The sequence below is a fragment of the Bordetella genomosp. 13 genome, assembly GCF_002119665.1.
In the GTDB taxonomy this organism is placed as follows: domain Bacteria; phylum Pseudomonadota; class Gammaproteobacteria; order Burkholderiales; family Burkholderiaceae_B; genus Bordetella.
This window is the reverse complement of the sequence record NZ_CP021111.1, coordinates 4080495-4302964: the sequence shown is the minus strand read 5'-3', so window position 1 is coordinate 4302964 and position 222470 is coordinate 4080495. Positions and strand designations below refer to the sequence as shown.

The following is a 222470-nucleotide window of genomic DNA, read 5'->3' as shown; positions in this document are numbered from 1 at the left end:
TGGTGCCCAGAAACAGCGTCTCCAGCCGTCTGGTGGTGGACGACGGCGCAGTCCTGCGCACGCGCGGCACTATCGGGTTCGTGGCCTCGGACCAGCTCTCGCTCGGGCAGGCACAGTTGAACGCGCGCTACCTGGCGCTGAGCCTGCCGGCCGTGAACGTGGGAACGGAAAGCTCGCTGGCCGCCGCCCAGGCGGCGGGCGTGCTGGGCACGGGCTGGAACCTCACCCAGACGACGCTGGATCGCCTGCTCAGCCCCGCCACGACGAATCTGGCGGCCCTGGAGCGCCTGTCGTTCTCGGCGCGCGACGGGATCCGCTTCTATGGCGATGTGTCGCTGGACGCACGCAACCGCGCGGGCGGTTCGTACGAAACCATGGTCGTGCTCAACACGCCGGCCATCTACGGCTGGGGCGGAGCGGACACCTCCGCGGTGCTGGCGGCCGACACGCTCGTCTGGAACGGCATTGCCACGGGCAGCGGCACGGTGGCCGATCCCTACGCGAGCCTGCAGCCGCCCGCCGTGCAGCCCGGCGGCGCCGGCACGGGCTCGGGCCATCTCGCGTTCCAGGCGCGCGAGATCCACTTTGGCTACGATCCGCTGGCGTTCAGCCAGAACAGCGCGGAGGTCGAGCGGCTGGCGCTCGGTTTCTCGGGTGTGGATCTCGTGGCCAGCGAGAAGCTGACCGCCAACAACCGCGGCCGCGTTTCCTTCTATCGAAGCGGCACGGACGCGGCGTCCTACGCGGGCGGCGATCTCACCATCACCACGCCGCTGCTGACGGCCGACAGCGGAGCGATGATCGACATCCGCGCGGGCGGCGCGATCGCGGTGAACGCGGCCGGCACGACCGCGGCTGCGTCGTCGCAAGCCGACCTGGGCGGCGAGATCCGCCTGCAGGGCAGCTCGATCCTGCTCGATACCACGGCCGCCTTGCCGAGCGGACGCCTGGTGATGACGGCGCAAGGCGATATCGCGTTCGGCGATCGCGCGGTCGTCGACCTGGCCGGCCGCGCCATTCCGTTCTTCGAGGTGACGAAACACAGCTGGGGCGGCACGCTCGAGATGGAAAGCCACGCGGGCCGCATCACGCAGTCCGCCGGTTCGGTGATCGACGTATCGGCCCGCGACAACGACGCCGGCGCGATCGACGCCGCGGCGGCGCAAGGCGTCGCGCTGTTCTCCGGCACCCTGCGCGGCGGCGCCGACGGCGGCAACGCGGGCGGCTTCTCGCTGTCCGCGGACACCATCGCCGATTTCGGCGGCCTGAACACGGTCCTGAACGACGGCGGATTCTTCGGCGAACGCCGCTTCACCACCCGACGCGGCGACCTGGCCGTCGGCAGCGAGGTGAAGGCGCGGTTCGTCACGATCTCGGTCGATGGCGGCAGCCTGGTCGTCAACGGCCGTATCGATGCCAGCGGCGGGAAAGCCGGCAGCATCCGGTTGTCGGCGCGCGACGGCCTCACGCTGGCCGCCGGCGCGGTGCTCGACGTGCGCGGCACGGTGCTGCAGGCCGACAGCCGCGGCGCGGCGATCGACGCCTCCAATCGCGGCGTGATCGAACTGACCGCGAGCCGGGGCGCCGTGATGCTGGCCCAGGGCGCCGCGATCGACATGCGCTCGGCCGACGGCATTGCGCGCGGCCGGCTGGAGATCAACGCGCCGCGCGTGGGCGGCGACGACATCGGCATCGACGCGGCGGCCCGCGTCGACGTCTCGGGCGCGGCCAGCATCGCGGTCAATGGGTTCCGCGGCTATATGCCTGCGGGCGGCATCATCGACCAGGGCTACCTGGACGGCATCCATGGCGACAGCGCCGCCTTCATCGCCGCGGCCGGCGCGAATGGCGCGCTGCAGGCGCGGCTCGCCGGACTGCGGACCTACGGTCCGGCCTTCCACCTGCGGCCCGGCGTCGAGATCTCGAGCACCGGCGGCTTGGCGACGCAGGGCGATCTCGATCTCTCCGGCCATCGCTACGGTCCCGGCGCAGATCCCGGCGTGCGAGGCTCGGGCGAGCCCGGCGTGCTCGTCGTGCGCGCGGGCGGCGACATCAAGATCAACGGCAGCATCAACGACGGCTTCGCGCCGCCGCCGCCCTCCCCGGACGACTACAACTGGGAAGACGGCCGCGCCGGACAGGTGTGGGCGCTTGCGCCGATGCTCGCGCCGGGCTCGCAGTCCTGGTCCATGCGTTTCGTCTCCGGGGCCGATCTCGCGGCCAGCGATACCCGCGCGGTCCGCCCCGTCCAGGCGCTGGACGCGGGCGGCGACCTGGTTCTCGAGGACCGCCATCGCGCCGGCGGCTGGATACTCGAGGCGATCAGCGTGGTGCGCACCGGCACCGGCTATCTCGACATGATCGCCGGCCGCGACTACCGCCATGCCTCGCGCTTCGGCGTCTACACCGCCGGCGCCGCCTTGCCGGAAACGCAGGCCTACAGCGGCATATGGCTGACCGACGGCGGCGGCGACGTGCGCGTCGAGGCGGGCCGCGACATGACCGGCTATGCCTACATCAGCGACCTCGACACGAACCAGCGGCGCGTCAACGAATGGCTGCGCTGGCAGGACGGCGCCTGGGGCATCAATTTCGGCGCCTATATCACGGACACCTGGGGGCTGGACGAACTGGCCGGATTCGACGGCATCGGCGCGCTGGGCGGCGGCAATGTCACGCTGGTGGCGGGCGGCGATGCCGGCGTCACGACGCCGCAGACCATGGAAGTCAACCCGGACATGGGCTTGTACGAGACCCGGTCCGGCGGCCTGGTCGTCGCGGTCGGCGGCGGAGGCCATGTCGACGCCGGCGGCACGCTGCGGCAGACGGGCGGCGGAGATATCGTGATGCAGATCGGCGGCCGCCTGAACGCCGCACCGCTCGTGCACCCGAACAACCCGGGAGCCGGCATGCTCGTGAGCGTCCGCGGCGACGTGTCGGTGACCGCCTCGGCCATCGGCCTGGTGACCGATCTGAACTACGGCTTTCCGGTGGGCTATCCCGACCCGCGGCCGATCGACCCCACGCATCCCTACGACCGACGGCCCGACAGCGGCCTGATGCTGGCGCTCGGCGACAGCCGCGCCCGGCTCAACACGCGCGGCGACCTCGTCCTGCTGCATGCCACCGATTCCGGCGCGACCGACCTGGCCAGCGCCGGGGGCTCGTACATTCCGTCCATCAGCGCGCCGGGTTTCTCGCTGTGGACGGACCGCACCGCCATCGACCTGTTCTCCGCGGGCGGCTCGGTCGCGCCCATCTCCTCTTATTCGGCGACCAGCGGGGCCTTCAACGACTACTACACCGACGCCTACTCGGATCGTCCCTATCCCCCGGCGCTCGGCGTCGTGGCCGCCGGCGGCGACGTGCTGGTGGCCGGCCGGGCCGAGCTGATGCCCTCGCCCAGCGCCCGGCTCGATCTGCTGGCGCGCGATTCGATCTACTACGGCTACAACCCCAGCGGAGAAGGCAATTACCTCACGATCTGGGGCCCGGAAGAGGGCGGCGCCACGGCCTACGGACCCATGCGCTTCTACGCCGTGCACGGGGACATCACCAACCTGCGCACGGGGTACGTCCGGAATCCGACGACGGGGCAGCCCGCCTATGTCGGCGGCGGCCCGGTGTGGATGCGGGCCGGCCGCGACATCATCGGCGCCGGCGGGGTGGACGACCGCGCTTCCGACTGGCTGGACGAGGCCGGCATCGGCGGCCTGATCGTCCACAGCGGCGACAACGACATATCGATCGTCCAGGCGGGCCGCGACATCATCTATGCCAATCTCAGGATCGCCGGCCCCGGCACGCTGGAGGTGACGGCGGGCGGCGACATCTATCAGGCCGACCAGGGCTCGCTCGTCTCCATCGGTCCGGTCGCGGAGGGCGACATCCGCCCGGGCGCGTCGATCGCCGTGCAGGCCGGCGCGGGCGCCGCCGGCCCCGACTGGACCGCGCTGGCGGCGCTGTATCTCGATCCGGCCAACCAGGCCGACATGAGCCCGGGCCATCCGCTGGCCGATCAGCCGGGCAAGGTGGCGCGGGTCTACGGCGGCGAACTGACGCTGGCCGGCTGGCTGCGCCACGAGTTCGGCTATCAGGGCGACGACGCCGGCGCGCCGGACTGGCTGGCGGCCAGGCAGGACGAGCTGAATGGGTCGCGCGCGGCGCAGGGCAAGTCGCTGCGCGACCTGAACCGCGAGTACGCGGACGTCAGCCAGGCGTACCTGGTGAACTGGCTGCGCGGGCGCTACGCGCAGCAGTACGACGGCACGACCGATGCGCGCGCCTTCTTCGCGGCGCTGCCGCAGGAGCAGCAACGGGTCTATCTGCGCAACGTCTACTACGCCGAACTGAAGGCCGGCGGGCGCGAATACAACGACCCGACCAGCCCGCGCCATGGCAGCTATCTGCGCGGCCGGCAGGCGATCGCCGCGCTGTTCCCGATCTACGAGACGGGCGGGGACCTGGCCGCGCAGATCCAGTCCGGTCTGGACCCGCAAGGCAGCGACGCGGCGGGCCAGCCCTATGCGCAGAAGTACGCGGCGATCGCGCGCGGCGGCGATTTCACCATGTTCAGCTCCGCCACCGGCACGCCGGATGCCCCGTCCTATAAGACGATCGACAGTTCCCTGCGCACCCAGTTCGGCGGCAATGTCAGCGTGCTCGTGCCGGCCGGGCAGATCGTGGTGGGCGTGCAGGGCGTGGTGCCGGGCGGCATGTCGGGCATCGTCACGCAGGGCGAGGGTGACATTTCACTGTACTCGCGCGGCTCGATCCTGCTGGGCCTCTCTCGCATCATGACCACTTTCGGCGGCAGCATCCTCGGGTGGTCGGCGGAGGGCGACATCAACGCGGGGCGGGGCGCCAAGACCACGGTGATCTACACGCCGCCGCGGCGCGTCTACGACCGGTGGGGCAACGCGGCGCTGTCGCCGCAGGCGCCGTCTTCCGGCGCGGGCATCGCCACGCTGGCGCCCATTCCGGAGGTGCCGCCGGGCGACGTGGACCTGATCGCGCCGCTGGGCACGATCGACGCGGGAGAAGCAGGCATCCGGGTGTCGGGCGACATCAACGTGGCGGCGCTGCACGTGCTCAACGCGGCCAACGTCCAGGTGCAGGGGGAATCCAAGGGCGTGCCGGTGGCGGCGGTGGTGAACACCGGGGCCCTGACCAGCGCCAGCGCGGCCGCCACCAACGCGGCCACGACCGCCCAGGACGCCGTATCGCGCACGCGCACGGCGGCGCGGCAGAACTTGCCGTCGATCATCAGCGTGCAGATCCTCGGCTTCGGCAATGAGCCGCCCGCATCGCCGCCCGGCGACCGGGCCAGCGACGCGGGCGGCGCCGCATACAACCCGCGCAATGCCGTGCGCGTGCTGGGCCTTGGGGAATTGCCGGAAGGCGCGCGCCGCCAGTTGACCTCGCAAGAGCGCGCCAACCTGGGCCTGTAAACCATGCCGCCACCCACAGCGGGGCCGGCCGCGGCCGACACCGTGCGGCTGCGGGCGTGCCTGGTCGAGGACTACGCGCGCCTGCACCGCCGCCTGAGCATGCGCCTGGGCTGCGCCGACCTGGCGCGCGAGAGCCTGCACGATGCCTGGGTATGCCTGGGCGAGCGGCGCGCCGCGCCCATGGCCGGTTGCCCGCAAGCCTATGTGTACAAAGTGGCCTGCAACGCGGCCATCGACCGGCTGCGCGCCGAAGGTCTATGGCGCGCGGCGCACGAGGCCGGCGTGCCGGCGTTGCTCGAAGCGGTGCCCGATGCCGGCGCGGGTCCGGCCGCATTGGCCGAACTGCGTTCCGAACTGCGGGCCGTCGCTCGCGCGGTGGCGCGCCTGTCGCGCCGCGACCAGGCCGTGCTCGCGGCCATCAGCCTGGACGAGCAGAGCCGGCAGCAGGTCGCGGGCCGGTACGGGCTGTCGCTGCGCAAGGTCGATACCGCGCTGCGCCGCGCGCGGGATTGTTGCGCCGCGCCGGGCTGAACGGCCAGCGCGATGAGGGACGCCGCCGATATGCCGACGCGCAGCGTCGGCTGCTACGACACGTCGCCCACCCGCGCCAGGGGCGGATTGGCCGTGAAATAGCGATCGATGCCGGTGAGCATGGCCTGCGCGAGTTTCTCGCGATGCGATTCCGACTTCAGCAGCGCCTCTTCGCGCGGATTGCTGATGAATGCCGTCTCGACCAGGATGGAGGGGATGTCGGGCGCCTTGAGCACGGCGAAGCCGGCCTGCTCGACTTCGTTCTTGTGCAGGCGGTTGATCTTGCGCAGTTCGTCGAGAAAGGCCGTGCCGACCCGCAGCGAATCATTGATCTGCGCGGTGGTCGACAGATCGAGCAGCACTTTCTGGACTTGGCGGTCATGCGAGCCCAGGTTGACGCCGCCGATCAGGTCGGCCGCGTTCTCCTTGTCGGCCAGCCAGCGCGCCTGGGCGCTGGTGGCGCCGCGATTGGACAGCGCGAACACCGACGTGCCGTTGGCGGTGGGCTTGATGAAGGCATCGGCGTGGATGGACACGAACAGGTCGGCGCGCACGCGCCGCGCCTTCTGCACGCGCACGTGCAGCGGCACGAAGTAGTCGTCGTCGCGCGTCAGGTAGGCGCGCATGTAGGGCTGCGCGTCGATCAGCGTCTTCAGCCGCCGCGCGATGCTCAGCACCACGTCTTTTTCGCGCAGGCCCGAGCGGCCGATGGCGCCGGGATCCTCGCCGCCATGGCCCGGATCCAGCGCGATGGTCAGCATGCGCTTGCGGCCGCTGGCCTGACGCGGGGTGGAGGGCGTGGGCGTGGGCACCGCCACGGCCGGCGGGCGCGGCGTGGGCGTGGGCAGCGCGGGCGCCGCCTGCTGGCCCGGCTTCATGGGCAGGTTCTCGTTGCCGCCCTGGCTCTGGGCCGTGCCGTTGCGCGCGATCTCGTCCAGCACGCGCGCCAGCGGATCGTCCACGTCGGGACCGGCCTGCTTGTTCAGGATGGCGATCAGCGGGTCTTGCGCGATCTTGGGGTACAGGTCGAGGACGAGGCGGTACTGGTAGTCGGCAACGGGCTTCAGCGTGAACACCTGCGGCGCCACGGCCTGCTTCAGGTCGAACACGATGCGCACGACATTGGGCCGGTTCTGCGCCACGCGCAGGCCGCTGATGTAGGGGTCGCCGGGACGCACTTTCGAGACCAGATCGTTCAGCGCCGCGCTGACCGACAGGCCCTCGATATCCACCACCAGGCGGTGGGGGCCTTCGAGCGTGAAATGCTCGGCCTTCAGTTCGTGGTCGAGCTCGAGGGTGACGCGGGTGTATTCATCGGCCGGCCAGGTACGCACCGCCAGGATGGTCGCTGCCTGCGCCATGCGCGGCAGCACGGGCAGCACCATCAACGTGGCGGCGACGCTGATCAGGCGCCGGCGGGTGGCGGAGCCTGCATCGAGGGCGGGGGGATGATCGCGTTCAACCATGTTTGTCCTCGAGCGGTGTACGCGGTCAGGGCTGCGTCACGCCCCTGGCCGGCGTAATCCAGGGCGATCAGCAGGTCCGGGGGCGGTAACAGCTCCCCTGCACGCTCGGGCCATTCGACGAGAACGACTGCATCGTCGCGCAGCAAATCTCTGAACCCGGCGTCTAGCCATTCGCGCGGATCGCTAAATCTATAAAAATCAAAGTGATAGAAGTATAAGCTAGAAATTTTATAAGACTCAAGCAGCGCATAGCTGGGACTTTTGATCCGACCCCGGATGCCGCATTCGCGCAACAGCGCGCGCGTGAAGGCCGTTTTGCCCGCGCCGAGGTCGCCGCTAAGGTGGATCCGTCCCCCAGGCGGCACGCCGGCGCGACCGTCCACCAGGGGGGCCAGCTGGCGGGCCAGCGCCTCGGTGGCCGCTTCGTCGGGCAGGTGCAGGACCTTCCTGGAATGGGGCGTTTCGGGTGGCTGAGTCATGGCGATATCCGGGCAGAGTGTTAAAACCGGCAGGAGTGCCCGCGATTATAGGAAGCGAGCTTTCTGCTACGCTTTCGTTGATATCGATTCTCGTTCAAATTCCTGGCCCGGCCAGGATCGTCCGCAACGGAGCCGCACCGCCATGAAAACCCGTACCGAGAAAGACACCTTCGGCCCCATCGAAGTCCCCCAGGACCACCTGTGGGGCGCGCAGACGCAGCGCTCGCTGCACTTCTTCGCCATCTCCACCGAGAAGATGCCGGTGGCGCTGGTGACGGCCATGGCGCGCCTGAAACGCGCCGCCGCCCAGGTCAATGCCAGCCTGGGCGAGCTGGACGGCAAGATCGCCGACGCCATCGCGCAGGCGGCGGGCGAAGTCATCGACGGCAAGTGGCCGAACGAGTTTCCGCTGTCGGTGTGGCAAACCGGTTCGGGCACGCAGAGCAACATGAACATGAACGAGGTGCTGGCCAACCGCGCTTCGGAACTGTTGGGCGGCGAGCGCGGCGAAGGCCGCAAGGTGCACCCCAACGACCACGTCAATCGCGGCCAGTCCTCCAACGACACGTTCCCCACCGCCATGCACGTGGCCGCCGCGGTCGAGGTCGAGCATCGGCTGCTGCCGGCCCTGAAGGCGCTGCGCGCCACGCTGGCCGCCAAGAGCGCCGAGTACTACGACATCGTCAAGATCGGCCGCACCCACCTGCAGGACGCCACGCCGCTGACGCTGGGACAGGAACTGTCCGGCCACGTGGCGCAGCTGGACCTGGCCGAACAGCAGATCCGCGCCACGCTGCCGGGCCTGCACCAGCTGGCCATCGGCGGCACTGCCGTCGGCACCGGCCTGAACGCGCATCCCGAATTCAGCGCGCGCGTGTCGGCGGAGCTGGCGCGCGACACCGGCACCGCGTTCGTGTCCGCGCCCAACAAGTTCCAGGCGCTGGCCTCGCACGAGGCGCTGCTGTTCTCGCATGGCGCGCTGAAGTCGCTGGCCGCGGGGCTGATGAAGCTGGCCAATGACGTGCGCTGGTTGTCCAGCGGCCCGCGCTCCGGCCTGGGCGAGATCAGCATTCCCGAGAACGAGCCGGGCAGCTCCATCATGCCGGGCAAAGTCAATCCCACGCAGTGCGAAGCCATCACCATGCTGGCCGCGCAGGTGCTGGGCAATGACGTGGCCATCAACATCGGCGGCGCCAGCGGCAATTTCGAGCTCAACGTGTACAAGCCGCTGCTGATCCACAACTTCCTGCAATCGGTGCGCCTGCTGGCAGACGGCATGGCAAGCTTCGACCAGCACTGCGCGGCCGGCATCGAGCCCAACCGCGAACGCATCGCCGAGCTGGTCGATCGTTCGCTGATGCTGGTGACCGCGCTGAACCCGCACATCGGCTACGACAAGGCCGCGCAGATCGCGAAGAAGGCGCACAGGGAAAACCTGTCGCTGAAAGAGTCGGCGCTGGCCCTGGGCTACGTGACCGAAGACGAGTTCGCGCGCTGGGTGGTGCCCGCGGACATGACCAACGCCAGGCGTTGATGCGTCGATCGGGTGGGGCGCTGCCGCGCCTTGCCCGAACGCGGCGCCTGGCTGCCGCTTCGCCCGGCCATGCGGCCGATGATGACTAGTGCGTGCCGGCCAGCATCAGCCACAGCGGAATCGTGGCCGCCGACAACAGTGTGCCCAGCGAGATCAGCACCGCCACCATGCGGCCGTCGCCGCCCATGCGCATGGCCAGCACATACGCCGCCGAGGCCGTGGGCAGTGCCGCGAACAGCAGCAGCATGCGCGATTCTAGCGGCGGCAGCCCGAGCAATGCGGCAACGCCGATCGCGACGGGCGGCAGCACCAGCAGCTTGACGACGACCATCCACGCGATCAGCCTGGCGTGGCCACGGCCGCCTTCCCATGACAGGCTCGCGCCCACGCAAAGAATGCCCAGCGCCAGCGCGGCCGCGCCCAGCCGGCCCATGACGGTGTCCACCGGGACGGGCAGCGTCAGTCCCGCCAGGTTGCATGCCAATCCCGCCAGCGTCGAGATCAGCAGCGGATTGCGCGCCAGTTCCTTGAATACGTTGCCGCCGCTGTGGCGCGCCAGCGCATACACGGCGGCCACGTTGCACATGGGCACCGCGAAGCCGACGATCAGGGCCATGACGGTCTGCCCCTGTGCGCCGCCCAGGCTGGCCGACAGCGCCAGGCCGATGTAGGTATTGAACCGGTATCCGCACTGCGCCGCGGATGCGTGCGCCAGCGGGGCGCTGCGCAGCACGGGCAGCGCCAGCCACGACAGCGCCACGCCCGTGGCCACCACCATGGCCGTGGCCTGCAGCAGCATCACCGCGTTGCCGGCCGTGATGGGCGTGCGCAGAATGGACTGGAACAGCAGCGCGGGGAACAGCACGAAATACACCATGCGTTCCGTGCCGGCGAAGAACTCGCGCGAGTATCCCAGCTTGTGGCGCAGGGCCCATCCAAGCGCGACCAGCAGGAAATCGGGCAATACCAGCAGTGCAACCGACATGTATAAGCAATGAAAATTGGGGAAAGGCGCCAATGGGCGATGCGTGGATTTGCTGCTATTCTCCGGGATCACCAAGGGGACGCCCACGGCTCAAGCCCAGATAAAAAACAGGGCATGTTACGCAGGGCATGTATCCAAGCACAAGGCGGCCTTCAATCCACGGGCCCGCATTCTAGGAGGAATTAGAACCATGGTTAAAGTCCACACCCTGGCCAAGGCCATCGCGCTGTCATGCGGTATCGTCGCGGCGGCCGGCGCGTCGGTCGCGCAAGCCGCCGGCTTCCCCGATCGTCCCATCCGTGTGATCGTGCCGTTCGCGCCGGGCGGCTCCACCGACATCATCGCGCGCCTGGTCACCACGCGCATGAGCCAGGAGCTGGGCCAGCCGATGGTCGTCGAGAACAAGGGCGGTGCGGGCGGCGCGATCGGCGCGGCCGAGGCCGCCAAGGCCGCGCCCGACGGCTACACGCTGTCCATCGCCACCGTGTCCACCATGGCAGTCAATCCCGCTTGTCGTCCCAACGACCTGCCGTACGACCCCATCAAGGACTTCCAGCCCGTCACGAACTTCGCCAACACGGCCAACGTCGTGGCCGTCAATCCCAAGTTCCCGGCCAAGGACTTCAAAGAATTCCTCGAAGTCCTGAAGAAGAATCCCAACAAGTACTCGTACGGCAGCTCGGGCACCTGCGGCGTGCTGCACCTGATGGGCGAGTCGTTCCGCATGGCCACGGGCACCGACATCGTGCACGTGCCTTACAAGGGCTCGGGCCCGGCCATCGCCGACGCCGTCGGCGGCCAGATCGAACTGATCTTCGACAACCTGCCTTCGTCGATGCCCCAGATCCAGGCCGGCAAGCTGCGCGCCATGGCCATCGCCTGGCCCGAGCGCATCGGCTCCATCAAGGACGTGCCCACGTTCGCCGACGTCGGCCTGCCGGTGCTGAACCAGCCCGTGTGGTACGGCCTGTTGGCGCCCAAGGGCACGCCGATGGACGTCGTGAACAAGCTGCGCGACGCCGCCGTGGTGGCCCTGAAAGACCCGAAGGTCGTCAAGATGCTGGACGAGCAGGGCTCGGCGCCGTCGGGCAACACGCCCGAAGAGTTCGCCAAGGAAATCCAGAGCCAGTACGACTGGGCCCGTGACGTGGTGAAGAAGCAGAACATCAAGCTCGAGTAATCGCGCCATCCGCGACTGACATCGCGACGCCCCTTCCGGTGATGCCGGAAGGGGCGTTTTTCATGGGTTCGTGCGAACGAAGCGCGACGTCCGGCCATGCGGGATCGAACGTGCGCTGCCTTGTCGGTCGCCGATTCAGTCCGCGGACTTTCCGCAGGCGTGCCGCAGCCGCTCTATCAGTTCATGGTGCAGCGTCGACACCGGGTCGTGGCTGCGCATCATCACGCTGATCGGCACGCGCAGCGCGGGCGTGATGGGGCGCAGGTTCATGCCGGGACGCTGCATGGCGCGCGCCGTGATGCCGTCGACGATGGCCTCGCCGCAGCCGGCCTCGGCCAGCGCGCAGGCCACGTAATGGGTCTGCACCTGTATCGCCACGGACGGCGACAGCCCTTGCGCATCCAGCGCCATCTGCAGCGATGCGCCCGACGCATCGCGCGCGTCCAGCACGATCAGCGTGTCGCCGCCCAGTTCGTGCAGGCCGATCGGGCCGCTGCCCGGCTTGCGGCTCACGTGCACCAGCTCGGTATGGCCGATGGGCGTGCGCGCCAGGCCGGGATACTCGTTGGTGTCGAAGGTGATGGTCAGGTCCAGTTCGCGCGTCAGCAGGCCCTGCACCAGCTCCGCGCTGTGGTGGGTCTGGATGTCGAAGGTCAGCCCCGGCCGCGCGTCGCGGCTGGCGCGCACCACGGATGGCAGCAGTCCCAGGCCCAGCGCGGGGGCGCAGCCCAGGCGCATGTGGCCGTGCGGGCGTTCGCGCAGGCTCGCCGCCAGCCTGCGCACGCTGCCCAGGTCCTGGCTCAGCCGCGCCACTTCGGGGGCAAGCAGCTCGGCCTCGCGCGTGGCCACCAGCCGGCCCTTGACGCGCTCGAACAGCTTGAAGCCCAGTTGCGATTCGGCGTGCGCCAGCAGCTTGCTGGCGGCCGGCTGCGTGATGTGCAGCGCGGCGGCGGCCTCGGTCAGCGATCCGGTGCGGCGGATCGCCTCGAAAATCTCGATGTGGCGCAGGCGCATGGGGACGGCAGGTGGACGCGACCCTCCGATTCTATGCGAGCCGAAGGACATGACCGCTGCGGCATCGGCGGCTATGCCGCCGGCCGGCGCCGAGCCAGATGCGTCGCGGCGTTCAGCTGATCTATCGCCGTCACGCCCAGCATGGCCATGTCGCGCGAGATCTCCTGGGTCAGCAGCCGGATGCCGTGCTGCACGGCCGGCAGCCCGCCCACCGCGGCCGCGTAGCCGAAAGGCCGGCCCACGAAGGCCATGCGGGCGCCCAGTGCCAGCGCCTTCAGCACGTCGGTTCCGCGCCGGATGCCGCCGTCGATCATCACGGGAATCTCGGGGCAGGCCCGCACGACCTCGGGCAGCGCGTGCAGCGGGGCGATGGCGCCGTCCAGCTGACGGCCGCCGTGATTCGACACGATGATGCCATCGGCGCCGCAGTCGCGCGCCACGCGCGCGTCGTCGGCTCGCAGGATGCCCTTGACGATCAGCCGGCCGCGCCACTGGCGGCGTATGCCGCGCAGGTCGTCCCAGTTCAGATGGCCGCGTTCGGAAAAGTCGCGCAGCACCGATGGAGAGAGGATGGGCGCGCCGCGGGTGGCGTAGTTGTTCTCGAAATGCGGCATGCCGTGACGCAGCAGGGTGCGCAGGAAGGTGCCGATCAGCCAGCGCGGATGCGTCAGGCCCTGCCACGCCAGGCTTGCGCTGGGGCGCAGCGGCGCCGAGAAACCCATGCGCGCGGTGTTCTCGCTGTTGGGCGGCACCGGCGTGTCCACCGTCACCACCAGCGTCTTGAAGGCCGAGCGCGAGACGCGTTCGATCAGCGCTTCCAGCGCGCCGCGGTCGCCGGGCAGGTAGGCCTGGAACCACGCCCCGGGATGCTGCTCGGCCACGGCCTCGAGCGGGATCAGCGACGATCCGCTCATGATCATGGGCACCGCGGCCGCGCGCGCGGCCTGCGCCAGGACCACGTCGCCGCGATAACTGGACAGCGCCGTGAGCCCCAGCGGCGAGAACCCGAAGGGCGCCGCATAAGTCTCGCCGTACAGCGTGGTGGCGGTGGAACGCTGCGACACGTCCACCATCACGCTGGGGCGGAACCCGTAGTCGGCATAGGCCGAGCGGTTGTCCTGGAAAGACGCGCCCGTCTCGGCAACGGCGCTGATGTAGCCGTACACCGGGCGCGGCAGATGGCGGCGCGCCAGAGTCTCGAAGTCGTCCAGCGACAGCACGCCGCGCAGACGCCGCGGCGCGCGGGCGGTGTTCGCGGCGATGGGCCTGTGGGCGGCGGAGGCGCCCGGAAGATTCGGCATGGCCGTGCTGGAAGTCATTCGAGTATTTCCTGTGTGATTGCTACTCCGGCTTGATGCCGGACTTCTTGATGAGATCGCCCCACTTGACGCTCTCGGCTTGCATGTACTGGCGGAATGCGGCGCTGTCGCGGCCTTCCAGCGTGGCGCCCTGTTCGGCCATCCTGGCGCGCAGTTCGGCATCGGTCAGCGCCTGCTTCACGCCCTGTTCCAGGCGCGACACCACGTTTTGGGGCGTGCCCGCCGGCGCGTACAGGCCGAACCAGGTCAGCGCCTCGAACCCTTTCAGCCCCGACTCGGCCACCGTGGGAATCTCGGGCGCGCTGGGCGCGCGCTGCAGGCTGGACACCGCGATGGCGCGCAGCTTGCCGCTGCGGATGTGCGGCAGCAGCGTCGGCAGGTTGCTGAACATCAGCGGCACCTGGTTGCCCAGCAGGTCGGTGATGGCATTGGCCTCGCCCTTGTAGGGAATGTGCACCATCTTCACGCCGGCCATGGCGTTGAACAGCTCCATCGACACGTGCTGAGGACCGCCCAGGCCCGAGGAGGCATAGGTCAGTTCGCCCTTCTTGCTCTTGGCGTACTCGATGACGTCCTGCACGGTGTGCAGCGGCAGCGAGGGATGCACCACCAGCACCAGCGGCACCGACGCCACCAGCGACACCGGCACGAAGTCCTTGATGGGATCGAAGCGCAGGTTGGGATACATGCTGGGCGCCACCACCATGGTGGACTGCGTGCCCAGCAGCAGCGTGTAGCCGTCCGGCTTGGCGCGGGCCACGGCCTCGGCGGCGATGGTGCCCGTGGCGCCGGCGCGGTTCTCGATCACGTACGGCTGCTCGAACTGCTTGCCCAGGGCCTGGCCCAGCTGGCGCGCCACCAGGTCGACCGCGCCGCCCGCGGAGAAGCCCACCATGACGGTGGTGGAGCGGTTGGGATAGGCGTCCTGCGCCAGGGCAACGCCGTGCAGCGCGCAGGCCATCGTCATCGTGGCGGCCATCAGGGTGCGCAGCGTGCGGCGCCGGGTGGGGTGATCGGGGTGCATGTCTGTCTCCGTGTTGTGTTGGGCCGTGGCGCCGCGGGCGTGGATACGCCTTGGGCAGCGCAACGTGCTGGTTCAATTGTGGATTCCGGATGACTGAAGCACAATTTCGTTTTTGACCATTCAGACTGAAGGTTTTGTGGCTTCATGGACACGCGCTTCCTGGATACCTTCGTGATGGTGGCCGAGTGCGGCTCGATGGCCGAGGCCGCGCGGCGCAGCAACGTCACGCCCACCGCGCTGGCGCAGCGCCTGCGCGCGCTCGAGCGCGAGTTCGGCGTGCCGCTGTTCGCGCGTTCGGGCCGTTTCGTGCGGCTGACCGAAGGCGGCGCCCGGCTGCTCGACCGCGCGCGGCGCTTCCAGCGCGACCTGCGCGAACTGAAGGCCGCCGTCGCCACAGAGGGATTCGCGGGCGGCCTGCGCATCGGCACCATCCGCACGGCGCTGACCAACGTCATGCCCGACCTGCTGAAGTACGTCGCCGAAACGTACCCGCGCCTGGACGCCATGCTCGAGATCGGGGTCTCGCACGAGCTGTACCACGAGGTCGCGGCGGGCAAGGTCGATGCGGCGCTGGTGGTCGAGCCGCCGTTCCGGCTGCCCAAGTCTTTTGCCTGGCAGACCTTGCGCGTCGAGCCGCTGGTGCTGCTGGCGCCGGCCCGGCTGGCGCGAGGCCGCAAGGCGGACGTCGACCAGCTGCTCGCCAGCGAGCCCTTCATCCGCTACGACCGCCGCACCTGGGGCGGTTCATTGGCCGATCAGTATCTGCAGCAGCATGGCGTGCGGCCGCACGAGCGCTTCGAGATGGACGCGCCCGACGGCATCCTGATGCTGGTGGGGCAGGGGCTAGGCGTGTCGCTGGTGCCGAACTGTTTCCGGCCCGAGGCGGTGCCGCGCAGCGTGGCCGTGCTGCCGCTGCCGCGCAACCGGCTCGAGCGCCGGTTGGGCATGCTGTGGCCGGCGCAGTCGCCGTATGCGCGCCTGTTCCGCGAGATGATCGAGGCCGCAACGGCGGCGCAATGAAGCCTGCGCTATCAGGCGGCCGCGCCCCGGCGCGCGCCTTTATCGCGCTTCGCGCGTTTGCGCAATCCGGCCAGCATGGCGTCCAGCCGGTCCGCCAGCATGCCGTGCAAGTCCCGTACCGCGGGCGAGAACTGCCTGCGATGCGGGCACACCAGGCTGAGCGGCGCGGGCTCGCCGGGCTGGTCGGGCAGCAGCAATTCCAGCCGGCCCGTCGTCACGTCGTTGCAGACGTCCAGCCACGACTTGTACGCGATGCCGCGTCCGTCCAGCGCCCAGCGCCGCGCGATGTCGCCGTCGTCGCACAGCAGGTTGCCCTTCACGCTGATCTGCCTGCGGCCCGCGGCGGTGGGGAATATCCACTTGTCGTAGACCTTGCCGCCCAGGAAGAAGGCCAGGCAATGGTGGCCGGCCAGCTCGTCCAGCGTCTTGGGCCTGCCGTGTTCGGACAGGTAGGCCGGCGAGGCCACCAGCACGCGGCGATTGTCGTGGGCAAGGGGCAGCGCCACGTAGCTGGCGTTGTCCGGCAGTCCGTAGCGGATCGCGATGTCGACCGGGTCGCGGAAGATGTCGGTGACGTGGTCGGACAGGAACAGCTTCAACGTGAGCTTGGGATGGGCCTCGCGGAACTCGGTGATCCACGGCAGCAGGACGTTGCGGCCCAGGTCGGACGGCGCCGCGACGCGCAGCGTGCCCTGCAGCGCCTGCCGTCCGCCATGCAGCTGCTCCTGCCCTTCGCGCAACACCGACAGCACCTCTTCGGCATAGGGCAGATAGCGCGCGCCCTCGTCGGTCAGTTTCAGGCTGCGGGTGGATCGCGCGAACAGGCGGATGTCCAGTTCGGCCTCGAGGCGCTGGATGGCCGCGCTGACCTGGCCCGGCGCTATCGAGGCCTCGCGCGCCGCGCTGGAGAAGCTGCCCAGCGCGGCCGTGCGAACGAAAAGCTGAAGATCGTCGACCTTGACCATTTTTACGAAAACCGTGACAAACCGGACGGATTTTGCCGATCTTTCGGAAAATGCGCTTGGGTTTCTCATGCTGGGCATGGAGCCGCCGGTGCTGGCCGCGCGACACATGATCACGGTGCAGGGCAAGGGGAGCTAGGAGGGGCGCGCACCGAGCCGCGTCGAGATGGCGGCTACGCGGCCGCCAACTGCACGCCGCGCACGATGGCGCCGGCGATGGCGGCCGTGACTTCCTCGCGGGCATCCGGTCCATCCGACCGCAGCGCATACGACGGATGCCAGGTGGCCACCACCCAGGTATTGCCCAGCCGTACTGGTTCGTTCATGTAGTCCCGCAGGCTGGCGCCGCGGCCAACGATGGCGCCCAGCGCGGTGGCGCCCAGCGTGACGATGACGGCCGGCCGCATGCGGGCCAGTTCCTCTTGCAGCCAGTGCGCGCATGCGTCGACTTCGCGCTGCGCCGGCGTCTTGTGCATGCGGCGCGTGCCGCGCGGAATCCACTTGAAGTGCTTCACCGCATTGGTGAGATACAGGCTGTCGCGCGGCACGTCCGCGCGGCGCAAGGCCTCGTCCAGCACCTGGCCGGCCGGGCCCACGAAGGCGCGACCGGCCAGGTCTTCGTGGTCGCCGGGCTGTTCGCCCACCACCATGACGCGCGCCGTCCGCGGGCCGCGGCCCGGCACGGCCTGCGTGGCATGACGCCACAGTTCGCAGCGACGGCATTGGTCCAGCGACGACGGCGCCTCGCGCACCGGCATCGCGCGGGCCGCGTCCACCGCGACCTGCTTGCCGCCCATGATGCCCACCGAACCGGCCTGCGCCATGCGGCGCGCGCCATTGCGGGCATCGGCGATCATGCCCGGTATCAACGGGCCCTCGGGGAGGCCCTTCCAGAAGCGCGCGGGCATGCGCTGGTACAGCGCGGTTTCATTCAGGCGGGCAGGGTTGAAGATGCTCTGGTAATAGGCCAGCCAAAGGGGTTCGACCTTATCGTCGAGCGCGTCCTGCCGGATGGCCTCGGCGTCGGCGGGGACGTCGGACAGGTGCAGGGCCTTGCCGTCCCACAGTGCCGCGCCCTGCGGCGTGCCGATGCACCACGACGAGCTGCCCATGCGGCGCGCGAAGTGCTCGGCAGCGTATGCCAGCACATCGTGCTCGGGTTCGTACCAGGCCAGGTATTCGGGCCGCCGGCCGCCCTCGCGCTTGCGAAAGCGCACGTAGGCGATCATGTCGTGCCTGGCTCGGCGTACCGACTTCGCCATGGCGTTCAGTTGCGCGCCGTCCTCGTCGGCGGCGGACGCGGCCGCGCGGTCTCCCTGCTGCCAGCGCCACAGCACGCGATACAGGAATGCCCACCGGTACGGCGCGCGGTATAGCGCGGCGTCTTGCAGCAGCGAGGCCAGGTCCTTCGAGATGCGGATGACCGGGGCATCGTCCGCCTCGATACCTGACGGCGTCGACGTGTCCGGGACGGGCTCGGCGGCTGCGTCGTACAGGGTCAATTGCTCGGCGACGGCACAGGCCGCGGACGCCGATTCCTGCCATACGATGTCCTCGGGCGCCCAGCCCTCGGCAAGCGCGCGCAAGGCCTGCTTGCGCCAGCCGGCGTAGCCGCCCTGGACCAGCAGAGCAGGGGACGGGACCGACGAGTTCATAGCAAGGCCAATTGCTGGGGACCCGGCGCCAGCGCGCGTCGCAGCTGTTCCGTGCCCGGCTCCGCCAGCCCGGGCCTGTAGTCCTGCACCACCACGAAGGGCTTGACCTTGTCCATGGCGCAGCGCAGCCGCACCAGGTCTTGATAGCGGATGCGGCGCAGACGGCGCAATTCCTCGAGCCGCTTCGCGCTGCGCATGCCGATGCCCGGCACGCGCGCGATCAGCCGCAGCGGCGCACGGTTCAGGTCCACGGGAAAGAATTCGCGATGCGCCAGCGCCCAGGCCAGCTTGGGATCGATGTCCAAAGGCAGGTCTCCCGCCTTCTGGAACAGCTCTTCGGCGCGAAAGCCGTAGCCGCGCAGCAGGAAGTCCGCCTGGTACAGGCGGTGCTCGCGCAGCAGCGGCGGCGCCTGCGCGGGCAGGGCCGAAGGACTGTCGGGAATGGGGCTGAACGCGGAGTAGTACACGCGCTTGAGCTTGTATGCGCCGTACAGCGTCTGCGCGGTCTGCAGAATGGTGCGGTCGTCGGCCTCGTCGGCGCCCACGATCATCTGGGTGCTTTGCCCGGCCGGGGCGCTTTGTGCCGGACGCTTTTCTGCCTGCGCCTCTTCCTGGGCCAGCCGTATCGATCCCATGGCCCGCTTGATGGTGTGGACGTTCTTCTCGGGCGCCAGCCGCTGCAGCGCGCCATCGGTGGGCAGTTCGATGTTGACGCTGAGGCGGTCGGCATACTGGCCGGCCTGCGCGATGAGCCGCGGATCGGCGTCCGGGATGGTCTTGAGATGGATGTACCCGCGGAACTGGTGCTCTTCGCGCAGCAGGCGAGCCACCTGCACCAGTTGTTCCATGGTGTAGTCGGCGTTGCGGATGATGCCTGAGCTGAGGAACAGGCCGTCGATGTAGTTGCGTCGATAGAAGTCCATCGTCAGGTCGACGACTTCGCGCGGCGCGAAGCGCGCCCGCGGCACGTTGCTGGATCGGCGGTTGACGCAATACTGGCAGTCGTATTGGCAGAAGTTGGTAAGCAGGATCTTCAGCAGCGATACGCATCGGCCATCGGGCGTGAAGCTGTGGCAGATGCCGGCGCCCGTGCTGGCCCCCAGGCCCTCGCGGCCGCGCGAGTCTCGCTTGGCCGCGCCGCTGCTGGCGCACGAGGCGTCGTACTTCGCCGCGTCAGCGAGGATTTCGAGCTTGGTCTGCAGTTCCATCGTGCAATGAAAATACTGGATATATATCCAGTATTGTACGCCGGTCCGTGCCGGCGGCGCGCACTCATGCGCTGTCGCGTTCCACCACCTCGAAGCCGATGTCCACTCGAGCGTCCCGGGGGCCGGCGCCCGCCAGGCGTGCCAGCAGCATCTGTCCCGCGCGCACGCCCATCTCGGCGCGCCGGATGCGCACGGTGGTCAGGCGCGGCGAGGCCGCCATCGCTATCGGCAGGTCACCGAATCCCATCACCGCCAGGCGCCCGGGAACCGGCCAACCCCGCTGCTGACAGGCGAACAGCACCCCGGCCGCCAGCAGGTCGTTGTTGCAGAACAGCGCCGTGACGTCAGGCCGGCGCTCCAGCAGCCGCAGCATCCGGTCGCCCGCCTCATCGACCTGCGCCGGAGGCGGGATCAGTTCCACGTCCACCGGCGCCGCGCCGTGCGCTTCGGCCTCGGCGCGCAGCCCTTCCAGCCGCATCCGGGATCGGGCCTCGTCCGCGCCGATGAACGCCAACGCACGGTGGCCGCGGGCCAACAGATGGCGCGCCGCCGCGCGGCCCGCGTCGAGGTTCGAGAATCCCGCGAGCATGTCGATGGGCTGCGGCTGTTGAGGCGAGGGCAGGTCCCAGGTTTGCACCACGGGTACGCCCGCGCGGCGCAGCTTCGCGCGCAGCGCTTCGGGCTGCGCGACGCCGGTCAGCACCAAACCGTCGACCCTGCGGCCCAGGAAGGTATCGACCAGGGCAGCTTCTTCAGCTGGCCGGTAGCCGCTCTGGCCCAGCAACAGCTGATAGCCCTCGTGGGCAAGCGTCTGCGTCAGGGCCTCGATGGTTTCCGAGAACACCAGGTTCGAGATGGTCGGAACGATGGCCGCGACGATGCGCGACCGGTTCGATGCCAGACTTCCCGCCATCAGGTTGGGCACGTAGCCCAGGCGCTCGATGGCCTGGCGCACTGCGGCAAGGGTAGGGGGCGCCACCTTCTCCGGCGTGTTGATGACCCGCGAGACCGTGACCAGCGACACGCCGGCTTCGCGCGCGACGTCGCTCATGCGGGCGCTGCCGGGTGTGGTCGCGGCGGAAGGGCGTATATGGCGGGGCATAGGACGAGGATCGAGCGGGCAAGGATCGAGCCAAATGGCAGGCCGGCGCGGGAACAGTTCCAGATGTTGGGACGCCGGGCCAGGCGCACTGCGGACGCCGCATTGCCAAATCGCGCGCAGCGTTCACAATGAAAGCGCTTTCATCATTCTATACGGCTGTGCGGTCAGAACAAGCCGTCGAACCCGAGGAGACACCTCATGCACCGCAGATCTTTGTTTGTCGCGCTGGCCTCGCTGGCCGCCGCTTCTGTCCTGCCCGCTGCCGCTCGCGCGCAGGACGACTATCCCTCCCGCCCCGTGCGCATCGTCGTGCCGTTCCCGGCGGGCGGCACCAGCGACCTGATGGGCCGCCTGATCGCGGAAGTGCTGGGCCGCGAGCTCAAGCAGCCTTTCGTGGTCGAGAACAAGGGCGGAGCCGGCGGCGCGATCGGCGCCGAGCAGGTGGCGCGCGCGGCGCCTGACGGCTATACGCTGCTGCTGTCCGGTATCGGCAGCAACGCCATCATTCATGGCTTCAATCCTTCGCCGTCCTATGACTCGGTACGCGATTTCGTCCATATCTCGCAACTGGCGGCCGGCCCCAACGTACTTGTGGTGAATACGGAGTTCCCGGTCCGCACGTTCACGGAGTTCGTCGCCTGGGTGAAGGCCAACCCGGGAAAGTTCAATTTCGGCCAGGTCAACGCCTCATCGGGCCACCTGACCTCGGAGTACCTGAAGCAGGTCGCCGGGCTGGACATGGTGGGCATCCCGTACAAGGGCGGCGCGCCGGCCACCAACGACATCCTGGCGGGCCAGATCCAGGGCATGTTCACCAACCAGGACTCCGTGCTGCCGTACGTCAAGGCCGGCAAGCTGCGCGCGCTGGCGGTGACCAGCATCCAGCGCAATCCGCTGTACCCCGACGTGCCCACCGTCGCCGAGTCCGGCTATCCCGACTTCAGCGCCGTGTCGTGGACGGGCCTGTCGGCGCCCAAGGGCACGCCGCCCGCGATCGTCGCCAGGCTGGAGGCCGCGATGATCCGCGGCTTCACGGATCCGGCCGCGCGCGCCAGGCTGGAGTCCACGGGCTTCGTCGTGGTGACCTCGCGCTCTGCGGACTACACGCGCTTCGTGCAAAGCGAAGTGGCGCGCTGGGAGCAGGTCGTGCGCAAGGCCGGCATCCAGCTTCAGTAAGCCCGCTGCGCGTTTTCTTGTCTTTTTCTTGTGGAAGTGACCCGAATGAAAGCTGTCGAATCCAACATCGTTTCCTATGCGAAGGCCGATGCCAACGCCCGCACCGCCGCCGAGAGCGGCGACCGTATCGAGTGGATCAAGGTCTCGCTGGTGTATCTGCCGCTGCAGACCCCGGTCAGCGACGCCAAGGTGCTGACGGGCCGGCAGAAACCGCTGACCGAAATCGCGTTCATCTTTGCCGAGATCCGCACGCGCGATGGCCATGAAGGCATCGGCTTCGGATATTCCAAGCGTGCCGGCGGGCCGGGCATGTACGCGCATGCCAGGGAGATCGCGCCCAACCTGTTGGGGGAAGATCCCAGCGACATCTCGCGCCTGTTCACCAAGTTGCTGTGGGCCGGCGCCTCGATGGGGCGCAGCGGTCTCACCACGCAGGCCATCGCGCCCTTCGACATCGCGCTGTGGGACCTGAAGGCCAAGCGCGCCGGGCTGCCGCTGGCCAAGCTGCTGGGCGCGCACCGGGACTCGGTGCAGTGCTACAACACCTCGGGCGGCTATCTGCACACCCCGCTGGACCAAGTGCTGAAGAACGTGCAGATTTCGCGCGAGAGCGGCATCGGCGGCATCAAGCTGAAGGTCGGGCAGCCCGACCTGGCCATCGACATCCAGCGCGTGGGCGAGGTGCGCAAGCTGCTGGGCGACAGCTTCCCGCTGATGGTCGACGCCAACCAGCAATGGGACCGTCAGAAGGCCACGCGAGCCTGCCGCGCTTTCGAACAGTACGACCTGACCTGGATCGAAGAGCCGCTGGACGCCTACGACTTCGAAGGCCACGCCCGGTTGTCCGAACGCTTCGACACCGCCATCGCCACCGGCGAGATGCTGACCAGCGCCGGCGAGCATGCTCAGCTGATCATGTCAGAGGGCAGCGACTACATCCAGCCCGATGCGCCGCGCGTCGGCGGCATCACGCCGTTCCTCGAGATCATGGCGCTGGGCGCGTTCAAGGGCCGCAAGCTGGCGCCGCACTTCGCGATGGAGATCCACCTGCACCTGGCCGCGGCCTATCCCATCGAGCCGTGGCTGGAGCACTTCGAATGGCTGGGCCCCATGTTCAACGAGCAGATGCAGCTGAAGGACGGGCGCATGTACGTATCGGACCGCCCGGGTCTGGGCTTTACGCTGAGCGAACAGGCGGTTGCCTGGCGCGCCGATTTCGAGGAATTCGGCAAGCGGCCCTGAGCCTCGAGCCCCCGAGCCCGTCTGTCCGGGCTCGAAGAGAAAGGCCCTCCGTGCACGGCATCGGAGGGCCTGGTCATTACGGCATTGCGGGCAAGGGCAAGGGCGCTACACCGTGTAGTCGACCGCCGCCCATTCGAAGTAGGGCTTCAGGTCCGCGACCAGGGCCTGGTGCAGCGGATGGAACAGGTAGGCATCCAACGCGGTGGCATCGTCCACTTCCGATTCCAGCACATAGTGCCAGCTGATGGGCCTCTGGAGTTCATTGGAGGCCACGCGCCAGGCCCGTATGGCGGGAATGTTCGCGCCCAGCGCCTGCATGCGCGCGACCAGTTCGGCCTCGCGTTCCGGGTCCCGCGCCACCTCCGGGCGCCTGCGGAACAGCACGACGTGGCGCATCATGATGCGCTCCCCGCGATGCTGCGCAGGTGATAGCCCCGGCCCGCGTAGTCGAAGTCGACCAGCTCGTTGATGCGTGTCGACTTGTCGGCGGGCGACGCATAGTACGCGCGGATCTCGGCGATCTTGCCGGTGGCCGGGTCGAAGTCGTACCACTCCGCGCCGCGCAGGGCGGTGCCGCTCTTGTTCTTCCAGTGCGTCCACTCGATCATGGCTTCCGGCGTGTCGTGGCTGACGATGATGCGCTCGATAGTCCATTGCGAACCGAGCGTCTCCACGCACCAGATCCATTTGCGCGCGATGGTGTCGGCGCCGCGCCATGGCACCTCTGGCAGGCCTGCGGGGAAGTAGTGCACGGCGTCGGGCATGAAGCAACCGACCAGCGCGTCGTAGTCGGCCGCGTTGCAGGCGTCGAAGTAGCGGCGGATCAGCGCGGCATGATCCTCGGGGGTGAAGGCGGGTGTGCTCATCGGAGCCTCCTGTCGATGTGGCGTATCAGCGTGAGCCGGCAGGGCGCGCGGCGGCAATGGCGGGGCGGCCGGCGGCCACCCACTGCCTGAACTGTTCGCGCGTGGCATCGCTGGGCGGATACAGGCCCCACAGCGGCTCGCCCGCCTGTACCCGCATGGCCAGGTAGGCCTCGATCTCGTCGCGCTTCTCGCACAGGTCGGCCATCTCTTCGGCCAGGTGCGCGGGTATCACGGTGATGTTGTCGCCGTCGCCATGGATGACGTCGCCCGGGTACACCGCCACGCCCGCGCAGCCGATCGGCACCTGCAGGTCGGCCACGTGGTGATAGCTGAGCCGCGTCGTGGCCGTGATGCCCGTGCTCCATACCGGGAAGTCCAGCCGGCTCAGCTCGGTGCCGTCGCGGAACGTGCCGTCGGTCACGACGCCGCGCGCACCGCGCATCATCATGCGCGTGACCAGCATGTTGCCCATCGATGCGGCGCGGCCGTCCTTGTTGCTGTCGATCACCAGCACGTGGCCGGGCTCGAGCTGCTCCACGCCCACCCATTGAAGATTGTCCGCATTGGGCGCGGTCGTCAGGTTGCCGTAGCAGTCCACGTCTTCGCGTGCGGGAACGAAGCGCATGGTGTAGGCGCGGCCCGCGAACGGCTTGATCGTCCTGTTCAGCGGCGTCAGGCCGTGCAGGACGGGCTGGCGTATGCCCTTGATGTAGAGCTGGGTGGTCAACGAGCCGCTGCTCACCTTGGCCAGCCGGTCGAGCACGGCATCGGGTACGAAAGGCGTCGGGGCGCGTTGAGGGATGGCCGTCAAGGGGGCGGGAGTTTGCGTCATGGCGTTTGTCTCATACTGTGGGAATGTGTGCCGCGGCGTCCAATGGACAGGGCCCACATCCATCCTAGAGACCTTGCCCCTGGAATAGAATCGTCTCGAACCATTGCGCACACGCCCGTGGCGCGCCACGTACCACTATCTGAGACAAACTCATGGCTGCTTCTCCAGGCGAAGGAACCGGCGCCCTCGAGAAGGCGCTCGACGTGCTGGACGCCATCGGCGCCGCGCCCGACGGCCTGGGCCAGAGCGAACTGGCCGACCGGCTGGCCTTGCCGCGCACCACCGTCTATCGGCTGCTGGCGACCCTGGTCGCGCGCGGCATGCTGCGCCGCGACCCATTGCGCAAGGTGTATTGCCTGGGATTTCGCTGTTTCGAGATGGCGCGCCAGGCCTATGCCATGCCGGACCTGGTGGCTTCGGGCGCCCTCGAGCTTCGCCAGTTGCGCGATCTGACCGGCGAGACGACCTATCTGGCGGCGCTGGATGGCCGCGAGGTCATTTCGCTGGAACGCTGCGACGGCGCGCACAGCCAGCGTTCGGCCGCCGCGCTGGGCGAGCGCAAGCCCGTGCACTGCACCAGCCAGGGCAAGGCGATCCTGTCGGCCATGGCCGATGAAGCGCGCGAGGCATTCGTGCGCGACGCCGTGCTCAAGCCGCTGACGCCGCTGACCATCACGGATCGGCGGCGGCTGCACATGGAGCTGCGCATCACCCGGGCGCGCGGATATGCCATCGACGATGAAGAGATCGTGCTGGGCGTGCGCTGCGTGGGGGCGCCCGTGGTCGATCGCGCGGGCCAGGTGCGCGGCGCCATCAGCGTGGCCGGGCCGGCCTACCGGCTGACGCGCGAACGCCTGGAACTGCTTGGTCCTGAAGTCGCGGAAGCCGCGCGGCGCGTCGGCGCGCAGTTGCCCACCGTGGCGACCGATGTCGGGGCCGACGCGGAGGCGGCCGTCACGGCGGCGCCCGGCCCATGGGCCTTTCGCGGGGCCTGCCCCTTGTGGTCCGCGGACGGCGGCCGGCTGTGGTGGTCCGATACGCTGGCGCCGTCCGTGCGCCTCTACGAGAACGGGCAGGACCGGGAAGTCGTCACGGTCGAATCGCCCATCGTGGGCCTGTTGCTCGACGGCGGCGGCGTGATCGCTGTGCACGAACGCGGCGTGCTGCGCGTCGGGGCGGACGGAGCCGCCAACACGCTCGACGGCTGGATCGCCGGCCGGGTGTTGGCGTTGTGCAATGGCGAGGGCGACGGTATCTGGGCGGCCGTGGGGCTGCCCGAGTCCGGCGCCGCCATCGGCCTGCGGCGCGCGGACGGCACGCTGGATGTGCGATGGCGCATCGGCGAGCCGGTGCAATGCCTGGGCTGGAATGCGCGGCAGCGCCTGCTGTATGCGACCTTGCCCGAATCCGGGTCCATCCTGATGCTGCACCCCGATCAGCCCGCCGTGCGCCGTCTGGCCACGCTGCCGCGCGGCTCGGGCCGTATCAGCGGCCTGGCGTTCGACGCGCAGGGCGCGGTATGGACCGCGCTGCGCGACGGCTGGTCGGTCGTCCGCCTGGCTCAGGACGGCCAGGTGGACCGCGTGATCGGCCTGCCGGTGCCGTGTGCCACCGATCTGGCGTTTGCGCGGCCTGGCGCGGAGGGACCCGAGCGCTTGGCGATATCGACCGAGCGGCATAGCGTGCCCATGGACACGCTCAACAGCGCGCCGCTGTCGGGGCGGTTGCTGCTGCTGGACCTGTAGCTGCGCCGCGCGTGTTGCGCATTCCGCAATGGCAGGCCACGCGGGCGGACCACAGGACCGCGCACAGTGGTAGGCTCCGACATCGCCTCCAGGAGACCCCCATGCTCTACGCCGTGCTGAAACTCGTCCATCTGTTGTCCATCATTGCCTGGGTGGGCGGCATGATCTTCGCGCATTTCGCGCTGCGTCCCGCCGTGGCGGCGCTGCCGCCGCCGGAACGGCTGACGCTCATGCATGCCGCCCTGGGGCGGTTCTTCGGCATCGTGCTGGCCGCGGCCGTGCTCAGCCTGGTGACGGGCCTGTGGATGATAGGAAACGTCGCGCGGCAGGCGGTGCAGTCGGGCGGGCAGTTCCACATGCCGCTGGGCTGGACGGTGATGGCCGCGCTGGGCATCGTCATGGTGCTGGTGTTCGGCCACATACGCTACGCGTTGTACCGGCGCCTTGCGCGCGCGGTAGCGGCGCAGCAGTGGCCCGCCGCGGGCGACGCGCTGGCGTCCGTCCGCAAGCTGGTGCTGCTGAATCTCTGTCTTGGCGTGCTGGCGGTGGCGGCCGTGGTGTTGCTGGCCTGAACCCGTCTCGTGGCGGCCCAGCTTTATTCTCGTCCTTGCCACGTCCAAGCCATGCAAACGGATAGACCCATGCGCCAACTCGCCCGCCTGGCAGTGCTGGCCGGCTCGCTGCTGTGCCTCATGCCCATGCAGCCCATCCTTGCCCAGCCGGCCGTGGCCGCGCCCGACGTCAACCCCGAGGCCGGCACCGGCTACGCCGCCAAGCCGCTGGCCCATGCGCGCCGCTTCATGGTGGCCTCGGCCAATCCGCTGGCCACGCAGGCGGGCTATGCCATGCTGAAGCAGGGCGGCAGCGCCACCGACGCGGTCATCGCCACGCAACTCGTGCTAGCCGTGGTCGAGCCTCAGTCGTCGGGCCTGGGCGGCGGGGCGTTCATGGTCCACTATCAGGCCGCGGGCGGCGCGCTGCAGGTCTACGACAGCCGCGAGACCGCGCCCGCCGCCGCGCGGCCGGATCGCTTCCTGCGCGACGGCAAACCGATACCGTTCAGAGAGGCGGTGAACAACGGGCGCGCCGTGGCCACGCCGGGCCTGTTGCGCGGGCTGGAACTGGCGCATCGCCAACATGGCCGGCTGCCATGGAAAGCCTTGTTCGAGCCGGCCATAGACATCGCGCACCACGGCTTCGCCGTATCCCCGCGGCTGCATGCCCTGGTGGCCGGCACGCCGGAGCTGGCCGCGCAGCCCGAGGCGGCGCGTTACTTTCTCGCGCCGGACGGCAGCGCGTGGCCGGTGGGGCACATGCTGAAGAACCCGCAGCTGGCGCAGGTGCTGCGCCGCGTGGCGGACGAAGGGCCGGACGCGTTCTATCGCGGCGACATCGCCCGCGATATCGTGGCGGCGGTTCGCGGCCATGTCCAGCCGGGCGACCTTACCGAGGCGGACCTGGCCGGTTATCGCGCGCAGGTGCGCGAACCGGTGTGCGGACGTTATCGCGCGTACCTGCTGTGCGGGCCGCCGCCTCCCAGCAGCGGGCCGCTGGCCGTGCTGCAGATGCTGGGCATGCTGCAGCAGCATCCCATGGGCAGCTTCAGGCCAGGCAGCGCGCAGGCGGTGCACTATTTCTCGGAGGCGGGCCGGCTGGCCTATGCCGACCGCGATTTCTACGTGGGCGATCCGGCCTTCGTCGACGTGCCTGTGACTGCGCTGCTGGACCCGCGCTATCTGCAGCGGCGTGGCGCGTCGATAAGATCCGACCGCAGCATGGGCACGGCCCTGCCCGGCGATCCGGCCGGCCTGCTGCAGGCGCGCGCGCGCGACGACGCGCTCGAGCTGCCCTCCACCACGCACATCTCTGCGGTGGACCACGAGGGCAACGTGGTGTCGATGACCTCAACCATCGAGGCGGCCTTCGGCAGCAAGATCCTGGTGCGCGGTTTCCTGCTGAACAACGAGATGACCGACTTCTCGTCGTCCTTCAGCGACCCTGAGGGCAGGCTGGTGGCCAACCGCATCGAGCCCGGCAAGCGGCCGCGCAGCTCCATGTCGCCGATGATCGTGTTTCGCGCGGGCAAACCGTACATGGCCGTGGGCTCGCCGGGCGGCAGCGCCATCATCAACTACGTGGCCAAGACGCTGGTGGGCGTGCTGGACTGGCAACTGGACATCCAGCAGGCCATCGCATTGCCCAACATGGGGAGCCGCAACCGTTCCACGGAACTCGAGCGCGGCACCTCGCTGGTTAAGCTGGCGCCGGCGCTGCGGAAATGGGGGCACGAGGTCAGCGAAGTCGAGTTCCCGAGCGGGTTGCAGGGTATCGTGATCGGCCCGTCGGGGCTTACCGGCGGCGCGGATCCGCGCAGGGAAGGGCTGGCACTGGGCGACTGAGCCGGCGCCGGCGTGCCAGGTTCGTGCGGGTCTGCCTGGGCCGCCATCCTGTGGCCGCGCGGGGAAGCGCCGCTGGCGCCGTCGCTGGCCAGCGTGTCCAGCCTGGGCACGGCGTCGGAGGCGGCATGTGCGGCGATGGCCGCCATCAACGGCACGGTCGCCAGCGCCCACAGCATGACCAGCGTGGCGATCCGGACGGGCGCGGCGGCCCGCAGCGCCGCGGCCGCGATGGAGGCGGTATTGCGCAAGGATTTCATCTTTCGATCCTCCTGGGTTGCAATGGCGCACAGTTTGCGTGGCAATGATGAGGATCGGATGAAGACGGTGAGGCCTTTGTGAAGTGCGGCCATGACGTGCGGCCGTTCACGGCCGCCTGTGCCGCCGGAAGAACTGCCAGGCCAGCACCGAGGCGTCCGGGCCGGTGTCGGCGTGATATTCGATCGCCGGGTCGCCGCCGCTCCAGGCATGTTCCACCCGGGGGATCTCGCACAGCCGCACCACGGGCTTGCGTCTGCATAGTACGTCGGTGCGGCGGTACTCGCGGCGGGTGCCTTTGCCCAGCACCCGCACCGAGGTCTCGGCGTGCCCGGCTCCGTTGATGTGGCGGAACTGCTCCACCAGTTGATGCGCATTGCGCGGCGACACCGCGGTGTCGCGCAGGCCGTGCACCACCAGGGCCGGCATGCCCAGATGAAAGACCGCCGGGGCGGCCACCGCATCCACCAGCGCGGCCGGATTGCGCAAGGTGCCGCGCCGCATCACATTCAGGCCCTCCACGGCGGTGCGCGCGCCGCCGGTGACCACGCCGGAGTGCAGCGCGATGGCGCTGACCAGGTCGGGGTGGCGCAGCGCGATCAGCGCCGCGATCCCGGCCCCGGCCGACATCCCGGCCAGGTAGACGCGCCGGCCGTCCAGCCCCTCGCGCGCGATCTCCGCACGGATCAGCGCGGCGATCGCGTCCGCGTCGTCCTGTCCGCCCGTATGAAGCTGGAACCATCGCCAGCAACGATGCGAATGGCGCGCCAGCGCCTGTTGCGGATACAGGACCACGAAGCCCGCCCGGTCGGCCTGCAGGTTCATGCGGGTGCCCAGCGCCAGCTCCGCCGCGTTCTGCCGGCAGCCGTGCAGCATCACCACCAGCGGCATGCCCTGTATGCGGCCCTTTGGACGGTAGCGGGCGTAGGCCAGCCGACGTCCGCCCGGCGCGGAGAACTGCTGCAACGGCTGCCAGATGCCGGCGCCCGGAATGGCGGTGATCGGCGTCGCATGCGCTCCGCCGCGGGCGGCGGAGCCGGTCCTGGCGCTGCGGGGCTTGGCGCCGGATCCGGCCAGCGACCTGGCCGCGGCGGCGGTTGCTGATTTGGCCCGCTTCGCCGCGGGCTTGACCTGCGCGACCAGCCGACGCGTGTTGGCGCGCACGAGCTTGTCCTGCAGGCGCGCGAAGTTGCGGGCGGTCTTCAGGAACAGGCCGGCCAGGCCTCCCCGCTTCATCGGCATGCGGGCCGCGCCACCGGCTGCGGTTCCTGTTGCGTGTGCGTGCTGCGACGGGACATCGGGTGGTACTCCGGCTGGGCGACGACGAGCCAGTGTACGCACATGCCGTCCGCGCGGGCGTATCGCGGCGATACGCGGGATTACGCGGCAGTACCGGCCCACGCCGCAGCGGCGGGTGTCGCGCGCCGTACAGGCGGTTCGTCAGGCCTCGCATGGCGCGGCAAGGAAAACTATCGAATCACACGGCAATGAACCGAATCGAAACTTCGCTGTCAGGCATGGTCTGATGAACAGCACCTTACGCAGCACTACCGACGTACGATGGAGCAGCGCACGCGCGGCATGTCCGCGCCCGCGCGCGCAAGAGGAGGCACCATGCCCCAGACAGCAGAATTGCAGGGCCGCGTGGCCCTGGTCACCGGCGCGACGTCCGGCATCGGCCGGGCGGTGGCGGTCGCGCTTGCCGAGGCCGGCGCGCGGGTGGCGATCAATCATCGCGACACCGAGGACGGCGCGAAACGCGCCGCCGACGTGGTGGCCCAGATCGAGCAGGCCGGCGGCACGGCATGTCCCGTGAAGGGGGACGTCAGCCGCGAAGACGACGTCGAACGGATGTTCGCCGATGCGCGCGACCGCCTGGGAGAACTGGACATCCTGGTCAACAACGCCGGCATCGAGAAGCCCGCGCCCATACAGGACATGACGCTGGCGCAATGGCGCGACGTCATCGACGTCAACCTGACCGGCTACTTCCTGTGCGCCCGCGCGGCCGCCCGCGCCTTCCTGGCGCGCTGGCCCGAGCCGCCGCCCAAAGGCGCCTCCGCGGGCAAGATCATCTTCATGAGTTCGGTGCACGAGGTCATCCCGTGGGCCTTCCAGGCCAACTACGCGGCCTCCAAGGGCGGCGTGGCGCTGTTGATGCGCTCCCTGGCGCAAGAGCTGGCGCCGCGCAAGATCCGCGTGAACAGCATCGCCCCGGGGGCCATCCGCACGCCCATCAACAAAGAGGCGTGGGGCACGGACGAAGCCATGTCCGAGCTGTTGAAGCTGATTCCGTATGGCCGCATCGGGGAGCCCGACGACATCGGCCGCGCGGCCGTGTGGCTGAGTTCCGACGCATCCGACTACGTGACGGGCGCCACGCTGTTCGTGGACGGCGGCATGACGCTGTACCCCGAGTTCCGCGGAGCGGGCTGACCGACGGCCGCCGGCGCGTCCGCGACCCGCGGCGAGGCGCTGTCCGGCACCGGCCAGCGCTGGCTGCGCCGCGGGTCCGGCCGGAGGAGGGCCGAGGGATATGTCCAAACCCCTGGAAGACTATGGCGTGATCGGCAACATGCTGTCGGCCGCGCTGGTCGGGCGCGACGGCTCGATCGACTGGCTGTGCCTGCCGCACTTCGATTCGCCGGCGTGCTTCGCCGCGCTGCTGGGCGACGAGCGGCATGGCCACTGGCTGCTGGCGCCCGCCAATCCCCGCGAGGCCCGCACGCGCCGCCGCTACGTCCACGACACGGCGGTGCTCGAGACCTACCATGAAACGACCACGGGCACGGTGAAGGTCTGCGACTTCATGCCCATCAGCAACGAAGAGTCGCGCGTGGACGTGGTGCGCATCGTCTGCGGCCTGCAGGGCACCGTGGACATGGACATGGAACTGGTGCTGCGCTTCAACTACGGGCAGGCCGTGCCCTGGGTGCGCCGCCGCGACTATGGCTTGAGCGCGATCTCGGGCCCGGACGCGGTGGAGCTGCATACCGCGGTGCCACTCAAGGGCGAGGACATGCGCAGCGTGTCCCATTTCACGGTGCGCGAGGGCCAGACGGTGCCCTTCACGCTCTCGTACCATCCCTCGCACCAGACGCCCCACTTCGTGCCGGACCGGCTGGAAAGCATGGACCGCACGATCTCGTGGTGGCAGCAGTGGGCGCGCCATTGCCATTGGGATGGTCCCGCCGACGAGCGGCGCGACGCGGTGGTGCGCTCGCTGATCACGCTAAAGCTGCTGACCTTCGAACCCACCGGCGGCATCATCGCCGCGCCCACCATGGGACTGCCCGAGGAACTGGGCGGCGCCCGCAACTGGGACTACCGCTATTGCTGGCTGCGTGATTCGTCGCTGACGCTGTATGCGCTGCTCAATGCAGGCTACCGCGAAGAGGCGGAAGCCTGGCGCCAATGGCTGCTGCGCGCGGTGGCCGGCCATCCTAGCCAGATGCAGATCATGTACGGCATCTCGGGCGAACGCTGGCTGCCCGAGCACGAGGTGCCGTGGCTGCCCGGCTATGAAGGCAGCAAGCCGGTGCGAGTGGGCAACGAGGCGGCGGGCCAACTGCAACTGGACGTGTACGGCGAGCTGGTCGAAACGCTGCACGCCGCGCGCGCCGCGGACCTGGCGCCGCTGGCCGAAGCGTGGCGCCTGCAGAACGCGCTGATCAATCCACTGGAAACGTTGTGGAAGAGCCTGGACCACGGCATCTGGGAAGTGCGCGGCCCGAGGCGCGCCTTCACGCACTCGCGCCTGATGTGCTGGGTGGCCTTCGACCGTGCCATCAAGTCATGCGAGCAGTTCGGCCTGAAGGGCCCGGTGGACCGCTGGATGCGCCTGCGCGACGAGATCCACCACGACATCTGCGCCAAGGGCTACGATCCGCACCGCAACACGTTCGTGCAGTTCTATGGCGGCAAGGCGCTGGACGCCAGCCTGCTGCTGATTCCGCAGGTCGGCTTCCTGCCTTGCGACGATCCGCGCGTGCAGGGCACGATACGCGCGGTGGAAGAAGACCTGCTGCGCAATGGCCTGCTGCTGCGCTATCTGCCGGACCAGACGGACGACGGGCTGCCCGGCGACGAGGGCGTCTTCCTGGCCTGCAGTTTCTGGCTGGCGGACGCGTACGTGCTGCAAGGGCGGCTGGACGACGCGAACCGGATGTTCGACAGGCTGCTGAGCATGCGCAACGACCTGGGGCTGCTCTCCGAGGAATACGATGTGGGGCGGCGCCGCATGCTGGGCAATTTCCCGCAAGGGTTCTCGCACATCGGGCTGGTGAACACGGCCTACAACCTGAGCCGCGCGAATGGCCCGGCGCGGCAGCGGTCCACTCGCCGGGCGCCGCGGGAGTGAGCGGCTGTTGCAGCTTGCTGGGTGTGCTTGAGGGTTGTCGTTGACGATTCGTGACTTGGAAGCGGCGTCTCATCGTTGACGATAACGCTCGGAAGCCGTCCTCGTGCGGGCTCGAATGGGCCGCTCCCGGCCAAGTCGTCGGGCTCGGGCGCGCCATCAGGCGCCCTCGGCCGCTACGCGGCTTCCCCTCCTCCAATTGGCCGTCGCGACCCATTCGAGCCCGCACGAGGACTTTTTCAGCGTCATGCGGCGGCCGATAAGCAACTGCATGCCGTGAGCAGCGTGCTCACTACCATTGAGCGTCAGGTGCATTGCTTGCCAAGAGCCGTGGCCCTCGGCATGCCGGAGCGTCTCTTCGCCAGGAGCACAGTCGGTCGACATGCCAAGCCCGTCTTCCCTTTCTGCATGCGAAAGCTGTGGTCCGCGCATGGCACGATGTGCCGCAACTCGAACGTATGCCCCTGGATGCATGCAACCCGACACAGCCGCTTCATTGCAACGGCCCGCCCCTGTACCACCGCGCGACGGCTTGAGTTTTAACTGGCCTCTGTATGGCCTGCCCGCCCGTGCCGGCCAATTGGAGGAGGGGGAGCCCCCGCAGGGGGCCGAGGGCGCCTGATGGCGCGCCCGAGCCCGACGACTTGGCCGGCGCGGGTGGGCAGGCCATACAGAGGCCACTTAAGAACCCAAACAAAGCCCGCCAGACGGAACAACAGAACGACCCACCGTGAGCCCGACAAAGGACGCTATCGAAACACGACAGTCCGATTGCGATTCAACAGGATCCGATGTTCGACGTGGCTGCGCACGGCCCGTGCGAGCACGAGCGATTCCACGTCGCTGCCCACCTGGGTGAGCTGCTGCGCCGTCATCGTATGGTCCACTCGTTCGATGTCCTGCTCGATGATCGGACCTTCGTCCAGGTCCGACGTCACGTAATGCGCCGTCGCCCCGATGATCTTCACGCCGCGGGCGTGGGCCTGGTGGTAGGGGCGGGCGCCCTTGAAGCTGGGCAGGAAGCTGTGGTGGATGTTGATTGCGCGGCCTTCCAGGGCCCGGCACATCTCGGCCGACAGGATCTGCATGTAGCGGGCCAGCACCACCAGGTCGATGCGTTCGCGCTCCACCAGTTCCAGCACCTGGCGTTCCTGCTGGTCCTTCGTTTCGGGAGTGACCGGTAGATGGTGGAACGGGATCCCGTACGAGGCGGCCAGCGAGGCGTAGTCGTTGTGGTTCGACACGATGGCCGCCACCTCGGCACGCAGGTGGCCGCTACGCACGCGGAACAGCAGGTCGTTCAGGCAGTGGCCCTGCTTGCTGACCATGATCAGCAGACGCGGCTTCTGGCGGGCGTCGTGGATCTGCCATTCCATGGCATAGCCGTCCGCCAGTGCCGCGAAGCGCTCGCGCAGCGTTTCTTCGGCCGCCGCCGGCGGCAGGTCGAAGTGCACGCGCAGGAAGAACCGGCCCGTTTCATCGTCGCCGAACTGCTGCGAATCCAGGATGTTGCAGCCCAGGTCGAACAGCAGGCCGCTGACGCGGTACACGATGCCGGTGCGGTCGGGGCAGGACAGGGTCAGGATGTAGTCGTTGTGCTGCATGGCGGAGTAGGGCGGATCAGGGGTTGAGGCGCTGCAGGGTTTCTTCGGCGATGGCCAGGCTGGCGGTCAGGCCCGGGGATTCGATTCCGTACAGGTTCACCAGGCCGGCCACGCCATGCACGGCGGGGCCGTCGATGGCGAAGTCGGCGGCCGGGTCGTTCGGGCCCGAGATCTTGGGTCGGATGCCCGTGTACCCCGGCGCCAGCGCGCCGTCGGGCAGGGCGGGCCAGTAGCGGCGCACCGCATCGTAGAACACTTCGGCGCGGCGCGCGTCCAGCGTGTAGTCCTCGGTCTCGATCCATTCTGTATCGGGGCCGAACTTGGCCTGGCCGCCCATGTCCAGCGTCAGGTGCACGCCCAGGCCGGCGTGGTTGGGCGCGGGTGCGGGATAGATCAGGCGCGAGAACGGCGCGCGGCCCGACAGGGTGAAGTAGCTGCCCTTGCACAGGTATTCGCGCGGCACGGTGCCGGCGGGCAGGCCCTCGATGCGGCGCGCCAGGCTGGGCGCGTGCAGGCCGGCCGCATTGATCAGCACGTTGCAGGACAGCGTCATGGCCTCCGCGCCGCCGAATTCCACCTCGAAGCCGCCGCCGGGCCGCACGCGCGCGGACCGCATGGGCGTGTGGAACACGCACTGCGCGCCGGCGTTCTCGGCGTCGCCCTGGTAGGCCAGCATCAGCGCATGGCTGTCGACGATGCCCGTGGATGGGGACACCAGCGCGGCGGTGCAGCGCAGTGCCGGTTCCAGCCGCCGCGCGGCCGCGGCGTCGATGTGCTGCATGTCGTCCACGCCGTTGGCCAGCGCGCGTGCGGCGATGCCTTCGAGCTGCGCGGCCTCGTCGTCGGACGTTGCCACGATCAGCTTGCCCAGCCGCTTGTACGGCACGCCGCGCTGGGCGCAGTACTCGTACAGCAGATGCTTGCCGCGCACGCACAGGCGCGCCTTCAGGCTGCCGGCCGCATAGTAGATGCCGGCGTGGATGACTTCGGAATTGCGCGAGCTGGTGCCGGTGCCGATGCCTTCCGCGGCGTCGGCCACCAGCACCTCGCGGCCCTGCAGCGCCAGCACGCGGGCCACGGCCAGGCCCACGACGCCGGCACCGATGACGATGCAGTCGATGTCAGTGCTCATTGCAATAATCAGCCCGAGCGGGCTTCGGTGGAAAAGCCTGCGGCCGGCCCGGAAACGTTCATGTTCATTCCTGGCGTTGCGAGGCGGGGGTCAAGTCGAAGCCGCCGGCATGGAACACCAGCGGCGCGGCGTCGCTGTGGCCGCAGTGCAGCACCTCTCCGACCATGATCAGGTGGTCGCCCTCGGCATACTGGCTGCGGTTGCCGCATTCGAACCAGGCGGCGCAATCGGCCAGCATGGGCGTGCCGCGAGGCGCATGGCAGGCCGGCAGTCCGGCGAACCGTTCGTGGCTCTTGCCGGTGGCGAAGCGTCGCGCCAGCGCGATCTGCTCGGCCGACAGCACGTTGACCACATAGCGCTCGCATTGCCGGAACAGGGCCAGCGAGGACGAGGCCAGCGACAGGCTCCACAGCACCAGGGGCGGGTTCAGCGAGACGGAGTTGAACGAACTGACCGTCAGGCCGACGGGCGTGCCATCGGGCGCGGCGGCGCTGACCACCGTGACGCCGGTGGCGAAGCGCCCCAGTGCATTGCGGAAATAGCGGGCGTCGAAGCCGGGAACAGAGGCAGATGACATCGGTGCGGCGGGAATTTCAGGGCGCGAGGCGGTCGATCCGCCAGCCCGCGCCGTCGGGCAGATAGCGCAGCCGGTCGTGCAGGCGCGACGGACGGCCCTGCCAGAACTCGAAGGACGTGGGCACCAGACGGTAGCCGCCCCAGTGCGACGGCCGCGGCGGCTGGTCGCCATAGCGCTCGCGGAACTCGCGTTCGCGGGCCTCGAGCGCCTCGCGCGTGACGGGCCGGCTCTGTTCGGACGCCCACGCGCCGATGCGCGAGCCGATCGGCCGGCTGTGGTAGTAAAGATCGGATTCGTGCGGCTCGGCGAACTGCACCCGGCCCTCGATGCGCACCTGGCGCTCGAGCGGCTGCCAGAAGAACAGCAGCGCCGCGCGCGGATTGACGGCCAGGTCGTTGCCCTTGCGCGACTCGTAGTTGGTGAAGAACATGAATCCGCTGGGGTCGTAGCCCTTGATGAGCACGATGCGAGCCGACGGCTGGCCCTGGGCGTCTACCGTGGCCAGGGTCATCGCGTTGGGTTCGGGCACGCCCGCGGCCAGCGCCTCGTCGAACCAGCGCGCGAATTGGTCGAAGGGGGAAGCGGCGGCCGCGCTTTCCAGCAGCACGCCTTTGTCGTAGCTCTGGCGCAGGTCGGATACGGACATGGGGAAGAATGCGGTGACGGCGGGAAGGTTCGAGTGTACCGCCTCGGCCCGCCGCGCCGCGGCCGGCGCTCAGCCCTGCTCTTCGGGCAGGGCCGCCGAGCTGGCGTCGAGCAGGGCGGCGATGGATTCGAGGCGGCTGTCGCGGATGCCCGCGCCGCGCAACGCGCGCGCCGTCTCGACCACATAGTCGATGCAGGCGCCGTACCGCCCCGTCGCGCGCCGCACGATGGCGACCAGCTCTTCTTCGGGCAAAGCGCTGATGTAGGCCGGATTGGCCCGGTTCATGACGAATACCAGCGCTTTCACGTCGCCCTGGTCGGTGCTGCACTTGAGCCAGCGCGGCAGGTAGGCGCCGGTCGACATCTCGCGGTCCCACAGCGCCGGAAAGAACTGGGGCACCTGCGCGCCGGCCAGCCGGTACACCACTCCGCGGCACGAGCCGCCGCGGTCCAGTCCGAACACCAGGCCGGGACACTCGGGCGTGCCTCGGTTGACCCGCGACCACAGGCACAACGCGCGATGATGGCCGCGCAGGTTCGCCAGTCGGCGCTCTTCGTAGTCGAACTCGGGACGCCAGATCAGCGAGCCGTAGCCATAGATCCACACGTCCTGGCCGGGCTGCCAGTCCTTCAGCGCCTGCTCCATCGACGCGCGCCGCTCGTCCGCCGTCCATAGGCGAAAAGGCAGCGCGGCGGGATTGCTGATGTCCGAGGCGGGTGGCGAGGAAGACGACTTCACGGAGGGGATTCTGAGGTTTCTTGCGGGGGATGGCGATTGAACCAGCCTCCCACCGCCAGCGCGGCGGCGTAGGCCCAGAACAGGGGCGCCACCCCGATTAGTGCACCGAGCGCGCCGAACGTCAACGGCAGAGAGACCTGCGACCCGTTGATCAGCGCCATCCGCAGGCCCACCGCCTCGGCGGCGCGCCCCGGGGGACTGTGCTGGTGCAGCAGCGCCAGCATGCTGGGCTGGCACATGCCCAATGCCAGCCCCAGCACGAAAGACAGGCCGATCAGCACGCCTACGTCCTGGAACAGCGGATAAACCACGAAATCCACCGCGGCCGTGACCATCGCCGTGCGGACCATGGTCCACGACCGGACCCGGCTCTGGATAAAGGGCAGAAGAAGGCGGATGACGAACGTAGCGGCCGCGAAGGCCGCGAGTATGATGCCGATCGTCGTCGCGGACAGCCCGATGCGCGTGCCGTAGATGGGTACGACGAAGAGGTGGGTGTCCCAGGCGCCCGACAGGATGGTGTTGACCAGCATGATGCGGCGCAGCGCCGGCACGGCCAGGATCTCGGAAAGGCGCGGCCGCGTTTCCGGCGGGCGATGGGCGGCGGTGAGTCCGGCGCTGAACTCGCACAGGGGCCGTCGCAGCAGGTACAGCCCTACCACTGAAATCAGGGGCCCCAGGGCCAGCGCGCCAAACGCCAGGCGACTGCCCAGATGGTCGATGGCCAACCCGGCAATCAACGGACCGCTGAAGCCCGAGGCGGCCAGCGCCAGCGACAGCCACGAGAAATTGCGCAGCCGGCGGTCCGACGCCGCGTGCCCCAGCATGTCCTGGGTGGCGACCTGGTGCAGCATGAAGCCGATGCCTATGCAGCACGATGCGATCAACAGGCTGGTCTGCGTCTGCCAGGCGAAAGGCAGCAGGGTGCCGACCGAGCAGAGGCCGGTGCCGATGACCAGCGGCCGCACGACGCCGATCTTGTCTACCCAGCGTCCGGCATGCACGGAAGCCAGCATGGGCAGCACCGCGAATACCGCGACCAGCGTGCCGACCTCCAGCGTGGACAGGCCCAGCCCTAGCGCGGTTAGCGAGACGGTGATCCGGCCGCCCGTAAGCGCCACGTGATTCAGCATGGCCAACACGCACAAATACGCGGCCCCGGAGAATTCGGGGCCGTGGGCAGTGCGCGACGGGCGTGGGGGAAGGGAGGTAGGCACGGCTTGTAATTTTCTTCATTCTGTTCCCTTCGTCCGGCATTGTCGATGCGCCTGCGCTGTTGCATGCGGCCTGTCCTGTTACAACGGCGCGTCGGATAGCGTGCAGATCGCGTGATACTGTCGGCAGGTTCGCAACCGATTCCCGGCAGATCGCAGCCGTATCGTCTCGTTGCATCCCAGGATGACCGTTTTTGCTTTTGTGTCCTCCGTGCAACGCCGCATACCGGGAATGCCATGATCGGCCCAGTAGAATCCGGCCGTATTGCTCACAACTCAGCTATCGATGAAACCCAAGTCCGGCAAGACCAGGCGCTATGTGCTGATCGCCGTAGCGCTGCTACTCGTGGCCATGACCGTCAGATGGGCGTTCTTCTCGCCGCCGCCCGCTCCTTCCTTCTCCACCGCGGAGGTGCGGCGCGCCGATATGGAGGACAGCGTGTTGGCCAGCGGCACGCTCGAGGCGTTCCGGCAGGTCAGCGTCGGCGCGCAGGCCACCGGGCAGTTGAAATCGCTGAAGGTGCAGTTGGGCGATCGGGTGACGCGCGGCCAGCTGGTGGCCGAGATCGATGACCTGACCCAGCAGAACGACCTGCGCACCGCGCAAGCCACCCTGAATACCCGCCGCGCCGACCTCACCGCCAAGCAGGCGACGCTGCGCCAGGCGGAACTGGCCTTTCGCCGCCAGCGCGAGATGCTGGCGGCCGACGCCAGCTCGCGCGAGGACTACGAGGCCGCCGAGGCGACGCTGGCTGTGACCCGCGCCGAGATCGCGTCGTTGCAGGCGCAGATCGTGCAGGCCGAGATCGAGGTGGACACGGCCAAGGTCAACCTGGGCTACACGCGCATCAGCTCGCCCATCGACGGCACCGTGGTGGCCGTGGTCACCAAGGAGGGCCAGACCGTGAACTCGTTCCAGACCGCGCCGACCATCATCAAGGTGGCGCAGGTCGAGACCATGACGGTGAAGGCGCAGATCTCCGAGGCCGACGTGACCCGCGTCCAGCCGGGGCAGAAGGCCTACTTCACCATCCTGGGCGAACCGGACAAGCGCTACTACGGCAGCCTGCGCGCGGTCGAACCCGCGCCCGACTCGATCCAGAAAGACGACTCGAATTCGCTGATGAGCAGCGCCTCGACCACCAGTTCGTCGTCGCAGGCCGTGTACTACAACGGCCTGTTCGAGGTGCCCAATCCCGACGGCAGGCTGCGCATCTCGATGACGGCGCAGGTGTTCGTGGTGCTGGGCGAGGCGCCCGGCGCGCTGGTGGTGCCGTCTGCGGCGCTGGGCGCGCGCAACGAGGACGGCACCCGCACCGTGCGCGTGGTCGGCGCGGACGGCCAGCCGGTCGAGCGCCGCATCAAGGTGGGGCTGAACAACAACGTCGACGCCCAGGTGCTGGAAGGCCTGCAGGAGGGCGACAAGGTGGTGACGGGCGAGGGGGCCAAGGCGCCGGCCGCGCCGGGAGCCTGAGGTGGCGCAAGCGCTGATCCGGCTGGAGGACGTGCGGCGCGAGTTCGTGTCCGGCGAGCAGACCATCGCGGTGCTCAAGGACGTGAACCTGGAGATCGCCGCGGGCGAGATGGTGGCTATCGTGGGCGCGTCCGGCTCGGGCAAGTCCACGCTGATGAACATCCTGGGCTGCCTGGACCGTCCCACGCGCGGCACTTACAGCATAGGCGGACGCGTCACCGGCAAGCTGTCGCCCGACGAATTGGCCGAGCTGCGGCGCGAGCACTTCGGCTTCATCTTCCAGCGCTATCACCTGATGGCCGACCTGACCGCGCGCGGCAACGTCGAGATGCCGGCCGTCTACAGCGGCCGCGCGCGCGGCCCGCGGCGCGAGCGCGCCGAGGCGCTGCTGCAGCGCCTGGGCCTGGGCGAGCGCATGGAGCACCGGCCCAGCCAGCTGTCGGGCGGGCAGCAGCAGCGCGTCAGCATCGCGCGCGCCCTGATGAACGGCGGGCAGGTGATCCTGGCCGACGAGCCCACCGGCGCGCTGGACACGCACACCGGGCAGGAAGTGCTGCGCATCCTGGAAGAGCTGAACGCCGCCGGCCACACCATCGTCATCGTCACGCACGACATGGAAGTGGCGCGGCATGCGCGCCGCATCATCGAGATCCGCGACGGCGAGATCGTGGCCGACCGTCTCAACGACGACGGCGCCAAGGCGGCGGCGCCGCCGGCTGCCGAGCCGCCCGAGGTCGCGCGGGGGGCGGCGTGGCGGGCCGCCCTCGACCGCACCGGCGAGGCCCTGCGCATGGCGCTGGTCGCCATGAACGCGCACCGGCTGCGCACGGCGCTGACCATGCTGGGCATCGTGATCGGCATCGCCGCGGTGGTGTCGGTGGTGGCGCTGGGCGAGGGCTCGCGGCAGAAGATCCTGAGCGACATCAGCCAGATGGGCACCAACACGGTGGACGTGTTCCCGGGCGAGAACTTCGGCGACGAGAAGGCGGCGCGCATCCGCACGCTGGTGCCTTCCGATGCCGACGCGCTGGCGCGCCAGCATTTCGCCGACAGCGTCACGCCGCAGGTGTCCACCAGCGTCTCGCTGCGCTATCGCAACGTTTCCGTGAACGGCACCGTGCAGGGCGTGGGCGAGCAGTTCTTCCGCGTGCGCGGCTTGCGGCTGGCGCAGGGCCAGTTCTTCGACGCCACCGCGGTGGCGCGCCGCAGCCAGGACGTGGTCATCGACGAGAACACGCGCAACCGGCTGTTCGGCACGGCGACCGACGCGGTGGGCCAGGTCATTCTGCTGGGCAACGTGCCCAGCCGCGTGGTGGGCGTGACGCTGAAGCAGGAAGCGCTGTTCGGCGCGGCCGAGACCCTGAATGTCTACATTCCGTACACCACCGCGCTCAGCCGCGTGCTGGGCCAGCAGCACCTGCGCAGCATCACCGTGCGGGTGGCGGACGACACGCCTATCAAGACCGCGGAACAGTCCATCGTGAAGTTGCTGACGCAGCGCCACGGCACCAAAGACTTCTTCGTGTTCAACACCGATTCGGTGCGCCAGACCATCGAACGCACCACCGCCACCATGACACTGCTGGTGTCCATGATCGCGCTGATCTCGCTGGTGGTGGGCGGCATCGGCGTGATGAACATCATGCTGGTGTCGGTCACCGAACGCACCCGCGAGATCGGCGTGCGCATGGCCGTGGGCGCGCGGCGCGGCGACATCATGCAGCAATTCCTCATCGAGGCGGTGCTGGTCTGCCTGATCGGCGGCGTGGCGGGGATCGCCCTGTCGCTGGGACTGGGCGAACTGGTCTCGCGCGCCACCGGCGGCAGTTTCCAGATGATTTTCTCGGCCGCCTCGATGGTGGCCGCCTTCGTGTGCTCCACCCTGATCGGGGTCGCCTTCGGCTTCCTGCCGGCGCGCAACGCGGCGCGCCTGGATCCCATCGAATCCCTGGCTCGAGAATGAAGATTTCCGTTCCGTTCCTCAGTGCGTTGTCGTCACCGAGGCGCTGCAAGAGCAGTAGGCGTCCGTTGTACGCCGCGTTGGCGGCCGCCCTGCTGCTGGGCGGTTGCGGCTTGCTGGACAGCCGCTACGAGCGGCCCGCCGTGCAGGTGCCGATGCAATGGACTCAGGGTCAGCCGGGCGATGCGGCGTCGCTGGCCGGCCCATGGTGGCTGGCCTTCGGCGACGCCGAACTGGACCGGCTGATGACCCAGGCGCTGGCGCGCAACAACGACCTGGCGGCCGCCGCGGTGCGGGTGCGGCGCGCGCAATTGACCGCCGGCCTGGCCCGCAGCGATCTGTTCCCCATATTTGGCGGCAGCGTGGACGTGACCCGGTCCCGCAACCTGTACGGCGACAGGCTGATCACGCGCAACAACACGGCGCAACTGACCGTGAGCTATGAGCTGGACCTGTGGGGCCGGCTGTCGCGGGCGCGAGACGCGGCCGAATGGGAAGCCGAGGCCACCGAGCAGGACCGCCAGAGCACCGCGCTGAGCCTGACCGGCACCACCGCGCAGCTGTACTGGCAGATCGGTTTCTTGAACCAGCGCCTGGCCACCAGCAGCGAGAGCATCGCCTATGCGCAGCGCACGCTGGACATGGTGCGCGCGCAGTATGCGGCCGGGGGCGCCTCCGCGCTGGAAGTGGCCGAGGCCGAACAGAATCTGGCCAACCAGCAGGCTGCGCATACCGACCTGATGCAGCAGCGCGTGGAAAACCTGAACGCCCTGGCGATATTGTTCGACAGCCCGCCAGGACCCATCGTCGCCGATCCGCCGCGCCTGCCCCAGACAGAACTGCCGCCGGTGCGCGCAGGGCTGCCCGCCGACCTGCTGGGCCGGCGTCCGGACCTGCGCTCCGCCGAACTGCGCCTGCGCGGCGCGTTGGCCAACGTCGATGCCACGCGCTACAGCTACTACCCGCCCATCACGCTGACGGGCGCCCTGGGCACGGCCAGCACCGCCCTGGGCGACCTGCTGCGCAATCCGGTGGGAACGCTGGGCGCGGGGCTGACCCTGCCGTTCCTGCAGTGGAACCAGATGGAGCTGAACATCGACATCTCGCGCACCGATTTCGAAGAGCGCGTGGTGGTCTTCCGCCAGGCGCTCTACCAGGCCATGTCCGACGTCGAGAACGCCCTGTCGGCCCGTACCCAGCTCACCGAGCGGGCGCGCCTGCTGGCTCTGTCGCTGGAGTCCGCGCGGCGCGCCGAACGGCTGTACGAGGTGCGCTACCGCGCCGGCGCCGTGTCGCTGCGCTTCTGGCTCGACGCGCAGGAGCAGCGCCGCAACGCCGAAGTGGCGGTGGCCGAGAACGCGCTGAACCGGCTGCTGAACCAGGTGTCGCTGTACCAGGCGCTGGGCGGCGACACGGGCACCGGCCCCGTGGCGGCGGCGCAATAACCGACGCACGCTGGCCGCGCGCGGCGGGAACCGGGCCGATGCGCGCGATTGCCGATGCGGGCGCGTCATGCCTGCCGCCCAGGTCGCATGGCCGGCATGCGGAAAATGGGAAAATACCGCCACCATGACCATCGCCCCTCCCGCTCTCTCCACCTGCGACATCGATGCCGAACGCCGTTTCGGCGGCCTGGCCCGCCTGTACGGCCCGGGCGCTCCGGCGCGGCTGAACGGCTCGCACGTGGCCGTGGCGGGACTGGGCGGCGTGGGCTCGTGGACGGCCGAGGCGCTGGCGCGCTGCGGGGTGGGCGCGCTGACCTTGATCGACCTGGACCACATCGCCGAGTCCAACGTCAACCGGCAGATCCACGCGCTGACGCCCACGTTGGGACAGGCCAAGGTCGAGGCCATGGCGGCCCGCATCCGCGACATCAATCCCGAATGCGTGGTGACCCGCATCGACGAGTTCGTGGCGCCCGACAACGTAGCCCAGGTGCTCGCGGGCCGCTACGCCGCCATCATTGATTGCACCGACCAGGCGGCTGCCAAGATCGCCATGATCCTGCACGCGCGCGAGCGCGGCGTGCCACTGCTGCTGTGCGGCGGCGCGGGCGGCAAGACCGATCCCCTGTCCTTGCGCGCCGGTGACCTGTCCGAGGCGAGCAACGACGCGCTGCTGTCGAAGCTGCGCAACAAGCTGCGCCGCGAACACGGCTACCCGCGCGCCTCAGACCGCCAGGGCCGCGCACTGAAACGCGTGCCGCGCATGGGCGTGCGCGCGCTCTGGTTCGACCAGCCCGCCATCCTGCCCCAGGCCTGGGCGCGCGCGGCCGAACTCGACGACGACATGGGGGCGGAGGGTACGCCGCCCGCGGCGCCGCAAGGCCTGTCCTGCGCAGGCTACGGGTCGGTGGTGACCGTCACGGCGGTCATGGGGATGGCGGCTGCCAACGAGGCGATACGCCTGGCGCTGGGGTGAATCTCTGCGGGTGCGGGGGCTTCTTCTTTTGTGGGGCTTTGTTTGGGTTCTTAAGTGGCCTCTGTATGGCCTGCCCACCCGCGCCGGCCAAGTCGTCGGGCTCGGGCGCGCCATCAGGGCGCCCTCGGCCGCTACGCGGCTTCCCCTTCTCCAATTGGCCGGCACGGGCGGGCAGGCCATACAGAGGCTATTTAAGACTCAAGCCGTCGCATTTTTAGTGCAGCGGCTCGCGGTGGAATGGAGTGGCTGCGTCGGTCGCGCGGAATGAAGTCGGTCGCGCTTTGTATACCGCTCTTGGCCGGCGCCGCGTTCTCAAGTCTCGACCGTGTGCCCGCTCGCGCGTCGAGGTCGTCAGCGTTGGCGCGCTGGGCCCTCACAGCTCTACGATCCTGTCCCCAGGCCGAGATATTTCGTGAAGGAGATCATCAAGGTATGCCGCGATGTCGCCAACCGCCATATCCGCCGGGATGATGATGTCATCCGCACGCACATGCTTGCCGTCGGTAAGGCGATACACCTCCCACCCGCGGGTCGTATGAAGCACTTCCAGCGCAAATCTACCGTAAACGTCGAACTTCATGGCATCTCCACGTGTCATGGATCAAGACAGCGGTCAGACGCGGACCATGGCTACGGCCGCTGCAGAACCCTAAGCGGCCAAGCTCACGTTTATGTACGGTGAGGCGAATGCCGACTTTCGAGGCGTTGCAGTCGGTCACCGGGTTTTGCAGTATCGGTCCAGATACTCTTGCAATACGACCGCCCGATCCCTGGCAAAGACACCCGCCAGGTACCCGTCCGGCCTGACCAGCGCGGCGGCGCCCTCCGCGAGACCGTAGAACCTGGCGAACTGGTCCTGGTGGTCTTCGATCTCCATGCCGGGCCCAATGCTGTGGATGTGCAAGCCGGCGCTTGGCAGAAAGGTTGAGGGGCCATTCACCAGTAAGGTCCAGTGCGTGCCCTTTAGCAGGGTGAACAGGCGCGTGGGGCTGCCGCCTGCGCCACGCACTATGGCATCGGGCGCACGACTGCCCGGGACAAGTCTGCTGTCGGCTTGCGACGGAAGCGATAGCGGCGAGGCGGGATAACCGATGTCCAGTTGCAGGACTTCACGGGTCCGCCTGTTGTCCCCCGTCTTGAAACCAGCAAGCAACCGTGTGGACAGGCCGAGCACTTCCGCGGCCACGGGCCGGCGTTCGGCTTCGTAGGTTTCCAGTAGCCCCTCCGGCGCGCCAGCGAGCACGGCCGCTAGCTTCCAGCCCAGGTTGTAGGCGTCCTGCACGCTGGTGTTGAGGCCTTGTCCGCCGGTGGGGGGATGGACATGTGCCGCATCACCGACCAGGAAGACGGGGCCATCCCGGTAACGGTCGGCTAGCCTGGCGTTCATGTTGTAGATCGAAGACCAAGCAACTGAATGGACGGTAATGTCCGAGCGCGCAGTGTGCAGGGCAACACGTTCAGTCAACGCAGCAGCGGAAAGGTTGATGTCGCCCTCCAGAGGAACGGGCGCCTGGATCTGGAACAGGTCGGTGCCCGCGAGCGGGCAGATGGCCAGGGGACCCGCGCCGTTACCGTCGAACTGGTGCCACATATCGCGCGGCAGCCCTTCCAGCACGACATCGGCCACGATTGCCCGCACGCCTAAAGTCCTGCCCTGAAAGCCTATGCCCAGAGTGCGGCGCACCAGGCTGCGCCCGCCGTCGGCGCCCACCAGATAGCGTGTGTGGAGCCACTGCTCGCCCTTCGGGGTGGCCAGCACCGCTTTTATCCCGCCGGCGCCGACCTCCATCCCGATCAGCTCCACACCACAATCAGGCGCATGGCCCAGTTCCAACAGGCGCTCGCGCATTATCGCTTCGGTCTTGAACTGCGGAACCATCAACGGAAGCGGGTAGGGCTCGGCAGGCGTAGGTGCGGCAACCGTCGTCACTTCCTGGTCCACATGACAGCCGTCGGCCGAGTATTTCCGAACCTTGGGATAGATGCCACCCGCAGCCATGGCTCGGTCCAGGATTCCCAGGTCTTCAAAGACCTCTTGGGTGCGCGGTTGAATTCCTTTCCCGCGTGAGCCCGGAAAGGGGGATGGGAGCTTTTCGATAAGGGCAAAGCGCACGCCGCGACGCGCCAGTTCTATTGCCAGGGTCAGGCCGGCAGTCCCGGCACCGCAGATCAGGACGTCAACGGGCTCACGCATATCAGTTCTCCAAGGTATGTGTAATATGCACACATTGAGAGGACAGTCTATGGTCACAAAAAAGAAAGTGCAAGATACACATATCTCGGCGCAGTTGAAGGACCTTCATCGATCCTTGATCACGATCGTAAGCGTGATGAACCGCCCAAGGAACGACGAACGGCTGATCGCGGAAGCCGGCGTGCAGTTGGACCAGGCGCTCTTTCGCCTATTGGTGGTGATTGAAAGGGTGGGCCCGATCGGGGTGGTGGATCTGGCGGATCGCCTCGGCAGGGATTACACGACCATCAGCCGCCAGGTCGCCAAGCTGGAACGGATGGGGATGGTGATGCGGCACGCGAATCCGGAAGATCGCCGGATGCGCGAAACGGTGGTGTCTTCCAAGGGCAAAGCAGTGACTGACAAGCTTGACCAAGCCCGCGAGCGTCTGGCACGGGGAATCTTTCAGGACTGGGCCGCCGAAGACGTCGCGGATTTAGTGCGTCTGATGCGGAAGTTCGCGGAGGCGCTGGAACTGGGTACACGGGCTTGAGGTGGGTCGCGCTGAGGCATGAAGCGCGTCGAGCGCTTGGACTTGCCACGTTGCTGCTGCGCTGCGCCCCGTAACGTAAGAAATCGACCGACCCTGGTATGGGGCAACTAGTCGACGACCGCTTCTGGCCGACAGCGGTCTCACTTTCATGACATGCGGATAAGCAAACTGCTAATGGCATGCAGATGCTCATCGGCCGCCGCATGACGCTGAAAGAGTCCTCGTGCGGGCTCGAATGGGCCGCGACGGCCAATTGGAGGAGGGGGAGCCGCGTAGCGGCCGAGGGCGCCTGATGGCGCGCCCGAGCCCGACGACTTGGCCGGGAGCGGCCCATTCGAGCCCGCACGAGGACGGCTTCCAAGCCTCATCGTCATCGATGAGACGCCGCTTCCAAGCCACAAATCGTCAACGACAAGTCGCCACGTGCAAGCCCTGACCGTCACCGATGACGCGCATCGACAGCGCTTAAGCCGCAATCGCGTTCACTCCCGAAGCGTCACGTCGAACCACCCTCGTAACGCGTTGGACAGTCTGATTGCCTGCGCTTCGCGCGCCAGTGCCACCGGCAACACGCGTTCTTGTACTTTGCCTGCGTCGATAAGCGCCGCGCGCTGGACGCCGGGCAAGCAGCCGCTTTCCAGGGGCGGCGTGTACCAGCGGCCGTCCAGTTTCAGATGAATGTTGCTGCGGCTGCCTTCGCACAGTTCGCCGCGCGTGTTTACGTAGACCAGGTCGAAGACGTGCGGGTGCTCTGCCAGCCACGAAACCGTTTGTGCGTACCAGGGGCGATACGTTGTCTTGTGGCGCAGCAGCGGTTCGGCCGGGTCCAGCGGTTCGGGCGACAGCATGATCGACTGGTCCGAGGGCAGCGGGGGCAGCGGAGAGGCCTGCAGCGTACGGTCGCCGGCAGAGTTGAGCAGCATGCGCAGGCGGTGCGGACCGGGGGCCAGCGTCATGCTGGCGGCGGCGCGGATGTCCGCTTCGATCGCGTCGGCGTCGCATCGGTAGCCCAGGGCCTGGGCCGAATTCTGCAGGCGGGCAAGATGGCGCGCCAGCAGCGGGATGCCACGGTCCGCCGTGATCAGGATCGTTTCGATGAGTTCGGGCCGCATGCAGGCTCCGCGTAGCGGTTGCTGGGAATGGGAACGCAGCGGTCGCGGCACTTGATTCATCCTGGTCAGCCCAGGATGCGCGCCTTCCAATGGCACTCCTGCCATTCCCGTTCGGGATCGGAGTCGTGCACGATGCCGCCGCCTACATGGTACACGCCGCTACGGACCGCAGGACCGGGCGTCGTCGGGCCGCTTGACGCCGCACGCGCTTGCTCGGATCGAGGCAGGTCGACAATGTGCGACGAGCCTGCGCCGCCTTGGTTCGACTCGCATGACGGCAGCACCAGCGTGCGGATCGCCACGTTCAGCGAGAAGTCGCCGTCCGGCGCCAGCCAGCCTACGCTGCCGCAATACAGGCTGCGCGGCGCGATCTCCATGCGGCGGATGCGGCGCATGGCGGCGATCTTGGGGGCGCCCGTGATGGAGCCGCAAGGGAACAGGGCGGCCAGCACCTGCGCCAGCGTGGCCTGCGGCGCCTCGGCCGAGATGGTCGAGGTCAGCGTCCACACGCTGGGATAGCGCTCCAGCGCGAACAGGTCGTCGACGCGCACCGATCCCGGCACGGCCAGCCGGCCCAGGTCGTTGCGCAGCAGGTCCACGATCATCAGGTTCTCGGCGCGGTCCTTCGGACTGGCGCGCAGGGCCTCGCCCAGCCGCTGGTCTTCGACGGGATCGGCATGGCGCGGCGCGGTGCCCTTCATGGGGCGCGTGACCAGGCGCGAGCCTTGACGCGCGACGAACAGCTCGGGCGAGAACGACAGCACGGTCCGCTGGCCGTCCTCGACATAGGCGGCGTGCGCCACCGGATGGCGCGCCGCGATGTGGCGATAGAGCGAACGCGGATCGCCTTCCAGCGACACGTCCAGCGGCAGGGTGTAGTTCACCTGGTACAACTCGCCCTGCGCGATCAGCGTGCGGATCCGCTCGATGCGCTCAAGGTAAAGCTCGCGCGCCATGCGCGGCCGTACCGCGGCGATGCGCGCCGGCGGGTCGCCTGCGGCGGGCGCGTCCCACGGCGCCTCGTGGCGCGCCTGGTCGAATACCAGCGCGGTCAGCCGCGCGCTGCCGTCGTCGGCGCGCAGCGGCTCGGCATCCGTCTCGCCGGGCGGAGGCCGCGCCGCCTCGGGCAGCAGCCATTCGCCTAGTTCGTAATCGAGCAGCAGGGCGATCCAATGGCCGGCCGCACGCGCGCGCTCGATGGCATCCAGCGCCGCGGGCACCTCGCCGCGCCGGCAGGCGCTGATGCGTTCGCGCGGTCCGAGCAGCTGCAGCGCCCGGCCGGCCAGGCGGTCTTCGAATCGGGCTTGCATGTCGTCAACCCGCCCTGGCGGCTTCCGGGCGCCGACTGACCCGCCACAAGGACGGCGGCCGCGGCGCGCACGTGACTCTGTTCATCTCAGGCCTGCTGCGTCTGGTCCATGAACTCGCGCAGTATCCGCCCGGTATGCGAATTGCCTTGCGCGGCCATCACGTTTTCGGGCGAGCCTTCGGCCACCAGCTGGCCGCCGCCCGTTCCGCCTTCGGGGCCCAGGTCCAGCAGCCAGTCGGCCTCGGCGATCACGTCGAGATTGTGTTCGATGACGACCACCGTGTTGCCGGCCTCGACCAGCCGGTGCAGCACGTGCACCAGCTTCTCGACGTCGGCCATCGACAGTCCCACCGTAGGCTCGTCCAGCACGTACAGCGTGTGCGGCGCGCGCGAGGCGCGTCCCGTCTTGAACACCCCTTCGGTGAGCCTGGCCTTGGACAGTTCGGTCACCAGCTTGATGCGCTGCGCCTCGCCGCCGGACAGGGTGGGCGAGGGCTGGCCCAGGGTCAGATAGCCAAGCCCCACGTCCTGCATCAGCTGCAGGGGCCGCTGGATCTTCGGATGCGCCGCGAAGTAGCCGATGGCGTCGTCCACTTCCATGGACAGCACCTGGCCGGCATTCTTGTCGCGCATCTGCACGCTGAGCGTATCGCTGTTGAAGCGCGCGCCGTTGCAGGCATCGCACGGCACCTTCACGTCGGGCAGGAAGCTCATCTCGATGGTTCGCATGCCCTGGCCTTCGCAGACCGGGCAGCGGCCGTCGCCGGTGTTGAACGAGAAGCGCGCGGCGGTCCAGCCGCGCACGCGCGCCTCGCGCATGTCGGCGAACAGCTTGCGCACGTCGTCCCAGAAGCCCACGTAGGTGGCCGGGCACGAGCGCGGCGTCTTGCCGATAGGCGTCTGGTCGACCTCGAGCACGCGATCCAGCACTTCCCAGCCGGTGATGCGCGTGCAGCCGGCCCAGGTGGGCGCCTTGCGCTGCGAGACCGCCTGGGTCAGGTTGTCCAGCAGCACTTCGCGCGCCAGCGTGGACTTGCCCGAGCCCGATACGCCGGTGACCACGGTGAGGCGACCGACCGGAATGCGCGCGTCCACGCTGCGCAGGTTGTGCAGCCGCGCGCCCTGGATCTGCAGCATGGGCGTATCGGCATCGATGGGCCGGCGGCCGTTCAGCGGATGGGCCAGCGGCTTGGCCAGATAGCGGCCCGTGACCGACTCGGGGGATTCCACCAGGTCTTGCGCCGTGCCCTGCGCCACGACGCGGCCGCCGCGTACGCCCGCGCCGGGGCCGATGTCGATGATGTGCGAGGCGCGGCGGATGGTGTCGTCGTCATGCTCCACCACCACCAGTGTGTTGCCGTTGCCTTCCAGCTTGGCCAGCGCGTCGAGCAGGATGCGGTTGTCGCGCGGGTGCAGGCCGATGGTGGGTTCGTCCAGCACGTAGCACACGCCCTGCAGGTTCGAGCCCAGCTGGGCGGCCAGCCGGATGCGCTGCGCCTCGCCGCCAGACAGCGTGGGCGCGGCGCGGTCCAGCGCCAGGTAGCCCAGCCCGACCTCCTGCATGAAGGTCAGCCGGCCGCGGATCTCGGCCAGGATGTCGCGCGCGATCTCGCCCTCGCGGCCGCGTGCGACCAGGCCGGTGAAGAAGGTATGCGCGTCGCTGACCGGCAGCGAGGCCAGTTCGGCGATGGAACGGTCGCGCCAGCGCACCGCCAGGGCCACGCGGTTGAGCCGCTGCCCGTGGCACACGCTGCATGGCTTGGCCTCGCCCTCGTACCAGGCGTTCCAGGCGGTCTCCTCGCCGGTCTGCTCTTCATCGAAGCCCTGCAATTGCAGGCCCGTGCCGTAGCAGCCGGTGCACCAGCCGTGCTTGGAGTTGTACGAGAACAGCCGCGGATCGGGTTCGGGGAAGCTGGTGCCGCAAGAAGGGCAGGCGCGCTTCACCGAGAAGTGCTGCTGGTGCAGGTCGGTGTCCAGCGCCTCGTGCAGCCTGTTCACCGGCCACACCACGCTGAGCACGCCCTGGCCATGTTCCAGCGCGCTTTTCACGGCTTCGCGCAGTTCGCCCTCGCGCGCGGGATCGACCACGAGGTCGGCCACCGGCAGCTCGATGGTGTGTTCTTTGTAGCGGTCCAGGCGCGGCCACGGCGACACCGGAATGAAGGCGCCGTCCACGCGCAGGTGCGTGTGGCCCTTGCCCGCGGCCCACTTGGCCAGGTCGGTGTAGTAGCCCTTGCGCGCCGTCACCAGCGGCGCCAGGATGCCGATGTGTTCGCCTTTCTGCTCGCGCAGCAGCCGCGCCACGATCTGGTCGGTGTTCTGCGGCTCGACCGGCACCTTGCAGTCGGGGCAGTACTGCGTGCCCAGCTTCATGTACAGCAGCCGCAGGAAGTGATGGATCTCGGTCATCGTGGCCACGGTGGACTTGCGCCCGCCGCGGCTGGTGCGCTGCTCGATCGCCACGGTGGGCGGGATGCCGAAGATAGCGTCCACGTCGGGCTTGCCCGCCGGCTGCACGATGGCGCGCGCATAGGCGTTCAGCGATTCCAGGTAGCGGCGCTGCCCTTCGTTGAACAGGATGTCGAAGGCCAGCGTCGACTTGCCCGAGCCCGACACGCCGGTGATCACCGTGAACTTGTCGCGCGGGATCTCCACGCTGACGTTCTTCAGGTTGTGCTCGCGCGCGTTCAGGATCTCGATGGCCTGGCTTGCCTTGCGCCGGCGGCGCATCAGCGATTGCAACGGGGTGCCACTGGCCGCTTCGGCGCCATACGGCGTGTGAGGCTCGGCCAGCACGGCCGTCAGGCCCGCCTGCTCGGCTTCTTGCGCGTCCATGTCGCTGGCCACCACCACGTCGGCCGGCACGGGCGAGGCCGGCAGCACCGAGCCCTGGTACTCGCGCAGGGCCTGTCCGGTGTACGAGCGCGGGTTGTCCATCAGGTCTTGCGGCGTGCCCACGCCCACCAGTTCGCCGCCGGCGTCGCCGCCGTCGGGACCAAGGTCGATCAGCCAGTCGGCCGCGCGGATCACGTCGAGGTTGTGCTCGATCACCAGCAGCGTATGGCCCGCCGCCAGCAGCTTGCGGAAGGCGCGCATCAGGCGCGCCACGTCGTCGAAGTGCAGGCCCGTGGTGGGCTCGTCGAACAGGAACAGGCTGCCTTTCTTGGCCACCTTGGCGGTGGAGATGCCGCTGCGCGCCGCCTCGGCCAGGTGACCGGCCAGCTTCAGGCGCTGCGCCTCGCCGCCCGACAGCGTGGGCACGGGCTGGCCCAGCCGTACGTACTCGAGCCCCACGTCGGCCAGCGGCGCCAGGCCGGTCTGCACGTCGCGCAGGCCCTTGAAGAACTCGAGCGCCTCGCTGACCGTCATGTCCAGCACCTGGTCGATGGACGCGCTGTTGCCCAGGTGCTCGATGCGGACCTCGAGCACTTCCGGCCGGAAGCGCTTGCCGTCGCAGTCGGGGCAGCGCAGGTACACGTCGGACAGGAACTGCATCTCGACGTGTTCGAAGCCCGTGCCGCCGCAGGTGGGGCAGCGGCCGTCGCCGCTGTTGAAGCTGAAGATGCCGGCCGTATAGCCGCGCTCGCGCGACAGCGGCGCCTGCGCATACAGCTTGCGGATGGCGTCGAAGGCGCCCACGTAGCTGGCGGGGTTGGAACGCGCGGTCTTGCCGATGGGCGTCTGGTCGACCATGACGACCTCGGCGATCTGTTCGGCGCCCAGCAGCCGATCGAATTCGCCGGGGGCCTCGGTGGGCTTGCCCTGCTGCTTCAGCAGCGCGGGATACAGCACGTCCTGCACCAGGGTCGACTTGCCCGAGCCAGATACGCCCGTGACGCACACCAGCCGGCCCAGCGGCAGCTCGACGGATACGTTGCGCAGATTGTGGGCGCGCGCGCCTTCGAGAACGAGGCGCGGCGTGTTGCGCGCCACCGGCATGGGCCGCGGCGCCTCGACGCGCTGGCGGCCGCCCAGGTAATCGCCCGTCAGCGTGGTGGCCGTGCGCAGTTGGTCCGGCGTGCCGTCGAAGACGATGCGTCCGCCGCGCTCGCCCGGGCCGGGGCCGATGTCGATGATGCGGTCGGCCGCCACCATCACCTGCGGATCGTGTTCCACCACCACCAGCGTGTTGCCCGCGTCGCGCAGCCGGTGCATGACCTCGACCACGCGATGCATGTCACGCGGGTGCAGGCCGATGGAGGGCTCGTCCAGCACGAACAGCGTGTTCACCAGCGAGGTGCCCAGCGCGGTGGTCAGGTTGATGCGCTGCACCTCGCCGCCGGACAGCGTGCGGCTTTGCCGGTCGAGCGTCAGGTAGCCCAGGCCCACGTCGCACAGGAAGCGCAGGCGCGCGCGCACCTCGGTAAGCAGCAGGTCGGACGCGGCATCCATTACGCCCTCGAGCCGCAGCGCGTCGAAGAACCGGCGCACGCGTTCGATGGGCAGCAGCATCATGTCGTGCACGGACAGACCGTCCAGCGCATCGAGCTGCTCGCGCGTCCAGTCCACGCCGGCGGGCATGAAGCGGTGGTATTGCCTGCCGCCCTGCCGCGCGGCCTGCGCGGCGTCCGCGGCCTGGCCGTCCGACACCGTGTCGGCCACATGGCCAGGCGCCAGCGCCGCATCCGCTTCCGCGCGCGTACCCAGGCGCCACAGCAGCGAGCCCGGCTTCAGCCGCGCGCCGCGGCAAGTGGGGCAGGGCGTGTAGCTGCGGTACTTCGACAGCAGCACCCGCACGTGCATCTTGTAGGCCTTGCTTTCCAGCCATTCGAAGAAACGGTGCACGCCGTACCACTGCGTCTTCCAGGCCTGGTTGCCGCCCTTCCAGTCGGCCGCGCCGTTCAGCACCCAGTCGCGCTGGTCCGCGCTCAGCGATTTCCAGGGCACGGACAGCGGCACGCCGGCGCGCGGCGCGTACTTGACCAGGTCGTCCTGGCATTCCTTGAACGATGGCGTCTGCCAGGGCTTGATGGCGCCTTCGAGCAGGGTCTTGTTCTCGTCCGGTATCACCAGGCCCAGGTCGATGCCGATGACGCGGCCGAAGCCGCGGCAGCTTTCGCAGGCCCCCAGCGGCGAATTGAACGAGAAGCTGCTGGGCAGCGCGTCGCTGTACTCGATGTCGCAGTCGGCGCAGTGCAGGTGGTCGCTGTATTTCCAGACGGCACTGTCCTGGCCGTCGTCGCCCGCGACGTGCACCGCCACGTGTCCGGCGCCCATGCGCAGCGCGGTATCGAGCGCTTCCATCACGCGTTCGCGCTCGGCCCCGGCGAAGCGGAAGCGGTCCTGCACCACGTGCAGGATGCGGCGCGCCTCCATGGGCTCGGCCGCCTTGCCCTTGCCTTTGGTCTTGCCGCGCGACACTACCTTCGGCACGGTGCTTTCCCGCGGCGCCTCTTCGGCATGCACGCGCGTGTAGCCCTGCTGGTCGAGGAAGCCGCGCACCTCGTCTTCGGTGAAGTTGGCCGGCACGGCCAGCGGGAACGTGATCACCAGGCGCGGGTCGCCCGCGGCCTCGGCCCGCTCGGCCACCGAGCGATGGATCGAGTCGGGCGAGTCGCGCCGCACCACCTTGCCGCAGCAGCGGCAGTGCAGCGCGGCGCCGCGGGCGTACAGCAGCTTCAGGTGGTCGTTCAGCTCGGTCATGGTGCCGACCGTGCTGCGCGAACTGCGCACCGGATTCGTCTGGTCGATGGCGATGGCGGGCAGGATGCCTTCTATGCGATCGACCTGCGGCTTGTCCATGCGATCCAGGAACTGGCGCGCATAGGGCGAGAAGGTTTCCACGTAGCGGCGCTGGCCTTCGGCATACAGGGTGTCGAAGGCCAGCGAACTTTTGCCCGAACCCGAAACGCCGGTGACGACGACCAGTTCGCCGGTGGCGATGGTCAGGTCGAGGTTCTTGAGATTGTTCTGGCGCGCGCCAACGATGCGGATTTCGGAGCTCATGGGGTGATCGTAGCCTGGGTCCGGCAAGACGCCGGAAAAGAGGGGCGGATGAGGGCCGGCGGTTGGGATATCTGTATAAATGAACAGTATCTCAGATTCACGTCGTCTTATGCCATAGGTAGGGGCGGATATGGATAATGGAAGCCGGCACGACGCCGGCTCCGTCCGATCGGCAGCCCGGCGGTGCAAGCAAAGGTGTATTCCATTCCGTCAACGAAGTTGCGAGAGGTGTTATGACCCGGTCCGATCCCGCCGCGCGGCGCGCGCGCCTGCTCCAAGCACGCGTCGTGCCCGTGCTGCGCTATCCCGATGCCGCCCAGGCTGCCTACGCCGTCGAAGTGGCGGTGGCGGCCGGCTGCGACACGCTGGAACTGACCTGCACCATTCCCGGCGTGGCCGACCTGGTGCGCGCCCTGCGGGACAAGCACGGCGACGCCCTGCTGCTGGGCGTGGGAACGGTGCTGGACGAAGACCAGGCGCGCGAGGCCCTGGTGGCAGGAGCGGATTTCCTGGTGTCGCCCGGCCATACGCCAGGTCTGGTCGAGATGGCCCACGCGGCCGGCGCGCTGTGCCTGCTGGGCGCCTTCACGCCGACCGAAGTGCTCGCGGCTCGCGCCGCCGACGCCGACGTCGTCAAGATATTTCCCGCCGATACGGGCGGCCCCGGCCATCTGGCTGCCCTGCGGTCGGTCTTTCCCGACACGGTGTTCTGTCCGACCGGCGGAGTCACGCGCGAGAACATGGGCCAGTATTTCTCGGCCGGCGCGGCGCTGGTGGGCATCGGCAGCAACCTGTACGACAAGCAGGCGTTCGCCGCGCGGGACACCGCCGCGCTGGTGCGCCAGATCATGCAGATCCGCGCGGAGGCTGGTCATCATGGCTGAGTACGATGTGGTCGGCCTGGGCGAGGCCATGATCGAGTTCAACCAGACCCGGCCCGGCGAGCCGGATTATCGCCAGGGCTACGGCGGCGATACCTCCAACGCCGTCATTGCGGCGGCCCGGCAGGGCGCGCGCTGCGCCTATCTCACGCGCGTGGGCGACGACGCCTTCGGCCGGCAATTGCAGCAGCTGTGGCGCACCGAAGGCGTGGACACCTCAGGCGTGAAGGTCGACCGCGACGCGCACACCGGCGTCTACTTCGTGCAGCATGGCCCGGACGGCCACGAATTCAGCTATCTGCGGCGCGACTCCGCCGCCGCGCGCATGCGTCCCGACGACATCGGCGCCGGAGTGGTCGAGCGCGCGCGCTTCCTGCACGTGTCCGGCATCAGCCTGGCCATCAGCACCAGCGCGTGCGACACCGTGTTCGCGGCGATGGCCCGTGCGCGCGGCGCGGGCGGGCAGGTCAGCCTGGATTCCAACTTGCGCCTGCGGCTGTGGCCGCTGGACCGCGCCCGCGCCATCCTGTGCGAAGCCATGCGGCATGCCGACCTGTTCCTGCCGAGCATGGACGACATGCGCCATTTCACGGGTCACGAAGACCCGCAGCGCACGCTGGACTGGATACGGCAGGCGGGCGCGCCGGGCGCGGTCGTGCTGAAGCTGGGCAAGGACGGCGCAATGATCGATGCGGATGGGCAGCGCGTCGCGGTGGCGGGCAAGCGCGTGCAGGCGGTCGATGCCACGGGCGCGGGCGACTGCTTTGCCGGCAACCTGCTGGCCCGGCGCTGCCAGGGCGACGACTGGCTGGCGGCCGTGCGTTATGCCAACACGGCGGCAGCCTTGTCCACGCAGGGCTATGGCGCCGTCGAACCCTTGCCGCGTCCCGACCAGGTACAGGCGGCGCTGAATCAGGCATGACGCGCGCGGCTTTGTCCCTGATTGACGCGCCACAGCCGGTTTGCCAGGCGCCCGCGTTCACGGCTAGAATGCCGAGTTATCCCGATTTCGCCGTCCGCCTTTTCGGCCAGACGAGAAACCACCTGTACGGGAACTCGAGCCCCAACTCGAACCCGAACCCGAATCCACTGGAGCTATAGTCATGGCCGAACGTAAACGCGTACGTCGCAACACTCTGGAACGCCGCTGCCTGGGCAAGGCGTTCAAGCGCCTCTTCGTCAAGTCGCCCAAGGGCGTCTTCAAGATGCTGGAAAAGGTCAAGCGCGTCTAAGCCGCGCGTGCCGGGCGCGCTGAAAAGCAGCCCGCGCCCGTTCCAGGCATGCGTCGTCCGTTCTTGCGGACGGCAAAAGAAACCCCTCGCAAGAGGGGTTTTTCGTTATGCGCGGGCCGCGTTCAATCCGCCGGCTTCAGCATCGGCATGATGAATTCCATGAACGCGCGCGTCTTGGCCGGCAGCAGGTTGGAGGGAAACACCGCATACACCGAGATGGGGTCCACCCGCCATTCCGGCAGCACGCGCTGCAGCGAGTTGCGCTTGATCACCGGGTCCAGCGCCAGGCAGTAGGGCAGCCGCGTGATGCCCATGCCCAGGCCGGCCAACGTGCCCATCACACTGATGTTGTTGCCGGCCACCTGGCCATCGACGTGCACCCGTACGCGTTCGCTGCCGTTGTACAGGTTCCATTCCGAATAGGCGTCGTCGATGGCGGTGCGCAGGCATTGGTGCTGCGCCAGGTCGGCGGGAGAACGCGGCTCGCCGTGACGCTCCAGATACTCCGTCGACGCGTACAGGTAGCTGTCCAGCGTCTGCACCTCGTGCACCACCGAGCTCGCGTCCGCCCCCGTGTCTTCCTGGCCGTGGCCGAAGCGCAGGATCACGTCGTACGGCGTGCCGTGCGAATCCGAACTCGAGCGCATGCTCAGGTCGAACTCGCAGTCCAGCTCGGGATAGCGGTCGGTGAAGTCTCGCAGGGCTTCGGGCAACAGCCAGATCGCCAGGCTGTAGGGCATGGAGATGCCCAGCCGTCCCTTCGGACGGTCGGACAGCGCAAGCAATTGTTCGTGCGCCAGCCTAGCCTCGTCGATCAGGCCCTGGCAGCGCTGCAGGTAGACCGTGCCCGCGTCCGTCAGTTCGAGCCGCCGCGTGTTGCGGTTGATCAGCCGTATGCCGATGGCCTGCTCGAGCTGGTTGATGCGGCGCGACAGCGTGGAGGTCGGCATGTCCAGCGCGCGCGCGGCCAGGCTGAAGCTCTTGCGCCGCGCCACTTCGACGAACAGCGCGATGTCGTTCAGTTGCACATTGCGCGATTCGGTCTCGGGCGTGCTGGCGAGAGATGTCATATTCGATTGCAAAATCCGGAATTCCTGATACCTGCTGCACGGCACGCATCCCATACACTGGGCGCCTCGTCACCATCCTGCTCGACCGCCCAGCGCGGGCAATGCGCGCATGACCGATCCACAATGTCTATTTTCGGTCGTCACACCGACCTACAACCGGGGTGACACGCTGCCGCGGGTCTATGCATCGCTGGCCAGGCAGACGTGCCGCGACTTCGAATGGGTGGTGGTGGACGACGGTTCCACCGACGCCACGCACCAGATCGTGCTGGCCTGGCAGGCTCGCGCGAATTTTCGCATACGCTACGTGTGGCAGCGCAACCGGCACAAGAAGGCGGCGATCAACCGCGGCGTGCGCGAGGCCGCCGGCAAGTTCCTGATCGCGCTGGACAGCGACGACGAGCTGGCGCCCGATGCGCTGGACATCTTCCGCGAAGAGTGGAACGCGATACCCCACGCGCTGCGCGATTCCTACGTCTCCGTCACGGGCCTGTGCGCGCGCCCCGACGGCAGCATCGTCGGCGACCGCTATCCCGATGACCTGCGCGACGGCACGGCCATCGACATGTATTTCCATCATCGCGTGCGCGGCGAGAAGTTCAGCTGTATGCGCACCGAGGTGCTGCGGCGCTTTCCGTATCCCGAGGACGTCGAAGGCTTCGTGCCGGAAAGCCTGGTCTGGTGGAAGATCGCGCGCGCGGGCTATCGGCAGCGCTTCGTCAACCGCGTGGTGCGCATCTATCACGATACGTCGGGCAGCCTGACCCGCGGCGGGGTCTCGGCAGGCAACGTGCAGGGCCTGTACCTGCTGGCCTGGGACATGCTGCAGCATCACATGCCGCTGTTTCGACGCCGGCCGCGCGTGTTCCTCATGGCCGCGGCCCGCTATACGCGCTTCCGCCTGCATCTCGAGCGCTCGGGCCTGCCCAGCGCCATCGGCAAGTACCGGCTCACGCAGCCGGGCGCGCTGGCGCTGGTGTGGCTGCTGTGGCCGCTGGGCTACGCGTTGTACCGGCGCGATCGGCACCGGCAGGTGTGGTAGGTAGCGCATTGATGCGCGGACTCAGCGCGGCAGCCGCGTATGGATCGTCAGCAGGGGATAGGGGTTGATCGCTCCGCCTGCCTGGTAGATGCCATAGTGCAGATGCGGCGGCGTGCCGCGCGCGTTGCCCGTATTGCCCACATAGCCCACGGTGTCGCCCTGCTGCAGCAGGTCGCCGCGCTCGATGTCGGCGTAGCCGTCGAGGTGCGCGTAGTAGTGCATCTGGCGGCCCGGGCCCAGCACCCACACCACCTTGCCGCCCAGGTTGTTCGTGCCCACGCTGGACACTACGCCTTCGGTGCTGGAGACCACAGGCGTGCCGCGCTTGGCGAAGATGTCGATCCCTTCGTGCGTGCGGCCCTGGCTGCGCGATGCGCCCCAGGTGTCGGTCAGCTGCCGCGGCGCCACGCCGGTTACCGGAACGGGCAGCGATGCGGGAATGGGCTGCATGGAAAGGCGCAGCACGTGCCAGGGAGCGCGCCATACGGAAGGCAGGCGCGGCCAGCTCCACCAGGCCGCGCCGGCAAGCAGCGCCAGCACCAGCAGCCACGTCAGCGCGCGCCGCAGCCGGTTACCGGCGGAACGCGGGGATTCAATGGTCGTGGAAACGTCGGTCATCGGCGGCCCTATCCATACACTCAGGAATGGGACAGGGCGCCGGCGGCGCGGTTCCCTCGTCGAACTGCTATGGGCGTTCAGCGATAGCGGACGCCATCCGGGCTGTCCGCCGCGTCGTCCTCGTCATCGTCCTCATCGTCCTCATCGTCGTCTTCGTCGTCGTCCGAGGCCGACAGTTCCTCGTCCTGCAGCGAGAACGGCAGCACGTCGACCAATTCGTCCGACCACGCCGACTCTTCGCCGTCCTGGTCGATCTTGATGAAGCGCTCGCCTTCGTTGGTCGAAATCTGCACGGCCCACAGGAACAGGCAGTCATAGGCCTCCGTGCTTTCCGGCAGGCCGCCGCGCTGGCCCAGCAGACGCGCGCCCGTGCCGCCCAGCTGCACGTGCACAGGGTCGGCGTCGCTTTCCTTGGCGGCCTCGTCCAGGGGCACGCCGAAGCTGACCCATTCCAGGCCGGTGTCGTCGGTGCCTATCTCGGCCAGCACGGGCTGGCCCAGATAGGCGCTCATGGCGTCGGCCGTCTTGGCCAGCATCTCGAGTTCGGGCTGGCTGAATCGGGCGACCGAAGCGGGCGGGGTGGCGGAGGCGGACATGGCGGCCTGGACGAAGAAGGAAAACAGTATTGTCGCGCGATCCCGGCGCGCCCGCACGACGCCGGACGCCCTAATCTTCGGGTACGCATCGGAGCGTGCGGCGACGTACCGGCGAAGGGCCTACAATCGCCTATTCGAGCAACCCGCATTCCCCATTTCCGGCATCCATGGCCCAATACGTCTACACCATGAATCGCGTCGGCAAGATCGTGCCGCCCAAGCGGCAGATCCTGCGCGACATCTCGCTTTCCTTCTTCCCCGGCGCCAAGATCGGCGTGCTGGGCCTGAATGGCTCGGGCAAGTCCACGCTGCTCAAGATCATGGCCGGCGTCGACAAGGAGATCGAGGGCGAGGCCATCCCCATGCCCGGCCTCAACATCGGCTATCTGCCGCAAGAGCCGCAGCTGAATCCCGAGCACACCGTGCGCCAGGCGGTCGAGGAAGGCCTGGGCGCCGCCATGGCGGCCAAGAAGCGGCTCGACGAAGTGTATGCGGCCTATGCCGAACCCGATGCCGACTTCGATGCGTTGGCCGCCGAACAGGCCGAGCTCGAGGCCGTCATCGCCGCGGCCGCATCCAGCGGCGCGGACGACATCGAGCACCAGATGGAGATCGCCGCCGACGCGCTGCGCCTGCCGCCCTGGGACGCCATCGTGGGCAACCTGTCGGGCGGCGAAAAGCGCCGCGTGGCGCTGTGCCGCCTGCTGCTTTCCAAGCCCGACATGCTGCTGCTGGACGAGCCCACCAACCACCTGGACGCCGAAAGCGTCGAGTGGCTGGAACAGTTCCTGCACAAGTTCCCCGGCACCGTGGTGGGCGTCACCCACGATCGCTACTTCCTGGACAACGCGGCCGAATGGATCCTCGAACTTGACCGCGGCCACGGCATTCCCTGGAAGGGCAACTACAGCACGTGGCTCGAACAGAAAGAGGCGCGCCTGAAGCAGGAAGAGGCCTCTGAATCGGCTCGCCAGAAGACCATCAAGAAAGAACTCGAGTGGGTGCGCCAGAATCCGAAGGGCCGCCAGGCCAAGGCCAAGGCCCGCCTGGCCCGCTTCGAAGAGCTGTCGTCCTACGAATACCAGAAGCGCAACGAGACCCAGGAAATCTTCATTCCGGTCGGCGAGCGCCTGGGCAGCGAAGTCATCGAGTTCGAGAACGTCAGCAAGGCCTATGGCGACCGCCTGCTGATCGACAATCTCAGCTTCAAGATTCCGCCGGGCGCCATCGTCGGCATCATCGGCCCCAACGGCGCCGGCAAGTCGACGCTGTTCCGCATGATCGCCGGCCGCGAGCAGCCCGATTCGGGCCAGGTCAAGATCGGCCAGACCGTCAAGCTGGCCTACGTCGACCAGTCGCGCGATGCGCTGGAAGACAAGAAGACGGTGTTCGACGCCGTGTCCGACGGCGCCGACCTGCTGACGGTGGGCAAGTTCGAGATGTCGTCGCGCGCCTACCTGGGCCGCTTCAACTTCAAGGGCGGCGACCAGAACAAGGTGGTGGGCCAGCTGTCCGGCGGCGAACGCGGCCGCCTGCACATGGCCAAGACGCTGATCGCGGGCGGCAACGTGCTGCTGCTGGACGAACCGTCCAACGACCTCGACGTCGAGACCCTGCGCGCGCTCGAAGACGCGCTGCTCGAGTTCCCCGGCAGCGTCATGGTCATCAGCCACGATCGCTGGTTCCTGGACCGCATCGCCACGCACATCCTGGCCTTCGAGGGCGACTCGCAGGTGGTGTTCTTCGACGGCAACTACCAAGAGTACGAGGCCGACAAGAAGAAGCGCCTGGGCGAAGAGGGCGCCAAGCCCAAGCGCCTGCGCTACAAGGCGCTGAAGTAAAAGGCGTCCCAGCAGCCATGCCCGCCATTTCGCTGAACGCCGCCGATTGCACGCTGCTGGTCATCGACATGCAGGCCCGGCTGCTGCCCGCCATCCATGACGGCGACGCCGTGGTCGCCGCCACGCTGAAGCTGGCGCGCGCGGCACGATTGCTGGACGTGCCGGTCGTGGGCACCGAGCACCAGGCCGAGAAGCTGGGCGCCACGGTGCCCGAGCTGGCCGTCGAGCTGGACGCGGTATTCCCCAAGCGGCACTTCTCCGCGGCGCGCGAGGATGGCTTCGAGGCCTGGCTGCCGCCAGCGCGCCGCACCGTGCTGGTGGCCGGCGCCGAGGCTCACGTATGCGTGCTGCAGACGCTGCTGGATCTGCGCAATCGGGGCTGGCAGGTGGCGATGGTGTCCGATGCCTGCGGTTCGCGCCGGCCCGCCGACCACCACGCCGCATCGCGGCGCGCGCGGGCGGGCGGCGCCGATATCGTCAGTTCCGAGATGGCAATATTCGAGTGGCTCGAAACTTGCGACCATCCCAGGTTCCGCGACGTGTTACGTCTGGTCAAGTAAGATGCAACGCCAATCGGCTCCCCCGGCGTAGCGCGCCCGCGGGTCCAACCCATTGACACAAATCCTGGGCAAACCTCACAGCACGATGTGCTGCAAGTCTGCGATCCTGTAGGCTCGATAAAGGGGAGTGCGACTTTTGGATTGCACCCATCGCGGCCGATGCGACGCGAGCACTTCCCGACAGATTAGGAGTCTCGCCATGACGATCCAGACCTTCTCCAAAGCCTGCCTGGCCGCTCTGCTGGCCGTATCCATGGCGGGGTGTTCCTCGTGGGACAGCATGAGCCGCCGTCAGAAAAGCACCGTGGGCGGCGCCGCCCTGGGCGGCGTTGCCGGTGCGGTCATCACCAACGGCGGCGTGCTGGGCACGGTCGGCGGTGCGGCCCTGGGCGGCATCATCGGCGACCAAGTCGGCAAGTAAGCCGCGGTCCGCAGCCTTCGGGCCGCAGTCCTCGCGGCGAGCGACCGCTTCCCACGGTCCGTATTCCCCACAATGAAAAACGCCCGGCGCTGGCCGGGCGTTTTTTTGCGCATGCGAGCCGCGTCAGGACGCGTCGGGCTGCGGGATCTCGATCTTCACTTCAAGCACTTCCAGCGTGTCCTGGCGCTCGAGGTTGACCTTGATGTCTTCGGGATTGATGTGCACGTACTTCGAGATGACGGCGACCAGCTCTTGCTGCAGCTGGGGCAGGTAGTCGGGCGAATCGCCGCGGCCCGAGCGCTCGTGCGCCAGGATGATCTGCAGGCGTTCTTTGGCCACGCTGGCCGAGGTCTTCTTCTGTCCCAGCAGGAACGACAGGAACGACATCGTCTACTTTCCTCCGAAAAGACGCTTGAGGAACCCCGGCTTGCTGTAGTCGGTGAAGCGCAGAGACCGTTCTTCGCCCAGATAGCGCGCCACCACGTCCTTGTAGGCCTCGGACACATCGGTGTCCTTCAGGTGGATGGCAGGCAGGCCCTGGTTGGACGCCTGCAGCACAGCTTCCGATTCGGGCACGACGCCGATCAGCTTGATGCGCAGGATGTCCTCGATGTCGGTCAGCGACAGCATTTCGCCGTCGTTGACGCGCTTGGGGTTGTAGCGGGTGAGCAGCAGATATTCCTTGACCGGATCCTCGCCCTCGATGGCGCGGCGAGACTTGGCGGCCAGGATGCCGAGGATGCGGTCGGAGTCGCGCACCGACGAGACCTCGGGGTTGGTGACGACCAGCGCGTCGTCGGCGTAGTAGGCGGCCAGCAGCGCGCCCGTCTCGATGCCGGCAGGGGAATCGCAGATGATGTATTCGAAGCCCATTTCCTTGAGCTCGTCTATCACCTTGCCCACGCCTTCCTGCGTCAGCGCATCCTTGTCGCGCGTTTGCGACGCGGGCAGCACGAACAGGTTCTCGAGCTGCTTGTCCTTGATGAGAGCCTGCTTCAGGGAAGCTTCGCCCTGGATCACGTTGACGAAGTCGTACACGACGCGGCGCTCGCAACCCATGATGAGGTCGAGGTTGCGCAAGCCCACGTCGAAGTCGATGACTGCCGTCTTGTGCCCCCGCATCGCCAATCCGGAAGAGAAGCTTGCGCTGGTGGTCGTCTTGCCTACCCCGCCCTTGCCGGAAGTCACCACAACGATACGTGTCATGACCGTGAAACCCTTATGTTCGAATAAATCGCGTTATCGTAAAGCAAAAAGCCCGTTTAAGGCTTCTTACAAGATGGAGCGGCGGACCGTGTCCGCCGGTGCTGCCTAGCCCTTCAGCGGCTCGACGCGCAAGGCCTCGCCATCCAGCCACACCAGCGCGGGCTGGTTGTGCAGGCTGGGGTCGAGCTTGGCCTCCACGACCCGGTACACGCCGGCCACGGCCAGCAGTTCGGCATCGAGCTGCGTGGTGAAGATGCGTGCCGAGGTGTCGCCGCGCGCGCCGGCCATGGCCTTGCCGCGCAGCGGTCCGTACACGTGCACGTTGCCGTCGGCGATGACCTCCGCGCCCTGGCTGACCATGCCGATGACCACCAGGTCGGTCTGGCGCGCATACACGCGCTGGCCCGAACGCAGTGGACGGTTGATCACCATGGCCGACGGGGCCGGCGCCGGAGCCGGCGCGGCCACTGGCGCCTCGGCCTCGACGTCGGCCTGCGGCTGCGGTTCCGGGGAGACCGCAGGGGCGTCCGTGGGGGCGGCCGCGGGCGCCGCGGGCGGCGGGGCGGAGACGGCCTGCGGCACGGGCACCGCCGCTGCTTCGGCGGCGCGCACCGCGGCCGCGGCATCGGGCGCCTGCGGTCGCGGCGCCGCCGTGGACAGGTCGACCGGCGTCAGGCCGGCCGCGCGCGCGGCCTCGAGATTCGCGCCTTCGGCCACCACGCCGATGGGCGGCAGGTTGTGCTCGCGCAGCGCGTCCAGCAGTTGCGGCCAGTCGATGGCATCGTCGATGCGGCTGGCATCGATGACCACGGGTTCGTGCTCGAAGAAGCTGCCCGCGTCGGCCATGCGCTGCGCCAGCGCGTCGGCCAGGCGGCCGGTGTCGGCGCTGTGCAGCACCACGCGCACCGCATACAGGGTGGCGCTCTTGAAATCCAGGGCAAGCGATTCGGTATTCATGGCGGTGGTCAGGCGGCCCAGGAGTCGCGCAGCGTGACGATGCGGTTCAGCACGGGCGCGTCGGCCGTGGATTCGACCCGGTCGGCGGTGAAGTAGCCCAGGCGCTCGAACTGCCAGGTGGCGCCCGGCTCGGCCACGGTACCCGGCTCGAGCCAGGCCTGCACGGTCTGCTTCGAATTCGGGTTGAGGCAGGTCAGGAAATCCTTGTCGCCGGCGTCGGGGTGCGGGTCGGCGAACAGACGGTCGTACAGGTGCACCTGGGCCGGCACGGCGTGCGCCGCGCTGATCCAGGTGATGTTGCCCTTGACCTTGACGCTGTCCGCGCCCGGCGTGCCGCTGCGCGTGTCGGGCAGGTATTCGGCATGCACCTCGACGACGTTGCCGCTGTCGTCCTTGACCATCCCGGTGCAGCGCACGACGTAGCCGTACTTCAGGCGCACCTGGTTGCCGGGGAAGAGACGGAAGTACTTCTTGGGCGGATCCTCGCGGAAGTCGTCGCGCTCGATCCACAGCTCGCGCGAGAACGGAAACTCGCGGTGGCCGGCCTCGGGGTCATGCGGGTTGCGCGGGGCGGTACACATCTCGCTTTGCCCCTCGGGATAGTTGGTGATGACCAGCTTCAGCGGGTCGAGCACGGCCACGGCGCGCGGCGCGATGGGATCGAGGTCGTCGCGCACGGCCTGCTCGAGCAGGCCGTAGTCGATGCGCGAGTCGGACTTGGACACGGCGGTACGGTCGCAGAACAGGCGGATCGATGCGGGCGTATAGCCGCGGCGGCGCAGGCCGAACAGCGTGGGCATGCGCGGATCGTCCCAGCCGCTGACGTGGCCTTCCCGCACCAGCTGCAGCAGTTTGCGTTTGCTGGTGACGATGTAGGTGAGGTTCAGGCGCGCGAATTCGTACTGGTGCGGCAGCGGCGCGGCCAGCTTGCCCAGTTCGGCCAGGCGGGCCAGGATCCAGTCGTAGAAGGGCCGCTGGTCTTCGAACTCGAGTGTGCAGATGCTGTGCGTGATGCCTTCCAGCGCGTCTTCCACCGGATGCGCCCAGCTGTACATGGGATAGATGCACCACTGGTTGCCGGTGCGATGGTGGGTGGCGTGCCGCACGCGGTACATGACCGGATCGCGCAGGTTGATGTTGGGCGAGCGCATGTCGATGCGCGCGCGCAGCACCAGGCTGCCGTCGGGATGCTTGCCGTCGCGCATCTCGCGCAGCAGTACCAGCGACTCCGTCGCGGGCCGATCGCGCCATGGCGAATCGATGCCCGGTTCGGTCAGCGTGCCGCGGTTGAGCCGGATCTGGTCGGCGGTCTGTTCGTCGACGTAGGCGTGGCCGGCTTCGATCAGCGCCTCGGCGAACTCGTACATGTACCCGAAGTAGTCGCTGGCGAAGTACAGGTTGTCGTTGCCGTCGGCGCGCCAGTCGAAGCCCAGCCATTGCACCGCCTCGGCGATGGCGTCGACGTATTCCTGCTCTTCTTTCTCGGGATTGGTGTCGTCGAAGCGCAGGTGGCATACGCCGCCGTACTCGCGAGCCATGCCGAAGTTCACGCAGATGCTCTTGGCGTGGCCGATGTGCAGGTAGCCGTTGGGCTCGGGCGGAAACCGCGTGCGGATGCGGGCCGGGTCGAGCCCGCCTTGCTGCTGCAGGGCTGCCGGACCGGGCCGGCCGGCCCAGCGCTTGCCTTGGAAGCGGCCGTTTTCCAGGTCGTCTTCGATGATGTTGCGCAGGAAGTTGCTGGCCGCGGGCGGCGTCGGAGCAGTGGTCATTCTGAAAGAATCGGAAATAGCAGCGACAAAGCGACAATTTTGCCACGTTCGGGGCTGAAGCCGCCGAAGGCCGGAACCGATATGTGGCCAAGCAACACCTTCTAGGCAAGAAACCGGTGCAAGTCGATCGGGGACGCGCGGATCCGGGCTCTGCCGGTCCGCTGCGTCGCCCCCTCGAGGGGGCGACGCAGCGCTCGGGGGTGGGCCCATTTGGTTCTACACTACCGGCCATCATGGATATCCCCCCGCTATTGCTGGCGCGCGCGCACTTCCTGGCCAGCTTCAGTTTCCTGGCGCTGTTCATGGCCGTGGCGTTGGCGCTGGCCTGGATGCTGCTGTTGTTCAAAATACGGGCCCGGCTTACCGGCCAGCCCGGCTGGACCGCTGCCTATCGCTTCTGGGTGCGCATCTTCGCGCTGTGTTTCGTCCTGGCGCTGGCCTCGGCGCTGCCCGTGCTGGTGCAGCTGGGCAGCCTGTGGGGCGGCCTGATGGACAAGATCGGCAACGTCGCGGGGCCGCTGATCGGGTACGGCGTGCTGTCGGTCTTCGTGCTGAAGTCGTGCTTCCTGGGCGTCATGCTGTTCGGCCAGCGGCGCGTTTCCGATGCCGCGCATACGCTGGCGGTGCTGATGGTCGCGGTGGGACAGCTGCTGACCGTGGGCTGGCTGGTGGCGCTGCATTCGTGGATGCAGACGCCCGACGGGGCGGCCTTGGTCGACGGCCGCTATCAGGTCTACGACTGGCAGGCGGTGGTCTTCAACCCCTCGTTCGGATGGAGCATGGCGCTGACCGTGCTGGGCGCGGCGCTGGCGGCGGCGTTCCTGATCATGGGCGTGACCGCGCTGCAGACGCTGCGCCGTCCGCCCGGCGAGGGCGAGCGCAACGCCTTCAAGGCGGCAGCCGTGGTGGGGGCGATCGCCGCGCTGCTGCAGGCGCCTGCGGCCATTGGCATGGCCGACGTGGTGGCGCTGCATCAGCCGGCCAAGGCCGCGGCGCTGGCCGGATACTGGCACAGCGGCGATGTGCCTCAATTCACGGTGTTCGGCTGGCCCGACGTCTCCAGCCAGAGCAACCTGTACTCCTGGAGCCTGCGTACCGGCGGCCGCCTGCTGGGGCGTGACGCGCAGGGCCATTTCCTGGGCCTGGACAAGTTCGCCGGCATGCGGCCGCCGGTCGCCCTGGTGTTCTGGTCGGCGCGGGCCGCTGTGCTGCTGGGGCTGGCGATGCTGGCGGCCGCGTGCCTGACGCTGATGCTGGGCTGGCGCCGCAATCTCGACCCGTCCGCGCTGCCCGCCTGGTGGCTGCGCGCACTGACGGGCATGACGTTCTTCGGCGGCGTGGCCGCTATCGCCGGCTGGTGGGTCTCGCTGCTGGGCCTGCTGCCGTACGCCGTCAACCGCAGCGTGACGCAGTCCGAGATCCTGGGGCCGGCCGCGCAGTCCACGCTGACCTACGGGCTTGCCGGTTATCTGCTGCTGTACCTGCTGCTGGGCCTGGCCTTCGTCGGCATGCTGCTGCATGCCGCCCGCTATGGCGTGGTGCCGGTCCGCAAGGCCGTGGGGGGCGGCACATGATCGACATGCTCGCCGCCTCGCTGGGCCTGACGCCCGGCGATCCCGCCTTCTGGATGCCGCTGGCCTTCATGGCGCTGCTGCTGTTGCTCATCGTGGCCGGCATCGTGCTCGACGGTTTCGACGTCGGCGTGGGCGTGCTGCTGCAGCTGGCGCCTTCCGAGACGCGCGGCCGCATGATGGGCCTGCTGAGCCCGTGGCGCGATGCCAACGAGTTCTGGCCGCTGCTGGGCATCGGCCTGTTCTGTGCTGCCTTTCCGTTCGCCTGGGGCACGGTGTTCGGCAAACTGTACGGGCCGCTGGCCTGCATGGGCGTGGGCATGATGCTGCGCAGCGTGGCCTTCGAATTCCGCATCCGCGCCCGCACCGAGCACAAGCCGCGCTGGATTCTGGCGTTCTGGCTGGGCTCGGTGTTGACCGCCGTGGGGCAGGGCGCCGTGCTGGGCCGCGTGGCCACCGGTTATCAAAGCGACGCGGGCTATGGCTGGTTCTCGCTGTTCACCGGCGCGTGCGGCATCGCGGCCTATGCGCTGCTGGGCGCGTGCTGGCTGGTGATGCGGGTCGACGGCGACCTGCAGCGCCGCGCGGTGGCCTGGGCCCGCCATGCCACGCGCTGGACCTCCGTCGGCATGGTGGCCGTGGCCGTGGCGCTGGGCCTTGCCAACTCGGGCGTGTTCTACCGCTGGAGCGATGACGCGCATCTGGGCCTGGCGGTGGCCGTGTGGGTCGCGATGCTGTTGTGCTTCGTCGGCATCGAGATGCTGCTGGCGCGCCTGCCCGGCAAGGCCGACCGCTTCAGCTGGCTGCCCTTCGCGCTGTGCGTGCTGTTGTACGTGCTGATGCTGGCGGGGCTGACCTACAGCTTCTTCCCCTACCTGATCCTGGACGACATGACGATCTGGGACGGCTCGGGCGCGGTGGCCTCGATGCGCCTGGTGATGGCGGGCGCCGTGATCGGCGTGCCGGTGGTGCTGGTCTTCAACGTGCTGGCCTACCGTTCGGTGTTCGGCCGCGAGCGCCGGGCTGCGAATCTCGCGCTGCCGCCGCCCTGAGGGCGGCGGGCGCTCACGCCGCCAGCGGCAGTTCGATGTGCACCAGCAGGCCGCCCGACTGCGCCTGGCGCAGTTCCAGCGTGCCGCCGTGCGCGCGCGCGATGGCCTCGGCCACCGCCAGGCCCAGGCCCACGTTGCCCGTGCGCGTGCGCGCGTCATCCAGGCGGGCGAAGGGGCGCAGCGCTTCCTGGCGCCGATCCGCCGCGATGCCCGGGCCGTGGTCGGCCACTTCCACAATGACGGTCTGGCCCTCGCGCCGCAGCGCCACGTCGATGGGCGGTTCCCCATGGTGCAATGCGTTGCCGATCAGGTTGTCCAGCAGCCGGCCCAGCGCGACGGCATCGCCGTTGATGACGATGCCGTTGTCGTCGGCCTGGTGCAGCCTGACGTCGGTGCCCGCGCCCTGCCAGCCCGCCACGCGCTCGGCCAGCCATTCGGGCAGCGCCAGCGGCGAGTAGTGATAGGCCGCGGGATCGGTGCCGCGGACGAAGCCGATGAACTGGTCGACCATGTGCTGCATGTCCTGCAGGTCTTTGCGCAGGCCCTCCTTCAGCGCCGGGTCGTCCGTCAGCTCGATGCGCAGCCACATGCGCGACAGTGGGCCCTTCAGGTCGTGCGGCAGGCCGGACAGCATCGTGCGCCGCACCGAGTCCGATTCGGCCAGCGCGTCGAGCATGGCGTTGAATCGTTCACCCAGTACGCGCGTCTCGTGCGGGCCGGAGGGTTCGACCCGCTGAGGCTGGCCGGCCGCCAGCCGGTCGGCGGCATCGGCCAGGCGCGTGATGGGACGCGTGATGTGCCACGAGAAGCCCGCGGCCAGCAGCAGCACCACGCCCAGGCCGGCCAGCCATATCGCCACCAGCGGCGTGGCCACCGGCGGGTCCAGGCGATCCAGCGGAATCACCAGCCATTCGCGCAGCAGCGGGGCGTCCTCGGTGGCGGGATTGGGCGCCAGCGATATGTACAGCTCGGGATCGGGACCGCGCGACAGCGCCACACGCGTGCCGTCGTTCAGGCGCTCGTTCAGTTCGCGCACCAGCCCGCGCAGGTCGCGGCGTACGTCGTCGGTCTCGGGAGGGCGGTCGCGTCGCGGCGGCAGGTGCTCGCGGCGCTGCAGCCGCGCCTCGGCCGGCAGCACGCGCGACCACAGCCGCCACTGGTTCTGCGAGGCCACGCGCACGAAGTCCGGCCGGTCCTCGGCCGGCACCTGCGACAGCGCCGCGCGCAATGTGCGGATGGTGGTGGTGAGATAGTCGATGCCGACCGTCTCGATGAACCTGTCGCGGAAGTACGAGGCCGTGGTCAGCGTGGCCGCCTGGGCCAGCAGCACGGCGCCCAGCACCAGCAGGATCAGGCGCGTGCGCAGCGAGCGCGGCAGCAGCATGCGCGGATGAAGCCGGATCACGGCGTCATCCTCAGGGAGAGAACCGGTAGCCGATGCCCCAGACGGTCTGGATCCAGCGTGGCTGCTTGGGGTCTTCTTCGATGGCGCGGCGCAGCCGCAGGACGGCGATGTCGATCGCCCGGTCATTGCGCTCGCCGCCGTCGTCGTCGCGCGCCAGCGACAGCAGGCGTTCGCGCGACAGCGGCTTGCCCGCGTTGCGCACCAGGGCCTCGAGCAGATTGATCTCGCCGCCCGTCAGCTTGACCGCGGTGCCGTCGCGCAGCAGCTGGCGCGTGGCCGGGTCGAACACGAACGGGCCGAACGAGACGGGCGAGTCTTTGGTAAGCGCCGAGGGGCCGCGCTTGCGTCGCAGCACCGCCTCGATGCGGGCCAGCAGTTCGCGAGGATCGAACGGCTTGCCGAGGTAGTCGTCCGCGCCGGCCTCCAGGCCGATGATGCGGTCGACGGCCTCGTCGCGCGCGGTAAGCAGGATGACGGGCAGGTCTTCGCCCTGTTCACGCAGGCGGCGGCAGGCATCGGCGCCGTCGCCGCCGGGCAGCATGCGGTCCAGCACCAGCAGGTCCGGCGCGTAGCGGGTGATTCGCGCGGCCAGGTCGTTGGCGTCGGGCGCCAGCAGGGTGTCGTAGCCGTGCCGATTCAGGTAATCGGCCAGCAATTGCCGCAGCGCGGGATCGTCGTCGACGACCAGCAGCTTGGTGTGGGGTTGATCCATGGCGGGATAGTGACGCGGCGGGGCACGTCGGGCAAGAGGTGGAAATCAATTGAAATATACCGCGCCATTGTTTTGCTTTGTCCCCGTTTGGTGCGGTGGCGTGGTCAGCCATTAAAATCGGAATGTCCGTCGCGCGCTGTCGCGGCAGTTATCCAGGACAAACTCCCATGCCTTGCCCACTGTTCTCGCCGCGAAGGCCCGAGCCCGCCCGCGCGCCCTCCCGGCGCACGGTGGCTCGCGTCGCCCTTGCGGTGGGACTGGCTGGCAGCGCCACCCTGGGCGCGTGCGCCACGCCGGGCGAGGGCGGCTCGCCTGCCGGCACGGCCGCCGCGACGCAACGTCCGGTGCAGGTCGCGCAATCCGGCGGCCCCATGCGGCGCGCCGTGCGGGTGCAGCAGACCGAATCCGGCGACTTCGAGGTCGCGCGCTATGGCATCGGCGTGCTCGCCCCCGCGTTGCCGCTGCCCGTGCGGCCCGTCTCGGCGCTCGAGGCCCACGAGCTGCCGCCGGATCCGTGCCTGGACGACGACGACGTCGGTTTGCTGTGCGCCGCGGCCATGGTCGAACCTGACTGGGCGGCGCCGGATCCCCAGCCGCAATACGCGCTGGAACTGCAGCCCTCGGATCTCGGGCCGGGCAGCAAGATGCAGGTGGTCTACGGCATAGCCAAGCCCCGCAAACGCTGGTTCGCATCGGTCGGCTCGCAGACGGGCATGGTGTATGGCGACCGGAACTGGACCTATCGCGAAGCGGACGGGCCCACGGTGGCGGTGGGCAACCTGAACACCAATGCGCTGTCGTGGGGCAGCCCGTCGCTGGCCATCGGCGGGCTTCAACTGTCCAGTCCGCCGCCTGCCGACGGCAAGCTCGAGCCCGGCGAGTTCGGCTATACCTCGTCCATCGGCCGCCTCAACAATACCGACCTGTCCGCCACGTCGGGCGCCGTGGTGTACGGGGCCTCGGTGGGCAGCAGCAGCTTCAGCTACGGACTGATGCCCGACGTCACCCTGCAGGGCCAGTTGCAGAGCGCGCCTTCGCTCACGGCCGGCGGCGTGGGCACCACCTACAGGGCGGGGCCTTACGGCAGCGTGCAGGCGGGCGTCATGCAAAGCACCTATGACGCCGTCGCGGCCCGGCGCTATCGCATCGGCTATGACGTGAACGTCATCGACGAGCTGCGGGTCGGCGTGATCACCGAGCGTACGCAGAGCGGCTTCAGCGATCTGTCCACCTACGAGTCGGGCGCCGCCTCGCCGTACAGCCGCAATATCTGGACGGCGGGTCTGCCGATTTCGGGGCTGGGCACGCTCAGCGGCACCTATACGCTGGGCAGCGGACTGGATCCCTCGGATGACGAGCGCCGCGTCGGACTGGTGCAGAGCATCCAGCTGGCGCCGCAGGTGCAGTTCGCCGTGGGCGCCGACCGCGACATCGTCACGGGCGACTACGACGTGCGCGCCAATATCTCCATGCCGGTCGACGCCTTCATGCGCGGCCGCTGGCTGGGATATTGAACAGCGCGCCGTTAATGCGCGCTGGCGGCGGGCAACGCGCAAATGCGGCTTAAAATCGCGGCATGATGCATACGGTTGCTATCCATGTCTGACGCGCGCGCCCTGGGGGTGCTCCAGCGCGTATTCGGCTACGAATCCTTCCGCGGCGACCAGCAGGCCATCGTCCAGCACGTCATCGACGGCGGCGATGCCCTGGTGCTGATGCCCACCGGCGGCGGCAAGTCGCTGTGCTACCAGGTCCCGGCCCTGGTGCGCGAGGGCACCGGCGTCGTGGTCTCGCCCCTCATCGCCCTCATGCAGGATCAGGTCGATGCGCTGACCGAGCTGGGCGTGCGCGCGGCTTTCCTCAACTCCACGCAAGAGTGGCGCGTGGCCCGCGAGGTCGAACAGGCCTTCCTGGCGGGCGAACTCGACCTGCTGTATGTGGCGCCCGAGCGCCTGATGACGGAGCGCTGCCTCGAGCTGCTGGATCGCGGCCGCATCGCGCTGTTCGCCATCGACGAGGCGCACTGCGTATCGCAATGGGGACACGATTTCCGGCCCGAGTACCTCGAGCTGTCCATGCTGCACGAGCGCTGGCCCGACGTGCCGCGCATCGCACTGACGGCCACCGCCACGGCCGTCACGCGCACCGAGATCGCGCAGCGCCTGGCGCTGGACGATGCGCGCCATTTCGTTGCCAGCTTCGACCGGCCCAACATCCGCTACCGCATCGTCGAGAAGAACGACGTGCGCCGCCAGCTGCTGGAACTGATCCGCACCGAGCACGCGGGCGATTCGGGCGTGGTGTACTGCCTGTCGCGCGCCCGCGTCGAGGAAACCGCCGACTACCTGTGCAGCCAGGGCATCAACGCGCTGCCTTATCACGCCGGACTGGGCGCCGCGGTGCGCGCGTCCAACCAGTCGCGCTTCCTGCGCGAGGACGGCATCGTCATGGTGGCCACCATTGCGTTCGGCATGGGCATCGACAAGCCGGACGTGCGCTTCGTCGCGCACATCGACCTGCCCAAGTCGGTGGAAGGCTACTACCAGGAAACCGGCCGCGCGGGCCGCGACGGGCTGCCCGCTTCGGCCTGGCTGGCGTATGGCTTGCAGGACGTGGTGCAGCAACGCCGCATGATCGACGAGTCGCCGGGCGACGAGATCTATCGCCGTCGCCTGGGGCAGCAGCTGGACGCGATGCTGGGGCTGTGCGAGACGGTGGAATGCCGGCGCGTGCGCCTGCTCAACTACTTCGGCCAGACCATCTCGGCCTGCGGCAATTGCGACGTCTGCCTGGACCCGCCGCAGGCATGGGACGGCACGGTGGCGGCGCAGAAGGTGCTGTCGGCGGTGTATCGGCTGCAGCAGCGCGGCCAGCGCTACGGGGCGGGGCACATCATCGACATCCTGCGCGGCAAGAGCACCGATCGCACGCGCCAGCACGATCACGAGTCGCTCAGCGTGTTCGGGATCGGGGCGGATCTGTCGGAACAGGCATGGCGCGGGGTGCTGCGCCAATTGCTGGCGCAGGGCCTGCTGATGGTGGACCACGAAGGCTACGGAACCCTGGCATTGACCGAGGACAGCCGCGCGGTGCTGAAGGGAGAGCGGCAACTGATGCTGCGCCGCGAACCCGAGAAGAAAGAACGTTCGCGCGGCACGCAGCGGGCGCGGGCGGAGGCGGTGGAGCTGCCTGCCGAAGCCAAGCCGCTGTTCGATGCATTGCGGGCGTGGCGCGGCGAAGTCGCCAAGAACCACGGCGTGCCGGCGTATGTGATCTTCCACGACGCGACGTTGCGGGAGATCGCGCAGGCGCGGCCTTCAACGATGGACGAGCTGGGGCATATCAGCGGCGTGGGGGCGCGCAAGCTCGAGGCTTATGGCGAGGATATCTTGCGGCATGTGGCGGATCGGTGATTCCTTGTCCTGCTTGATGGTGGACTAGGGGGCTGATTTTTTTTGAGGCAGCGTTTGCTGTCGTGGCATTGTGTTGCTCGGATGACGTCCTCTGGCTGGTTCAGGCGGGCCGCGCCGGCCAAGTCGCTCGGCTCGGGCGCGCCATCAGGCGCCCTCGGCCGCTACGCGGCTTCCCTCCCTCCAATTGGCCGTCACGGCCCGCCTGAACCAGCCAGAGGACTCACGACAACGTCATGCGGGAGGGGGCAGGGCAGCGGCGGCTGGCGTCAAGTTGTGGTGTGGCTGGCCGGATTTGCTCGTAGGTTCCTTGGAACGTTGTGCGGCCGCATGGGCAATAGAAACTGAGGCGCCGATGGCGCGGCAGCGAAGGCGCGCAGACGCTTCGTCATGGCCGCCGTGAATCGCGCCTACGTTCGCCATGCCATCGATGGCCTGATTCTTCATCAGCCTCCGCGTGGCTTCCCGGCGTGGGACGGCCAATTGGAGAGAGGGAAGCCCCCGCAGGGGGCCGAGGGCGCCTGATGGCGCGCCCGAGCCGAACGACTTGGCCCGCCCACGCCGGGAAGCCGCGCGGAGGCGACTTAAGAACTCAAAGAATCGCAGCGCCCTGTCCGAAGCGCCCGTATCGCATAGACGTTCAATCGAACAGATTCCCGCTCGGATCCCCGCCGGCTCGACCCGCGGGTACTGCCAGTCCCAGGTGGCGCCATGTGGTCTGCGTGGCCATGCGGCCGCGTGGGGTGCGTTGCAGGTAGCCGTGCTGGATCAGGTAGGGTTCGATCACGTCTTCGATGGTGTCGCGCTCTTCGCCGATGGCCGCGGCCAGGCTGTCCACGCCTACGGGGCCGCCGTCGAATTTGTGCACGATGGCTTCGAGCAGTTTGCGGTCCATCAGGTCCAGGCCCTGCGGGTCGACCTCCAGCATGGACAGGGCGCGGCCGGCGACGTCGGCGTCGATGGTGCCGCCGGCCTTCACTTCGGCATAGTCGCGCACGCGGCGCAGCAGGCGGTTGGCGATGCGGGGCGTGCCGCGCGCGCGGCGGGCGACTTCCTGTGCGCCCTCGGGCGTGACGACGGCGTTGAGCAGGCCGGCGCTGCGCGTGACGATGCGCGACAGGTCGGCCACGTCGTAGAACTCGAGTCGCGAGACGATGCCGAAGCGGTCGCGCAGCGGGTTGGTCAGCATGCCGGCGCGCGTGGTGGCGCCGACCAGCGTGAAGGGCTGCAGGTCGAGCTTGACGCTGCGCGCGGCGGGGCCTTCGCCGATCAGGATGTCGATCTGGAAGTCTTCGAGCGCCGGGTAGAGGATTTCCTCGACCACGGGCGAGAGGCGGTGGATCTCGTCGATGAAGAGAACGTCGTTGCGTTCCAGGTTGGTCAGCAGCGCCGCCAGGTCACCGGGGCGCTCCAGCACGGGGCCGGAGGTCTGGCGCAGCTGCACGCCCATTTCGTGCGCGATGATGTGCGCCAGCGTGGTCTTGCCCAGGCCGGGTGGACCGAACAGCAGCACGTGGTCCAGCGCCTCGCCGCGTCCGCGCGCCGCCGCGATGAAGATCTCGAGCTGCTCGCGCGCGCGCGCCTGGCCCACGTATTCCTGCAGCGCCTTGGGACGCAGGGCGCGTTCGATGGATTCTTCGTTGGGCGAGACGGGCTGCGGCGCGACAATGCGCGGCGCGTCGGGCAGGGAGGAGAGCGAGTCGTTCTGTATGGCCATGGTTCGAAGCGCGGCGGATGCGCGAGGCCATGGTACATCAAGGTGCTTCGGGGCGCAGCGAGGCGCGGCGGGCCGCTCGTGTGTGGGCCGCGGCGGATGCCGCGATGCGCGCAAGGCGGCGCGGGCGGCCCTCGGCCAGGCGTATGATGCCGTTTGCTTTCGACCCTCTACGCCATCCGCTCATCATGTCGCCCGTCCTGCCCACCTATTCCGATGTCGTCCGCGCCAGCGAAATCCTCGCCGGGGTGGCCCACCGCACGCCGGTGCTCACGTCCACCACCGCCGACGGCCTGACCGGCGCCAGGCTGTACTTCAAGTGCGAGAACTTCCAGCGCATGGGCGCCTTCAAGTTCCGCGGCGGCTACCATGCGATCTCGCGCCTGACGCCCGAGCAGCGCAAGGCCGGCGTCATTACCTTCTCGTCGGGCAATCATGCGCAGGCCATCGCCCTGGCCGCGCGGCTGCTGGGCGTCGAGGCGACCATCGTCATGCCCGAGGACGCGCCCGCCGCCAAGAAGGCGGCTACCCAGGGCTATGGCGGCAAGGTCGTCACCTATGACCGCTACAAGGACGACCGCGAGGCCGTCACCCGCGCCTTGCAGCAAGAGACCGGCGCCGCGCTGATCCCGCCGTACGACCACGCCGACGTGATCACCGGCCAGGGCACCGCTGCCAAAGAGCTGTTCGACGAGGTGGGCGAATTGGATTACTTGTTCGTCTGCCTGGGCGGCGGCGGCCTGCTGTCGGGCTCGCTGTTGTCGGCCAAGGCGCTCAGCCCGTCATGCAAGGTATACGGCGTCGAGCCCGAGGCGGGCAACGATGGACAGCAGTCGCTGCGCAAGGGCCAGGTGGTGCGCATCCCCGCGCCCAAGACGCTGGCCGACGGCGCGGCTACCACGCACCTGGGCGACCTGACTTTCCCCATCATCCGCGACAACGTCACCGACATCGTCACCGTCGGCGACGACCAGCTGGCGCAGACCATGCGCTTTTTCGCGCAGCGCATGAAGATCGTGGTGGAGCCCACCGGCTGCCTGGCCGCGGCCGCCGTGCTGCACAAGGTGGTGGCCATTCCGGCCGGCGCCCGGGTGGGCGTCATCATCAGCGGAGGCAACGTCGATCTGGAGGCATACGGCCGCCTGATGGCCGGCTGACAAGGTCGTCTCTTCATCAATAAGCGACTGATAAATCAGGCGTTTTGCGCTAAAATGGCGGGATGTTCCCACCTTCAGATACCGGGTCTAAAGCGGTCGCCGCAAGCGCGGCCGCACCGGATGCCAACTTGCCGAATCCCACCCAATCCCTGCTGGCCGAACACGAACACTTCGAGCGATTGGCAGCCGTGCGCAGCGCGCTGGCCAGCCAGCGCATGGAAGGGCTCGAGCCCGATCCCCGGGCGGTGGCCGATGCCGAGCGCTGGGCGCGCGGCGAAATCACCATCGGCGCCGCCGTGGCCGATTTCAAGATGCGAGTGCGCCTAGAAATGGCATGAAATACGCAGGAGACCGCGGCGATCCGTACCTGTACAGCGGCACGGAGGTGTTGCGCAACCTGCTGGGCATCAAGAATCAGGGTGCGCTCGACAAGGTCGAGTCCACCCTTTCTTTTTTGCGCGCGGCCGAACTTCGCGAGCATCCGGTCGCGGGTCATTTCGACCTGCCGCACCTGCTGCAGATCCATGCCCGCCTGTTCGGCGACGTCTACGACTGGGCCGGCCAGGTGCGAAGCGTGGAAATACGGAAAGGCCACACCGTGTTCGCCCGCAAGCTCATGATCGAAAGCGCGGCGGGCCGGCTGTTCGACCAACTGGCCGGCGAGAACCATCTGCGCGGATTGGATCCCGACCAGTTCAGCCAGCGTGCCGGACACTATCTCGGCGAGATCAACGTGCTGCATCCGTTCCGCGAAGGCAACGGCCGCACGCAGCGCGAATTCATGGGCCAGCTGGCGCGCCAGGCCGGGCTGCGCATCGACTGGAGTGCGGCTAGCCAGGACGAGATGGTGCGTGCCTCCATCGACGCGTACAACGGCGATTCCAGCGGACTATCCCGCCTGATCCGCGCCTGCCTGGCCGACCCCGCGGACCGCGCCTAGCCCGCGCGGCCGTGTCCTGTCGCCCCCTGGCCGGGCGGTTCCGGCACGGAACGGCGCCGGAGGTTGCGGCGGGCGTGCGGACTGGGGCAGAATGGCCCGGTCTACTGACGCGCCAGGAGCTGCGACATCATGCGTATCCTAGTCATCGGCGGCACCGGCTTCCTGGGCCGGCACCTGGCGGCGCGCTTATCGGCCGGCGGGCACACGGTGGTGGTGCCCACGCGCCGCTACGGCAGCGGGCGCGACATGCTGGTGCTGCCCACGGTCACTCTCATCCAGGCCGATGTGCACGACGATGCCGCGCTCGAGCGGCTGATGCCTGAAGGCGGGGCCGTGGTCAATCTGGTGGGCATACTGCACGGCGGCCGCGGGCGACCCTACGGCGGCGCCTTCGCGCGGGCCCACGTGCAGCTGCCCCAGCGCATTGCGCGGGCCTGTCGGCGCACCGGGGTGGCGCATCTGCTGCACGTCAGCGCGCTGGGCGCCGACTCGCAGGGGCCCAGCATGTATCTGCGCTCGAAGGGCGATGGCGAAGCCGCGCTGCGCAACGAGTTGCAGGGCTGGGAGGGCGGCTGGACCATCTTCCGCCCATCGGTCGTTTTCGGGCCCGACGACAATTTCACCAACATGTTCGCGCGGCTGGCGCGCATCTTCCCCGTGCTGCCGCTGGCCGGCGCGCGATCGCGCATGCAGCCGGTCTACGTCAGCGACGTGGCCGCCGCCATGGCCAACGTGCTGGGCAACAGCCATGCATGGGGCCGCACGTATGAGCTCTGTGGGCCGCAGGTGCATACGCTGGCCGACATCGTGCGGCTTAGCGCACTGTGGAGCGGCCATCGCCGGCCCGTGATCGAGATTCCGATGGGACTCGGCCGCCTGCAGGCGGGCCTGATGGAAATGCTGCCCGGCACGCCGCTGATGTCGCGCGACAACCTCGACTCGCTCAGCGTGGACAACGTGTGTCCCGGCGGTCTCGCGCCCGAGCTGGGCGTGGTGCCGACCGCGCTGGAGGCGGTGGCGCCGGGGTACCTGAAGCGGGGCGGCAAGCCGGCCGACATCGGGTTGCCGTAGGCGCGGAGCCGCCGCGCCGGCGGCAGGCTTTCAGCGCACCAGGGCCGTCAGCTCACCGCGCCTTCAACGCACCAGCGCCTTCAACGCCAGGCGGATGCCGTCGGACACGCTGACGCCTTCGGGCAGCTGCTTCAGCGCAAGCTGCGATTCCTTGTCCGAATAGCCCAGCGCCAGCAGCGCGTTCAGGATGTCCGACTGGCTGTCCGGCACGGCGTGCGGCGTGGCGCCGATGTCGGCGCCCAGCTTGCCGCGCAGCTCCAGCAGCAGCCGCTCGGCCGTCTTCTTGCCGATGCCCGGCACGCGCGTCAGGCGTCCCGATTCCTGCAGCGTGACGGCCTGCGACAGTTCGGCCACCGACATACCGGAAAGCAGCGCCAGCGCGATGCGTGCGCCGACGCCGGTGATCTTGATCAGTTGTCGGAAGGCCGCGCGTTCGGCCTGCGAGGCGAACCCGAACAGCAGATGCGCATCCTCGCGCACCACCATGTGCGTGTACAGCGTGACGCGCGCGCCGGTCTCGGGCAGCGCATACAGCGTGCTCATGGGCACGTCGACTTCATAGCCGACGCCATTGACGTCGACGCAGACGGTGGGCGGGGTCTTCTCGAGCAGGGTACCGGTAAGGCGTCCGATCATGAGTGCGCAGGGAATAAGGGAGGGGCCGCGCGGAAGGGCGGCCGATGGCGGATTCTATCGCTCCGGCGGCCGGTTCAACGGCATGCGTTCAGCGGCTAGAGTGTGCCCGCAGGAAATGGGAGGTTCGACATCGACGACGACGCAGCGAAACGCTGTGGCGTCAGCCCACCAGCCGTCCATTGCGTATGCCGGGCCGCGAGCTTTTTCCCGCGCGTTCGATCACGCCGCCCAGCCGCTGCTGCAGCGGCCCGACGTGCGCGTGGCAGATCGCGCAGGCCAACGCGTCGGCCGAGTCGGGCGCGGGAGTGCCGTTGAGCGAGAGCAGCCGCTGCACCATCATCTGCACCTGCTCTTTCGCCGCGCGCCCCGTGCCGACCACCGCCTTCTTGATCTGCAGCGCGGTGTACTCGTGCACATCGAGACTGCTGTCCGCCAGCGCGCACAGCGCCGCGCCGCGGGCCTGGCCCAGCAGCAATGTAGAGGCGGGATTGGCGTTGAGAAACACGATTTCGAGCGCGGCCACGTCAGGCTGCGTCTCGCGCGCGACTTCGCGCAGGTTGTCCAGGATGACCTTCAGCCGCTCGGGCAGCGACAGGGCCGGCGGCACGACGATGGTGCCGCTGGCCACGTAGCGCAGCCGCATGCCTTCGGCATCGATCACACCGAAGCCGGTGCGGCGCAGGCCGGGATCGATGCCGAGGACGCGCATGCGTTCAGTGGCGGAAGTGGCGGGTGCCGGTCAGCACCATGGCGATGCCGTGCTCGTCGGCCGCGGCGATGACTTCATCGTCACGCACGCTGCCGCCCGGCTGGATCACGCAGGTCGCGCCCGCGGCCACCACCACGTCCAGGCCGTCGCGGAACGGGAAGAACGCGTCCGAAGCCACGGCCGAACCGCGCAGCGTGAGGCCGGCGTTCTCGGCCTTGATCGACGCGATGCGCGCCGAGTCGATGCGGCTCATCTGGCCCGCGCCCACGCCCAGCGTCATGCCGCCCGCGCAGAACACGATGGCGTTGGACTTCACGTACTTGGCCACCTTCCAGGCGAACGCCAGATCGTTCATTTCGGCCTCGGTGGGCGCGCGCTTGGTCACCACCTTCAGCGCATCGCGCGGCACGCTGTAGGCGTCCGGGCTCTGCACCAGCCAGCCGCCGCCCACGCGCTTGACGTCCAGCGCATTCTGGCCGGCGCCCGCGGGCACCTCTAGCACGCGCACGTTCTTCTTGCCGGCCAGGATGGCCAGCGCGGCGCCGTCATACGCGGGCGCCAGCAGCACTTCCAGGAACTGGCCGCTGACGGCTTCGGCCGTGGCGGCGTCCACCGGACGGTTGAAAGCGATGATGCCGCCGAAGGCCGAGGTGGGATCGGTCTTGAAGGCCTTCTGGTAGGCCGTCAGCGTGTCGGGGGCGATGGCCACGCCGCACGGGTTGGCATGCTTGACGATGACGCAGGCCGGCGTGTCGAAGCCGCGCACGCATTCCCAGGCGGCATCGGCGTCGGCGATGTTGTTGTACGACAGTTCCTTGCCCTGCAGCTGGCGGTAGTTGCCCAGCAGGCCGGCGGGACGCTGCGCATCGACATAGAACGCGGCGCTCTGGTGCGGATTCTCGCCGTAGCGCAGGGCCTGTTCCTGGCGCAGTTGCAGCGTCAGGATGCGCGGCCATTCGTTGCGGGCCGGTGCGGCCTCTTGCGCGGGCGCGGGCTCGGACAGGCTGCTGAGATACGCGGCGATGGCGCCGTCGTAGGCGGCCGTGTGCGCGTAGACCTTGCCGGCCAGTTCCAGGCGCAGCGCATACGAGGTGCCGCCCGACTGGTCGATCTCGGCCAGCACGCGGGTGTAGTCCACCGGGTCGATCACCACCGTCACGCCGCCGGCTTCAGTGCCGTGGTTCTTGGCGGCGGCGCGCAGCATGGCCGGGCCGCCGATGTCGATGTTCTCGACCGCGTCGGCGAAGGTGCAGCCCGGCTTGGCGATGGTTTCGCGGAAGGGATACAGGTTCACCACCAGCATGTCGATGCGGTCGATGCCATGCTTGCCCAGCGTGTCCAGGTGCTCGGCGCTGTCCCGGCGGGCCAGCAGGCCGCCATGGATCTTCGGGTGCAGCGTCTTCACGCGGCCGTCCAGGATCTCGGGCGAGCCGGTGTGCTCGGCCACTTCGGTCACGGGCAGGCCCGACTCGGCCAGCAGCTTGGCGGTGCCGCCGGTGGACAAGAGGCGCACGCCGCGCGTGTGCAGCGCGCGTGCGAATTCGACGATGCCGGTCTTGTCGGAGACCGAGAGCAGGGCAGTTTCGATTTTCATGGCGAGGATGCGAGGGTCAAAGCTGGATGTTGTGCGCGAGCAGCTTCTTGCGCAGGGTGTTGCGGGTGATGCCGAGCATTTCCGAGGCGCGCGACTGGTTGCCGCCGGAGCGCTCCAGGGCGACTTCGAGCACCGGACGCTCCACGCAGCGCATCACCATGTCCCACATGTCATGCGGCTCGGAATCGCCCAGGTCCTCGAAATAGCGCTCCAGGCTGGCGCGCACGCATTCTTGAAGAACATCTCGCTTGCTCATAAACAGATCGATTGTTTGTTGTTGTATGAAAAAAAGGATGGGACCGGCGGGCTCAGGCCGCCAGTCGTGCGGGAACCGGGCCGGCCGCAGGGGCCGGCGCCTGTCCGCGCACCAGGCCGTCGAACCATGACGCCACCGCGCGGGATTGCTCCGCGGTGTTGTCGATGAGGTTCATTCGGGCCCGGAATTCCTCGGCGCCGGGCAGGCCGTCCAGATACCAGCCTATGTGCTTGCGCGCCGTGCGTACGCCGGTGTGCTCGCCATAGAAGCGGTAGTGATCGTCGAGGTGTTCAAGCAGCAGGTCGCGCATTTCGGCCGTCGTGGGAGGCGAAAGCTTGGCGCCGGTACGCAGGAAATGATCGACCTCGCGGAAAATCCAGGGCCTGCCCTGGGCCGCGCGTCCGATCATGACCGCATCGGCGCCAGTGTAATCCAGGACGGCTTTCGCCTTTTCCGGAGAGTCGATGTCGCCGTTGGCCACCACGGGAATGCGCAGGGCGGCCTTGACCTCGCGGATGGTGTCGTACTCGGCCTCGCCGGTGTACAGGTCGGCGCGCGTGCGGCCGTGCAGGGTAAGGGCGGCGATGCCGGCTTCCTGCGCCAGCAGCGCCACGCGCAGCGCGTTGCGGCTGGTGCGATCCCAGCCGGTGCGCGTCTTCAGCGTGACCGGCACGCCCAGCGGCGCACAGGCGGCGACCACTGCATCGAGGATGCGGGCGATGAGATCTTCGTGGCGCAGCAGCGCCGAGCCGCTGGCCAGATTGCACACCTTCTTCACCGGACAGCCCATGTTGATGTCGATGATGCGGGCGCCGCGCGACACGTTGAAGGCGGCGGCCTCGGCCATCATGGCCGGATCGGCCCCGGCGATCTGCACCGATACCGGGTCGATCTCGCCGTCGTGGTTCAGGCGGCGCGAGGTCTTGACGCTTTCCCACAGGCGCGGATTGCTGGCGGCCATCTCGGAAACGGCATAGCCCGCGCCCAACCGCTTGCAGAGCTGGCGGTAGGGGCGGTCGGTGACGCCCGCCATGGGGGCGACCAATACGTTGTTGGGAAGAGTCCAGGGGCCGATGCGCATCGCCGGATTTTAGCCGCGCTTGTTTCGGCCCTTATTTACGACTTGGGTCAGTTGCCGGGTTACGACGAGATTGCAGCAAGTGCGGATCGCCCGGGGCACTGCGTTCCCGGACGCCAGCTCAGGCGCGCAGGCCCTGCAACAGATGGCGCGCAAGCGGCGCGCGCAGCGGCGGCGCCAGGTCCATGGCCAGCAACGCCAGCCCGCAGGCATGTTCCACCGGCGCCAGTCCGGTGGTGAACAGGCGCGGCATCAGGTCGGTCACGCCGGCCGTGATCCAGCGGTCGCCGCGGCGCGCCTGGGCGAATTCGGCCAGCCGGGGGGTGGGGTCGGCGTGCGGGGCGATCAGCCACCCGGCCAGCGCCTGCGCCAGCCGCGCGGCATCGCGCAAGCCCAGGTTCAGGCCCTGTCCCGCCACCGGGTGCAAGGTTTGCGCCGCGTTGCCGATGGTCGCCACCCGGCCCTGCGCCTGCGAATGGCGCGCCTTCAGTTCGAGCGGGAACACGTGCCGCGGCGCCTGGCTGCGCAGCCGACCCAGCCGGGTGCCGAACGCCTGGTTCAGCGCGGCGGAGAACGCCGCGTCGTCCATCCGCGCCAGTGCGGCGGCATGCGCCGGCGCGCAGCACCACACCACCGAATAGGTCTCCGCCAGGTGCGGGTGCGGCAGCATCGCCAGCGGACCTTCGCGCGTGAAGCGCTCGTACGCCCAGTCGCCGCGCGCCAGCGCGGCATGCGCACTGGTCAGCACCGCGTGCTGGCCGTATTCGCGCCGCACGTCCTCGCCGCCCGCGCCATCGCACAGCACGGCCAGCGCGCTGTCGAGCACGTGCTCGCCCTGTTCGATGCGGACCGTGCCGCCATCCTGCGACAGGATGCGCGCCGCGGGCCCGTGCAGCACGGTGACGCCGCTGGCGGCCACGCGCTCCTGCAGCCGCGCATGCAGGCCGGCATAGCCCACCGTGCTGCCCAGCTCGGGCACGTCGAAGTCGCGATGGTCGATCAGCGTGCGGCCCAGGCGGCCGCATTGCGACACGTGGATGTGGCGGATGGCGGCCGCGCGCGCGGGCCAGGCCTGCACGGTGTCCAGCAGCACGCGGCTGCCGTGGTTGAGCGCCAGCACGCGCGGATCGAGAGCCGGATCGCGCGGCATGGCGGCGTTATCGCCGTGCAGCAGCGCGATGCGGGCGGGTTGCGGCGCCAGGCGCGCCAGCAACAGCGCCAATACCTGGCCCACGGGGCCGGCTCCGAGAATCGCGATGTCGTAGGCGGTAGCGTTCATGCCGCGATTTTACTGTCCACTACAATCCGCCGGTGGAGAGCCCCAGACGATGACAGACGCGCCCCTGACCCCGTCCCATCCCGCCGTCATGCCGCGCCGCGCGCGCAGCAAGGTGGTGGTGGGCCTGCTGGCATGCTTCCTGGGCTGGCTAGGCGCGCACTGGTGGTACCTGGGCCGGCGCGGCGCATGGCTGGTCACCCTGGCGTGCGGCGTGTGCCTGGCGGGCGCGCAGGCATTCACGCCCTGGTACGACAATCCCGTCTTCTTCCTGTTGTTCATTCCGGCCGCGGCCGGCTTCATCGAGGGCGTCGTCTACAGCCTGATGCCCGACGAGTCGTTTGACCGCCGCGTCAATCCCGGCATGGGCCGCGTCACGCACACTGGCTGGGGGCCGGTGCTGGTGGCGATCGTCGGCTGCCTGGTGGGGGCCATCGTCACGATGTTCGGCATTGCGATGGTGGTGGTGTACACCTGGACCGCGATGGGGTGGCTGGACGGGTACGTGCTCTAGGCCTACTCCCGCATCAGCGCCTCGATCTCGCGCGCATCCACCGGCACGCCGCGCGTCAGCAATTCGCAGCCCGTGTCCGTGACCAGGGCGTCGTCCTCGATGCGGATGCCGATGTTCCAGTAGTGGGCCGGCACGTCGTCGGACGGGCGCACATACAGCCCGGGTTCTATCGTCAACACCATGCCTGGCCGCAACTGCCGCCAGGGCCGTTCGGCGCCGCCCGCCCCGGGCTCGCGGTAGTCGCCCGCGTCGTGTACGTCCAGCCCCAGCCAGTGGCCGGTGCGGTGCATATAGAAACGCGTGTAGGCGCCGGATTCCAGCACGCCGTCCAGGGACCCCTCCAGCAGCTTCTCGTCGATCAGCCCCTGCGCGAGCACGCGCACCGCCGCCAGATGTCCGTCGTTGAACGACAGCCCTGGCCGCGTGGCCTGCACCGCCGCGTCCTGCGCGGCCAGCGTCAGGTCGTACAGCGCGCGCTGCGGGCCGCTGTAGCGGCCGTTCACGGGGAATGTGCGAGTGATGTCGGACGCATAACTGTCGAACTCGCAGCCCGCGTCGATCAGCACCAGCTCGCCGTCATGCAACACCGTGTCGCCCGCCTGATAGTGCAGCACGCACGCATTCGCGCCGCCGGCGACGATGCTGGTGTAGGCCGGCGCCTGCGCGCCGTGGCGGCGGAACTCGTACAGCAGTTCCGCTTCGAGCTCGTATTCGTGCATGCCGGGCCTTGCCGCGCGCATGGCGCGGGCGTGGGCGCCGGCCGAGATGCGCGCCGCGCGGCGCATGGCAGCGATCTCGTCGGGGTCCTTCACCAGCCGCATGTCGGCTACTACGCCGCGCAGATCGCGCAGCTGCTCCGGGGCGCGCCGTCCGCCGCGGGCGCGTTCGCGCGCGGCGGCCATCCATCCGCGCAGCCGCGCGGCCTGCGCATCGTCCGGCGTCGACGGGGCATACAGGGCAGGCTGGTCCAGCAGCAGCTCGGGCAGCATCTGGTCCAGCGCTTCGATACTGTGCGCTTCGTCGAAGCCGTAGCGCTCCGCGGCCGCTTCCGGGCCGCAGCGTACGCCTTCCCAGGTCTCGTGCTCGGGGTGGCGCGGACGGCAGAACAGCAGCGCGCGGTCGTCCGCCCCGGCGATCAGCACCAGCCACGCTTCCGGCTCGATGAATCCGCTGAGATAGTAGAAATCGCTGTCGTGCCGATACGGGTATTCGGCGTCGCGGTTGCGTACCGCGGCAGGGGCGGTGGGCAGTACGGCGATGCCGCCGCCCTGCGCGCGCAGGTGCGCCAGCAGGCGCGCGCGGCGCTGGCGGAAGGGACTGATATCAGTGGGCGGCAGGCTCATGGCGAATCGTCGGAACGCGAATGCGCCAACTTTACCGCGCGGCCCGCCGCGATGCGCGAAGGGCGTCACCGTCATGCTGCTACAATCCGCGCATCCCATTGGGGAGTAGCCATTCCGCCCTTGCGCGGAAGCCTGCGTCAACAAACTTGGCGGTCACGTACCCCATGGCGTCGGCAGCTACCGGGCACTGTTTTCAGAGCCCGGACAGCCAGGCGAGACCTTTGGCCACGACGCGTTCATCCCAGCCGGACGAGCCGCGCCGTTGCGCCATTGTTCCCGCTCGTCCGGCTGTGTGGTCATGCTGCTCACCCTGTCTCTCTTCTTCCTGTCCGCGGCCATCATCTACCTGGCCTGCGAATACTTCGTCAACGGCGTCGAATGGGTCGGCCATCGCTTCCAGCTGGGCGCCACGGCCACCGGCACCGTGCTGGCCGCGTTCGGCACGGCGTTGCCCGAAAGTGCCGTGACGTTCATGGCCGTGGTCTTCGGCACGACTCCGGAACAGAAAGACATCGGTGTCGGCGCGGCCATGGGCGGCCCGCTGGTGCTGGCCACGCTGGCCTATGCGGTGGTCGGCCTGGCGCTGTGGAACCGGTGCCGTGCCGCGGCGCCGCGCGCGGAATCGGGTCGCGCAGCGGCCGCCATGACGATCAAGGCCGACCAGGGACGGCTGGCGCGCGACCAGGCATGGTTCATGGGCATCTTCGTTCTGAAGGTGGCGCTGGGCCTGCTGGCCTTTGCCTGGAAGCCCTGGCTGGGCATCCTGTTCCTGCTGGTCTATGCCCTGTACGTGAAGCGCGAACTGGCCAACGACGATGACAGCATCGAGCAGGACGACCTCGAGCCGCTCAAGCTGCGTCCGCGCGATCCCGATCCCTCCATGTTCTGGGCTTGTGCGCAGACCGTGATGGCGCTGGTGGTGATCGCCGTCGCTTCGCGCGTGTTCGTGCAGCAGATCGAGGCGCTGGGCATGGCGATGGGCGCCTCCGCGCACGTGGCCGCGCTACTGCTGGCGCCGGTGGCCACCGAGCTGCCCGAGATACTGAACGCCCTGATCTGGGTGCGGCAGGGCAAGGAACGGCTGGCGCTGGCGAACATCTCGGGTGCGATGATGATCCAGGCGACCATTCCCAGCGCGCTGGGCATTTTCCTCACGCCCTGGCTGTTGGATGAGCCGCTGCGCGCCGCCGGCGTGTTCACGCTCATCGCGATCTCGGTGCTGTGGCTGCGTCTGCGCCGCGGCACGATGACCGTGGGCGGACTCGCGTCGGTCGGGGCGTTCTACGTGCTTTTCGCGCTGTACCTGGCTTGGCATTTCTATGCCTGACGCGCTTGCCCGGATTGTGGCGAACAGGCTACGAGTCTTGTGTATCAGGGCAAACCCGGGTAAGATCGAAAAGTCTTCATTTCCAGGGTTCTACACCGTGAATACCGATTCCGGCGACAGTAGTAGTCGATCTTGCATCGACGTCGCTGCCTGACAGGATCCCACGCAGAACTCTCTTCTGCCGCATCCTGCCAGCGCAGGGTGCGGAGTCTACCGGTAACAGGCCGCGGCCTGTCCGGACATTCCCCGCAGTACATACCGCCTGAACCGTTGCGTTGCCCGCAGCGCCGTTCGCCATGCTTGCGTGCTTGTCGTACGCGGGCCAGCGTCGTGTTGCCGCGCGCGCGCCGCATTCCCGGCAGACAGCCCGTCCTTGCTGCATAGGAGGTCGTCATGCGTTTCTTTGACTTGTTCATGCGCCGTGCCGGCGTGGACCGCGCCGAGTCAGGCAGCCGCCGCCGCGGCACGTCGCGCCTGACCGTGGTGTGCCCCCGCGAATCGCTGGATTCGCTGCGCAAGCAGATCTGCCTCGACTTTTCGGCCGCCGGCCTCAGCGTATCGCGCTTCCAGGTGGATGCCGCGGGTCAGCAGGCCGGCATGGCGTCGGCATGCATCACCGTCGACTGTCCCCCCGAACTGCGCGCCGAGCTGATGTCCCAGGCCAAGCGCCTCAGCGCCAATCCGGCCGTGCGCCACGTGCGCTTCGGCGCGGCCCGTGCGGGCGCAGCCAACGAGGCCGGGGCCACCGCCGCCGCTGCCTGATCGCGCGGCCCGCCGTACCTCGGCCGGGCCGCGCCCTCGGATGTCGTCGGGCAGACGGCCGGCTGCATCCGCATACTCCTCTACAATCGAATGACGTCCGCGCGGGCCGCCCGCGCGTCATTCCTCTCTACATCGTCCCGCTGTCCGCGGGCCCCGTTCGGCATGGATCTGCTTGGCTGGCTCGTCCCCTGGGAGTTCTCGCCCGTGCTGGTCGCTTCCTTCCTGGTGGCGATCGTGCTGTTCGTGCGCGGCCAGCGGGTGCACCGGGTCACCCTGGCGCGCCAGATCCTGTTCTGGTCCGGCATGGTGCTGCTGTACCTGTCCCTGCACACCCGGCTCGACTACTACGCCGAGCGCATGTTCTTCATCCACCGCGCGCAGCATCTGGTGCTGCATCACCTGGGACCGCTGCTGGTCATGGCTGCCTTCCCGGGCTCGGTGATGCGGGCCGGCTTGCCCCTGGCCTGGCGCGTGCGCCTGCGCGACTTCCTGCTTACGATGCCGGGGCGCGTGCTGCAGCGGGTCCTCACGCATCCGGTTCTGGTGCCGCTGCTGTTCGTGGCCTTGGTGCTGGTATGGCTGATTCCGTCGGTGCAGTTCTACAGCATGCTCGACTGGCGCCTGTACCGCCTGATGAACTGGTCGGTGGTGATCAGCGGCTTCATGTACTGGAATCTCATCCTGGACCGCCGGCCCAGCCCCCCGGCCGCCATGAGCCCCGGCGGACGCGTGTTGTCGCCGGTGCTGACCATGGCCCCGCAGATGGTCGCGGGCGCGGTCATCGCGTTCACCGAAACCGATATCTATCCGCTGTTCGAATTGTGCGGCCGCGCCGTGGCCATGACGGCCCAGATGGATCAGACCATAGGCGGGCTGACGATGTGGATTCCCGCGGCGCTGGTGGAAGTGATCGGCCTGCTCGTGGCGCTGGGCACCTTGATGCGCCTGTCCGGCAAGGGGCGGCTGCGCAAGGCCGATCGCAAGGGCCGGCCCGGCTCGCGGGCGCCGGGGGCATCTCGGCCTGCCACCTGATATGAGACGGCCCCGAACGCCGCTGGCGATCGGGGCCGGACATGAACGGCGCGGGCGGGCGCAGGGCTTATTACGGGATGAGGCCGTGGTATTTGCGGCCGTATGCCACGGTGGCCTCGAACATGCCGGCCTTGTTGCCGCAGTCGTAGCGCGTGCCTTCGTATCGATACGCGTACACGGGACGATCGCGCATCAGCGCGGCGATGCCGTCGGTCAGCTGGATCTCGTTGCCCGCGCCCGACTTGGTGTTGCGCAGGTATTCGAAGATCTCGGCTTCCAGCACGTAGCGGCCGACCACCGCCAGGTTGGACGGCGCCTCTTCGGGTTTGGGCTTTTCGACCATGTGGGTGACGCGCTCGGTGCGATCGTCGACCTTCTGGCTGGCCACGATGCCGTACTTGTTGGTTTCTTCGCGGGGCACTTCCTGCACGCCCAGCACGCTGGCGCTGCGCGCGACGGCCGACTCGATCAGCTGGCCGATGACGGGCTGCTCGGCATCGATCAGGTCGTCCGCCAGCAGCACGGCAAAGGGTTCGTTGCCCACTGCGGGGGCGGCGGTCAGCACGGCGTGGCCCAGCCCCAGCGGCGCGCGCTGGCGGATATACAGGCAGTTGACGTGCGGCGGCAGCACCTCGCGCACGGCCGCCAGCAGGGTCTGCTTGTTCTTGTTTTCCAGATCGTTCTCGAGCTCGGGAGCGGAATCGAAGTGGTCTTCGATGGCGCGCTTGTTGCGGCCAGTCACGAAGATCAGGTCGGTGATGCCGGCCGCGACAGCCTCTTCCACTGCGTACTGGATCAACGGCTTGTCTACCACGGGCAGCATTTCCTTGGGCATGGCTTTGGTGGCGGGCAGGAAGCGCGTACCCATGCCGGCGACGGGGAACACGGCTTTGCGGATTGGTTGCATCGGGATTCCAGAAGAGAAGGTGGGGAGATGGTGAACTTGCATGGCTGATGACTATCATATTGCCATGGAGAGTCGTAACATGACATATCGCTCGGTAATTTTGCGCCGCGGCATCGCGGGCGCGCTATGCGTGGCGCTGGCATTGCCGGGGATGCCTGTCCTAGCCCAACCGGTGGGCCTGCCATCCATGGGGGCGGCATCCGCCGATGACCTGTCTCCCGCGATCGAACGACAACTGGGTGAGGCCATCATGGCCCAGGGTCGCCGCGATCCCACCTATATCGACGACGCCGAAGTCCACCAATATCTCACCACCATGGGCCGCAAGCTGGCGCTGAATGCGCAGGGCGGCGTGCCCGACGTCGAGATCTTTCCGGTGCGCGATCCCGAGATCAACGCCTTCGCCTTGCCGGGCGGCTTCATCGGCGTCAATTCGGGTCTGGTGGTGTCTTCCGACAGCGAGTCCGAACTGGCGTCGGTGGTCGCCCACGAAATCGGCCACGTCGTGCAGCGCCACATCGCGCGCGGCATGACGCAGCAGAACCAGAACAGCACGGTCATGCTTGCCACGCTGGCCGGCGCGCTGCTGGCCGCACTGGCCGGCGGGGGCGGCAATCTCGCCATGGGCGTTGCCGCTTTCGGCCAGGCCGCGGCCATCAACCGCCAGTTGGGCTTCTCGCGCGATGCCGAACGCGAGGCCGATCGCACCGGCCTGCAGATGCTCTCCAGGGCCGGCTACGATCCCACGGGCATGTCGCGCATGTTCGGACGCCTCATGAACGCGTCCCGCCTGAATGAGGGAACGGGCGGCGGCTCGTGGGCCAGCACCCACCCTTTGTCCATCGATCGTATGTCCGACGTGCAGAATCGCATCCGCGACCTGCAGTCGACGCGCTATGTCGACAGCGATGACTACTGGTTCATCCGCGCCAAGCTGCGCGTCGTGCAGGGCCGCGATGCGATGAGCCTGCGCTCCGCGCAGCAGCAGTTGCTGGACGAGTCGCGCGCGCTGTCCGGCATACGCCGCTCGGCAGCGCTGTACGGCCTGGCGCTGTACTTCCTGCAGCGCAACGACGTGTCTCAGGCGCAAGCCTATTGGGAACAGGCCGGCGCCGGCGGATACGCCTCGCCGCAGCTGGCCAAGCTCGGCATCGACATTGCGCTGGCGCGCAAGGACGATGCCGCCGCCATGCAGCTGGCGCAGGCAGCCATCAAGCGTTGGCCCGATCGGCGCGCGCTGGGCATTGCCTACGCCACGGTGCTGCAGGCCGAAGGCCGCAATGCCGAGGCCCAGGCTTACCTGCGCGACCGCATCAAGGAATGGGGCGGCGACGAGCCGGGCCTGTACCAGATGCTGGCACAAAGCGAGGACCGAAACGGCCAGACGGTCGAGGCCCGCCGCAACATGGCTCGCTTCTACGAGCAGACCGGCGCCTACGCCGCGGCGGAATCGCAGCTGCAGCAGGCGCGCGGGCTGTCGCGCGATTTCTACGAGCAGTCGCAGATCGACGTGCAGATCAAGGAAGTGAAGCAGAAGCTCGCCGACGAACGCGCGCTGCTACAGCGGTTCAAGTCCTGAACCGCGGGACTACAGCCCGGTTTCGAAGAAGCGTCCCAGGCGCTGGGGCAGCCAGCTCAGGTGGCCCGGGAAAGCGCCCGTGGGAAAGCCGGCGTGGCCGCCTTGCGCGGGCTGGTGCAGCAGCACGCTGGACGAACAATCGGCCGGGCCGGGCAGGGCGGCCTCGGGCAGGAAGGGGTCGTTGCGCGCGTTCAGTACCAGCGTCGGTACGCGGACGTGCGCGAGCCAAGGCTTGCTGGACGCCCGCGTCCAGTAGTCGAGCGCATTGCGAAACCCGTGCATGGGTGCGGTGTACGCATCGTCGAAGTCGCGCAGGTCGCGCGCGTGCGCGATGCGCATCACGTCGATGGCGCCCGGAAAGCGCTTGGCCTTCTCGAGCACTTTGCGCTTCATGGTGGCCAGGAAGTGGCGGGTATACAGCTGCCTCGAGATGAAGCCCTTGCACAGTGCGCGGCCGCCCGCGACCAGGTCCAGCGGCACCGACACGGCCGCGGCCGCGGCCAGCCACGAGACGGACTCGCCCTGTTCGCCGATGAACTTCAGCATGGCGTTGCCGCCCAGCGAGACGCCCACCGCGTGCCAGCGCGCATGCGGCAGGCGCGCCCGCGCGGTGTCGAGCATGAAGCCGACCTCCGTCGAGTCGCCCGAATAATAGGCGCGCGCCAGGCGGTTCGGCGCGCCGGAACAGCCGCGGAAGTGCGCCACCGCGACGATCCAGCCGCGGGCACGGAAATGGTGTGCGATGGACTGCGCGTAGCGGCTGGCGCTGCCGCCCTCCAGGCCATGGAACAGAAGCAGGGCGGGGGTGTCGGGCGTCTGCGGCAGCGAAGCCCAGTCGGCCGGCGCTATCCAGCGCGCCGCGGCGACCTTGCCGGCGGCCACGGGCGGCTGGCCGCTGATGGGGCTGCCGTCCGCGGCCTTGTGCGGAAACAGCCCCGGGCCGGTCCAGTCGAAATCGACGAAGTCGCCGTCCGGAGTCTCGACGCGATCGCGCACGAAGGCGATGCGATGGCACTGCGCGAAGAAGGCGGCGTAGATCGTCTGGCTGTGCCGATCGGGCAGCCAGGCGGGGACGGGGCAAGGTGTCGTGTCGAGTCGGGTCGCGGCCAACGAAGCCACCTGGGCTGGGCTAGTGGAGCCTGTCGGGGATGTCGTGCAGGTCGAGCACCCCGGCCTCGGGCGGCGCGGCGGAAGCATGGTGCATCACCATGCGCCATCCCGTGGGCCCTTTGTGATAGATGTTCGTCGCGTAGCAGGTGGCGTACTGCGTGCCCTGGCGCGTGACGGCCGACACTTGCTCGACCAGCACGTGGACCGCGCACATCATGCTTTGCATGACCAGAGGCCGCATGGGCCGCAGATGCAGCGGCCCGTTTGCCAGGATCTGCTGCCAGGATTCCTGGACCGCGGTGTGGCCTACGACGCGCAGGCCGCCTGGGTGGATGCAGACGATTTCCTCGTCGTCGGCCCAGACCTGCATCATCCGGTCGAGGTCGCCTTGCTCGAGGGCATCGTAGAAGGCGTGTTCCGCTTCGTCGGGTGTGGCGAACATGTCAGGGATGGCTCGAATGCGCCGTGGGGCGCAGGCACAGGAAGTTAATGATGTCCGTGCAGGACGGTGCCGGGCTTCAGGCGATATTCGGCGCCGCAATAGGCGCATTTCGCCGAGCCCGTGCGGGCCACGTCGAGGAACACGCGGGGGTGCATGCTCCAGAGGGGAGCCTTGGGGCCGGGACAGTAGACGGGCATGTCTTCGGCGCCGACTTCGATGACTTCCTGGGCGGGGACGGCGGCCGGGGCAGCGGCGGTCATGGGAATTCCTGAAAAAAGGCCGGGATACGGCGGGCGATCGTCGCCCGTATTGTATCAAGCAGCGAGGTTACAATACCGATCCATTTTCCATCACCGAGTTCCATGTCGTCCCGCCACACCCCGCAGAGGCCCGCGCTTGGCTTCTGAATCCGCAGCTTCGGAACTCGCCGACCTCCGGCGGGAACGCCAGGCGGCGTTCCGGGCCGGCGTGCACGCCATCGCACCGGCGCTTATCGCCACCGGCACGTGGGGCCTGGTCACCGGTGTGGCCATGGTCAAGTCGGGCCTCACGGAATCCATGGCCCTGGCCATGACGCTGCTGATGTATGCCGGTTCGGCGCAGCTCACGTCGCTGCCGCTCATCGCGGCCGGCGCGCCGCTGTGGCTCATCTTCGCCGCCGGATTCGTGGTCAACCTGCGCTTTCTCATTTTCGGCGCGGCGCTGCAACCGTACTTCAGGCAGCTCAGCTGGCCCAAGCGGCTGGCGCTGGGCTACTTCACCACCGACATGGGCTTCGTGCTGTTCATGCCGCGCTATGGCGACGCCGCCGAGCGCGGCACGCGCGAGCAGCTGTGGTTCTACATCGGCTCCATCGCGCCGGGATGGTTCGTCTGGCAAGCATCCTCCATCGCCGGCATCCTGCTGGGCACCTTGGTGCCCACCGAATGGTCGCTCGATTTCGCCGCCGTGCTGGCCCTGCTGGCCATCACCGTGCCCCTGGCCAGTTCCAAGCCGGTGCTGATCTCCATGCTGGCCGCCGGCATCACGGCCTGGGTGGGCCAGGTGCTGCCGCTGCGGCTGGGCCTGGCGGCGGCGGTCGTCGCCGGCATTGCCGCGGGCATCATGGCCGAGCGCTATTTGAAGGGCGGCAAATGAGCGCATACGAGATCTACGTTTACTCCGCCATCCTCTTGCTGACGCTGTGCAGCGTGCTGACGCGCGCTGGCTTCATGCTGTTTGGCGACTACGTGCCGCTGCCCGACGGCCTGCGCCGCGCGCTGCGTTATGCGCCCGCCGCCGCGCTCACCGCGATCCTCGTGCCCGACATGCTGCCGTGGCGCACCGGCGTCGGTCCGGTGTTCGACTTCAGGTTGGTCGCCGGCATTGTCGGCATTCTGGTGTTCCTGCGTACGCGCAACGCGGTACTGGTCATCGTGGCGGGCATGGCCACGCTGTGGGTGCTGCGCTGGCTGGCCGCATAGGCGCGCCCAGCCCATCGGCCAGGGCAGGCCGCACCTCGCCGCCCCCATCTGACCGGCCACACCGGCCGGCCGCACCTGACCGGCTGCACCGTGGCGGTTGGGGCTACGGCCGCCCGGCTGCTAAAATAAGTTATCCACAGCAATCCGGGACGCATTGCACTTCCGTTTTGTTCTTTTTCCGTCCCGGCTTCTGCCCGACCTGATGATCGAATCTACCTCTACCGCAGCGCCCGCTGCAGACGCGCCTTCGCGCACATTCGCCGATTTCGCGCTGCATCCGCTCCTGCTCCAGTCCATCGCCGAGACCGGCTACACCACCCCCACGCCGATCCAGGCCCAGGCCATCCCCGTGGTGGTCGAGGGCCGCGACGTCATGGGCGCGGCCCAGACCGGCACGGGCAAGACGGCCGCGTTCACGGTGCCCATCCTGCATCGGCTGATGCCGCTGGCCAACGCCAGCGCCTCGCCAGCGCGCCATCCGGTGCGCGCGCTCATACTCACGCCCACGCGCGAGCTGGCCGACCAGGTCTATGAAAGCGTCAAGCGCTACAGCAAGCGTACGCCGCTGCGCTCGGCCGTGGTGTTCGGCGGCGTCGACATCGGTCCGCAGAAAGAAGCGCTGCGCCAAGGTTGCGAAGTGCTGGTGGCCACGCCGGGCCGGCTGCTCGACCACGTCGAGCAGAAGAACGTGAACCTCGGGCAGGTCGGCATCCTGGTGCTGGACGAGGCGGACCGCATGCTCGACATGGGCTTCCTGCCCGATCTCGAGCGCATCATCCGGCTGCTGCCCGCGCAGCGCCAGGGGCTGCTGTTCTCGGCCACCTTCAGCAACGAGATCCGCAAGCTGGGCCGCTCTTACCTGAACAGTCCGGTCGAGATCGAAGTCGCGGCGCGCAACGCCACGGCCGACACGGTCAGCCAGATCGCCTACAAGATGTCCGGCGAAGCCAAGCGGGCCGCGGTGGTGCACCTGGTGAAGTCGCGCGGCCTGAAGCAGGTCATCGTGTTCTCCAACACCAAGATCGGCACCGCGCGCCTGGCGCGCCAGCTCGAGCGCGACGGCGTCAAGGCCGAATCCATCCACGGCGACAAGACGCAGGCTGACCGCATGAAGGCGCTGGACGCCTTCAAGGCCGGCGACCTCGAGGTGCTGGTGGCCACCGACGTGGCCGCGCGCGGCCTCGACGTGGCGGGCGTGCCCTGCGTCATCAACTACGACCTGCCGCACAACTCCGAAGACTACGTGCATCGCATCGGGCGTACCGGCCGCGCCGGCGCCACCGGCGAAGCCATCGCGCTGTTCACCGATGCCGAAGAACGCTATCTGCTGGACATCGAGAAGCTGATCAAGCGGCCGGTGCCGCGCGGCACGCTGGACGTGCCGGCCGACCTGGTTGAACGCAGTCACGGCCGTGGCGATCGTTCCGATCGCGAACGCGGCGACCGCGATCGCGGCGAACGTCGCGAACGAGGCGAGCGCGGCGCCCGTCCCGCGCGTGCCGACCGCCGTCCGGTGGACGATTTCTTCCTCAAGCCCTACGAGCCTTCGCAGTCCTCGTCCGGCCCGGCCGAGCAGAACAAGGAAAGCGCGCCTTCCTCCACCCCCAAGCGCCAATTGGCCGCGCTGCTGGGCGGCAGCAACCGAAAGACCTCAGATTCGTGATGCCGGGCGCGGCCTTCAGGCCGCCAGTAGCGCCTTGACGTCCGGCAGGCCGGTGTCCAGCGCGGGGCTGTCGTGGCTCAGGTTCTGCAGCAGACGTTCGAGATGGCCGATGTGCGGCAGCATGGGGCCATAGAACAGCACGTTGTCGCCGGCCTGTACCAACAAGGTGGGGAAGTTCTCGACATCCTCGTCGCCCAGCAGGTCGGGATGGTCTTCAATGTCGATCCAGGCGTAGGCGTGTTGCGGCTGGCTGTCGGCCAGGGCTTCGAGCTTGGGGCGATATTGCGTGCACGTGTCGCACCAGGCGGCACAGAAGCAGGCCACCAGCCAGGAATCGGGGTTGGCCAGGGCGTCGCGCAGGGCTTGGTCGTGGGTACCGGGTACGAGCAGGGGCATGTGGGCAAATTGCAGCGTGTTTGACTATGATACCCGGCATGCAGACCACCCGCCTCGCCTCATGACCCCATCCCGTCCAGACCTTGCCGCCGGTGCAACCGTGGCCGGCGCGACGGGCATTGCCCGTGCGTTCCGCCGCGCGATGGTGTCGCAATGCCATCCCACCATGCTGTTCGCGGTGCTCATGCCGTTCCTCATCGCGCTGCTGGGCGCCTTCCTGCTCCTGTGGTTGTTCTGGGCGCCGCTTACCGAGTGGCTGCGCACCGAGGCCGCGCAATGGGAAGTGGTCAACCAGGTCGATGCCTGGCTGGTCGGCATCGGGCTGTTCTCGCTCAAGGTCTACCTCATTCCCGTGATCGCCGCCGCCGTGCTGCTGCCTGTGTCGGGTATTCTGGGCCTTACCATCGCGGCCGTGTTCGTCATGCCGCTGGTGCTGCGCCACGTCAGCCAGCGCGAGTACGCAAGCGTGACGCGCCAGGGCCACAATGCCACGGCGGTCAGCGTGTGGAACGCGCTGTGGGTCAGCGTGGTCTTCGCCGCGGGCTGGCTGCTGACGCTGCCGTTCTGGCTGATACCGCCAATGGCGGTGCTGCTGTCGATCTTCTGGTGGGCCTTCGCCTTCTCACGCATGCTGCGCGTGGACGCCATCGCCGAGCACGCCAGCCCCGACGAACGCCGCATCCTGCTCGAGCGCCACAACACCCGGTTCTGGATCCTGGGCTTCATCTGCGCGCTGATCAATCTGCTGCCTCCGGCCTGGATCATCCTGCCCGTCTATTCCAGCCTGGTGTATGCGCACTATGGACTCGATGCCCTGGCCCGACTGCGCGGCGAGCGCGTCATCGAGGTCGACGCCAAGGTCCGCGTCGAGTAATCCTTCGGAATTCCGTCATGTCCGTCCCCTCCGCACGCCGTATCGGCCTGATCATCGTCGGCGATGAAATCCTGTCCGGCCGCCGGCAGGACAAGCATTTCTCCAAGGTCATCGAACTGCTGGGCGCGCGCGGGCTGCAACTGGCCTGGGCCGAGTTCCTGCCTGACGATCGCGCGACCCTCACCCATGCGCTGCGGCGCACCTTCGCCTCGGGCGACGTGGTGCTGTCGTGCGGCGGCATCGGCGGCACGCCCGACGACCATACGCGCCAGGCCGCGGCCGCGGCGCTGGACCTGCCGCTGGCGCTGCATCCCGAGGCCGCCGAGGCCATCGCCCTGCGCACGGCCGAGATGGCCGAGAAAAACGGCCTGCCGCCGCCCGACATGGACGCTCCCGAGAATCGCCAGCGCCTGCAGATGGGCATGTTCCCGCAGGGCTGCGAAGTGGTGCCCAATCCGTACAACCGCGTTCCGGGCTTCTACATCCGCGACCATACCTTCGTGCCGGGCTTTCCCGTGATGGCGTGGCCGATGCTCGAGTGGACGCTGGATACGCGTTACCGCGAGCTGCATCACTCCGTCGTGCTGGCCGAGCATTCCTTCCTCGCCTACCAGATGCCCGAGTCGCGAATCACGCCGTCCATGGAAGCCATCGAGCAGCGCTGGCCGGGCGTGCGTGCGTTCAGCCTGCCGTACATGGGCGACAAGGGCGGCCCGGCTCACCTCGAACTGGGCGTGAAGGGCGAGCCAGCCGCGGCAGCCGAGGCGCTGGCGTTCTTCCAGGCCGAGGTGCGGCGCCTGGGCGGCAGCCTGACGCCGCCCGCAAACTGAAAAAGCGGTTGCCAAAACGACCGCAAAATTTCACAATACGATAAGTCCAATTTTGCTGCGCCGCCGCATCCTGTCGGGATGCGCCCGTCAACTCTGTTGATTTCACCTATGTCCCGCCTGCTGTCGGATCCGTCTCAGCCGCCCAGTCCGGACGCCAAGCCCGGCGGCCGGCAGGCTCCCGTCGCCATCCAGGTCATCGATCGCGCCATGCGCCTGCTAGACGCCCTGGCGGCCCAGCCCGAACCGGTCACCCTCAAAGAGCTCTCGGCCACCACGGGCCTGCACGCGTCCACCGCGCACCGCATCCTGAACGACCTAGTGGTCGGCCGCTATGTCGAACGTGTCGACAATGGCCTGTACCAGTTGGGCATGCGCCTGCTCGAACTCGGTTCGCTGGTGAAGGGGCGGTTGAACGTGCGCGAGGCCGCGCTGTCCGTCATGCGCAACCTGCACCGCCAGACGGGCCAGACCATCAACCTGTCGGTGCAGCAGGGCGACGAGATCGTCTACATCGACCGAGCCTGGAGCGAACGCTCGGGCATGCAGGTCGTGCGGGCCATCGGCGGCCGCGCGCCGCTGCACCTTACCTCCACGGGCAAGCTTTTCCTGTCCAGTGCCGATCCGCGCCAGGTGCGCGCCTATGCGCTGCGCACCGGGCTGGCCGGGCATACGCGCAACAGCCTGACCGAGCTCGACCGGCTCGAGCGCGAACTGGCGCAGGTGCGCCGGCACGGCTACGCGCGCGACAACGAAGAACTCGAGCTGGGCGTGCGCTGCATCGCGGCCGGCATCCATGACGACTCCGGCAAGCTGGTCGCCGGCCTGTCGATCTCCGCGCCGGCCGAACGCCTGCAGGACGAATGGATACGCCTGCTGGTCGACGCGGCCGCCGGCATTTCCGAGGCGCTCGGCTTCGAGCCTCCTTCCCAGGCCGACGAGCCCGCGTTACCGGGCGTCTCCAACTCAGGGGCATCCTCCGCCGCCAGGCATGCCCCCTGAACCCTTGTTGGCTCATCGCAGCCGCCCCGCGCAGTGGGCGGCGCTGTCGCTGGCTTCGCTGATCTTCATCGTCGTCTTCGAACTGCTCAGCCTGCCGGCGGCCGTGCTGCTGGGGGCCATCGGCGGCGCCATCGTGGCCGCGGTCAACGGCGTCAAGCTGCAGACGCCGCGTTGGTCGTTCATCGCCGCGCAGGGCGCGATCGGGTGCCTGATCGCGCGCAGCATGCAGCCTGGGATCCTCACGGCGCTGGCCGCCGACTGGGCTATCTGCCTGGCCGCGGTGCTGTGCGTCATCGTCGCCAGTTCCTTGCTGGGCTGGGTACTGGCCAAGCGCCGGGTGTTGCCCGGCTCCACCGCGGTATGGGGCCTGTCGCCGGGGGCGGCCAATGCCATGGTGCTGATGGCGGAAGCCTATGGAGCCGACGTACGGCTGGTCGCCTTCATGCAGTATCTGCGCGTGGTGCTGGTGGTGCTTGTGGCTTCGGCGGTCTCGCGCATCTGGGGCATCGAGCCCGTGGCCAGCGTCGCCGCGATGGACTGGTTCCCCGAGCTTGCGGCCGTGCCGTTCGCCTCCACGCTGGCGGTGGTTTTGGCGGGCGCCTGGCTGGGCCACGTGCTGCGGCTGCCGGCTGGTGCGCTGCTGCTGCCCATGGTCGTGGCGGTGGCGCTGCAGAACACGGGCAACCTGCACATCACGCTGCCGCCGTGGCTGCTGCTGCTTTGCTATGTGGCCATCGGCTGGAACATCGGCCTGCGTTTCGATCGGGCGGTGCTGGTATACGCCCTGCGCGCCTTGCCCCGCGTGCTGCTGGCGGTGCTGGCCCTGATGGCCCTGTGCGGCGTGCTGGCGGTGCTGCTGATCGAACTTGGCGACGTCGATCCGCTGACGGCCTATCTGGCCACCAGTCCGGGCGGCGCCGATTCGGTGGCAATCATCGCGGCCTCCACCCCGGTCGACCTGCCTTTCGTCGTGGCCCTGCAGACTGCGCGCTTCGTGCTGGTGATGCTGCTGGGGCCGTGGCTGGCCAGGCTGGTGGCCCATTACGCCGGTGCGGGCCCCGCAGCGGACCATCCAAAAAAGTAGTCCCCGCGCGGCCGGGCCGGCGGGGACGAAGGTAACGACTGTCGTTGTTGTCGGTGCCGGGAGGCGTGGCTCCCGGTCTGGCTATGCCCGCGAGCTTATTGCTTCTCGATGCCGACCTTCTTGAACAGTTCGGCCCACTGGGGAACCTGCTGCTTCACCTTGGCCTGCAGGGCCTCGGGGTTGGCTTCGTTGGTGAGGACGGTGGCGCCCAGTTGCTTCATGCGTTCCTGGAACTTGGGGTCGGCCAGGCCGGCCTGCAGGCTCTTGACGAGCTTGTCGACCACGGGCTTGGGCGTGTTCTTGGGCACCCACATGCCGTGCCAGATGCCGACCTGGAAGCCCTTGTAGCCGGACTCGTCCATGGTGGGCAGCTCTTTCAGCGTGGGCACGCGCTCGAGGCTGGTGACGGCGTAGGCCTTCACCGACTTGGCCTGGATCTGCTGCGTAGTGTTGGTGGTCTGGTCGCACATCAGGTCGACCTGCTTGCCCAGCAGGTCGTTCATAGCCGGGGCCGTGCCCTTGTAGGGCACCGTCAGCAGATTGACGCCCAGCGCATCGGCCAGCATGGTGCCGCACAGGTGGCTGGCCGCGCCGATGCCGGCATTGGCCAGGGAGATCTTGTCGGTGTTCTTCTTGACGTAGTCGACAAGTTCCTTGATGTTGTTGGGCGGGAAGTCGGAGCGCGCCACGATGGTCATGGGCACATCGACCACCAGGCCGATGGGCTCGAAACCGTTTAGGGCGTCGTAGCCGGGGTTCTTGTACAGCGACGGCGCGGTGGAGAAGCCGATGTGCATCAGCAGGATTTCGTAGCCGTCCGGCTTGGCGCGCGCGACCTGCGTGGTGCCGATGGTGCCGCCGGCGCCGCCCTTGTTCTCGACCACCACGGTCTGGCCCAGCGACTGGCGCATGGCTTCGGCCAGGGAGCGCGCGACGTTGTCGGTAGGACCGCCCGCGGCGAACGGAACGACCATGTTGATGGGGCGTTCGGGATAATCGGCCTGGGCGGCGCCTGCGAAGCACAGGGCGCCCACGGCCAGCGCGGCCGAGAGCTTGCGGGTGTAGCGGATCATGAAGTCTCCAGGTGGGCTGAATGTGTGGATATTGCAGGACCGGCGTGCCGGTCGCGGCTTATTGCCATCAGCATCTAGCGAGTGTAGAAAACAATCGTCACATCGTCATCTTGGTAGTTCCCCCATTTTCCGGAGGTTATATCCGTGCAGTGGCGATAAAGTGCAAATAAGTATTGCACTGCACAAACAGTGCTTGACATGAAATCTGCGTGGCCTAGAATGCACTTTGTGCAGTGCAGCAAAACGCGCCGGCGGTATTTCAAAGTGGAGTCCGAAAGTACCAGTCCGCGCACGTTCCCTTTTCGTCGCAGACCTTTCCATATCCATTCCATGCGCCGGCCCAGCCGGCCACTACAGGAGATACCATGAGCGCCATTCCGCAACAAGTGCTGGCCCGTCAAAAAGCTTCCATCAACACGCTGGTCGCCGCCCAGGCCGCCCTGTTCAGCGGCTTCGAAAAGCTGGTCGATCTGAACATGAAGGTCGTCAAGGCCACGATCGACGAGGCCGCTCAGAAATCGGCCCAGGCTGCCGAACTGAAAGACCCGCAAGACGTGGCCGCCTTCACCACCGGCCTGGTGCAACCGGGCGCCGAGAAGGCCCTGGCCTACGGCAAGCACGTGTATGACATCGTCGCCGGCGTGCAGACCGAACTGGTCAAGCTGGCCGAAGAGCAGATCGCCGAAAGCCAGCAGCAAGTCACCGAAGCCGTCGAGCAGCTGTCCAAGAACGCTCCCGCCGGCTCGGAAAGCGCCGTTGCCATGCTGAAGTCGTCGCTGGCCACGGCGAACAGCGCCTACGAGTCGCTGAGCAAGGCTGCCAAGCAGGCCGCCGAAGTCGCTGAATCGAACATGAACGCCGCCGCCAACGCCACGTTCAAGGCCGCCACCGACGCCGCCGAGGCTGCCGGCAAGGCGACGCGCGCCCCGCGCCGCGCCGCCGCGTAACGTAACGGGGCTGTTGCGCAGCCCGACTCTGTAGTACTGTGTAAAGACAGAGCAGAGCTGGAATTAGGGGTCACCTTCGGGTGGCCCTTCTTTTTTGCCTGCGCCGCCTGGGTTCGACGGCGGATTTTCCCGCCTTCAGGGGTGATTCCGCCAAGCCGAACGCCGAAGGGGCCTCAGCGGTGAGCTGCCACCGCCCGCACGCATTCCTCGACCAGTGCCGGGCCGCGATAGATAAGCCCGGTGTAAAGCTGCACGGCATCGGCGCCGGCCGCCATCTTCTCGCGAGCCTGCTTGCCCGACACGATGCCGCCCACGCCGACGATGGACAGTGTCCGACCCACCCGCGCACGCAGCCGTTCGATCACCGCCAGCGAAAGCTCGTGCACCGGCGGGCCCGACAGGCCGCCGGCCTCATCGGCATGCGGCTGGCCCTGCACCGCCGCACGCGACAGCGTGGTGTTGGTGGCGATGACGCCGTCCACGCCCAGTCCGGGCAGGATGTCGGCGATGGCGTCGATCTGCTCGTGGTCCAGGTCGGGGGCGATCTTCACCAGCATCGGCACCTGGCGGGCATGCTGGTCGGCCAGTTCCTTGCGCTTGTCGCGCAGGCGGGACAGCAGGGACGTCAGTTCATCGCCGCCCTGCAGGGCGCGCAGGTTTTTGGTGTTGGGCGAGGAAATGTTCACCGTGACGTAGTCGGCATGCGGGTACACGCCGGCCAGGCCCAGCAGGTAATCGTCGGCGGCGCGCTCGATGGGAGTGTCGGCGTTCTTGCCGATGTTCAACCCCAGCACGCCGCCCTGGCGCCGCCATTGGCTGCGCTGCACGTTGGCCACGAAGGCCTCCAACCCCAGGTTGTTGAACCCCAGCCGGTTGATCAGGGCCTGCGAGCGCGGCAGGCGAAACATGCGCGGCTTGGGATTGCCGGGCTGCGCGCGAGGCGTGACCGTGCCGACCTCGATGAAGCCGAATCCCAGGTTGCCCAGGGCGTCGATGTGCGCGCCGTTCTTGTCCAGCCCCGCGGCCAGGCCGACCGGATTGGACAGCTTCAGCCCCAGCAGTTCGGTGGGGGCCTGGGGACGGGCCTGCAGCAGGCGCCGCGTGGCGCCGCAATCGTAGGCCCGCTGCAGATTGGTCAGCGTGAGCTCGTGGGCGGTTTCCGCATCCATGGCGAAGAGCGCCGCGCGGGCCAGGGGATAGGCTTGGAACAGGATCGACATGGGCCGGATTGTAGTGGAGTGGGCGTGCTCCCGCGGCGAGGCGCGCGCGGGCATGCCGGCTAGGGGCCTGCGGGACTAGCCGGTATGGTCCTGCCAGCCGCCGTCCAGCAGCATCTGCAAGGGCTGGAAGCTGGATTTGTAGGCCATCTTGCGGCTGTCGCGGATCCAGTACCCCAGGTACAGCCAGGGCAGGTCCAGGGTGCGGCACTGCTCGATCTGCCACAGGATGCTGTAGGTGCCCAGGCTGCCCGGCGCGTCAGGGTCGTAGAAGGTGTAGACCGAGGACAGGCCGTCGTCCAGCACGTCGATGATGGACACCATGCAGAGCACGCCCTCGGGCGTGCGGAACTCGACCAGCCGCGTGTTGACGCGCGTGGTCAGCAGGAACTGCGCGTACTGCGTGCGGCTGTCTTCGTCCATGCCGCCGCCCGGATGGCGACCCTGCTGGTAGCGGGTGTACAGCGCGTAGTGCTCGGGCGACCACGCCAGCTCGGCCACGAAGGCGCGCAGCGGCTGGTTGAATCGCCACGCGCGGCGCTGGCTGCGGTTGGGCGTGAAGCGGGCCGTGTCCACGCGCACCGGCACACAGGCGCGGCAGTGGTCGCAGTGAGGGCGGTAAGTGAACAGGCCGCTGCGGCGAAAGCCCTGTTCGACCAATTGCGAATACGTGCCCGCGTTGATCAGGTGCCCAGGGGCCGCCACCTGCGACCGTGCCTGGCGGCCAGGCAGATAGCTGCACGGATAGGGCGCCGTGGAGTAGAACTGCAGCGTGGAGAAGGGAAGTTCTTTGAGCTGGCTCATGGGCTTGCGCGCGGTTCGATGCGTGGGGCGCGCCGAGCCTTATTATCGCGCATCTTGCCGGGCGCGCTCAGGACAGCAGGCCGTCGGGCGGAAGCGGATGCAACAGTCCGTCGGCATCCAGCATGCCGCGCCGCCAGGGCGGGGCGGGCAAGTCGACCGTGGCACGCACGTGCGCCAGGAAGCGGGCCCGATCCACCGGCCTGGCGCCCATGCTGGCCAGATGCCGCGTTTCCTGCTGGCAGTCGATCCATTCGACGCCGTGGCGCTGCAGGAATCGGACCAGATAGGCCAGGGCGATCTTCGACGCGTCGGTGGCTCGCGCGAACATGGACTCGCCGAAGAACATGCGGCCCAGGCTGATGCCGTACAACCCGCCGGCCAGTTCGCCGTCTATCCAGGTTTCGATGCTGTGCGCGCGGCCCTCGGCATGCCAGGCGCGATATGTCAGCTGCATGGGCTCGGTGATCCAGGTGCCGGCATGGTCGCCGCGCGGCGCGGCGCATAGGGCCAGCACTTCGGCGAACGCGGTGTCCACGCGCACCTGCACCGAGGGCCAGGGCTCGACGGCCTCGCGCGCGATGCGGCGCAGGCGCTTGCGCAGCGAGTGCGAGGGCGCGAAGTCGGCGCAGGCCAGCACCATGCGGGGATCCGGGCTCCACCACAGCACCGGCTCGCCCTCGGAATACCACGGGAAAATGCCGTTGCGATACGCCTCGGTCAGGCGCGCGGTGGAGAGGTCGAGGCCGGCCGCCACCAGGCCGGGCGGCTGCTGCAGCGCCTGCTCGGGCGGGGGCAGGGGCGTGTCGGGATCGAGCCAGGGCAGTTTCAAGGCAACACGCGTCAGCGGCGCGAATCGAGCGTGTAGTGCTGGGTGGGGAACGTGCCGCGGCGGCGGTCTTCGAAATAGCGCTGCAGCGTCGTGGCGACCGTGCGGAACGACAGGTCGCTCCAGGGAATTTCGGCCTCGTCGAAGTAGCGCGCCTCCAGGCTTTCGGGGCCGGGATCGAGTTCGGGGCCCAGCGCCTCGGCCAGGTAGAACAGGTGCACCTGTTCCACCTGCGGCACGTCGATCACCGTGTACAGCTGGCCCAGCGCGATGCGGGCGCCGGACTCTTCGAGCGTCTCGCGCTCGGCCCCCTGCGCGGTGCTTTCGCCCAGCTCCATGAAGCCCGCGGGCAGGGTCCAGGTGTCGTAGCGCGGCTCGATGGCGCGCCGGCACAGCAGCACGCGCCCCTGCCACGTCGGCACCGTGCCGACCACCATGCGCGGGTTCTGGTAATGGATGGCGCCGCAGTGATCGCAGAGATCGCGTTCGCGGTTGTCGCCGTCGGGCACGCGGCGGGCGACCGGCGATCCGCACTGGCTGCAGAAGCGGGCGCGGCGCGGGGCCGGAAAGTAGCTGGGGGGCTGATTGGCGCTCATGACGGCGATTCTACCGGCACCGGCGTCGGCCGCGACAGGGGTGGGCGGCGCCTACAAGGAGGGCAGGGCGCAAAAGCCCAGGCGTGTCGGCATCTCGCGGCGCGAAGCCTGGCGCAGCGGGGCGGCGGACGCCGCATCGGGCAGCCGGACCTGCGGTTCCTGGCCGTCTTCTAGCGACTCCAGCGCGTCCAGCAGCGGCACGCCGTCGACGGTGTGCAGCAGTTCGAGCAGCGTGCCCAGCTCGCGGTCTTCGATCATGCCGGGGCCGGCGTCCGTGACGGCATACAGTCGGCCCGTGTCGTCCAGCCACCATGCCGATACCCGCCCCGCGTCCAGCCCGTTGTGCGTCTGCAGGCCCGAGCCGGAGTCCGCGCGGCGCAGGATGTAGGGCGCGGCATCCAGGCGCACGTAAACCCGCTGCGGACCGTTCTGGAAATACCAGCGGCCCTGGTCGTCGCCGGCATAGTTGCGATCCATGAAGGCGAGGATCTGCGTGTTGGTGACGGGTTCGCCCGGGCCTCCCGCCGCCGCGTCGCCCTGCGGATGCAGCCGCCAGCGGCCGCGTTCGTCCAGCGACAGCCAGCCGCATACCGCCGGCACGTCGGGCCAGCGGGCGATGGCTTCTTTGACGGCCTGGTCCATGATGGCGGGACTAGGCGCGGGAGCGCCGGATGGGGAAAAGGGCGGAGTACATGCGGCGATTATAGGAAGCGTGGCGGCGTGCAACGTGCGGCGTGGCATGCACAGCGTGCGGCGCGAGCCACGCCATGTCAGCCATGCAACGGCATGCGACAGCAGGCGTGCCACCGCGCGTCACGAGGTACGCTACGCAAGATGCGGACACGGCGGATGATCGATCCGGCCATCGTCGACGACCGGTTTCGACGGCGGCTCCGCGAGACTCCAGGACACAGCCATGACCGACAAGCCCATCCTGATTCCCGACGCCAATCATCCCATCACCATTACCCCCAACACCGCGCGTGTGGTGGTGACGGCGGGCGGCCTTGCCATCGCCGACACCAGGCGCGCGCTGACACTGCGCGAGGCCGACTATCCTCCGGTGCAATACATCCCGCGCGACGACGTGGACATGGCCAGGCTGGAGCGCACCAGCCACGCCACGCATTGCCCCTACAAGGGCGACTGCGCCTACTACAGCATTCCTGCCGCCGGCGAGCGCGCCGACAACGCCGCCTGGAGCTACGAGGCGCCGCATCCCGCCGTGGCTCGGATCGCGGGCCACATCGCGTTCTATCCCGACCGCGTGGACTCGATCGAGGAATTGTCCTGACAGTTGGCCAGTGAGCGCGGACGGTCCGGCCGGGGCCAAGCGCCCGGAAATGGTATATATGGCCGCTTCCGGGCACGTGCCCATTTCGCGCGAGGCAGGCATGGCAGGCATGGATTCTTCGGCACGTCTGGATTCGGCATCCTTGTCGCTGGACGAAGCCATGCGCACGCGCCGCTCGATCCGCGCGTTCCTGCCGGATCCCGTACCGCAGCCGCTGATCGAGCAGGTGCTCGAGCTGGCCAGCCGCGCGCCTTCGGGCAACAACGCGCAGCCGTGGAAGGTCTATGTGATAACGGGCGCGGCCCGGCAGCGCCTGTGCGACGCGCTGCGCCAGGCCTACGACGATCCGGACCAGAGCCGGTATCGCGGCGAGTACGACTACTACCCCAAGCAGTGGATTCCGCCGTTCCAGGACCGTCGCCGCAAAGTGGGCTGGGACCTGTACGGTCTGCTGGGCATCACGCGCGACGACAAGGCCCGCATGCACGCGCAGCACGCCCGCAACTACGCCTTCTTCGATGCGCCGGTCGGCCTGATGTTCACCTTGAATCGCATCATGTCGCAGGGCAGCTGGCTGGATTACGGCATGTTCCTGCAATCGGTCATGCTGGCCGCGCGCGCGCATGGCCTGGATACCTGCCCGCAGGCCGCTTTCGTGCCCTATCACGCCGTGATCGCGCGCGAGCTGGAATTGCCCGCCGAAGAAATGCTGGTGTGCGGCATGGCGCTGGGCTATGCGGACCCGCGGGCGGTGGAGAACACGCTGTACAGCGAGCGTGAGCCGGTGGCGGGGTTCACGCGGTTCGTGTCGTAGAGCGGACGGGGCACCGCCGCCACCGCATGTCGGCGGCCGCGCCCGTGCCCGCGTGGAACCGTAGCATCGACGTCGCCGCGCATCGTGAGACTCCGAACCGAAACCGTCGTCCTCATCGCCGACCTGGCAGGCACGAGCGTGTTCGCCGTGGAAGGCGCGATCGCGGCCATGCAGGCCGGGCTGGACTTGTGGGGCGTCATGGTGGTGGCGTTCATCGCGGCGCTGGGCGGCGGCGTGATCCGGGACGTGCTCATCGGGGCCGTGCCGCCCAATGCGGTGCGCGACTGGCGCTACCCGGCGCTGGCGTTCCTGGCCGGAGGCGTCGCGTTCGCACTGCATCCTTACCTGGCGCGCATTCCCCTGGACGTGATGGTGGTGCTGGACGCGGCCGGCTTGGCACTGTTCGCCGTGGCGGGCGTCGAGAAGGCGTTGCTGTACGGCATCCATCCCTTCGTCGCGGCCTTGATGGGCGTGCTGACCGCCGTGGGCGGCGGGGCGGTGCGCGACCTGCTGCTTGCCCGTGTGCCGGCAGTGCTCAATTCGGACATCTATGCCACCGCGGCGCTGGCGGGCGCGGTGGCGGTGCTGCTGTGCCGGCGCCTGGGCTGGCCGCCCGCGGCGGCCGGCATCTTCGGTGGCGTGCTTTGCTTTGCCATCCGGCTGTTCGCTGTCTCGCAAGGCTGGCAATTGCCCAAGGCGACGGGGTATTAGGGCCTGTGGACAGGCCCTGGTCGGCCCGGATGTCGCATCGACGATGACCGTGCTTTGGTGCTACCGTAACCCGCCGCCGCAACCGTCTCGCTGGACGCCGCCTCATGCCATTTCTCGACTCTTCCTCGCGCATCGACTTCGGCCTCAATCCTTTGGACCGCCAGTCGGGGCGGCGCGACGATGGGGATTATGTGCGGGCGTGCCGGCAGCATCCTTCCACCCGATATTTCGTCTTCGCCGGTGACGTGCCGGTGCTGGCCGTTCAGCAGGACGATTTCGATCCGCTGTTCGATGCGGCGCAGCTGGAGGCACTGGGCCAGCCGGTGCGCGAAGTCTTCATGGGGCAGGACGAATCCGGGGTGGCGTTGTTCGCGGTCGCGTACCCCGCCGCCGCGGCCGAATCCCTGGACGTCCGGCCGGACCTGGCGCTGATCGACCTGCGCTCCATCGCCGCGCGCGGCCTGTTCGCCCCTTCGCTGCTGGGCGAATTGGGCGGCGCCAAGGCCATCCTGCACTGGCACGACCGACATGGCTTCTGCGCCAACTGCGGGGCGCCCAGCCGCATGTCGGCGGCCGGATGGCGGCGCGATTGCGACGCGTGCGGCGCGCAGCACTTTCCTCGCGTCGATCCCGTGGTCATCATGCTGGCCATCGACGGCGACCGTTGCGTGCTGGGACGCCAGCAGCGCTTCGCGCCCGGTATGTATTCCGCGTTGGCCGGCTTTCTCGAGCCGGGCGAAACCATCGAGGACGCCGTGCGTCGCGAGGTGATGGAAGAAGCCGGCATCGCGTGCGGCGAAGTGCGCTACTTCGCCTCGCAGCCCTGGCCGTTTCCCTCGTCGCTGATGATCGGCTGCTTCGCACGGGCGATCGGCAGCGACATCGTGGTCGACCGCAACGAACTCGAGGACGCGCGCTGGTTCACGCGCGCCGAGATTGCCGCCATGATCGCCGGCACGCATCCCGAAGGGCTGTCTTCGCCCAAGCCCTTCGCCATCGCCTATCACCTGATGAAGGCGTTCGTGGAAGAGGGCGCGGGCGTGCTGCGGCACGTGGGGTCGCGCGAGCTGGAGTGACGCCCACGCAGTGAAGTCCCCCCGCTACTTGCAGCGCTTGGTGGCGAAGGCGTCGTTCAGCAGGTGCGCCAGCCGCATGCCCGCCACGGACAGCTGGCGGTCCAGGATGGGGCGGGCCTTGGCCAGGTAGGCGTCGTCCAGCACGTCGTTGCGGGGCTGGATGTCGAACAGCTTCACCGCCGTGCGGTGGCTTTCCAGCGCCCAGTCGGCGGGCGAGCCGCGTGCCAGGTCGTTGCCGGCCTTGGGCAGCCAGTTGGATTCCAGCACCTCCACGTAGTTGCCCCAGGCCCACACGGTCTTGCGGATCAGCGCGGCGTCCCAGGCGGCGTGCAGGTTGGTGTCTTCCGAAGCCGAGCCATTGGCGCCATTGCGGATGGCGATCGTCACTCTGATGCCGTTGCCGCCGTTGTTCTCCTTGACCGTATGCAGCGGCTGGTGGACGTCGCCCACGAAGTGCACCAGGAACATCAGCGACCGGCGTCGCTCGCCCACGGAACGCGTGGGGCACGCCACCGCGGTGCTCTCGCGGACAATCTCGGCGACGATGCAGTCGCCCTTGTCAGGGTCCGCCACGCAGTCGCGCGCCGGGTCGTAGTCGTCCTTGGCCAGCGGGATCTCCACGAAGTGCCAGCGCGTGGTTCGCGGATCGCGGACGCGCTCGTCGTCGGCCCAGCCCGACACCGACGCCAGCGATGCTCCCTTGCCCAGCAGTGCCTCGATGCCGGCGCGCGCCTCGGGCGACAGACGGCGGCTGGCGATTTCGGCAACGATGGAATGGCCTTCCTCGCCCCATGCGTGGGCGGTGTGGGCCGGACCCAGCAGCAGGGCGGCGCAGCAGGCAAGGGGGGCGAGACGCATGGCGGATTTCCTCGCGATGGGAAAAAGCGCCAGCGTACGACGAATGCGTGTTAAAGGCCGGTGAATTTTGCGCGCAATCGTGACGAAAACGATCACGTCCAAGCTCCCGCACGCGCTGCCGGGGCTCCATGCAGGAAACGCTGTTTCATCGAAGAAAAACGACGGTTCGTCGAAAAAAACTTGTTCCGTGAATAGCGGCTCGCCAGACTGCACGGGAATTTTTTTCCCCGAGACCCGCCGATCATGAACGCACAAGCTCACTTCCGCCATGGAACGGTTTCGCTCCGTCCCAACATGCTGCGGCTTGCCATCATGTCCGCCTGGTGCGCGTACGCCGCGACCTTGGCAGGCCAGGCGCAGGCCAGTTGCAACCAGGGCGTCTCGGCCGGCGACCGGTACTACTACATCTGCCAGGGCGCCGACGGCGTCGACGGCAGTTCGAGCGAAAAGGCCGGCACGGACGGCGAGAGCTTCACGATCAACCAAAGCGGCAGCCTCACGACCAACGCCAGCAGCAGCCTGAGCTATCCGGTCACCGGCAACGTGCCCGGCGTGTTGATGGGCTACAGCCGCGGCGGCCTGGGCGTCGACGAGGCCAGCGGCGGCGACGGCGGCGAGATCCGGCTGTCGAACAGCGCCAACATCACGCTGGAAGGCACGGTGCATTCCGGCTACTACCAGAGCCTGATCGCCGTGACCTCCATTGGCGGCAACGGCGACGACGACAACGACAACAACAACTCCAACGGCGGGTCCGGCGGGAACGGTCAGGCGCTGACCATCACCAACAACGGGACGCTGACCATCAACGGCAGCGTGCAGCCCTATACCAGCGCGGGCGGCACCACGACCAACGTGCCCTTGTTCGGCATCAGCGCGGTCACGGGCGGCGGCACGGGCGGCAGCCAGAACGACTCCATCCTGGACGACCAGGCGGGAGGCTCCGGCGGGGACGGCGGGACCATAACCCTCACCAACAACGGCGCCATCCGGCTGGGCAGCACGTCGAGCCGCCTGACGGGCTATGCCCGGGGGGCCGGCATTCACGCCGAGTCCTACGGAGGATCGGGCGGCGCGGACAACGGCGGGGCCGGCGATACCAGCGCGGTCACCGTCACCAATACCGGCGCGATCGACGTGGTCTGGAACGCCCAGGGCGGCAACGACGTCTACGGCATCCATGCGATCAGCGGGGCCGGCGACGGCTCGCAGTCCTGGGACGACTCCGATCCGGGCGGCCGTGGCGGCTTCGGCGGCACCGTCTGGGTGACGACCCGCGGCAGCGTGCTGCTGGACGTGGGCGGATCGTTCTCGGGCGAAGGCGCGGGCATCGCGGCGCTCAGCCGCGGCGGCAAGGGCGGCACGGGCCCCGAGCAGGACCACACCGGCGGTATCGGCGGCATCGGCAATTCCGTAGTGGTTGAACTGCAGGGCGACGGAACCCGTATCACCACGCATGGCGACAACCTTTACGGCATCCTGGCACAGAGCCTGGGCGGCGAGGGGGGCGACGGCGGAGACGGAGCCGCCCTGGCGGGCCAGGGCGGCGGGGCCGGCTACGGCGGCAGCTCCTCCGAGGTGCGTGTGTCCGCCGGCGCGGGAACCGCCATCCAGACCACGGGCCATTTCGCCACGGGCATCCTGGCGCAGTCCATCGGCGGCGGTGGCGGCACGGGCGGCACCTTCGTGTCCGTTCTGGGCGGCCAGGCCGGCAATGGCGGCAGCGGCGGCGATGCGTCTTCCGTCGTCGTGGATGCCGCCGGCAGCATCGTCACCGGCGGCGACCATGCCTACGGCGTGCTGGCCCAGTCCATCGCCGGCAGCGGCGGAGCCGGCGGCGTCGACGTCAGCGGCCTGGTCGCGCTGGGCGGAGACGGCGCGGGCGGCGGCGCGGCGGGCGACGTAACGGTGACCCAGTCCGGCGAGATCGCCACTACCGGCTACTCGTCGCATGGCATGCTTGCCCAGTCCATCGGCGGCGGCGGTGGCGCCGCGGGCAGCGCCATCGGGGCGCTGAGCATCGGCGGCAGCGCCAGCGGCACGACCCGGTCGCAGGGTGCGAACGTCACGATCGACAATATCGGGACGATCCGTACCTCAGGCGATGCGTCGGCCGGCATTCTGGCGCAGTCCATCGGCGGCGGCGGGGGCAGCGGCGGCGACAGCATCGGCATCCTCGGCGTGGGCGGCGACGGCGCCGCGGGCGGCGACGGCGGCAGCATCGTCCTGCAGGGCCTGGGCACGCTGTCCACGTCGGGACGCTTCAGCCCTGGCGTGCTGGCGCAGTCCATCGGTGGCGGCGGCGGCAACGGCGGCGATACGCATACCGGTTCGGCCGGCGTGTCGATAGCCATCGGCGGCAGCGGCAGCGGCGGCGGCAATGGCGGCTCTATCTGCATGGGCAATGCCGGCGCCTGCGGCAACGCCTCGCCGCAGGGCATGACCCTGACCACCCGAGGCGACTACTCGCCGGGCATCGTCGCCCAGAACATCGGCGGCGGCGGAGGCAGCGGCGGCAGCGTGACGAACTTCGGCCTGGCGTCGTTCGCCGCCCTGCAACTGGGCGGCAGCGCCGGCGCCGGCGGCCATGCGGGCGCCAACGGCACGAGCATCGAGTACACCAACCTGAACATACTGACCGGCGGCTCGCATGCGGCCGGGATATTGGCCCAGTCGATCGGCGGCGGTGGCGGAACCGGAGGCGACGCCAACAACTTCGACATCACGGTGGGCCTGAACGCGGCCGTGGTCGTGGGTGGCAGCGGCGGCAATGGCGGCACGGGCGCAAACTCGCGCGTGGTGCTGCGTTCCTCGCAGATCGCCACCGGCATGGATTATCAGAATGCCGATCCGGCCACCTATGCGCCCAATGATTCCTTCGGCATCCTGGCGCAGACCATCGGCGGCGGCGGGGGCAACGGCGGCAGCGCGACCGCCAGCGACCTGGTGATCGCCATCCCGCCCGGCAGCCCCGAGTTCCCGCCCTTGGCGCTCAACTTCCAGGCGGCCATCGGAGGCAAGGGCGGCAGCGGCGGCCATGCCTGCGCGTCGGGGGATGGCTCCTGCGTGACCGAGATCGCCTTGCTCGAGGGCACCTCGGTCACGACCCTGGGCGACGGCTCCCATGCGGTGGTGGCCCAATCCATCGGCGGAGGCGGCGGCAATGGCGGCGACTCTTCCGTTCTGTCGGCCAACGTCGGCTATGGCGACTCGCTGACGGGCACGCTCGGAATGGCCCTGGGCGGCACGGGCGGCAATGCCTCCAACGGCGGCAAGGTGCTCGTGCAGTTCGGCACCGAAGTCCCCTTGGCCGCGATACTGCCGGCTCGCGTGGAACTGCCGCTTGCCCAGGGCCTGCAGGCAAATCTCCTGGCGCCGGCCTCCACCATCCTGACCTACGGCGATTTCGCCAACGGCATGCTGGCGCAATCCGTGGGCGGCGGCGGCGGCAACGGCGGAGTGGGCAGCAGCGATGCCTATTCGGTGGGCGGCTTCGCCGACGTCGCACTGACGATCGGATTGGGAGGCGCCGGCGGCGGCGGCGGGCAGGGTGGCGAAGTGGACGTCTACCTGGGCGCGCCCAATACCATTCAGACCGTCGGCTCGGGCTCGCGCGGCATGGTCGCCCAATCGATCGGCGGCGGCGGCGGGACCGCTCAGGGCGGGACCATGAGCGTGTCCGGGTCGGTCGAGGGAATCGGAGCCAAGCTGACCCTGGGCGTGGGCCAGACGGGCGGCGGCGGCGGCAATGGCGGTGCGATAAAGGCCGGCATTGCCGGCGCCATCCGCACCCAAGGCGGAGATGCCGACGGCGTGGTGCTGCAGTCCATCGGCGGCGGAGGCGGCGTGGGCGGCTCGATCGGCGCCGATTCGTCCAGCCGCCCGATCATCGATCGCATCACCAAGGCCAAGAATACGGTGAACCGCATTACCGACGCCGACAGCATGGGCTATCACTTCGAGGTCGATGTGGGCGGCCGTGGCGGCACGGGCGGCGCGGGCGGCGGGGTGGACGTAGACTTCAGCGGCAAGATCGCCACCGAAGGCGACTGGGCCGATGGCATCGTCGCCCAGTCCATTGGCGGAGGCGGCGGCGCGGGCGGTTCGTCCTCGGCATCGGGCAGCGATGTATTCGCCAATATCGACATCGCCATTGGCGGTGCGGGCGGCACGGCGGGCAACGGCGGCACCATCACCGCCAATTTCGACGGCAGCTACGGCAACGGCATCTGGACCGACGGCTACAACGCCTACGGCGTGCTGCTGCAGTCCATTGGCGGCGGCGGCGGCCAGGGCGGCGATGGTTCCGACACGGCCAAGGGCAGCATCTCGGTCGGCGGCTCGGCCGGCGGCAGCGGCGGAGCCAGCGGGGTGGGCGGCACCATCCAGAGCAGTTCCGCTTCCTGGCTGGCAGTCCAGACCACGGGGTCCGATGCGCCGGCGCTGGTCGCGCAGTCCATCGGTGGCGGCGGCGGTATCGGCGGCGCAGGCAACAGCGACTCTGCGTCCCGAGGCCAAAGCCATGAAATCGCCCTCTCGGTGGGCGGACATGGCGGCACGGGCAATCACGGCGGCACCGTCGACATGACCATTGGCAGTTCTGCCACGACCCATGGCGACCGCTCGCATGGATTCGTGGTGCAGTCCATCGGCGCGGGCGGCGGCATCGGCGGCGCCGGCCAGGCCGGCAACCTGGCCAGCGTAGGCCTGGGCGGCCGCGGCGGCGCAGGCGGAGACGGCGGGCGCGTGACGTTTTCCTTGCGTTCCGGCAGCCAGGTTACGACGACCGGCGCCGGCGCCCATGCCATCGTGGCGCAGTCCATCGGCGGCGGCGGCGGTATTGCCGGCGACAGTTCCGTGAGCCTCGGCCTGACGCCCGCCGCCTGGGCCGTCGACGGAACGGACACTGGCGGCCAGGGCAACGGCAACGTCGTGACGGTCAAGACCGACGGCGTCATCAAGACCCTGGGCCGTCACGCCTACGGGATCGTGGCGCAATCCATCGGCGGCGGCGGAGGCCTGGGCGGCAGCGCGGACGGCGGATTCGCCGGCACCACCGGCGGCGACAGCGGCCATGGCCGCGGCGGCCAGGTGGTGGTGGACCAGAGCGGTACCATCGACGCCTCGGGCGACGGCTCCACCGGGATATTCGCGCAAAGCACGGGTCCGGACGGCGGCGACCTCATCTCCCTTCATGTGCGCGGCACGGTCAAGGGCGGCTCGGGCAGCGGCAGCAGCATCTGGATCGCCGACGGCTACCAGAACACGATCACCGTCGAGCAGGATGCCGTGATCTATGGCGCAGCCAGCGGCGTAGGCGTGCGCTACGACGGGCAGGGTACCAACGAGCAGGGCGCGACGCTGGATATCAACCTCCTTTCCAATGGCGAGGTGCACGGCAACGTGCTGTGCCAGAACGCCAGCGGCGCCACGGCTTGCCACATGTACGCGGGCAACCAGGCAGCCATGAAGGAGGCCACTCTCTACCAGGCCCACGTCGACAACGGCGGCCTGCTGGAGATCGGGCGCACCGGCAGGTTCGACACGCTGACGGTCACCGGCAACTACGCGCAGCTGTCTTCCGGCGTACTGCGGGGAGACGTGGATTTCGGCGCGATGCAGGCCGATCGCATGGTCGTGCAGGGCGATGCGCGATTGGACGGCGGGTTTGACGTGGCGGCCGTGAGCCTGCTGCCGCGGCGCGAGCTCGACGTGCTGGAGGTCGAAGGTTCCCAGTCGGGCACGCTGCAAGCCGTGGACTCGCCCATCTTCGATTTCCATGTGCGGCAGGAAGGCAGGACGCACCACGTCAGCGTACGAGCGGCGGACTTCGACGCCGCCAGCCAGGGACTCAGGCGCAACCACGAACGCGTCGCGCAGCACTTGCAGCGGGCCTGGGATCTTGGCGGCACCGTCGAACTCGGACCGTTGTTCGCCGTGCTGAACAACGCGGCCAAGAGCGGTCCATCTGCCTATCGAGAGCGCCTGACCGATCTGTCGCCAGGCGCGGCGCTTGCGCCGGCCGGACAGATGGCAGCGGGCATGGCGAGCTTCACGGGCGCGATGATGTCGTGCCCGGTCATGGAAGGCGGCGACACCATCGGGCGCGAGCGTGATTGCTTCTGGGGGCAGGTGACCCGGCGCAATACCGACCACGACGGCGGCGATGGCTCTCCGGGCTTTTCGTTCGACAGCACGACTTATCAGTTCGGCGGACAGCGCGAGTACAAGCCGGACTGGTTCGTGGGCGGATCGATCGCCTACCAGGATGGCCGTCTTAGAGGCGATAGCGGCAGGGTGGGCGGCGACGGCGATGCGGGCTACGCGGGCATCGCCCTGAAGCACCAGGCCGGCCCGTGGCTGTACGCCGGCTCCATCGCGGGCGGCTATGGCTCCTACCGCATGGACCGCAACATGGCGATCGACGGCTATGACCGCCAGGCCAGCGGCAGCCCGGATGTCTACAGCGTCGGGGCGCGCTTGCGGGCGGCACGCCACTTCGGATTGAGCGATAGCCTGTATCTCAAGCCTTACGTCGATTTCGACGCCTTGTATACGCGCATGTCGGGCTACACCGAGTCGGGCGGGCCGCTGAGCCTGAAGGTCGACAGCAGCGACCAGTTCGTCGTGAGCCTGTCGCCCATGCTCGAATTGGGCGGACGGGTCGAACTGCACGATGGCGCCGTCATGCGGCCCTATGCCTATGCGGGCGCCGCTTTCCTGAGCGAGGATTCATGGAGCACGGCCGCGCGGTTGAAGGGTGCGCCGGCGGGCAGCGGAACCTTCCGGACCTCGCTGCCGGGCGACCACGTCGTCGGCCGGTTCGGCCTGGGCGTGCAGGTCACTACCGCGTCGAACCTGGACTTCCGGCTGCAATACGATGGCGAGGCGTCCAGCAGGTCCACCAGCCATGCGGGGCAACTGAAAATGATGTATCGCTTTTGATGCCGCTCGCCAACCGCGCTTGGATGCGCGGCGCAGCCCGCGGTTCAGGCCATGGCGCGCCGCAGGCGCAGCGACGCCGTGCGGCCCACGACGATGGACGCAACGCCGTTGTTGAAGATGACTTCCGTTTGCGCGCCGTGCCGATGCGACAGGTGGGAGATGTGCTCGAGATTGACGATCAGCGATCGGGATACGGCATGAAAGGGCGGCGAGGGCAGCCGCTCGGCCATCCGCTTCATCGTGATGTGCATCAATTCGTCGCCATGGGCGGCGCTGCACAGGCGAACGTAGTCGCCTTGCGCCTGTACGACGGTCAGGTCGCAGGCTTTGATGAGCCGGGTGCCGTTTCTCGTGCGGGCGGTCAGGTAGGCGCCCGAGTTCGGACGCAGACGATACAGGGTTTGCGCCAGCCGCGCGGGATCGACCGGCTTGAGCAGGTAATCCACGGCCTCGATATCGAAGGCTTGCGCGGCATAGTCGCTGTGGGCGGTCACGAAAACGACGCGAACGGCGGGATTCAAGTCCTTGGCCAGGTCGAAGCCGTTTTCGCGCGTCAGCATGATGTCCAGGAACACCGCGTCGGGCCGCAGGTCCTGGATCATTCTGCGTGCCTGGTCGGCGGTGGCCGCTTCGCCTTCGACCCGGACGTTGGGGGCGGCCTCGAGCAGCCGGCGCATATAGCGCCGGGCAGGCGCCTCATCGTCGATGATCAGTACCCGCAGCATGGCTCCCCTTTGTTTTGCCGCGTATTCTACTAGCCATCGGTTTTCCCATTCCCTCCAGCGCGCCGGTGTCCCAACCATGAATTTTCGATCCATCGGCGACGAACTCGGTCCGGCGAGGGCCTCCTTGGGATTCTGGCAGGCGCAGGCGGCGGTTTGGGGCCTGTTGAGCGTGACCGGCTTCTGCATCCGCTTTGCCATCTTCGGCAATGCCATGGCCGCGTTCTGGCTCACGCTCGCGCTCGAGCCGCTGGCCTTCTCGCTGACCAGCGCCGCGGCGATTGTGCACGCACGCTATTTTTCGAAGACTGCGTCGGCCGTGTCGACCCTGGCCTGCGCTGTATTGTTCTGCGTCACGGCCGCAACGCTACTGTCCTCCCTGGGCTACTTTCTCCAGCAACAGTTCCCGCCCGGAACGGTGCGGGTCTTCCCTGGCAATCAATACCGCCTGGGTTTCCTTTACTACATGGCCATTTTCTCTATCTGGACGCTGACCTACTTCGGCGTCAGGGCCGAGCTGGCCGCGCGCAACGCCCGCATTTCAAGGATGAAGGCCGAGACGCGCGCCGTGCAGCTGGAGCTGGAGCACCTTCAACGACAGATAGAGCCGCATTTCCTGTTCAACGCGCTCAATACCATCGTGGCGGAAATCGCCGATCGGCCCGCCATTGCCGAGGAAATGACCCGACGCCTGGCGGATTACCTGCGCTATTCCCTGGACCAGCACGGACGGGGCACGCGCAGGCTGGACGAGGAGATCGACGCGGCCGAAACCTATGTGCGCATCCAGGCCCTGCGTTTCGGCCGGCAACTGGAATACGAAAGCCAGGTGGATCCGACCGCCCTGGAGGCGCATATTCCCCACATGACTTTGCAAGGCTTGGTGGAGAACGCGATCAAGCACGGCATGCCGGCCGATCATGACGCGTTCGTGGTCGCCATCCGCGTTCGATACAAGGACGACGTGTTGACCATCGAAGTCAGCAATCCCGGCCGCCTGCATGCGCCCAATGGCGCCAGGCGAGGAAACGGATTGACCAATCTGTGCCGACGCCTCGCCTTGTATTACCCCGAGCGCTACGAATTCTCGCTCGACGAGCGGGGCGGGCATACCGTGGCGCGGATCAGCTTGCGCGGGGATCCGGTCAAGCCGTTCTAGTGTCTCGCCGTTCTAGTGTCTCGTCGCCAGCCTGGCCCGTGGTGGGCTCGCGCAGGGACCTCAGGCGGGCCAGACGGATTTCCGTGGCGTCCGCGGCAATGAAAAAAGGAGCCGAAGCTCCTTTTTCAACGACTTACAGACGTCAGATGTCTGTAGATCAAAACCTGGAGCGGGAAACGAGTCTCGAACTCGCGACCTCAACCTTGGCAAGGTTGCGCTCTACCAACTGAGCTATTCCCGCGTTGTGCGATGTGCTGGAGGCGCAAGCCGGAATCGAACCGACGTACACGGATTTGCAATCCGCTGCATAACCACTCTGCCATTGCGCCAGAACCGCATCAAGCCCGCTAGTATACATGAGCTTGTCGCGGTGTGTCCGCCTAAGGGGGATAGGCATGCGCCTTCCCCCGCTTCGCGTCAGGGCTGGATCGGCGGGAAGTACGCCAGCGTCTGGCCCAGCGCCCACAGCAGGAACAGCACCAGCGGAATGTGCACGATCAGCTGCACGAAGGTGAAGCCGATGAGATCGCGCGCCTTCAGGCCCAGCACGCCCAGCAGCGGCAGCATGTAGAACGGGTTGATCAGGTTCGGCAGCGCCTCGGCCGCGTTGTAGATCTGCACGGCCCAGCCCAGGTGGTAGTGCAGCTCGTTGGCCACCTGCATCACGTAGGGCGCCTCGATGATCCACTTCCCGCCGCCCGACGGGATGAAGAAGCCCAGCACGGCCGAGTACACGCCCATCAGCAGCGCATAGGTGTCGTGCGTGGCAATGCGCATGAAGAACTCGGAGATGTGGTGCGCGATGGTTTCGCCGCCCGAGCCCTTCACCTGCGTCATGATGGCCGCGATGGAACCGTACAGCGGGAACTGGATCAGCACGCCGGTCGTGGTGGGCACGGCCCGCGCGACGGCATCCAGGAAGCTGCGCGGACGCCAGTGCAGCAGCGCGCCCACCATGATGAAGATCAGGTTGTAGGTGTTCAGGCCCGAGATCGCCAGGATGGCGGGCTTGGACGTGAACTCCTGGATCAGCCAGCCGGCCGCCAGCGCGACCAGCACGATGATCAGCAGCGGGCTGTGCTCGAGCCATTCGCCCGGCCGCGTGGGCTTGCTGACCGGCGGCGCGGCGAACACGGGGTCCACGCCGCAGTCCTTGGCGTCGCGCGCCGAGGCGGCGCTGGGCGCGGTCACGTAGGCGATGATCCACGACACCACCATCAGAATGCCCAGCATCAGGCCCGACTGCCACAGGAAGATGGTTTCGGTGAACGGGATGACGCCCGTGATGGCCAGGATCGACGGCGGCAGGCTGGCGGGGTTGGCCTGCAACTGCGCCGCGGACGACGAGATGCCCAGCGCCCATACGGCGCCCAGGCCCAGGTAGGCGGCAGCGCCCGCGGCGCGGTAATCCATCTTCAGGTCCGTGCGGCGGGCCATGGCGCGCACCAGCAGGCCGCCGAACACCAGGCTCAGGCCCCAGTTCAGCAGCGATGCCGTCATCGAGATGAGGGCCACCCAGCCCACGGCCGAGCGGCCGTTCTTGGGCAGCATGGCCAGTTTGTCGATCAGCCTGGAGGCCGGTCCGGACGTGGCGACCACATAGCCGCCGATGACCACGAAGGCCATCTGCATGGTGAAGGGGATCAGGCTCCAGAACCCGTCGCCGAAGGCCTTGGCCGTGCTGGCGGGGGTGGCGCCGATGGCCAGGGCGGCCACCGCGATGATCAGGACGCCGACCGTGGCGAAGACCCACGAGTCGGGAAACCAGCGTTCGGCCCAGGCCGCGCAACGCATGGCAAAGCGTGCCGACCGGCTTTCTTCCAATGGTGCTGCCATATCCTCATTCCTCTGTGCTGCGATTCGATGGAATGCGTGCGCAGAGGCTTTCGGCCCCCGCACGCTTGCGGGAGCGAATGGTAGCGTAAACCCGGATCAGGCGGCGGGCGCCACCGACGCGCCCTGGATGCCGTGGCGCTGCAGCGTGTGGGCGACGAAGCCGTCGGCCTTGCGGTCTTCGACGAAGCGCGCCAGGAACTGCGCCGCGGCCGCGGGCCGCGACCTGGGGCAGCCCATGGCCTGCTGGATCACCATGAAGCGGCCGGGCAGCAGGCGCACGCCGCCCACACGGCGCGCATCGGCCTCCAGCTGCTGCTTCACGCCCGCGGCCACGTCCAGGCGCTGTTCGCGCCAGGTGTCCACCACGGCGGGCGAGGTCGGGGCGCGCACGATCTCGGCATGCTTCAGTTCGCGGGTCAGGTACAGGTCATACGCGCTGCCCTTGCCTACGGCCACGCGCGTGCCGGGGCGGTCCACCTCTTCGTTGCTCTGCAGCGGAGAGTCCTGCGCGACCAGATAGGCGCCCTCGATCAGCACATACGGCGCGGTGAACGCAATGCCTGCGCCGCGCACAGGGTCTACAGCGAAGAATCCGATGTCGGCCTGTTCGCTGGTGACGGCCTCGACCGACTTGCCGGCCGAGTCGAACACGACCAGTTCCAGCGGCGCGCCGATCAGTTCTGCGAAAGCGCGTGCCAGGTCCACCGACACGCCGGCCGGCTCGCCGGCGCCGTCGCGGCCGGCCAGGATGGGGTTGCCCAGGTTGATCGAGGCGCGCAGCGCGCCCGTGGGGGTGAAGGCTGTTCTGATGGCGGCGTCCATAGTGTCGTAAGGCTCCGTGGGTAGGGCGGATGAGGGTTCACAACTTCTTACCATGGCTTCGGGACGTGCGCCGCATTCCCGGCGAAAATCGCCCGCGGCATGGCTCATTGCGCAAGCCATGGCCTACAGGTTCAACCTAGCCGCCACCCCTGTGGCGATACGATGGAGCAATAAGATGAACAAGAAGTTGATCGTTGCCGCACTGCTGTCGGGCGCCTTGCCGATGGCCGGCGCGGGCGCGGCGGGTTGCGGCAAACCGCGCAATGCCTTCGACCAGGTGTACTGCACCAGCACCGAGTTCTCGCAGGCCGACCGCGACCTGAACACGCAGTACGGGGCGCTGCGCAAGCTGCTGAACGCGAGCCAGCAGGAGTCGCTCAAGAAGGCGCAGCTGGCCTGGATCCGCCAGCGCGATGAAGAGTGCAGCCTGGAGAAGCCCAACGGCTACTACGTGAACCTGACCTGCGCCATGGAACACACGCAGCAGCGCCTGGCCGCACTGAAAGAGCGCGAGCGCGAGTGCTCGAGCACCGGCTGCAACAACACCAGGCTGGGGCAGTAGACCGGCCCTTTCCACCATGGCCGCCGACCGCACTGACATCCCGGCCCGTCTCGACCGCCTGCCATGGTCTCCATGGCACTGGCGAGTGGTGCTTGCCCTGGGCGTGGCCTGGGTGCTGGACGGGCTGGAGGTCACGCTGGTGGGCGCCATCGGCGGCGTGCTCGAGCGCCCCGATACGCTGGGCCTGACCGCCGCCGAAGTGGGCGCGTCGGGCTCGCTGTACGTGGCGGGCGCGGTGATCGGCGCGCTGGTGTTCGGCCGCATGACGGATCGTCTGGGACGCAAGCGGCTGTTCCTGGCCACATTGATGGTCTACATGCTGGGCACGCTGGCCACGGCCTTCGCGCCGGGCTTCGGCGCCTTCGCGGCGTGCCGCTTCGTCACCGGCCTGGGCATAGGCGGCGAATATGCCGCCATCAATTCCGCCATCGATGAGTTGATCCCTGCGCGGGTGCGCGGCCGGGTCAGCCTGGCGATCAACAGCAGTTTCTGGCTGGGAGCGGCGCTGGGCGCCGGGCTGAGCCTGGTATTGCTGGACCCCGCCGTGCTCGGCCCCGAACTGGGCTGGCGCGCCGGGTTCCTGCTGGGCTCGGTGCTGGCGGTGGCCATCCTGCTGGTGCGCCGCCACGTGCCGGAAAGCCCGCGCTGGCTGATGATGCATGGCCGCAACGAGGAGGCCGAACGCATCGTCGCCGCCATCGAAGCCGAGGTGGCGCGGCGTCATGGCCCGCTGCCCGCGCCTGCCGGCAGCCTGGCCTATGTGCGGCAGGGCACGCCGCCGCTGCGCAAACTGGCCCAGGTGCTGCTGCACCAGTACCGCCGGCGCAGCGCGGTGGTGTTCGCGCTGATGGTGTCGCAGGCGTTTCTGTACAACGCCATCTTCTTCACGTATTCGCTGGTGCTGACGCGCTTCTACCAAGTGCCGCCGGCCAGCGCGGGCCTGTACATCTTTCCTTTCGCGCTGGGCAATGTGCTGGGGCCGCTGTTGCTGGGCCCATTGTTCGACAGGGTGGGACGCAGGCCGATGATCGCGGCCACGTACACGCTCTCGGGCATCGGCCTGCTGCTGACCGGCTGGGCCTTCGTGAACGGCCTGCTGGACGCGCGCGGCCAGGCATGGTGCTGGTCGGCCGTGTTCTTCCTGGCCTCGGCCGCGGCAAGCTCGGCCTACCTGACCGTCAGCGAGGTGTTCCCGCTGGAATTGCGCGCCGCCGCCATTGCCGTGTTCTATGCCATCGGCACGGGCGTGGGCGGATTCGCGGCGCCGTGGCTGTTCGGTACGCTGATCGGCAGCGGCAGCCGCGAGGCCGTGGCGGCGGGCTACGCCCTGGCCGCCTTTCTGGTGATTGGCGCCGGCCTGACGGCATGGCGCCATGCCGTGGCCGCCGAACGCAAGCCGCTGGAGGAAGTGGCGCCGCCGCTGGGCGGCAGCGGCGGCTGAGTTCGCGGCCGAGCCGCGGCGGTCAGCCCGCCCGCGCGCCCGAGGCCTTGACGACCTTGCCCCAGCGATCCACCTCCTGCTGCACGAACGTGCTGAACTGCTCGGGCGTGCTGCCCATGGCCACCAGACCTTCGTCCAGCAGCCGTTTCCTGATGCCGGCGTCGGCCAGCACGGCGGTAAGGGCCTCCGACATCTGCTTCACCTGCGCGGCGTCCATGCCTTTCGGGCCCAGCAGGCCGTACCAGGCGTTGAAGTCATAGCCGGGCAGGGTATCGGCGATGGGCGGGATGTCGGGATAGAGCTCCATGCGGCGCGCGCTGCTGATGCCCAGCGGCTTGAGAGTCTTGGCCTGCAATTGGCCCTTGGCCAGCGCCGCGCCGGCGAACATCAGCTGTACCTGCCCGCCGATCACGTCGGTCATCGCGGGTGCGGTGCCCTTGTAGGGCACCATCACCACGTCTATGCCCGCCTGCATCTTCAGGATTTCGCCGCCCAAGTGGCCGGCCGAACCGATGCCCGGCTGGGCCATGTTCAGCTTGCCCGGCTGCGCCTTGGCCAGCTTGATGAGTTCGGGCAGGGTGTTCGCCTGCACCGACGGATGCGCCACCAGGATGGACGGCGCGTTGGCCACGTAGGACACCGGCGAGAAGTCCTTGATGGGATCGAAGGGCAGGCTGGGATACAGCGTGGCGTTGATGGCGTGGCTCGTATAACAGACCAGCAGCGTGCGCCCGTCCGGAGCGGCCTGCGCCACCGCCTGTGCGGCGATGTTGCCGCCGGCGCCGGGACGGTTGTCCACGACGAACGTGCCGCCCATCACGCGCCCCAGTTCGGCGGCCACCAGCCGCGCCACGATGTCCGTGCCGCCGCCGGGCGTTGCGCCCACGATGATGCGGGTGGGTGTGCCTTGCGCGCGCACCAGGCCCGAGGCGGCCAGCATGCCGGCGCCCATTGCGCCCATGAAGGATCGTCTCTGCATGGTTGTCTCCTTGATGTTGTAGTCGTTGCCCGGCCGCGTCGGAGGCGGCCGGAGTTGCACTGTGGAGCCCGCCTTCAGGCTGCCGTGCCGGCGGGTGTCTCGTTGGGGGTGTCGTTATGAAGGTCAGGCCGTGGCGGACGCCTGCGAGCCCGCGACGATGCGGGCCATGTCTTCCTTCAGCAGCTGCGGGCGCCAGGTCTCGAAGGGCATGCCCAGTGCCGCCGCCTGGCGTTTCTCGTAGTCCAGGAACTCCTGGGTGATGGCGCTGCCGCGCACCCCGCCGCGCACCGCGCCGGCGCGCACGTCGCCGTAGTATTCCTGCCAGTCGTCCGGCAGCGGCTGCGAACCGGGCACCGCCAGCCACAGGCGGAACAGGTGGCGCTTGCGGTCGGGCTCGTCGTAGTCCTCGAACGGCGTGCGCGAGTGCAGCGTGACGTAGTTGTTCAGCAGCTGCATGTCGCCCTGTTCGAGCTGCATGGTGTAGCACAGCAGTTCGCTGGGCATCAGCTCGTCCAGCAGGTCCAGCGCCTCTTCCTGCTGCGCCGTCAGACGCGGCACTTCGGGAAAGTCGCGCTGCGCGGCCACGGTGTTCTTCCGGTTGGTGCGCGCCGAGAAGAACTCGGGATGGCTGCCGAAGATGGGGCAGCGGTAATAGGGCGGCTGGCTGGGATCCTGCGTGCCCTGGTAGCTGTGGAAGAAGGTACCTTGCAGCACCGGAATCAGGTCGGGACGGCGGCGCCGCACCTCTTCGTACAGGGCGATCGAGCTGATCACCTTGCTGGTGCCGCCGGATTTGGCGGTGCGGCGGCACAGTAATCCCACCACGTCGCACGAGTCCTGGTGGAAATCCAGGCCGGCATTCGTGTTGTAGCCGCGGCCGCCCTTCACCTTGTATTCGCCGCCCTCATTGCGCACGTCGTTCATGAACTGGCTGGCGCGGTTCTGCGTGCGGCCCACGCCCATGTACAGGCTCATGCCCCAGTAGGCCAGGCGCGATTCGTCTTCCGTCCATTCGTCCACCGGAAAGCCCTTCACCAGGCACATGCCCCAGCGACCCTGCGTGGTGGCGACGGCGCGCGCCAGCACGTCGCGGCTGGCTGGCGGCAAAGGGAAGTCGGCCTGGGTCATCGAAAGCAGGGGCTTGTCCAGCGACCTGGCATGCGCCAGCGCGTCGCGAAAGCCCTGCACGGCCTGCGGCGTCAGCCGCAGTATCCAGGAATGGTCCTGTGCCGCCTGCTGCGCGGTCCAGGCACGGGGTCGCTCGTTCTCGGTTGGAGTCATTGCTGCTCGCTCCTTGTCATGGCTCTTTCGTTCTAGTCTATCCAGAGCGGGCTTCTTTAGAATAGCGAACTTCCTTGAGCTTCTTGATAAGGGTTTTTGATGAAGATCGAAACCTTCCGCACCCTCGAGGCCGTGCTGCAGACGGGCACCTTCGCCGGCGCGGCCAAGCAGACCAACGTCACGCCCAGCGCGGTCAGCATGCAGATGAAGCAGCTGGAGCAGTACGTGGGCAAGCCGCTGTTCGACCGATCCGGCCTGCAGGCCAAGCCCAATCGCCTGGCCCACGAAATCGCCGACAACATGCGTCCGGCGCTGCACAGCCTCGAAGCCCTGCGCGCCGGCAATCGCGTGGCCGTGGAGGGCGTGGTGCGGCTGGGGGTCATCGAGTCGCTGCAGCCGGTGGTGCTTCCCGGCATCATCCATTACCTGCGCTCGCATCATCCCCGCCTGGAACTGCAGCTGGTGCGCGGCCGCAGCAGCACGCTGATCGCCGAAGTGAAGGCGGCCGAGGTCGACGCGGCCCTGGTGGCCCAGCCGGCGTCGGGCGGTTCGGCACGGCTGGCCTGGACGCCCATGCTGCATCGCGAGCTGGTGCTGATCGCGCCGCCGCACGCCAAGGACGCCAGCGTGGCGACCCTGTTCCGCCAGTACGACTGGATACGCTATGACCGCAAGACCGTGTCCGGCGCCATGGCGGCGCAATACGTCAGCGCCAACGTGCCCGAGATCCGCGGCACGCTGGAGTTCGACAGCGCGCCCGCCATCCGCGCCATGGTCAGCGCGGGGCTGGGCATCTCGGTGCTGCAGGAGCCCGATCCCGTGTCGCTGGTGGGCTATCCGGTGCGCATCGTGCGGCTGGGGCGCGCCGCGCCTGTGCTGACCTTGTCGATGGTGTCGCGCAAGGGCGCCGACGATAGCCGCGTGCTGGCCGCGGTGCGCAACGCCATGGAAGTCAGCCTGGCCTCGTTCCAGCGCAGCGCCGTGGCGGGGCGCTAGGGCGCGATTCGCTCAGCCCTCGGCGTCTTCCCATTCGGGATTCCACACTATTTCCCACAGATGGCCGTCGGGGTCCTGGAAGTAGCCCGAGTAGCCGCCCCAGAACGTGTCGTGCGCCAGGCTGGCGCGCGGCCACAGGGCCAGCCTCAGGCCTTCCTGCAACGGAATGAAGGCCACCGCGCCGTGTTCGAATTCCTGGCCGACGATGCCGTCGCAGGCAAAGCCCAGGCCTTCGCGGTAGAAGCGCAGCGCGGCTTCAAGGTCGTCCACTCCTAGGGTGATGACAGTGACGCGTGGTTTCATCGAGTCTTCCTCATTGATCGCGGCAGACGCACGATGACCGCGCGCAAGTGGCCATGTCGCCGGACGTGCCCACATTACTGTTGACACTTATGGATCGTTCGTCGGGCTGCGTGGCGGAGCGGCGCCGGCTGTGCGGGCGGCATCTCGCGAATTGATCCCTGTTTTCCTTGATTTTCACGCAAATGGTTCGGCGGGATCCGTGCTGGAATAGCGCCATGTCGTCGTCGTGATGCGCCGCAAAGAGTTGACACTTTAAGTGTTTATTTGCTAGCCTCGCCATGCCATGAGTGATCATCCTACCCCCTCCGCCGTCATCACGGGCTCCGCCTCGGGCATCGGCCTGGCGCTGGCCCGACGCCTGCTCGGCGCGGGCTGGTCGGTGGACGGCATCGACGTGCGCATCGCGGATGGGCTGAATCATCCGGCGTACCGTCATCATTTGTGCGACCTGGCCGACGCCGCGGCCATCGATGCGCTGCAGAGCCGACTGCCCGCGTCGGTGCGCGCCTTCGTGCATTCGGCCGGCGTGGTTCGCAGCGGCGGCGCCGTCGATACCCGCCTCGAGGACGCCGAATGGTTGTGGCGCCTCCATGCCGCCGCACCGATGGCGCTGGTGCGCCTGCTGGCCCCGCGCCTGCAGGACGGCCTGGGCCGCATCGTCCTGCTTTCCAGCCGCGCGGTGCTGGGGCGCGCGCAGCGCGCGGCGTATGCCGCCAGCAAGGCCGCGCAGATCGGCCTGGCTCGCAGCCTGGCCGCCGAACTGGTCGGGCGCGGCATCACCGTCAACGTCATCGCGCCCGCCGCGGTGGACACCCCCATGCTCAGCGATCCGTCGCGCGGCGAGCCGCCCAAGGTCGATCTGCCGTTGGGCCGGCTCATCTCCGCGGACGAGGTGGCTGCCACCATCGCTTTCTTCCTGTCCCCCGAGGCAGGCGCCATCACCGGGCAGACTTTATACGTGTGCGGCGGCGCTTCGCTGGGAGCCGCGGCCTTATGAGTTCCACCACTGATCTTTCCGGCCAGGTCGTGGTCATCACCGGCGCGGCAGGCGACCTGGGCTGGGCCATCGCCAGCCAGTGCCTCGAGGCCGGCGCGCGCGTGGCCCTGGTCGACCTCGACGCCAAGGCGCTGGCAGAGCGCGGCGGGCCGGACGATCCGCGCCTGATGCGCTTGCAGTGCGACGTGGCCGATCCGGCGCAGACGCGCCAGGTGGTCGAGGCCGTGCTGGCTCAGTGGTCGCGCCTGGACGTGCTGGTCAACAATGCCGCGGTGGTGACGCCGGGCGAGAAGATCGGCGATCTGGCGCCGGCGCATTGGCATCAGGCGATGGCCATCAATCTGACCGGCGCCTGGCTGATGAGCCGATGGGCCCTGGCGCCCATGCGCAAGGCCGGCCGTGGGCTGGTGCTCAACGTGGCGTCCCAGCTGGGCAGCGTGGCCGCTCCCGGCCGCGGCGCCTATGGCGCGAGCAAGGCCGGACTGATCGCGCTGGCGCGTGCCATCGCGGTGGATCATGCCGATGAGGGCATACGGGCGCTGAGCCTGTCGCCCGGCGCGGTGCTTACCAGCCGCGTGCTGCGTCGCTACGGCGACGCGGCGGCGGCGACCAGCGCCCTGGCAGGGCGTTATCCGGCCGGCAGGCTGGGGGAAGTGGAAGAAGTCGCGCAGACGGCCCTGTTTCTCATGGGCACGGGCGCTTCGTTCATCACGGGCACGGACGTGCGCGTGGACGGGGGCTACACCGCAATATAGCGGAGGCCGTTCTTGGTTCGCATACACACTCAAGCACAGAGGGATAGTCGTATGAAAGCGGGGAAATTCTCCAAAACGGGCGCCAGCGTGCGCCGCACCCTGATCAAAAGCGCTGCACTGCCCCTGCTGGCGGGCGTGCTGGGCATGTCCGCCTCCGGCGCGGCACTGGCCCAGGACGGCGTGGCAGGCTATCCGTCGCGCGCGGTCACCATCGTCGTGCCGTTCCCGGCCGGCGGCGCAACCGACATCACCGCGCGCGTGGTGGCCGAAGGGCTGTCCAAGAAGTGGGGCCAGTCGGTCGTCGTCGAGAACCGTCCGGGCGCCGGCGGCAACCTCGGTTCGGAAAACGTGGCCCGTGCGCAGCCCGATGGCTACACGCTGGTGCTGGGCGTGACCGGTTCGCACGGCATCAATATCTCGCTCTACAAGAACATGCGCTATGACCCGCGCAAGGACTTCGAGCCCATCACCCAGGCCACGCTGTATCCCAATGCCATCGTGGTCAACAACAATGTTCCGGCGAACAACCTCAGCGAACTGATCGCGCTGCTGAAGAAAGATCCCACCCAGTACTCGTACGGCTCCGACGGCAACGGCACCGCGTCGCACCTCGGCATGGAGCTGCTGAAGAACAAGGGCGGCTTCGAGATCGCGCATATTCCGTATCGCGGCAGCACGCCCATGGTGACCGACCTGCTGGGCGGCCAGATCCAGGTGGGCATCACCGGCCTGCCGGCCGTGCAGGCCTACGCCAAGAGCGGCAAACTGAAGCTGATCGCGTTGACCACGGCGGACCGTTTCTCCAGCGCCCCGGACTACCAGACGGTTGCCGAACAGGGCTTCCCCGGCTTCGCCGCGCCGCCCTGGTCCGGCTTCTTCGCGCCCAAGGGCACGCCCAAGGCGCTGGTCGAGAAGATCTCGGCCGACATGCGCGAAGTGATGGCCGATCCGGCCGCGAAGGCGAAGATGGTCGCCGCGGGCAGCGAGTTCACGCCGTCCACGCCCGACCAGTTCCGCGCCTTCGTGGACCAGGAGATCACCAAGTGGGCCGAGGCCGTGAAGATCTCGGGCGCGAGCGTGGATTGATGGCGACGCAGCCGGTCCTGGTGTGCAGGGCCGGTTTGTAGAGCCGCGGCTTGTGTCGTGACGGGCGGGCGAGGCAGCGATGTCTCGCCCGCCTGCTTTTCAGCAGTGCACGTGCTTCATGCGAGGGGGGGGGAGACATGCCTGCGCGATCGCGCTGAATGGGGTGGCGTCGCGAGACTTGCTGCCGCAAGCGGAAATGAAAAAAGGCCCCGAAGGGGCCTTTTCATCGCATCATGCAGTTTGCGCGCGCATCTGCATGGCAAATTCTGGAGCGGGAGACGAGTCATGCACTAGAGCGCTAAGTCTCTGTTTCCCAATCACTTTCTCCACTGTGGTGATCAGCGAAGAACTCAATTATAGCCTTGTTTTTCGCCCTCGGCAACAAAGTTCATCCAACCACTTCCACCAGCGTCCAAGGATGATCCATCCACCCGTCGTTACGCCTGATGCGTCCAGCTGCTGAGCGGGTTCGCTATCGAACTCCAACTTGCGACGATCATGACTTGCGCTCGCTCCGCAGGCAGCGCGGGGTGGTGTCGCGTGGACTACCTGGCACCTGGACGGCTGTAGGACACAACCGCCGGCATCGGAACACCGCAAGTACTCATCTTTACATCGCTGCGGCTAACTTCGCCGGAGCGCAACGCGGCGCCAGTGTAGTGGCAGCCAGCCTCAACGAAGGCGTGCAGCAATCCGGTTCATCTGCTCGATCTCCGCGCGCTGGCCATCGGAAATCGCTTGGCATAGGTTGACGAGTTCCGGATCTGAGAGCTGCGCCTCGCGGCACATGAGGATCGCTCCCGAATGGTGCGGGACCATAGACGCGATGAACTGTCGATCGCCGATTCCGGTTTGAGCACGGGTAGCGGCAAAAGAACCGAGTGTGAGAACGGCAAACAAGCCGTACAGCACGAGATTGAGCCGCCGGTTTGGAAACATGCCGGGCATTGTCGCTAGCATGAAGATGCCCATTGGCGCCCACATAGTGACCGCCATGTAGAGCATGTTGAGATTGTTTCTGAAGTCCCTGGCGCCGTCGATCATGCTGAACATTACGAAGTACATGACGACGAGGCCCAACACCATGTTCACCCAGAACTTGGCGTATGGTCGGCCGTGCTTACCCATCTGACCGGATGTGTGATGTTGATGTTCATGGGAATGTTCAGCCATCTCCGTCTCCTATGTGCTGGGGCAACCTGGCAGGGTCACTGGTACTGCGGCAGATACTTTGTCGATATATCAGCATGTGGAGCGATGCATCACTAACCGCTGATTTCCAGTCCCCAACTGGACGTAGGGGCGTCGAACGCTTCAACTCGCTGGTCTTGAACCGTCTGGATATCAGACCATACCAAATCGGTCTTGATGGGCTTTGCGCCACCTATGACGCTGGTACCGTGAGCGCCAATATCGAGCTTGCGTCCTCATCGCTCGATGGGCCGGCAACTGATCGATTCTTGCATATCAAGCAAGACAAGGCCACCTGCGGCGGACGCCAATGGCCTCCTCCGCCTTCGCTTAGGGCATCGCCTCAAGCGTCCGTCGCAGGCCATAACGACACAACAGCCCTTGGGCAAGAAAGGAGCCGGTGATGTAGCGCACCCGAAAGGAGACGAAGACATGCACAAGGACATTTCAACATCAAAGGTGTTCTATCGTCCCATCGAGGCGGCCATCCGATGGGCTGGGTTGCTGCGGTATCTCCCGATGATCCTGGCCACGATCGCGTCACCGCGTGTCCTGCCTCGGTCGCTGAACTGCCCTCGATGGAATGAGTGCCGGCTGCACTCGGAACGTATCTATGACGGCATCCTCAACGGAGAGCTGCCCTACGGCAAGAACGGGATCACGCTCAATGATCCGAACCTGCTCAATTCTCTGGATCTGACTGTTCGCCATGTCGATCTAAAACGCTGGATGCGCACCCACTATCCCGAGCACCGGCCAGGATTTCTGTTCAGCCGTGGCGAACGCATGGCGCATCCTTTCATCACCATGGAAACAGGACAGGCGATCCTCGTGGAGCGGCTGGCCCTTCAGGCCGCGCTTGAACAAGCCCGACGTGAGATGCGAGAACTGCAGGAGCAGCACGACACGCTACTCAAGCAATCCTCGGTGCTGTTGGCATCCAAGCAATGCGAGATCAGCGAACGGGCGGAAACGACCTATCTCAACATCATTGGAGGGATGTTGACGCTGATGCTGAGCCAGTCGCCTTCAGGCGTGCCCTATTCCAGCTTCAAAACGCAGGAGGCCCTTGTCTCTGCATTGGTCGCCCACTACGGCGGCACCATGGGCATCACTGAGCGCACCTTAAACGGAAAGTTCGCCAACGCTAAGAGGTACGTTCGTAGCGCAAGCGCATGAGGTTATCCAGCTTGTATGTGCAATCGCGGAGATTGCATTTGCAATGTCTTTCCGCAGCCAGGTCTATTGAATAGAGGTCACGCCAACAAACGCCACCGAGCGTTCAGGAGTGACCGCCATGTCGCAGACCCCTGTACTCCCGCCGAACGAGCGCCGCATCCTGCGGCTCGATGAAGTCGAAGCGAAGTCCGGCTTCAAACGCGCCCACATCTACAACCTGATGAAGAAGCGCCAGTTCCCTCAGGCGCTGCGCCTGGGCGTGCGCGCTGTCGGCTGGGATTCGATCGAAATCGACCAGTGGATCGCCGAGCGCCTCAACCACCGGACCTGACCCGCTCTCCCGCGGACTTCCCATTCCCAGCCGGAGAGCGCCATGCAGGTCGTGTCCATCATTTCAACGAAGGGCGGCGTCGGCAAGACCACGACGGCCGCCAACCTGGGCGGGCTCGCCGCGGACGCGGGCCTGCGCGTGCTGCTGCTCGATCTCGACGTGCAGCCCACCTTGTCCTCCTACTACGAACTGACCCAGCGCGCGCCGGGCGGCATCTATGAGCTGTTGGCCTTCAACGAGCGCGACCTTGGCCAGCTCGTGTCCCGCACGATCATCGCGGGCCTGGACCTGGTGCTGTCCGACGACCACCGGGGCGAGCTGAACACGTTGTTGCTGCATGCGCCGGATGGCCGCCTGCGGTTGCGGCATCTGCTGCCAGCACTTGCTCCCCTCTACGACCTGGTGCTGATCGACACCCAGGGCGCGCGTTCCGTGCTGCTGGAGATGGCGGTGCTCGCCTCCGATCTCGCGCTGTCGCCCGTCACGCCGGAGATCCTCGCGGCACGCGAGCTGCGGCGCGGCACCATGCAGTTGCTCGAAGACATTGCGCCGTACCGGCACCTGGGCATCGAACCGCCGCCGCTGCACTTGCTCATCAACCGCGTCCACCCGGTGTCCGCCAACGCACGGCTGATCCAGCAGGCCTTGCGCGACCTGTTCCAGGACAGCGCCGGCATCCGCGTGCTCGCCACCGACGTGCCGGCCATAGAAGCGTATCCACGTGCCGCAACGCGCGGCCTGCCGGTGCATCGGGTCGAGCACCGCCAGCCGCCCGGCAGAGTCGCCCCTGCCGCGCTCGACACGATGCGCGCGCTCGCCAGCGAGTTGTTCCCGCAATGGCAGGACCGACTGGCTCAAGTATCCGGCCGCCCGCAGCGACCTCTTGATCCTGGGAGGCCCCATGGCGAACGCACATGAGCTGGCCCGCGGCCACAAGCGGCTGCGCGCCCTGATCGAGTTCGCGGTCGGTGAGGGCTGGCACGTCAAGCGCACGCCGGGCGGGCACCTCAAGTTCACCAAGGCCGGCTGCGCGGCGATCTACACGAGTTCGACAGCGAGTGACCACCGGGCCGAATTGAACGCCCGTGCGCAGATCCGCCGCGCCGAGCGAGAGGCCCGCATGGCGCCGGCCGGCGGTCGTGGGGACTGCGAGGGGTGCGGCCATGGCTGACATGACCTCGCAGGACATGGCAGGCAAGCTGCTCGCGGCCGGCTTCGAGCGCAGCGGCCCAGCGGCTACGGCCTTGAGCGACCCGATCGCGGACACGCCCATGGTCGTGACGCTGGACCAGTTGCGGCCCTACGACCATGACCCGCGCATGAAGCGCAACCCGGCTTACGAGGAAATCAAGGCATCCATCCGCGAGCGCGGCCTGGACGCGGCGCCGGCCATCACGCGCAGGCCCGGCGAGGACCACTACATCATCCGCAACGGCGGCAACACGCGACTGGCGATCCTGCGCGAACTCTGGTCGGAGACCAAGGAAGAACGCTTCTTCCGCATATCGTGCCTGTTCCGACCATGGCCGGAGCGCGGTGAAATCGTCGCGCTGACCGGGCATCTTGCCGAGAACGAACTGCGCGGCGGCCTCACGTTCATCGAGCGCGCGCTCGGCGTCGAGAAAGCACGGGAGTTCTACGAGCAGGAGAGCGGCGCCGCCCTGAGCCAGTCGGAACTGGCCCGCCGCCTGGCGGCCGATGGCTTCCCCGTCCAGCGGTCGCACATCACCCGCATGGCCGACGCGGTGCGCTACCTGCTGCCCGCCATTCCCACTGTGCTCTATGGCGGCCTGGGGCGCCACCAGGTCGAGCGGCTGTCGGTCATGCGCACGGCCTGCAAACGCACCTGGGAGCACTACGCCAAGGACCGTTCGCTGCCGCTGGACTTCGACAGTTTCTTTCAGGAGGTGCTGGCGCAGTTCGACACGCAGGGCGACGAGTTCGCGCCGCAGCGCGTGCAAGACGAGCTGATCGGCCAGATGTCCGAGCTGCTGGGCATCGGCTACGACGTGCTGGCGCTGGACCTGACCGAATCGGAAAGCCGCCACCGGGCGCTGGTCAGTGACCCGACGCCACCTGCGGCGCAGCCGGCGTTGCCTTCGCCCACCGCCGGCACGCCGACTCCGCCGGGCGCAGCATCGTCCATCGCCACGCCTGCAGCGGCGGCCGGTCCTCCACCCGCCAGCCCTCCGGCGTCCGAGCCCACCTTGCGCCACGACGACACGGCGGTTGGCGAAGCGGCCACGGGAAGCCAGCCGGCCGCACCGGGCGATCTGCTTCGCGAGCACATCGTCTCGCCAGCACCGACGACAGAACGGCTCCAATCGATCCAGCGCATGGTCGCCGACCAGTTGGGCGATGCGCTGCCGCCCGACTTCTCGGCGAGCGTGCTGCAGTCCATCCCGGTGCAAGCCGGCGGACTCTATCCGATCTCCGACGTCTGGTACATCGACGCCGGCCTGGACACGCCCGATCGGCTGCGCATCCACATCGCGCAGTTCGCGCGCGAGATCGCCGGGGAGGCAGGCCTGGACGAGTGCATCGAGGATCGCGCCGATGGCATCGGGTTTGCGTGCCGCGCCCGCGGCCAAGCCCCGTCGCCGCTCGGCCGCGCGGTGCTGACGCTGCTCACTTCCCTGACGGGTCAGCCCGTCGCCGAAGCGGGCCTGGACGGCGCGCAGCTCGCCGCCGACCTGCCGACCCTGTTGCACGGCCAGAGCCAAGGCCATGGCAGCGGCGCAAGGCGCTTGAGCGACACGGCGTTGGTCAAGCTCTTTCGGCTGCTGCGCCTCGCCCGGCGTCTGCTGGACCTGGAAGCCGGCACCACGGCGCCCGGGACGTGAGCGAGGGAGGCCGCATGTCCACATCGCATCCGCTCAACCAGGCCGTGATTGCCCAGGCGCTGTATGACCTTCGCAACGGCCAACTGCGCCGCTGCAAGGCCATGGGCTTCGGCGAGGCCGAGCTGGATGCGCTCAAGCACCCCGCGCTGATCAGCGTGCTGGCCAACGCCAGCGTCTCGTGGTGCTCGGTCACGGTCAACCGCGAAGTGCTGCAGCGCCTGCTCAACCAGGCACAGGACGTGGAGAAGGAAATCGCCACGGTCGATCGCATGCTGCGGCTGGGGGCCAGCACGGAGATGGTCAGCCGCTTCTATGGCCTGACCCATCAGGAAGTCGCCCTGCGGCGGGAGATCCTCGGCCTGCCCAAGCGCAAGGGGCGCCACCCCGTCCTGGACGAGACCCAGGACACCGAACTGTGGCGGCAATGGAAAGCCGTGACCAGCAGCAGGAACGTCGATCTGGAGGACGAGACCTCGATTCTCGATGCGGCCATGGACCTGGCCGAGGGCATGTCGCTGCCGCTCTCGGTGGTCTGGGCCGCGATCAGGAACTGGGTCGATCAGGGATTGGGCTAGGCCATGGCCGTGGACGACACCGCCCCACGAGCCCAGCGCCCTGGCCCCATCGCACTCGCCGACCTGTTCGACGCTGCGCTGAAGGACCTCGCGCCCAAGTCCAGCTCTGGCGCTCCCGCGTCCCTGCCTGCTCCAACGCCCACGCCTCCTACGTCCGGCGACGCCTTCCTGTTCAGTGGCAATCGGCACGAGAGCGTGCCGCGGCGGCTGTTCCTCGACCGCCGCCTGACACCGCTGGAGCGCAACGCCTGGCAGGTGTTCCGATTGATGCTCAACGACGATGGCGTCACGGCATTTCCCACCTATGAGCAGTTGCGCCCCTGGCTGGCGTCGATGCCCTGCGCAGGCCAGGCCTCCCATGAGACCGTGGCGCGGGCGCTGACGCTGCTGCGCCTGACGCGCTGGCTGAGCCTCGTGCGACGACGGCGCGACCCCAAGACCGGTCGCATCCTCGGCAACCTCTACGTCCTGCACGACGAACCGCTGACGCCGTTCGAGGCGATGCAACTCGACGCCGACTACCTGGCCCTGGTCAGCCAGTCGCTGGGGCATTCGGCCAAGGCCGTCCAGGTGGTGGGACTCAACACCCTCCAGGAGATCGCGGACGACCCGATGCTGTCCGGACGCACCTTGCCGTCGCGGCTGCAAGTGCTCGCCGAGCGCCTGGCCGACCAGGGCATCACCGCCTCCGAAAGTTATCCACAGGAGGATGCGGTCCACGATTCCGAAGAAGGGCCCGCGAGCCTTCTTCGGAATGGCGATCGCCCATCTTCGGAATCCGAAGCAGGGCCGAAACCCGCGCCAGACGGCGCTCTTCGGAATTCGAAGCAGGACCGTACAGTACGTAGTAGTCGTATTGATGAAGTACGTACTACCGCGCAGGCGCGTGCGCTGGGCGACCTGCAATGGCCCAAGCGCTTCGCGGAACTGAAGGCGGAACAGCAGGCCGGAGCCAAGATGGCGTTGCAGCAGGTGGACGCTGCCCTGCGGCAGGCCGTGCTGGACGAATGGGCCGCACGGTGCGGCAAGCATGGCATCCGCAACCCCGCCGGTTATCTGTTCGGCATCATCCAGCGCGCCATGCGCGGCGAGTTCAATGCCTGGGCCAAGCAGACCGGCCCGGCACCGCCAACACCATCGGCGGCGCGAGCGCCACCAACCGAGCCGCCGCGCAACGTCGTGCCGCCCGAGGTGGCCCGGCAGCACATCGAGCGCCTGCGCGATCTGCTGCGCAAATCCTGAGCACAGGGCTTGTCAAAGCCGTGAAGTAGATCTCCATGGCGGTCGGCAGAAACGGTCCCCTGGGGACGGCTGTGCGGTGAAGCGCCGGGCGACGGCGCGACATGCTGCGCAAAACCTGAGTAGAGCGCATGCAAGACCATGAAGCAGACCTCCATGGCGCTCAACGGAACGGTCCCCTGGGGACGGCTGCGCGGCGAAGGATCGTGTCGAACGGCAGCGCGACGTGCGGTGCAGCACGCATACCGTCAACAACCGAGGACGGGAACGCCGATGTGAGTGCCCATCTGCGGAGCGGTCCCCAGGGGACCGTTGCGCGCTGCGCCGCCAGCGCGCACAGAACCGGGGGTCGGCTCATTTCGGTTTGTTGACTGACTGCCTTCCGCTGCATGCGGATGCTGGCGGCTCCCTGTCCACCAGCGAGCGATCACCATGGCAACCAGCAACGAACCATTGCAACTCAACCTCGGCTCCCTGCGCAGCGCGATGTCGCTGACGCTGCACACCCACCACGCCTCGCGCATCTGGCATGGCCGCGCCGCCGCCGAGGGGCGACCCGGCATCGTCGGCCTGAACGGCTACATCGCCGTGATGAACAAGATGAAGCGCGGCTCGGAGCAGGACGACCCGTACAGCGACTGGTGGATGTTGCGCATCGAGGAAAAGCTCGACCAGACCAGGACCACGTTGCAATCGCTGCGCGAGCAGGTTGACCAGGCACTGGCCGGCGTGCCTGCGGCGTTGAGCCTGGGTGAGAACCTCAACGTGCAGCCGGTGAAGCTCCCCTTGTTCGTGAACGCGCAGCTCGGCTTTGCCGCCGTCTATCTGCTGGCCGACTACGACGACATCGCCCGCAAGCTGATCCTCGCCCACCACACCGCGCTGATCGATCGCTCGACGTTGGAGCGCTGGCTCAACGAAGGTGCCCACGCGCTGCGCAGCCTGTTCAGCCTGGCCCAGCAATACCGCTACTCGGGCTGCACCCGCGACGACTTCGCGGCCAAGAACGCCGCAGCTCGGGCAGCATTGGAGAAGTTCGGCGAACTGCCGCAGGACGTGCTCGAAGGCATGCGCCGCTCGAAGTTTGCGCCGCCCGTCGTGCGCCGTGGTCTGCAACAGCGTGGTGATAGCGCTGCCGCAGCCGCATCTCCCACCGACGAAGGCGCTGCCGCCGATTCGGCCGAGGCCAAGTCCACAGCCGCCGGCGAGGACGAACCGGCATGAGCGACCCGAACCGCGAACCGCGCTACTTCCGTCGTCTGGAACAGCCAGCCTTCATGCGGCTGGAACACGCGGCCTCTCTAAAAGGCCTTTTAAAGCCTTTTAAAGGTAAAGGGGACTTCGAGGCCTGGGCCAGCCAGTGCTTCGCCATGCGCGACGAGTTGATTGCCCTGGCGCAGCGACAGGTGCTGCCACAGGCGTGCGGGCATCCCTTCCACCTGCTTCCCGTCGAGCTGGCCCAGCAGACCACTGGCGCAGGCACGACCTTTCTTCGCTGGCGCAAGCACGATCGATCGGCCATGGGCGTGGCGTTGTGGCAGGAGCTGATGGCGAGCCCCAGCACGCCGGTCAACCTGCTGCACGACCTGCACGAGATCGAACTGCAGCGCGTCATGCTGAACATGCAGATCAGCCTGCTGCACACCCTGGGCAGGCAAGCACAGGAATGCGCCAGCAAGGCCGCGCAGGCGGACAACACCTACCTGCGCCGGCTCGCGTCCGTTCCTGCCGCAGTGCGCGATCGGTGATTGCGCCTGCCATCCGAGCACGCGCCCGAGCCCAACGAGGCACGGGTATTTCAACCACCACGGAGATTCCAACATGAGCACACAATTCATCGGCGAGGGCAACATCGGATCGCCTCCCGAGTACCGCGAATTCCCCAATGGCAACGACGATCCTCGCCGGTTGCTCCGGCTGAACGTGTACTTCGACAACCCCGTCCCCACCAAGGGCGGCGAGTTCGAGGACCGCGGCGGCTTCTGGGCGCCGGTGGAACTCTGGCACCACGACGCCGACCGCTGGCAGCAGCTCTACCAGAAGGGCATGCGGGTGCTGGTCGTCGGCCGCATGGAGCGCGACCCCTGGACGGACAACGAAGATCAGCCGCGTGAGACTTGGCAGGTCAACGCGCGCAGTGTCGGCATCCTGCCGTACCGCATCGAGTCTGTGGCCCTCAGCCCGAAGCCACAGGAGGCAGAGCCGAAGCCCCAGGCCACCCAGGAATCGACGGCGCCGAAAGAGACCAAGCGCAGGAAGTGATCGGGCATGGAGGGCGGCTGCCGCAGTGCTTCGCCGCCCTCCATGCGCTGCGAATTATCCCCAGGGGATAGCTCCACCAACGTCCACCGAGTTCCACGCGCGCTCCCGGAAATCGCGGCTCTCGGCCCGCACACTTCCGGCCACGCACCTTCCCCGCACTCGCCATTTCATCGGCGTGAAAGCGGTCGCTGCCGCATGCGGCTTGTTTGCTGCTGCCAGGGGCTGCGCTCGGCATCCTCGATCCCAGCAACTCCATGAACAACAGGAATCGGGATGGACGGATATGCGGCTGTTCTTGTGCGAGAAGCCCTCCCAGGGCAAAGACATTGGCCGGATTCTCGGCGCCACGCAGCGCGGTGAAGGCTGCCTCAACGGTTCCGGCGTCACGGTCACCTGGTGCATCGGCCATCTCGTGGAGGCGGCGCCGCCCGAGGCCTACGACGAGCAGCTCAAACGATGGTCCGTTGAGCAGTTGCCCATCATTCCCCAGCACTGGCGGGTCGAGGTCAAACCGAAGACCGCCACGCAATTCAAGGTCGTCAAGGCGCTCTTGGCGAAGGCGACTCACCTGGTTATCGCCACCGATGCCGACCGCGAGGGCGAATTGATCGCCCGCGAGATCGTGGAGCTTTGCGGCTACCGCGGCCCCATCGAACGCCTGTGGCTGTCGGCGCTCAACGATGCGTCCATTCGGGCGGCACTGGGCAAGCTGCGGCCTTCGGCCGAGACGCTTTCGATGTACCACTCGGCGCTGGCGCGCTCCCGTGCGGATTGGCTCGTGGGCATGAACCTGAGCCGGCTGTTCACGGTGCTGGGGCGACAGGCGGGTTACGACGGCGTGCTGTCGGTCGGCCGCGTACAGACCCCGACGCTCAAGCTCGTTGTGGACCGCGACCGCGAGATCGCGCGCTTCGTGTCCGTACCATACTGGGCCATCGCCGTGTCCCTGTTCGCAGGCGGTTCGACTTTCGCCGCGCAATGGGTTCCACCCGATGCGTGCACCGACGACGCAGGCCGCTGCCTGCGGCAGCCGGTCGCACAGCAGACCATGCAGCAGATCCGCGCTGCGGGCAGTGCCCACGTCGTGTCGGTGGAGACTGAGCGTGTCCGCGAAGGCCCGCCGCTGCCGTTCGACCTGGGCACCTTGCAGGAAGTGTGTTCCAAGCAGCTTGGGCTGGACGTGCAGGAAACCTTGGAGATTGCCCAAGCCCTGTACGAGACGCACAAGGCCACGACGTACCCCCGCTCGGACTCCGGCTACCTGCCCGAGAGCATGTTTGCCGAAGTGCCCACCGTTCTCGACAGCCTGCTCAAGACCGATCCCTCGCTGCGCTCGATCATGGGCCAGCTCGACCGCTCGCAGCGCTCGCGCGCCTGGAACGATGGCAAGGTCACGGCGCACCACGGCATCATCCCGACGCTCGAACCGGCGAAGCTCTCCGCCATGAGCGAGAAGGAACTGGCCGTGTACAGGCTCATCCGGTCGCATTACCTGGCGCAGTTCCTCCCTCACCACGAGTTCGACCGCACTGTGGCCAAGTTTTCGTGCGGGGGGCAGAACCTGGCGGCCACGGGCAAGCAGGTTGTCATCCCGGGTTGGCGCCAGGTGCTCGCCGAGCCGCAGGCCGAAGACGGTGATGGCGAGGGCGATACTGCGGTCCGCGCCCAGGTGCTGCCCGCGCTGCCGAAACTGTATGAGGGCCTGGCATGCCAGGTGGCCGACGTCGATCTCAAGGCACTCAAGACGCTGCCGCCCAAACCGTACACGCAAGGCGAGTTGGTCAAGTCCATGAAAGGCGTCGCCAAGCTGGTGTCCGATCCCCGCCTGAAGCAGAAGCTCAAGGATACGGTTGGCATCGGCACCGAAGCGACGCGGGCCAACATCATCGGCGGCCTGATCGCTCGCGGCTACCTCGTGAAGAAGGGGCGCGCCATCCGCGCCTCGGATGCGGCTTTCACTTTGATCGATGCCGTGCCTGCGGCGATTGCCGACCCTGGCACCACCGCCGTCTGGGAACAGGCGCTCGACATGATCGAGGCCGGACAGCTCACCCTGGACGTGTTCATCGGCAAGCAGGCCGCGTGGATTTCGCAGTTGATTGCGCAGTACGGCAGCGCCTCCCTGTCCATCAAGGTTCCCCAAGGGCCGGCATGCCCGCAGTGCGGCGCACCCACGCGCCAGCGCAGCGGCAAGAGCGGCCCGTTCTGGTCGTGCAGCCGCTACCCGGACTGCAAAGGCACGCTGCCAGTCGAATCCGGCAGCTCCAAGCGCGGCGCCTCGCGCCCGCGCCGTAGCGGCCGCAAAGGCTCCTGACCGCCCCCGTTCCCCGTGAGCCGTGCCCGCCTTCGGCGGCGTGGCCCCTGTCCCGCACTCCGCCGCATGCCCTGCGGGACGCCCAGCGCGCAACGCCTTCTTGATCCGTGTGCGCGTCCCGCCCAGCCGTCCCCGGCCGCGGGACCTGAAGGTAGCTTCTCTGCGAGCCGCACCACGCGCGTTCTGTTGATCTGCGTTTCTTCCGCCCTCTGCGAAGGGTCTCCCGGTGGCTTGCCAGGCTGCACGAGCCACCGGGAGACCCTTCGTGGTCAGCGGTAATCGGTGCCGGTGCCCGCCGGTGCAAAAACGGGCTCCCTTTGTGCGCGGATGTGCGCCAGACGATGCCGGCCCCAGCCACGACATGGGCCGGGTGTGATTGCTTGATGAGCAGACGGTTCTAGCGACGACCGGGCCTGCCAATCAGCCCACGGGTGGTTCCTCTTTTCTCCCGAGCCGAAGGCCGTTGGGCCTTCGGCGCCATTCTCCTGCCCATCAACGTCCCGGCCCGGCCATTGGCCTGGGCCACACGAACAGGAGAGACGACATGCACCCTCAACCTTGCGCACCGCTGCTGTACGGCAGACGGAGGTCGAGAACGGCATGCCCGCCTATCGCGCGGCCATCGCCAATGGTACGCTCGGCTGCAGCCGAGGCCGTAGCCCAAAGGCTGGACTACCTCTTTTGCAGAGGTAAACCTCGGGATGAACTGGGCGAAAACATGCCTTATGTGCCCGCCTTACGGCGAGCTGTTTCCGATGCTTCGCGCAGGATTTCCCGCCCCCCATTCGCTGCGATTGCGGCCACGATGACGCCCAGCACCAGATCCGGGATGTTCGACCCGAACCCCATCACCAGCACCCCGGACAGCACAATCGCACCATTGACGATGGAGTCGTTGCTGGTAAAGATCGCTGACGCCTTGAAGTTCACATCTTCCCCGCGATGGCGGCGCAGTAGTCTGAGGCACACTAGGTTCAAAGCCGCGTTCAGCGCGGCCATGGCCATCATGGCTGGGCCGACAGGCTCTTCCCCTCCAGCGAAGCGGCGTAGGACTTCCAACAGCAGCAGCGCGGCCAGGCCGATTAGCAAGAAACCCGACAAGCGGGCCGCGCCCACCTTGACCGTTGCCGCACGACCGACGGCATACAGGCTAACCGCATAGACCGACGCATCGGCGAGGTTGTCCAACCCGGCGCCCATCAGCGCCGTAGAGCCAGCCCAGATGCCAAGGGCAATGCCGGCGGCGGACTGCGTCAGGTTGATCAGCAACACAGTCAGAAGAATCTTTCGGTCCTTCGCATCGCTCGCATCTAGGCGGCCCAACTCGTCGTTTTCGTGATTTCTGTGGTTTTCAGCCATGCATTGTTCCTTCCAAATCGATGGATGCTGAAGCCTGTAGCGGCTGGAGAGTCAAGGCGCAGATGCAACGAACTTGCCACAGGGTCTTCCCGGACGCCCTTGACTCTACCGTAGCTAGAAGGTTTTCCAATCCAGTCAGAGCTTTAGGACAGAACAGATGAGCACCAATGCGCCCCCTTCATTGCGACTGTCATCCGGTATGGCTGCTATCCACTGATCCGTGGCGCCACTGCGGTTGTGCTCTTCGGCGAGCTCGCGACCGGCCGGCCGTCTTTTCCGACGGAGCTACTCACAGTGATCGTCGCGCTCGCTTGTGCCGCCTTGCTAGAGGGCGGGCGGCCTTTCCACTCCCCGTTGAGCCAGTAGCGGCGTTCCAAGCTGTGGTTGGCCGTCGGCGCATGGCTCGGCTTCTTGGTCGTGCATCTGGCCTTCCAGCACTCCAATCTGGGATACCGGGTCGGGCCGTTGGGATTGTTGATCGGGGTGGCTGAAGCCCATCGCTGGCATCACAAGCGTGAGCACGAAGACGCCCAAGTCAACTACGGCGATTTCTGGATGCCCGGGGGCCACTTGTTCAGCGCTTTCCGGTCGCAAAAGCACACGCTGGGCGCCAAAGAGTGACACTCAAGAAAGATGGACTTTCCAATGGACTACGGCCCGCAGCTTGTCTATCCCTTCCGGAGCCGGCCAGCAGCGGCAAACGCTTGCGCTGCTGGCTATACGATCTTGCCCACGTCGCATTCTTGCGCGAGTCGGGCCTTGCGGCTTCTTGCGAAGCGATCGCGAGTTGCGTGGCGTGCCCATGAGTCGGGCCGCGTCGTGGCGCACTGCTACCTTGGCCTGCACCTGCACCTGCGCAGCCACGCCGCGATGCTCGGTCTGGCCTGGAGAACCCGTAAGGTGGCGGAGATTGCGGCGCGCAGGTCGTCCGGCTCGCGCTGGCTCCTGTGGGCCACGCCCTCGGTCGCACGCCGTCTCAAAACGTCAGAATCGCGCGCTTTCGCATGATGGAGCGCGGCACGTGGCTCTCAGAACTGGACCCGATCACTTCCAGCACCGATGACACGCTCGAGCTTCAGGCGGGCTCGGCCAAGCTGTTGAGAATGCCGCACTCGCGCGAGGTTCGGGCGCTATCGCAGGAGCGTCGCAGATCCATTAACTCGCGCTCCAAGGCGCGCAATTCCTTCATCTTGGTCCGCACTTGCGCGATATGAGCGTCGACCAGCGCGTTCACCTCGCCGCAGCCCAACTCTGGCCGATCCCGTAAGTTCAGCAGTTGACGGATCTCATCCAGCGTCATGTCCTTCGCCCGGCAGCGGCGGATGAACAGCAAGCGCTGCAAATGGACTTCGTCATAGAGCCTGAAGTTGCCCTCGCTACGTGCAGGCTCGGGCAGCAAGCCTTCTGACTCGTAAAAGCGCACGGTCTGCACCAAGCAATCTGCCTTCTTGCCCAGTTCACCGATCCGCATCATGGTTGCTTCCTATAAAAAACTTGACTCTATATCTACTAGAGGTTTTCTAATGATGGCATCCGGGGAAAACCTTGTCAATGAAGAGCGATCTATGAACAAAGAACCTTCCAGCCCATGCGCCTGCTCCGGCGGCAATGGCCAACAGACGGCGTGCGCCAGTGAGCAGGCCAGCACTGAAACCACCGTTTTCCACGTGAGCAACATGGATTGCCGCAATGAGGAAGCACTGGTGCGGCGAACGCTGGAGGGCATGCCCGGTGTCGAGCGGCTCCTGTTCGATCTTCCGCAGCGTTTGTTGACCATTTCGCACCGCGAAGTCTCGGCCGATGCCTTGGAGCAAGCGCTGAATTCGGTGGGCATGAAGGCTCAGGCTGTCCGAGACGCCGCCGTGTCGACCACCTACCGCATCGAGAACATGGACTGCCCGAGCGAGGAGAAACTCATCCGCTCGCACCTCGGGGCAGTCGAGGGAATTCAGGACCTCGACTTCGACCTCGCTGAGCGCACCCTGTCGGTGAAACACCTCGCTCAGGCACGCGCGCAGATGGAGCAGGTCCTGGCCTCGATCGGCATGCGCGCCAAGGAGCAGACCTTCGGCCACACGGGGCCGATCGAAGCCGCGGCTGTGATCCCATCCTCGGCCCTGCAGCAGCAACCAACCGCTGCCGTTTCCGCGCCGCCGATCGGCGAGCGGGTGACGTACCGGATCGAGAACATGGATTGCCCGACGGAAGAAGCGCTGATCCGCGACCGGCTGGGCAAGCTGCCGGGTGTGACCGCGCTCGACTTCAATCTGATGCAGCGTGTGCTGGGAGTCCAGCACACGCTGGCGACCTCAGCGCCGATCGAGAAGGCGCTTGCTTCCATTGGAATGCAGGCTGCGCGGCAGGACATGCAGACAGCCACCACGGTACTTCGCATCGCGAAGATGGACTGTCCGACCGAGGAAAGTCTGATCCGCGGCAAGCTGCAAGGCATGCCGGGCGTGCAGGGAATGGATTTCAACCTGATGCAGCGCACGCTCACGGTTCGGCACACACCCGACGCGATCAAGCCGGCAGTCGAAGCCATCGAATCGCTGGGCATGGAAGCCGAGGTCCAGAGGACTGATGAGCCGCGCGATGCCCCGGTGGCCGCGCACAAGACCAATTGGTGGCCGATGGCGGTTTCGGGCGTTGCGGCGGTGGCCGCCGAAGGCGTGTACTGGGTCAACGACGGCAATCATTGGGCCGTGATCGTGCTGGCACTGGTTTCGATCTTCACCGGCGGCCTCAGCACCTACAAGAAGGGCTGGATCGCGCTGAAGAACCTCAACCTGAACATGAACGCCCTGATGGCCATCGCGGTCACCGGCGGCATGGCGATCGGCCACTGGCCGGAGGCCGCCATGGTCATGTTCCTGTTCGCGTTGGCGGAAGTGATCGAGGCGAAGTCGCTGGACCGCGCCCGCAACGCCATTCGGGGGCTGATGGACTTGGCGCCCGAGACCGCGACCGTGCGGCAGGCCGATGGCTCATGGACAGAGCTGCCGGCCAAGGAGGTCGCAAAGGGCGCGGTGGTCCGCGTGCGTCCTGGCGAGCGCATCGCACTGGACGGCCTGATCACCTCGGGTCGATCGGCCATCAACCAGGCGCCCATCACCGGCGAGAGCCTGCCCGTCGAGAAGGCCGAAGGTGACCAGGTCTTCGCCGGAACCATCAATGAGACCGGCTCTTTCGAATACAAGGTGACCGCAGGCGCCAGCGACTCGACGCTCGCGCGCATCATCCATGCCGTGGAGTCCGCGCAGGGCAGCCGTGCGCCCACGCAGCGCTTCGTCGACCAGTTCGCCCGCGTCTACACGCCGGCGGTGTTCGCGGTGTCCGTGCTGGTTGCCGTCGTGCCGCCGCTCGCCTTCGGCGGCGCATGGTTTGACTGGGTCTACAAGGCCCTGGTACTGCTGGTGATCGCCTGCCCCTGCGCTCTGGTCATCTCCACGCCGGTCACCATCGTCAGCGGCTTGGCCGCTGCCGCCCGACGCGGCATCCTGATCAAGGGTGGCGTCTACCTGGAGGGCGGGCGCAAGCTCAAGGCGTTGGCCCTGGACAAGACCGGCACACTCACACATGGCAAGCCCGAGCAGACCGACTTCGTGCCGCTGATCGGCGAGGCGCAGGAAGTTGCCGCCTGGGCCGCAAGCCTCGCGGCACGCTCGGACCATCCTGTGTCTCAGGCCATCGCCCGCAAGGCGAACCGTGACGGCATCGCGCTGCACGAGGTCGACGACTTCGCGGCGCTGCCTGGCCGCGGCGTGCGCGGCCGCGTCGCCGGGCGCATGTTGCACATGGGCAACCACAGGCTCGCCCAGGAGCTGGGCCTGAGCGAAGCGACGCTCCAGGCTCGGCTGGAGACCCTGGAGCGCCAAGGCAAGACAGCGATCCTGCTGATGGACGATGCGACCGTGCTCGGCATTTTTGCAGTGGCCGACACCGTGAAGGAAACCAGCCGTGAGGCGGTGGCCGACCTGCAGGCGCTGGGTGTGCGCACGCTGATGCTGACGGGGGACAACCAGCACACGGCCGCGGCCATCGCTGCCCAGGTCGGAATCTCTGAAGCCCGTGGTGACCAACTGCCCGAAGACAAGCTCAAGACCATCGAAAGCCTGGTCGGCGGCGAGGGCCAGGTGGGCATGGTGGGCGACGGCATCAACGATTCGCCCGCGCTCGCCCGTGCCGACATCGGCTTCGCCATGGGCGCGGCCGGCACCGACACCGCGATCGAAACAGCCGACGTCGCCCTGATGGACGACGACCTGCGCAAGATCCCCGCCTTCATCCGGCTGTCGCGTAGCACTGCGGCGATCCTCACGCAGAACATCGTTCTGGCCCTTGGCATCAAGGCGGTGTTCCTTGCGTTGACGTTCACAGGGCATGCCACCATGTGGATGGCTGTGTTCGCTGACATGGGGGCAAGTCTTTTGGTTGTCGTCAATGGGCTGCGCCTCCTGAAGTTCAAGGCGGCATGAACAATGGATGAACCATCTCTTCGCAAGACGCAGTGGTACTCACTCGCGATCGTTATATTCGCCGGCGATCAGGCAGCTAAGAGCTACATTGACGCGACAACTCCCTTGGGTTGGTCGCACGAGGTGGCGTCATTCTTCAACCTAGTTCACGCTCTCAATCCCGGCGCGGCGTTCAGCTTCCTTGCTGGCGCGGGCGGCTGGCAGCGGTGGTTTTTTCTGGCGATCGCGTTCGCAATATCGGCATGGCTCGCATGGCTGCTCTCCCGGCCGCTGCGCAAAACGGAAGGCCTTTCGTACAGCCTCATTCTGGGCGGCGCATTGGGCAACGCGTTCGACCGCGCCACGCGCGGGCACGTTATCGACTACATCGACTTTCACCTGCACGGCTGGCACTGGCCCGCCTTCAACATCGCTGACATGGCCATCGTGGGCGGGGCGATCGCGCTGGTGGCCCAGTCGTTCATGAGCGTGGAGAACCCGGCCGCCACAAAGGAGTCCCAGTGACATTGGGACGATCCGGAAATTCGCAATGCACACGGTGCAGGACACCAATCTGAAGAGAACGGCCCCCAGCATGAGCGGCCGCGGCTTGGCCCTCATGCTAGCGCCCACCGCCGCTTTTGCTGCAACGCCCTGTTGCGATGGCGGCGATTGCTGCAACGACGTCGCAATGCCTTGCTGTGAATAAACAGCACGCAAGCCAGTTGACCTGGCAATTATGAAAGTCCATCACGGCGATGCTGGCCTTTTTCGTTCCAATGAGCCGTCACGGAGAGGTGATGATGAAGCTATGCCGGGATCCTGCAAGCTTTAGGACGGTCTTCTTTACCGCATAGCGATATGCTGATGTCACCCGTTCGCCTCGCCTGGCAAGTACAAGTAGTTCGTCGCGGTTTTCTGGCCGTGTCCGCCCGCTTCGCTGGCCCTTTTGCCCCAAACAAGCGCAATCATGCCTGCGTTACCACCAAAGTTCGCCCCCGCCAGTTGCTGTTCCTAAAGGGCATCAAGCTCAACGCCATCGCCGACCGGCCAGCGTATTTCGCATCGCTGCGTGCCCGTCGGGGCCAGCCCATCGTCATCCTCGCAGAGCTGGGACCGGACGAGGCATTCGCCCTGTGGAAGCAGCATGTACTGGGCGACAGGCCTCGCTGACCCAGTTTCGCCTCATCCTCCTGACAGCCCCGCACTTATTGCGGGGCTTTCTTTTTTCCGCGTTCGCCAATCGGGGCTGTTGCAAATGCCGATTTCCGGCTGACGCGGCTCGCCTCGCGCATGAAGCTGCCCGCATGTGTCGCTGATTCGTCAGCACCATGCCAGCAGCCAGAGTTTCCAGGCTGCCGCGGATTCTTTCCGCGCTACCCGCCAGTCCGCCATCGCATCGAGTCTGCGGACGCGCGTCACCCGTGACGCCGATGCTTTTTTCTCAACCGCGTGCGGGAGCTGCCATCCCGTGAGGGACGAGGCCCCGCTTTTTCCAAGGAGCCCGTCCATGTCCCAGCAAGCCTCTTTCGGCCAGTTGGCCTTGATCCATTGCGGCAAGTTCCTGCCGCTCGAAATCCTGCATAGCGCCGCCGGCCACTACATCGGCACGCGCGATACAGAAGGTCCCGTTTCGCGGGAATCCTGCCAGTACTTCCGCAGCTATGCCGCGGCTCAACGTGCCCTCGAAAGAGGCGGCTGGTCCCAGCTCGCCACACCCTGATCCAACTGGAGGAACCACGTCATGAACCAGCTTTTGCCCCAGGAAGTCGTCGATCAGATCATGCGGGAAGAGCAGCATTTCGCCGCCGCGCCCCAAGCCTTCTTCGAGGTCTGGAAGCGCGGCGTCGAGATCGCAGGCCCGCAATGGTTTGGCGACGGCACGCGCGAAGGCCTGAACCAGGCAAAGAGCAAGTGGGATCTGCGTCCCGACATGCTGCGTGCCAACGACGCACTCGGCGTCCTGAGCAGCGGGGAACGCATGTTCCTGTCCGCCATGTTCAGCTTCTACAACGCGCGCGAGGGCGGTGCCATGCTCAAGCGCTGCCACTTCCAAGGACTGTCGGACTTCGATGGTCTCGATCTGCAACGTCGCCAGGTGATCGCCGACCTGCTGCTGAACTACAGCGGTTGGTGAGCCGGTCCCTGGCACACCTTCATCACTGCGTTCACGGGACCCCATGAGGGACATGCGCCTCGTTCGAGGCCATGTCCCTCGCGTTTTCTCCCCGCCCAGCGCCATCCGGCATCAGGCGGTTTCCCCTGCGGATGCCATCGTCCGCAAGGGCTGGCTCCGTTCATTCATCGAAAGGAGCCTTCATGGCCAACAACTACTACGAAGCCACCGGCGTTCTCGTGCTCGACCGTGTGACGCCCGTCATCCAGGCGCTGTTCGGCGCCTTCGCGCTGGACGAGAGCCACCCCGGCAACGGGCAGGCCTACATCGCCCAGATCGCCGAGACCACCAATCCGCAATGGCCGGACGTGCTCGATGGCCTGGAAGACCTGGCCACGCAACTCGGTATTCCGATGCCGGACGACGAAGGGCTGTCGATCCCGCCGCTGCTCGAACTGCTCGCCGTGCACTTCCGTGCCGATGAGGACGAAGAGCTGGGGAACTTGATCGACCGTCATTCGTTCGAGGACACCGCCGATCTCGACGCATTGTTTCTGATCGCCACCCGGTTCGATGACGGGCACCACCTGACCGCCATCCAGTTCGAGGGCTGCTGGTACTGCAGCAAGCCGCGGCTGTTCGAGTTCGGCGGCAACGGCTGCTACCTGAGCCGCGAGGTCCGCTTCATCAGCTCCTCCTCCCAGGCCCTCCAGCTCGGCGACCAATTGCGCAAGACCATTGTGGCCGCCGACATCGAAGAGGCTTCGGCCCTGATCGCGCTGGAGACCATCAATCTGCTGGCGGGCGTCAGCGACGAGCCATTCCGCATGAATTTGCGCCGGCGCGTCGCCGAGCGATTGGCCCAAACGCCAACGATCAGCGTCACCTGACGCTGTTTCCTTTCTTTCCACCCACCGGGGTCAATTCCCGGTGGCGGGGATTTGCTCCATCATTATTCTGTTGGAGAAATCCCATGTCCCAGAATCCCAATCCCTTTCTACGCGGCTACTGGAATCTGAAAATCGTCCGCACGCTGTCCATCAGCTACGAGGACGGAAGCCCGCATGTTTGGCGAAACATCCACCCGAGCCAGCAGCACCTCTGCGACGCGGCGCTGGTTTCTTCTCCTTGCATCATCACCAGCGACTTCGCGGTGGTCAGGACTGGCACCGAACCTGTCGGCGCCGCACTGATCGCCGAATGCGACGCGGCTGAAGGGGGCAGCGGCGAAGGCATGGTGGGTGCCGTGGTGTACGCGATCCACGGCGACGACTTCGACGGCCGCCCCGTCCACATTGGCGACACCTATTCGGCCGAGGCCGCACGGGAAGTCGTGCAGCGGTTGAGCTTCGAGACCGGCTACTACAGCCGGTGCTGGGAAATCAGCAGCGCGCACATCAGCCGCGAAACCGGCCAGTACCTGGCCAACCTGGCTGACCTCGCGACGCCGGAGGCCTTTTTGTTCATCGCGTTCCGGATTCCCTACAGCCCGGCGATCGGCGTCAAGCTGATCTCCACGCCCTGGACGGACCAGCACCTGCAGGACGTCGAGGGGATCGCCGCCGAGCAGCTTCGGCAGGAGCACCGCAGCAAGGGCATGCCGGACGAGCTGGCACAGATCCTTGAACTGGCCGGCCAGGCCGACGTGCGCATCCTCATCCTCGATGCCGACGCACCCGTGTTGCCGGGCCTATCGCTGGCCGGCGAATAGCTGCCACACACATCCCCGGCCTTCCTTGTCCTCACCGCATGCCGGCCCGGTCTCCCGCCAGAGAGCCGGGCCGGCGCACTTTCACAGGAGCGATCCCATGTTCCCCGACCTCATCACACCCGCATCCGACTTCGAGCACCAACTCGGAGCCTGCGTCAACGCCATGAGCCAGGAAGATGCCATCGGCCAGATCCTGGTATTCGAGCGCATGAGCGGCACGCTGCACATGCGCCATATCGCCAGCGCCGACCTGGTGGACACCGACGTGGACGACTACGAAATGGTCGTCTTCGACGGTGGCAACACAAGCGGCGACACGTGGAAACACGTGTTCTTTCCGCGTCAGCGCGAGCACTACTTCGTGTACCAAGCCTGATTCCTCCAGCCCCTTTCGAGGGGCTTTTTCTTGCCCGCAGCACAGGAAAACGGTTGTGGTGCGGTGCCGTTTCCTGCGGGCAGGCAGACCGCCCCAGGGCCATGCTTGCCCCATGTTCGTCGGCGTTGCCGGCACATGCCCAGGCAGTCGAGACCTTCGAGGCTGCAAGCGCGGGAAACCGTGCTGGTCGTTTCTTCCTACGGACCTACCGCGTCCATCCACGCCACCCACAAGGGACCTCTCCCTTGCGGGCGGGGAATCCCTTGTTTTTCCTCAAGGAGTTTCCCCATGGATCGTTCCCTCATCAAATCCATGATGCCTTCGCTGGTCGCAGGCCATGTGCCCCGCAACGTGCGGTCGTTCAAGTACCGCGTGTTCGATGATCAGCCGCTGTCCTCAACGCTGGGCTTCGCCATCGACCCCCAACCCTTCGACGGCAAGGTGGTCGCCGCGACCGACGATGCCATCGTCGTCAAGCTCAAGCCTTCCGAGTTCGCGGTGCTCGATCCCAGCCTGGTGACCACGGTTCCTGCCGAAGGCGCCAAGGTGCATGTCCAACCCTATGCCCGTCGTCGCTTCGACGGACTGCGCGCGGACACGCCGGAGGTCATCACCGAGGAGACTTCGGACGGCACGCCGTACACCATCACGAGGCACATCCTCGGCTCGGCGCCGGCCAAGCTGCCCATTCCCACGCCGCAGTGCATGGAGTTGGGCCAGCTCATCGAGCAGTTGGAGGAGATGCCGGCCCCCGATCGCTTCCGGCGCATCACCCACATGCTGGTGGATGCCGGTGCCCGCGACTTCACCTGGGTCGATCCCACGCCCTCCAAGATCATCGAGACCCCGCCGGCGATCAGCTTCACGGTCTCGACCGCGAAGTTCGAGGGCCGGGTGACGATCCTCTACGACCGCGGCGGAGACACCTACGTGGTGGAACTGCACCGTCAGAACGGTGAATCGGTCGAACTGGTCGATCGGCACGACGAGGTGTATTTCGACATGCTCGGCGAAGTGCTGGAGAGGCTCATCGACGACGGGCGCTGGCGCCAGATCGACGTGAGCATCCTCGACGCGAAAGCGGCCCGCAAGCGCCAGGCCGTCCCGGCATGACGCCCCGCAGCGAAACCGGGCGGTCCTGCGGCTGACCCGAGGCATCCGCCACGGCGTTCCAGCCGTTCCGGCCGCGTGCACTACAGGCCCTTCATCCCATCGGATGGAGGCCTTTCTCATTCTTCCACACAGGAGATTTCATCCATGTCACTGCGATTCAAAGGCGCTGACCTGCGCCCCGTGCTGACCGAAGCCATCGCCAATCAGGGGTCGTCTCAGAAAACGGAAAAAAATCGTACGCTAAGAGCCGAAGTGGGCCCTTTAGCAGCAATGCAAAGCTGCGATCAACGGGCAGGAAACATTGCCATGGTGCGCGTTGCACTCTCTCACTAGCGTCGACAGGGCCTCTTCCATCCGCGTGAGGTCCGCCATGCGTGCGCGCACATCGGCCAGCCGGTGAGCAGCCAGTTCGGCCGCCTCGCTGCAATGGGTGCCGTCCTCCAGTTTCAGGAGCTGGCCGACTTCATCCAGGCTGAATCCCAGGCGCTGGGCTGACTTCACGAACTTCACCCGCGCCACGTCCGCCTGCCCGTAGCGGCGGATGCGACCGTAGGGCCGCTCCGGCTGGGGTAGCAAGCCCTTGAGCTGATAGAAGCGGATCGTCTCCACGTTGACCCGGGCTGCCTTGGCGAAGGCCCCGATGGTCAGATTCTCTTGAGCGTTCTCCATGGCGCTTGACTCCGTAGTTGACTACGGAAGTAACGTTACAGCATCAAGCGAAGTCCCGGAAGGAGAACCTTATGTCGGAACCCAAGAACGGCTGCGGCGCACTGGCGACCGGCGGCGTCGCGGCCGTCCTCGCCTCGGCCTGCTGCCTCGGCCCCCTTGTCCTGGTCGCGCTCGGCTTCTCTGGCGCGTGGATCGGCAACCTGACCGTGCTGGAGCCGTATCGGCCGATCTTCATCGGCGCAGCGCTCATCGCGCTGTTCTTCGCCTGGCGCAGCATCTTCCGACCAGCCCATGCCTGCAAGCCCGGCGACGTTTGCGCCGTGCCCCAAGTGCGGACTGCCTACAAGGTGATCTTCTGGATCGTGGCCGCCCTGGTTCTGGTTGCCCTCGCGTTTCCCTACGTCCTGCCGCTGTTCTACTGAAAGGAGATCACCATGAAGAAACTCACCACCCTCACCACCCTCATCGCCCTGGCCGCCGCTCTAAGCGCGCCCGCCTGGGCTGCCACCAAGACCGTCACCCTGTCGGTGCCCGGCATGACCTGCGCCGCGTGCCCGATCACGGTCAAGACGGCTCTGTCCAAGGTCGCCGGCGTCGAGAAGGCCGAAGTCAGCTTCGAGAAGCGGGAGGCCGTCGTCACCTTCGACGAGGCCAAGACCAATGCCGACGCCTTGACCAAGGCCACCGCAAACGCGGGTTACCCGTCCAGCGTCAAGCAGTGAGGGCGTAATCATGGCCGAGGCGATCACCCTCCACATCGAAGGCATGACCTGCACGTCGTGCGCCGAGCACGTCCAGCAGGCTTTGACGAACGTGCCCGGCGTGCGCGCGGCCTCGGTGTCCTATCCGCAGCGGCAGGCCGAAATCGAGGCGGATGCAGGCGTGAGCGTGGCCCCGCTGGTTGCCGCAGTGGCCACGCTCGGCTATCGCGCACGGCTTACCGACACGCCGAACAAGCCTGCCGGCCTGCTAGACAAGGCGCTGGGCTGGCTCGGTGGCGAAACGAAGCATGTTGGCGGTGAACAAGCGCTGCACGTGGCTGTGATAGGCAGCGGCGGCGCGGCGATGGCGGCTGCCTTGAAGGCCGTGGAGCAAGGCGCCCGCGTCACGCTGATCGAGCGCGGCACCATCGGCGGCACCTGCGTCAATGTCGGCTGCGTGCCGTCCAAGATCATGATCCGCGCCGCGCACATCGTCCACCTGCGCCGCGAAAGCCCGTTCGATGCTGGCCTGCCGGCCGCAGCGCCCGCTGTACTGCGCGAGCGGCTGCTGGCCCAGCAACAAGGCCGCGTCGAGGAGCTGCGCCATGCCAAGTACGAAGGCATCCTGGCAAGCACTCCGGCCATCACCGTGCTGCGCGGCGAGGCCCGGTTCAGGGACACGCGCACGCTGACCGTGGCGACCGCTGACGGCGGCACGCACGAGGTGAACTTCGACCGCTGCCTGATTGCCACCGGCGCGAGCCCGGCGCTTCCGCCAATCCCGGGCCTTGCGGACACACCCCACTGGACCTCCACCGAGGCGCTGGAAAGCAGCTCGCTCCCCGAGCGGCTGGCCGTGATTGGTTCCTCCGTGGTGGCGGTCGAGTTGGCGCAAGCCTTCGCCCGGCTGGGCAGCCAGGTCACGATCCTGGCGCGCAGCACGCTGTTCTTCCGAGAAGACCCGGCCATCGGGGAAGCCGTAACAGACGCCTTCCGCGCCGAGGGCATCGAGGTGCTGGACCACACCCAGGCGAGCCACGTTGCCTATGCGGGCGGGGAATTCGTGCTCACCACCGGGCAGGGGGAAGTGCGCGCCGACAAGCTGCTGGTCGCCACCGGTCGCGCGCCGAACACGCGCAGCCTGAACCTTGAAGCGGCAGGCGTCGAAGTCAATGCGCAGGGAGCCATCGTCATCGACCGCGCCATGCGCACGAGCGCACCGCACATCTTTGCTGCCGGCGACTGCACCGACCAGCCGCAGTTCGTCTATGTGGCGGCGGCGGCCGGCACGCGCGCCGCGATCAACATGACCGGCGGCGACGCGGCGCTGGACCTGACGGCGATGCCGGCGGTGGTGTTCACCGATCCGCAGGTGGCGACCGTGGGCTACAGCGAGGCGGAAGCGCACCACGACGGCATCGAGACCGACAGCCGGCTGCTGACGCTCGACAACGTGCCGAGGGCGCTCGCCAACTTCGACACGCGCGGCTTCATCAAGCTGGTGGCGGAAGCTGGCTCAGGGCGGCTGATCGGCGTACAGGCGGTCGCGCCGGAAGCGGGCGAACTGATCCAGACGGCCGCGCTGGCGATCCGCCACCGGATGACCGTGCAGGAGCTGGCCGACCAGTTGTTCCCCTACCTGACCATGGTCGAGGGACTGAAGCTCGCGGCGCAGACCTTCAACAAGGACGTGAAGCAACTGTCCTGTTGCGCCGGATGAGGAAAAGGGAGGTGTTCGATGAACGCCTACAGCCGCGCCAACCGCCGCATCTACGCGGCCTTGTCCGATCCCCTGTCGGCCACCCACCGGCACCGCCTCGACGATCTGCTCAAGCGCCACGACAACGGCAAGACGACCTGGCTGGCCTGGCTGCGCCAGTCGCCCGTCAAGCCGAACTCGCGCCACATACTCGAACACATCGAGCGCCTCAAAGCCTGGCAGGCGCTCGACCTGCCTTCCGGCATCGAGCGGTCGGTGCACCAGAACCGCCTGCTCAAGATCGCCCGCGAAGGCGGCCAGATGACGCCCGCCGATCTGGCCAAGTTCGAGGCACAGCGCCGCTACGCGACCCTGGTGCGCTCGCCATCGAGGGCATGGCCACCGTCACCGACGAAATCATCGACCTGCACGACCGCATCCTGGGCAAGCTGTTCAACGCTGCCAAGCACAAGCATCAGCAGCAGTTCCAGGCGTCCGGCAAGGCGATCAACGCCAAGGTGCGGCTGGCCACCTCGATCAAGCAGGGCACGGTGACGGCCTCGCTGATGCTCAGGAAACTCGGCAGCTACCCGCGCCAGAACGGCCTGGCCGTGGCGCTGCGCGAGCTGGGCCGCATCGAGCGAACGCTGTTCATCCTGGACTGGCTGCAAAGCGTCGAGCTGCGCCGCCGCGTGCATGCCGGACTGAACAAGGGCGAAGCCCGCAACGCGCTAGCCCGCGCCGTGTTCTTCAACCGGCTGGGCGAAATCCGCGACCGCAGTTTCGAGCAGCAGCGCTACCGGGCCAGCGGCCTCAACCTGGTGACGGCGGCCATAGTGTTGTGGAACACGGTCTATCTGGAACGGGCCTCAAACGCCTTACGCGGTCACGGCCAGACTGTCGATGACGCCCTGTTGCAGTACCTGTCGCCGCTGGGCTGGGAGCACATCAACCTGACCGGCGATTACCTCTGGCGCAGCAGCGCCAAGATCGGCGCGGGCAAGTTCAGGCCGCTACGACCGCTGCAACCGGCTTAGCGTACGATTTTTTCCGTTTTCTGAGACGTCCCCAATCAGTGCCGCATTGTCCTGGTCAAGGATCAGGGCGTGTACTTCCTCGCCGAGCGTGGGGAGCGTCGCCCGGATGGGCGCCAGGCACTGCTCGCCTACGCCGTCGGATGCAACCCGGACACCGACCCGTTCGATGACTGGTGGCACCTCGCCGGCCGCGAGCTGGGCGGCGATGACTTCGCGGAGTATTTCGACCCGAAGGACGGCCTGTTCACGCGCCTCCAGCACTCGGCGGACGATCTCGTGCTTTCCGCCACCGCCACGCACCTGTCCTTAGCAGTGGTGCCTCCCGCCTGACGCGGCAACCGCCTCGCAGCCCCCGCATCGGGGGCCTTCTTTTGTTCGCACCGCCGCCATCGCCGCGCGTGCGCGTTTGTCTCCAGCCGCCGAGGCACGCCCCGCCGGCCACAACGCCGGCATGCCACCGGAGACAACCGCATGAACACGCCATCGACCTCGCCGAGGCTGCACCTCCTACCGGTGTCGCTGCGCACGGCCAATGCATTCGTTCTGTCGCACCATCGCCACCACCGCCCGGTCCAGGGCGCGAAGTTCGCCCTGGCCGTCACGCTGAGCGACAGCGACCTGATCCACGGCGTGGCCATTGTCGGCCGCCCGGTCGCGCGGCACCTGGACGCTGGAAGTCACGCGGCTGTGCACCGACGGCACACCCAGCGCCTGCAGCAAGCTCTACGGCGCGGCCTGGCAGGCGGCAAGGGCGCTGGGCTACATACGCCTGCTCACCTACACCATGCCCGACGAAGGTGGCGCCAGCCTGCGCGCCGCCGGCTGGCGGCTGATCGGCGCGCGCGGTGGCGGCGCCTGGAGCCGTCCCGGCCGTCCGCGCGCCGATACCCCCGAGCACCTGCGCGGCGCCAAGTGCCTGTGACAGGCGCCGGGTGGCGCGGACAAAGGGAAGCGCCCGGGTGCCGATTGATTGCTGCCGCGCGCGCGAGGCCCCGCCATGCTGGCCCCATGCCTGCTGACGTCGTCAGCGACATGCCAGGCAACCATCGGTCTTCGAGGTTGCGGCGCAGTTCCCACTGCGTGACCGAGCCAGCTCGCACCGCATCCTTCCGCGAGCGGCCACCAGCCTCTGGTGGCGGATGCTTTCGCCTTATCAACCCACCGCGGGGTCACGCACCTTCCCCGCATGCGTGGGCCGGTGTGTCTCCGCTTCATCCCAATGGAGATTCACCATGAACACCACGTCCAACGAGAAATCGTATTTCGACCTCCACACCTCGGGCATCGGCTACATCCAGCGTGTCCGTGAAGTGCCCGTCCGGGGCGGCCGCCGTGCGCAGCCTTTCCTGGCATGCACCATCGCCGCGCTGGTCGGCCCCGCCCGGGACCCCAGCTACCGCTACTTCGACGTCAAGGTCTCGGGTGCCGAGGCCAAGAAGCTCGTTCAGCGCTACATCGGCGTTGACGATCCCAAGCAGCGCCCGCTGGTGCGCTTTCGCCTCGGTGACCTGTGGGGCGATGTGTACATCCGCGACAAGGGTGAGCAGAAGGGTCAGGCCGCCGCGTCCCTCAAGGCGCGACTGCTCAAGGCCGAACTGATCGACCGGGCCGAACTGGCTTCGATCGAGCAGCACGAGTTGATCACCCGCGGCATCGGCTATCTCAATCGTGTGAAGGACGTCACCCCAAAAGCTGGCGACTCGTTCCTCTCTTGCACCGTCGCGGCACTGGCCGGGCCTGTCGATGAACCGGAGTATCGGTACTTCGACACCATCGTCGCCACCCCGGAAGCCGAGCACCTGGTTCGCCGGTGCGTTCAGGCCGTCGAGGGTGACCGCAAGGTGCTGATCGCCTTCCGTCTGAACGACATGAAGATCGATCCGTACATCCGCACCAAGGGTGAGCACGCCGGGGAACCGGCCGCCAGCCTGGAATCGACGCTGGTCCACATCGGTCTCATCAAGATCGACGGCACCCAGGTCTATCCGACGAGCCAGGCGCAAGCCGAGGCGCCGCCGGCCGAAGACGCATCCGCGTCCGAAGCCGACGATGCCATCGACACGGCCACCGAGCCCGCCGAGCGCGAGCCCGAGGCGCAAGTCCAGGAGCAGGAGCCGGCATTGGCTGCTTCGTTCTGATCCGGCACGGCCTCTCACGGGGCCTTGTCGCTTTTCCTCCCCACGTACGCCGCGTCCCCAGGACGCGTGCTTGCGCATTTCATCCCCCGAGTTCCGCGTGGTCTCACGGCCACGCGGTTGTCGAATTTCTCAAAGGAGATCAGCCATGTCTCTGGTATCCCGCTTTGCTCCGCAATCCCCGATCCTGCGCTCTGATCGCCCACTCTCGGACGACCGCATTCGTGCCGTCGTTCCGTCGATCTTCGCCGACGCTCCACATGGGAGCCGGTCCGATCGGTATGCCTACATACCGACCTCGACCGTGCTGACCAAGCTGCGCCAGGAGGGCTTCGAGCCCTTCATGGTGTGTCAGACGCGCGTGCGCAACGAAGACCGGCGCGAGTACACGAAGCACCTCATCCGACTTCGCCATGCAAGCCAGATCAACGGCGACGAGGCGAACGAGATCATCCTGCTCAACAGCCATGACGGCACGAGCAGCTATCAGATGCTCGCCGGCATGTTCCGGTTCGTCTGCCACAACGGCCTGGTTTGCGGTGACACCACCGCAGACATCCGCGTTCCCCACAAGGGCGACGTGGCCAGCCAGGTGATCGAAGGTGCCTACGGAGTCCTCGAAGGTTTCGAGCGCGTGCATAACGCGCGCGATGCGATGCGCACCATCACCCTCGATGAGGGCGAAGCGGAGGTCTTTGCGAACTCTGCGCTCGCACTCAAGTACGACGATCCGGCCAAGTCCACGCCTGTCACCGAGAGCCAACTGCTGGCCCCTCGGCGATGGGACGACCGCAAGAACGACCTGTGGGCCGTCTTCAACCGCGTCCAGGAGAACCTAGTCAAAGGGGGCCTGAACGGACGCACGGCCAACGGCCGCAATCAGCGCACCCGTCCGGTGCAAGGCATCGACCAGAACCTGCGCCTGAACCGGGCGTTGTGGCTGCTGGCCGAAGGCATGCGCCAGCTCAAGGCGTGATGCCACGCGGACCTCGCCCACCTCGGGCGAGGCCATTTCCTCTCATCCACCGGGTGCCGTCGGCGGCCCGTCATTCATCATCAGGAGAACCATCATGGCAACCCCATCGGCTTCCGAGAAATCTGTTGCGCCCATCGTCGTCCCCGGCCAGCTCACGCTGCGTACCATCCGCGGCAAGAACGGCCCGTTCACGGTTGGCCGCCTCGCGACGCACCTCGGTACTTTCGAGGTCAAAGACCCGGAGCTGGAGCAGTACCCCGAAGGCAAGTACGACGGGGAATTCATCATCAGGTACATCTTCCCGAAGTCCTATCCGGTCGGCGGCGGCATGCGGTTCGAGATCCGTGCCAGCCTCGACGGCATGACGCTCAACGGCATCGACAAACTCAGCCGCGACGAAGCCCGCAGCTTCGCCACCCAGGACGTCGATCCGCTCGATGAAGAGCAAGGGGCGCAGCCTGCGGCAACGCCGGCCAAGCCCACCAAAGCGTCCAGGCCCGCCAAGCCCGCACCCGTGCAGGCGTCCGCGGACCCGCTGGTCGATACCACGCCCTTCGGCGTGGATGCGCCACCGCCTGCTACGGCCGCTGCCCCCGGCAGCACCGAAGACGGTGACGCCGCGCTCTTCGGCCTGCTGTGGCCGCTGGGCGAGTCCGTGAAACTGGATTCGACCATCGACCGCCGCACCCTGCGCGCGCAGATCGCCCGCCTGGGCGAGCTGGGCTACGCGCTGGACTTCAAGACGCAGGAGTGGAGCCGCCAGGCCGAACCAAAACCTGCGTGATCGCAGACGCCGCATGCGCGGTGTTCTTCATCCACCCGCCGGGGTTCCTTTCCCATGCGGGGGAGGCCCTGGCCATTTTCTGGAGGTCTCCATCATGTCCACCATCGCTTGCGATACCCCGCGTTCAACGCTGGATGAACCCGCGTGGCGGGACCTTTGCAAAGCGGCCGCCGCACACGCCCAGCGCGGTTGCGGCTTGTCCTACGACCACTACGTGACGCTCTTCAGTTCGGCGATCGACGCACAGGCCAATCGTTTGCCGGATGAGCAACGTGCTCAGGCTCTCGAAATCGCGGCCCAGGAATGGGACTACGCAACACCTGCCGAACGGCAGGAAACCCAGGACTGGAATGCGGAGCATGGCTATTGCTCGCACGGGATCGAGTTCGGCTACTGCCCGGCCGGTTGTGATCGAGACGATGACGACTGGGATTGAGGGCGACGCATAGGTTCCTTCGCCGCAGATGCGGCATTCCATCACCCGCTGGGGGTTCTTCCCCACGGGGAGGCCTTCAGCTCAACTTTTCGAGGAGGCCTCTCATGGGCTGGTATTTCTCAAACCAATCGCGGTCCGAACTGATCGCGGAACTGATCGCACCGCAAGAGACCGAGCGCGCCAGCGTCAAGGTCATCGCTCACACCCTGCGCGGCAACGTGCTGTGGTCCGTCGCCGAAGTGACCGCCAAGGTCGAAGGCGTGCATCGTGATCTCGCACCGGGCCAGTCCCTGCGCTACATCCGCTGCGATCTGCTTGAACGAAGCGGCGGCCAGTGGGGCTACAAGTCCTTGGACGAGTCCATGCACCCGTACTACTACACGTGCCCGCTGTCCTATCTGGACCTCGCACCGGAGCAGTCCGCCGACTGGCGTGCAGGCGTTCGCGCCTACCACGCCCGGCGGCGCACACCCACGGCATCCGCGGCATCCGCCGCGGCGTCGATGGCCTGAGCCAGGAGGAACCGACATGGACCCGATCCTGGCAACGCTTCCGCCCTCGTTGCTGGCACTCGTTGAAGGGAGTTTGTCCAACGACGAAGTGTCCTCCGACGAGGAAATGCTGGCGTACTTCATCGACAACGGCCTCACCGAGGACCAGGCACGGCAGGCACTGACCTACCGCGACCAGTACCTCAACAACATCTACCTGGAAGGCTTCACGCCGATCACTTCGGCGGACGAGCCGCTTCACTTCAACCCGCACACCCGGCAGTTCGAGCCGGACTGAGCGGTTTTCTTCCACCCCCTGGGGCAGTACTTGCCCCAGCGGGCGGTGCTGTTCCCGTTCATCCGAGGACACCACCATGCCCGCAAACACTTCTTCCACGCTGTACCGCATCGACGAATGCCCGGACGTGATGGCCGACGCCTGCGTCGGCGATGACCAGGGCAACCTGATCTTCCTGTCCATCTGGGCGCGGGACACCGCCGTCCAGCAGTTCCTCGCTCGCCTGACCCTCGGGCGCGACGAGCAGGGACTGGACCAGTTCCACGTCATCACCGACCAGGGCGGCAGCGTCCCGGTATTCATCGGCAACGTCGATCGCCTGGAAAAGCGCATCACGCGCGCGTACCGGCGGACGCTGTTCGGCTCGCTGTCCAACGTGTGGCTGTTCGACCGGCGCTGCGTCAAGCCCGACAAGGCCAACGCCAGCGCATTGGCACTGCTGCCACGCGACAGCGCCCACAGGCTTGACCGCCTGTGGATGCTGGTGCGGGACACCTGCCCGTTGCCGCTGCTCGATCACTGGCGCGAGACCGTGCTGGAACTGCTGCAAACCCGCGAGATGCTGGCCCGCCTTCCGTTCGCCCTCGGGCCGCTGGAAGGCCATCGGCTCGCCATCGACGTGCCGGCGCTGACCCTGGCGCTCGGCTCCCTGATCCGCAGCGACGCGCTCACCGCCTATCCGTATCCGGCCAAGATTTGGACGCCGGAAGCGGTAGCGGCTTGACCCACCCTCGGAGGCACGCCTTGGCGTACTTCCGTGTTTCATCCCCGCCAACCAGGAGACTTCCATGGCCCTCATGTTCCCGCGGCTCGCCCGCAATTTCGTCAAGAACGGATATTTCCCGACCGACGAACCCACGCTCGAAAGAGCGCTCAACGCACTGATGCCCAGCGACGGGCCGATGTGCATCCTCGATCCCTGCGCCGGCGAAGGCGTGGCGATCGCCGAAGCCGCCCATGCCCTCGGGCGCGAGCAGGCAAAGGCGTTCGCCGTCGAGTTCGACGCGGAGCGGGCGCGCCATGCCCGCGGCCTGGTCGATCACTGCCTGCACGCGGACCTGATGGACACGATGGTCTCCAAGCAGCCCTTCGGGCTGCTCTGGCTCAACCCGCCGTATGGGGACCTGTCCAAGGACGTCAACGGCAACATCGGCTATCAGGGCCAGGGCCGTGCCCGCCTTGAAAAGCTGTTCTACCAGCGCACGCTCTCGCTGCTGCAATACGGCGGCGTGCTGGTTTTCATCGTCCCCGGCTACGTGCTCGACGCGGAGTTGGTCGGCTGGCTGACGCGCCACTACACGGACCTGCGCATCTACCGAGCGGTGGAGACGCAGTTCAAGCAGGTGGTGATCTTCGGACGCCGGGTGCGCCAGCGCGAGCAGGTGCCCGATGGCGTCAAGGCCGTGCGCAATCTGCTGTTGCAGGTAGGGCAAGGCGAAGTCGAAGCCGAGGAACTGCCGAGCGAGTGGCCGTTCCTGCCGTACATCGTCCCCGCCAGCCCGGCCGAGCCAGAGCATTTCTTCCGCGTGACGATGGAGCCCGAGCAGTTCGCCGATGAGGTTGGCAGGCTGCAAGGCTTGTGGCCATCGCAGGACACGCACCTGGGGGCTGCGCAGCAATCGCTGCGTCCACCGGCGCGGGCCTTGTCCCGCTGGCATCTCGCCCTGGCTCTGGCCGCGGGTGCGATCTCGGGGGTTGTGCGCTCCAAGACCGGGCGCGTGCTCGTCGTCAAAGGTGACACCCACAAGGACAAGACGCTCCAGCGGGAGTTCACCGAACGCGAAGACGGCTCCATCGCCGAGACCCGCATCCTCACCGACAAGTTCGTTCCCGTCATCCGCGCGTGGGACATGACACCTGGCTCCGCGACACGGGGCGAGGTGTTGACCATTCGCTGATCCACCGGACGCGCTGCCGTCCTGCTGTACCAACTCGAAGGAGAAACACCATGATCCCCAATCCGTTCAAGCGGCCTGCGCCGCACAAGCAACCGTTGTTCGCACCGAGTACGTTGAAGTTGAGCGAGAAGGTGCATTGGCTGGCCCGGCGAGGCCTGATCGACCCCTTGGCCTATGTCCAGCGCCATGTGCGCGGGGACTGGGGCGAGATCGATGAGGCCACACGCCAAGCCAACGACGTGGCGATCCAACAGGACAACCTAATGATCTCGCAGTTCAGGATCACGCCGGACCTGGCGCTGATCGTCAAGACCAGCGAGGACCACCAGACCACGGTGGTCCAGCTTCCCGAAGAGCGGGACCTGATCTGAGGCCCCACATCGTCATCCTCATCCACCTGACGGAGCCACTTCACTCCGGCAGGGGTGTCGTGGCTCAATGACTCATCAAGGAGGAGCCCATGGCATCGCATCGCATCGAAACCTACTGCCAGCGGCTGGCGTTCCCCATCGGGGCGCTCATCTTCAGCAGAGGTGTAGACCGCCTGGTCCGCGCGGGTCGCCTGGACCCGATCCCGTACTTCAGGCGCCACACCCGTGGCGACTGGGGCGACGTCAACATCCAGCAATGGCAGACGAACAGCAGCGCGCTTCAATCGGGCGCGTCGCTGGAATCGCACTACGTGATCCATCCGGGGCTCGCCATTCGCATCGTCACCGATTCGCAGCGCTGCGCAACCGTCATCGTGCTTCCGTCCGAAGACTGAGCACGGTTCACCTGCGGGCCGCCCAGGCCAGCACCTTCAACCACCCTCAGCCACGCGTCGATTCTCTTCCCACCACGGGGCATGCCATTGCCCCGCTGGGGGTGGTGCATGCCCCATTTTTCTTTGGAGCATCACCATGTCCCTCGATCTCGAAACCACTGCCGCTGAATCCGCGCCCGTACAGGGCGAACTGCTCGACGCGGAATCTTCCCCTCTGACCCTGAGCCTTCAGGATTTTGTCGGCGAGTTCGGCGACGAACTACTCGACGCCCTCAACAGCGCTAATCCGCCGGTCTATACCGGCCAACCGCAGGCGCACCGGCAACTGGTGGTCGCCAGCCTCAAGCGCAAGCTGTTCCCAGCCCAGGCCGAAGTCGTCCACGCCGCCGCCGAGCTGCTGATCGACCGTGGCGAACGTGCTGCGATCGTCAATGGCGAGATGGGCTGCGGCAAGACGACCGTCGGCATTGCCACGGCCGCCGTGCTCAACGCCGAAGGCTATCGCCGCACTCTGGTGCTGTCGCCGCCCCACCTGGTTTACAAGTGGCGGCGCGAGATCCAGGAGACGGTGGCCGGTGCCAAGGTGTGGGTACTCAACGGGCCGGATACGCTCGTCAAGCTCATCAAGCTGCGCGAGCAGTTGGGCGTGCAGCCCACGGGCCAGGAGTTCTTCGTCCTGGGGCGCGTCAGGATGCGGATGGGCTTTCACTGGAAGCCTGTCTTCACCACGCGGCGCACCCGCCACGGCGACGTGGCGGCCTGCCCGGACTGCGGCACGGTCATCACCGACCTCGACGGCGAGCCGGTCAACCCGATCGCGCTCCAAGCCGAGGAGTGCCGCAGGAAGTGCGGCCACTGCGCCGCGCCCCTGTGGACACTGATCCGCCCGCGCAGTCTGTCCGGCAGCGACCAGTCCTCGGCCGTGCTCAAAGCCTTAAAGCGCATACCGACCATCGGAGAGGTCACCGCGCAGAAGCTGATGCAAAAGTTCGGTGACGGGTTCCTGGCGTCGATGCTCGGCGACAACATCCATGAGTTCATCAACCTCATGGATGGCAACGGCGAGCTGGTGTTTTCCGACCGTCAGGCCACGCGCATGGAACGTGCGATGGCCAACATGGAGTTCGGCTTTGGCGAGGGCGGCTATCAGCCGTCCGAGTTCATCAAACGCTACCTGCCGCAAGGCACGTTCGACCTGCTCATCGCCGATGAGGCACATGAGTACAAGAACGGGGGCAGTGCCCAGGGCCAGGCCATGGGCGTGCTGGCGGCGAAGGCTCGCAAGACCTTGCTGCTGACCGGCACGTTGATGGGCGGCTACGGGGACGACCTGTTCCACCTGCTGTTCCGAGCCCTTCCGGGGCGGATGATCGAAGACGGCTACCGCCCGACCACGAGCGGCAGCATGACCTCGGCTGCGATGGCGTTCATGCGCGATCACGGGGTGTTGAAGGACATCTACTCCGAGAGCACCGGCACGGCGCACAAGACGGCCAAGGGCACCAAGGTATCGGTGCGCACGGTCAAGGCCCCGGGGTTTGGCCCCAAGGGCGTGCTGCGCTGCATCCTGCCGTTCACGATCTTTCTCAAGCTCAAGGACATCGGTGGCAACGTCCTGCCGCCGTATGACGAGGAGTTCCGTGAAGTCGCGATGGACACGGCGCAAGCCGCGGCCTACCGCGATCTGGCGGGTCGGCTGACCGCGGAGCTGAAACAGGCTCTGGCGCGACGCGATACGACCTTGCTGGGTGTGGTCCTCAACGTGCTGCTGGCCTGGCCGGATTGCTGCTTCCGGTCGGAGACCGTGGTGCATCCGCGCACGCGCAACACCTTGGCGTTTGTCCCGGCTCAGTTCAACGAGTTCGAGATCAGCCCCAAGGAGCGTGAGCTGATCGACATCTGCAAAGAGGAGAAGGCGCAGGGCCGCAAGGTCCTGGCCTACACGGTCTATACCGGCACGCGCGACACCACGTCGCGCCTGAAGGTGTTGCTGGAGCAGGAAGGCTTCAAGGTGGCGGTGCTGCGCGCGAGCGTGGATGCCAGCCGCCGCGAAGACTGGATCGCCGAGCAACTGGACCGTGGCATCGACGTGCTCATCACCAACCCCGAGTTGGTCAAGACGGGGCTGGACCTGTTGGAGTTCCCGACGATCGTGTTCATGCAGTCGGGCTACAACGTGTACTCGCTCCAGCAGGCGGCACGCCGCTCCTGGCGCATCGGGCAGAAGCAGCCCGTGCGTGTGATCTACCTCGGCTACGCCGGTTCCTCGCAGATGACCTGCCTGGAGCTGATGGCCAAGAAGATCATGGTCTCGCAGTCCACCTCGGGCGACGTGCCCGAATCCGGGCTCGATGTCCTGAACCAGGACGGTGATTCCGTCGAGGTCGCACTGGCCCGGCAGCTTGTCGCCGCATGACACGTTCCACTTACGGCCCTTCGGGGCCGTTTTTTTTGCCGCTCCCGGTAAATCGGACGCTGCCTGGTTCGCATTGTTTGCTGCCGCTCGCGGCCTGAGCGGCGATGGTGAGGGCTGGATGTTTCAGGACGCCGAGCTATGTGCCCCTCTCCACCGTGGTTTCACTATCCCGAACGCCGCCTTCTGGCGGGATTTCTCGGCCTGCTGTGGTCGGTGCTGGCCGGTGGCTGCGCGACGACGACTGCGCCGGTCGCGCCCGACACCATCGCGGAAGTCTTGGCCGCGCCTGAACCCGAGGCTTCCGAGTACATCCCGGTCGTGCGCTACGCCCGCTACACACTGGTCGAACTGGCACCCATGGCGGCGCAGCGCGACCTGTTGTTGCAGACCATCGACGTGTCCATGCCCGAGGATGCCCGCGCCACGGTCGGGGATGGGCTTCGGCACGTGCTCAAACGCAGCGGCTATGGCCTGTGCCAGACCGCGCATGCCGTGATCGAGCTGTACGCGCTGCCGTTGCCGGCGGTACACCTGCACCTCGGCCCCATGACCTTGCGCGATGCGCTGCTCACGCTGGCTGGCCCGGCCTGGGAACTGCACGCGGATGACCGCGCACGGCAAATCTGCTTCGAGCGGCCCGGCGATCGCGCGGTCGCCGAGTCCCCATCCGAGCCACCCGCCACCGAGGCGGTGCAGACGTTCCCGCTGGCACCCATGGTTTCGGGAGGCCAGCCATGAACGCCCCGCAACCTGCCCAGCGATCGACCGCCGCCGTGGTGGTGCAGAGCCTGATGTGGCTCTGGTTGATCTTCCTCAGCGTCTTGGCGGCCCTGGGCTACCAGGCCCTCAGCGACCAGGCCGACCAGGAGCGGCTGGATTCCCGCCTGCAACGCCTGGAAGCGCAGGCAACTGGCTTGGCCGAGACGATCGAGGCCATCCAGCAGCGCCCGGCCGTCGCGACGGACGCTGACCTCAAAGACACCCGCCAGATTCTGGAAGCACGCGCGGCCCAGGTCGAGAAATCTCTCAGTGGCTACGCAGCGGCCGACGACCTCCAGGCGCTGCGCGCGGAGGTCGAGCAGATCAAGGCGCGCCAAGCCGCCGCGCGTGCCACCGCACCCGCCCAGCGGCGCGCATCGCGCACGTCCGCCGCCTCCAAGACCGAGCTGCCGCCGCTGCCATTCCGCGTCGTCGGCGCCGAACTGCGCGCCGGCCAGCGCAGCGTGTCCGTCGCGCCGAGCATCGGGGACTTCACGCCCGCCCAACTTCAGGTGCTGCTGCCCGGGGATGCGGTCGGCCCGTGGCGCCTGCAGGCGATCGAGGGCAACACCGCAGTGTTCCAGGCCGGCAACCAGACCCGCCGCGTGGCGATTCCCTGACCGGAGCACCCCATGAAGCCGTCGATCCTCCTTTTCGCGGTCCTGGTGGCGTCGTCGCAATGGCCCGCCTGGGCGCAGCAGCCCGCAACGACCTCGGCGCGCAACGCACAGAGCCAGGAGCGCCCGCTGGCCGCCCGCGTGCTGGACGACCGGGTGGCAACCGAATGGGGCTTGCAGCCACAAGAATGGGCACGCTACCGCGAGCTGATGGATGGGCCGCTGGGTATCTACTCGCCCAACCTGGACCCGCTGTCCGCCCTGGGCATCGAAGCTCGCACGGACGAAGAACGGCGCCGCTATGCGGAACTGCAGGTGCAGGTGGAAGCGCGCCGCGTCGAGAAGCTGCTCGCCTACCAGCGCGCCTACGACGAGGCCTGGCAGCGCCTGAATCCGGGGATGCAGCGCGTGAACCTGCCCGACGACAAGCCGGGCGCCGGCCCATCCAGCAGTCCCTTGCGCGGCAGCGGCCGCATGGCGGTGTTCGTCAAGGACGGCTGCGCAGCCTGCGGACAGCTCGTGCAGCGCCTGCAATCCTCGGGCGCGGAGTTCGACCTGTACATGGTGGGCAGCCGCCAGGATGACGCGCGCATCCGCGACTGGGCCAAGCGCGCGCAGATCGACCCGGCGCGCGTGCGCGCCGGCAGCATCACGCTCAACCACGACGGCGGCCGCTGGCTGTCACTGGGCCTGCCCGGCGATCTGCCCGCCGCCGTGCGCGAAGTGAACGGCCAATGGCAGCGCCAGCCGTAGCCATGCCCCTGCGCGCACTGGTGCTCACTGCCGGCCTGTATGCCGTTGCCGCCCTGGCCCAGGAGGTTCCGCCACCGGCTTACCAGCTTGCCGCCCAGCGCGCAGGCATCCCCTCGACCGTGCTCTACGCCGTGGCCTTGCAGGAGAGCGGCATCCGGCGCAACGGGCGCCTGGTGCCGTGGCCGTGGTCCCTCAACGTCGCCGGCCAGTCGCGCCGCTTCGCCACGCGCGCCGACGCCTGCGCTGGCCTGCAGCAGGCGATGCGCGCCACGCCGCACACGCGCATTGATGCGGGCCTGGGCCAGATCAACCTCGGCTACCACAAGCACCGCTTTACCGGCGCGTGCGACCTGCTGGATCCGTATCGCAACCTGGCCGTTGCCGCCGAGATCCTGAAGGAGCAGCACACCCCCGGCGAGGACTGGCTGCTGGCGATCGGCCGCTACCACCGCCCCGCAGGCGGCGAGCCCGCCGCCCGCTATCGGCGCAGCGTGTCGCGCCACCTTGCCCGCGTGCAGGGCACGCGACCAGCCGCCGCGGTCCTCGCGGCGCGCCAGGAGACCTCCCCATGACGAAACCCCATCCCGCCCATCTCGCGTTCACGGGCCTACTCATGCTGCTGTCAGGCCTGCCGCTGGCCTCGCGTGCCGGCGAGCCACTGATCGTTGTCGAGGACCGTGGCGGCACGTCGGCATTGCCGTACTACGAAGCCCTGAATCTCCAGCCGCGCGCCAACGCACCGGCGCGGCCGTCCATCCCGACGCCCCAGGTTCCTGCCACACGGGCGGACGAAGCCGCGATGCTGCCGGTGCGCAGCGCCAAGCTCACGCCCGGCACCGTCGCGCGACGGGTGATCGAAGCGCCCGGCCTGCGGCCGTTCGTGGTCATCGGCGACGACGAGGCTTCCCGGGCCTGGTTGCAGCGCCGCGCCGCCGCTTTGCGCGAACGTGGCGCGGTCGGCCTGGTCGTCAACGTCGAGACCGCGCAGGGCCTGGCGCGGCTGCGCGCCCTGGTGCCGGGCGTGCCGCTCGCGCCCGTGGCCGGCGACGACCTGGCCGATCGCCTGGGCCTGCGGCACTACCCGGCGCTGATCACGGCCACCGGCATCGAGCAATGAAGCCATGTCGGGCAAACAGCCGGTCGAGGTTCTGCTACGCCCAGCGGTGGAGCTATACACCGTCGCGGCGTGTGCAGGCGCCGCGTTTCTGTGCCTGGTGGCCCCATGGTCGCTCGCGCTGAGCCCGGCCATGGGCATCGGCAGCGCCTTGGCGTTCGGCGCCTACGGCGCGATCCGCTACCGCGATGCCCGCATCATCCTGCGCTACCGGCGCAACATCCGCCGTCTGCCGCGTTACGTGATGACCAGCAAGGACGTGCCGGTCAGCCAGCAGCGCCTATTCGTGGGGCGCGGCTTTCTCTGGGAGCAGAAGCACACGCATCGGCTGATGCAGACGTACCGGCCCGAGTTCCGCCGCTACGTCGAGCCGACGCCGGCCTACCGGCTGACCAGGCGCCTGGAGGAACGGCTGGAGTTCGCGCCATTGCCGCTCTCGCGCCTGCCGAAGCTCACCGGCTGGGACGCGCCTTTCAACCCCGTGCGCCCGTTGCCGCCTGTCGGCGGCCTGCCAAGGCTGCACGGCATCGAGCCCGACGAAGTGGACGTCAGCCTGCCGCTGGGCGAGCGCGTCGGGCACTCGCTGGTGCTGGGCACCACGCGGGTGGGCAAGACGCGCCTGGCCGAGTTGTTCGTCACGCAGGACATCCGTCGCAGGAATGCTGCCGGCGAGCATGAGGTCGTCATCGTCATCGACCCCAAGGGGGATGCCGATCTCTTGAAACGGATGTACGTCGAAGCCCAGCGCGCTGGCCGCGAAGGCGAGTTCTACATCTTCCACTTGGGCTGGCCGGAAATCAGCGCCCGCTACAACGCCGTGGGCCGCTTCGGTCGGATCTCGGAAGTGGCGACACGCATCGCGGGGCAGCTCTCCGGCGAAGGCAACAGCGCGGCGTTCCGCGAGTTCGCATGGCGCTTCGTGAACATCATCGCCCGCGCCCTGGTGGAACTGGGGCAGCGCCCGGACTACATGCTGATCCAGCGCCACGTCATCAACATCGACGCGCTGTTCATTGAGTACGCCCAGCACTACTTTGCCAAGACGGAGCCCAAGGCCTGGGAGGTGATCGTCCAGATCGAGGCCAAGCTCAACGAGAAGAACATCCCAAGGAACATGATCGGGCGCGAGAAGCGTGTGGTGGCGCTGGAGCAATACCTCTCCCAGGCGCGCAACTACGACCCTGTGCTCGATGGCCTGCGCTCGGCGGTGCGCTACGACAAGACCTACTTCGACAAGATCGTTGCATCGCTGCTGCCGCTGCTGGAAAAGCTCACGAGCGGCAAGATCGCCCAGCTCCTGGCGCCGAACTACTCCGACCTGGCCGACCCGCGCCCGATCTTCGACTGGATGCAGGTCATCCGAAAGCGGGCCATCGTCTATGTGGGTCTGGATGCGTTGTCTGACGCCGAGGTCGCCGCAGCGGTCGGCAATTCGATGTTCTCTGACCTGGTTTCGGTGGCCGGACACATCTACAAGCACGGAATCGACGATGGCCTGCCCGGCGCAGTGGCTGGCGCTCGCGTGCCGATCAACGTGCACGCGGACGAATTCAATGAACTGATGGGCGATGAATTCATCCCGCTCATCAACAAGGGCGGCGGTGCCGGCCTGCAAGTCACGGCGTACACGCAGACGCTCTCGGACATCGAGGCCCGCATCGGAAATCGCGCGAAGGCCGGCCAAGTGATCGGGAATTTCAACAATTTATTCATGTTGCGCGTGCGCGAGACGGCCACCGCGGAACTGCTGACGAGGCAGTTGCCGAAGGTCGAGGTCTATACAACCACCATCGTCTCGGGCGCGACGGACAGCTCAGACATCCGCGGCGCGACGGATTTCACGTCGAACACCCAGGACCGCATCAGCATGGCCAGCGTGCCGATGATCGAGCCGTCACACGTCGTCGGCCTGCCCAAGGGCCAGTGCTTCGCGCTGCTGCAGGGCGGCCAGCTCTGGAAGGTGCGTATGCCGCTGCCGGCGCCGGACCCGGATGAAGTGATGCCGGCGGACCTGCAGCAACTGGCCGGGTACATGCGCCAGAGCTACAGCGAGGCCACGCAGTGGTGGGAGTTCACCAGCTCGTCGGCCTTGCAGGATGCGGCCTTGCCCGACGACCTGCTGGACGATGCCGCTGCGGCCGAGCCCGGCGCGGTGGCCACCGGCGCCGACGATGGCGCGGGCAACGAGGCCGTGCCATGAAGGATGCCGCCTCGACCGCGCAGCGGGAGCAGAACCATCGCCAAGGCTTGATCGTCGGCACCATCACCTTACCGTTCCGGCTGCTCGGGGTGCTCATTGGCTCGCTGCTGTTCTCGATCGTGGTGGAGTGCGCCGGCATGCACCTGTTCTGGAAGGACCAGGGCTGGCGCCACTCCCAGCAGATGCTGCGGTACGAACTCGGGCACCTGTCCAACCACTTCACGCGCAGCGTGGTGGTACAGGAGCCCGGGCGCACGGCGCACGAGTTGGTGGATACCGGGTACGAGTGGGTGTTCGTGCGCTCGGGGTTGCTGGAGCGCATGAGCCAGACCGCCGAGCGCGTCCGCGCGCCCAGCCACGGGCAGAGCCGCAACTTCCGCTACTACATCAGCCAAGTCTATGTCTGGGCCGAAAGCTACCTGATCGCTGCGGCCTTCACGACGCTCACCTTCCTGGTGCGCCTGCTGGTCCTGGTGCTCACGCTGCCGCTGATCCTCACGGCGGCATTCGTCGGCCTGATTGACGGCCTGGTGCGACGGGATGTGCGCCGGTTCGGCGCGGGCCGCGAATCCGGCTTCATCTACCACCGCGCGAAGGCCAGCCTGATGCCGTTGGCCGTGCTGCCTTGGGTCACCTATCTCGCTCTGCCCATATCGGTGCATCCTCTGGTCATCCTGCTGCCCAGCGCGGCGTTGCTGGGGATGGCAGTCAGCCTGACCGCAGGCAGCTTCAAGAAGTACTTATGAGGTGACACGGGCGGCACGGCTCTGCAAAGCCGTGTGCCGTTCATCGGTTCTGCAGGGTATCAAGAGCAGCATCCAACGCCGTAACCGCCTCGACGACCGTTCTTACCGTCGCCCGATCAAACTCATGATCGCGCTGAGCGTCGTGCACACCGCTATTGAGGTAACCCCATTCAATACTCGTACCGCTGACATTGAGCAGCCGGACCAACGCCCCTACGGCATCCGGCGCACCCGCATGTTGCGCCGCGATACGCTCGACGGCCGACCGCAACTTGGTGCATTTATTGTTCAGCTCCCAAGGCGCGCGGGGCCCGCTCAGCTTGATGTCGATCCGGCCGTCCGCCCGCCGACCCAGCCACGTCCACAGGCGGTCCGTCAGACTCTCCAGCGCCGGCCGGGCCTGACGCAGTGCCTCGCGTTTCTCGTCAGCCGCCAACGCCTGCTGGGCCAGAAGAACATAGTTCTTCGCTGGCGGGTCGCTGTCGACCCGCAGTTCGTGCTCTCCCTGATGCGGGAGAAACTTGTAGCGCTTAATGGCCGCGGCGCGGCGCACGCCCAACTCCTGCTGGATGCGGTGCAGGAACTCCTCTGCGTGCGAGGTGAGGATAACCTGCTTGCCGTGGAGCAAACCGTCCTCGAAGAAGGTACGCCAGATGCCATCGCGATGGTCGTCGTCGATCGCGTTGACGACGTCATCGAATATGACCACGGGGCAGCCCTGCGCGAGGTTCTTGGCAAGCAGAATCGCCAGGCCCAGGCATTTGATGTGCCCTTCGCTGAAGACGATCAACGCGTCGTAGCGCGCGCCCGGCTCGCCGGCGAACTCCACCTCGATCTTGCCGTTCTCGGCCACGGGCAACCACAGCGCGTGCAGCAGATCGCCGGGCGGATCGGCCCGGTTGAATGCGTTGTAGAGATGGCGGGCTTGGTCTCCCAGCCCCTGTAGCAGAACCCCCGGCAGAGCGGTCAGGTATGCCTGAATCTCGGGCAGGAAGCCGTCGTAGGCGGCCTTGACCCGCTGATGGTGCACCACCACCGGCATTTCGTCCGTGGCCGCCTGGATCAGGCCGCGGTTCGCGTCGTCGAATTGGGCCACGGTTTGGCGGGCGGCCGCCAGCTCCTGATCCGCAGTCGTGCGCATGGTCCGCAGCCGTTCGATCTCCAGCTGATGCTGTTGCAGGCGGTCCCGCTCCTGGGCCATCGCGCCGCGCTGGGCATTCACGTCGCGCGCCTGCGCGTCGAAGCCTTCGATGATCTGTGCGATCCGTAAGAGGGCTTGCCAGGCGCGCTGGTCCCCATTCACCCCGCCGCCGAGCCAATTGCCCGCCGACGTGGGAGGCAGCAGTGGCAGGCCCGCGGCCTGCGATTCGGCAGGACAAGCGACCCCAGCCGCCGCCACCACGCGGCGCATTTCGTCACACAGCGCTCGGACCGCCTCGCTCAACTGCGTCCGATGCCCGGCCTCCTGCTGCTGCAGGACGGCCAGTTGCGCGAGCTGCTCCAGGCCCATTCGCGCCCTGGCGAACGGGTCCTGCGCCACGGCGGCCAGTTCGGTTCCACATGCCGGACACGCGGTCGCCCCGTCCGCCAACGCTTGCACGGCCTCGTAGAGCTTCGCGTACGACACCTCGCCGGCGCGGGCCGCGAGTTGCGCGGAAGACGCTTGCCACAGTCCCTGGACGCGGTAGGCCTCTGCCAGCAACGCTTGCAGGCGGGCCTGGGTCACCTCGTGAATGGCAGGCGGGTTGGCGTCCAGCTGAGCCTGGACATACGGTAGCCGTCCTTGCTGCTGCGGCGTACCCAGCAGCCAGTCCACGCAGGTTTGATAGGTCGCGCCAGGTGACATGCGCTGCGCCAAAGCTTGTTCCAGGCCCTCGACCGCTGCGATCTTCTGCGGGTAGGCGGCGATGGTCTGTTCGGAGTTCGCCAACTGCAGGCGACGCTGCGCCAGCTGCGCCGCCTGCACGCCGGCAAGCATCAGGTCCTGATCGAGCGAGGGGTTGAAGCCGCGCACGAACTCGCTGAACTGGTCCACGCCGAACAGGGTGGCGATGAGCTGGCGCTGATCGCTCGGGGTCCGCGCGGCGATTCGGGCGAAATCGTCGAGGCGGTTCTTCTCGATGAAGCAGAAGCGATACTCAGCTTCGTCGGGCTGGACGGCCTGCGCCTCGCCCGCCGCCGTAGACGACAGGACTGGCGCGATGTGGCGGCGCAGGCGAGCGTTGTTGCAGTACGTCCGCTGGTCGACCCGCTTGGCCTGCGCTTCGCTGATCGAACCGAGCATCGCCACTTCCAAGGCTTCGCAGAAGCTGCTCTTGCCGGTGCCGTTGGCACCGTAGACCAAGGTGATGTCATGGCTGAGGTCGAACGTCTCCTGCCGCATGAATCCTCGAAACGGCCCGACTTCGAGCTGGTGCAGTCGCCCGAGCGCCGGCCCGTTTTCGGGGCCGCGCGCGTCCCCGTCGTAGGCGACAGGCATCTGCGCCAGATGCGCGATGGCCAGCGGCGCCAAGCGCGTGGAGCGCCCCCGGCGTGCAGCACCGACCTCGGCCAGTGGCTGCAGGTGATCGAGCACCAGGTGCGCCAGCCGGCGCACGTCGTCGTGCACGTGCCGCTGCGTCAAGTGCGCCAGGAACCGGTGGTACTCCGAACGTATGCTTGCCACAGCGACCCCTCACTTGGTCAACCACTGACCGTAAGCCTCCACATCGATCATGGGGACCGTTCCACTGAACTGAAGCTGCGCGATCAGCTTGAAAAGAAACGCGGTCGCCGGCTTGTTTTCGTTGGTGTAGCTGTACGCGCCGCTGGCTTGGTCATAGAAAAAGTGCCCGTGGGCGGCAACGCATCCGATGTCCAGACGCCCCTCGGTGAGGTTTGCGTTCAGCGCCTTGTCCATGGATGGGCCCAATGCAGGACTCCATTCGCTCTCGAAGGTGAGCAAGCCACCCAGAATCGGAATCAACGGCTTCGCTGGGTAGGTCCCGCCAGCGTGCGGGATCGGCAGGCTCGTGCGGTGCAGCCTGCGCACACTGGCGACCTTCTCCTGGGCATAGGCCACAAGCCCCGCGTCAGCCGTCTGCTTGGCCTCGAACACGGCGTACACGCTTTCGGCTGGAATGATCGTCTCGTTCTCGTAGGTGAAGATAAAAGGCGAATATTGCCGATCAAACACCACCACATCGATCTGCTGGCTGAAGTTCCCCAGGCTGTCCACCACATGCGCCTTCGCCGCCTGGTACCGTTTGGGCAGATAGGTATCCAGCATGTCGATCCAGACGTTCTCGCTCGCATCCCCCTTCGTACCCGGGTGACCGAAGGTCTTGCGTACTACGGACAAGCGCTGCTGGATGTCTTCATGCAGGGACGACAGGAGCTGGGAAAGCGACCACTGGGACATGCTGTACCTCGATGGGACGTGTATGGAAGCCGATGGAATCAGGACAGTGGGAACTTGGGGCCAAACAGTGCGCGCCAGGCGCGAAGCGCTTCGATATTGCGACCACGACGCGCGTGGTCGATGGCGATGCTTGCGTCCTGGCTCGCCTGGAACAGCAGCTGCTGCGCGCGCTGCTTGCGCGCGGCATCCATATCGTTGCTGATCGCCGGGCCAAGTCCGGCGGGATCCGGCCACTCGTCATGAACACGATCGGCAAGCGTGGCAAAGAACGACTGGATCTCGCGATCGAACGATCCTCCCCAGCCGCCGTAAAGACACTCAAGGGCCATTACCTCGATCAGGAACGAGGGCTTCACCGGCTTCTGATCGCCGTGCTTGGGATTGTTGTTCCAGTACTTCACCATGCGCACGAGACCTTTCCACTCATTGCCATAGGCTTGGTGCGCTGCGGTCGCCTTGTCCTTATGGATCTCCGGGTCCGTCTTGATCCACTTTCCGGACGCCGTATCGGGGATCTCATACTGGTCGCCGGTGTCGAATGCGGGCACCGCATCCACGCTGACCACCCGGTAGTCCGTGTTGTCCTCCGCGTCGATGTGAACACCGAAATCCACGTTGATCGAGCGCGCCTGTTTGCGCACGGCCGCCGAACCGTATTTCTCCACCAATGCAGAGTGGAAATCATCCAGCACTACCGATGCGGCCTTGCCGTGGTAATGCTTCTCCGAGTCCTTCAGCACGAAGAAGATGTCGATATCCTTGAGCGGCTTCGTCTTCGTGTATCGAGCATAGGACCCGGTCAGGAAGCTGCGCGCAATGCCGAACTTGGTCTGCAGGTAGTCCCGCACTTCGTTCTGGCGTTGCGAGGCATTCTTCTGTTCGCGTTCGTTGAGTTCCAGACGCGACTTGAACTTGCGAAAAGCTTCATCGATCGACAGCATCAGCGTTGCCTCCAATATCCGGCCTGACCCGCCAGGCCGCTGTGTTCGACAGTCGAGCCTAGGCTCTGCTTGACCATTCCATCCGTCGAGCGATAACTTCCTTTGCTCCACCCCTCCACATCAGGCCGCCCTGGCTTTGTATCGAGCATTAACTTGTACTTGGCCTGCGATGGCAGCAGCCCAGCTTTCTTGATCGCGTACTTCAACTGCTCGGTATCTGTCCAGAAGCTGCCGTCGCCATCGGACCACCCATACACGATGTCGATATCCCATCGGGTCACGAGTTTGTCGGTTGCCGGGTTGTAGATCTCCAGAATCACCTTGCGCAGATCACCGGTCCCGAGCCACGTCTTGATGGCTCGGGTATTGCTCTCCCAGCGATCCGCGAAGTGCTCGGGGTCCAGCCCACTGAGCAGGATGATGTCTTTCAAGCTCTTGAGGATGTTGTCGGTCACATAGGTAACCGAGTGCGTGTACGAGTAGGTGGCGACGGTGCTCATGACTTGAGGAAACCTCCGAGGTCGAGCGACAGCGCTTGTCCAGCATCGGCCTGCGCCTGCGTGGCAATTCCTTGGCTCAAGTCCCGTGCAATGATGCGAGAACTGTGCTTTTTGAGCGCGGTTTGCACCCAGCCGAGCTGCTCCTTCGGACACGGCAGCGAGACTCCCCAGTCTCCCTTCAACGGCTCGAACCCCAAGACTTCTTCGTTGGCATCATCACCATCGATCGCGTCTTCGTCGAAGAGGCAGTAGATCCTGGTCCGTGGTCCATCGCATGTCGCAACGATGGGCGCGCTCTTGGGTGCCTGGTCGGCGATCAAGCTGGCGGCCACGCCCGCCACGGCCCTGAGTTCAGAGCGAGCCGTGCCGTCCTTGCCCTGAGTGAGCAGTTCGACAATGGCATCCCACGTCTGCAACGCATCGCGGTGCGGCGAGCTGCGAAACGTCCGGCTGACAACGGTGGTCATTTTTGCTTCCCTCCTTGAAGGCGCATTTGCGTTGCCTGTCGTATCGCACTGCGCAGGTGCTCTACGGAAAGCTTGTTCGGATCGATAGCCACTTGCGGGTCGGCCGCGAGGGCGTTGGCTACGACCTTGCGAATGGCCCGACCATCCAATCCGACGCACTCGCCAGCGCACGCGTCGAACTGGTGAGCCGAGGAAAGCTTGCCAATCCCCGGAAATGTCTTTGCCAGGCCATTCAGGCAGTCCACCAGGATCTGCTTGCAGGCATCCTTGCCGGGCAGTGGCACCTCCATCACCATGTCGCAACGAGATAGGAAGGCACTGTCGACGGCCTGTGGGAAGTTGCTGGTGGCCACGAACAGCAGATGCGGGTTGCGTTCGGCCAACATGTCCAACTGCACCAACACCGCGTCGGTGGCCCGGTGCACATCAACCGGGTTGGCTTCCAGGCTGAGCTTGGCTCGATCAGCCGCAAGCGTTTCGACCTCGTCCAGAAGGACGATCGTCGGGCCCGCCGCTGCGGATTCTGCGATCGATTGCGAGAACAGGTCTGCCACGGCGCGTTGAGTCTTTCCCATTGCAGAGCTCGTCAGCGTGTGAGGCTCTACTTCCAGCAATCGAAACTTCGCAGAAGAAAAAGATTCGGCCACACGATGCGCCAAGCCCCGTGCCAAGGAGGTCTTCCCAGTCCCCGGCGGGCCGACCAACAAGATCACGCCGTGCAGGGGGAGTACCGTGCGCTCCACCTTGGGGCGCACCGTGAAGTTGACGATCGCCTGTGACAGCAACTGCTTCTTGAGAGCTTCGTCCATGACGATGGAATCCCACAGGGCGCCCAGCGACGTGTCCGGCAGCTTCCAGCTTCGATGGATGCCTTTCGGCAAAGTGGCGTCTGATGAAGGATTCTTGGTCATCCGTGGCTCTCGGCGGGTCAGAGAATGGTGCGATAGGTCGCCAGCACCTTGGTCGTTTGCACAAGGCCCTGGCGCAGCAGGATTTCGAGATAGCGGTCCACCTCGATCGGCGGATGCTTGAGTTGGGCACGCTGGCGCTGCGCAGCCGACACCACGGCGGCCGCGTCCAGATCCAGTAGGTTGTCCACAAACTCATCGGGGTGCTGCGATTCGATGCCGTACGGAGCCAGCAGATCGTTCGGGAAATCCCGTTCGTTGAACGTCACAATCACGCTCGCACCGCAGCGAATCGCCGCAGCCAGGACGTGCCGGTCGTCCGGATCGGGCAATGTCAGGCCTGCCACGAGCGCTTCGTAGCCCTCCACCAAGCCGTCCGGAATTGCCCGGTCCATGAGATCCGACGTCCTGTCGACCTGAACCCGGGTGAGATCGGGGCGGTTGATCAACAGGTTGCGTTTCCACTCCTCATGAATGGCTTGGCTCCACCGCGCCCGGAAGCGGCCAGACAGGCCGAGCCACATCAGGAAATCCCGCAGTGGCGCGGGATATAGAACGCACGCGTCGTAGACGGCGGTGAATGGGGAATGCCTCATTCGTATCCCATTCCCAACTCTTGCGACTGCTGAGCGAGTTCGGCCATCGCCTGCTCACTGGCGCGCTCGCGCGCTTCCTTGTACTGCATCAGATCGGCGAACCTCACCCTGCGGTGCTTGCCGGTGCGATGAAATGCCAACACCCCATCTTCGAGCAGCTTGACGAAATGGGGACGGGACACGTTGAGCAAGTCCGCCGCCTCTTGGGTCGTCAGCTCTGCATGGACGGGCACCACCTTTACTGCATTGCCATCGGCCAACTCGGCCAGGATGTCGACCAGCAGGCGTAAAGCCGAGGTAGGCAGTTCCACCTGATGAGCCTGTTTGTGGTCATCAAAGATCTGGATGTGCTGCGTCTCGAACTGGGTTGCGAGGTAAGCCGCCAAGGCACGTTGACCCTGGACGGCTGCCTTCACCTCTCCCGCGGCGGGAAGGGTCATCTTGGATTGGGCAGTGGCGGTGGTCATGGGTAGCTCCTAAGCGAAAACGGTTGCAGAGCCGATCATATTCGAAATACTCGAAAAACGCAATAATCGAAGCGCGACCCGTGCTTTTGTAGGTTCGCTCGCAGCATGCCCAATCCGGTCGTCCGCCAGTTCCTATTGTTTGCGGCCTGAAACAGCCCTGATCTCCACGATCAACCCATTGCTGATCACACAGGAATGGCGCGATGGTGGCTTCGATCTGGCTGCGCGCCGCGCATCGCGGCGTGCCCACTTTTTTCGTGACGGCCCTCGTGCTGGGCCAGTCCCCGATGGCATTGGCCGAGTCCCCGGCGCAGCGCCAGGAGTTGGTCGCCGCGCTGCGCCAGCTCGACGCGCTGGAACGCACCGTCGCGGACAGCGCCGCGCATGCCCCCATCCAGCCGGGCGAGCGCTACCACTTCGATTACCCACGGCTGCTGGCTGACCTGGCGCGCGTGCGCGCCGGCATCCAGTTCCACCTGACGCCATCACGCGCTCAGCCGCGCGACCCCTCCGAACTGGCCGGCGACTACCGCACCGAGCGGGCCGCTTCGCCATCGCCGAAGACGACTGCGGAGGGCGAGCAATGAACGGCGCCCAGGTCTCGGCATTTCAAGCCAACAGCGGTATCGCGCCTTCCGCGATGGCGACCGTCCTGGTCGGCGTCGTGTTCGCGGTCCTGCTCGTGTGGGGCGTCTGGGCCATCCGAACGGCCTATGTGGGGTGGTCCGAGAGCCGCCTCAACCAGCGCCAGTTCCTCGGCGTCTGCATCCGCTTCGTCGCGATGTACCTCGTCCTGAGTTTCTTCCTCCTGTCCTGACATGAAAGGCCCGACCATGCACAACCGCAACCTCACTTCCCGTTTTGCCCAGCGCGCCGCCGTGGCCCTGGGCGCCGCCGCGCTGCCCGCACTGTCGTTCGCGCAAGGTCTGCCGCAGTTGGAGAACCCGACGCGCGGCACCGGCAACGGCATCATGGAGACCATCCGCAACTACGGCTACGACATCATCATGCTCGTGGCCCTGCTGGTGGTGGCGTCGATGTTCATCGGCGTCTGCTACCACGCCTACGGCACCTACGCGGAGATCCACACCGGCCGCAAGACGTGGGGCCAATTCGGCCTCACGGTCGCCATCGGCGCCGTGCTGCTCGTGATCGGCATCTGGCTGCTCACCGAAGCCACCGGCATCCTGTAAGCGAGGCCGGTATGTCCGAGCAGCAGCACGTCCGTGCGGACGGGACGGTCACGTTCCTTCCGCACCGGCTCAACCGCCATCCCGTGGTCGTGCGCGGCCTCACCGCCGACGAGCTGTGGATCTGCTGCGGCCTGTCCGGCGCGGCCGGCCTGCTGGTCGGCGCGCCGCTTTCGTGGGTGTTCCGCACGATCGCCATCGCACCGACGTTCGTTGTCCTGGGCGTGGCCTTGGGCGTGTTCATCGGCGGCGGCATCCTGCGCCGCCTCAAGCGTGGGCGCCCCGACACCTGGCTGTATCGACAGTTGCAGTGGCGCATCGCAACGCGCCATCCGCTGATGGCCGGCTGGGTGGGCGGCCACGTGCTGATCTCGCGCTCGGGCTTCTGGTCCACCCGCAGGAGCATGCGATGAGCCGCTTCAAGAACGAGATCGCCCACCTGCAGGCGCACATCAAGACCTTGCGCCTGGGCGCGGGCGCGCTGGTCATTGTCGCCCTGGTCATGGGCGGCGGCTGGTGGAGCGCGCCGCGCGACCTGACCATCCACGTCCCGCCCGACCTGCGCTCTGGCAGTACCCGCAAGTGGTGGGAAGTGCCGCCCGAATCGGTCTATGCGTTCACGTTCTACGTGTTCCAGACGCTGAACCGCTGGCCGACCAATGGCGAAGAAGACTACTCGCGCAACCTCCATACGCTCTCGCCGTACCTCACCCCGTCCTGCCAGGCCTTCCTGCGGGCGGACTATGACTACCGCCGCTCCACGGGCGAGCTGCGTCAGCGCGTGCGCGGCATCTACGAGATTCCCGGCCGCGGCTATGGCGACGACCCCACGGCGCGCGTGCGCACCGTATCCGATCGCGACTGGGTGGTGACGCTGGACATCACGGCGGACGAGTACTACGGCGCCGAGCAGGTCAAACGCGCCCTGGTGCGCTATCCGATCAAGGTCACGCGGGTGGACGTCGATCCCGCCCGCAACCCGTTCGGCCTGGCGCTGGACTGCTACGAAGGCGCGCCCCAGCGCATCAGTGCACCGGAGCCGGCGCGCCCGGCGCCGAGTGACCTGAATCCGCAAGCGCCTCAAGGAGGAAACACCCCATGAAGCATCCTGTACTCGCGCTGCTGGGGCTACTGGCCGTGGCCGCGGCACCCGTCGCCCAGGCGGTGGAGATCCTGCGTTGGGAACGCATGCCACTGGCAGTGCCGCTGAAGGTCGGTCAGGAACGCATCGTATTCATCGACCGGAACGTGCGCGTGGGCGTGCCCGCAGGCGTGGGCAAACGCCTGCGCGTGCAGAGTGCGGGCGGCGCGGTGTACCTGCGTGCCAGCGAGCCGATCGAGCCCACGCGGTTGCAACTGCAGGACGCCGACACGGGCGCGCTGATCCTGCTGGACATCGCAGCCGAACCGCCCAAGGACGGGGAAGCCGAGCTGGAGCCGGTGCGCATCGTCGAGGGTGACAGCGCACCGGGACGCTATGGCGAGCAGGCCGACAGTGCCGAGGCCCCGGCACGCGCCCAGGGCCAGGCAGGTGCGCGGACCGCGCGGCGCGAAACTCCGGTCCCTGTCGTGCTGACGCGCTTCGCCGCGCAGAACCTCTACGCACCGCTGCGCACCGTCGAGCCGCTTCCGGGCGTCATGCGGGTCAACCTTCCCCGCGACCTCGACCTGGACACACTGATGCCAACGCTGCCGGTGCGCGCGGCCGTGCTCGCGTCGTGGCGCCTGGAAGACCAATGGGTGACTGCCGTGCGCCTCACCAACACCGGCGCCGACTGGGTCGCGCTCGACCCGCGCGTGCTGCAAGGCGATTTCCTCACCGCCACCTTCCAGCACGAGGCGCTGGGCCCGCGCGGCACGACCGAGGACACGACCGTGCTGTACCTGGTCACGCGCGGCCGCGGCCTCGCGCAGTCGCTGCTGCCGGCGATTCACCGCTTCGACCCTGCCGTGCATCTGCCGCAGCCGGACGGCGACGAGAACGCCAAGGAGGCCCGCCATGCGCAGTAACGGCCTGCTCAAGTGGCTGATGATCCCTGTCGCCATCCTGGTGCTGTTCGCCGGTATCCGGCTGTTCTCGGGTGGAGGCGGCACGGCGCCACCCGTGGCGGACAACGGCGCCCAGCTCACGCCCGAGGAAATGAAGGCGCTGGGCATCGAAGGCGACACCCCGCGCGACACCGTGGCGACGCTCGTTGCCCAAGTGAAGCAGTTGCGCACCGAGCTTCAGACCGCGCTCTCGGACAACAAGTCGCAGCGTGAAGAGAACCAGCGGCTGCGCCAGCGCGAGAACTCCATCGACCAGCGCATCAACTCGGCGCTCGAATCCGAGCGGTCCAACCTGCGCCGCGACCAAGAGCAGGCGGCCAGCGCGCGCCAGCAGACCGAAGGGCTGCTCGCCGACCTGCAGCGGCGCCTGGACAGCATCGGCGGGCGCGGCGGCGGCCATGCGGACCTGCCCGTGGGCCTGGGGCTGCAGGGCGGCGACGAGGCCGGCATGGAGGGCGGCGTGCGGTGGGTCGAGCCGGACGACGCAAAGCCCGCCGAGGGGCGCAACGGGGGGCGTGGCGCGAGCGGCGGCATGAGCTTCCCCACGAGCTTCGGCCCGGCGCAGAGCACGCTCGAAACCACCGCTGAAACCGTGGCCAACGCGGGCGCCCGCGCCGCCGGGGTCAAGAATGCCAAGCCGGTCTATACCGTGCCGACCAACTCGACGCTAATGGGATCGGTGGCGATGACGGCCCTGATCGGCCGCGTGCCGATCGACGGCACGGTCAACGATCCCTATCCGTTCAAAGTTCTGGTCGGGCCGGACAACCTGACCGCCAATGGCATCGACATTCCCGACGTGGCCGGCGCCGTGTTCAGCGGCACCGCCTCGGGCGACTGGACGCTCTCGTGCGTGCGAGGTCAGGTGCGCAGCATCACGTTCGTCTTCAACGACGGCACGATTCGCACGATCCCCGAAGACCGCGAGGGCAACCAGCAGAACAACCAACAGCGCGACGGCTTGGGCTGGATCAGCGATCCCCACGGCATTCCTTGCGTCAGCGGCGAGCGGCGCAGCAACGCCCAGCAATACCTCGGCTCGCAGGCCCTGATCACCGCGGCCGGTGCCGGTGTGGCCTCGCTCATCGAGAGTGGCAGCGGCCGCATGTCCTATGTCGGCTCGGACGGCTCCATCGGCACCGTGGGCATCACCGGCCAAGAAGCGGTCGGCCAGATTCTCGCGGGCGGTGTCCGGGACATGTCGGCCTGGGTCAACAAGCTCTACGGCCAAGCCTTCGCCGCCGTCTATGTCCAACCCGGCGCCAAGGTTGCCGTCCACCTCGAAAAGCCGCTCGCCATCGACTTCGATCCCGAAGGCCGCAAGGTCGATCACCGCGCAGGAGAAAGCCATGCCCTTGAACTTGACTAACCTGGCCCGTGGCCTGGCACTGGCCCTCGCCGTCGCGGTGCTCGCCGGCTGCGCCACCAGCAAGGAAAAGCTGTTGACCCACGGTGACCGCACGATGATGGACATCTGGCAGCAGGAGGCCGGCGACGGCGGTGGCGCAGCCGGACGGAACGCCGGCCGCCAGTTGCTCGATGCGCGCCAGAGCCTGCGTCGGCCCCTGACCGACGCCGACGTGCAGGCCGCACCTGTCGAGCAGATGCGCTACACGCGCACCGCGCGCAATGAGGTTCACCGCCAGTTCCAGCGTCTGCCCAATCCCGATCTCGTGATGTACGTGTACCCGCACCTGGCCGGCACCGACCCCGTTCCCGTGCCGGGCTACACGACGGTTTTCCCCTTGTACCAGCGCGTGCAGTACGCGATGCCTGGCGAGAGGACGGAGGACTACTGATGCGGTGGAAACTTCCATGGCCGAAGCTGGCTGCCGTCAGCGCCGAAGACACCGCCGCCGACGAGCAGCCGGACGGCTGGCAGCGCCACGTCGAGGCCTTGCAGCAAGCCGGCATCCCCGAACCCGGCGCCGCGGTCCAGGGCCGCAAGCCGGCGACCGTGGCCGACGAGCAGGCGCTGTACGACGTCGCACCGTCCTTCGTGGAACTGCTGCCCTGGGTGGAGTTCTTGCCCGAGTCGAAATCGATGCTCCTGGAGGACGGCCAATCGGTGGCCGCCTTCTACGAGCTGGTGCCGCTGGGCACCGAAGGCCGGGAACCCGGCTGGCTCGCGCATGCCCGCGACGCCCTGGAAAACGCGCTTCAGGACAGCTTCGATGAACTGGACGAGAACCCGTGGGTGCTCCAGCTCTATGCCCAGGACGAACCGAGCTTCGACCAGTACATGCAGACCTTGCGCGATTACGTGCAGCCACGTGCGCGCGGCTCGGCGTTCACCGAGTTCTACCTGCGCTTCTTCGGCCACCACCTGCGCGCTGTGGCCAAGCCCGGCGGCCTGTTCGAGGACACGGTGGTCACGCGGCTGCGCTGGCGCGGCCAGACGCGGCGCGTGCGCATGGTGGTGTACCGCCGCGCGAGCGGACAGGGACAGGCAAACCGCCGCGGCCAGACACCCGAGCAGATGCTGGGCATCGTCTGCGACCGCCTGTGCGGCGGCCTGGCGAACGCCGGCATCCAGGCCCGGCGCATGGTCGCGGCCGACGTCCACGACTGGCTGCTGCGGTGGTTCAACCCGCGCCCCACGCTGCTCGGGCCTGGGGTGGAGGACCGGGAGCGCTTCTACGCGTTGGCGCGCTATCCGGACAGTACCGAGGAAAGCGAGGCCGGCGAGATCGAGCTGGCGAGCGGGCGGGATTTCAGCCAGCGGCTGTTCTTTGGGCAGCCGCGCTCGGACGTGGCGCAAGGGGCCTGGTACTTCGACGGCATGCCGCACCGCGTGCTGATCACCGACCGGCTGCGCATGCCGCCCGGCACCGGGCACCTGACCGGCGAGACCCGCAAGGGGGACGCGATCAACACGCTGTTCGACCAGATGCCCGAGGACACCTTGATGTGTCTCACCATGGTGGCCACGCCGCAGGACGTCCTCGAATCGGACCTCAACCATCTGGCGAAGAAAGCTGTGGGCGAGACGCTGGCGTCGGAGCAGACGCTCAAGGACGTGCATGAAGCCCGCTCCCTGATCGGCAGCGCGCACAAGCTCTACCGGGGCACTCTGGCGTTCTACCTACGCGGGCGCGACGAGGCGGAACTGGATCGGCGCGGCCTGGACCTCGCGAACGTGATGCTCAACGCCGGCCTGCAGCCGGTGCGCGAGGACGACGAGGTGGCGCCGCTCAACAGCTACCTGCGCTGGCTGCCGTGCTGCTACAACCCCGGCAAGGACCGGCGCCGGTGGTACACGCAACTGATGTTCGCCCAGCACGCGGCGAACCTGTCGCCAGTATGGGGCCGCGCCCAGGGCACGGGGCATCCCGGCATCACGATGTTCAATCGCGGCGGCGGCCCGATTACGTTCGACCCCTTGAACAGGTTGGATCGGCAGATGAATGCCCATCTGTTTCTATTTGGCCCCACCGGCTCGGGGAAGTCCGCCACGCTCAACAACCTGCTGAACCAGGTGACGGCCATCTACCGGCCGCGGCTTTTCATCGTGGAAGCCGGCAACAGCTTCGGCCTGTTCAGCGACTTCGCCAGGCGCCTGGGCCTGACCGTGAACCGGGTCAAGCTGGCCCCCGGATCGGGCATCAGCCTGGCGCCGTTCGCCGACGCACGCCGGCTGATCGAAACGCCCAGCGACGTACAGACGCTCGATGCCGACGCGCTGGACGAAGACCTGCCCCCCGATGCCTCGGCCATGGAAGCGGACGAGCAGCGCGACGTGCTGGGCGAACTGGAGATCACAGCGCGGCTGATGATCACGGGCGGCGAAGACAAGGAAGAAGCGCGGATGACGCGGGCCGACCGCTCGCTGATCCGCCAGTGCATCCTCGACGCCGCCGAACATTGCGTGGCCGAAAAGCGCACCGTGCTCACGCGCGACGTGCGCAACGCGCTGCGCGCCCGTGGCCAGGACCCGACGCTGCCCGAGATGCGGCGCGTGCGGCTGCTGGAGATGGCGGACGCGATGGACATGTTCTGCCAAGGCACGGACGGCGAGATGTTCGACCGTGACGGCACGCCGTGGCCCGAGGCCGACATCACGCTGGTCGATCTGGCGACCTATGCCCGCGAGGGCTACAACGCGCAGCTCTCCATCGCCTACATCAGCCTGATCAGCACGGTGAACAACATCGCCGAGCGCGACCAGTACCTGGGCCGGCCGATCGTCAACGTGACCGACGAAGGTCACATCATCACCAAGAACCCGCTGCTCGCGCCCTATGTCGTGAAAATTACAAAAATGTGGCGCAAGTTGGGCGCCTGGTTCTGGCTGGCGACGCAAAACATCGACGATCTGCCGCGCGCCGCAGAGCCCATGCTCAACATGATCGAGTGGTGGGTGTGCCTGTCGATGCCGCCGGACGAAGTGGAGAAGATCGCCAGGTTCCGCGAACTCTCGCCGGCGCAGAAGGCGCTGATGCTCTCCGCACGCAAGGAAGCGGGCAAGTTCACCGAGGGCGTCATCCTCTCCAAGAGCATGGAAGTGCTGTTCCGCGCCGTGCCGCCAAGTCTCTACCTCGCGCTCGCGCAAACCGAGCCCGAGGAGAAGGCAGAACGCTACCAGCTCATGCAGCAGCACGGCGTCAGCGAGCTGGATGCCGCCTTCAAGGTGGCTGAGAAGATCGACCGGGCACGTGGCATCGAGTCGCCGACCCTGGACCTGCCCTGAATCTGCCGTACACCGGAGAACGCCATGGAACAGAAACGCCCATCCATTCCGATGCAGGTACAGGCGTTCCGCCGTCGGCGCTGGAGGCTCAGCTGGCCCTGGGTGTTGGCCGCCGTGCTGGTAGCGCTGCTGCTGATCTGGCTCGTGTCCCGCTATTCTGGCAAGTCCACTCCCCAGACTTCAACGCCGGTCAGCGTGACGCAGGTGGCCGGGCCTCCGTGGCAGATGGGAAATCCGGAAGGGCGTTTCACGCTGACGCTCTACGCGGACCTCGAATGCCCGTTCTGCCGATCCTATTTCCCAGTGCTCAAGCGTTGGGTGGCCGGCAACGCGGACGTGGCCTTGCAATGGCACCACCTCCCGTTGGCCGCGCATGAGCCGGCCGCGTCTGCCGAAGCGAGCCTGGCGGAGTGCGCCGGCGAATCTGGCGGCCATGCCGCCTTCTGGCAGGCTGTCGAGTGGGTCTATGCCCACACGCGCAGCGACGGCCAGGGCTTGCCCGAGGACCTGCGGTACCCCGACCTTACGCCAGCCATCGAGCAGTGTCTGGCGAGCGAACGGCCCGAGGCGCCGATCCGCACCCAGACGGCGGAAGCCACGAGCAGCGGCGTGACCGCCACGCCGTCGCTGCGGCTGCACGATCGCGAAACCGGCAAGGCGATCCTACTGCAGGGTCCGATCGAGGGCGATGCCTTGCTGTCGGCCATGGACATGCTCGCGGCCGGCGATCCCGCCGCCACACCTACTACATCGGAAATGCCTGCCGACGTCGTCGGCGACATGCCCAGGTAGCCCCGGTCTTCAAGGCTACGGCGCAGTCCACTGCGCTGACCGAAACCCGTTCGCCTCGCATCCTGGCCGCGAACGATCACCGCTGCCGCGGTGATGGATGCACCTTGTTCGTTCCCCAGGAGGGCTTGCCCTCCCAGGGCGCGCGCCCTCCGATCTCACCGTCTGGAGGTTCGCCATGTCTTTCGTCGTCAATGACTCCTGCCTGGAGTCGCTTTCCGCCATCGCTGCCCAACACGAGGACTGGATCATCCAGCAAGCCATTGCACTGCTGGAGAAGCGGGTTTTCAAAGCGGGTGCGAAACTCCTCGACCCCACGGCCGTGCGCGACTACCTGCGCGTGAAGCTGGTCGCCGAGCCCAATGAGATATTCGCCGCGGTGTTCCTGGACAGCATGCACCAGGTGCTGGCCTACGAGCCGTTGTTCAGGGGCACGATCAACTCGACTTCGGTCTATCCGCGTGTCGTCGTGCAGCGTGTGCTGGAGTTGAAGGCCGCCGCGGTGGTCTTCGCGCACCAGCACCCCTCGGGCATTTCCGAGCCGTCGAGCGCGGATCGCATGCTGACCCAGCAACTGCAGGCCGCGCTGGCGCTCATCGATGTGCGGGTACTGGACCACATCATCGTCGGCCAGGGTGCCCCGTTCTCCTTTGCGGAGTCCGGCCTGCTGTAAGGGTTGCACTGCTTCGTTGATCAGCGCGGAGGCTTCGGCCTCCGCTTTTTTCTTTGCGGCGACGCAAGCAGGTATGCGGGGTGGCCGCGATGCGCATTGTTTGTTGGGGCCGCCTGGGGTTCGGCGTTTGACTATGGCCCTGATCAACTTCCGGGGCACATGACATGCCAGCAGCTTTTACCCGGTTCGCACCAGGCTGGCGAACCCTTGGCCTGGCCGTGGCGCTGCCGACGTCTCTGGCGGTGTTCAGCCCGGCCACCTTCGCCGCCGACGTGGTGGTCGTCACCGACAGCCGCCACCCGGTCAAGACCATGGGCGGCGAGCGACTGATCGAGTTGGGCGAAACGCCCCGGATCGAGGCCGAGCTTTCCGCGAATCTTCCAGCCGACCCTGAGCGGGCAGCAGCCATCGTCCGGCAACGCCTGAAGCAAGGCGGCACCGATCTTCAGCGCCGCATCGGCACCGCCTACCAGGGCGTCACCGACGCATGGAGTTTGGGTGTCACGACCATCCCGGCCGTCGTGGTGGATCAACGCTTTGTGGTCTATGGCGAGCCGGACGTGGCCCGGGCCGTCGCGCGCATCGAGCAACACCGGAGGACGCAGCCGTGACCCATCGCCCATTCGACCTGCTGCGCCGCCTGCGCGTCGCCGTGGCCTCGCTGCTGCTGATCAGCGCCACGGGCAGCTACGCCTTGAACACCGCCACCATCGTGTCCTCCGTCATGTCGCCGGACTGCCTGGAGTACCGGGTGGTGGGCATCTGCTACTGGCTCTACTGCACCTGGACGGGCTGCACGGTGCGCACATCCACCAAGGTCCGGCACTACGTGCCCGATGCGGTCGTCTCCAGCTACAGCAACACCGGAGAGAACCCCTGGGTCGAGGTGCAGGCGATGAGCACGCCCAACCCATCCGCACAGGCAGGTGGGGATGGGACCACGAACGAAGACCACGAAAACAACCTCGCCAAATTCAAGAACAGCGATGTCATCGGCCATCCTGGCGGCGAGGTATTCAACCAGTTCGCATCGTCGTCGGGCTATTTCTGCCAAGGCGCGGGCACGGCCTTCATGCCGTATCTACTCAGCACCCTGGACACGCTGGCTTGGCGCTACAACGTGCCTGAAATGGCCTACCCGGAGGCGTTGATTCCGGGCATGCGCGAGGTCGGTGCGCGCACCACGATGAACCTCTGGGGCAATGTCTATCCGCGCGGCGGCTTCCTGCATCAGACCGATGACTACAAATCCGGGGCCGTCGTGGCCCAGCGCGCCGGTGATGTCGTCACGCGCCGCGGGCAGATCCACGTGTACCAGCCGCTGCTTGCCAACGCCCGCGACGGCTACTGGCCGGCCGGCGCGCTGATGGAGGGTGATGCCTCTACGGGCAAGTGGCAGGAGCTGACGCCGCGCCTGTCCAACACCTGCGTGGTGTTCCCGCACAGCGGCACGCTGACCCAGGCCCAACAAGGCGACTACGCCTGGGCGCTGTGGCGTCCCTATGCGTGCTGCGAACGCCGCGGGCAGGTGTTCCTGGGCAGCGTCGATTTCCTCTGAGGTGCCACGATGAAGCGTCCTGAATCGATGAACCTTTCCGCCAAGGCGTGCCGCCTGCTGCGCCCGAAGGCGCTGGCCGGCCCGCTCGCTCTGGTCTGCGGCCTGGCGTGGGCGCAGGTCGGATACCAGAACAGCGGCCCCGTCCTCGGCGATGACGTCATGTACTCGATCGGCGGTGGCAGTGCGGTGTCCATGGGCCGCGCGGCCGGCATGCGCTCCATCGGGGTCGGCGTGGGGTGGAACAGCAACCTGATCTGCGGCGACATGAGCATCCAGACCACGCTGCGCAATCAGCTCAACGGCATCACGAACGGCTTTCAGCAGATCATGAGCAACGTGATCCAGAGCGCGACCAGCGCGGTTGCATCGCTGCCGGCGCTGATCATTCAGCGCGCCGATCCGGGCCTGTACAACCTGCTGACCAACGGCGTGCTGCAGGCGCGGCTGGACTTCGACCGCTCCAAGCTGACGTGCCGCGCCATGGCGGAGAAGATGGCCGAGACTGCGGGTGGCCAGCTTGGCTGGAGCCAGATGGCCGAAGGCATGGCCTTGCGTGACGCGGTTGGCAGCAACGATGCCGTGTCGGCCGTCGAGCAGGCCGAGACGCGCCGCGGCAACGACGGCCTTCCCTGGGTGGGCGGCAGCAATGCCGGTGGCGCAGGCCAGTCCGCCATCCGCGTGGTCGGCGACGTCACCCGCGCGGGCTACAACCTGGTCAACGGGCGCGGCGTGACGGACACATCCTCCATCGCGTCCACCAGTTGCGCGAGCCTGTCCTGCCAGACCTGGACGTCGCCGCAGCAGGCGACCGAATGGGCCACCCGGGTCCTCGGGGAACAGGTGCAGCGCACGTGCGATTCCTGCACCAAGACCGAGACGGTGCCCGGCGTCGGGCTGACGCCGCTGATCCAGGAGGAGTACGAAGCCAAGCTGGAAGTCTTGCAGGAACTGGTTTCCGGCGTGCGCAACACCACCTTCGAGAACTTGCGCGAGGCCGGCAGCACGTCGCTGCCGATCACGCGCGGCGTCATCGAGGCGCTGCGCGACGAGCCGGACCAGGACCTGCTGGCGCGGCGCCTCGCGTCCGAGGTGGCGCTTTCGTCGGTGCTGGAGAAGGCACTGCTGCTCCAGCGCACGCTGCTCACCGGCAAGAAAGAGCCCAACGTGGCAGCCAACGAGTTGGCAGTCGAGGCCGTGAACCACGAGAGCGACACGCTCGACCGGGAGATCCGCAACCTCAAGACCGAACTTGAACTGCGGCGCGAGCTGGCGAACAACTCGCCGATGGCCATCATCCAGCGCCATGGCACGCGCGCGGCAGGCTCGCGCGGCATCTATGAGGGCGATCCGGTGCCCGACCGCCTCGACCAGTTGCAGAAGGGCAATCCGGGAGGCCGGCCATGAGCGCGGAGCGCATGGCCTGGCGCCCCTTGCGCTGGCTCATCAGCCGGCGTGCGGCGAAAGCACTGCTGTGGGCGGCCGTGATCGTCGCCGCTGCGGTGGGCGCCAACATCGCCGGCATCTATCTCGTTGGCAGCGTGGCCGGCTGGGAGCGGTGGCTCGCGGCCGCATCGGGCTACTTCTTCGTGTGGCGGTTGTTCCTGTACGGGGCGACGGCCTGCGGCTGGGTCTGGATGCGGCGGCGGCTGCTGGCGCGCGAGGACAGCACGCTGGCCCGACGCCGGCTGATTCGCGCTGAGGTCGCCGGCATTGTTGCCATCGTGGCGCTGGAAGCCAGCCTGTTGATGCAGGCCGCTTGAGGGGATCGAGGCCATGACGCTTTTCACGACCGACTACCTGGAGTACTACCTAACCCTCGTGTCCTGGATCGTCAACAACGGCATCTGGGCGGTCCTCGTATCCAGCGGGGTATTCGCGCTGCCTTTCGTCGCCATCATCGTGCAGGAGTGGTTGAAGGCCCGTGCGGAAGGCGCCGACGAGGGCAACAAAGGCGTGCTGAGCGCCGCCCGCATCGAGAACCGGGTCTTCGTCGCCATCGTGGTGGTGATGTTCGCCGGCATTCCGTTCATCGACGTGGACCTGAACACCATCCAGTACGACAGCTCGCGCTCGGCCCAGTGCCAGGTCAGCGTGGCGCAGCCCGGGGATACCGGCTGGTCGCAGTCCTTCAGCACCATCAACAACCAGTCGGCGAAGGTGCCGGTGTGGTGGGCGTTCATGCACGCGCTCTCGCGCGCCGTCACGGGCGCTTCGGTGGCAGCGATCCCGTGCGGCACGGACCTGCGGCAGATGCGCATGGAGATCGACGCTACGCGCATCGATGACCCGGTGCTGGCTCAGGAAGTAGCGGATTTCTCGCGGGATTGCTATGGGCCTGCACGGGCCAAATTGTTCATGCAGCGCCCTCAGCTCGATGAGCAGCAGATGCACGACGTGACCTGGATCGGATCGCGGTTCTTCACCGACACGAACGGCTACTACGACACATACCGTTCCAGCACCCCACGCGAGGACTGGCCCTATGACAGCACCCGCGACGCAGGGCTTGCGCAGGTGGCCAGCGGTGGCGGCTACCCGACCTGCCGCCAGTGGTGGAGCGATGGAAGTAACGGCCTGCGGGCACGCCTGCTGGGTCAGGTGGACCCGAGCCTGTTGAGTCGCCTGGCGGGCTGGGCCGGGTTCCTGAGCCGGGCCGAGGTGGACGACTCGGTGATCCGAGCCATCGCGTCACCGCGGCAGCAGAAGTTGAACCAGGGCAGCGTCTATACGGACTACGGAGGCCAGATCGACAAGACCTTGCCGAACATCGTGACACGGGCCACGGGAGACGTTGGGATGGCCGTCGGCGCGATTGCCGCGTTTCCCGCCATGGACGTCGTGAGACAGTCTCTACCCATGGTCCTCGCCTTGCTCAAGATGGCGCTGGTCATCTGCATCCCGCTCGTGCTGGTCGTGGGCACCTATGACCTGAAGACGGTCGTCACGGTCAGCGTCGTGCAATTCGCGCTGTTCTTCGTGGATTTCTGGTTCCAGCTCGCTCGCTGGATCGACAGCACTATCCTCGATGCGCTCTATGGCTGGGGCTTTGGCTGGAACCGGCCACACACGAACTTCGACCCGCTGGTGGGGCTGAACAATGCGTTCGGCGACATGCTCTTGATGTTCGTCGCGGGCACGATGTTCCTGGTGCTGCCAGGATTCTGGCTGGCAAGCCTGACCTGGGTTGGAATTCGGGCGGGACATGCCATTCAGGGGTTGTCGGACGGCAGCAAGAGCGCCGGCCAAGCCGGGGGCAAGGGGGCTGGGGCACTCACGGGAGGCAAGCTGAAGTAGCCCGGAGTCCGTCAGTCGTCGGTGTACAACTCGTGCGACGTATCGTTGTACAGATTGGGATCGTAGCCCGGTGTCTTGCGCAGTTCTGTGAGATCGGTGAAAGGCCACTCGTCCTCGTCAGAGGTATTGGCAGCAGCAGCCCACGCCGCCGCCACGACGCCCAACAACACGAGTGCGAACCAAAAAGCAACGTAGAGCAGCAATCCCACCACAGACAGCTTGACCACCCACACGAGCGCGGTGGCAACGGCCGCCGGCACCCCCTTGGACACCAACCAGTTCGACGCCCGACGTTCGCCGCGCGCGTAGGCGCGCCATCCGCGGCCAAAGGTGCGGCCGAGGCGTTCTGCGGTGCTGATGCGGGTCGTGGTGTTCATGGTCGTCTCCTGCTACAGAGGGATGCCTATTCCAGTTTGGTCCATTTCATTCTGTTTGGGGCTTCAATGTGCTCTCTTGCCGCTTCAGGACGCTTCGTCATCCGGTTCCACCGGCCCGGGATCAGGCTCCACGCCGACGCGATACGTGGCAACGAAGCGCGGCCAGTCCACATGGTCCACCAGGTCGATGTCATCGACAACGCCGACTCTTGCTGCCGCACGCTCGAACAGGGCGATGCTCTTGGCGGGATAGTTGTTGCGCGACGGATAGAGCACCCCGTCGAACAGCGGCTGGCCATCATCGCCGAGCATCGCATGCACCTGGGCGGACACCTGCTGCGTGTGCGTGTAGTCGCGGCTGGCCAACTGTTCCAGGTTCAGGCCGAAGTAACCCGCCATGACACCCTCGGCCGTGAGATCGGCCAAGCGCACGTCGTCCAGGACCCCCACGGCCCGCACGAGCCGGCTCTCGACTTCCTTCAGCGCAATCGAGCGCTTCTCGTCCGCCAGCCACTGGTGCTTGTGAAACACCGACTCCATCAGCGCCGTGGACAGGTCGCGGCCCAGGTAGAGCACGCCGTAGGTCCGCGCCGGGTCGTCGTAGCGATTGGTGCCGCTGCGGCCATAGTACAGCGGGCTGCCCCGATAGACGACGCGGCTCACATGCTGGAGCAGTTCACCCGCATCGATCAAGAACAAGGGCAGTTCGCGGCTCATGGCGGTCTTGCCTCAATGCACCTGGACGCCCAGCACGTTGAACACCGCTTCGGCCACGTCATCGATTGTGCCATGCGTCACCGCATCCACCGGCGAGCGTCCGCCCAAGCCTTCGAGCGGTTCGGATAGTGCGCGGTAGATCGTCCAGTGGTCGATGCCCTCGACCTCTTGAAGCACGGTTTGGGTCAACTGCTGCTTCACCGGGTCGAGCTGCCAGTCGGGCAGCTTCTGGCCGCGCGGCCCCACATTCAGCGCCAGCAGCCGGCGCGCGAGGATGTCCTTGTAGATCTGCTGGCGCGACTTGTCCGCCAGCTTGGCGTACTCGGGGATCGGCAGGTTGTGCGGCTGGTTGAAGGATTCCAGCAACACGGCGCGGCCTCGCTGGACGTCGGTTTCAGTCGGGGTCCAGCGCGTTTCGGTGCGCAGCGCGGCCGCCTTGCGCGCCAGGGCCTGCTCCACCGTTTCGCCTTCGAGGTTGGCTGGCAGTTTTACCGCCTCCACGCGCTCGTGAATGAACGCCTGCAACTCGGCCGCGAAAGCCGGCGCATCCCGGATTTCAACGGTATCCGCGAAACGGCGCACGTCCTCCACGGTGACGCGCGGCAGACGATCGGCAATGAATTCAATGGCGGTGGGCATGGTCATCTCCCAAGCAGGTTTGAGACAGGATTCACTCTAGTCGCCCTTGTCGCATTTGTCAACTTAGTCGCCTGAGCGAGAGCCTACCTGCCGGGGGTAGCGTCCCCGCAGCATAGGCAGGGGCCAGCGCCAGGTCTCCGTCCAATCCATTCGTGCGGGTTCCACATTGACGCTGGAGACGCAACCCAGGCCCGGCTATACCGAAACGGTTAAAGGCCAAAGGGCCGAAACGGCAAGGGAATGGGGTGCAAGGGGAAAGGCCCTACCTCGAAAAGGCGAAAAGGCCTCCCGGCCGGCCCCCCAGAGGACACCCGCATGCTCTCCCTGTTCCAGCGAAAACGGCCCCCGGTCGCTGCCCCGTCGCCAGCGCCCGCCACCGACCTCCCGAAAGGGTTGCTGCGGCCCGAATCGGCCGCATCGCTGCTGGCAACACCGCGCCGGCAGAAGCTGCTGGAACACATCTGGCAGCGCACGTCGCTGTCGCGGCGGCAGTTCGCCACCCTATACCGCACGCCGCTGGAGCACTACGCCGAGTTGGTCCAACAATTCCCCGCATCGGAAAGCCATCACCACGCTTACCCCGGCGGCATGCTGGATCACGGGTTGGAGATCGTCGCCTATGCGCTCAAGCTGCGGCAGTCCCATCTGCTGCCCATTGGCGGCAGTCCCGAAGACCAGGCGGCGCAGTCTGAAGCCTGGACTGCCGCAGTCGCTTATGCCGCGCTGCTGCACGACATCGGCAAGATCGCCGTCGATCTGCACGTCGAACTGTCCGACGGCTCGCTGTGGCACCCCTGGCACGGCCCGCTGCACCAGCCATACCGCTTCCGCTACCGCGACGATCGGGAATATCGGCTCCACAGCGCCGCGACAGGTTTACTCTACCGTCAACTGCTCGACCGTGATGCCCTGGACTGGCTCAGTGGCTATCCCGACCTGTGGGGACCGCTGCTCTACGTCCTGGCCGGCCAGTACGAGCGCGCCGGCGTGCTGGGCGAACTTGTCGTGCAGGCCGACCGGGCTTCGGTGGCCCAGGAACTGGGCGGCGATCCGGCCCGCGCCATGGCTGCACACAAGCATGCGCTGCAGCGCAAGTTGCTCGACGGGCTGCGCTACCTGCTCAAGGAACAGTTGAAGCTGAACCAGCCGGAAGCCTCCGATGGCTGGATCACCGAGGATGCCTTGTGGCTGGTAAGCAAGACGGTCTCGGACAAGCTGCGTGCGCACCTGCTGTCACTAGGCGTCGACGGCATCCCCGCGAGCAACACCGCCGTCTTCAACGTGCTGCAGGATCACGGCATGTTGCAACCGACGCCGGACGGCAAGGCGGTCTGGCGCGCGACCGTGACCAGCACGACTGGCTGGTCCCACTCATTCACCCTGCTGCGTCTCGCTCCCGCGCTGATTTGGGAGTCTGGAGAGCGGCCAGCGCCCTTCGCAGGGGCAGTGGCAATCGACGGGACACCGGCACCCAACAATGCCGATGCCTTGGTGCCCTCGCCGGCAATGACGGCAAAGCCAGCCACCGACGATCAAGAGTCCCTTCCATGGGAGGGCGTCGACGCCGCGACTCCGGTTCACTTGCCTGCCGCACAAGCCGCACCCGATGTCATGGAGGACCTGCTGGCGATGGTAGGAATCGGCGATTTGCTTGTTCCCCAACAGGATGCGGAAGCCGTCTCGGGCGACGCACCCGCCGCTGGCCCTCAAACGCCACCGCCAACCTCGATGGTGCCCGTGCCGTCATCAGCGCCGGTGCCCACGTCCTCGTCGGCGCAGCCATCGGGCGAGCACTTCATGGCGTGGCTGAAACAAGGTATCGCTACCCGCCGGCTGGTCATCAACGACGCGAAGGCGCTCGTGCATACGGTGGGCGACACGGCCTACCTGGTCAGCCCCGGGGTATTCCAACGCTACGCACAAGAACACCCCCAGGTCGGGACTCTCGCCAAGCAGGAGAACCAGCAGGATTGGCAATGGGTACAAAAGCGCTTCGAGCGCCTGCAACTGCATCGCAAAAAGCCCAGGGGCCTGAACATCTGGACGTGCGATGTCACAGGCCCCAGGAAGTCCCGCCGCCTGTATGGCTATCTATTGCACGATGTTCGGCTCCTGTTCGCAGAGCCACCACCGAACAATCCTTACTTGTCACTTCTCGCGTAACCGGCGGCTCAAGAGCCGTCCAAAAATGCGACGCGGCGGACCAATCCGCAACGGCGCGAATCAGAACGTCGATATCGCTTGACCTCAAGTTTTGAGGCTTTGTAATGCCGCCGAGGTCGGTTTGCGCGCGCGTTCTGCGACGAGACGAGAAGCCGACAACCAACGGGATTCGATCTCTGCCGCATCTGTCGCTCATGGTCTTGCGCTGCCAAGAAAGCAGCGTCAGGGGACAGCGTGCAGCGCGATCGCGCTCGCTTCATTCGCTTTACGACCTGACCACGGAACCTGTTCAGATGACGACTTCCAGCTCCGACCCTCGCGGCGTGCGCCTGCTTTGGATACTGATCTCCCTCAGCGCGATGGCGCTCGCAGGTTGTAAAGAGAACGCCGGAGCTGGCGCCGGAGGCCATCCACCGCCGCCGCAAGTCAGCGTCGCGCAGGTCGAGATCAAGCCCATCACGTAATGGGACGAATACAACGGACGCATCGAAGCCATCGAGAGCGTCGAGCTGCGCCCACGGGTGTCTGGCTACGTCGAGCGGGTCGCCTATCGCGAAGGAGACGAGGTCAAGAAGGGCGATGTGCTCTTCATGATCGATGCCCGAAGCTACCGCGCGGAACTGGCCCGGGCCCAGGCGCAATTGACCCGGGCGCGCAGCGAAGCCGGCCGCAGCAGAAGCGAGGCGCAACGTGCCAAGGTGCTGGTCGAGCAGCAGGCTGTCTCCACCGAGGCCTGGGAGCAGCGCCGCGCCGCTGACGAGTCCGCGCAGGCTGAGGTGCAGGCCGCGCAGGCTGCGGTGGAGACGGCGCAGTTGAACCTGGAGAGGACCCAAGTGCGCTCGCCCATCAACGGGCGCGCCAGCCGTGCCCGCTTTACCGCAGGCAACCTGGTGGCCGCCAGCGATGCAGCCAGTGTGCTAACCACCATCGTGTTCCAGGACAGGGTCTATACCTACTTTGAGGCCGATGAGAAGGCGTTCCTGCGCTACTCGCGCATGGCGCGCAAGGGAGAGCGCCCCAGCGAGCGAGGCGGCCAGCTGCCGGTCCAGATCGCCCTGGCGGACAAGGCGGACTTCTCTCACACCGGCACGGTGGACTTCCTCGACAACCAGGTGGACCGGGGCAGCGGCACGATCGCCGTGCGCGCGGTGCTGGACAACAAGGATCGCGTTTTCACGCCGGGCCTCTATACCCGCGTGCGACTGGTCGGCAGCGGCGAATTCTCGGCCGTGTTGATCGACGACAAGGCGGTGCTGACCGACCACGACCGTAACTACGTCTACATCGTAGACAAGGATGGACTGGCGCAGCGACGTGATGTGAAACTGGGTGGCAGTTCCCATTGGCTGCGCATCGTGCGAGGGGGGCTGGCGGCGGGCGACCGCGTGATCGTCAACGGCGCGCAGAAGGTGTTCTTGCCGGGCATGCCTGTGCAGGCCACGGCGGTGCCCATGGTGGCTGCTGCGGCGCCCGCGTCCGCCACCAAATGAAGCACCACGCCGGAGCGCGCCACCGATCGGACGTATCACACAACGAGCGGCGCGGCGCGCTTCCCCCTGGACTCCTTTCAAGGTATTAGCCCATGGACCTCTCCAAGTTCTTCATGGACAGGCCGATCTTCGCGGCTGTGCTGTCGATCGTCATCTTCGTCTCGGGCCTGCTCGCGATCCCGGCGCTGCCGATCAGCGAATATCCCAAGGTCGTGGTGCGCGCCGTGTATCCGGGCGCCAACCCCAAGGTGATTGCCGAGACCGTGGCGACACCCCTGGAGGAGCAGATCAACGGCGTCGAAGGCATGATGTACATCAAGTCTGTCGCCGGCTCCGACGGCGTGCTGGTGACCACGGTCACCTTCCGTTCTGGCATCAACGCCGATGACGCGACGGTGCGGGTACAAAACCGCGTCGCCCAGGCTCAGGCCCGGCTGCCCGCGATGTGGTGCGCCAGGGCATCACCGTCCAAAAGCAGTCCCCCGCCTTCCTGATGGTGGTGCACCTGACATCGCCCGATAAGCAGTACGACACGCTGTACCTTCGCAACTACGCCCGGCTGCACGTCAAGGACAGTTGCACATCGAGCCGCGCAAGACCGACAACGAGTAGTCCTGTCCCAAGCAGTCGGGCGTCCCGGCGTGCCGCCGTCGCGCTGTCGTGCTGCGCATTGAGCCTCGCTGCGCGAGTCTCGCCCCTGTCGGGCTTCCATCGCTGGCGCCTCCGGCCCGGCTCGCTGATCCGTGCCTGCGCGCTCCGCTTGCCGAAAACCGGCGTGCGTGGGTGGCGTGAGGGGGCGGTCTTGCTGTGTCCCTTCGCCGACGACCACGCCGCGCAGGAAGCCACGTTCTATGGTGCGCCGGAATGGCAGCGCAGCCCGTCCAAGCTGCGCGAGCGCCTGACCGAGCGCGAAATCGACGCCGCGCACGCGCTGGTGCGCTTCGTCGGGCTGGACGCCTACCGGCAGGCAGGCGGCGGCATCCGCCGCGACCTGTTCGCGGAAGGCGATGCCGGAACCTACCTCACCGATACCGCAGTGCTGGAAACGCTCGTGCGCGACAAGCTGGCAACGCTGGCCGAGGACGTGCGCGCCGAGGGCTGGGCATGGGTGGAGGCCGTGCCGCATCTGGCCTACGAGGAACGGCAGGCGTTCCAGAACGCCCCGCGCCACCGCCGCGAGCCGACCACCCGCGAGGCCCGCCGCATCGCCTCGCTGGAAACCCGCCTCGAAAAGATCGACGCCGAACTGGAAGAAGCCTGCGACGCCGAGGACGAGGCCAAGGCCGAGAAGCTGGAACAGCGGCGCGATCAGGTGGTCGGAGAACTGCAAGACGCGGAGAATGCCTTGCAAGGCTACGCCCCCGAAGTGCGCGAGGTGGCCGGTGCCATCGTCACCATCGACCGCAACGGCGAGGCTGTTATTCATCGCGGCCTGCTGCGCGAAGCCGAGGCCAAGGCGCTGCGCACGCTGGAAAAGCTGCGGCGCGGCTTCGGCAGCACCGAAGGCGAAGCCGCCAACGAGGAGCACGAGGACGCCGACGACCCGCCCAAGGCCGCGAGCCTGTCCGACCAGCTGGCGCAGCGGTTGAGCGCCCACCGCACGGCGGCGCTGCAAATCGAAGTGGCCCGGCATCCGCACGTCGCGCTGGCCGCGCTGGTGCATGGCATGGTGCAGAAGGTTTTGCAGGACAGCTACCACGGCCACGACCTGCCGCTGGGCGTGAGCCTGAAAGTGCAAGACCGGCTGGAAGGCATGGCCCCGGACTGGCCGGAGTCGCCCGCCGCTGTGGCGCTGCGCGAACTGCAACAGGTAGCCGGGGAAGCCTTGCCGGAGGACAGCGCCGAACTGTTCGCCGCGCTGCTGGCGAAGTCGCAAGACGAACTGGTGCGGCTGCTGGCCGTGTGCGTGGCTTCCACGGTGGACGTGGTGACGCCCCGTGCCACGCCGCACCAGCCCGGCGCAGAACTGGCGCAGGCCGTGGGCCTCGACATGGCCGCATGGTGGAAGCCGACCGCAGAAGGCTACTTCAAGCACGTTTCCAAGGCCGTGATTCTGGATGCCGTGGGCGCGTTTGCACCGGAATTCGTCACCCGGCTGGCGAAGCTCAAGAAGGCCGACATTGCCAGCGAGGCCGAGCGGCTGGCCGATGGCACCGGCTGGATGCCCGCCATCTTCAAGGCCGAAGGCCCGCAGGAGGCCGCGCAGGAAGAAGGCCCGGAGCAGGACGCCCCGGAGGATACCGAGGCAATGGCGGATGAACCCGCCGAGGCACTGGCCGCTTGACCCGCGCCGAAGGCAAGCGCCCCGGCCTCGACCGGGGCGCTTCGCTTTGTGTGGTGGCGCATCGAGACGAAGGAATAACCGCGATCAGCACCGCGCCCAGGCCGTTCCGCCCTGGGCGCGGTGGACGCGAAATCCGGGTGCGACAGTGGCCGCGCCCGGTGTTCAAGGCCAATAGCCGAATTAAAACGCCGCCGCCTTCGCGCTGGCTCAGGCGGCGGCGTTGAAGGCATCGCTGTAGTGCGCGATGCCTTCCGGCACTGTCCCATGCAGGGCCAGCGCCATGAAATAGCCGGGCGGCACGCCCGGCAGTTGCAAGCCCGCATGGGCCTGGAAGCCAAAGCGCGTGTAGTACGTTGGATCTCCCAGCAGCACGCAGCCTGCGGCCTGCATAGCCCGCAGTTCAGACAGCGCCTGTTCCATCAGGCGCGAACCGATGCCTCGCCCCTGCCTTGGCGGCAGGACGGAGATCGGCCCCAACCCATACCAGCCCTCGGTCTTTCGCCTGTGCTCATGGGTGATCGTTACTGGCGACAGCGCGACGTGACCGACGACGCGCCCATGTTCTTCGGCCACGATGGAAAGCGTCAGTTCGTTGGCGGCACGCAAGGCGCGCACGATGAATTGCTCGGTGTGGCTGGTGTGTGGTGCATCAGCGAAGGCGGCGGTCGTGACCGCTTCGATGGCGGCAATGTCGTCGGCGGTTTCGTGTCGGAGCTGGATGGTCAGGGTGTGCCACATGAGATTCAGACGCCCATCGCCATGACCCAGCCCACCAGCCCGGCTAACAGCACCACGAGCGCCGGCGGCACGCGCCCCACCGTCAGCAGTCCGAACGAGAGCAGCGCCAGCCCAAAATCCGCCTTGCTGTGGATGGCACTCGTCCATACCGGGTCATAGAGGGCGGACACCAGAATACCGACCACGCCGGCGTTGATGCCGGCCATGGCCGTCTGGATGCCCGCGCGGTGGCGCAGCCCTTCCCAGAACGGCAGTGCACCGACCAGCATGAAAAAAGCGGGGAGGAAGATCGTGCCCAGGAGTGCCAGCCCGCCGATCCAGCCATGCAGCGGTCCGTGGGCGACCGCGCCGAGGTAGGCCGAGAAAGTGAACAGCGGCCCCGGCACGGCCTGCGCCGCACCGTAGCCGGCCAGGAAGTCGGCATTGCTCACGACGCCGCTGGGCACCACCGAGGCCTGCAGCAGCGGCAGCACAACGTGTCCACCGCCGAAGACCAGTGCACCGGAGCGGTACACCCCTTCCAGCAGGGCTATCGTGGACGAGTCCGTGGCTGCCGCCCACAGGGGCAGCCCGACGAGCGGTGCGGCAAACAGCAGCAGCGCCACGATGCCCAGCTTGCGCGAGACGGGGTAGCTGTGGGCGTGGCCGCCGCCGGGTTGCGCGATCTTCAATGTCCACCAGCCCAGCAGCCCTGCCACCGCGATGGCGGCAAGCTGTCCCGCGGCCGAGGGCAGGACCATGGTCAGCAGCGCCGCCAGAATGGCCAGCGCGGCGCGCGGCCGGTCCGGGCACAACGACTTGGCCATCCCCCAGACCGCTTGCGCCACGATGGCCACGGCGACGACCTTGAGCCCGTGCACCCAGCCGGACTGGGCCAGCCCCTGGTACTCGGCGATGCCAAAGGCGAACAGGATCAGCGCAATCGCCGATGGCAAGGTGAATCCGGCCCAGGCCGCCAGCAGCCCCAGCCAGCCCGCGCGGCCCAACCCCAGCGCCATACCGACCTGGCTGCTGGCCGGCCCCGGCAGGAACTGGCACAGGGCGACCAGATCGGAGTAGCTGCGGTCATCCAGCCAGCGGCGACGCTCGACGAACTCCGAGCGGAAATAGCCCAGATGCGCGATCGGCCCGCCGAAGGAGGTCAGCCCCAGCTTGAGGAAGGCGCCGAAGACTTCGACGGGTGAGCCGCGCGCGGCAGCGGCCTCATGCTGCAAGGTGTTGGTGGAATCTGTCATTTGTGCATCGCCTCCCCGGTGAACTCCCGGATGCGGTCCTTGGCCAGCGCCAAGCCTTCCTTGCCCTTGGGCGTGATCGTGTAGAGCTTGCGCACGGTGCGCCCTTCACGCTCCTGGCGGGAGACGAGGTAGCCGTCGCGCTCCATCTTGTGCAGCATCGGGTACAGCGTTCCGGGGGAGAGGCGGTAGCCGTGGTGGGCCAGCTCGTCGATCATCCATTGCCCGTAGATCTCCTGCTCGGCTGCGTGGTGCAGCACATGCAGGCGGATCAGCCCCGACAGCAGGTCGTGGTGCTCCATGGCACGTGGAGTAGGTTTCTCTTTCATATCGAATATCGATAACGAAATTCGATAATACCAGCCTCACTTCAGATTGCCTGCCGCTTGTGCGGGAGGTCTCAGACCCTGCGACCCTCCGCATCCACCACGGCTTCGCCGTCTTCCTTGCGGAACGCGCCGCGCTGCGGCTGCGGCAGGATGTCCAGCACGGCCTCTGAGGGCCGGCACAGGCGCGTGCCCAGCGGGGTCACCACGATGGGCCGGTTGATGAGGATGGGGTGCTGGAGCATGAAGCCAATCAACTGCTCGTCACCCCACTTCGGGTCATCGAGGCCCAATTCCGCATAGGGCGTACCCTTCTCACGCAGCACGGCGCGCATTGGCGCGCCCATGTCCGTGATCAGGCGTTGCAGCGTTTCGCGGTCAGGCGGTGTCTTCAGGTATTCGATAACGTTCGGCTCTTCGCCGCTGTTGCGGATCAGAGCCAGCACGTTGCGCGACGTGCCGCAGGTGGGGTTGTGGTAAATGGTGATGTTGCTCATGAGTCGTGTCTTGGTTATCCGCGGGCAGGGTTCGGGCCGCACTCATACCAGCCCTTGCTTTGGTTGACGATCCGAACGACCAGTAGCATGACTGGCACCTCGATCAGCACGCCGACCACGGTGGCCAGCGCGGCGCCGGACTGGAAGCCGAACAGGCTGATGGCGGCGGCTACGGCAAGCTCGAAGAAGTTGCTGGCGCCGATCAGCGCCGAAGGACAAGCGATGCTGTGCTGCTCGCCCGCCTTGCGGTTGAGCCAGTAGGCCAGGCCGGAGTTGAAGAACACCTGGATCAGGATCGGAACGGCCAGCATGGCGATGACCAGTGGCTGGCGGATGATGGCCTCGCCCTGGAAGGCGAACAGCAGCACCAGCGTGAGCAGCAGCGCCGCGATGGACAGCGGCCCGATGCGCTCCAGCGCCCGGTCGAAGGCGGCTTGGCCCTTGCTCAGCAGGGCGCGGCGCCAGAACTGGGCCAGGATGACGGGAATCACGATGTACAGGCCGACCGATACCAGCAGCGTGGCCCACGGCACCGTGATGGACGATAGGCCCAGCAGCAGGCCGACGATGGGCGCGAAGGCGAACACCATGATGGTGTCGTTCAGCGCGACCTGCGACAGCGTGAACACAGGATCGCCCCCGGTCAGCCGGCTCCAGACGAACACCATGGCTGTGCAAGGTGCGGCGGCCAGCAAGATCAGGCCCGCGACATAGCTGTCGAGCTGGTCGGCGGGGAGCCACTGCGCGAAGACCTGGCGGATGAAGATCCACGCCAGCAACGCCATCGAGAATGGTTTGACGGCCCAGTTGATGAACAGCGTCACGCCGATGCCGCGCCAGTGCTGCTTGACCTGGCCGAGAGCGCCGAAGTCCACCTTGAGCAGCATGGGAATGATCATCACCCAGATCAGCAGGCCCACGGGCAGGTTGACCTGAGCCACTTCCGTGCGGCCGATGGCCTGGAACACGCCCGGCGCGAACTGGCCGAGCGCGATACCGGCGACGATGCACAGCAGCACCCACACGCTCAGGTAGCGCTCGAAGACGCTCATGGTGGGGGCGGCCGGCACGCGGCCGGCCGTTTGGGTTCCAACACTCATCGCGCCAACCTCACTTCGTACCAATGCTGCGCAGCTCGTGCTGCAGCGACATGGCATCCAGGCGCTGAATCGGCAGCGACAGGAACAATTCGATGCGTCGGCGCAGCGTCAGCGCCGCATCCGTGAACGCCTTGCGCTTCTGCTCGTCGGTGCCTTCAACGGCTGCAGGATCAGGCACACCCCAATGCGCCGACATCGGGCGCCCCGGCCACACGGGGCAGACCTCGCCGGCGGCGTTGTCGCAGACCGTGAAGATGAAATCCAGCTCCGGCGCACCGGGCGCCGCGAACTCGTCCCAGTTCTTGCTGCGGTAGCCGGCGGTCGGCATGTGCAGCCGCTCCAGCGTGGCGAGCGCCAGTGGGTGGACTTCGCCCTTGGGGTGGCTGCCCGCCGAGTAGGCGCGAAAGCGCCCCTGGCCCAATTCATTGAGGATGCCTTCGGCCAGGATGGAGCGGGCCGAGTTACCCGTGCAGATGAACAGGGCGTTGTAGGTCTTGTCGGTGGTCATGGGTATCTCACATCAGCAGCAGGAGGAAGCCGGCTTCACCGCAACGCCCACCGGCTTGCCGCGCACCGGGGTACAGCACGCTGCGGCGGAAGTCGCTGCAGGCGCCGCTTCGTTAAAGACCGGAATGTTGCCCAGCGTGTGGAAGTGCTCCCAGGCCACGCCCTGCGGATCGGTGATCCAGTGCTTCTCGCTGCGCGCGTAGCAGCAGGTCGTGGTGCCCTCGTCCAGCAGCGTCATGTCGGCCGCCTCGGCGCGGGCCTTCAGCACCGCCAATTCCTCGGCATCGTCGGTCTGGATACCCAGGTGGTCGATGCCCGGCTTGTTGCCACGTGTGGAGATGGCGAAGTTGACCGGCGGGTCTTCGAGCATCCATTTGGCGTAGTCGCCTTCGACGCGCGCGGGCTGCGCGGCGAACAGTTGGGAATAGAAGCCGATGCTGCGGTTCAGGTCATCGACGTGCAGGTGGACGTGAAAGCGCTTCATGGGGGTGATCCTTTCAGCAGGAAGTACAGGCAGAGGAGGATTCGGTGACCTCGCACGCGCCGCCCTGGCAGCAGTGCTCGGTCAGATAGCCGAGCAGCCCATTCATCTGGGTGAAGTCGGCGCGGTAGATCAGGTTGCGGCCCTGCTGCTCGATGGTGACCAGGCCGGCATGGGCCAGTTCTTTCAGGTGGAAGGACAGGGAGTTGCGGGCCACGTCGAGCTGGTCGGCGAGGACGCTGGGTGTCAGCCCTTCGGGGCCGGCGACCACCAGGGCGCGGAACACGCGCAGCCGCTGGGTATGGGCCAGGGCGCCGAGGGCGGAAATGGCTTGGGTCTCGTTCATGATTCGATAATACAACATTTATTGAATCATTGGCAAAACGCTTCAATTGAATGGAGCCTGCGCGCTTGCGAGGCTTGACTTTCAAGACAGTTGCTCACGCCTTCGCGCCTGCGGCGCTGCGCGCTTCGCTTGCCTCCAGGGGAAAGCCCTGCGGGCTATCCCCGCCGCGCGATGCTTGGCGCCCCTCGATGCCGCCGAACCGGCTGCGCCGGATCGGCCCGGCCAGCGCCCCGCCGCGATGGACGGGACGCTGGCGAACACGCTGGCGCTTGCTGCGGCAGGTTGTGCAGGTGCGTGCCGTCCTCAACGCGGTTCAGGGACAACCCGCCCGGCATCGCTATGGAGCTTCCACGCCACGCCTCAAGACCGGCGCTGCAAGGCATGGCGGGGCGTTCTCGCCTGTCGTTGTGGGGTTGACCTGGCCCGCGTCAGCGGGCGAGTCGGAGAAGCCTTCGGGCGGGGTGCAGTGGTCAAGTTTTAGTGGACACCTGCATAGGTAGTTTTGGCGGTTGGCTGCGTTCATATGCAGCCGGCGCCTGATAGCAGTACCTTGATCTTGATCAATAAGACTCTCTGTACCCAGCTACGGGTACATATACCCGCGCAACGAACCAGCAGACCAACTTCCAACTCACCTCAGGGGCTCAGCGCACACAGCCAGGTCTGCGCGCGATCGAGGCGCCGAGCAGGCAGACGTTCGGCACTGACCGCTGAGGCTATCGACGATCGGTGACCGGATCACGACCGAGCAAAGGCCCCCGCGCGCGGTGTGGACGTAGCGATGGGATACACAAGCGCATGATGTCGGCGCCTGCCGCTAGGACTGGGCACGTGGCAGTCACGGAGAAAAAATGTCCCGCTCGCGTAGCAACGTGGCCGGCCGGGTAGATCCCAGAATCAGGCAAAGAGATACGCCAGTTGGCTGGACGGACCGCAGCGCCCTCGGACTACTGCCGCAGATGGGGCAATACCAAGTCAAACCTGGTGACAAGCTCACTGGAGGTCACGGCAACGGAGCCACCATGTGCCTCCGCAATCGATTTCACGATGGCAAGGCCAAGACCGGCGCCCGCCGTATTTCGTTGCCGTGCCGGATCAACTCGGTAGAAGCGGTTGAAGAGCTTTGGTAGATCGCGCTCAGGAATTCTCTCACCGGGATTGACCACACTGATCGTTGTCCACTGCTCGTCCTGCGAAAGCAAGACCGTGATGCTCTTGCCGCGAGGCGTGTGTCGAATTGCATTCGAGAGAAGATTGTTCAGCGCCCGGGTGAGCATTTCCCGATCCGCCGCTATGCTGCCGATCGCCCCTTTAACACCAAGCGTAATGCCGCTATCTTCTGCCAGCGCCTCGAAATAGTCGAACAGACTCCGCACCAATTCGGACAGATCAATGGTAGACAGACGCAAGTTGCGGGGATCATTTTCCGTTTGGGCAAGAAACAGCATGTCACCAATCATGCGTCCCATCCGATCAAACTCTTCCAAATTTGAATAGAGGATTTCTCTGTATTCCTCGTTGCTGCGCGGCTGGCCAAGCGCCACGTGAGTCTGCGTGACCAGGTTGGTGACGGGCGTGCGCAACTCGTGCGCGATGTCTGCGGAAAAGTGTGATAGCCGGGTGAAGCCTTCCTCGATTCTCGCCAACATATCGTTGAAGGCGAATACCAGTTCCGCCAGTTCGATCGGCACATCCCGAGGATCCAGCCTCACATCCAGCTTTGAAGAGCGAATCGCCCGAATCTCTTCATTGACCTTGCGAATCGGCAGGTGGCCCCACTGCACCGCCAGCCAAGCCACACCGAGCGCCAGGCACATGACCAAGCCGGTTGCCCACCAGAGCATGCGCTTGAACTCCGCCAGGAAGTCGAGATGAAAGCCGATGTCCATGGCAGCGACGATGCGGTAGCCGGGCGCCGCTGAATCGTCAGCAGGCAGTTGCAGCACCACACCTCGATATGACCTCTGATCCTCCTGCCACACGATCAAATCGTCAGCGGTGATGCGGTTGACCAACTTTTTGCTACTGGCAAGTTTAGACAGGTCAGGACCGGGCGTGGCATAGATGCTATTGCCAGCCCCATCGTAGACGCCGTACGTCATCCCATGATGTCCTGCGACTGCGTTGGCCAAGTGTTGCTTCAGTTCGTCGCTTGCGATGTCACTTGCAAGCTGGTGCAAGGGCTGAGCCAAAGCGGTTGTCACTGCCTCCAGTTCGTGGGCATCCTGTTGAGCAAAGTGGTGCTCCAACGACCGGAGAATGACCCAATTGAACACAAGAAACACCAAGGTCGTGGCGATACCAACGAGGGCCGTGACCCTCAATGCAAGCGACGCTGGACGGCTTTGCCGCGGCTTATGGCGCAGGGGCATCATCGGGCGCATCGAGCGTGTATCCCATTCCACGCACGGTGTGGATGAGCTTCGGATTGAACGCATCGTCTATCTTCGCGCGTAGACGGCGGATGGCTACATCGATGACGTTGCTGTCGCTGTCGAAATTCATGTCCCATACCTGCGACGCGATCAGAGACCGTGGAAGGACCTCCCCCTGGCGACGGGCCAGGAGCTCAAGCAACGCGAACTCCTTGCTGGTGAGATTGATGCGTTGGCCAGCGCGCGTTGCGCGCCGGCGCGCCAAGTCCAGCACCAAATCGGCAACCTGGATGCGATCAGGCTGGCTCGGAGCGCTTCCGCGTCGCAGCAGCGTCCGCACCCGCGCCAGCAACTCAGAGAACGCGAATGGCTTGACGAGGTAGTCGTCCGCTCCCAGTTCCAATCCCTTGACACGGTCGTCTACACCGCCACGCGCCGTCAGAAAGAGCACAGGGACCTGTTTACCGGCATCTCGAAGGGCACGCACGATGCGCCAGCCATCGACATCCGGCAGCATGACATCCAAGACCACCAGATCGTATGTCTCGCCCATGGCCAGGTGGTGTCCGTCCAATCCGTTGCGCGCCAGATCCACGACGAATCCCGCCTCCATGAGACCTTGGCGGACGTAATCCGCCGTCTTGTTCTCGTCTTCAACGACCAGCAGTTTCATCGCATGTCCCATGAAATCGCTACGGCGCGGAAAAATAGCCGCTCACGATGTACGCATTCATCCACTTTCAATCAGCAATTTACTGGTTGCCAGCTTCCACGAACATGACACGAACATTACATGAATGTAATTCAGGGGTCATTCGATGGAAAGTGCCCAACCCATAGCATGACCTGCATTGCGTCGAACTGTGCCGCTCAGGATGGGGTGGCGTTTAGAACGACTTCCGAGTCATCTATGGAGGATTTCAGGCCATGCCGCCTCGTTCACCCTTTTTTATCGTGCCCACACAGGGCCTTTCTCGTCGGCGTTTCGTCCAAGGGTTAGCCGCCGGCGGCGTTCTCGCTGGGCTGTCCACGCCGGCGTTCAAGGCATTTGCCCAGCAAGGCTCCGCGACGCGCGGTGCCGCCCCTGTGCTGAAGGGCACCGAGTTCGACTTGGTGATCGCCGAATCGCCCGTGAACTTCACGGGCAAGCCAGGCGTGGCTACGACCATCAACGGCTCGCTGCCGGCACCGACATTGCGTTGGCGCGAGGGTGACACCGTCACAATCCGTGTAACCAACAAGCTGCGTGAAGCCACATCCATTCACTGGCACGGGATCATCCTGCCGTATCAGATGGATGGCGTGCCGGGCATCAGCTTCAATGGCATCGCTCCCGGCGAGACCTTCACGTACCGCTTCAAGGTTCAGCAGAGCGGCTCCTACTGGTACCACTCGCACTCCGGCTTCCAGGAACTCACGGGCATGTACGGGGCGATCATCATCGACCCCGCTGGCGCCGAGACCATCCACGCCGACCGTGACCACGTGCTGCTGTTCTCGGATTGGACCGACGAAGACCCGATGCGGGTGTTCACCAAGCTCAAGTCCCAAAGCGACTATTACAACTACAACCAACCTACCGTCTTCGACTTCTTCCGGGACGCCTCGCGCGAAGGCACGGCCGCTGCGATCGACAAGCGCAAGATGTGGAACGAGATGCGGATGAATCCGACGGATCTCGCAGATCTGTCTGCCGCCACGCTGACCTATCTGGCCAACGGCGTCACCCCCGCCGGCAATTGGACGGCGCTGTTCCGACCGGGTGAGCGCGTGCGGCTGCGCATGGTCAACGGTGCGGGCAACACCTTCTACGACGTACGCATTCCAGGACTGAAACTCACGGTGGTGCACGTCGATGGTGTTGACGTGGAGCCGGTGACCGTCGATGAGTTCCGATTCGGTCCTGGCGAAACCGTCGACGTGATCGTCCAGCCACGGGATGACGCTTACACGATCTTCGCCCAGGCGATGGACCGGACAGGCTACGCGCGTGCCACGCTGGCCGTGCGTGAAGGTCTTCAAGCTCCCGTGCCTGCCCTCGATCCGGTCGAATGGCTGACCATGAACGACATGATGGGCGGCATGATGGGGGGCATGGACCATGGCGGGTCCGGCCAGGCCATGGAGATGACCGGGATGACGGGCATGACGGGCATGACCGGGATGACCGGGATGGGCTCGGGTTCGATGTCCGGGATGGATCATGGGGCGATGGCAGGCATGAATCACGGCGCCATGAACCACGGTGGCATGGCGATGGATCACAGCCAACACGCCGCGGCGGCGGGGGGACTGGCCGTGCCCAGCACTACTGCTCGCCACGCTCGCACCGAGTATGGTGCCAGCACGGACATGCGCGTTGACATGGCGCGCACCAACCTCGATGACCCCGGCATCGGACTGCGCAACAACGGTCGGCGCGTGTTGACCCTCGCGGATCTGCATACCCCGTCGGGGCCGCTGGACAAGAGAGGCCCCGGCCGGGAGGTCGAACTGCACCTCACGGGCAACATGGAACGCTACGCATGGTCCCTGGACGGGCTGGAGTTCGGAAAGTCCACGCCGGTGCACTTCAAACACGGCGAGCGGCTGCGGGTCATTCTGCACAACGACACCATGATGACCCATCCCATGCACCTGCACGGCATGTGGAGCGAGCTGGAAAGCCCCGACGGTCGCTTCCTTGCGCGCCGCCACACCCTGCCGGTGCAGCCGGCACAACGCATCAGCTTCCTGGTGACAGCCGACGCGCTCGGCCGCTGGGCGTGGCACTGCCACCTGATGTTCCACATGGATGCCGGCATGTTCCGCGAAGTCGTGGTGTCTTGAACCCAGCGCACAAGGAAGACCAAGAATGTCCAAAGCACTCCCCACTCGCGCACTGGCCACGACGCTTCTGGCCCTGGTAAGCGTCGCCGCCCAGGCACAAGCACAGAACGACCATGCAGCGCACGGCCAGGCCGACGCTCAAACGGCCGCGCCATCCACTCAGACCGTGGCTCCTGCCGCCGACCCGCACGCGGGTCACGCGACGTCGGCGAGCGGCTCGACCGCGGCCCCGGCCATGGATCACGGCAACATGCAGATGCAGGGCGGGTCGGCGCCTCCTGACGCCCGCGATCCGCATGGCTACTCCAATGGCCTGACATTGGGATCGGGCGACTACGCCGTACCCGGTGTGCCGCGGCTGATGCTGGCCGACGAACACAGGTTCTTTTCGTTGCGCGGCGAAACTCTGGAACGCCGCTTCACGCGCAAAGGAGACGACTCCACGGCCTACGACCTCCAGGCGTGGTATGGGACGACCTACAACAAGGCCGTCGTGAAGGCCGAAGGCGATATCGCCAAAGGAAAGCTCGAAGAATCGCGTACCGAGCTTCTCTGGGGGCACGCCGTCGCACCGTACTGGGACACCCAGCTCGGCGTTCGGGTGGATAACGGGGAAGGCCCGAGCCGTCAATGGTTGGCTTTCGGCATCCAGGGCCTCGCCCCCTACTGGTTCGAGCTGGAGGCGACGGGCTACGTGGGAAGTGGTGGACGTACGGCGCTGCGTGTCGAAGGCAGCTACGAGCTGCTGCTGACCCAGCGACTGATTCTGGAGCCTCGCGCCGAGTTGCAGTTTTATGGCAAGGACGACCCGGAACGCGGTATCGGCAAGGGCCTGGCCGAAGCGTCTGCTGGCTTGCGCCTGCGCTATGAATTCAGTCGCCAGTTCGCCCCCTATATCGGCGTGGAACGGGCGGGCAGCTTCGGACGCACCGCGGACTATGTGCGTGCCGAAGGCGGCCGTGCGCAGCAGACGCGCTGGGTGGCTGGCGTGCGATTCTGGTTCTAGAACCTAGCGGGTTTGATCATCTGATGAGAGGCGATCCATGAACATGCACTACGACAGAAGCCAGGGCAAAGTGCCGAGACGCCAGGCATTGATCGCTGGCTTGTTGGTGATGGCACTCGCAGGACCGAGCCTGGCGCAGAGCCGACCGATTGCCAAGGTCTGGAAGGACCCGAGCTGCGGATGCTGCAAGGACTGGGTCTCACACCTGCAAGGCGCAGGCTTCGATGTGCAGGTTCTCGACACCGGGAACACCGCAGCGCGCACGCGGCTGGGCATCCCGCAGAAGTACGGTTCTTGCCACACGGCGCAGATCGGCGGCTATGCCATCGAGGGTCATGTGCCTGCCTCGGACATTCAACGCTTGCTGCGCGAAGCCCCGCAGGCCATCGGCCTCGCGGCGCCCGGCATGCCGGTCGGTTCGCCCGGCATGGATGGTCCGGCCTATGGTGGACGCAAGGACGCCTACGACGTGCTGCTGATTGGGAAAAACGGTAGCAGCACGGTCTATCAGTCGCATCGCTGACCATCCATCAACCCTTCTCCGTGGAGATATGCCATGCAGCATCAGCACACACAGACCCCCAGCGATCGCCCCCGGTTCTGGCGATCGCGCTACGGCGTGGCGTTCCTCATCATCGCCGCTGTCGCCGCGTATTTCCTGCTCAAGGAGCATACGGCACATGTTGCCGGCTATCTCCCCTTCCTGCTGCTGGCGGCTTGTCCGCTGATGCACCTGTTCATGCACCGTGGTCACGGCCACGGCGGACACGATCATGCCGCGCGTCAGGGTAAGGAAGGTGCCGCAGCCTCCAAGGAGCAGAAGCAATGAGTCGAGGCACTCGCACCGTGCGAGCACGCGACGCCGCGCTTGTCTCCTTGCGCGCCTGCGGCCTGCTGCGATCACCAGACACCAAAGGTTAACGGCGGAGGGCACTTGTCACTATGAATTCACCCAGCAAGTCTTCAGGACATGAGCACGCAGGCATGGCGGCGGGTGCCACAACGTCCGGCCCGCATACGCACCACCATCACGCCAGCCATGCTGGAAGTGACGACGCGGGCGGGTCCTCAAGCCACACGCAGCCCGATGCCGCGACGCGAGATCCGGTGTGTGGCATGGCGGTCACGGCGGCGTCGGAGCACCGTTCCACGCACTTGGGGAACACGTACTTGTTTTGCAGCACCGGATGCAAGGCCAAATTCGACGCCGATCCGGCGCGATATGCCAGCGGTGACGCGGGCATAGGCACAGGCAGCGGCCATGCACCGCATCACCATGCCAGCACCGCAGTTTCACCGGCCCCGGCGGCATCGCCAACCGCGCCCGGAACCATCTACACCTGCCCGATGCACCCGGAGATCCGCCAGGATCATCCGGGAACCTGCCCCAAGTGCGGGATGACGCTGGAGCCTCTGCTGCCCGACCTCGATGACGACAACCCGGAGTTGCGTGACTTCTCGCGTCGCTTCTGGTGGACCTTGCCGCTGACGCTCGTGGTCTTGGCGCTGGCGATGCTGGGCGAGCGGCTGCACCTGATGGACATGGCTACACAGAGCTGGGTCGAGTTGGTGCTGTCGTTGCCGATCGTGCTGTGGGCCGGCTGGCCCTTCTTCTCCCGCGGCTGGCTGTCCGTGGTCAACCGCAGCCCGAACATGTGGACACTGATCGGCCTGGGAACGGGTGCGGCATTCATCTACAGCGTTGTGGCAACCGTTGCGCCGGAAGTGTTTCCAGCTTCCTTCATGTCCATGGGACGGGTCGGCGTGTATTTCGAGGCCGCCGCCGTCATCATCTCGCTGACACTGCTCGGCCAGGTGCTGGAACTCAAGGCCCGCTCCCAGACTTCGGCAGCCATCAAGTCGCTGCTGGGGCTGGCACCCAAGACGGCGCGGCGCATCAATGCGGACGGCAGCGAGGAAGACGTGCCACTCAGCCATGTGCACGTCGGCGACCTGCTGCGCATCCGACCCGGCGAGAAGGTGCCGGTGGATGGCATCGTGCACGAGGGCAGCAGCTCGATTGACGAATCCATGCTGACCGGCGAACCGCTGCCCGTCAGCAAGCGCGTGGGCGACAAGGTCATCGGGGCCACACTCAACACCAGCGGCGCGCTGGTCATGCGTTCGGAGCGGATCGGCTCGGACACCGTTCTATCGCAGATCGTCCAGATGGTCGCCCAGGCGCAGCGTTCCAAGGCACCGATGCAACGCATGGCCGATGTCGTTGCCGGCTACTTCGTGATGGCCGTCGTCGCCATTGCGGTAACGACGCTCCTTGTATGGGGATTCTTCGGGCCACAGCCCACCTGGGTCTATGGACTGATCAATGCGGTGGCCGTCCTGATCATCGCCTGCCCGTGCGCGCTGGGTCTGGCCACGCCGATGTCGATCATGGTCGCAACGGGCCGTGGCGCCACGCAGGGCGTGCTGTTCCGCGATGCCGCGGCGATCGAGAATCTTCGCAAGGTCGATACCCTCGTCATCGACAAGACAGGAACCCTGACCGAAGGCCGACCTGCTTTCGATCAGGTCGTCGCAGCCCCCGGCTTTACGAACGATGAGGTGCTGCGTCTTGCGGCCAGCCTGGACCAGGGCAGTGAACACCCCCTGGCCGACGCCATCGTGCAGGCCGCGCGTGCCCAGGGCCTCCAACTCGTGAAGCCTCAGAGCTTTGAATCGGGAACCGGCATCGGCGTGCGCGGAAAGGTTGAGCACCGGCAACTGGCGTTGGGCAACACAGTGCTGATGGAACAGTCTGGCGTATCGGTGGAACCGCTCGTACCCCAGGCCGAAGCTCTGCGCGGCGAAGGGGCCAGCGTCATGTACCTGGCGGTGGACGGGCAGCTCGCGGGCTTGCTCGCCGTGTCCGATCCGGTCAAGGGCAGCACCCCCGAGGCCCTGGCCGCGTTGAAGGCTGCGGGCCTGCGGGTCATCATGGCCACCGGGGACGGGCAGACCACCGCCAAAGCCGTCGGTGCACGCCTAGGCATCGACGAGGTGCATGGTGAGGTCAAGCCGGCGGACAAGCTCATGTTGATCGAGCGACTGCAGAAAGAAGGACGCATCGTCGCCATGGCCGGAGACGGCATCAACGACGCGCCGGCCTTGGCGAAGGCAGACGTGGGCATCGCCATGGGAACGGGAACCGACGTGGCGATGAACAGCGCCCAGGTCACGCTGGTCAAGGGTGACCTGCGTGGCATCGCTGTCGCTCGCACGCTCTCGGTGAGTACCGTGCGCAACATGAAGCAGAACCTCATGTTCGCCTTCCTCTACAACGCGCTGGGCATCCCCATCGCCGCCGGGGTTCTCTATCCCCTCACGGGCTGGCTGCTGTCGCCGCTGATCGCAGCATTGGCGATGAGCCTGAGTTCGGCGTCGGTCGTTGGCAACGCCTTGCGCCTGAGAGCGAGCCGACTGTGACCGGATTTTCTTTCTGAAACTACAGGAGCCTGCTATCGCCCAGCAAACCGTTTCTTTCGTTCCACGCCGTTGCAAAGGTGCAAGCCTTATCTCGGCATTTCGTTCTTAAACCACACCTCACACATCCAGGTAGAAACTTCTATGACCCGTTCACATTTCATCGCCAAGCTCGTCGCGCCGATCGCTGCTGGTCTGTTCGCCACCGCCGCATTCGCGCATCCTTCGCTGGTGTCTTCAACGCCGGCCGACAAGTCGCAGGTTTCTGCGCCAGCCACCATCGAACTGAAGTTCTCCGAGACGCTGGTGCCGCAGTTCTCCGCCGCGAGCCTTGTCATGACTGGCATGCCGGGAATGGCGAGCCATGGCCCGATGAAGATCAACGCCAGCGTCGCGGCTGCCGGCGACGGCAAGACCATGGTCATCACGCCGGCACAGGCGCTCCAGCCCGGTGACTATCGCGTCGAATGGCGTGCCGTCTCCTCGGACACGCATCCGATCACGGGTAACGTCACCTTCAAGGTGAAGTAAGCCCATGGCCGGGGATTGGTTGACCATCGTCCTGCGCCTGGCGCTGTATCTGGACCTGGCGGCGGCGTTTGGCGTCGCCATGTTCGGTCTCTATGCTTTGGGCAACGACGAGCGATCCTCGACGATCTCGCGCCGCTATCGCGTCCTCATTGGCGCATCCGCTGCCATCGGCATTGCCCTGTCGATGTGGGGCATGACGGTCATGGCCAAGGCCATGTCCGGTGCCCAGAGCTACGCGGAGCTGTCAACGCACGTCTTCGACATGCTCATTACGGGCACGCACATGGGCATCGCCTGGTGCATTCGCATCCTCGCGCTGTTGGTGTGTGTGCTCGTCGCAATGTTGAAATTGAACGCTACCTTGCGATTTGCAGTGATGGCGCTCTCCACCGGCGTGGCGCTGGCGACCCTTGCGTGGGCAGGCCACGGCGCGATGGACGACGGCGTTCGCGGCTACATCCATCTTGCGT

Annotated in this window: 212 protein-coding genes, 2 tRNA genes and 6 pseudogenes (2 of these 220 cut by a window edge); 133 read left to right on the top strand and 87 right to left on the bottom strand. The window is 67.1% G+C overall.

Going from position 1 to position 222470, the window contains the following annotated elements:
- Positions 1 to 5450, top strand: the 3' end of a protein-coding gene (locus tag CAL15_RS19395) for a filamentous haemagglutinin family protein (RefSeq protein ID WP_086079992.1). It extends 6067 nt beyond the left edge of the window; the window shows 5450 of its 11517 coding nt (coding positions 6068-11517); the start codon falls outside the window, past its left edge; the stop codon is at positions 5448 to 5450.
- A gap of 3 nt (positions 5451 to 5453) precedes the next feature.
- Positions 5454 to 5981: an RNA polymerase sigma factor gene (locus CAL15_RS19390; protein ID WP_086079991.1), complete on the top strand. Its 528-nt coding sequence runs from the start codon at positions 5454 to 5456 to the stop codon at positions 5979 to 5981.
- Positions 5982 to 6034: 53 nt separating this feature from the next.
- On the opposite strand, the gene CAL15_RS19385 is transcribed toward CAL15_RS19390, so the two are convergent.
- Positions 6035 to 7447, bottom strand: coding sequence for an N-acetylmuramoyl-L-alanine amidase (locus CAL15_RS19385; protein ID WP_157666691.1), 1413 nt, complete (start codon positions 7445 to 7447; stop codon positions 6035 to 6037).
- On the bottom strand, positions 7387 to 7926 hold the full coding sequence (gene tsaE, locus CAL15_RS19380; RefSeq protein WP_086079990.1) for a tRNA (adenosine(37)-N6)-threonylcarbamoyltransferase complex ATPase subunit type 1 TsaE: 540 nt from the start codon (positions 7924 to 7926) through the stop codon (positions 7387 to 7389). The genes CAL15_RS19385 and tsaE overlap by 61 nt, the downstream gene beginning before the upstream one ends.
- Positions 7927 to 8068: 142 nt before the next feature.
- Here tsaE and fumC point away from each other — a divergent pair, with 142 nt between their 5' ends.
- On the top strand, positions 8069 to 9460 hold the full coding sequence (fumC, locus tag CAL15_RS19375) for a class II fumarate hydratase (RefSeq protein WP_086079989.1): 1392 nt from the start codon (positions 8069 to 8071) through the stop codon (positions 9458 to 9460).
- Between the two features lie 85 nt (positions 9461 to 9545).
- Here the strand turns inward: fumC and CAL15_RS19370 are convergent, their stop codons facing one another.
- The gene (locus CAL15_RS19370; RefSeq protein ID WP_420042562.1) at positions 9546 to 10514 is read right to left on the bottom strand and encodes an AEC family transporter; all 969 of its coding nucleotides are present in this window, start codon (positions 10512 to 10514) and stop codon (positions 9546 to 9548) included.
- Positions 10515 to 10635: 121 nt separating this feature from the next.
- Here CAL15_RS19370 and CAL15_RS19365 point away from each other — a divergent pair, with 121 nt between their 5' ends.
- On the top strand, positions 10636 to 11625 hold the full coding sequence (locus CAL15_RS19365) for a tripartite tricarboxylate transporter substrate binding protein BugE (RefSeq protein WP_086079987.1): 990 nt from the start codon (positions 10636 to 10638) through the stop codon (positions 11623 to 11625).
- Positions 11626 to 11760: 135 nt separating this feature from the next.
- Here CAL15_RS19365 and CAL15_RS19360 read toward each other — a convergent pair whose 3' ends face one another.
- The 3 genes from CAL15_RS19360 to CAL15_RS19350 form a co-directional block, all read right to left on the bottom strand.
- Complete coding sequence (locus CAL15_RS19360; RefSeq protein WP_086079986.1) at positions 11761 to 12639, bottom strand: LysR family transcriptional regulator; 879 nt, start codon at positions 12637 to 12639, stop codon at positions 11761 to 11763.
- 71 nt (positions 12640 to 12710) lie between these two features.
- Positions 12711 to 13958, bottom strand: a complete 1248-nt coding sequence (locus CAL15_RS19355) for an alpha-hydroxy acid oxidase (protein ID WP_086079985.1) — start codon at positions 13956 to 13958, stop codon at positions 12711 to 12713.
- 22 nt (positions 13959 to 13980) lie between these two features.
- The gene (locus CAL15_RS19350; RefSeq protein WP_232468038.1) at positions 13981 to 14982 is read right to left on the bottom strand and encodes a Bug family tripartite tricarboxylate transporter substrate binding protein; all 1002 of its coding nucleotides are present in this window, start codon (positions 14980 to 14982) and stop codon (positions 13981 to 13983) included.
- A 144-nt stretch (positions 14983 to 15126) separates the two neighbouring features.
- Here CAL15_RS19350 and CAL15_RS19345 point away from each other — a divergent pair, with 144 nt between their 5' ends.
- Positions 15127 to 16002, top strand: coding sequence for a LysR substrate-binding domain-containing protein (locus tag CAL15_RS19345; protein WP_086079984.1), 876 nt, complete (start codon positions 15127 to 15129; stop codon positions 16000 to 16002).
- 11 nt (positions 16003 to 16013) lie between these two features.
- On the opposite strand, the gene CAL15_RS19340 is transcribed toward CAL15_RS19345, so the two are convergent.
- Positions 16014 to 16967, bottom strand: a complete 954-nt coding sequence (locus CAL15_RS19340) for a LysR family transcriptional regulator (protein WP_086079983.1) — start codon at positions 16965 to 16967, stop codon at positions 16014 to 16016.
- Between CAL15_RS19340 and CAL15_RS24465 the strand changes: the two genes are divergently transcribed.
- Positions 16960 to 17103 (top strand): hypothetical protein, encoded by a 144-nt coding sequence (locus tag CAL15_RS24465; protein WP_157666690.1) that lies wholly within the window; start codon positions 16960 to 16962, stop codon positions 17101 to 17103. The two genes, CAL15_RS19340 and CAL15_RS24465, sit on opposite strands and share 8 nt — an antisense overlap.
- A 34-nt stretch (positions 17104 to 17137) precedes the next feature.
- Here CAL15_RS24465 and CAL15_RS19335 read toward each other — a convergent pair whose 3' ends face one another.
- The 3 genes from CAL15_RS19335 to CAL15_RS19325 form a co-directional block, all read right to left on the bottom strand.
- A complete protein-coding gene (locus CAL15_RS19335) occupies positions 17138 to 18619 on the bottom strand; it encodes a UdgX family uracil-DNA binding protein (RefSeq protein WP_086079982.1) in 1482 nt (493 codons plus the stop codon).
- Positions 18616 to 19827: a putative DNA modification/repair radical SAM protein gene (locus tag CAL15_RS19330; protein ID WP_086079981.1), complete on the bottom strand. Its 1212-nt coding sequence runs from the start codon at positions 19825 to 19827 to the stop codon at positions 18616 to 18618. Before CAL15_RS19330 ends, CAL15_RS19335 begins: the two co-directional genes overlap by 4 nt.
- 64 nt (positions 19828 to 19891) lie before the next feature.
- On the bottom strand, positions 19892 to 20878 hold the full coding sequence (locus CAL15_RS19325; protein ID WP_232468037.1) for a LacI family DNA-binding transcriptional regulator: 987 nt from the start codon (positions 20876 to 20878) through the stop codon (positions 19892 to 19894).
- A 249-nt stretch (positions 20879 to 21127) separates the two neighbouring features.
- On the opposite strand from CAL15_RS19325, the gene CAL15_RS19320 reads away from it, so the two are divergent.
- Entirely contained in the window at positions 21128 to 22105 is a 978-nt protein-coding gene (locus tag CAL15_RS19320; RefSeq protein WP_086079979.1) for a Bug family tripartite tricarboxylate transporter substrate binding protein, read from the top strand.
- 45 nt (positions 22106 to 22150) lie between these two features.
- Complete coding sequence (locus tag CAL15_RS19315) at positions 22151 to 23347, top strand: L-talarate/galactarate dehydratase (RefSeq protein WP_086079978.1); 1197 nt, start codon at positions 22151 to 22153, stop codon at positions 23345 to 23347.
- Between the two features lie 105 nt (positions 23348 to 23452).
- Here the strand turns inward: CAL15_RS19315 and CAL15_RS19310 are convergent, their stop codons facing one another.
- From CAL15_RS19310 to CAL15_RS19300, 3 genes are read right to left on the bottom strand one after another with little or no spacing between them, the layout of a single operon-like run.
- Positions 23453 to 23746 carry a Dabb family protein gene (locus CAL15_RS19310; protein WP_086079977.1) on the bottom strand — a complete coding sequence of 98 codons (294 nt, stop codon included), beginning with the start codon at positions 23744 to 23746 and terminating at the stop codon, positions 23453 to 23455.
- Positions 23743 to 24213, bottom strand: a complete 471-nt coding sequence (locus tag CAL15_RS19305) for a nuclear transport factor 2 family protein (protein WP_086079976.1) — start codon at positions 24211 to 24213, stop codon at positions 23743 to 23745. Before CAL15_RS19305 ends, CAL15_RS19310 begins: the two co-directional genes overlap by 4 nt.
- Before the next feature lie 25 nt (positions 24214 to 24238).
- Positions 24239 to 25045 (bottom strand): ribonuclease activity regulator RraA, encoded by an 807-nt coding sequence (locus CAL15_RS19300; protein ID WP_086079975.1) that lies wholly within the window; start codon positions 25043 to 25045, stop codon positions 24239 to 24241.
- Positions 25046 to 25197: 152 nt separating this feature from the next.
- Between CAL15_RS19300 and CAL15_RS19295 the strand changes: the two genes are divergently transcribed.
- The 4 genes from CAL15_RS19295 to CAL15_RS19280 all read left to right on the top strand — a co-directional run bounded on the left by CAL15_RS19295 (position 25198) and on the right by CAL15_RS19280 (position 29528).
- Positions 25198 to 26790: an IclR family transcriptional regulator domain-containing protein gene (locus CAL15_RS19295; protein ID WP_086079974.1), complete on the top strand. Its 1593-nt coding sequence runs from the start codon at positions 25198 to 25200 to the stop codon at positions 26788 to 26790.
- 101 nt (positions 26791 to 26891) lie between these two features.
- Positions 26892 to 27362 carry a CopD family protein gene (locus CAL15_RS19290; RefSeq protein ID WP_086079973.1) on the top strand — a complete coding sequence of 157 codons (471 nt, stop codon included), beginning with the start codon at positions 26892 to 26894 and terminating at the stop codon, positions 27360 to 27362.
- A gap of 69 nt (positions 27363 to 27431) precedes the next feature.
- Positions 27432 to 29189: a gamma-glutamyltransferase gene (gene ggt, locus CAL15_RS19285; protein WP_198299087.1), complete on the top strand. Its 1758-nt coding sequence runs from the start codon at positions 27432 to 27434 to the stop codon at positions 29187 to 29189.
- A 135-nt stretch (positions 29190 to 29324) separates the two neighbouring features.
- Positions 29325 to 29528, top strand: a complete 204-nt coding sequence (locus tag CAL15_RS19280; protein WP_086079971.1) for a hypothetical protein — start codon at positions 29325 to 29327, stop codon at positions 29526 to 29528.
- A gap of 24 nt (positions 29529 to 29552) precedes the next feature.
- Here the strand turns inward: CAL15_RS19280 and CAL15_RS19275 are convergent, their stop codons facing one another.
- Entirely contained in the window at positions 29553 to 30686 is a 1134-nt protein-coding gene (locus tag CAL15_RS19275; RefSeq protein WP_232468036.1) for an extracellular catalytic domain type 1 short-chain-length polyhydroxyalkanoate depolymerase, read from the bottom strand.
- A 372-nt stretch (positions 30687 to 31058) separates the two neighbouring features.
- Between CAL15_RS19275 and CAL15_RS19270 the strand changes: the two genes are divergently transcribed.
- Together CAL15_RS19270 and CAL15_RS19265 are read left to right on the top strand one after the other, a co-directional pair.
- Entirely contained in the window at positions 31059 to 31880 is an 822-nt protein-coding gene (locus CAL15_RS19270) for a glucose 1-dehydrogenase (RefSeq protein ID WP_086081187.1), read from the top strand.
- Positions 31881 to 31980: 100 nt separating this feature from the next.
- Positions 31981 to 33804, top strand: coding sequence for a glycoside hydrolase family 15 protein (locus CAL15_RS19265; RefSeq protein WP_086079969.1), 1824 nt, complete (start codon positions 31981 to 31983; stop codon positions 33802 to 33804).
- A gap of 746 nt (positions 33805 to 34550) precedes the next feature.
- Here the strand turns inward: CAL15_RS19265 and purU are convergent.
- The 6 genes from purU to CAL15_RS19235 form a co-directional block, all read right to left on the bottom strand.
- Entirely contained in the window at positions 34551 to 35405 is an 855-nt protein-coding gene (gene purU, locus CAL15_RS19260) for a formyltetrahydrofolate deformylase (protein WP_086079968.1), read from the bottom strand.
- 16 nt (positions 35406 to 35421) lie between these two features.
- Entirely contained in the window at positions 35422 to 36537 is a 1116-nt protein-coding gene (locus CAL15_RS19255) for an NAD(P)/FAD-dependent oxidoreductase (RefSeq protein ID WP_086079967.1), read from the bottom strand.
- A 64-nt stretch (positions 36538 to 36601) separates the two neighbouring features.
- A complete protein-coding gene (locus tag CAL15_RS19250; RefSeq protein WP_086079966.1) occupies positions 36602 to 37114 on the bottom strand; it encodes a flavin reductase family protein in 513 nt (170 codons plus the stop codon).
- A 16-nt stretch (positions 37115 to 37130) separates the two neighbouring features.
- Entirely contained in the window at positions 37131 to 37760 is a 630-nt protein-coding gene (gene pdxH, locus CAL15_RS19245; protein ID WP_086079965.1) for a pyridoxamine 5'-phosphate oxidase, read from the bottom strand.
- Between the two features lie 69 nt (positions 37761 to 37829).
- Entirely contained in the window at positions 37830 to 38405 is a 576-nt protein-coding gene (locus tag CAL15_RS19240) for a gamma-glutamylcyclotransferase (RefSeq protein ID WP_086079964.1), read from the bottom strand.
- Positions 38406 to 38494: 89 nt separating this feature from the next.
- Complete coding sequence (locus tag CAL15_RS19235) at positions 38495 to 39631, bottom strand: MFS transporter (RefSeq protein WP_086079963.1); 1137 nt, start codon at positions 39629 to 39631, stop codon at positions 38495 to 38497.
- Between the two features lie 367 nt (positions 39632 to 39998).
- Here CAL15_RS19235 and CAL15_RS19230 point away from each other — a divergent pair, with 367 nt between their 5' ends.
- From CAL15_RS19230 to CAL15_RS19215, 4 genes are all read left to right on the top strand, one after another.
- Entirely contained in the window at positions 39999 to 41186 is a 1188-nt protein-coding gene (locus CAL15_RS19230) for an efflux RND transporter periplasmic adaptor subunit (protein WP_086079962.1), read from the top strand.
- Position 41187: 1 nt separating this feature from the next.
- Positions 41188 to 43149, top strand: coding sequence for a MacB family efflux pump subunit (locus CAL15_RS19225; protein ID WP_086079961.1), 1962 nt, complete (start codon positions 41188 to 41190; stop codon positions 43147 to 43149).
- Positions 43150 to 43214: 65 nt separating this feature from the next.
- Positions 43215 to 44591: an efflux transporter outer membrane subunit gene (locus CAL15_RS19220; RefSeq protein WP_232468035.1), complete on the top strand. Its 1377-nt coding sequence runs from the start codon at positions 43215 to 43217 to the stop codon at positions 44589 to 44591.
- A 124-nt stretch (positions 44592 to 44715) separates the two neighbouring features.
- Positions 44716 to 45567, top strand: coding sequence for a tRNA threonylcarbamoyladenosine dehydratase (locus tag CAL15_RS19215; protein WP_086079959.1), 852 nt, complete (start codon positions 44716 to 44718; stop codon positions 45565 to 45567).
- 373 nt (positions 45568 to 45940) lie between these two features.
- On the opposite strand, the gene CAL15_RS19210 is transcribed toward CAL15_RS19215, so the two are convergent.
- Together CAL15_RS19210 and CAL15_RS19205 are read right to left on the bottom strand one after the other, a co-directional pair.
- Positions 45941 to 46147 (bottom strand): DUF7661 family protein, encoded by a 207-nt coding sequence (locus CAL15_RS19210; RefSeq protein ID WP_086079958.1) that lies wholly within the window; start codon positions 46145 to 46147, stop codon positions 45941 to 45943.
- A 135-nt stretch (positions 46148 to 46282) separates the two neighbouring features.
- Positions 46283 to 47761, bottom strand: a complete 1479-nt coding sequence (locus tag CAL15_RS19205) for an FAD-dependent oxidoreductase (RefSeq protein WP_086079957.1) — start codon at positions 47759 to 47761, stop codon at positions 46283 to 46285.
- Between the two features lie 49 nt (positions 47762 to 47810).
- Between CAL15_RS19205 and CAL15_RS19200 the strand changes: the two genes are divergently transcribed.
- Positions 47811 to 48293 carry a MarR family winged helix-turn-helix transcriptional regulator gene (locus CAL15_RS19200; RefSeq protein WP_086079956.1) on the top strand — a complete coding sequence of 161 codons (483 nt, stop codon included), beginning with the start codon at positions 47811 to 47813 and terminating at the stop codon, positions 48291 to 48293.
- Between the two features lie 482 nt (positions 48294 to 48775).
- Here CAL15_RS19200 and CAL15_RS19195 read toward each other — a convergent pair whose 3' ends face one another.
- From CAL15_RS19195 to CAL15_RS19185, 3 genes are all read right to left on the bottom strand, one after another.
- Entirely contained in the window at positions 48776 to 49405 is a 630-nt protein-coding gene (locus tag CAL15_RS19195) for an aminotransferase class IV family protein (RefSeq protein ID WP_086079955.1), read from the bottom strand.
- Between the two features lie 65 nt (positions 49406 to 49470).
- Complete coding sequence (locus CAL15_RS19190; protein WP_086079954.1) at positions 49471 to 50715, bottom strand: aminodeoxychorismate synthase component I; 1245 nt, start codon at positions 50713 to 50715, stop codon at positions 49471 to 49473.
- 86 nt (positions 50716 to 50801) lie between these two features.
- Entirely contained in the window at positions 50802 to 56660 is a 5859-nt protein-coding gene (locus tag CAL15_RS19185) for an excinuclease ABC subunit UvrA (RefSeq protein ID WP_086079953.1), read from the bottom strand.
- Positions 56661 to 56893: 233 nt separating this feature from the next.
- Here CAL15_RS19185 and CAL15_RS19180 point away from each other — a divergent pair, with 233 nt between their 5' ends.
- From CAL15_RS19180 to CAL15_RS24800, 3 genes are all read left to right on the top strand, one after another.
- Positions 56894 to 57544 (top strand): bifunctional 4-hydroxy-2-oxoglutarate aldolase/2-dehydro-3-deoxy-phosphogluconate aldolase, encoded by a 651-nt coding sequence (locus CAL15_RS19180; protein ID WP_086079952.1) that lies wholly within the window; start codon positions 56894 to 56896, stop codon positions 57542 to 57544.
- Complete coding sequence (locus CAL15_RS19175; protein WP_086079951.1) at positions 57537 to 58463, top strand: sugar kinase; 927 nt, start codon at positions 57537 to 57539, stop codon at positions 58461 to 58463. Before CAL15_RS19180 ends, CAL15_RS19175 begins: the two co-directional genes overlap by 8 nt.
- A gap of 181 nt (positions 58464 to 58644) precedes the next feature.
- A complete protein-coding gene (locus CAL15_RS24800) occupies positions 58645 to 58773 on the top strand; it encodes a hypothetical protein (protein WP_019936597.1) in 129 nt (42 codons plus the stop codon).
- Between the two features lie 122 nt (positions 58774 to 58895).
- Here the strand turns inward: CAL15_RS24800 and CAL15_RS19170 are convergent, their stop codons facing one another.
- Positions 58896 to 59843, bottom strand: coding sequence for a LysR family transcriptional regulator (locus tag CAL15_RS19170; protein ID WP_086079950.1), 948 nt, complete (start codon positions 59841 to 59843; stop codon positions 58896 to 58898).
- A gap of 109 nt (positions 59844 to 59952) precedes the next feature.
- On the opposite strand from CAL15_RS19170, the gene CAL15_RS19165 reads away from it, so the two are divergent.
- On the top strand, positions 59953 to 60885 hold the full coding sequence (locus CAL15_RS19165) for a glycosyltransferase family 2 protein (RefSeq protein WP_086079949.1): 933 nt from the start codon (positions 59953 to 59955) through the stop codon (positions 60883 to 60885).
- A 21-nt stretch (positions 60886 to 60906) separates the two neighbouring features.
- Here CAL15_RS19165 and CAL15_RS19160 read toward each other — a convergent pair whose 3' ends face one another.
- Together CAL15_RS19160 and CAL15_RS19155 are read right to left on the bottom strand one after the other, a co-directional pair.
- Entirely contained in the window at positions 60907 to 61503 is a 597-nt protein-coding gene (locus CAL15_RS19160) for a M23 family metallopeptidase (RefSeq protein ID WP_086079948.1), read from the bottom strand.
- Positions 61504 to 61580: 77 nt separating this feature from the next.
- On the bottom strand, positions 61581 to 62099 hold the full coding sequence (locus tag CAL15_RS19155) for a hypothetical protein (RefSeq protein WP_086081186.1): 519 nt from the start codon (positions 62097 to 62099) through the stop codon (positions 61581 to 61583).
- A gap of 167 nt (positions 62100 to 62266) precedes the next feature.
- On the opposite strand from CAL15_RS19155, the gene ettA reads away from it, so the two are divergent.
- The 3 genes from ettA (at position 62267) to CAL15_RS19140 (ending at position 64921) form a co-directional block, all read left to right on the top strand.
- A complete protein-coding gene (gene ettA, locus CAL15_RS19150) occupies positions 62267 to 63940 on the top strand; it encodes an energy-dependent translational throttle protein EttA (protein ID WP_086079947.1) in 1674 nt (557 codons plus the stop codon).
- Between the two features lie 17 nt (positions 63941 to 63957).
- Entirely contained in the window at positions 63958 to 64500 is a 543-nt protein-coding gene (locus tag CAL15_RS19145; protein WP_086079946.1) for an isochorismatase family protein, read from the top strand.
- A gap of 199 nt (positions 64501 to 64699) precedes the next feature.
- Positions 64700 to 64921 (top strand): glycine zipper 2TM domain-containing protein, encoded by a 222-nt coding sequence (locus CAL15_RS19140; RefSeq protein WP_086079945.1) that lies wholly within the window; start codon positions 64700 to 64702, stop codon positions 64919 to 64921.
- 123 nt (positions 64922 to 65044) lie between these two features.
- Here CAL15_RS19140 and minE read toward each other — a convergent pair whose 3' ends face one another.
- The 4 genes from minE to CAL15_RS19120 all read right to left on the bottom strand — a co-directional run bounded on the left by minE (position 65045) and on the right by CAL15_RS19120 (position 68853).
- A complete protein-coding gene (gene minE / locus CAL15_RS19135) occupies positions 65045 to 65308 on the bottom strand; it encodes a cell division topological specificity factor MinE (protein WP_086079944.1) in 264 nt (87 codons plus the stop codon).
- Between the two features lie 3 nt (positions 65309 to 65311).
- Entirely contained in the window at positions 65312 to 66127 is an 816-nt protein-coding gene (minD, locus tag CAL15_RS19130; RefSeq protein WP_086079943.1) for a septum site-determining protein MinD, read from the bottom strand.
- Positions 66128 to 66232: 105 nt separating this feature from the next.
- Positions 66233 to 67084, bottom strand: a complete 852-nt coding sequence (gene minC, locus CAL15_RS19125; RefSeq protein ID WP_086079942.1) for a septum site-determining protein MinC — start codon at positions 67082 to 67084, stop codon at positions 66233 to 66235.
- A gap of 8 nt (positions 67085 to 67092) precedes the next feature.
- Positions 67093 to 68853: a glutamine--tRNA ligase/YqeY domain fusion protein gene (locus CAL15_RS19120; RefSeq protein ID WP_086079941.1), complete on the bottom strand. Its 1761-nt coding sequence runs from the start codon at positions 68851 to 68853 to the stop codon at positions 67093 to 67095.
- 233 nt (positions 68854 to 69086) lie between these two features.
- Between CAL15_RS19120 and CAL15_RS19115 the strand changes: the two genes are divergently transcribed.
- Entirely contained in the window at positions 69087 to 70427 is a 1341-nt protein-coding gene (locus CAL15_RS19115; protein ID WP_086079940.1) for a cytochrome ubiquinol oxidase subunit I, read from the top strand.
- On the top strand, positions 70424 to 71476 hold the full coding sequence (locus tag CAL15_RS19110) for a cytochrome d ubiquinol oxidase subunit II (protein WP_086079939.1): 1053 nt from the start codon (positions 70424 to 70426) through the stop codon (positions 71474 to 71476). Before CAL15_RS19115 ends, CAL15_RS19110 begins: the two co-directional genes overlap by 4 nt.
- A gap of 13 nt (positions 71477 to 71489) precedes the next feature.
- Here the strand turns inward: CAL15_RS19110 and CAL15_RS19105 are convergent, their stop codons facing one another.
- Both CAL15_RS19105 and CAL15_RS19100 read right to left on the bottom strand, forming a co-directional pair.
- Positions 71490 to 72860: a sensor histidine kinase gene (locus CAL15_RS19105; RefSeq protein WP_420042561.1), complete on the bottom strand. Its 1371-nt coding sequence runs from the start codon at positions 72858 to 72860 to the stop codon at positions 71490 to 71492.
- Between the two features lie 31 nt (positions 72861 to 72891).
- Positions 72892 to 73593: a response regulator gene (locus CAL15_RS19100; RefSeq protein ID WP_086079938.1), complete on the bottom strand. Its 702-nt coding sequence runs from the start codon at positions 73591 to 73593 to the stop codon at positions 72892 to 72894.
- Between the two features lie 167 nt (positions 73594 to 73760).
- Here CAL15_RS19100 and CAL15_RS19095 point away from each other — a divergent pair, with 167 nt between their 5' ends.
- Positions 73761 to 75107: a hypothetical protein gene (locus CAL15_RS19095; protein ID WP_086079937.1), complete on the top strand. Its 1347-nt coding sequence runs from the start codon at positions 73761 to 73763 to the stop codon at positions 75105 to 75107.
- A gap of 84 nt (positions 75108 to 75191) precedes the next feature.
- On the top strand, positions 75192 to 77006 hold the full coding sequence (recQ, locus tag CAL15_RS19090) for a DNA helicase RecQ (protein WP_086079936.1): 1815 nt from the start codon (positions 75192 to 75194) through the stop codon (positions 77004 to 77006).
- A 637-nt stretch (positions 77007 to 77643) separates the two neighbouring features.
- On the opposite strand, the gene ruvB is transcribed toward recQ, so the two are convergent.
- On the bottom strand, positions 77644 to 78720 hold the full coding sequence (gene ruvB, locus CAL15_RS19085) for a Holliday junction branch migration DNA helicase RuvB (protein ID WP_086079935.1): 1077 nt from the start codon (positions 78718 to 78720) through the stop codon (positions 77644 to 77646).
- Between the two features lie 185 nt (positions 78721 to 78905).
- Between ruvB and CAL15_RS19080 the strand changes: the two genes are divergently transcribed.
- The 4 genes from CAL15_RS19080 (at position 78906) to CAL15_RS19065 (ending at position 81885) form a co-directional block, all read left to right on the top strand.
- The gene (locus CAL15_RS19080; RefSeq protein WP_086081184.1) at positions 78906 to 79874 is read left to right on the top strand and encodes a threo-3-hydroxy-L-aspartate ammonia-lyase; all 969 of its coding nucleotides are present in this window, start codon (positions 78906 to 78908) and stop codon (positions 79872 to 79874) included.
- Positions 79875 to 80002: 128 nt separating this feature from the next.
- Complete coding sequence (locus tag CAL15_RS19075; RefSeq protein ID WP_232468033.1) at positions 80003 to 80212, top strand: hypothetical protein; 210 nt, start codon at positions 80003 to 80005, stop codon at positions 80210 to 80212.
- Positions 80209 to 80814: a Fic/DOC family protein gene (locus tag CAL15_RS19070; RefSeq protein ID WP_086079934.1), complete on the top strand. Its 606-nt coding sequence runs from the start codon at positions 80209 to 80211 to the stop codon at positions 80812 to 80814. The genes CAL15_RS19075 and CAL15_RS19070 overlap by 4 nt, the downstream gene beginning before the upstream one ends.
- Before the next feature lie 129 nt (positions 80815 to 80943).
- On the top strand, positions 80944 to 81885 hold the full coding sequence (locus tag CAL15_RS19065; RefSeq protein ID WP_086079933.1) for a complex I NDUFA9 subunit family protein: 942 nt from the start codon (positions 80944 to 80946) through the stop codon (positions 81883 to 81885).
- A 63-nt stretch (positions 81886 to 81948) separates the two neighbouring features.
- On the opposite strand, the gene ruvA is transcribed toward CAL15_RS19065, so the two are convergent.
- From ruvA to CAL15_RS19035, 6 genes are all read right to left on the bottom strand, one after another.
- Positions 81949 to 82521, bottom strand: coding sequence for a Holliday junction branch migration protein RuvA (gene ruvA, locus CAL15_RS19060; RefSeq protein WP_086079932.1), 573 nt, complete (start codon positions 82519 to 82521; stop codon positions 81949 to 81951).
- A gap of 160 nt (positions 82522 to 82681) precedes the next feature.
- A complete protein-coding gene (ruvC, locus tag CAL15_RS19055) occupies positions 82682 to 83230 on the bottom strand; it encodes a crossover junction endodeoxyribonuclease RuvC (RefSeq protein WP_086079931.1) in 549 nt (182 codons plus the stop codon).
- A 4-nt stretch (positions 83231 to 83234) separates the two neighbouring features.
- The gene (gene purH / locus CAL15_RS19050) at positions 83235 to 84824 is read right to left on the bottom strand and encodes a bifunctional phosphoribosylaminoimidazolecarboxamide formyltransferase/IMP cyclohydrolase (RefSeq protein WP_086079930.1); all 1590 of its coding nucleotides are present in this window, start codon (positions 84822 to 84824) and stop codon (positions 83235 to 83237) included.
- Positions 84825 to 84840: 16 nt separating this feature from the next.
- Complete coding sequence (locus CAL15_RS19045) at positions 84841 to 85080, bottom strand: helix-turn-helix domain-containing protein (protein WP_086079929.1); 240 nt, start codon at positions 85078 to 85080, stop codon at positions 84841 to 84843.
- Positions 85081 to 85132: 52 nt separating this feature from the next.
- Positions 85133 to 86161 carry a tRNA dihydrouridine synthase DusB gene (gene dusB / locus CAL15_RS19040; RefSeq protein ID WP_086079928.1) on the bottom strand — a complete coding sequence of 343 codons (1029 nt, stop codon included), beginning with the start codon at positions 86159 to 86161 and terminating at the stop codon, positions 85133 to 85135.
- A 118-nt stretch (positions 86162 to 86279) separates the two neighbouring features.
- Positions 86280 to 87437: a UbiH/UbiF/VisC/COQ6 family ubiquinone biosynthesis hydroxylase gene (locus CAL15_RS19035; protein ID WP_086079927.1), complete on the bottom strand. Its 1158-nt coding sequence runs from the start codon at positions 87435 to 87437 to the stop codon at positions 86280 to 86282.
- A gap of 49 nt (positions 87438 to 87486) precedes the next feature.
- Here CAL15_RS19035 and CAL15_RS19030 point away from each other — a divergent pair, with 49 nt between their 5' ends.
- A complete protein-coding gene (locus CAL15_RS19030) occupies positions 87487 to 87948 on the top strand; it encodes a TM2 domain-containing protein (protein ID WP_420042512.1) in 462 nt (153 codons plus the stop codon).
- A gap of 2 nt (positions 87949 to 87950) precedes the next feature.
- On the opposite strand, the gene CAL15_RS19025 is transcribed toward CAL15_RS19030, so the two are convergent.
- A complete protein-coding gene (locus CAL15_RS19025; RefSeq protein WP_086079926.1) occupies positions 87951 to 89291 on the bottom strand; it encodes an aminopeptidase P N-terminal domain-containing protein in 1341 nt (446 codons plus the stop codon).
- A 298-nt stretch (positions 89292 to 89589) separates the two neighbouring features.
- On the opposite strand from CAL15_RS19025, the gene CAL15_RS19020 reads away from it, so the two are divergent.
- From CAL15_RS19020 to CAL15_RS19010, 3 genes are all read left to right on the top strand, one after another.
- Positions 89590 to 90618, top strand: coding sequence for a sodium:calcium antiporter (locus tag CAL15_RS19020; protein ID WP_086079925.1), 1029 nt, complete (start codon positions 89590 to 89592; stop codon positions 90616 to 90618).
- Positions 90619 to 91011: 393 nt separating this feature from the next.
- The gene (locus CAL15_RS19015; protein WP_086079924.1) at positions 91012 to 91380 is read left to right on the top strand and encodes a hypothetical protein; all 369 of its coding nucleotides are present in this window, start codon (positions 91012 to 91014) and stop codon (positions 91378 to 91380) included.
- A gap of 162 nt (positions 91381 to 91542) precedes the next feature.
- Positions 91543 to 92412 carry a cytochrome c oxidase assembly protein gene (locus tag CAL15_RS19010; RefSeq protein ID WP_086079923.1) on the top strand — a complete coding sequence of 290 codons (870 nt, stop codon included), beginning with the start codon at positions 91543 to 91545 and terminating at the stop codon, positions 92410 to 92412.
- Positions 92413 to 92482: 70 nt separating this feature from the next.
- On the opposite strand, the gene galU is transcribed toward CAL15_RS19010, so the two are convergent.
- The gene (gene galU / locus CAL15_RS19005) at positions 92483 to 93319 is read right to left on the bottom strand and encodes a UTP--glucose-1-phosphate uridylyltransferase GalU (RefSeq protein WP_086079922.1); all 837 of its coding nucleotides are present in this window, start codon (positions 93317 to 93319) and stop codon (positions 92483 to 92485) included.
- Between the two features lie 79 nt (positions 93320 to 93398).
- On the opposite strand from galU, the gene CAL15_RS19000 reads away from it, so the two are divergent.
- Complete coding sequence (locus CAL15_RS19000; protein WP_420042511.1) at positions 93399 to 94898, top strand: M48 family metalloprotease; 1500 nt, start codon at positions 93399 to 93401, stop codon at positions 94896 to 94898.
- Positions 94899 to 94907: 9 nt separating this feature from the next.
- Here CAL15_RS19000 and CAL15_RS18995 read toward each other — a convergent pair whose 3' ends face one another.
- From CAL15_RS18995 to CAL15_RS18985, 3 genes are read right to left on the bottom strand one after another with little or no spacing between them, the layout of a single operon-like run.
- Entirely contained in the window at positions 94908 to 96008 is a 1101-nt protein-coding gene (locus CAL15_RS18995) for a YheT family hydrolase (RefSeq protein WP_086079921.1), read from the bottom strand.
- A 19-nt stretch (positions 96009 to 96027) separates the two neighbouring features.
- The gene (locus CAL15_RS18990; protein WP_086079920.1) at positions 96028 to 96450 is read right to left on the bottom strand and encodes a YybH family protein; all 423 of its coding nucleotides are present in this window, start codon (positions 96448 to 96450) and stop codon (positions 96028 to 96030) included.
- A 44-nt stretch (positions 96451 to 96494) separates the two neighbouring features.
- The gene (locus CAL15_RS18985; RefSeq protein ID WP_086079919.1) at positions 96495 to 96710 is read right to left on the bottom strand and encodes a zinc-finger domain-containing protein; all 216 of its coding nucleotides are present in this window, start codon (positions 96708 to 96710) and stop codon (positions 96495 to 96497) included.
- 136 nt (positions 96711 to 96846) lie between these two features.
- Between CAL15_RS18985 and CAL15_RS18980 the strand changes: the two genes are divergently transcribed.
- From CAL15_RS18980 to CAL15_RS18970, 3 genes are all read left to right on the top strand, one after another.
- Positions 96847 to 97587 (top strand): AzlC family ABC transporter permease, encoded by a 741-nt coding sequence (locus tag CAL15_RS18980; RefSeq protein ID WP_086079918.1) that lies wholly within the window; start codon positions 96847 to 96849, stop codon positions 97585 to 97587.
- Complete coding sequence (locus CAL15_RS18975; RefSeq protein WP_086079917.1) at positions 97584 to 97913, top strand: AzlD domain-containing protein; 330 nt, start codon at positions 97584 to 97586, stop codon at positions 97911 to 97913. Before CAL15_RS18980 ends, CAL15_RS18975 begins: the two co-directional genes overlap by 4 nt.
- A gap of 202 nt (positions 97914 to 98115) precedes the next feature.
- Positions 98116 to 99576, top strand: a complete 1461-nt coding sequence (locus CAL15_RS18970) for a DEAD/DEAH box helicase (protein ID WP_086079916.1) — start codon at positions 98116 to 98118, stop codon at positions 99574 to 99576.
- Positions 99577 to 99591: 15 nt separating this feature from the next.
- Here the strand turns inward: CAL15_RS18970 and CAL15_RS18965 are convergent, their stop codons facing one another.
- Positions 99592 to 99972, bottom strand: coding sequence for a thioredoxin family protein (locus tag CAL15_RS18965; RefSeq protein WP_086079915.1), 381 nt, complete (start codon positions 99970 to 99972; stop codon positions 99592 to 99594).
- Positions 99973 to 100033: 61 nt separating this feature from the next.
- On the opposite strand from CAL15_RS18965, the gene CAL15_RS18960 reads away from it, so the two are divergent.
- The 4 genes from CAL15_RS18960 to CAL15_RS18945 all read left to right on the top strand — a co-directional run bounded on the left by CAL15_RS18960 (position 100034) and on the right by CAL15_RS18945 (position 103759).
- Positions 100034 to 100846 (top strand): EI24 domain-containing protein, encoded by an 813-nt coding sequence (locus tag CAL15_RS18960; RefSeq protein WP_086079914.1) that lies wholly within the window; start codon positions 100034 to 100036, stop codon positions 100844 to 100846.
- 17 nt (positions 100847 to 100863) lie between these two features.
- Positions 100864 to 101676 (top strand): competence/damage-inducible protein A, encoded by an 813-nt coding sequence (locus CAL15_RS18955; RefSeq protein WP_086079913.1) that lies wholly within the window; start codon positions 100864 to 100866, stop codon positions 101674 to 101676.
- Between the two features lie 108 nt (positions 101677 to 101784).
- Complete coding sequence (locus CAL15_RS18950) at positions 101785 to 102675, top strand: IclR family transcriptional regulator (RefSeq protein ID WP_232468031.1); 891 nt, start codon at positions 101785 to 101787, stop codon at positions 102673 to 102675.
- Complete coding sequence (locus tag CAL15_RS18945; RefSeq protein WP_086079912.1) at positions 102665 to 103759, top strand: AbrB family transcriptional regulator; 1095 nt, start codon at positions 102665 to 102667, stop codon at positions 103757 to 103759. The genes CAL15_RS18950 and CAL15_RS18945 overlap by 11 nt, the downstream gene beginning before the upstream one ends.
- Before the next feature lie 95 nt (positions 103760 to 103854).
- Here CAL15_RS18945 and CAL15_RS18940 read toward each other — a convergent pair whose 3' ends face one another.
- Positions 103855 to 104832: a tripartite tricarboxylate transporter substrate-binding protein gene (locus CAL15_RS18940; protein ID WP_086079911.1), complete on the bottom strand. Its 978-nt coding sequence runs from the start codon at positions 104830 to 104832 to the stop codon at positions 103855 to 103857.
- A 365-nt stretch (positions 104833 to 105197) separates the two neighbouring features.
- On the opposite strand from CAL15_RS18940, the gene phaP reads away from it, so the two are divergent.
- A complete protein-coding gene (gene phaP, locus CAL15_RS18935) occupies positions 105198 to 105779 on the top strand; it encodes a TIGR01841 family phasin (RefSeq protein ID WP_086079910.1) in 582 nt (193 codons plus the stop codon).
- A 173-nt stretch (positions 105780 to 105952) separates the two neighbouring features.
- Here the strand turns inward: phaP and CAL15_RS18930 are convergent, their stop codons facing one another.
- From CAL15_RS18930 to CAL15_RS18910, 5 genes are all read right to left on the bottom strand, one after another.
- Complete coding sequence (locus CAL15_RS18930; protein WP_086079909.1) at positions 105953 to 106999, bottom strand: quinone-dependent dihydroorotate dehydrogenase; 1047 nt, start codon at positions 106997 to 106999, stop codon at positions 105953 to 105955.
- A gap of 75 nt (positions 107000 to 107074) precedes the next feature.
- The gene (locus CAL15_RS18925; protein WP_086079908.1) at positions 107075 to 107800 is read right to left on the bottom strand and encodes an arginyltransferase; all 726 of its coding nucleotides are present in this window, start codon (positions 107798 to 107800) and stop codon (positions 107075 to 107077) included.
- A 67-nt stretch (positions 107801 to 107867) separates the two neighbouring features.
- Positions 107868 to 108629 carry a leucyl/phenylalanyl-tRNA--protein transferase gene (aat, locus tag CAL15_RS18920; RefSeq protein WP_086079907.1) on the bottom strand — a complete coding sequence of 254 codons (762 nt, stop codon included), beginning with the start codon at positions 108627 to 108629 and terminating at the stop codon, positions 107868 to 107870.
- A gap of 11 nt (positions 108630 to 108640) precedes the next feature.
- The gene (locus CAL15_RS18915; RefSeq protein ID WP_086079906.1) at positions 108641 to 109222 is read right to left on the bottom strand and encodes an NUDIX hydrolase; all 582 of its coding nucleotides are present in this window, start codon (positions 109220 to 109222) and stop codon (positions 108641 to 108643) included.
- A gap of 51 nt (positions 109223 to 109273) precedes the next feature.
- Positions 109274 to 109864: a DUF2946 family protein gene (locus tag CAL15_RS18910; RefSeq protein WP_086079905.1), complete on the bottom strand. Its 591-nt coding sequence runs from the start codon at positions 109862 to 109864 to the stop codon at positions 109274 to 109276.
- A 274-nt stretch (positions 109865 to 110138) separates the two neighbouring features.
- Between CAL15_RS18910 and CAL15_RS18905 the strand changes: the two genes are divergently transcribed.
- The 4 genes from CAL15_RS18905 (at position 110139) to nudC (ending at position 113117) form a co-directional block, all read left to right on the top strand.
- Positions 110139 to 110516, top strand: a complete 378-nt coding sequence (locus CAL15_RS18905; protein ID WP_086079904.1) for a DUF427 domain-containing protein — start codon at positions 110139 to 110141, stop codon at positions 110514 to 110516.
- Between the two features lie 109 nt (positions 110517 to 110625).
- Positions 110626 to 111330 carry a nitroreductase gene (locus tag CAL15_RS18900; RefSeq protein ID WP_086081179.1) on the top strand — a complete coding sequence of 235 codons (705 nt, stop codon included), beginning with the start codon at positions 110626 to 110628 and terminating at the stop codon, positions 111328 to 111330.
- An 84-nt stretch (positions 111331 to 111414) separates the two neighbouring features.
- Complete coding sequence (locus tag CAL15_RS18895) at positions 111415 to 112041, top strand: trimeric intracellular cation channel family protein (RefSeq protein WP_086079903.1); 627 nt, start codon at positions 111415 to 111417, stop codon at positions 112039 to 112041.
- Between the two features lie 104 nt (positions 112042 to 112145).
- Positions 112146 to 113117, top strand: a complete 972-nt coding sequence (gene nudC, locus CAL15_RS18890; protein ID WP_086079902.1) for an NAD(+) diphosphatase — start codon at positions 112146 to 112148, stop codon at positions 113115 to 113117.
- A 24-nt stretch (positions 113118 to 113141) separates the two neighbouring features.
- On the opposite strand, the gene CAL15_RS18885 is transcribed toward nudC, so the two are convergent.
- Positions 113142 to 113975, bottom strand: coding sequence for a S1/P1 nuclease (locus tag CAL15_RS18885; RefSeq protein WP_157666689.1), 834 nt, complete (start codon positions 113973 to 113975; stop codon positions 113142 to 113144).
- 243 nt (positions 113976 to 114218) lie between these two features.
- Between CAL15_RS18885 and CAL15_RS18880 the strand changes: the two genes are divergently transcribed.
- A complete protein-coding gene (locus tag CAL15_RS18880; RefSeq protein ID WP_086079901.1) occupies positions 114219 to 120920 on the top strand; it encodes an autotransporter outer membrane beta-barrel domain-containing protein in 6702 nt (2233 codons plus the stop codon).
- 44 nt (positions 120921 to 120964) lie between these two features.
- On the opposite strand, the gene CAL15_RS18875 is transcribed toward CAL15_RS18880, so the two are convergent.
- On the bottom strand, positions 120965 to 121738 hold the full coding sequence (locus tag CAL15_RS18875; RefSeq protein WP_232468030.1) for a LytR/AlgR family response regulator transcription factor: 774 nt from the start codon (positions 121736 to 121738) through the stop codon (positions 120965 to 120967).
- Between CAL15_RS18875 and CAL15_RS18870 the strand changes: the two genes are divergently transcribed.
- Positions 121722 to 122801, top strand: a complete 1080-nt coding sequence (locus CAL15_RS18870) for a sensor histidine kinase (protein ID WP_086079899.1) — start codon at positions 121722 to 121724, stop codon at positions 122799 to 122801. The genes CAL15_RS18875 and CAL15_RS18870 overlap by 17 nt on opposite strands.
- Positions 122802 to 122966: 165 nt before the next feature.
- Here CAL15_RS18870 and CAL15_RS18865 read toward each other — a convergent pair.
- The 4 genes from CAL15_RS18865 to CAL15_RS18850 form a co-directional block, all read right to left on the bottom strand.
- Positions 122967 to 123042 (bottom strand) — tRNA-Gly (locus tag CAL15_RS18865).
- A gap of 14 nt (positions 123043 to 123056) precedes the next feature.
- Positions 123057 to 123130: transfer RNA gene (locus tag CAL15_RS18860), tRNA-Cys, on the bottom strand.
- Positions 123131 to 123218: 88 nt separating this feature from the next.
- Positions 123219 to 124637 carry a short-chain fatty acid transporter gene (locus CAL15_RS18855; protein WP_086079898.1) on the bottom strand — a complete coding sequence of 473 codons (1419 nt, stop codon included), beginning with the start codon at positions 124635 to 124637 and terminating at the stop codon, positions 123219 to 123221.
- 96 nt (positions 124638 to 124733) lie between these two features.
- Positions 124734 to 125459, bottom strand: a complete 726-nt coding sequence (locus CAL15_RS18850) for an ABC transporter substrate-binding protein (protein WP_086079897.1) — start codon at positions 125457 to 125459, stop codon at positions 124734 to 124736.
- 175 nt (positions 125460 to 125634) lie between these two features.
- Here CAL15_RS18850 and CAL15_RS18845 point away from each other — a divergent pair, with 175 nt between their 5' ends.
- Positions 125635 to 126021, top strand: coding sequence for a lysozyme inhibitor LprI family protein (locus CAL15_RS18845; protein WP_086079896.1), 387 nt, complete (start codon positions 125635 to 125637; stop codon positions 126019 to 126021).
- Between the two features lie 16 nt (positions 126022 to 126037).
- Positions 126038 to 127462: an MFS transporter gene (locus tag CAL15_RS18840; protein WP_086079895.1), complete on the top strand. Its 1425-nt coding sequence runs from the start codon at positions 126038 to 126040 to the stop codon at positions 127460 to 127462.
- Between the two features lie 22 nt (positions 127463 to 127484).
- Here CAL15_RS18840 and CAL15_RS18835 read toward each other — a convergent pair whose 3' ends face one another.
- Together CAL15_RS18835 and CAL15_RS18830 are read right to left on the bottom strand one after the other, a co-directional pair.
- Positions 127485 to 128441, bottom strand: a complete 957-nt coding sequence (locus tag CAL15_RS18835; protein WP_086079894.1) for a tripartite tricarboxylate transporter substrate binding protein — start codon at positions 128439 to 128441, stop codon at positions 127485 to 127487.
- A gap of 123 nt (positions 128442 to 128564) precedes the next feature.
- Positions 128565 to 129722 (bottom strand): TauD/TfdA family dioxygenase, encoded by a 1158-nt coding sequence (locus tag CAL15_RS18830; RefSeq protein ID WP_086079893.1) that lies wholly within the window; start codon positions 129720 to 129722, stop codon positions 128565 to 128567.
- A gap of 99 nt (positions 129723 to 129821) precedes the next feature.
- Between CAL15_RS18830 and CAL15_RS18825 the strand changes: the two genes are divergently transcribed.
- Positions 129822 to 130718 carry a LysR family transcriptional regulator gene (locus tag CAL15_RS18825; RefSeq protein ID WP_086079892.1) on the top strand — a complete coding sequence of 299 codons (897 nt, stop codon included), beginning with the start codon at positions 129822 to 129824 and terminating at the stop codon, positions 130716 to 130718.
- 12 nt (positions 130719 to 130730) lie between these two features.
- Here CAL15_RS18825 and CAL15_RS18820 read toward each other — a convergent pair whose 3' ends face one another.
- Positions 130731 to 131021 carry a VOC family protein gene (locus CAL15_RS18820; protein ID WP_086079891.1) on the bottom strand — a complete coding sequence of 97 codons (291 nt, stop codon included), beginning with the start codon at positions 131019 to 131021 and terminating at the stop codon, positions 130731 to 130733.
- A 283-nt stretch (positions 131022 to 131304) separates the two neighbouring features.
- Between CAL15_RS18820 and CAL15_RS18815 the strand changes: the two genes are divergently transcribed.
- The 3 genes from CAL15_RS18815 to CAL15_RS18805 are packed head-to-tail and all read left to right on the top strand — an operon-like array spanning position 131305 to position 133859.
- A complete protein-coding gene (locus CAL15_RS18815; protein ID WP_086079890.1) occupies positions 131305 to 132018 on the top strand; it encodes an SDR family oxidoreductase in 714 nt (237 codons plus the stop codon).
- Positions 132015 to 132773, top strand: a complete 759-nt coding sequence (locus CAL15_RS18810; RefSeq protein ID WP_086079889.1) for an SDR family NAD(P)-dependent oxidoreductase — start codon at positions 132015 to 132017, stop codon at positions 132771 to 132773. The genes CAL15_RS18815 and CAL15_RS18810 overlap by 4 nt, the downstream gene beginning before the upstream one ends.
- Positions 132774 to 132824: 51 nt before the next feature.
- Positions 132825 to 133859 (top strand): Bug family tripartite tricarboxylate transporter substrate binding protein, encoded by a 1035-nt coding sequence (locus CAL15_RS18805; RefSeq protein WP_086079888.1) that lies wholly within the window; start codon positions 132825 to 132827, stop codon positions 133857 to 133859.
- Between the two features lie 672 nt (positions 133860 to 134531).
- Here CAL15_RS18805 and CAL15_RS18800 read toward each other — a convergent pair.
- Positions 134532 to 135032 (bottom strand): DUF305 domain-containing protein, encoded by a 501-nt coding sequence (locus CAL15_RS18800; RefSeq protein WP_003098996.1) that lies wholly within the window; start codon positions 135030 to 135032, stop codon positions 134532 to 134534.
- A 450-nt stretch (positions 135033 to 135482) separates the two neighbouring features.
- On the opposite strand from CAL15_RS18800, the gene CAL15_RS18795 reads away from it, so the two are divergent.
- From CAL15_RS18795 to CAL15_RS18745, 11 genes are all read left to right on the top strand, one after another.
- The gene (locus CAL15_RS18795; protein ID WP_003098991.1) at positions 135483 to 136229 is read left to right on the top strand and encodes a hypothetical protein; all 747 of its coding nucleotides are present in this window, start codon (positions 135483 to 135485) and stop codon (positions 136227 to 136229) included.
- A 118-nt stretch (positions 136230 to 136347) separates the two neighbouring features.
- The gene (locus tag CAL15_RS18790) at positions 136348 to 136560 is read left to right on the top strand and encodes an AlpA family transcriptional regulator (RefSeq protein WP_003090093.1); all 213 of its coding nucleotides are present in this window, start codon (positions 136348 to 136350) and stop codon (positions 136558 to 136560) included.
- Between the two features lie 42 nt (positions 136561 to 136602).
- Positions 136603 to 137478: a ParA family protein gene (locus CAL15_RS18785; RefSeq protein ID WP_003098988.1), complete on the top strand. Its 876-nt coding sequence runs from the start codon at positions 136603 to 136605 to the stop codon at positions 137476 to 137478.
- The gene (locus CAL15_RS18780) at positions 137462 to 137731 is read left to right on the top strand and encodes a hypothetical protein (protein ID WP_003050422.1); all 270 of its coding nucleotides are present in this window, start codon (positions 137462 to 137464) and stop codon (positions 137729 to 137731) included. Before CAL15_RS18785 ends, CAL15_RS18780 begins: the two co-directional genes overlap by 17 nt.
- A complete protein-coding gene (locus CAL15_RS18775; RefSeq protein WP_004350508.1) occupies positions 137724 to 139403 on the top strand; it encodes a ParB family protein in 1680 nt (559 codons plus the stop codon). The genes CAL15_RS18780 and CAL15_RS18775 overlap by 8 nt, the downstream gene beginning before the upstream one ends.
- A 14-nt stretch (positions 139404 to 139417) precedes the next feature.
- Positions 139418 to 139978 (top strand): DUF2857 domain-containing protein, encoded by a 561-nt coding sequence (locus CAL15_RS18770; protein ID WP_003090097.1) that lies wholly within the window; start codon positions 139418 to 139420, stop codon positions 139976 to 139978.
- Between the two features lie 3 nt (positions 139979 to 139981).
- On the top strand, positions 139982 to 141220 hold the full coding sequence (locus CAL15_RS18765; protein ID WP_003116837.1) for an STY4528 family pathogenicity island replication protein: 1239 nt from the start codon (positions 139982 to 139984) through the stop codon (positions 141218 to 141220).
- Positions 141221 to 141649: 429 nt separating this feature from the next.
- Positions 141650 to 142441 carry a PFL_4669 family integrating conjugative element protein gene (locus CAL15_RS18760; protein WP_003116836.1) on the top strand — a complete coding sequence of 264 codons (792 nt, stop codon included), beginning with the start codon at positions 141650 to 141652 and terminating at the stop codon, positions 142439 to 142441.
- Positions 142438 to 142965 carry a DUF3158 family protein gene (locus CAL15_RS18755; RefSeq protein WP_003098978.1) on the top strand — a complete coding sequence of 176 codons (528 nt, stop codon included), beginning with the start codon at positions 142438 to 142440 and terminating at the stop codon, positions 142963 to 142965. Before CAL15_RS18760 ends, CAL15_RS18755 begins: the two co-directional genes overlap by 4 nt.
- 73 nt (positions 142966 to 143038) lie before the next feature.
- A complete protein-coding gene (locus CAL15_RS18750) occupies positions 143039 to 143479 on the top strand; it encodes a single-stranded DNA-binding protein (protein WP_003098976.1) in 441 nt (146 codons plus the stop codon).
- 283 nt (positions 143480 to 143762) lie between these two features.
- Positions 143763 to 145793, top strand: a complete 2031-nt coding sequence (locus CAL15_RS18745) for a DNA topoisomerase III (protein WP_003116834.1) — start codon at positions 143763 to 143765, stop codon at positions 145791 to 145793.
- Positions 145794 to 146516: 723 nt separating this feature from the next.
- Here CAL15_RS18745 and CAL15_RS18740 read toward each other — a convergent pair.
- Positions 146517 to 147152, bottom strand: coding sequence for a cation transporter (locus CAL15_RS18740; RefSeq protein ID WP_003098972.1), 636 nt, complete (start codon positions 147150 to 147152; stop codon positions 146517 to 146519).
- A 411-nt stretch (positions 147153 to 147563) separates the two neighbouring features.
- On the opposite strand from CAL15_RS18740, the gene CAL15_RS24715 reads away from it, so the two are divergent.
- Entirely contained in the window at positions 147564 to 147773 is a 210-nt protein-coding gene (locus CAL15_RS24715) for a hypothetical protein (RefSeq protein WP_014747696.1), read from the top strand.
- Positions 147774 to 147785: 12 nt separating this feature from the next.
- Positions 147786 to 148160 carry a DUF3703 domain-containing protein gene (locus CAL15_RS24710; protein WP_011516992.1) on the top strand — a complete coding sequence of 125 codons (375 nt, stop codon included), beginning with the start codon at positions 147786 to 147788 and terminating at the stop codon, positions 148158 to 148160.
- A 67-nt stretch (positions 148161 to 148227) separates the two neighbouring features.
- On the opposite strand, the gene cadR is transcribed toward CAL15_RS24710, so the two are convergent.
- Entirely contained in the window at positions 148228 to 148626 is a 399-nt protein-coding gene (cadR, locus tag CAL15_RS18725) for a Cd(II)/Pb(II)-responsive transcriptional regulator (protein WP_003098965.1), read from the bottom strand.
- A 91-nt stretch (positions 148627 to 148717) separates the two neighbouring features.
- Between cadR and CAL15_RS18720 the strand changes: the two genes are divergently transcribed.
- From CAL15_RS18720 to CAL15_RS18680, 9 genes are all read left to right on the top strand, one after another.
- The gene (locus CAL15_RS18720; RefSeq protein WP_003098961.1) at positions 148718 to 151630 is read left to right on the top strand and encodes a heavy metal translocating P-type ATPase; all 2913 of its coding nucleotides are present in this window, start codon (positions 148718 to 148720) and stop codon (positions 151628 to 151630) included.
- A 3-nt stretch (positions 151631 to 151633) separates the two neighbouring features.
- Positions 151634 to 152134 (top strand): signal peptidase II, encoded by a 501-nt coding sequence (gene lspA / locus CAL15_RS18715; RefSeq protein WP_003098955.1) that lies wholly within the window; start codon positions 151634 to 151636, stop codon positions 152132 to 152134.
- Positions 152135 to 152470: 336 nt separating this feature from the next.
- Positions 152471 to 152782 (top strand): hypothetical protein, encoded by a 312-nt coding sequence (locus tag CAL15_RS24860; RefSeq protein WP_003108988.1) that lies wholly within the window; start codon positions 152471 to 152473, stop codon positions 152780 to 152782.
- A 337-nt stretch (positions 152783 to 153119) separates the two neighbouring features.
- On the top strand, positions 153120 to 153332 hold the full coding sequence (locus CAL15_RS18705; protein WP_003116833.1) for a hypothetical protein: 213 nt from the start codon (positions 153120 to 153122) through the stop codon (positions 153330 to 153332).
- Positions 153333 to 153353: 21 nt separating this feature from the next.
- The gene (locus tag CAL15_RS18700) at positions 153354 to 153746 is read left to right on the top strand and encodes a hypothetical protein (RefSeq protein WP_003116832.1); all 393 of its coding nucleotides are present in this window, start codon (positions 153354 to 153356) and stop codon (positions 153744 to 153746) included.
- Positions 153747 to 153928: 182 nt separating this feature from the next.
- Positions 153929 to 154615, top strand: a complete 687-nt coding sequence (locus CAL15_RS18695; protein WP_003116830.1) for a hypothetical protein — start codon at positions 153929 to 153931, stop codon at positions 154613 to 154615.
- Between the two features lie 83 nt (positions 154616 to 154698).
- Complete coding sequence (locus CAL15_RS18690) at positions 154699 to 155436, top strand: DUF5983 family protein (protein WP_003116829.1); 738 nt, start codon at positions 154699 to 154701, stop codon at positions 155434 to 155436.
- A gap of 97 nt (positions 155437 to 155533) precedes the next feature.
- Positions 155534 to 155812, top strand: a complete 279-nt coding sequence (locus tag CAL15_RS18685) for a hypothetical protein (RefSeq protein WP_003116828.1) — start codon at positions 155534 to 155536, stop codon at positions 155810 to 155812.
- Positions 155813 to 156100: 288 nt separating this feature from the next.
- Positions 156101 to 156925, top strand: a complete 825-nt coding sequence (locus tag CAL15_RS18680) for a hypothetical protein (protein WP_003098941.1) — start codon at positions 156101 to 156103, stop codon at positions 156923 to 156925.
- Between the two features lie 261 nt (positions 156926 to 157186).
- On the opposite strand, the gene merR is transcribed toward CAL15_RS18680, so the two are convergent.
- Positions 157187 to 157594 carry an Hg(II)-responsive transcriptional regulator gene (gene merR, locus CAL15_RS18670; RefSeq protein ID WP_003098939.1) on the bottom strand — a complete coding sequence of 136 codons (408 nt, stop codon included), beginning with the start codon at positions 157592 to 157594 and terminating at the stop codon, positions 157187 to 157189.
- 71 nt (positions 157595 to 157665) lie between these two features.
- On the opposite strand from merR, the gene merT reads away from it, so the two are divergent.
- The 25 genes and pseudogenes from merT (at position 157666) to CAL15_RS18550 (ending at position 177420) form a co-directional block, all read left to right on the top strand.
- Positions 157666 to 158016, top strand: coding sequence for a mercuric ion transporter MerT (merT, locus tag CAL15_RS18665; RefSeq protein WP_003116827.1), 351 nt, complete (start codon positions 157666 to 157668; stop codon positions 158014 to 158016).
- Between the two features lie 12 nt (positions 158017 to 158028).
- Complete coding sequence (gene merP, locus CAL15_RS18660) at positions 158029 to 158316, top strand: mercury resistance system periplasmic binding protein MerP (protein WP_003116826.1); 288 nt, start codon at positions 158029 to 158031, stop codon at positions 158314 to 158316.
- Positions 158317 to 158326: 10 nt separating this feature from the next.
- Positions 158327 to 160015 (top strand): mercury(II) reductase, encoded by a 1689-nt coding sequence (merA, locus tag CAL15_RS18655; RefSeq protein WP_003098932.1) that lies wholly within the window; start codon positions 158327 to 158329, stop codon positions 160013 to 160015.
- Positions 160016 to 160033: 18 nt separating this feature from the next.
- Positions 160034 to 160549, top strand: a complete 516-nt coding sequence (locus CAL15_RS24855; protein ID WP_003098931.1) for a Tn3 family transposase — start codon at positions 160034 to 160036, stop codon at positions 160547 to 160549.
- Positions 160513 to 161031, top strand: a pseudogene (locus CAL15_RS24850) (Tn3 family transposase); the annotation flags it as partial. The gene CAL15_RS24855 and the pseudogene CAL15_RS24850, both read left to right, overlap by 37 nt.
- 33 nt (positions 161032 to 161064) lie before the next feature.
- Positions 161065 to 161361, top strand: a pseudogene (locus CAL15_RS18645) (DUF3085 domain-containing protein); the annotation flags it as partial.
- A 141-nt stretch (positions 161362 to 161502) separates the two neighbouring features.
- Positions 161503 to 161953: pseudogene (locus tag CAL15_RS24705) on the top strand (XF1762 family protein).
- A 310-nt stretch (positions 161954 to 162263) separates the two neighbouring features.
- Positions 162264 to 163169, top strand: a complete 906-nt coding sequence (locus CAL15_RS18635) for a DUF3577 domain-containing protein (protein WP_003116825.1) — start codon at positions 162264 to 162266, stop codon at positions 163167 to 163169.
- 145 nt (positions 163170 to 163314) lie between these two features.
- Complete coding sequence (locus CAL15_RS18630) at positions 163315 to 164142, top strand: DUF932 domain-containing protein (protein ID WP_003116824.1); 828 nt, start codon at positions 163315 to 163317, stop codon at positions 164140 to 164142.
- A gap of 94 nt (positions 164143 to 164236) precedes the next feature.
- On the top strand, positions 164237 to 164926 hold the full coding sequence (locus tag CAL15_RS18625; protein WP_003116823.1) for a DUF3275 family protein: 690 nt from the start codon (positions 164237 to 164239) through the stop codon (positions 164924 to 164926).
- Between the two features lie 94 nt (positions 164927 to 165020).
- The gene (locus tag CAL15_RS18620; RefSeq protein ID WP_003116822.1) at positions 165021 to 165362 is read left to right on the top strand and encodes a hypothetical protein; all 342 of its coding nucleotides are present in this window, start codon (positions 165021 to 165023) and stop codon (positions 165360 to 165362) included.
- Between the two features lie 104 nt (positions 165363 to 165466).
- Positions 165467 to 165874 carry a hypothetical protein gene (locus CAL15_RS18615; RefSeq protein ID WP_003116821.1) on the top strand — a complete coding sequence of 136 codons (408 nt, stop codon included), beginning with the start codon at positions 165467 to 165469 and terminating at the stop codon, positions 165872 to 165874.
- Positions 165875 to 165890: 16 nt separating this feature from the next.
- Complete coding sequence (locus CAL15_RS18610) at positions 165891 to 166151, top strand: hypothetical protein (RefSeq protein WP_003090124.1); 261 nt, start codon at positions 165891 to 165893, stop codon at positions 166149 to 166151.
- Positions 166152 to 166227: 76 nt separating this feature from the next.
- Positions 166228 to 166875 carry a hypothetical protein gene (locus CAL15_RS18605; protein ID WP_003116820.1) on the top strand — a complete coding sequence of 216 codons (648 nt, stop codon included), beginning with the start codon at positions 166228 to 166230 and terminating at the stop codon, positions 166873 to 166875.
- A gap of 64 nt (positions 166876 to 166939) precedes the next feature.
- The gene (locus CAL15_RS18600; protein WP_086079887.1) at positions 166940 to 168049 is read left to right on the top strand and encodes a DUF6094 domain-containing protein; all 1110 of its coding nucleotides are present in this window, start codon (positions 166940 to 166942) and stop codon (positions 168047 to 168049) included.
- Positions 168050 to 168099: 50 nt separating this feature from the next.
- Entirely contained in the window at positions 168100 to 168420 is a 321-nt protein-coding gene (locus CAL15_RS18595) for a hypothetical protein (protein ID WP_003116818.1), read from the top strand.
- An 89-nt stretch (positions 168421 to 168509) separates the two neighbouring features.
- Positions 168510 to 168815, top strand: coding sequence for a hypothetical protein (locus CAL15_RS18590; RefSeq protein WP_003116817.1), 306 nt, complete (start codon positions 168510 to 168512; stop codon positions 168813 to 168815).
- A 136-nt stretch (positions 168816 to 168951) separates the two neighbouring features.
- On the top strand, positions 168952 to 171231 hold the full coding sequence (locus CAL15_RS18585) for a helicase-related protein (protein WP_004350563.1): 2280 nt from the start codon (positions 168952 to 168954) through the stop codon (positions 171229 to 171231).
- Positions 171232 to 171369: 138 nt separating this feature from the next.
- Entirely contained in the window at positions 171370 to 171969 is a 600-nt protein-coding gene (gene pilL2 / locus CAL15_RS18580) for a PFGI-1 class ICE element type IV pilus protein PilL2 (protein ID WP_003098890.1), read from the top strand.
- The gene (locus CAL15_RS18575; RefSeq protein WP_003098888.1) at positions 171966 to 172610 is read left to right on the top strand and encodes a hypothetical protein; all 645 of its coding nucleotides are present in this window, start codon (positions 171966 to 171968) and stop codon (positions 172608 to 172610) included. Before pilL2 ends, CAL15_RS18575 begins: the two co-directional genes overlap by 4 nt.
- Before the next feature lie 12 nt (positions 172611 to 172622).
- On the top strand, positions 172623 to 173360 hold the full coding sequence (locus CAL15_RS18570) for a TIGR03759 family integrating conjugative element protein (protein ID WP_003098886.1): 738 nt from the start codon (positions 172623 to 172625) through the stop codon (positions 173358 to 173360).
- A complete protein-coding gene (locus CAL15_RS18565; protein WP_003109780.1) occupies positions 173342 to 173932 on the top strand; it encodes a transglycosylase SLT domain-containing protein in 591 nt (196 codons plus the stop codon). Before CAL15_RS18570 ends, CAL15_RS18565 begins: the two co-directional genes overlap by 19 nt.
- Positions 173929 to 174477 (top strand): integrating conjugative element protein, encoded by a 549-nt coding sequence (locus tag CAL15_RS18560; protein WP_003109779.1) that lies wholly within the window; start codon positions 173929 to 173931, stop codon positions 174475 to 174477. The genes CAL15_RS18565 and CAL15_RS18560 overlap by 4 nt, the downstream gene beginning before the upstream one ends.
- Positions 174478 to 174481: 4 nt before the next feature.
- Positions 174482 to 176674: a type IV conjugative transfer system coupling protein TraD gene (gene traD / locus CAL15_RS18555; RefSeq protein ID WP_003116813.1), complete on the top strand. Its 2193-nt coding sequence runs from the start codon at positions 174482 to 174484 to the stop codon at positions 176672 to 176674.
- On the top strand, positions 176671 to 177420 hold the full coding sequence (locus CAL15_RS18550; RefSeq protein WP_003109778.1) for a TIGR03747 family integrating conjugative element membrane protein: 750 nt from the start codon (positions 176671 to 176673) through the stop codon (positions 177418 to 177420). Before traD ends, CAL15_RS18550 begins: the two co-directional genes overlap by 4 nt.
- 40 nt (positions 177421 to 177460) lie before the next feature.
- Here CAL15_RS18550 and CAL15_RS18545 read toward each other — a convergent pair whose 3' ends face one another.
- From CAL15_RS18545 to CAL15_RS18510, 8 genes are read right to left on the bottom strand one after another with little or no spacing between them, the layout of a single operon-like run.
- Complete coding sequence (locus tag CAL15_RS18545; protein ID WP_003116812.1) at positions 177461 to 180085, bottom strand: AAA family ATPase; 2625 nt, start codon at positions 180083 to 180085, stop codon at positions 177461 to 177463.
- A gap of 9 nt (positions 180086 to 180094) precedes the next feature.
- Positions 180095 to 180820: a CBASS effector endonuclease NucC gene (gene nucC, locus CAL15_RS18540; RefSeq protein ID WP_003050273.1), complete on the bottom strand. Its 726-nt coding sequence runs from the start codon at positions 180818 to 180820 to the stop codon at positions 180095 to 180097.
- A gap of 38 nt (positions 180821 to 180858) precedes the next feature.
- Positions 180859 to 181761 carry a CBASS oligonucleotide cyclase gene (locus CAL15_RS18535; RefSeq protein WP_003105624.1) on the bottom strand — a complete coding sequence of 301 codons (903 nt, stop codon included), beginning with the start codon at positions 181759 to 181761 and terminating at the stop codon, positions 180859 to 180861.
- Complete coding sequence (cap7, locus tag CAL15_RS18530) at positions 181761 to 182261, bottom strand: type III CBASS phage resistance system CD-NTase-associated protein Cap7 (protein WP_003090159.1); 501 nt, start codon at positions 182259 to 182261, stop codon at positions 181761 to 181763. Before cap7 ends, CAL15_RS18535 begins: the two co-directional genes overlap by 1 nt.
- Positions 182258 to 182728 carry a type III CBASS phage resistance system CD-NTase-associated protein Cap8 gene (gene cap8, locus CAL15_RS18525; protein ID WP_003105626.1) on the bottom strand — a complete coding sequence of 157 codons (471 nt, stop codon included), beginning with the start codon at positions 182726 to 182728 and terminating at the stop codon, positions 182258 to 182260. The genes cap7 and cap8 overlap by 4 nt, the downstream gene beginning before the upstream one ends.
- Positions 182725 to 183639, bottom strand: coding sequence for a CBASS system CD-NTase-associated protein Cap6 (gene cap6, locus CAL15_RS18520; protein WP_003105629.1), 915 nt, complete (start codon positions 183637 to 183639; stop codon positions 182725 to 182727). The genes cap8 and cap6 overlap by 4 nt, the downstream gene beginning before the upstream one ends.
- Positions 183640 to 183656: 17 nt before the next feature.
- Positions 183657 to 184232 (bottom strand): PIN domain-containing protein, encoded by a 576-nt coding sequence (locus CAL15_RS18515; RefSeq protein ID WP_003109777.1) that lies wholly within the window; start codon positions 184230 to 184232, stop codon positions 183657 to 183659.
- The gene (locus CAL15_RS18510) at positions 184229 to 184699 is read right to left on the bottom strand and encodes a helix-turn-helix domain-containing protein (protein WP_003050245.1); all 471 of its coding nucleotides are present in this window, start codon (positions 184697 to 184699) and stop codon (positions 184229 to 184231) included. The genes CAL15_RS18515 and CAL15_RS18510 overlap by 4 nt, the downstream gene beginning before the upstream one ends.
- Positions 184700 to 184902: 203 nt before the next feature.
- Here CAL15_RS18510 and CAL15_RS18505 point away from each other — a divergent pair, with 203 nt between their 5' ends.
- The 16 genes from CAL15_RS18505 (at position 184903) to CAL15_RS18430 (ending at position 198942) form a co-directional block, all read left to right on the top strand.
- Positions 184903 to 185286, top strand: a complete 384-nt coding sequence (locus tag CAL15_RS18505; RefSeq protein WP_003120001.1) for an integrative conjugative element protein, RAQPRD family — start codon at positions 184903 to 184905, stop codon at positions 185284 to 185286.
- Positions 185283 to 185516: a TIGR03758 family integrating conjugative element protein gene (locus CAL15_RS18500; RefSeq protein ID WP_003050225.1), complete on the top strand. Its 234-nt coding sequence runs from the start codon at positions 185283 to 185285 to the stop codon at positions 185514 to 185516. Before CAL15_RS18505 ends, CAL15_RS18500 begins: the two co-directional genes overlap by 4 nt.
- A 16-nt stretch (positions 185517 to 185532) precedes the next feature.
- A complete protein-coding gene (locus CAL15_RS18495) occupies positions 185533 to 185892 on the top strand; it encodes a TIGR03745 family integrating conjugative element membrane protein (protein WP_003090173.1) in 360 nt (119 codons plus the stop codon).
- An 11-nt stretch (positions 185893 to 185903) separates the two neighbouring features.
- A complete protein-coding gene (locus CAL15_RS18490; RefSeq protein ID WP_003105639.1) occupies positions 185904 to 186302 on the top strand; it encodes a TIGR03750 family conjugal transfer protein in 399 nt (132 codons plus the stop codon).
- Entirely contained in the window at positions 186299 to 186991 is a 693-nt protein-coding gene (locus tag CAL15_RS18485; RefSeq protein WP_003105641.1) for a PFL_4703 family integrating conjugative element protein, read from the top strand. Before CAL15_RS18490 ends, CAL15_RS18485 begins: the two co-directional genes overlap by 4 nt.
- Complete coding sequence (locus tag CAL15_RS18480) at positions 186988 to 187899, top strand: TIGR03749 family integrating conjugative element protein (protein ID WP_003105643.1); 912 nt, start codon at positions 186988 to 186990, stop codon at positions 187897 to 187899. Before CAL15_RS18485 ends, CAL15_RS18480 begins: the two co-directional genes overlap by 4 nt.
- Entirely contained in the window at positions 187889 to 189307 is a 1419-nt protein-coding gene (locus CAL15_RS18475; protein ID WP_020924934.1) for a TIGR03752 family integrating conjugative element protein, read from the top strand. Before CAL15_RS18480 ends, CAL15_RS18475 begins: the two co-directional genes overlap by 11 nt.
- Complete coding sequence (locus tag CAL15_RS18470; RefSeq protein ID WP_003109775.1) at positions 189288 to 189737, top strand: TIGR03751 family conjugal transfer lipoprotein; 450 nt, start codon at positions 189288 to 189290, stop codon at positions 189735 to 189737. The genes CAL15_RS18475 and CAL15_RS18470 overlap by 20 nt, the downstream gene beginning before the upstream one ends.
- Positions 189737 to 192628, top strand: coding sequence for a conjugative transfer ATPase (locus tag CAL15_RS18465; protein ID WP_003105079.1), 2892 nt, complete (start codon positions 189737 to 189739; stop codon positions 192626 to 192628). Before CAL15_RS18470 ends, CAL15_RS18465 begins: the two co-directional genes overlap by 1 nt.
- A 24-nt stretch (positions 192629 to 192652) precedes the next feature.
- On the top strand, positions 192653 to 193420 hold the full coding sequence (locus CAL15_RS18460) for a DsbA family protein (protein WP_003090202.1): 768 nt from the start codon (positions 192653 to 192655) through the stop codon (positions 193418 to 193420).
- 175 nt (positions 193421 to 193595) lie between these two features.
- Positions 193596 to 194090, top strand: a complete 495-nt coding sequence (locus tag CAL15_RS18455) for a JAB domain-containing protein (RefSeq protein ID WP_003090203.1) — start codon at positions 193596 to 193598, stop codon at positions 194088 to 194090.
- A 164-nt stretch (positions 194091 to 194254) separates the two neighbouring features.
- Positions 194255 to 194701, top strand: a complete 447-nt coding sequence (locus tag CAL15_RS18450) for a TIGR03757 family integrating conjugative element protein (RefSeq protein ID WP_003109772.1) — start codon at positions 194255 to 194257, stop codon at positions 194699 to 194701.
- Between the two features lie 83 nt (positions 194702 to 194784).
- Entirely contained in the window at positions 194785 to 195648 is an 864-nt protein-coding gene (locus CAL15_RS18445; RefSeq protein ID WP_425265766.1) for a TIGR03756 family integrating conjugative element protein, read from the top strand.
- Positions 195649 to 195657: 9 nt separating this feature from the next.
- On the top strand, positions 195658 to 197052 hold the full coding sequence (locus tag CAL15_RS18440) for an integrating conjugative element protein (RefSeq protein ID WP_003109770.1): 1395 nt from the start codon (positions 195658 to 195660) through the stop codon (positions 197050 to 197052).
- On the top strand, positions 197049 to 197408 hold the full coding sequence (locus tag CAL15_RS18435; protein ID WP_003090212.1) for a hypothetical protein: 360 nt from the start codon (positions 197049 to 197051) through the stop codon (positions 197406 to 197408). Before CAL15_RS18440 ends, CAL15_RS18435 begins: the two co-directional genes overlap by 4 nt.
- A gap of 13 nt (positions 197409 to 197421) precedes the next feature.
- On the top strand, positions 197422 to 198942 hold the full coding sequence (locus tag CAL15_RS18430) for a conjugal transfer protein TraG N-terminal domain-containing protein (RefSeq protein WP_003090214.1): 1521 nt from the start codon (positions 197422 to 197424) through the stop codon (positions 198940 to 198942).
- An 11-nt stretch (positions 198943 to 198953) separates the two neighbouring features.
- Here the strand turns inward: CAL15_RS18430 and CAL15_RS18425 are convergent, their stop codons facing one another.
- The 3 genes from CAL15_RS18425 to CAL15_RS18415 form a co-directional block, all read right to left on the bottom strand.
- The gene (locus CAL15_RS18425; protein WP_003090216.1) at positions 198954 to 199319 is read right to left on the bottom strand and encodes a DUF3742 family protein; all 366 of its coding nucleotides are present in this window, start codon (positions 199317 to 199319) and stop codon (positions 198954 to 198956) included.
- An 84-nt stretch (positions 199320 to 199403) separates the two neighbouring features.
- Positions 199404 to 200036 (bottom strand): RES family NAD+ phosphorylase, encoded by a 633-nt coding sequence (locus tag CAL15_RS18420; RefSeq protein ID WP_003090219.1) that lies wholly within the window; start codon positions 200034 to 200036, stop codon positions 199404 to 199406.
- A 12-nt stretch (positions 200037 to 200048) separates the two neighbouring features.
- The gene (locus CAL15_RS18415; protein WP_003109769.1) at positions 200049 to 200675 is read right to left on the bottom strand and encodes a hypothetical protein; all 627 of its coding nucleotides are present in this window, start codon (positions 200673 to 200675) and stop codon (positions 200049 to 200051) included.
- A 315-nt stretch (positions 200676 to 200990) separates the two neighbouring features.
- Between CAL15_RS18415 and mobH the strand changes: the two genes are divergently transcribed.
- The 4 genes and pseudogenes from mobH to CAL15_RS18390 all read left to right on the top strand — a co-directional run.
- On the top strand, positions 200991 to 202838 hold the full coding sequence (gene mobH / locus CAL15_RS18405) for a MobH family relaxase (RefSeq protein ID WP_003109768.1): 1848 nt from the start codon (positions 200991 to 200993) through the stop codon (positions 202836 to 202838).
- 293 nt (positions 202839 to 203131) lie between these two features.
- A pseudogene (locus tag CAL15_RS18400) lies at positions 203132 to 204328 on the top strand (efflux RND transporter periplasmic adaptor subunit).
- A gap of 92 nt (positions 204329 to 204420) precedes the next feature.
- Positions 204421 to 204902 (top strand): annotated as a pseudogene (locus CAL15_RS18395) (efflux RND transporter permease subunit); the annotation flags it as partial.
- A gap of 243 nt (positions 204903 to 205145) precedes the next feature.
- Positions 205146 to 206612, top strand: a pseudogene (locus CAL15_RS18390) (chromosome partitioning protein ParB); the annotation flags it as partial.
- 207 nt (positions 206613 to 206819) lie between these two features.
- Here the strand turns inward: CAL15_RS18390 and CAL15_RS18385 are convergent.
- The 10 genes from CAL15_RS18385 to CAL15_RS18335 all read right to left on the bottom strand — a co-directional run bounded on the left by CAL15_RS18385 (position 206820) and on the right by CAL15_RS18335 (position 214887).
- Positions 206820 to 207338, bottom strand: a complete 519-nt coding sequence (locus CAL15_RS18385; RefSeq protein WP_023980163.1) for a GNAT family N-acetyltransferase — start codon at positions 207336 to 207338, stop codon at positions 206820 to 206822.
- Between the two features lie 17 nt (positions 207339 to 207355).
- Positions 207356 to 208585, bottom strand: coding sequence for a chromate efflux transporter (chrA, locus tag CAL15_RS18380; RefSeq protein ID WP_003107233.1), 1230 nt, complete (start codon positions 208583 to 208585; stop codon positions 207356 to 207358).
- Positions 208582 to 208911, bottom strand: a complete 330-nt coding sequence (locus CAL15_RS18375) for a PadR family transcriptional regulator (protein WP_015014846.1) — start codon at positions 208909 to 208911, stop codon at positions 208582 to 208584. The genes chrA and CAL15_RS18375 overlap by 4 nt, the downstream gene beginning before the upstream one ends.
- A 71-nt stretch (positions 208912 to 208982) precedes the next feature.
- Positions 208983 to 209405 carry an arsenate reductase (glutaredoxin) gene (gene arsC, locus CAL15_RS18370; RefSeq protein ID WP_003107236.1) on the bottom strand — a complete coding sequence of 141 codons (423 nt, stop codon included), beginning with the start codon at positions 209403 to 209405 and terminating at the stop codon, positions 208983 to 208985.
- Between the two features lie 14 nt (positions 209406 to 209419).
- On the bottom strand, positions 209420 to 210505 hold the full coding sequence (gene arsB / locus CAL15_RS18365; protein ID WP_003109696.1) for an ACR3 family arsenite efflux transporter: 1086 nt from the start codon (positions 210503 to 210505) through the stop codon (positions 209420 to 209422).
- Between the two features lie 10 nt (positions 210506 to 210515).
- The gene (locus CAL15_RS18360; protein ID WP_003107241.1) at positions 210516 to 211013 is read right to left on the bottom strand and encodes an arsenate reductase ArsC; all 498 of its coding nucleotides are present in this window, start codon (positions 211011 to 211013) and stop codon (positions 210516 to 210518) included.
- Positions 211014 to 211025: 12 nt separating this feature from the next.
- Positions 211026 to 211496, bottom strand: a complete 471-nt coding sequence (locus CAL15_RS18355) for an ArsI/CadI family heavy metal resistance metalloenzyme (protein WP_003107243.1) — start codon at positions 211494 to 211496, stop codon at positions 211026 to 211028.
- A 13-nt stretch (positions 211497 to 211509) separates the two neighbouring features.
- Positions 211510 to 211857, bottom strand: coding sequence for an ArsR/SmtB family transcription factor (locus tag CAL15_RS18350; RefSeq protein WP_003107245.1), 348 nt, complete (start codon positions 211855 to 211857; stop codon positions 211510 to 211512).
- A gap of 929 nt (positions 211858 to 212786) precedes the next feature.
- Entirely contained in the window at positions 212787 to 214211 is a 1425-nt protein-coding gene (locus CAL15_RS18340) for a Cu(+)/Ag(+) sensor histidine kinase (protein WP_003121551.1), read from the bottom strand.
- Positions 214195 to 214887 (bottom strand): heavy metal response regulator transcription factor, encoded by a 693-nt coding sequence (locus tag CAL15_RS18335; protein WP_003097513.1) that lies wholly within the window; start codon positions 214885 to 214887, stop codon positions 214195 to 214197. The genes CAL15_RS18340 and CAL15_RS18335 overlap by 17 nt, the downstream gene beginning before the upstream one ends.
- A gap of 254 nt (positions 214888 to 215141) precedes the next feature.
- Between CAL15_RS18335 and CAL15_RS18330 the strand changes: the two genes are divergently transcribed.
- From CAL15_RS18330 to copD, 7 genes are all read left to right on the top strand, one after another.
- Complete coding sequence (locus tag CAL15_RS18330) at positions 215142 to 217043, top strand: copper resistance system multicopper oxidase (protein ID WP_003097515.1); 1902 nt, start codon at positions 215142 to 215144, stop codon at positions 217041 to 217043.
- Positions 217044 to 217068: 25 nt separating this feature from the next.
- Complete coding sequence (locus CAL15_RS18325; RefSeq protein WP_005408883.1) at positions 217069 to 218049, top strand: copper resistance protein B; 981 nt, start codon at positions 217069 to 217071, stop codon at positions 218047 to 218049.
- 37 nt (positions 218050 to 218086) lie between these two features.
- Positions 218087 to 218572, top strand: a complete 486-nt coding sequence (locus tag CAL15_RS18320; RefSeq protein ID WP_003090303.1) for a DUF411 domain-containing protein — start codon at positions 218087 to 218089, stop codon at positions 218570 to 218572.
- A 33-nt stretch (positions 218573 to 218605) separates the two neighbouring features.
- The gene (locus CAL15_RS18315) at positions 218606 to 218878 is read left to right on the top strand and encodes a DUF2933 domain-containing protein (protein WP_003097518.1); all 273 of its coding nucleotides are present in this window, start codon (positions 218606 to 218608) and stop codon (positions 218876 to 218878) included.
- A 287-nt stretch (positions 218879 to 219165) separates the two neighbouring features.
- Entirely contained in the window at positions 219166 to 221472 is a 2307-nt protein-coding gene (locus CAL15_RS18310) for a heavy metal translocating P-type ATPase (RefSeq protein ID WP_228777907.1), read from the top strand.
- A gap of 141 nt (positions 221473 to 221613) precedes the next feature.
- The gene (gene copC, locus CAL15_RS18305; protein WP_003090319.1) at positions 221614 to 222000 is read left to right on the top strand and encodes a copper homeostasis periplasmic binding protein CopC; all 387 of its coding nucleotides are present in this window, start codon (positions 221614 to 221616) and stop codon (positions 221998 to 222000) included.
- Positions 222001 to 222004: 4 nt separating this feature from the next.
- Positions 222005 to 222470 carry the 5' portion of a copper homeostasis membrane protein CopD gene (copD, locus tag CAL15_RS18300; protein WP_003116797.1) on the top strand. It continues 461 nt past the right edge of the window, so only the first 466 of its 927 coding nucleotides appear in the window; it begins with the start codon at positions 222005 to 222007; the stop codon falls past the right edge of the window.

Excerpts from the sequence above, each read along its gene's own strand:
- CAL15_RS18820 (WP_086079891.1), bottom strand. The coding sequence starts at position 131,021 with ATGAAACCACGCGTCACTGTCATCACCCTAGGAGTGGACGACCTTGAA.
- galU (WP_086079922.1), bottom strand. The coding sequence starts at position 93,319 with ATGCAACCAATCCGCAAAGCCGTGTTCCCCGTCGCCGGCATGGGTACG.
- CAL15_RS18620 (WP_003116822.1), top strand. The coding sequence starts at position 165,021 with ATGTCCACCATCGCTTGCGATACCCCGCGTTCAACGCTGGATGAACCC.
- CAL15_RS19340 (WP_086079983.1), bottom strand. The coding sequence starts at position 16,967 with ATGGTCAAGGTCGACGATCTTCAGCTTTTCGTTCGCACGGCCGCGCTG.
- CAL15_RS18375 (WP_015014846.1), bottom strand. The coding sequence starts at position 208,911 with ATGAAAGAGAAACCTACTCCACGTGCCATGGAGCACCACGACCTGCTG.
- CAL15_RS18800 (WP_003098996.1), bottom strand. The coding sequence starts at position 135,032 with ATGGCTGAACATTCCCATGAACATCAACATCACACATCCGGTCAGATG.
- CAL15_RS18550 (WP_003109778.1), top strand. The coding sequence starts at position 176,671 with ATGAAGGATGCCGCCTCGACCGCGCAGCGGGAGCAGAACCATCGCCAA.
- CAL15_RS19230 (WP_086079962.1), top strand. The coding sequence starts at position 39,999 with ATGAAACCCAAGTCCGGCAAGACCAGGCGCTATGTGCTGATCGCCGTA.
- CAL15_RS18870 (WP_086079899.1), top strand. The coding sequence starts at position 121,722 with ATGAATTTTCGATCCATCGGCGACGAACTCGGTCCGGCGAGGGCCTCC.
- CAL15_RS19365 (WP_086079987.1), top strand. The coding sequence starts at position 10,636 with ATGGTTAAAGTCCACACCCTGGCCAAGGCCATCGCGCTGTCATGCGGT.
- CAL15_RS24800 (WP_019936597.1), top strand. The coding sequence starts at position 58,645 with ATGGCCGAACGTAAACGCGTACGTCGCAACACTCTGGAACGCCGCTGC.
- CAL15_RS18590 (WP_003116817.1), top strand. The coding sequence starts at position 168,510 with ATGGCATCGCATCGCATCGAAACCTACTGCCAGCGGCTGGCGTTCCCC.
- CAL15_RS18760 (WP_003116836.1), top strand. The coding sequence starts at position 141,650 with ATGGCAACCAGCAACGAACCATTGCAACTCAACCTCGGCTCCCTGCGC.
- minD (WP_086079943.1), bottom strand. The coding sequence starts at position 66,127 with ATGACACGTATCGTTGTGGTGACTTCCGGCAAGGGCGGGGTAGGCAAG.
- CAL15_RS18610 (WP_003090124.1), top strand. The coding sequence starts at position 165,891 with ATGGACCCGATCCTGGCAACGCTTCCGCCCTCGTTGCTGGCACTCGTT.
- CAL15_RS18630 (WP_003116824.1), top strand. The coding sequence starts at position 163,315 with ATGTCTCTGGTATCCCGCTTTGCTCCGCAATCCCCGATCCTGCGCTCT.
- CAL15_RS19315 (WP_086079978.1), top strand. The coding sequence starts at position 22,151 with ATGAAAGCTGTCGAATCCAACATCGTTTCCTATGCGAAGGCCGATGCC.
- CAL15_RS18770 (WP_003090097.1), top strand. The coding sequence starts at position 139,418 with ATGTCCACATCGCATCCGCTCAACCAGGCCGTGATTGCCCAGGCGCTG.
- CAL15_RS18575 (WP_003098888.1), top strand. The coding sequence starts at position 171,966 with ATGAACGCCCCGCAACCTGCCCAGCGATCGACCGCCGCCGTGGTGGTG.
- CAL15_RS19270 (WP_086081187.1), top strand. The coding sequence starts at position 31,059 with ATGCCCCAGACAGCAGAATTGCAGGGCCGCGTGGCCCTGGTCACCGGC.
- CAL15_RS19295 (WP_086079974.1), top strand. The coding sequence starts at position 25,198 with ATGGCTGCTTCTCCAGGCGAAGGAACCGGCGCCCTCGAGAAGGCGCTC.
- CAL15_RS19080 (WP_086081184.1), top strand. The coding sequence starts at position 78,906 with ATGTCGCCCGTCCTGCCCACCTATTCCGATGTCGTCCGCGCCAGCGAA.
- CAL15_RS19310 (WP_086079977.1), bottom strand. The coding sequence starts at position 23,746 with ATGATGCGCCACGTCGTGCTGTTCCGCAGGCGCCCGGAGGTGGCGCGG.
- CAL15_RS19330 (WP_086079981.1), bottom strand. The coding sequence starts at position 19,827 with ATGGAACTGCAGACCAAGCTCGAAATCCTCGCTGACGCGGCGAAGTAC.
- CAL15_RS18910 (WP_086079905.1), bottom strand. The coding sequence starts at position 109,864 with ATGGACCAGGCCGTCAAAGAAGCCATCGCCCGCTGGCCCGACGTGCCG.
- CAL15_RS19100 (WP_086079938.1), bottom strand. The coding sequence starts at position 73,593 with ATGGATCAACCCCACACCAAGCTGCTGGTCGTCGACGACGATCCCGCG.
- CAL15_RS18680 (WP_003098941.1), top strand. The coding sequence starts at position 156,101 with ATGGATCGTTCCCTCATCAAATCCATGATGCCTTCGCTGGTCGCAGGC.
- CAL15_RS18685 (WP_003116828.1), top strand. The coding sequence starts at position 155,534 with ATGTTCCCCGACCTCATCACACCCGCATCCGACTTCGAGCACCAACTC.
- CAL15_RS19195 (WP_086079955.1), bottom strand. The coding sequence starts at position 49,405 with ATGCGGCCCGAACTCATCGAAACGATCCTGATCACGGCGGACCGTGGC.
- CAL15_RS19250 (WP_086079966.1), bottom strand. The coding sequence starts at position 37,114 with ATGTCATCTGCCTCTGTTCCCGGCTTCGACGCCCGCTATTTCCGCAAT.
- CAL15_RS18765 (WP_003116837.1), top strand. The coding sequence starts at position 139,982 with ATGGCCGTGGACGACACCGCCCCACGAGCCCAGCGCCCTGGCCCCATC.
- CAL15_RS18745 (WP_003116834.1), top strand. The coding sequence starts at position 143,763 with ATGCGGCTGTTCTTGTGCGAGAAGCCCTCCCAGGGCAAAGACATTGGC.
- tsaE (WP_086079990.1), bottom strand. The coding sequence starts at position 7,926 with ATGACTCAGCCACCCGAAACGCCCCATTCCAGGAAGGTCCTGCACCTG.
- CAL15_RS18435 (WP_003090212.1), top strand. The coding sequence starts at position 197,049 with ATGAGCGCGGAGCGCATGGCCTGGCGCCCCTTGCGCTGGCTCATCAGC.
- CAL15_RS19145 (WP_086079946.1), top strand. The coding sequence starts at position 63,958 with ATGCCCGCCATTTCGCTGAACGCCGCCGATTGCACGCTGCTGGTCATC.
- CAL15_RS19360 (WP_086079986.1), bottom strand. The coding sequence starts at position 12,639 with ATGCGCCTGCGCCACATCGAGATTTTCGAGGCGATCCGCCGCACCGGA.
- CAL15_RS18905 (WP_086079904.1), top strand. The coding sequence starts at position 110,139 with ATGACCGACAAGCCCATCCTGATTCCCGACGCCAATCATCCCATCACC.
- CAL15_RS18965 (WP_086079915.1), bottom strand. The coding sequence starts at position 99,972 with ATGCCCCTGCTCGTACCCGGTACCCACGACCAAGCCCTGCGCGACGCC.
- CAL15_RS19215 (WP_086079959.1), top strand. The coding sequence starts at position 44,716 with ATGACCATCGCCCCTCCCGCTCTCTCCACCTGCGACATCGATGCCGAA.
- CAL15_RS18700 (WP_003116832.1), top strand. The coding sequence starts at position 153,354 with ATGAACCAGCTTTTGCCCCAGGAAGTCGTCGATCAGATCATGCGGGAA.
- ggt (WP_198299087.1), top strand. The coding sequence starts at position 27,432 with ATGCGCCAACTCGCCCGCCTGGCAGTGCTGGCCGGCTCGCTGCTGTGC.
- CAL15_RS18875 (WP_232468030.1), bottom strand. The coding sequence starts at position 121,738 with ATGGATCGAAAATTCATGGTTGGGACACCGGCGCGCTGGAGGGAATGG.
- cadR (WP_003098965.1), bottom strand. The coding sequence starts at position 148,626 with ATGATGCGGATCGGTGAACTGGGCAAGAAGGCAGATTGCTTGGTGCAG.
- CAL15_RS18850 (WP_086079897.1), bottom strand. The coding sequence starts at position 125,459 with ATGGACGCCGCCATCAGAACAGCCTTCACCCCCACGGGCGCGCTGCGC.
- CAL15_RS18945 (WP_086079912.1), top strand. The coding sequence starts at position 102,665 with ATGCCCCCTGAACCCTTGTTGGCTCATCGCAGCCGCCCCGCGCAGTGG.
- CAL15_RS18485 (WP_003105641.1), top strand. The coding sequence starts at position 186,299 with ATGAGCCGCTTCAAGAACGAGATCGCCCACCTGCAGGCGCACATCAAG.
- CAL15_RS19335 (WP_086079982.1), bottom strand. The coding sequence starts at position 18,619 with ATGAACTCGTCGGTCCCGTCCCCTGCTCTGCTGGTCCAGGGCGGCTAC.
- cap6 (WP_003105629.1), bottom strand. The coding sequence starts at position 183,639 with ATGACCAAGAATCCTTCATCAGACGCCACTTTGCCGAAAGGCATCCAT.
- merP (WP_003116826.1), top strand. The coding sequence starts at position 158,029 with ATGAAGAAACTCACCACCCTCACCACCCTCATCGCCCTGGCCGCCGCT.
- cap8 (WP_003105626.1), bottom strand. The coding sequence starts at position 182,728 with ATGACCACCGTTGTCAGCCGGACGTTTCGCAGCTCGCCGCACCGCGAT.
- CAL15_RS18955 (WP_086079913.1), top strand. The coding sequence starts at position 100,864 with ATGTCCGTCCCCTCCGCACGCCGTATCGGCCTGATCATCGTCGGCGAT.
- CAL15_RS19170 (WP_086079950.1), bottom strand. The coding sequence starts at position 59,843 with ATGACATCTCTCGCCAGCACGCCCGAGACCGAATCGCGCAATGTGCAA.
- CAL15_RS18515 (WP_003109777.1), bottom strand. The coding sequence starts at position 184,232 with ATGAGGCATTCCCCATTCACCGCCGTCTACGACGCGTGCGTTCTATAT.
- CAL15_RS19385 (WP_157666691.1), bottom strand. The coding sequence starts at position 7,447 with ATGGTTGAACGCGATCATCCCCCCGCCCTCGATGCAGGCTCCGCCACC.
- CAL15_RS19045 (WP_086079929.1), bottom strand. The coding sequence starts at position 85,080 with ATGAGCAAGCGAGATGTTCTTCAAGAATGCGTGCGCGCCAGCCTGGAG.
- CAL15_RS18570 (WP_003098886.1), top strand. The coding sequence starts at position 172,623 with ATGAAGCCGTCGATCCTCCTTTTCGCGGTCCTGGTGGCGTCGTCGCAA.
- CAL15_RS19200 (WP_086079956.1), top strand. The coding sequence starts at position 47,811 with ATGGTCACAAAAAAGAAAGTGCAAGATACACATATCTCGGCGCAGTTG.
- fumC (WP_086079989.1), top strand. The coding sequence starts at position 8,069 with ATGAAAACCCGTACCGAGAAAGACACCTTCGGCCCCATCGAAGTCCCC.
- CAL15_RS18840 (WP_086079895.1), top strand. The coding sequence starts at position 126,038 with ATGGCCGCCGACCGCACTGACATCCCGGCCCGTCTCGACCGCCTGCCA.
- CAL15_RS18320 (WP_003090303.1), top strand. The coding sequence starts at position 218,087 with ATGAACATGCACTACGACAGAAGCCAGGGCAAAGTGCCGAGACGCCAG.
- CAL15_RS18455 (WP_003090203.1), top strand. The coding sequence starts at position 193,596 with ATGTCTTTCGTCGTCAATGACTCCTGCCTGGAGTCGCTTTCCGCCATC.
- CAL15_RS18845 (WP_086079896.1), top strand. The coding sequence starts at position 125,635 with ATGAACAAGAAGTTGATCGTTGCCGCACTGCTGTCGGGCGCCTTGCCG.
- phaP (WP_086079910.1), top strand. The coding sequence starts at position 105,198 with ATGAGCGCCATTCCGCAACAAGTGCTGGCCCGTCAAAAAGCTTCCATC.
- nucC (WP_003050273.1), bottom strand. The coding sequence starts at position 180,820 with ATGTCCCAGTGGTCGCTTTCCCAGCTCCTGTCGTCCCTGCATGAAGAC.
- CAL15_RS19025 (WP_086079926.1), bottom strand. The coding sequence starts at position 89,291 with ATGAGCCTGCCGCCCACTGATATCAGTCCCTTCCGCCAGCGCCGCGCG.
- CAL15_RS19180 (WP_086079952.1), top strand. The coding sequence starts at position 56,894 with ATGACCCGGTCCGATCCCGCCGCGCGGCGCGCGCGCCTGCTCCAAGCA.
- CAL15_RS19355 (WP_086079985.1), bottom strand. The coding sequence starts at position 13,958 with ATGACTTCCAGCACGGCCATGCCGAATCTTCCGGGCGCCTCCGCCGCC.
- merA (WP_003098932.1), top strand. The coding sequence starts at position 158,327 with ATGGCCGAGGCGATCACCCTCCACATCGAAGGCATGACCTGCACGTCG.
- chrA (WP_003107233.1), bottom strand. The coding sequence starts at position 208,585 with ATGACAGATTCCACCAACACCTTGCAGCATGAGGCCGCTGCCGCGCGC.
- CAL15_RS18915 (WP_086079906.1), bottom strand. The coding sequence starts at position 109,222 with ATGAGCGCCAATCAGCCCCCCAGCTACTTTCCGGCCCCGCGCCGCGCC.
- CAL15_RS18775 (WP_004350508.1), top strand. The coding sequence starts at position 137,724 with ATGGCTGACATGACCTCGCAGGACATGGCAGGCAAGCTGCTCGCGGCC.
- CAL15_RS18325 (WP_005408883.1), top strand. The coding sequence starts at position 217,069 with ATGTCCAAAGCACTCCCCACTCGCGCACTGGCCACGACGCTTCTGGCC.
- CAL15_RS19065 (WP_086079933.1), top strand. The coding sequence starts at position 80,944 with ATGCGTATCCTAGTCATCGGCGGCACCGGCTTCCTGGGCCGGCACCTG.
- pdxH (WP_086079965.1), bottom strand. The coding sequence starts at position 37,760 with ATGTCCGTATCCGACCTGCGCCAGAGCTACGACAAAGGCGTGCTGCTG.
- CAL15_RS19300 (WP_086079975.1), bottom strand. The coding sequence starts at position 25,045 with ATGACGCAAACTCCCGCCCCCTTGACGGCCATCCCTCAACGCGCCCCG.
- CAL15_RS18810 (WP_086079889.1), top strand. The coding sequence starts at position 132,015 with ATGAGTTCCACCACTGATCTTTCCGGCCAGGTCGTGGTCATCACCGGC.
- CAL15_RS19290 (WP_086079973.1), top strand. The coding sequence starts at position 26,892 with ATGCTCTACGCCGTGCTGAAACTCGTCCATCTGTTGTCCATCATTGCC.
- CAL15_RS24710 (WP_011516992.1), top strand. The coding sequence starts at position 147,786 with ATGGACTTTCCAATGGACTACGGCCCGCAGCTTGTCTATCCCTTCCGG.
- CAL15_RS18705 (WP_003116833.1), top strand. The coding sequence starts at position 153,120 with ATGTCCCAGCAAGCCTCTTTCGGCCAGTTGGCCTTGATCCATTGCGGC.
- CAL15_RS19015 (WP_086079924.1), top strand. The coding sequence starts at position 91,012 with ATGCGTTTCTTTGACTTGTTCATGCGCCGTGCCGGCGTGGACCGCGCC.
- CAL15_RS18315 (WP_003097518.1), top strand. The coding sequence starts at position 218,606 with ATGCAGCATCAGCACACACAGACCCCCAGCGATCGCCCCCGGTTCTGG.
- CAL15_RS18815 (WP_086079890.1), top strand. The coding sequence starts at position 131,305 with ATGAGTGATCATCCTACCCCCTCCGCCGTCATCACGGGCTCCGCCTCG.
- CAL15_RS18835 (WP_086079894.1), bottom strand. The coding sequence starts at position 128,441 with ATGCAGAGACGATCCTTCATGGGCGCAATGGGCGCCGGCATGCTGGCC.
- CAL15_RS24860 (WP_003108988.1), top strand. The coding sequence starts at position 152,471 with ATGCTGATGTCACCCGTTCGCCTCGCCTGGCAAGTACAAGTAGTTCGT.
- CAL15_RS18990 (WP_086079920.1), bottom strand. The coding sequence starts at position 96,450 with ATGTTCGCCACACCCGACGAAGCGGAACACGCCTTCTACGATGCCCTC.
- arsC (WP_003107236.1), bottom strand. The coding sequence starts at position 209,405 with ATGAGCAACATCACCATTTACCACAACCCCACCTGCGGCACGTCGCGC.
- CAL15_RS19280 (WP_086079971.1), top strand. The coding sequence starts at position 29,325 with ATGGCCGCCATCAACGGCACGGTCGCCAGCGCCCACAGCATGACCAGC.
- CAL15_RS19390 (WP_086079991.1), top strand. The coding sequence starts at position 5,454 with ATGCCGCCACCCACAGCGGGGCCGGCCGCGGCCGACACCGTGCGGCTG.
- purU (WP_086079968.1), bottom strand. The coding sequence starts at position 35,405 with ATGCAGCACAACGACTACATCCTGACCCTGTCCTGCCCCGACCGCACC.
- CAL15_RS19165 (WP_086079949.1), top strand. The coding sequence starts at position 59,953 with ATGACCGATCCACAATGTCTATTTTCGGTCGTCACACCGACCTACAAC.
- mobH (WP_003109768.1), top strand. The coding sequence starts at position 200,991 with ATGCTCTCCCTGTTCCAGCGAAAACGGCCCCCGGTCGCTGCCCCGTCG.
- CAL15_RS18350 (WP_003107245.1), bottom strand. The coding sequence starts at position 211,857 with ATGTTGTATTATCGAATCATGAACGAGACCCAAGCCATTTCCGCCCTC.
- CAL15_RS19350 (WP_232468038.1), bottom strand. The coding sequence starts at position 14,982 with ATGCACCCCGATCACCCCACCCGGCGCCGCACGCTGCGCACCCTGATG.
- CAL15_RS19035 (WP_086079927.1), bottom strand. The coding sequence starts at position 87,437 with ATGAACGCTACCGCCTACGACATCGCGATTCTCGGAGCCGGCCCCGTG.
- CAL15_RS18355 (WP_003107243.1), bottom strand. The coding sequence starts at position 211,496 with ATGAAGCGCTTTCACGTCCACCTGCACGTCGATGACCTGAACCGCAGC.
- CAL15_RS18885 (WP_157666689.1), bottom strand. The coding sequence starts at position 113,975 with ATGCGTCTCGCCCCCCTTGCCTGCTGCGCCGCCCTGCTGCTGGGTCCG.
- CAL15_RS18475 (WP_020924934.1), top strand. The coding sequence starts at position 187,889 with ATGCGCAGTAACGGCCTGCTCAAGTGGCTGATGATCCCTGTCGCCATC.
- CAL15_RS19345 (WP_086079984.1), top strand. The coding sequence starts at position 15,127 with ATGGACACGCGCTTCCTGGATACCTTCGTGATGGTGGCCGAGTGCGGC.
- minC (WP_086079942.1), bottom strand. The coding sequence starts at position 67,084 with ATGAATACCGAATCGCTTGCCCTGGATTTCAAGAGCGCCACCCTGTAT.
- CAL15_RS18430 (WP_003090214.1), top strand. The coding sequence starts at position 197,422 with ATGACGCTTTTCACGACCGACTACCTGGAGTACTACCTAACCCTCGTG.
- CAL15_RS18970 (WP_086079916.1), top strand. The coding sequence starts at position 98,116 with ATGATCGAATCTACCTCTACCGCAGCGCCCGCTGCAGACGCGCCTTCG.
- CAL15_RS19240 (WP_086079964.1), bottom strand. The coding sequence starts at position 38,405 with ATGGAGCAGGCGCTGAAGGACTGGCAGCCCGGCCAGGACGTGTGGATC.
- CAL15_RS18340 (WP_003121551.1), bottom strand. The coding sequence starts at position 214,211 with ATGCCCCTGCGCCATAAGCCGCGGCAAAGCCGTCCAGCGTCGCTTGCA.
- CAL15_RS18330 (WP_003097515.1), top strand. The coding sequence starts at position 215,142 with ATGCCGCCTCGTTCACCCTTTTTTATCGTGCCCACACAGGGCCTTTCT.
- CAL15_RS19190 (WP_086079954.1), bottom strand. The coding sequence starts at position 50,715 with ATGCAAGCCCGATTCGAAGACCGCCTGGCCGGCCGGGCGCTGCAGCTG.
- CAL15_RS19255 (WP_086079967.1), bottom strand. The coding sequence starts at position 36,537 with ATGAGCACTGACATCGACTGCATCGTCATCGGTGCCGGCGTCGTGGGC.
- CAL15_RS19110 (WP_086079939.1), top strand. The coding sequence starts at position 70,424 with ATGATCGACATGCTCGCCGCCTCGCTGGGCCTGACGCCCGGCGATCCC.
- CAL15_RS19120 (WP_086079941.1), bottom strand. The coding sequence starts at position 68,853 with ATGACCACTGCTCCGACGCCGCCCGCGGCCAGCAACTTCCTGCGCAAC.
- minE (WP_086079944.1), bottom strand. The coding sequence starts at position 65,308 with ATGTCGTTCCTGTCGTTCCTGCTGGGACAGAAGAAGACCTCGGCCAGC.
- ruvB (WP_086079935.1), bottom strand. The coding sequence starts at position 78,720 with ATGGCCATACAGAACGACTCGCTCTCCTCCCTGCCCGACGCGCCGCGC.
- CAL15_RS18950 (WP_232468031.1), top strand. The coding sequence starts at position 101,785 with ATGTCCCGCCTGCTGTCGGATCCGTCTCAGCCGCCCAGTCCGGACGCC.
- CAL15_RS18855 (WP_086079898.1), bottom strand. The coding sequence starts at position 124,637 with ATGGCAGCACCATTGGAAGAAAGCCGGTCGGCACGCTTTGCCATGCGT.
- CAL15_RS18930 (WP_086079909.1), bottom strand. The coding sequence starts at position 106,999 with ATGTCGATCCTGTTCCAAGCCTATCCCCTGGCCCGCGCGGCGCTCTTC.
- CAL15_RS18565 (WP_003109780.1), top strand. The coding sequence starts at position 173,342 with ATGGCAGCGCCAGCCGTAGCCATGCCCCTGCGCGCACTGGTGCTCACT.
- CAL15_RS18360 (WP_003107241.1), bottom strand. The coding sequence starts at position 211,013 with ATGACCACCGACAAGACCTACAACGCCCTGTTCATCTGCACGGGTAAC.
- CAL15_RS19185 (WP_086079953.1), bottom strand. The coding sequence starts at position 56,660 with ATGAGCTCCGAAATCCGCATCGTTGGCGCGCGCCAGAACAATCTCAAG.
- CAL15_RS18925 (WP_086079908.1), bottom strand. The coding sequence starts at position 107,800 with ATGAGCCAGCTCAAAGAACTTCCCTTCTCCACGCTGCAGTTCTACTCC.
- CAL15_RS18510 (WP_003050245.1), bottom strand. The coding sequence starts at position 184,699 with ATGACCACCGCCACTGCCCAATCCAAGATGACCCTTCCCGCCGCGGGA.
- CAL15_RS19070 (WP_086079934.1), top strand. The coding sequence starts at position 80,209 with ATGAAATACGCAGGAGACCGCGGCGATCCGTACCTGTACAGCGGCACG.
- CAL15_RS18450 (WP_003109772.1), top strand. The coding sequence starts at position 194,255 with ATGCCAGCAGCTTTTACCCGGTTCGCACCAGGCTGGCGAACCCTTGGC.
- ettA (WP_086079947.1), top strand. The coding sequence starts at position 62,267 with ATGGCCCAATACGTCTACACCATGAATCGCGTCGGCAAGATCGTGCCG.
- CAL15_RS18940 (WP_086079911.1), bottom strand. The coding sequence starts at position 104,832 with ATGATCCGCTACACCCGCAAGCTCTCGGCCGCGCTGGCCGTGGGCGCC.
- CAL15_RS18470 (WP_003109775.1), top strand. The coding sequence starts at position 189,288 with ATGCCCTTGAACTTGACTAACCTGGCCCGTGGCCTGGCACTGGCCCTC.
- CAL15_RS18615 (WP_003116821.1), top strand. The coding sequence starts at position 165,467 with ATGGGCTGGTATTTCTCAAACCAATCGCGGTCCGAACTGATCGCGGAA.
- CAL15_RS18440 (WP_003109770.1), top strand. The coding sequence starts at position 195,658 with ATGAAGCGTCCTGAATCGATGAACCTTTCCGCCAAGGCGTGCCGCCTG.
- dusB (WP_086079928.1), bottom strand. The coding sequence starts at position 86,161 with ATGCGCATCGGCCCCTGGACTCTTCCCAACAACGTATTGGTCGCCCCC.
- CAL15_RS18490 (WP_003105639.1), top strand. The coding sequence starts at position 185,904 with ATGTCCGAGCAGCAGCACGTCCGTGCGGACGGGACGGTCACGTTCCTT.
- CAL15_RS19325 (WP_232468037.1), bottom strand. The coding sequence starts at position 20,878 with ATGAGCGACGTCGCGCGCGAAGCCGGCGTGTCGCTGGTCACGGTCTCG.
- CAL15_RS18900 (WP_086081179.1), top strand. The coding sequence starts at position 110,626 with ATGGATTCTTCGGCACGTCTGGATTCGGCATCCTTGTCGCTGGACGAA.
- CAL15_RS18805 (WP_086079888.1), top strand. The coding sequence starts at position 132,825 with ATGAAAGCGGGGAAATTCTCCAAAACGGGCGCCAGCGTGCGCCGCACC.
- CAL15_RS19265 (WP_086079969.1), top strand. The coding sequence starts at position 31,981 with ATGTCCAAACCCCTGGAAGACTATGGCGTGATCGGCAACATGCTGTCG.
- lspA (WP_003098955.1), top strand. The coding sequence starts at position 151,634 with ATGGATGAACCATCTCTTCGCAAGACGCAGTGGTACTCACTCGCGATC.
- CAL15_RS18335 (WP_003097513.1), bottom strand. The coding sequence starts at position 214,887 with ATGAAACTGCTGGTCGTTGAAGACGAGAACAAGACGGCGGATTACGTC.
- CAL15_RS18495 (WP_003090173.1), top strand. The coding sequence starts at position 185,533 with ATGCACAACCGCAACCTCACTTCCCGTTTTGCCCAGCGCGCCGCCGTG.
- CAL15_RS18535 (WP_003105624.1), bottom strand. The coding sequence starts at position 181,761 with ATGCTGTCGATCGATGAAGCTTTTCGCAAGTTCAAGTCGCGTCTGGAA.
- CAL15_RS19115 (WP_086079940.1), top strand. The coding sequence starts at position 69,087 with ATGGATATCCCCCCGCTATTGCTGGCGCGCGCGCACTTCCTGGCCAGC.
- CAL15_RS18790 (WP_003090093.1), top strand. The coding sequence starts at position 136,348 with ATGTCGCAGACCCCTGTACTCCCGCCGAACGAGCGCCGCATCCTGCGG.
- CAL15_RS19010 (WP_086079923.1), top strand. The coding sequence starts at position 91,543 with ATGGATCTGCTTGGCTGGCTCGTCCCCTGGGAGTTCTCGCCCGTGCTG.
- CAL15_RS19320 (WP_086079979.1), top strand. The coding sequence starts at position 21,128 with ATGCACCGCAGATCTTTGTTTGTCGCGCTGGCCTCGCTGGCCGCCGCT.
- CAL15_RS19210 (WP_086079958.1), bottom strand. The coding sequence starts at position 46,147 with ATGAAGTTCGACGTTTACGGTAGATTTGCGCTGGAAGTGCTTCATACG.
- merT (WP_003116827.1), top strand. The coding sequence starts at position 157,666 with ATGTCGGAACCCAAGAACGGCTGCGGCGCACTGGCGACCGGCGGCGTC.
- CAL15_RS18460 (WP_003090202.1), top strand. The coding sequence starts at position 192,653 with ATGGAACAGAAACGCCCATCCATTCCGATGCAGGTACAGGCGTTCCGC.
- CAL15_RS18310 (WP_228777907.1), top strand. The coding sequence starts at position 219,166 with ATGGCGGTCACGGCGGCGTCGGAGCACCGTTCCACGCACTTGGGGAAC.
- CAL15_RS18720 (WP_003098961.1), top strand. The coding sequence starts at position 148,718 with ATGAACAAAGAACCTTCCAGCCCATGCGCCTGCTCCGGCGGCAATGGC.
- recQ (WP_086079936.1), top strand. The coding sequence starts at position 75,192 with ATGTCTGACGCGCGCGCCCTGGGGGTGCTCCAGCGCGTATTCGGCTAC.
- CAL15_RS19160 (WP_086079948.1), bottom strand. The coding sequence starts at position 61,503 with ATGACCGACGTTTCCACGACCATTGAATCCCCGCGTTCCGCCGGTAAC.
- CAL15_RS19155 (WP_086081186.1), bottom strand. The coding sequence starts at position 62,099 with ATGTCCGCCTCCGCCACCCCGCCCGCTTCGGTCGCCCGATTCAGCCAG.
- cap7 (WP_003090159.1), bottom strand. The coding sequence starts at position 182,261 with ATGAGCACCGTCGCCACCTACTCGTACACGCACTCGGTTACCTATGTG.
- CAL15_RS18985 (WP_086079919.1), bottom strand. The coding sequence starts at position 96,710 with ATGACCGCCGCTGCCCCGGCCGCCGTCCCCGCCCAGGAAGTCATCGAA.
- CAL15_RS18830 (WP_086079893.1), bottom strand. The coding sequence starts at position 129,722 with ATGACTCCAACCGAGAACGAGCGACCCCGTGCCTGGACCGCGCAGCAG.
- purH (WP_086079930.1), bottom strand. The coding sequence starts at position 84,824 with ATGAAAATCGAAACTGCCCTGCTCTCGGTCTCCGACAAGACCGGCATC.
- CAL15_RS18415 (WP_003109769.1), bottom strand. The coding sequence starts at position 200,675 with ATGCCCACCGCCATTGAATTCATTGCCGATCGTCTGCCGCGCGTCACC.
- CAL15_RS24855 (WP_003098931.1), top strand. The coding sequence starts at position 160,034 with ATGAACGCCTACAGCCGCGCCAACCGCCGCATCTACGCGGCCTTGTCC.
- CAL15_RS18780 (WP_003050422.1), top strand. The coding sequence starts at position 137,462 with ATGGCGAACGCACATGAGCTGGCCCGCGGCCACAAGCGGCTGCGCGCC.
- CAL15_RS18880 (WP_086079901.1), top strand. The coding sequence starts at position 114,219 with ATGAACGCACAAGCTCACTTCCGCCATGGAACGGTTTCGCTCCGTCCC.
- CAL15_RS18625 (WP_003116823.1), top strand. The coding sequence starts at position 164,237 with ATGGCAACCCCATCGGCTTCCGAGAAATCTGTTGCGCCCATCGTCGTC.
- CAL15_RS19175 (WP_086079951.1), top strand. The coding sequence starts at position 57,537 with ATGGCTGAGTACGATGTGGTCGGCCTGGGCGAGGCCATGATCGAGTTC.
- CAL15_RS18605 (WP_003116820.1), top strand. The coding sequence starts at position 166,228 with ATGCCCGCAAACACTTCTTCCACGCTGTACCGCATCGACGAATGCCCG.
- CAL15_RS19275 (WP_232468036.1), bottom strand. The coding sequence starts at position 30,686 with ATGCCGATGAAGCGGGGAGGCCTGGCCGGCCTGTTCCTGAAGACCGCC.
- CAL15_RS19030 (WP_420042512.1), top strand. The coding sequence starts at position 87,487 with ATGACAGACGCGCCCCTGACCCCGTCCCATCCCGCCGTCATGCCGCGC.
- CAL15_RS18465 (WP_003105079.1), top strand. The coding sequence starts at position 189,737 with ATGCGGTGGAAACTTCCATGGCCGAAGCTGGCTGCCGTCAGCGCCGAA.
- traD (WP_003116813.1), top strand. The coding sequence starts at position 174,482 with ATGTCGGGCAAACAGCCGGTCGAGGTTCTGCTACGCCCAGCGGTGGAG.
- CAL15_RS18420 (WP_003090219.1), bottom strand. The coding sequence starts at position 200,036 with ATGAGCCGCGAACTGCCCTTGTTCTTGATCGATGCGGGTGAACTGCTC.
- CAL15_RS18560 (WP_003109779.1), top strand. The coding sequence starts at position 173,929 with ATGACGAAACCCCATCCCGCCCATCTCGCGTTCACGGGCCTACTCATG.
- CAL15_RS18755 (WP_003098978.1), top strand. The coding sequence starts at position 142,438 with ATGAGCGACCCGAACCGCGAACCGCGCTACTTCCGTCGTCTGGAACAG.
- nudC (WP_086079902.1), top strand. The coding sequence starts at position 112,146 with ATGCCATTTCTCGACTCTTCCTCGCGCATCGACTTCGGCCTCAATCCT.
- merR (WP_003098939.1), bottom strand. The coding sequence starts at position 157,594 with ATGGAGAACGCTCAAGAGAATCTGACCATCGGGGCCTTCGCCAAGGCA.
- CAL15_RS18825 (WP_086079892.1), top strand. The coding sequence starts at position 129,822 with ATGAAGATCGAAACCTTCCGCACCCTCGAGGCCGTGCTGCAGACGGGC.
- CAL15_RS18795 (WP_003098991.1), top strand. The coding sequence starts at position 135,483 with ATGCACAAGGACATTTCAACATCAAAGGTGTTCTATCGTCCCATCGAG.
- CAL15_RS18690 (WP_003116829.1), top strand. The coding sequence starts at position 154,699 with ATGTCCCAGAATCCCAATCCCTTTCTACGCGGCTACTGGAATCTGAAA.
- CAL15_RS18785 (WP_003098988.1), top strand. The coding sequence starts at position 136,603 with ATGCAGGTCGTGTCCATCATTTCAACGAAGGGCGGCGTCGGCAAGACC.
- CAL15_RS18600 (WP_086079887.1), top strand. The coding sequence starts at position 166,940 with ATGGCCCTCATGTTCCCGCGGCTCGCCCGCAATTTCGTCAAGAACGGA.
- CAL15_RS19095 (WP_086079937.1), top strand. The coding sequence starts at position 73,761 with ATGCCTTGCCCACTGTTCTCGCCGCGAAGGCCCGAGCCCGCCCGCGCG.
- CAL15_RS18585 (WP_004350563.1), top strand. The coding sequence starts at position 168,952 with ATGTCCCTCGATCTCGAAACCACTGCCGCTGAATCCGCGCCCGTACAG.
- ruvA (WP_086079932.1), bottom strand. The coding sequence starts at position 82,521 with ATGATCGGACGCCTTACCGGTACCCTGCTCGAGAAGACCCCGCCCACC.
- ruvC (WP_086079931.1), bottom strand. The coding sequence starts at position 83,230 with ATGCGCGTCCTCGGCATCGATCCCGGCCTGCGCCGCACCGGCTTCGGT.
- CAL15_RS18975 (WP_086079917.1), top strand. The coding sequence starts at position 97,584 with ATGAGCGCATACGAGATCTACGTTTACTCCGCCATCCTCTTGCTGACG.
- arsB (WP_003109696.1), bottom strand. The coding sequence starts at position 210,505 with ATGAGTGTTGGAACCCAAACGGCCGGCCGCGTGCCGGCCGCCCCCACC.
- CAL15_RS19000 (WP_420042511.1), top strand. The coding sequence starts at position 93,399 with ATGACATATCGCTCGGTAATTTTGCGCCGCGGCATCGCGGGCGCGCTA.
- CAL15_RS18960 (WP_086079914.1), top strand. The coding sequence starts at position 100,034 with ATGACCCCATCCCGTCCAGACCTTGCCGCCGGTGCAACCGTGGCCGGC.
- pilL2 (WP_003098890.1), top strand. The coding sequence starts at position 171,370 with ATGTGCCCCTCTCCACCGTGGTTTCACTATCCCGAACGCCGCCTTCTG.
- CAL15_RS19105 (WP_420042561.1), bottom strand. The coding sequence starts at position 72,860 with ATGCTGCTGCCGCGCTCGCTGCGCACGCGCCTGATCCTGCTGGTGCTG.
- CAL15_RS19305 (WP_086079976.1), bottom strand. The coding sequence starts at position 24,213 with ATGAGCACACCCGCCTTCACCCCCGAGGATCATGCCGCGCTGATCCGC.
- CAL15_RS18500 (WP_003050225.1), top strand. The coding sequence starts at position 185,283 with ATGAACGGCGCCCAGGTCTCGGCATTTCAAGCCAACAGCGGTATCGCG.
- CAL15_RS19235 (WP_086079963.1), bottom strand. The coding sequence starts at position 39,631 with ATGCTGAATCACGTGGCGCTTACGGGCGGCCGGATCACCGTCTCGCTA.
- CAL15_RS18695 (WP_003116830.1), top strand. The coding sequence starts at position 153,929 with ATGGCCAACAACTACTACGAAGCCACCGGCGTTCTCGTGCTCGACCGT.
- CAL15_RS18480 (WP_003105643.1), top strand. The coding sequence starts at position 186,988 with ATGAAGCATCCTGTACTCGCGCTGCTGGGGCTACTGGCCGTGGCCGCG.
- copC (WP_003090319.1), top strand. The coding sequence starts at position 221,614 with ATGACCCGTTCACATTTCATCGCCAAGCTCGTCGCGCCGATCGCTGCT.
- CAL15_RS19205 (WP_086079957.1), bottom strand. The coding sequence starts at position 47,761 with ATGCGTGAGCCCGTTGACGTCCTGATCTGCGGTGCCGGGACTGCCGGC.
- CAL15_RS18425 (WP_003090216.1), bottom strand. The coding sequence starts at position 199,319 with ATGAACACCACGACCCGCATCAGCACCGCAGAACGCCTCGGCCGCACC.
- CAL15_RS18595 (WP_003116818.1), top strand. The coding sequence starts at position 168,100 with ATGATCCCCAATCCGTTCAAGCGGCCTGCGCCGCACAAGCAACCGTTG.
- CAL15_RS19140 (WP_086079945.1), top strand. The coding sequence starts at position 64,700 with ATGACGATCCAGACCTTCTCCAAAGCCTGCCTGGCCGCTCTGCTGGCC.
- CAL15_RS18635 (WP_003116825.1), top strand. The coding sequence starts at position 162,264 with ATGAACACCACGTCCAACGAGAAATCGTATTTCGACCTCCACACCTCG.
- CAL15_RS18740 (WP_003098972.1), bottom strand. The coding sequence starts at position 147,152 with ATGGCTGAAAACCACAGAAATCACGAAAACGACGAGTTGGGCCGCCTA.
- CAL15_RS18750 (WP_003098976.1), top strand. The coding sequence starts at position 143,039 with ATGAGCACACAATTCATCGGCGAGGGCAACATCGGATCGCCTCCCGAG.
- CAL15_RS18505 (WP_003120001.1), top strand. The coding sequence starts at position 184,903 with ATGGTGGCTTCGATCTGGCTGCGCGCCGCGCATCGCGGCGTGCCCACT.
- CAL15_RS19020 (WP_086079925.1), top strand. The coding sequence starts at position 89,590 with ATGCTGCTCACCCTGTCTCTCTTCTTCCTGTCCGCGGCCATCATCTAC.